Genomic DNA, 226,615 nt, shown 5'->3' with positions numbered 1-226,615 from the left:
GATGGCGCGGCTCGCCGCGACCGTCCAGGCCGACAAGGTCGCGACGAGCACGCTCGGCACGATCACGGTCACCTACGACGTCGAGCTGCCCGAAGGGGACGGCGAGGCCGAGGACGTCCTGAAGGCCGTGGCCGCGCGCGTCCACGAGAAGTACTGCACCGTCGGCACCGCGCTGCGGGAGCCGATGAAGGTCGATCAGGTGGTGTAGCGGGTCCGCCCTTCAGTAGCGCAGGCCGTGCCCGTAGGGGTACAGGCCCTTGATCGTGACCGGCAGGCGCCCGCCCGGCTGCGCGCCGAAGACGACGCGGGCGGCGGCCCTGTGCATCGTCAGGTCGACGCGCCGGGTCCGCGCGGTCGTCCCGTAGGTCGCCAGGTAGGCGCGGACGGACGGGTACGAGGCGATGTCGTACGGCAGGCCGGTCGCCACGGCCGCGACGGGCCGGCCCGTGGCCCGCAGCGCCCGGACGAGCCGCGCCTGCCCTTCCGGCAGCGTCCCCGAGGAGTAGGTGGCGACGAGGATCCGGTCGGCGGCGCGGGCCCGGCGGACCGCCTCGGCGATCTCGGCGTCGGTGGGGTCGGTGGTCGCGGCCTGCCAGCTCGTCACGGGGCCGCGGGCGACCGCGGCCACCTCGTTCGCGAACTCCCCGGTCTGCACCACGCCCGCGACCAGTGTCCGCGCGTTCGAGGCGGGATCGAACGGGAGCACTCCGTCCTCGTTGCGCACCAGCGTCGTGGCGGCGACGCCCATCGCCAGGGCCCGCCGCAGGAAGGCGGGGTTGCCGGAGATCCGCTCGGCGGCCGCGGGGTCGGCGTAGCGGTGGTCGAACACGCGGTACCGGCACTTCAGTCCGAGGACGCGGCGGACGGACGCGTCGACCCGCGCCCGGCTCAGCGTCCCGTCGCGCAGGGCGTCGCGCAGGGCGTCCACGGCCTGCGCGTGGGCCGCGTAGTCGCCGGTCGACATGACGACGTCGGCGCCCGCCCGGACCGCCATCACGGTGGCCTCGCGGGTGCCCCAGTTCCTGTCGATCGCGTCCATGTCCATGGCGTCGGTGACGATGACGCCGCCGAACCCCATGTCCCGCCGCAGCAGGCCGGTCAGCACCTTCTCCGACAGCGTCGCGGGCAGGTCGGGGTCGACGGCCTTCACCACCACGTGCGCCGTCATGATCGCGTCGGCGCCGGCCGCGACGGCGCGGCGGAACGGGGGCAGGTGGACGCGGTCGAGCGTCGCGCGGTCGTAGGTCACCGACGGCAGGCCGAGGTGGCTGTCGGTCTCGGTGTCCCCGTGGCCCGGGAAGTGCTTCGGCGTCGCGATCATCCCGGCCCGCCGGTAGGCGCGGACCTGCGTCTCGACGAGCCCGCCGACCAGGTCGGCGCGCTCCCCGAAGGACCGGACGCCGATGATCGGGTTGGCGGGGTTGGTGTTGACGTCGGCGACGGGCGCGTAGTTCCAGTGGAAGCCCATCGCGCGGGCCTCGGCGGCCGTGACGGCCGCCGCGTCGCGGGCCTGCGCCGGGTCGCGGGCGGCGCCGAGCCCCATGGCGTTCGGCAGCGGGGTGGTGCCCTCGCGGACGTTGTGGGTCGTCCCGAACTCGAAGTCGCCGGAGACGAGCAGCGGCAGGCGGGACGGGGTGTCCCGCGCCCAGCGCTGGAGCCGGTCGGCGTAGCGGGCGGCGATGCCCGGCGTGCGCGGCTCGGAGGTGATGACCGAGCCGATCTTCAGGTCCTGGACGGCGCGGCGGGTCCGCTCGGACGGCATGCCGTCCGGGCCGTCCTCGGTGACCGCCATGACCAGCTGGCCGATCTTCTCGGCGTCGGTCATCCGGGCGAGGATCGCGCCGGGGTCGCAGCCGCGCCCCGGCGGCGCCTGCGCGCGGGCCCGGGCGGGCGGGGCGAGCGCGAGCCCGAGCGCCGCGATCGTGATGACGGACGTGATGGTCCGGCCGCCGTTCATCCGGCCTCCCTCGATAGGCGTCGCGGTCTAGACCAGTCCGAACCGGCGACCGGTTCAAGGGGCAGATGTTGACGAGATCGGCGCGGGTGGGCGGGCCCGCCTTCCGCTAACCGCAGGTGGCGCCCGCGGCGGGGACCGCGCCGTCCAGGAGGTAGGCGTGCACGGCCTCGCGGACGCAGGGGTCGCCGGTGTCGTAGGAGCCGTGCCCCTCTCCCCTGAGCGTGAGGAGGGTGGCCCGGCCGCCGAGCGCCTCCGTCAGCGCGGACGCCCACGCGTACGGGGTGGCGGGGTCTCCGGTGTTGCCGACGACGAGGATCGGCTCGGCGGACGGGGCGGACACCTCGCGGGCGGCGGGGTCGCCCTGCACCGGCCAGCCCGTGCACTGCAGCAGGCCCCACGCCAGCGACGCCCCGAAGATCGGCGAGGCCTCGCGGAACCGCGGCAGCAGCCGCCGCACGTCGCTAGCGGTGGGCCGGTCGGCGCCGTCGGCGCAGGTGATGGCGGTGTTGGCGGCGGAGAGGTTGCTGTAGGTGCCGTCCCCCCGCCGCCCGTTCTGGGCGTCGGCGAGCATCAGCAGCAGCGACCCGTCGCGGCGCTTCACCGCGTCGACCAGGCCCTGCGCCAGGTACGGCCAGGCGTCCCGGGAGTAGAGCGCGGCGGCGACGCCGGTCGTGCCGAGGCTCTGGGTGAGCCCGCGCCCGGACTGCGTGCGGAGCGGGCGCCGGTCGAGCCCCGCCAGGAACCGGCCGACGGACGCCACGACGGACGGGCCGTCGGTCCCAAGGGGGCATGCCTTCTTTCCGAGCCGCGCACAGGCGGCGCCGAAGCCGCCGAGGGCGCGCTGGAACGCGGCCGCCTGCTGGAGGGCCAGGTCCGCGCTGCCGAGCCTGGTGTCGACGGCCCCGTCGAGGACGGCCCGCCCCACCCTGGCGGGGAACTGGTGCGCGTAGTTGCCGCCGAGCCAGGTGCCGTAGGAGATGCCGAAGTAGTGCAGCCGCTCGTCGCCGACGGCGGCGCGGACCAGGTCGAGGTCGCGGGCGGCGTCGGCGGTGCCGACGTGCGGCAGCAGCCGCCCCGACCGCGCCTCGCACCGGCGCACGTAGTCGGCGCGGCCGGCCGCGTACGCCCGCTCCTCGGCGGCGGTGTCGGGGCTGTCGTCCAGGGCGGCGAGAGCGTCCATGCGGCGGTCGTCCACGCAGGTCACCGGGCTGCTGCGGCCGACGCCGCGCGGGTCGAGGCCGATCAGGTCGTAGCGGGCGCGCAGGTCGGCGTACTGGTCCGCGGCCTGCGCGAGCGTCTCGACGCCCTCCCCGCCGGGGCCGCCGAAGTTGAACACCAGCGAGCCGATGCGCCGGCGCGGGTCGGTCGCCGGCACCTTGATCAGCGCGAGTTCGATCTTCTCGCCGGACGGCCGGGCATGGTCGAGCGGCACCGGGAGCGCCGCGCACCGGAGCCCGCGGGGCGGCTTGCTCTTGGGCGGCGGGGACGGCAGCCCGGTGCAGCGTCCCCACGACAGCCGGGGGACGGCTCCCGCCGGGGCGGGGGTCGCCGCGCCCGGGGCGTCGCCCGCCGCGGGCGCGGTGGCGGTGGCGGACGCCGCACGGGCTCCACCGGGTGACGAGCGCGCGACGCCCGTCCCTCCCGAGAGGGAGAGGAGCGTTAAGGCGGCCAGAGTCGCGGCGCCCGCCGGCACCACGCCAGTGATCCCCCGGTACCTGGCCATTCGTCCCTCCGATCGCATCGCCTGAAGCGATCGGGACCTACCCATGGCCCTCTATGCTGACTCCTGATCAACCCATCGGGCTCCGCCAGGGGGGCCGGCGGCGCGGGGATACCCCCGCTGTCCCCGAGGCCCTCCCCCGAAAGTCCGGATACCGCATCAGGGTCGTACTACTCAGGTCTGAGATGAAGACCATTCGTCGCGGTGATCTCATTCAGGAACCCGACGGCAAAGATAGGTAGCATGGCTCAATCCGCCCCCCCAGCGGCCCGCAGAAGCGAGGCCGGCGCCACCGGAATCCGGCGCCGGGTCACCGCGCCCCCCGTATGGCGCGAACTGCTGCTGGTCGTCCTGTTCTACACCGGCTATACGCTGACGCGGATCGTCCTGGTTCAGGACGGCACCGGGCCGGCGTTCGCGCACGCCGACGAGATCCTGCGCGCCGAACGCTTCTTGGGGCTGGACGTCGAGCTGCACCTCAACCAGACGCTGCTGACCGTGCCGTGGCTGGCGCGGACCGCGAACGTCTTCTACGCCACGATGCACTTCATCGTGACGCTCGCCATCGTCGTGTGGCTGTACCGCTACCGGCCGCAGCACTACCGGTGGCTCCGCACGTCCATCATGGTCGCCACGGGTGTGGCGCTGATCGGCTTCTGGCTGTACCCGCTGGCGCCGCCGAGGTTCCTGCACAGCGAGGGCTTCGTCGACCCGGTGACCGCGCTGCACTCGCTCGGCCTGTACGCCAGCGACGCGTCCGGAAGCCTGACCAACCAGTACGCGGCCATGCCGTCCATGCACGCCGGATGGTCGCTGTGGTGCGGGCTGGTGCTGGTCAGGCTGGCGTCGCAGAACTGGGCCAAGCTGCTCGGCGTGCTCTACCCCGCGACCACCGTGATCGTGATCCTGTCCACCGCCAACCACTACGTGCTGGACGCGGTGGCGGGCATGGCGCTCATCGGCGGCGCGCTGTGGGTCTCGTGGATCCTCTACACGCGCTGCCCCGCGCCCCTCCTCCTCGCCCGGGCCCGCGTGATGCACCGGTTCCACCAGCGGTCCGGCCGGCGGACGGAAGGCTCCGGGGTTCACTCGGCTCCGTAGAACACCCGGTCCACGACGGTGCGGGCGCGGCGGGCGTGCCTGCGGTAGTCCTCCAGGAGGTCGCCCGTCCCGGGGTAGCCGAGGACGCGGGCGACGGAGCTGCGCTCGCGGTGGTGCTCGGTCGGCAGCAGGTCGGACGCGCGGCCCCGCACCAGCATGAGCGCCCCCCGGACCCGGGTGGCCATGCACCACGCCTCGGCCAGGATCTCGGCGTCCTCGGCGTCCAGGAGACGGGCCTTGACCGCGGCGTCCAGCGCGTCCAGCGTCCGGGTGGTGCGCAGCGCCGGGACCTCGTGGGCGTACCGGAGCTGGAGCAGCTGCGCGACCCACTCCACGTCCGCCAGCCCGCCCGGCCCGAGCTTGGTGTGCAGGCGCCGCTCGACGCCGCGCGGGAGCCGTTCGGACTCCATCCGCGCCTTCAGCCGCCGGATCTGCCGGACGGCGTCCTCGCCGATGCCGTCCTCCGGCCAGCGGACGGGATCGATCAGCGCGCGGAACCGCTCGCACAGCCCCGGATCGCCGATCATCGGGTCGGCGCGCAGCAGCGCCTGCGCCTCCCAGGGCTCCGACCAGCGCGCGTAGTAGGCGGCGTAGGACGCGAGCGTGCGCACGAGCGGCCCCTGCCGCCCCTCGGGGCGCAGGTTCGGGTCGATCACCAGCGGCGGGTCGGGGGCGGGCAGGGCGAGGAGGCGGCGCAGCTCCTCGGCGACGGCGTGCGCGGCCCGCCCGGCGGCGCGCTCGTCCGCGCCGGGCAGCGGGTCGTGGACGAACATCACGTCGGCGTCGCTGCCGTAGCCGAGCTCGTGCCCGCCGAACCGGCCCATCGCGACGACCGCCATCCGGGTCGGCAGCGGCCCGCGCGACTCCATCTCGATCTTGTTGACGGCGACCTGGAGCGCGGCCTCGACGGTGACGGCGGAGATGCCGGTGAGGGTCTCCCCCACCTCCCGGACGTCCACGAGGCCGAGCAGGTCGGCGACGGCCACGCGGAACAGCTCGCGGCGCCGCAGCGCCCGCACCACGCCGGCCGCCTCCTCGGCGGGGCGGTCGCCGCCCCCCTCCCTGTGGCGGCGGACGGCGGCGAGCGCCTCCGTGCGCAGCGCCTCCTGCGGGCGCGGGGCCAGGCCCGTGTCGCTGCCCAGCAGGGCCACCGCCTCGGGGGCGCGCAGCAGCAGGTCGGTGGCGTAGCGGCTGGAGCCGAGCACCCACGCCATCCGCTCGGCGACGGTCACCTCGTCGCGCAGCAGCCGCAGGTACCAGGGCGTGGTCCCGAGGGCGTCGCTGACCTGCCGGAACCCGAGCAGGCCCGCGTCGGGGTCGGGCGCGTCGGCGAACCAGCCGAGCATGACCGGCAGCAGCGTCCGCTGGATCGCGGCCCGCCGCGACACGCCCGCCGTCAGCGCCTCGATGTGCCGCAGCGCGCCCGCCGGGTCGGCGTACCCGAGCGCCTCCAGCCGGACCCGGGCCGCCTCCGGGGTGAGCCGGGCCTCCTCCCCGGGCAGCCGCGCGACGGCCCGCAGCAGCGGCCGGTAGAACAGCTTCTCGTGGATGCGGCGGACCTCCCGGGCGTGTCGCCGCCACAGCGCGGTGAACTCCCCCACCGGGTCGGTGCGCAGGCCGAGGGCGCGGCCGAGGCGGCGCAGGCCGGCCTCGTCGTCCGGGACGAGGTGGGTGCGGCGCAGCCGGTGCAGCTGGACGAGGTGCTCCACGCGCCGCAGGAACCGGTACGCCGACGCCAGCGCCGCCGCGTCGTCGCGCGCGACGTAGCCGCCCCGGGACAGGTCGGCCAGGGCGTCCAGCGTCGTCGGGCTGCGGAGCGTCTCGTCGGCGCGGCCGTGGACGAGCTGGAGCAGCTGGACCGCGAACTCGACGTCGCGCAGCCCGCCCGGCCCGAGCTTGAGCTGCCGCTCGGAGTCGGCGGTGCGCTGGTTCAGGTCGGCCTCGACGCGGCGCCGCATGTCCTGGACGTCCTCGACGAAGCCCTCGCCCTCGCCCGCCTTCCACACGATCGGGGTGATCGTGTCGAGGTAGCGGGCGCCGAGGTCGGCGTCGCCCGCGACGGGACGGGCCTTCAGCAGCGCCTGGAACTCCCACGTCTTGGCCCACCGCTCGTAGTAGGCGCGGTGGCTGGCGAGCGTCCGCACCAGCGGCCCGGACCGGCCCTCGGGGCGCAGCGCCGCGTCCACCTCCCACAGCGCGCCCTCCTCGGTCGTGGCCGAGCAGGCCCGCATCATCGCCGACGCCAGCCGGGTGGCGGTGCGCAGCGCGGCGTCCTCGTCCTGCCCGTCCCGCGCTTCCGCCACGAAGACCACGTCGACGTCGCTGACGTAGTTGAGCTCGCGGCCCCCGCACTTGCCCATGCCGATCACGGCGAGCCGGCACGCCTCGTGCCCGGGGACCTCGGCGCGGGCGACGGCGAGGCCGGCCTCCAGCGCGGCGGCGGCGAGGTCGGCCAGTTCGGCGGCGACCTCCGCGACGTCCGCCGCGCCGATCAGGTCGCGTCCCGCCAGCGCCAGGAGGCGGCGACGGTAGGCGACGCGGAGCGCGACGAGCGCGTCCTCGCCGAGGGCCACCGGCTCCGGCGCCGCCGGATCGGCGCCCACGGCGGCCAGCAGGTCGGCGCGGGGGCTTCCGAGCGGGCCCGCGACGCCGTCGCGCAGCACGCGCCAGTGGTCAGGGTGCCGCGCCAGGTGGTCGCCGAGCGCCGCGCTCACCCCGAGCACCGCGGTCAGCCGCTCCCGCGTCCCCGGCTCGGCGGCCAGCACCGCGCGCAGCTCGCCGTCGGCGGCGGGCAGCAGGCGCAGCAGACCGTCCAGGGCGAGGTCGGGGTCGGCGGTGCCGCCGAGGGCGTCGAGCAGGGCGTCGCCGGGCCCCGCGCCGTCCCGCTCGGCCTCCGCGAGCAGCCGCTCCGCCCGCACCGCGTGGGTGAACCCGAGCCGCGCCAGGCGTCCGGCGAGCGAGGGACGGCGGTCGGAAGTCCAGGACTCGGTCACAGGACCAACCGTAATCCGGAGCGGGCCTCAGAGGACGGCCAGGAGCCGCTTCCGCTCGAATTCGGTCACCTGGCGGCGGTAGTCCTCCCACTCCTGGCGCTTGTTGCGCAGGAAGAAGTCGAAGACGTGCTCGCCGAGGACGTCGGCCATCAGCTCGCTGCGCTCCATCGCGCGGATGGCCTCGTCCAGGTTCTGCGGCAGCGGCTCGATGCCGAGGGCGCGCCGCTCGGCCACGGTGAGGGCCCAGACGTCGTCCTCGGCGCCCGGCGGCAGCTCGTAGCCCTCCTCGATCCCCTTGAGCCCGGCGCCGAGGATCGCCGCGAACGCCAGGTAGGGGTTGGCGGCGGTGTCCAGCGACCGGAACTCGATGCGGGTCGAGTGGCCCTTGTGCGGCTTGTACATGGGGACGCGGACCAGCGCGGACCGGTTGTTGTGCCCCCAGCAGATGTAGGACGGGGCCTCTCCGCCCAGGCCCGCCGCGGAGCCGACGTTGCCCCACAGCCGCTTGTAGGAGTTGACCCACTGGTTGCACACCGCGGTGATCTCCGCGGAGTGCCGCAGCAGCCCGGCGATGAACGCCCGCCCCGCCTTGGACAGCTTGTACTCCGCGCCCGGCTCGTAGAAGGCGTTGCGGTCGCCCTCGAACAGCGACATGTGGGTGTGCATGCCCGAGCCGGGGTGCTCGGTGAACGGCTTCGGCATGAAGGAGGCGTGCACGCCCTGCTCCAGCGCGACCTCCTTCATGACCAGCCGGAACGTCATGATGTTGTCGGCGGTGGTGAGCGCGTCGGCGTACCGGAGGTCGATCTCCTGCTGGCCGGGGGCGCCCTCGTGGTGGCTGTACTCCACCGAGATCCCCATCGCCTCCAGCATGGTGATGGCGTTGCGCCGGAAGTCGTGCGCGGCGCTGTGCGGGGTGTGGTCGAAGTAGCCGCCCGCGTCGGCCGGCTCGGGCTCGCGGCCGTCCTCCGGCTTGTCGTTGAAGAGGAAGAACTCGATCTCGGGGTGGGTGTAGAAGGTGAACCCGAGGTCGGCGGCCCGCGCCAGGGAGCGCTTGAGGACGTAGCGGGGGTCGGCGAAGCTCGGCGCCCCGTCCGGCATGAGGATGTCGCAGAACATGCGGCCGACGCCCGGGGACTCCGACCGCCAGGGCAGCACCTGGAAGGTGGACGGGTCCGGTTTGGCGATCATGTCGGCCTCGTACACCCGGGCGAAGCCCTCGATCGCCGAGCCGTCGAAGCCGATGCCCTCGCCGAAGGCGCCCTCCAGTTCGGCGGGGGCGACGGCCACCGACTTCAGGAACCCGAGCACGTCGGTGAACCACAGCCGGATGAAGCGGATGTCGCGCTCCTCAAGCGTGCGGAGCACGAACTCCTGCTGACGGTCCAATGCCCTCTCCCTCGGTACTGCCCTGTCGGCGAGACTGCGTTCGTCGGCGACGCGGGCCCGGCATGCCGGCCGCGCTGAGCCGGTCCGGCTGTATCTGCAGTATGCCCGGACGCTGTTACCGCGACGTTACGCGTCCGGGGCCGGTGATCGGAACATATCCGACGGCGGACCGTCCTCGATCCGCGCGGCGGCCGGGTCGAGGACGCGCGAAAGGAAGGTCCGGGTCCGCTCGTGCGCGGGCGCCCCGATCACCTGGTCGGGCGGGCCCTCCTCCACGACCACGCCGCCGTCCATGAACACCACCCGGTCGGCCGCCTCCCGGGCGAAGCTCATCTCGTGGGTGACGACGAGCATCGTCATCCCCGCCTCCGCGAGGCCGCGCATGACGCCGAGGACGTCCCCGACCAGCTCGGGGTCCAGCGCGGACGTCGGCTCGTCGAACAGCATCACCTCCGGGCCCATCGCGAGCGCGCGGGCGATGGCCACGCGCTGCTGCTGTCCGCCCGACAGCTGCGCCGGGTAGGCGTCGACCTTGTCGGCCAGCCCGACCCGCTCCAGGTTCTCCCGGGCGATCCGCTCGGCCTCCGCCCTGCCCCGCCGCAGCACCTTCCGCTGGGCGATCATGACGTTGCCGAGCGCGGTCAGGTGCGGGAAGAGGTTGAACGCCTGGAAGACCATGCCGATCCGGCGGCGGACGGCGTCGATGTCGACCTCGGGGTCGGTGACGTCGGCGCCCGCGACCCGGACCGTCCCGGAGGAGGGCTCCTCCAGCAGGTTGACGCAGCGCAGCAGCGTCGACTTGCCGGACCCGGACGGGCCGATCACGCAGACGACCTCGCCGGCCCCGACGTGGAAGTCGATGCCGCGCAGCACCTCGTTCGCCCCGAACGACTTGTGGAGGCCGCTGATCTCGATGGCCGCCGGGGCCCCGGTGTCCTTGGCAAGGCTCGTCATCGCCGCCCCCTGCGCTGCCGCGCCTCCAGCCGCCGGGCCAGCAGGCTCAGCGGGATCGTGATGAGCAGATAGCAGATCCCCGCCACGATGATCGGGGTGGTGTTGCCCTGCTCGCCCGCGAGGTCGCGGCCGAACTTCGTGAGCTCCCGCTGTTCGAGCGTGATGCCGAGGAACAGCACCAGCGAGGAGTCCTTGCAGAGCAGCACCAGCTCGTTGGTGAGCGGCGGGATGATGATCCGGAACGCCTGCGGGATGACGATCGAGCGCATCGCGCGGGTGTGCGACATGCCGAGCGACCGCGCCGCCTCCAGCTGCCCCTTCGGGACGGCCTCGATCCCGGCCCGGATCGTCTCGGCCATGTAGGCGGTCGCGGCGAGGCCGAGGGCCAGTCCCGCCTGCCCGGCGGCGCCGCCGGGGATGTTGGTGCCCGGGAAGGCCAGCGGCACGCCGACGCCCACGAAGATGAAGATCAGCAGGAGCGGCAGGCCGCGGAAGATTTCGATGTAGGCGGTGGCGAACCACCGGTACGGGGGCACCGACGACAGCCGCATCAGTGCGACGACCAGCCCGCCGCCGAGGCCGATCCCGAACCCGACCGCGGTGTAGAGGGCGGTGTTGCGCAGCCCGACCGTGATGATGTCGGGGAACAGGCTCTTGGCGACCTCCCAGTTGGCGAAGTTGAGCCGCAGGGTCCCCCAGTCGGCGAGCGCCAGCAGCAGCACCACGACGACCACGAAGATCCCGTACTGGCCGCCGAGGGAGAGCTGCCGGCGGCGCCGGCGGGTCAGCCCGCCCGGCGCCGCCGCACCCGCCGGTTCGGCGGTCACGAGCCGCCGCCGGCGCTCGGCGGCATCGGACCGATCCACTTCTCGTAGATCCGCTTGTAGGAGCCGTCCGCCCGCGCCTTCGCGATCACGTCGTTGGTGATCTTCACCAGCTCGGGGTTGTGGCCCTTGCGCATCCAGAACCCGTATTGCTCGCCGGTGTTCAGGTTGGCGGCGATCTCGAAGCCGGCGTTCGCCGGGTCCTTCAGCCAGCCCTTGACGACCGGGTCGTCCTGCACGATCACGTCGACCTGGCCGGTGCGCAGGCCGTTCAGCTCGGCGTTGGAGTTGTCGAACGAGCGCGGGTCGAAGCCCTTGCCCTTGACGAAGTCCTCACCGGTCGTGCTCGCCTGCGAGCCGAGCTTGAGCTTCCTGGCCTTGACGTCGTCGAGCGCGGTGATCCCGCTGCCCTTCTTCGCCATCAGCGACTGCGTGGCGTCGAAGTAGGGGCTGGAGACGTCCATGAACTTCACCCGGTCGGGCTTGATCGTCATGCCGCCCATCTGGATGTCGCACTTGCCGGCGTTCAGCGCCGAACCCGTCTTCATCGTCTCGAACGGGGTGTCGACGATCTTCTGGGTGACGCCGAGCCGCTTGGCGACGAGGTCGATGAGCTCGACGTCGAAGCCCACGACCTTGCCCGACTTCTTGTCCTCCGACTGGAAGGGCGGGTAGGGCAGGTGCGTGCACGAGGTGAGCGCGCCCTTCTCGATGAGCTTCACGCCCTGCACCGTCGCGCCCTTGTCGCCGCCGCACGCCGACGCCGTCAGCGCCAGGGCCGCGAGCCCCGCGCCGAAGGCCCGGAGCGTCGTCCGTCTCGACACGTTTCCTCCTGATCGTGCTCGCTTCCGATCACCGCACTATCGCACGTCCCCCCGGCCGGGGGCAGGGGGCGGGCGGCTGACTCGCCCATGACCGTCCCCGGATATCCGTTTCCCGGAAATTGACGTGGCGATCATGGTCGTCCGGCAAGGTGATCGTTAGCGTGGATCGCGTCGTGGACATCTCACTTCTTCTCTCGATGACCGACCGGGTGACCGCGCTGGCCACCCCGTCGGCCATGCACCCGGAGTCGTGGCAGCTGTGCGCGCAGGTGGAGGCCTGGGCACGCGGCCGCGGGCTGGTGCTCGGAGATCCGGACACCTCCCCGCTCGGCCGGGCGCGCTGCGAGCGGCTCGCCGCCCGCGTCCTGCCGTCCGCCGACCTGGCCGCCGTGGACCTGTTCGCCCGCTGGCTGACCTGGACCCTCGCGCTGGACGACACGCTCGACCACCCGCCGCTCGCCGACAGCGGCAGCGCCGTGCACGGGCTGTACGACGACCTGCTGCGCGCGATGCGGCGCGGCCACGCCCGGCCCGGCGCCCGGCCGCTGGAGGCGGCGCTGGTGGAGCTGTGGCACGCCACGTCCAAGGACATGAGCCGCGACTGGCGCCGGCGGTTCATGCTGCACCTGGAGGCGCACCGCGACGGCTGCGCCGAGGAGGCCGTCAACCGGCGGATCAGCCACGTCCCGACCGAGCAGGAGTACCCGGCGCTGCGCCGGCGGGCCTGCGGCCCGTTCCTGTTCGACCTGGTGGAGGCCGTCCTCGGCGTCGAGCTGCCGGCGCGGCTGCTGCGCACGCCCCGCTGGAAGACCCTCGCCGACGGCGTCGCCGACGCGGTCGCGTGGGCCAACGACCTGGCCTCGCACGACCTGGAGGCCGCGCGCGGCGACGTGCACGACCTGCCCGCCGTCCTCGCCAGGGCGCACGGGATGGACGAGGCGCGGGCGGCCCACCTGGTCGCCGAGCGGATCGCCGACCGGCTGGAGGAGGCGTGGACGGCGGCGCGCAGGCTGCCGGAGATGCTCGACCGGCTGGACCTGACGGTCGCGCAGCGCGCCGCCGCCGCGCAGGTCGTCAAGGTCCTGCTGGACACGCCGCGCGCGCACATGGACTGGCTCGCCGAGTCCGGCCGCTACGGACCGGAGGCCTCCCCCGCCCCGCCGCGCCTGGACGCGCTCGCGTCGCTGCGCTGAGCCCCGGCGAGGGCGTCCCCGGCCGGGGTGCGGACGTACAGGACGCGGCGGCCCATGCGGTGCCCGGTGACGAGGCCGCAGGCGCGCAGGACGCCCAGGTGCTGGCTGACGGCCCCAGCGGTCACGCCCGTCCGCCTGGCGAGGTCGGTGGTGGACGCGGGCGTGGCGAGGGCCGTGAGCAGCTCGGCGCGGCGGCGTCCGATCAGCGCGGCCAGGGCGCCGGCGCGCGGCTCGTCCGGCGGCCCGGTCTCCCACAGCGTCGCCGCGCCGCGCGGCGGGTAGCTGACCATCGGCTGGTAGGGCGGCACCATCACCGACACGTTCGGCCACACGTACGCGCTCGGGACGAGCAGGATGCCGCGCCCGGCGAGCTCGCCGCGGAAGTGCCAGTGGCGGTCGACGGAGAGCGTCCCGGCACGCCAGGAGACCGCCTCGTGCAGGTCGCCGAACACGCCCTCGGCGCCCTCGGCGGCGAGCGCGCCGCTGCGGCGCAGGACCTCCCCCTCCAGCAGGTCGCGGATGCGCGGCCAGAACGGCTCCACGGCCACCTCCCAGTACCGTTCGAGCAGGTCGGCGAGGTCGTCCCGGGTGCGTTCGGGGTCGGCGGCCATGGCGCGGCGGGTGGGCCGGGGCGGGGCGCCGGGCGCGGCCCAGCTGAGCTCGGCGGCGACGACCTCGGGCGGCGTGGCGCGGACGGTCGCGATCTCCGCGCCGAGGTCGGGCAGCGGCGTGCGCGGCGGCGGGGTGAGGAAGTCCGGGATGTATCCGGCGGGCAGGACGACGTCCAGCAGCGGCTCGAAGCCGAGACCGCGCAGGCGGGGCCGGACGGTGCGCACCCACGGCAGATGGAGCGCGTGGCCGGACGGGTCGGCGAGCACCCGCAGGCTGCGCACCATCTCCCACAGCGGCGAGAACGCGAACCGGACCCGCGCCACGTCGTCCGGCGCGAGCACGAACTCGATCATTTAGCCCAGGCTAAATGATTATCTCGGAGCGCGGGCCGCCTCCACCATCGTCACGTGACCCTTCTGGAAGAACCTCCCATCGGTCCCGCTCCCGGCAGGTTCGCGGCTTTCCTCCGCCCCCGGGTGGGCGGCTTCCCCCGGCCCTTCTGGGTGCTGTGGGCGGGCACCCTGCTCAACCGCCTCGGGACCATGGTCGAGCCGTTCCTCGGCCTCTACCTGACGACCATGCGCGGCCTGTCGCTGGCCCAGGCCGGCGTGACGATGGCCGTGCTCGGCGCGGGCTCGCTCGCCGGGCAGCTCGCGGGCGGCATGCTCGCCGACCGCATCGGCCGCCGCGCGACGCTGACGCTCGCGACCGTCGGCACCGGCGCGGCCATGCTCGCGCTCGGCTACGCCCAGGGCCTCGCCGCGATCCTCGCCGCCGCGCTGGTGCTCGGCCTGCTCCTGGACATGTACCGGCCCGCCGCCCAGGCGATGGTGGCCGACATCATCTCCCCGGCCGAGCGCCCGCGCGCGTTCGGGCTGCTGTTCTGGGCGATCAACCTCGGCTGGGCCTTCGCCATGGTGCTCGGCGGGACGCTCGCGCAGCAGGGCTTCCTGTGGCTGTTCTGGATCGACGCCCTCACCTGCGCGGCGTTCGGCCTGCTCGTGTGGCGGGCGATCCCGGAGACGCGGACCCGCGAGGCCCGCGCCGAGCGGGCGGGCGGGTTCGGCCGCGTGCTGCGCGACCGGGTCATGGTCGGCTACGTGCTGGTCACCCTCTTCTACACGTTCGTCCTCATGCAGGGCATGACGACGATGCCGCTCGCCATGAAGGAGGACGGGCTCGGCCCGCAGTCCTACGGCCTGGCGATCGCGGCGAACGGCACGCTGATCATCATCGTCCAGCCGCTGGTGAACGCGTGGCTGGCGCGGCGCGACCACAGCCTGGTGCTGGCGGCGGGCTTCGCGCTGGTCGGGGCCGGCTACGGGCTCACCTCGCTCGCCTCGTCCGTGGCCGCCTACACCGCGACGATCCTGGTGTGGACGCTCGGGGAGATCATCGCCGCGTCCGTCCTGCAGGCCGTGGTCGCCGACCTCGCCCCCGCCGACCTGCGCGGCCGGTACGGCGGCCTGTACGGGATGGCGTGGTCGGGCGGCTTCCTGTTGGCGCCCCTAGGCGGCACCCAGCTGCTCGGCGCCGGAGGGGCGCCCGCGCTGTGGCTGACCTGCGCGGGTCTCGCCCTGGGCGCCGCCGCGGCGCAGCTCGCGCTGGCCCCCGCGATCCGGCGGCGGCGCGCCGCCGCGCTCGCCGCCGACTTCTCGTCAGAGTGACGAAACTGGGCGGGACGCTCTACCCTTGGACCGTGGCACAACTCAGGCTCGCGCTCGCACAGGTGAACTCGACCGTCGGCGACCTCGACGGCAACGCCGACCAGATCGTGACGTGGACGCGCCGCGCCGCCGAGGCGGGCGCGCACCTCGTCGCATTCCCGGAGATGATGCTGACCGGCTACCCCGTGGAGGACCTCGCGCTGCGCGCGTCCTTCGTGGCGGCGTCCCGCGACGCCCTCCTGCGCCTCGCCCGCCGGCTCGCCGACGAGGGCCTCGGCGACCTCCCCGTCGTCACCGGCTACCTCGACTGCCCGCCGGCCGGCGCGGCCCGCTCCGGCCGGGCCGGCGGCCTGCCGCTGAACGCGGCCGCGTGGCTGCACGGCGGCGAGGTGCTCGTCCGCTCCGCCAAGCACCACCTGCCCAACTACGGCGTGTTCGACGAGTACCGGATCTTCGCGCGCGGCGACCGGCTGCCGGTCGTCCGGCTGCACGGCGTGGACATCGCCACCGCCATCTGCGAGGACCTCTGGCAGGACGGCGGCCCGGTCAGCGCCACCGGCGCCTCGGGCGCCGGGCTGCTGCTGGTGATCAACGCCTCCCCCTACGAGCGCGACAAGGACGACGTCCGCCTCGACCTGTGCGCCGGCCGCGCCCGCGAGGCCGGCTGCGCGCTCGCCTACGTCAACCTGGTCGGCGGCCAGGACGAGCTCGTCTTCGACGGCGACTCGCTCATCGTCGGCCCGGACGGCTCGCCGCTGTCGCGCGCCCCCCAGTTCGTCGAGCACCTCCTCGTCACCGACCTCGACCTCCCGGCCGCCGGCCCCGCCGCCGAGGAGGGCCCCGTCCGCGTCGACGCCCAGGACGGCACCACGATCGCCATCGACCGGCACGTCCTGTCCGCCGACCCGCTGCCCGCCTACCCCGCCGAGCCGGGCACGGTCGCGCCGCCCCTGGAGGACCTCGCCGAGGTGTACGCGGCGCTCGTCCTCGGCACCCGCGACTACGTCCGCAAGAACGGCTTCCGCTCCGTCGTGCTCGGCCTGTCCGGCGGCATCGACTCGGCGCTCGTCGCCACCATCGCCTCCGACGCCATCGGCCCGGAGAACGTGCACGCCGTCCTGCTGCCGAGCCGCTACTCCTCGGAGGGCTCCGTCGTGGACGCCGAGGAGCTCGTCAAGCGGCAGGGGATCAACTCGCGCATCGTCCCCATCGCCGGCATGGTCGAGGCGTTCGAGGAGCAGCTCGACCTGCACGGCCTCGCCGCCGAGAACCTCCAGGCCCGCATCCGCGCCAACGTGTGGATGGCCCTGTCCAACGAGGACGGCCACCTCGTCCTCACCGGCGGCAACAAGAGCGAGCTGGCGACCGGGTACTCCACCCTCTACGGCGACTCCGCGGGAGGCTTCGGCCCCATCAAGGACGTCTTCAAGCTCACCGTCTGGGACCTCGCCCGCTGGCGCAACGCCCAGGCGGGCAAGGACTCGCCGCTCCTGCACCCCTTCACGCAGGAGCCCATCCCCGAGGCCATCATCGTCAAGGAGCCGTCCGCCGAGCTGCGCCCCGACCAGCGCGACCGCGACAGCCTCCCCGAGTACGCCCTCCTGGACCCCATCCTGACCGACTACGTCGAGCGCGACATGGGACGCGACGCCCTCGTCGACGCCGGCCACGACCCGGCCCTGGTCGAGCGCGCCATCCGCCTCGTCGACATCGCCGAGTACAAGCGCCGCCAGTACCCGCCCGGCCCCAAGATCACGCCCAAGAACTTCGGGCGCGACCGCCGCCTCCCCATCACCAACCGCTGGCGCGAGAAGCTGAGCTAGCTGTGTCTTTCCAGGGGGGCGACCCCCTGGAACCCCCGTCACGAGCCGGACGATCCTCACGCCACAGTGCGGGCGTGCTGTGTCCGTGCGGGTTTGCCGGTGGCGCTGCGGTCGCCCGGCTCGCGCCCTCGCTCAGGTCACCCCGTCGCCCCCTGGGAAGGGGTCGCTCCCCCTGGGCTATTCGCGGTGGTGGAGTTCGCCGGGCCAGGCCTCTTCGGGCCAGGCGGGGACCTGCTCCGAGGCGTCGGGGTCGACGCCGGGGACGATCTGCTCGCACCAGACGACCTTGCCCGCGGCGGTGCGGCGGCTGCCCCAGCGGTGGGCGAGCTGGCTGACGACCAGGAGGCCGCGGCCGTTCTCGTCGTCGTCCTCGGCGCGGCGCAGGCGCGGAAGGGCGGCGGAGCGGTCCAGGACCTCCAGGACGAGGGTGCGCTCCAGCAGGAGGCGCAGCTCGATCGGGCCGTGGGCGTAGCGGAGCGCGTTGGTGATGAGCTCGGAGGCCAGCAGCTCGGTGGTGTAGTCGAGGTCCTCCAGGTCCCATTCCGCCAGGCGGGTGCTGACGAGGCCGCGGGCGCGGCGGACCGCGGCCGGGTCGGCGGGCAGCGTCCAGGAGGAGTAGCGGTCCTGGGGAAGGCGGCGCAGCCGGGCGATCAGGACGGCGATGTCGTCGCGGTGCTGGTCGGCGTAGACGCCCGCGAGGGTGGTCTTGGCGAGGTCCTCCATGGAGCGGTCGACCGAGTCGCGGCCGAAGATCTTCTGGAGGCGGGCGAGGCCGTCGTCGATGTCGCGGCCCCGGTTCTCGACCAGGCCGTCGGTGTAGATCACGAAGAGGCTGCCGTCCTCGACGGGGAACTCGCGGCTCTCGATGGCCGAGCCGCCCGAGACGCCGAGCGGCGGCGCGGGCGGGACCTCCAGGTACTCGTTGTCGCCGGTCGGGCTCGCCAGCAGCGGCGGCAGGTGCCCGGCGGAGGCGATCTCGATGGTGCCGCTGGTCGCGTCGTACACCGCGTAGACGCAGGTGGCGAAGTGCGGCTCCTGCTCGCCCAGCTCGATCATCAGCTCGTGCATGACGTGCAGGGCGTCGGCGGGCGGCAGCTCCAGGTTCGCGAGCGTGTGCAGGGCGGTGCGCAGCCGCCCCATGGTGACGGCCGCGCGGACGCCGTGCCCGGCGACGTCCCCGACGATCAGGGCGACGCGGGCGCCGGGCAGCGCGATCGACTCGTACCAGTCGCCGCCGACCTCGACCAGCTTGCTGCCCGGCAGGTAGCGGTGCCGGACCTCGACCGAGGACGGCGCGGACAGCCGCATCGGCAGCAGGCTGCGCTGGAGCGCGAGCGCGGTCGCCCGCTCGCGGCTGTAGCGCCGGGCGTTGTCGATGACGATGGCGGCGCGGGCGGCGAACTCCATGCCGATCTCGACGTCGTAGGCGTCGAACTTGCGGAAGCCGGGGACGCGGGTGCAGGCGATGAAGCCGAGCAGCGTGTCACGGGCGATCATCGGCAGCAGCACCATCGACACGTTCGACAGCAGCTCGCCCGCCGGGCCGCGCCGCCAGAGCCGGCCGATCTCGCTCGCGCGGTCCACCTCGATGTGCGGCAGGTGGACGGGCCGGGCGGTCTCCATGACCTGCCGGTAGGGCGTGCCCTCCGGGAAGACGAGCACCTCGCCGACGGGGAACGTGGACGTCCAGGCGGGGTTGCCGTCGTCGGAGGTGACCGCGATGCGGCGCAGCACCGCCGAGCCGGACTCGGCGTGCACCTCGTCGGCGGCGACCAGGCTCTCCAGCACCAGCACCGACGCGACGTTGCAGAAGTGCGGGACGACGACGTCGACGAGACCGCGGGCGGACTGGTCGAGGTCGAGCGTGGCGCCGAACCGGGTGAGCGGGTCGTCCATCAGGGCGCGCCGCATGAGGGCCGGGTCCTGGTAGCGCTCGCTCGGCGGCAGCTCGACGCGGATGAACAGCAGCGCGGCGGGCGCCGCGCCCGGGCCGCCGCCGAGCATCGGCTGCACGGTGAGGAGGGCGTCGGCGGGCGCGCCGCCGTCGCCGCGCAGCACGCCCATCACGCCGTTGCGCTCCTGCCCGGCGCCGTTGGCCTCCAGGAGGGTCTCCAGCTCGGCCTTCGCCTCGTCGCCGACCAGGTCGGTCGCGGGCCGGCCGATCAGCTCCTCGGGGGCACGGCCGAGGACGGCCTTGGCGTTCGGGCCGCACTGCACGATGTGCCGAGCACCGTCGATGCCCAGGACCAGGGTCCGGGACGCCGAATCGGTGGCTGGCGCATCGCCTCGCGGCGCCATGACGGATCTCACCTGACGCGCTCCAGACAGCCGGTCGTCTCAGCACTACCCAGCGACAGTATGGGGCATGAGCCAGCGGTAAGGGGAGAAGATCGCGCTTACCGCGCCTAAAACCGCCCGTCGTCCGCTTCCGGACGGCTTTACCGCGCGCTCTCGATGCCCCGCAGGAGAGTGTCGACGACCGCGTCGGCGTACCCCTCGGGGAACGTCTCCTGCGGCCGCTTGGCGGTCAGGGAGCCGAGCAGCAGCGACATCGCGACCTCCACGTCGAGGTCGGGGCGCAGCTCCCCGGAGTCGACCCCGCGCTGGATCACCCTGCGGATGACGTCCCGCCGCGGCTCGATGACCTCCTGCCGGTAGCGGGCGTACAGCTCGGGGTGCTTCTCCGCGCCGCCGACGACGTTCCAGAAGCACCGCGAGTACCGTCGGTGCCGGTCGCCCGCGAACCGCCGCGCGATCGCGGTGAGGTCCTCGCGGGCGGACGCGCCGGACGGCTCGGGCAGCGGCTCCTTCACCGCGCCGAGCGCGTGCACGATCAGCGCCTCCTTGCTGGGCCAGCGCCGGTAGATCGTCGTCTTGCCGACGCCGGCGCGGGCGGCGACCGCCTCGATGGAGACGCCCGCCACCCCCGACTCCTCGGCCAGCAGGTCCAGGGTGGCCTCGACGATGGCCTTCTCGGCGCGCTCGCTGCGCGGCCGCCCCGCCTGCCGCCGCTCGGTCCCGGTCATGATTCCCTCACCCTGCCACACCGGCCGTCACACGGCGGCCTTCTCCGGCCGCCGCTCGGCCGGAGCCTGCTCGGACGGCGCCGCGGCGCGTCCCGGCATCCACTTCAGGACGACCAGGGCGCCGATGAGGGAGACCACGGCGGCGGCGACGGACGCGGCGTGCATGGCGTGCACGAAGGCGGCGTCGGCGGGGCCGACGAGGCCCTGCCCGGCGGGGCCCATCCGGGCGGCGACGGCGTGCGCGCCCTCGATCGACTCGGCGGCGGCCTGCCGCGCGCCGGCGGGCAGCGCGGCGAGCTCGGCGCGCAGGTCGCCGCGGTAGACGGAGGCGACGACCGAGCCGAGCACGGCCACGCCCATCGCGACCGCGACCTGGCGGGCGGTGTTGTTGATGGCCGATCCGGCGCCGGCCTTCTCGCGGGGCAGGGCGGACATGACCGACTCGGTGGCGGGCGGCATCACGTTGGCCATCCCGACGCCCTGCACGAAGAAGATCGCGCCGAGGATCCACAGGGAGGTGTGGACGCCGACGAACTGGTAGCTCGCCAGCGCGACGGTGACCAGCAGCAGCCCGACGGTGCAGACCGCCTTGGCGCCGAACCGGCGCACCATCGCGGCGCTGCGCGGGGCGAAGGCGAGCTGCGCGACGGCGAACGGCAGCACCATGGCCCCGGACTGGAGCGGCGTCAGGCCCCGCACCGACTGCATGTAGAAGTTGGCGAAGAAGAACACGCCGGTGGCGGCGAAGAAGCACAGCGCGATGGAGGCGACGGCGGCCGACATGCGCGCGTCCTTGAACAGCCGGACGTCGAAGGCCGGGGACGCGGTGCGGGCCTCGTGCCACACGAACAGGGCGAGGACGGCGGCGCCGGCGAGGATCGGGCCGAGCACGGGCGCCTGCAGCCAGTCGCCCTTCTCACCGCCCTGGATGATCCCGTACGACAGGACGACCAGGCCGATGACCGACAGCACCACGCCGACCGGGTCGAGCCGGCCGGGGGCGGGGTTGCGCGACTCGGGGACCAGGAACGCCATCAGCGTGACGCCGACCGCGATGACCGGCACGTTGATGAGGAAGACCGAGCCCCACCAGAAGTGGGCGAGCAGCAGGCCGCCGGTGAGCGGGCCGATGGCGACGCCGAGGCCGACCGCGCCGGCCCAGATGCCGATGGCGCGGGCGCGCTCGTGCGGCTCGAAGACGTTCGTGATGATCGACAGCGTCTGCGGCATGACCGCGGCGCCGCCGAGGCCCATCAGGGCGCGGGCGTAGATGAGCTGCTCGGGCGACTGCGCGTACGCCGACACCAGCGAGGCGAGGGCGAACACCGCCATGCCGCCGACGAGCACGCGCTTGCGGCCGATCCGGTCGCCGATCACGCCGAAGGTGAACAGCAGGCCGGCGAAGACCAGCGTGTAGGAGTTGATCGCCCATTCGAGCTGGCTCTGCGTGGCGCCGAGGCCCTTGTCGGGGTCGGCGATGGTCTTGAGCGCGACGTTGAGGATGGTGTTGTCCAGCACCACCACCAGCAGGCTCATGGTCAGGACGCCGAGGATGTACCACCGGCGCCGCTGGATCGTCTGGGGGTCCATGTCGATACGCAACGGTATCGTTTCGGAATCTGTTCCCGGCCCGGCGGAGAAAATTCTGGAATGGGGAGGGGTACCCGAATCGTTGGCCAGGTGGCACCATCGGTTTCGTCTGGGTACGCCGCAGTGGCGCCTCAAGACCAGCGGAGGTTCTGCATGTCTTCATCCGTCGCACCCCCGGCACAGCCGACCGCACTCTACGGCGGTACGAGCGGGCGCAGGGTGACCGTACGCGACATCGCGGCGGCGAAGCAGCGGCACGAGAAGTGGCCGATGCTCACCGCCTACGACGCCCTCACCGCACGGATCTTCGACGAGGCCGGCATCCCCGTGCTGCTCGTCGGCGACTCCGCCGCGATGGTGGTCTACGGCTACGACTCGACCATCCCCGTCACCGTGGACGACCTGATCCCGCTCACCGCGGCCGTCGTCCGCGGCTCCAAGCGCGCCATGGTGGTCGCCGACCTGCCGTTCGGCTCCTACCAGACGGGCGTCACCGAGGCGCTGACGGCCGCCACCCGGTTCCTCAAGGAGACCGGCGCCCACGCGATCAAGCTGGAGGGCGGGCGCCGCGTCATCCCGCAGGCCGAGGCGATGGTCGCGGCCGGCATCCCGGTGATGGGCCACCTCGGCCTCACCCCGCAGTCGGTGAACGCGTTCGGCGGCTACCGGGTGCAGGGCCGGGGCCAGGACGGCGACGAGCTGATGGCCGACGCCAAGGCGCTGGAGGCGGCGGGCGCGTTCTCCGTCGTCCTCGAATGCGTGCCCGAGGAACTCGCCGCCCGCGTCACCGCGTCCCTGTCCATCCCGACGATCGGCATCGGCGGCGGCAACCAGACCGACGCGCAGGTCCTCGTCTGGCAGGACATGGCCGGCCTCACCCCGCACACCGCGAAGTTCGTCAAGAAGTTCGCCGACATGAACACCCTGCTCGGCGAGGCGGCCCGCGCCTACGCCGACGAGGTCGTCAGCGGCGCCTACCCGGCGCCGGAGCACACCTACCACTAGCGGGCACGGGCCCCAGCGCCGAACCAGGCCCACCCCCGCACGGCCGCGCCGCCCCCGGCGCGGCCGTGTGTGGTTTCCGCCTACTGGTCGGGGTCGGAGCGGACGGGCGAGGGCCGTGCTCCGGCGCCGGACCGGCCGCCCTCGTGGCCCTGGCCGTCGCGCGGCGGCGGGACGCGGCGCGGGGCCGCGCCGTCCGCCGTGATCTCGTCGCGGAGCGTCTCCACGGCGGAGCGCAGCACGTCGGGACCGGCGACGTTCATCAGCAGCAGCCCGAGGTTGAGGGCCATCTGGCCGTCGGTCATCTCGCTGCCGGCGAGCGCGTCCACGGCCGTGCGCAGGTCGGCCTGGTCCTCGGCGGAGACGTTCTGCAGCAGGCCGAGGCAGTACGTCGGCAGCGCGAGCCGCGACCGGGCGAACGAGACGCCCCGCATGATCTCGCCCGCCTCGTGCGCGCGGGTCTTGGCCTGCATCCGGTCGACGCCCCGGTCGGCGGCGGCCAGCAGCGAGGTCAGCAGCGTGCTCGGCCCGACGGCGACGTCCTCGTCGCCGACCCGGACGGTGAACACCGCGCTGCGGAACACCATCATCGAGCCGAGGCTCGCCACGAGCACCTGCGTCGCCTCGGCGACGTGCGGCGACTGGACGCCGAACCGCCAGCCGAAGGTGTGCAGGAGCAGCAGCGAGCCCGCGCCCGCTCCCCCGTTGATCAGCACGTACGCCCAGGTGCTCGGCACCCGGACCAGCGTGGTGGGCCGGTCCCGGTACCGGCTGACCAGCTCGGCGATGCCGACCAGGCAGCTCAGCGAGACCGCGACGACGTATCCGATCATCGGGACGCGGTCACTCCCCGGTCAGCCGGACGACCTCGTCGATCTCCCGTTCCACCGCGACGAGGCCGCGCTCGCGCAGCACGTCCACGGCGTCGGCGACCTCCAGCAGCCCGAGCCGGGTGGCGTGGTGGATCTGCTCCAGCGACAGCGGGCCGTTGGCCGCCCGCAACTGCGCCAGCACGCGGCGGCACGCGTCCTCCGCGCCCGCCTCGGCGTACCCGGCGGCGCGGCCGGGCTCACCGGCGGGCGCCGCGCCCGGCGGCCGGGCGCCGCCGCTCCGCCCGGAAGGGGCCAGGAACGCGCTCCACGGATCTGCCGACCGGTTCTCTCTCATCTCCACCCCGCCTGTCGCCACTGCGATGGTAATCCAGGACTAGGACGCGGCGCAGGCCCGAACCGCTCCCCGCACGGTCAGTGGTCTCGGTCTCGGGGGCCGTCCGGCGGCCCGGCCCCGTCCCGGCCGTCCTCCTCCTCCGCACCGGACGGGCCGCGGCGCCGGGAGGAGGACCGCGCCACGATCAGGCGGTCGCCCGGTTCGAGGGCCGCGCAGCCGGCGTCGTCGAACGGCAGCAGCCGCCCGTCCCGCACCACCGCCAGCGCGGGGACGCGGACCGCGCCGAGCGGGCCGCCGACCTCGTCCGGGTGGACCTCGCGCTCCACCAGGTCGAGGCCGCTCCCCTGCTCCAGCAGGTCCTCGATGACCTCGCCGACGCTCGGCTGCGTGGTGGAGACCCCGAGCAGCCGCCCCGCCGCCTCCGACGAGGTCACCACGTGGTCGGCGCCGGACTGGCGCAGCAGCGGGACGTTCTCCGACTCGCGCACCGCCGCCTGGATGCCGGCGTGCGGGTTGAGCTGCCGGGCGGTCAGCGTGATCAGCACCGCGGTGTCGTCGCGGGCGCTCGCCACCACGATCTCGCGGGCCCGCTGGACCGAGGCCTGCCTGAGCACCGAGCTGCGGGTCGCGTCCCCGACGACGCCCGCGAACCCGGCCTCGGCGGCCTCGGCCACGACCCGCGGGTCCGGGTCGACGACGACGATCGACTCGGGCGGCACCCCGGTGCTCAGCAGGGTCCGGATGGCGCTGCGGCCCTTCGTGCCGTAGCCGGCCACCACGATGTGGTCGCGCACGCGTGCCCTCCAGCGGGACCTTCGCCAGTCGTCGCGGGTGCGTTCCGCCAGCACCTCCAGGGTCGTGCCCACGAGGACGATGAGGAACAGCACCCGGACGGGCGTGATGAAGACGATGTTGACGAGCCTCGCGCCGTCCCCGACCGGGGTGATGTCGCCGTACCCGGTCGTGGACATGGTCACGGAGGCGTAGTAGAAGGCGTCCAGAAGCGACAGCCGCCCGTCGCCGGTGTCGCGGTACCCGTCGCGGTCGAGGTAGACCACGGCCACCACCATGAGCAGCAGGACGAGCGCCAGCCCGACCCGCTTCGCCACCGCGCGCAGCGGCCCCGTCCGGGCCGACGGCAGCAGGACGAGCGGCCGCCGCGCGGCGTCCTGACCGTTCATGCCGGCCGACCGTTCATGCTGGCACCGTACCGGGGACGGCCCGCCCGATGCGCGGTCAGACGTCCGTGATGCGCAGTCCGGCGTGGGCCTTGTAGCGGCGGTTCATGGAGATGAGGTTGGCGGTGAACGCCTCGATCTGGTGGGCGTTGTGCAGCCGCCCGCCGTAGACGCCGCGCATGCCGGGGATCCGCCCGGCGAGGGCCTGGACGAGGTCGGTGGCCTCCCGGTCGTTGCCGAGCACCAGCACGTCCAGCTCCATCTGGTCCACTTCGGGGTCGAGCAGCAGCCTGGCCGACACGTGGTGGAAGGCGGCCACGACCCGGCTGTCGGGCAGGACGGCCGCGGCCTGCTCGGCGGCGCTGCCCTCCTCGACCGGCAGCGCGAACGCGCCCTTGCCCTTCTCGAAGCCGAGCGGGTTCACGCAGTCCACGACGATCTTGCCGGCCAGCTCGGCGCGCAGCGACTCCAGCGTGGCCCTGTGCCCGTCCCACGGCACCGCCACGATCACCACGTCGGAGTCCCCGGCCGCGACCGGGTTCTCCGCGCCGGAGACGGGCAGGTCCGCGCCGAGCTCGTCCGCGGCGGCCTGGGCGCGCTCGGCCTTGCGCGACCCGATCGTCACGCGGTGCCCGGCCAGCGCGAAACGGCGCGCGAGGCCCTTGCCCTGGTCTCCCGTCCCGCCGAGGATGCCGATGGTCAGGCCGCTCGCGTCGGGAAGGTCGTAGGGCGTCTTCTGCTGCTGCTCAGTCATGCGGCCGAGTCTGCCAGGCCGCTCACCGGCGGCCCGGCGCCGGGCTCCCGCATCGCCGAAAGGGCCTGCCGGGGGCGCGGGGTGGGGCACCATGGTGCCCGTGGACGCCGAGCAGATATCGATGTTGCGCGAGGTCCTGTCGGCGACGGGCTGGCTGGAGCGGACCGAGGAGTTCGGCCGGGCACTGCGCGTCACGTCCCGCACCCCGGGCGGGCTCCTGCTGGTCGGCACGCCGGCGGGCGACCCGTGGCATCTGGCGGCGCACCTCGACGACGAGAGCCGGCTCGGCGGCGCCCCCGGCCTCGCGCCCACGCTGGTGCGCTGGGAGCCGCCGGCCGACGCGCCCGCGCACCTGCGGGTCGGGCTGGATCGGCTGGAGGAGGCCCGGCGCGGCGAGACGCTGTTCGTCGTCGCCGAGGAGGGGGCGCCCGTCCCGCTGCTGGAGCGGGTGGACGACGCGCGCCGCACCGGGGCGACCGTCCTCGCGCTGGAGGGCGGCGACCGCGAGCTGCGCGGCCTCGCCCACGAGGCGCTGACCGTCCCGCCGGGCGAGGCCCTCATGTCGTTCGACGGGGCGCAGCACCTCGTCAGCGCGGCCGCGGGCCGGGAGCCGGAGCGGAGCCCGCGCGGGCTCAGGCGCCGCCTCGCCCGGCTCCTCGACGCCGTCTCCGGCCCGGTCCCGGACTAGTCCTCGTCCTGCCTGCGCCACGCCTCGTTGCGCTCGCGGGCGATGGCCATGGCGTCCGCGGCCTCGCCCTCGGTCCTGTAGGGGCCCATGCGGTCCTTGCCGGGGCAGCCGGCCCCGTGCTCGGGCTTCATGTGCTTCAGGCAGAACCACCAGTCACCGTCGTCACCGGCCATCGGCGCTCCTTTCGATCATGCGCTGGCACGAGAGTGTGCCCGGATCGCGCTGACTACACTCCATCACTATGACGACCCAGTTGCTCCGACCCGGACGCGTCTCCCCCATGCGCAAGGTTCCCTCGAACATTCCGCGCCCTGAGTACGTGGGGAAGAAGCGGCCGCGGACGGGCGAGCCGGACGTCAAGTCGCCCGAGACCATCGAGCGGATGCGGGTCGCCGGGAGGATCGCCGCGCAGGCGCTGGAGGAGGTCGGCAGGCACGTCCGGCCCGGGATCACCACCGACGAGCTGGACGCCGTCGGGCACGAGTTCCTGCTCGACCACGGCGCCTACCCCTCCACGCTCGGCTACCGCGGGTTCCCCAAGTCGCTGTGCACCTCGATCAACGAGGTGATCTGCCACGGCATCCCCGACGACACGGTCCTGCGCGACGGCGACATCATCAACGTCGACATCACCGCCTTCGTCGGCGGCGTGCACGGCGACACCGACGCGACGTTCCTGTGCGGCGACGTGGACGAGGAGTCGCGCCTGCTGGTGGAGCGCACCCGCGAGGCGGCGATGCGCGGCATCCGCGCGGTCAAGCCCGGCCGGGCGCTGAACGTGATCGGGCGGGTCATCGAGTCCTACGCCAAGCGGTTCGGGTACGGGGTCGTGCGCGACTTCACCGGGCACGGGATCGGCACGACGTTCCACTCCGGCCTCGTCGTCCCGCACTACGACGACCCGGCCGCCACGACGATCATCGAGCCGGGCATGACGTTCACCGTCGAGCCGATGCTGACCCTCGGCACGCACGAGTACGACATGTGGGACGACGGCTGGACGGTCGTCACCAAGGACCGCAGGCGCACCGCGCAGTTCGAGCACACGCTGCTGGTCACCGAGGACGGCCACGAAATCCTCACCCTGCCGTGACCCTTCCCTCGATCTAGAGTCCGATTCGCCCGCATCCGGCCCGGGAGACCCTCGAGAGATGAACGCCCCAGCGCCGTACGAGCCGAGGGTTCCCTCCGACAGCATGCCGCCGGGGCAGGCCGCGCTGAGCGTGACGTGGGCGGCGCTGCCGTTCCTGACCCTCGGCTTCGCGACGCCGTTCACGTTCGCCGCCGCGCTGCTGTGGCGGCGGAGCGTGCACCTGCTGGTGTCGACGGTCGTGTACGCCGGGGTGTTCGCGTTGATGCTGTCCCTGCTGTCCGGCACCGGCGAGGACGAGGGCACCGTGCGGGCGGCCGGCATGCTGATGTCCGTCCTGGCGGTGGTGGGCTGCGGGCACGCCTTCCTGATCCGGCGGAAGGTGTTCGACCCGCACGGGCTCTCGGGCGTCGACAACGAGGCCGTGGTGGAGCGGGTCAAGCGGCAGCGGCTGCTGCGGCAGAAGGCGCGGGAGCTGGCCGCGTCCGACCCGGGGCTCGCCAAGGAGCTGCGCATCGGGCGGCCCGACCTGCCGCACCAGTACAACGACGGCGGGCTCGTCGACGTCAACCACGCGCCCGCGCAGACGCTGACGCTGCTGCCCGGCGTCACTCCGGAGCTGGCGGCGACGATCGAGCGGGTCCGGGCCGAGACGGGCGGGTTCGTGTCGGCCGAGGAGCTGTCCGCGGTGGCGGGGCTCCCGCCCTCCCTCACCGGCGATCTGGCCGAGTACGCCGTCTTCATCCGCTGAGCGCGGGTATGCAGCGGGCGTGACGCCGAAGAAGCCCGAGAAGGACGCCGCTCCCCCCGCCCGTGAGGGCGACCGGCTCGCCGAGTACCGGGGCAGGCGCGATGCCGGACGGACGCCGGAGCCCGTGCCCGGCGACGAGGCGCTCCCGCGCGGGAACGACGACACGTTCGTCGTCCAGGAGCACCACGCGACCAGCCTGCACTGGGACCTGCGGCTCGAACGCGACGGCGTGCTCGTGTCATGGGCGGTGCCCAAGGGCCTGCCGTGGAGCCCGGAGACCAACCACCTGGCGGTCCACACCGAGGACCATCCGCTGGAGTACGCCGCCTTCGAGGGGGAGATCCCGCCCGGCGAGTACGGCGCGGGGAAGATGACGATCTGGGACCGCGGGACCTACGAGACGGAGAAGTGGTCCGAGCGCGAGGTGAAGGTCGTCATCCACGGCTCGCGCGTGTCCGGCCGCTACGTGCTGTTCAGGACGCGCGGCAGGAACTGGATGATCCACCGGATGGACCCGCCCGCGGACCCGGACGCCGAGCCCCTGCCGGAGTCGCTGCGCCCGATGCGGCCGCAGGAGCGGGCCCGCCTGCCCCGCGACGCGGACGCCTGGGGGTTCGAGTTCGCGTGGGGCGGCGAGCGGCTGGCCGCCTACGTCGAGGGCGGCCGGACCCGGTTCACCGACGGGCGCGGCCGCCCCGTGGACGGCCCCGGCGGGCTCGGCTCCCGGCTCGGGGCGCAGCTCGGCGTCCGGCCCGCCCTCCTGGACGGGGAACTGGCCGTCCTCGACGGCCGCGAGACCTACATGATCTACGACGTCCCGCATCTGGACGGGCACCCGCTGCTGGACGTCCCCTACCGGGAGCGGCGGGAGCGGCTCGACGACCTCGGCCTGGCGGGCCCCCGGTGGCAGACGGCCCCCTGGTTCCCCGGCGACGGCGGCGCCGTCCTGCAGGCGGCGCGCGACCAGGGGCTGCCCGGCGTCGTCGCCAAGCGCCTGGACTCCCCCTACGAGCCGGGCGAGGAGTCCGGCGCGTGGCGTCTCGTCCCGTCCCGTCCGAGGAAGCGGCGCTGACCCGCCCGCGGGCTCGCTGATCCGCTTCGGGAAGCGCGGAGAGAGCCCGCGCCCCGGGCGGAACCGGCGGGCGCCTCCGGGCATCAAAAGGACGTGACGCCCCGTTCGGCGCGTCTTCGCTGAAAACGATCAGGAGCGGTTTAGAGTCCCGCCCTGAGACGGGCGGCGATACGCGCTGGAAGGCGGGGGAACGGCACATGATGGGCAAGACGCATGCCCTGAGCGGCGCGCTGGCTTGGCTGGGCGCCGTCCCGATCCTCGGGCAGGAGCGGCTGCTCGGCGAGCACGCGGTGACGCTGTCGCCGGAGCAGATCATGGCGGGCGCCGTGGTGTGCGCCGGCGCCGCGATCCTGCCCGACATCGACCACCACAACGGCCGGATCGCCAACACCTTCGGGCCGATCACGAACCACATGTGCAAGTGGATCGGGAAGCTGTCGGGCGGGCACCGGCAGGCGACCCACTCGATCCTGTTCGCGGTCGGCATCGGCTGGGCGATGGACACCCTCGCCACCCACTTCATCTGGGCCTGGTGGGCCTGCCTGTTCATGATCGTGGGGCTCGGGCTGCGCGGCGTCGGCCTGGACTTCGAGGGCGCCGAGCCGCAGTCGGCGCTGGCGGACTGCGCGCTGGCCCTGATCGCGGTCTGGCTCATGCACAACATCGACATGAGCTTCGTCGGGTTCGCGGTGACGCTCGGCTGCCTGGCCCACGTCGCCGGTGACTGCCTGACACCGCGGGGCTGCCCGGTGTTCTGGCCGCTGCCGTGGCGTATCGACGTCCCCGTCATCCCCCGGACGGACGGCAAGGTGGAGCGGTGGGTGGTGATGCCGGTCCTGATCCTCGGGATCGCCATCCTGACCGTCCGGTCCGTGCTCGGCGACATCACCGCCCAGTGGCTGACGCGCGGCTGATCATTCGATCATGTCGGCGAACTGGTCGCAGGTCAGGACCTCCCATCGGTTCTTGGTCAGGTTCAGCGTGCTCCACAGGCTGACGCGCCGGATGCCCTGGACGGCCTGCGCGGTGCACGCGATCTGGGCCTTGGCCGTCCGCGACCATGTCTTCGCCGCGACCGCCTGGCGGACCGGCCGCACGACCAGCTGGGTGGGACGGCTCACCGGCTTGGAGACGTCCTCGACCGAGTACGCCTCGAGTTCCTCGCGGACGTCGGTGCGCAGCCCCATGGCCCGCTCGTTCCCGGTCGGCGGCACGCTCAGCTGCTTGATGCCCAGGTGCGGCTCGCCGGGCAGGCCGGGCCTCGTCACCTGCACCAGCCTGCCGTCCCGCACGAGGTAGAGGGTGATCGTGGCGGCGTACGCCTGAGCGAGCGGCTGGTCCCCCGCGCTGATGATCCCGGTCGGCTGGATCCCGCAGCCGGTCAGGGCGGCGCAGGCCGCCGCCGCCAGGAGCGCACGCGTCCGGTCCGCCCGCCTCATGGGCGCTCGTCCCCTTCCGCGTCGGGCAGCCACAGGGTGAACACCGCGCCGCCCTCCGGCCCGTTGGCGGCCTCCAGCGTGCCGCCGTGGAGCAGGGCGTTCTCCCTGGCGATCGACAGGCCGAGGCCGCTGCCCTCGCTGCGCGAGCGGGCCGCCTCCGCCTTGACGAACCGGTCGAAGACCACCGCGGCCACGTCGGGCGGAAGGCCGGGTCCGCGGTCGGCGACCACGACCCGCACTCCGCCCGCGTCCTCCCGCTCCGGACGGCCGAAGCGCAGCGAGACGGGCGGGCGCCCGTGCTTGAGGGCGTTCCCGGCGAGGTTGGCGACGATGACGTCGAACCGGCGCGGGTCCAGCCGGACGAACAGGTCGGCGGGGCCCTCCACGGCCACCTCCTCCTGCCAGCCGCGCGCCTTCAGGGTCGCGCCGACCGCGTCGGCCACGTTCACGTCGTCCAGGACGAGGGCGGCGGCGCCCGCGTCGAACCGGCTGATCTCGATCAGGTGCTCCACGAGCGCGCCGAGCCGCCGGGTCTCGTCCGCGACGAGCCGGGTGGCCGCGTCGCCCCCGCCGCCCTCGGCGGCCTCCTCGGCCAGCACGTCCGTCATGGCGATCATCGAGGTGAGCGGGGTGCGCAGCTCGTGGGAGACGTCGGCGACGAACCGGCGGGACGCGGCCTCCATCGCGCGCAGCTCCGTCACCGTCCGCTCCAGCGCCTCCGCGGTGCGGTTGAAGGTGGAGGCGAGGTCGGCCAGCTCGTCGCGGCCCTGCACCCGGACGCGGGTGTCCAGCCTTCCCTCGCCGAGCGCGCGGGCGGCGGCGCCGAGGCGGCGCACGGGACGCAGCACGCCCCCGGTGGCCAGCAGCGCGAGGACGAGCGCGGCCGCCAGGGCCGCGGCGTCCGCGATCAGCAGGGTGCGGGTGAACAGCCACAGGTCGGCGGCCTCCCGGCGCAGGCTCGCGGAGACGAACACCATCGGCGGCGTCGTGCGCCACGGCTCCTCCGGCGACGTCCGGACTCCGGCGACGCGGGCGCCCACGAGCAGGTAGGGCGTGCCGTGCCACTCGACGCGCTGGAAGACGACGCCCCGCGCCGCGCGCCGGGCGAACTCGGCGGTCACCGGGACGTCCAGGGCGTCCGGCGCCGGGAGCCCGGCCCTGTCGGGGCGCACCGGCACCGCGACCGCCCGGCGCCCCCGCGCCGAGCCCAGCGCGTCCACCAACGCCGCGGACACCAGCGGTTCGGTGTCGGGCGGCAGGTCGGGCGGGACGTGCTGGGCGAGGGTGGTGCGGACGTCGTTGATCACCGCGTCCTGGGCGCGCTGCAGCATCACCCGCCGCAGCAGCACGTAGGAGATGCCGGAGGCGAGCACGGACGCCAGCAGCGCGACCGCGGTGAACGCGGCCGCGAGCCGCACCCGCAGCCCGGTGAACCGCAGGCGCCGCATCCCGGGCGCGACGAACCGGAGGAGGCTCCTCACGGCGCGGTGAACCGGTAGCCGAAGCCCCGGACCGTCTCGATCAGCCGCGGCTCGGCCGGCTCGTCCTCGATCTTGGCGCGGACCCGCTGGACGCAGGCGTCCACGAGCCGCGAGTCGCCGGGGTAGGTGTGCTCCCACACCTCGGCCAGCAGGTGCTGGCGGGTGAGGGCCTGACCCGGGCGGCGCGTCAGCTCCAGCAGGAGCCTCAGCTCGGTCGGGGTGAGGCGCAGGTCGGCGCCGCCCTTGGTGACCTTCAGGGAGGACCGGTCGACGACGAGGTCGCCGTAGACGGACCGGTCCAGGCGAGTCTGGTCGGCGCGGCGCAGGACCGCGCGGATCCGGGCGTCCAGGACCCGCGGCTCGACGGGTTTCACCACGTAGTCGTCGGCGCCCGCCTCCAGTCCGAGGACGACGTCGAGGTCGTCGCCCCGCGCGGTCAGCAGGATCACCGGCAGCGGGTCGTCCCGGCGGATCCGGCGGCACACCTCGATGCCGTCGATGCCGGGCAGCATCACGTCCAGGATCGCGATCTCGGGACGGCGCGCCCGCAGCGCCTCCAGGCCGTCCTCGCCGGTGGCCCGGGACGTCACCCCGTGCCCCTGGCGGGTCAGCGCCAGCTCCAGCGCCGTCCGGGCGGACGGATCATCCTCGATGAACAGAATGCTCGCCACCCGGTCATTATCGGCCGTGCGCGATCAGCGAACGGGATGTGTCACAAGATCCGGACATCTTCGGCACGAGACCATGACGGTCCGGCGGAACCGTGGAGCGCATGTCGCTCGTGCTGCTCCCGCCCCGCCGTCAAGCGCCGCCCGCCCCGCCGGGCCCCCGCCGGCCGCGCGCCCTGCCCTGGCTGCTCGCGGCGGGCGTGCTCGCGCAGGCGGCGGTCCGGCTGTGGTTCGCCTGGTCGCGGACGGGCCCGGCCGCGAACCCGGACGAGACCGGCTACCTGCTCGCCGCCCGCCTGCTGGCCGGCGGGCCGGGCGGGGACCTGTCCGGGAACACCTTCTACCAGGGCGGATACCCGCTCCTGCTCACCCCGGCCTTCTGGTTCTCCCACTCCCCCGCCACGGTCTACACGACCGTGATCGCGATCAACGCGGTGCTGGGAGCGGCCCTGTTCCCCCTCGGGTACGCGGCGGCCCGCCGCCTCGGGCTGGCCCGCCGGTCCGCCCTGCCGCTGGCGTTCGCGGCGGCGCTGCTGCCCGCGACGACCTTCTTCGGCGCCTTCGCTCTCGCGGACGCCGTCCTGCCGGCGCTCGTCCTGGCCTGGCTGCTGGCGCTGGACCGGTTCGTCCGGAACGGCCGGGCCGGGGACGCCGTCCTCGCGAGCCTGGTCGCGTCCTTCACGGCGGCCGTGCACACCCGGGGAACGATCCTGCTCGCCGTCCACGCCGCCGCCCTGGTGGTCATGGCTCTGCCCGGGCGCCGGAAGGCCCGCGCCGCGCTGGCCGGGGGCGCGGCCGCGCTCGCCGGCTACGCGGCGGGCGCGGCGCTGAACGCGCACGTCCGCGCCGAGCTGTATCCGCGCGGCACGCGGGACCTCGCCGGGATCCTGACGTCCCGGCTGACCACGGTCCCGGGGCAGGAGTGGGCGCTGTCGGGCGCGGCGGGGCAGCTCTGGTACCTGATCGTCTCCACCTGGGGCCTGGCGGGGGCCGGGCTGGTGGCCGTCGCCGCGGTCCTCGCGCGGCGGCGGACTCCAGCCGCGGACAGGATCATGGCGGGCGTGCTGCTCGCCGCCACCTGCGGCATCGCCTGCGCGTCCTCGGCCGCGCTGCCGGACGAGCACCGCGTGGGCAACTTCGCCTACGGCCGCTACCTGGCGTGCGTGGCGCTGGTCTACGCCCTCGCCGGGGCCGCGGCGCTCGGGCGCCTCAGCGCGGGCCCGGCGATCCGGGTGGCGGCGGCGAGCGCCCTCCTGCTGGAGGGAGCCGCGCTGTGGGTCACCGCCTACGCGGGCGAGCGGCTCCGCACCCACGTCTTCATCGGCTTCGACTTCCCCGAGGTCACGTTCCTGACCGCCGACCGTGGCGCGCTGCACCTGCACGAGGCGACCTTCGCCGCCCTCGCCCTGCTCGGCGGCCTGCTCGTGCTGACCAGGCCGAGGACGGCGGCCGTGGCGGCCGTCGCGATCGCCGGGGTGAACCTCGCGGCGCTGACGTTCGCGATGGGGCCGCACACCCGGCGCGTCCCCGCCGAGTCCCCGCTCCCCGGCCCGGCCTCAGGCGGGGTCGTCACGGACGCGTCGCTCCACTGGGCGGTCAGGACCGCGCTGATGTACCCCGTGTGGTGGACGCGCATCGGCACGTTCGACACCCGCGCCGGACGGCCGCCCGCGCCGGGCGTGTGCACGGTCGTGGTGCCCCTCCCGGACGGGACGCCGCCCGAGGCGTCCTGGCCCGCCCATCCGGCGGGCTGGCGGCCGCACGCGGGACGGTTCTGGTCGGTGTCGTGGGCGGCCTGGCACGACCCGTCCTGCGCGGGCCCGGGTCAGTAACGCGTCACCAGCGCGATCCGGTCGTGGTCGATGAGGAAGCCGTCCGAGACGAAGGTGACCTCGCCGCCGTACTCCAGCACCGTCTCGATGACGTGGTCGACGACGTCGTCGACCACGTCCGCGCCCTTGAGCACACCGGGCATGCCCTCCACCGGGATCAGCTCGCCCTTGGTCCGCACCGCGGGCGCGTAGTAGCCGCGCTCGACGACCAGGTGCTCGCCGCGGCCCTCCTCCACCAGCTCCGTCACCTCGCACAGCCCGCCCGCGTACCGCTGGATGCTGCGCGCCGCCTCCAGCTCCGACAGCACGCCGACCTCGCGGAGGTCCTCGTAGGCGGCGAGCGCGGGCCGGGCGGCCTCGGCGAGCGCGCTCGGCGAGGCGCCCTCGAAGCTGCCGTCGACGCGTCCCGCCACGGTGACGTGCGGCCCCGCCACCTCGTCGAAGACCGCCTGGTGCCGGGTGACGCCGGCGACGATCAGCGGACGCCGGTCCCGCGCGAGGACGCGTTCGAGGTCGGCCGCCACGTCCCGCATGGTCTGGCGGCGGCGCTCGCCCTCGCCGCCCTGCGCGGCCCGCCGCGCCTGCCGTCCGGCGCTCGCCTCGTCGATCGGCTCGGGCTCCACGGGGAAGCCGCCGCGGGCGTACTCGGTCAGCTCCGCGCCGAGTCCGCTCCACAGCCGCGTCCGATGGTCCGACAGCGACAGCAGCCAGTAGCGCGGCGTGCGGGTGAAGTCGGCCACGAGGTCGCGGGTGGCGAAGCCGGTGTCGACGACCACCCGCTCGTCCACGGGCTGGCCGATGGCGAACGCGTGGTGCTCGCCGTGCGGGGCGGCGAACAGGACCAGCGCGTCGGAGCCGTGCCGCGGGTCGACCTCGCCCGCAGCGCGCTCCAGGCCCCGGACGACGTCGTCGGCGGCGTCGGACTCCACCCTGGGGTCGTCGTGGAGGCGGCGGCGCACCTCGCCCAGCAGGTTCCGCAGCCGGATGCGGTCCTGCCGGCCGTCCCGGGCGGAGCGGTGCGTCGGCATCAGCACCGACACCGCGGGATACGGCCTCGGCTTGCGCAGCCCGGACAGGGTGACGGCGTCCATGATCCCCCGATCGTCGCTCTTCATCCTTTCTGTCTCTTTTGTAGCGACCTGTCGGTAAATGAGGTGTAAGGCCTGTCCGATTTGCGGGCCGGGACGTCAGCCCGGCGTGATGAAGGCCGTCTCGTAGGCGAAGATCACTGCCTGGGTCCGGTCGCGGGCCTGCATCTTGGCGAGGATGTTCCCGACGTGCGTCTTCACCGTCTGCGGGCTCACGAAGAGCTCACCGGCGATCTCCGCGTTCGAGTGGCCCTTGGCCATCAGCCGCAGCACGTCCCCCTCCCGCTCGGTCAGCCGGCCGTGCCAGGCCGCGCCCCCGCCGCCGGACGGCCCGTGCCGCCCGGCCAGCTCCCGGATCGCCGCCGGGAACAGCAGGCTCTCGCCGTGCGCGACCATCCGGATCGCCTGCAGGATCTCCTCCGGCCGCGTTCGCTTGAGCAGGAAGCCGTTGGCGCCCGCCTTCAGCGCGTCGTAGACGTACTCGTCGTTCTCGAACGTGGTGACGACGATGATCCGCGGCGGCTCCGGCACGGTGGCGAGGATGTGGCGGGTCGCCTGGATGCCGTCGAGCCGCGGCATCCGCACGTCCATCAGCACGACGTCGGGGCGCAGCCGCCGCACCTCGCCCGGCACCTCGGTCCCGTCGGACGCCTCGCCGACGACGGCCAGATCGTCCTCCGCGTCGATGATGGCGGCGAGCCCGGCCCGGATCAGCCGCTCGTCGTCGACCAGCAGCACCTTGATCGTCATGATCCGGACCTTAGCGGCAGCGAGACGCGGAACCGCCACCGATCGCCGTCGGCCCCGGCGCTCATGTCGCCGCGCAGCACGGTGACGCGCTCGCGGACCCCGCCGAGGCCGCGGCCGCCGCCGTGCCCCGCGCCCTCGCCGCGGGTCGCGCCGAGCGGATTGGTCATCTCGACCTCCAGCCGTTCCCCGTCGGTGCCGAGCCGCAGCCGCACGGGCACCTTCCCCGCGTGCCGCAGGGCGTTCGTCAGGCCCTCCTGGACGATCCGGTACGCCTCCCGCGACACCGCCGCCGGGACGTGCTCCACCTCCGGGTCCACCTCGGCGTCCAGCGCCACCCCGGCGATCCGCGTCTGCTCCAGCAGCCGTCCGAGGTCCTTCAGCGTGGCCTGCGGGGCGGGACGGGACCGGTCGTCGCGCAGCAGCCCGAGCACGTGGTCGAGGTCCTCCAGCGCGGCGCGGGCCGAGTCCTCGATCGCGGCGAGCGCCTCGCGGGCGAACTCCGGGTCGCTGTCCAGCACCCGCCCGGCCGCCCCCGCCTGCAGGGTCACCACGCTGAGCGCGTGCCCCACCGAGTCGTGCAGCTCCCTCGCCAGCCGGTTGCGCTCGGCGAGCCTGACGGCCTCGGCCCGCATCCCCTCCAACCGCTCGGCGGCGGACGGCCCGAGGAACACCGGCGCCAGCCGGGCCAGCAGCGCGCCCGCCCCCACGATCAGTGCGAGCAGCAGGACCAGCGACCCCAGCCCGATCAGCGGCGCGGGCCACTGGTGCCAGGCGTCCTGCCAGCCCCAGGACTGCAGGAACCGGGTGTCCCAGCTCACCGCCGGCGCGATGAGCATCACGACGGCGGCCGGGGGGAGGACCAGGCTCAGCCCGCTGACCACGACGCCCGTGCCGAGGTGCAGCGTGAACCACGCGGCGGTGCGGCCGCGGCTCTCCCAGGAGCCCGCGGAACCGGGCACGAGCCCGGTGGCGGGCCCACCGAGCAGCTCCTTGGCCAGGGAGCTCTCCAGCAGCCGCACCGTCGGCACGAGCCCGGTGACGAACGTCGCGGCCGCCGGCATGACGACCAGCATCAGCACGCCCTTGACCAGGCTGTTGCCCATCGGCACCAGCGGGGTCATGCTGATCGCCAGGAACCAGTACGGCATCAGCAGCGCGCCGCCCACGACGAGGTGGGACCAGCGCCGCCAGGTCGTCCGCTCGATCAGCGGGCGGAGCACACGGAGCACGCCCTGATCCTGACAGAACCGGCGGCCCGGCCACTCCCCCGCGCGGGGGAGGCCGCGCTCACGCGTTGTCCTTCTCTCCGGCGGCCTCTCCGGCGGCGCCCTCCCCGGCGGTCCCGCCGGAGGCGCGGTCGCGCTCGGCGAGCTTGGCTAGGCGCGCGTTGTAGGCGGCGAGCTCGTCGTCCTCGGGACGCCCCCCGGCCTTCGCGGCCCGGTCGGCCTTGCGGTCCATGCGCCGCGCCTGCCGCTGGTCGTGGACGTACCACTGGAAGGCCAGCACGATCAGGACGATGAACGTCGGCACCTCGCCGAAGCCCCACGCGATGGCGCCGCCGGTGTGCTGGTCGTGCAGGATCGTGGTGCCCCACGGCGGGTCGACGGAGGTGTACCAGCCGCGGGCGAGCGCCTGGCTCATGTTCATCAGGGCGATGCCGAAGAACGCGTGGAACGGCATCGTGACGAACAGCAGCAGCAGGCGGGCCGGATACGGCAGCTTCCGCGGCGCCGGGTCGACGCCGAGCAGCACCCAGAAGAACAGGGAGCCGCTGGCCAGGAAGTGGACCGTCATCGCGACGTGGCCGAGATGGTTGCGCATCGCGGCCTCGAACAGCGGCGTGAAGTACAGGACGAACGTGCTCACCACGAAGACGAGCGTCGCGACCGCGGGATGGGCGATCACCGCGAGGTACCGGCTGTGCAGCACGGCGGTGAGCCACTCGCGCGGGCCGCGGTCGCCGCGCACGCGGGCGGGCCTGAGCGCCCGCAGCGCCAGCGTCACCGGCGCGCCGACGACCAGGAAGATCGGCGTCAGCATGTTCAGCACCATGTGCTGCGCCATGTGGACGCTGAACAGGATCGGCGCGTACCTGGCGACGCCGGTCTGGGTGACGGCCGCGATCGTCAGGAGCCCGATCAGCCAGGACGCGGTGCGCCCCCAGGGCCAGGAGTCGCCGCGCCGCCGCAGCCGGACGACCGCGGCGAGGTAGAGGCCCCCGAGGACGACGATGAGGGCGGCGAAGAACAGGTCGAACTGCCCCAGCGTCAGCAGCCGGACGGGGGTCACGTGCGGGGGCATGTCGTAGCCGAGCAGCGACTTGACCGCGGACTCCGACTCGGCCGGGGCGGGCGGCGCGGTCCGGGCCAGCGCGACGGCCAGCCCCATGGTGGCGCCCATCACCGCGGCCTCGACGGACGCGAACCGGGCGAACGCCCCCGGCCTGCCGTCCGCCACCGCGGGCAGCGTCCGCGTCCGGTGCCACCAGCCGAACCAGCCGAGCACGCAGAACGCGATGATCTTGCCGAGCGCGAGCCGTCCGTAGTCGGTCCCGACCATCTCCCGCGGATCCGGCAGCCGGGCGATCACGTTCACCAGGCCGCTGGCTCCGACGACGACGTAGCACCACAGGGCCATGCGGCTGAACCGCTCCGCGACGAGCGGGAGCCGGTCGCGGCGCAGCAGCGCGTGGGCGGCGACGACGGCGAGCCCGCCGACCCACGGGGCGACGGCGGCGACGTGCAGGGCGACGCCGGTCGTCGCGGTGGAGTGGTTGGCGGCCGAGGCCGAGTGCCCGGTGAGCGGCGCGGGCAGCAGGGCGATCCCGGCCAGGGCGAGCAGCCCGAACGCGGCGGCGGGCGTGGTGGTGGTGCGGGCCAGAAGCGCCACCACGACGGCCAGCAGCACCACGACCATGAGGGCGGTGCCCTGCGGCAGCGAGCCGACGTAACTGCTCAGCTCGCTGCCGGTGAGGACGTCGCCGACCGGCTGGCCGAGCACGTCCGCGACGGTGAACACCAGCGTGGCCGCGGCGGCGGCGGCCCAGGCGGCGGCGATCCAGGAGGCGGCGTTCAGGTAGCCGAGGGCGTCCCCCGACAGCCGGGGCGCGGCCCGCCCGCCCTCGACGGGCAGGAACGCGGCCGCGGCCAGCAGCGCGCCGACGGTCAGCGCGGACAGCAGGTCCATCGCCGCCCGGGAGACCGGAAGCCCCCACCGGGTGAGGGCGCCCGCGTCGCCGAGGCCGGGAATGACCTTCTCGGTGACCGAGCCGCCGAGGACGAGCCCGGCCACCAGCAGGACGGCGCACGCGGCCAGGGCGGCCGCCCCCGCCCGCCAGACGGCCAGGCTCGCCTTATTCACCGCCGGTGGCCGCCTGGTGCTTGCGCTTGGCGCGGAACACGATGCCCACGCCGATGCCGACGCCGACGAGCAGGCCTCCGATGATCAGCACCCACAGGAGCATCCCCGAGCCGGAGTCCTCCTCGGCCGCGTCGTTCTCCTGGTCGGCCTTGAGCGGCCGCTCGTCGGAGTTGGCGGCCGGGCCCGTCTGCTCCTCGGCGCCGACCCCGCCCGCGGTGGGCGCGGACGAGGCGGCCGGCGGGGCGCCCGCGGCGCCGTCCCCGGTCACGCTGAACGTCAGGTCGTTGCCCTCGATCGGGTGCCCGTCCTCGCCGACGACCCGGTAGGCGACCGTGTAGGAGCCGGCGGGCAGCGGACCGGACAGCTTCTGCGTGACCTTGGTCCCGGCGCGCTCGGCGGCACCCGCCTGGAACTCCTTCTTGTTCCCGTCGCTGACGACGACCTTCGCCAGGCTGATCTCGTCACTGAAGACCAGCGTCACCTCGGTGACCGCGTCCGCGGACCTGCCCTTCTCGGGCGTGCTGCCGACCAGCTTCGTGTGCGCCATCGCGGGGGGCGCGGTGAAGGCGCCGAAGGCGAGCGCGGCGGCGGCGATCAGGCCGAGGCGGCGCAGGGGCCGGCGGGACTTGAGCATGTTCATGGAGGGCCGGGTTCTCTAGTGAGTCGAAGGGCTCCGTCTACCCTACTGAGCCCTCCGCCATGGCACGTCCCGGGTCGCGCGACGGCGCGGCCCGGGAGGAACGGCGCCGGTCAGTTGCACCCGCAGTCGCAGTCGCAGCAGTCGCACGAGTCGCAGCAGTCACAGCAGTTGCAGCAGTCGCAGCAGCTCCCGTCGCAGCCGCCGCCGTCGCAGCCGTCGAGGTGCCGGGTGCACCAGCAGCGGTCGTCGCACGAGTCGCCGTGGTGGTCGCTCCACTCGGGCTGGAAGATCCCGCAGGTGGCGCAGACCAGCGTTCCGGTGAAGCACGGGACCGGCCAGCCGGGGCGCGGCGGCCGCGGCCCCCGCCTGGACAGCTCCGCCGGAGCGGCGAAGGCGCGCTCGACCGAGCGGCCCGCCTCGCGGTCCAGCAGGGCCCGGACGAGGCGCGGCCTCTCCAGCTCCAGCTCGGCGAGCGCGAGCCGCAGCCCGTGCAGCGCGCCGTCGGCGTGCCGGCGGGCCTCGTCGAGGGTGGTGCCGGTCGCCAGGAGCGGGTTGTACGCGCCGGCCTCCTCGTCCTCGGCGAGGTCCTCGACGGCGTCGATGAGGTGGGCGAGGCGCCCGAAGAAGCGGCCCGCCTCGGCGAGCGTCTCGGCGTTGCCCTCCCGGCCCGCGAGGACGGCCGTGTGCGCGAACACCGCGGCGACGGCCGTCTCGGTCGGCTCGGTCAGGTCCAGCAGCCCGAGGCCGGGGGCCGCCTCCAGGAGCGGCTGCCGGGCGACGGCGTCGCGCAGCACCGCGGGGTCGAACCCGACGGCGGCGCCCGTGCGGCCGCCCGCGGCGTCCCACAGGTCGGCGATCCGCCCGGCCGCGGCCAGGTCGAGCCGGCGCGCGTAGGGCCCGTCGCCGTCGGCCACGTGGTCGCGCGTCTTGCCGGCGGCGAGCAGCAGGGACGCGGCCGCGGCGAGCTGCGCGCCCTGCGCCCGCGCCGTGACGACCTCGGCCGTCTTCATCCCGCGCAGGGCGCACGGTCCGGCCTTACGGCGCGGCGACAGCTCCGGAGCCTGCGCCTCCACCAGCACCGACACGAGCAGCCCGTCGTAGTTGGTGACGAGCCGGGAGGCCTGGCCGTGCTCGGCCCGCAGCGTCAGGCACAGCCCGCACAGGTGGGCCATCCAGTCCTTGAACAGCGACCCGCACAGAACATGACGGCAAGGTCTGACAACACCGAACACGACTAACTCCCCCATCTCACGCCGACCGCAGCATTATTCATGGACGCGGCGGCACGCGAAACGGTTCGGCCGGAACGGTCCGATCAGACCCCCACGCAGGTCAGGGCGCGGCGGTAGGCGGCCATCCGGGGCCCGTCGCAGGTCCCCGTCCCGGCCAGCACCTCGGCGAGGTCGAACCACGCCTGCGCGGCCTCCCGGGAGGACTCCATCTCCTCCAGGCAGGTCGCGGCCCGGGTCAGCACCTCGACCGCGCGGTCGTGCCGGCCGAGCCGCACCGAGGCCTCGCCGAGCACGGTCAGCGCCCCGGCGGTGGCGCGGCGCGGGGCGTCCCCGAGCAGGTCCAGGGCCTCCTCGGCGAGCGCCACCGCCTCGGCGGGACGGCCGAGCGCGGTCTCCGCGCGGGCAAGCTCGGTCAGGCACCAGGCCACGTCGATCTCGCCGGAGGAGCTGGCGCTGATCTCGCCGCGCACCCGGGCGAGCAGCTCGCGCGCGCGGTCGGCCTGGTCGGGCTTGGCCCGCAGCAGCAGCCCCGCGTAGATGACGCGGAGCCGGTTGAGGTTGCGGGGGTCCTCGCCGTCGCCGGCCAGCATCAGGGCCCGCTCGGCGAGCGCGACGCCCTCGTCGTACTCGCCGCGGATCTCCGCGACGTAGGCGGCCTCCCAGTAGGCGACCATGCGGGCGCGGGGGCTGCCGATCCGCTCGGCGCGCTCGACGAGCTGGGCGGCGAGCTGGCGGGCCCGGACGAGGTCGCCGCGCTCGATGAACGCCGACAGCAGCGCCGCGCCGAGGTCCACGGCGGCGTCGGTGGAGTCGGCGCCGGTGGCGACGAGGTGCCGCAGCGCGGTCTCGGCGGCCTCCACGCCCGCGCTGATGTCGCCGCGCTCGCGCAGGCAGCGGCTCAGCGCGACGTGCACCTTGGCCCAGTGGTCGAGGTCGGCCTCGGCGGACGCCTGCCCGGTCAGCGCCGTCAGCTCGGCGATCGCCTCCTCCAGCTCGCCCGCGGCCTCCAGCGCGAGCGCGTGGCCCCAGCGGGCCTGGTGCAGCATCTCGGGGAGGGCGACCGCGTCGGCGCTCGCGAGCACCTCGGCGAACCGGGTCCGCGCCTCGGCCGCCGCGCCGTTGCTGAGCGCGATCTCGGCGTAGTCGAGGGTGACGCGCAGCTCGTCCACGACGTCTTCGCTGACGCCGCTGACGAGATAGGTCGCCGAGCAGTTCAGCTTCGCCGCCAGCAGGTCGACGACGCTCGGCGCCGGAACCCGCTTGTCGCTCTCGATCAGCGAGATGTAACTGTCGGACAGCTCGGGGAAGGCGAGCTGCGCCTGGCTCACGCCCTGCCGGATCCGCAGGGCGCGAATGCGCTGCCCCAGTGTCTCCCGATCCATCGTTTGACCACCGCCTACAAGGTGCTCGCCGCGCGCAGGGCGAGGAAGAAGTCGACTCGGTCTTCAAGTCTGCCGAGGTCCCGGCCGGTGAGGTCCTCGATTCGCCGGATTCGGTACCGAAGCGTGTTCACATGGACGTGCAGCCGCGTCGCGGTGCGGCTCCAGGAGCCCGAGCAGGACAGGAAGACCTCCAGCGTGTGCACGAGATCGGCCTGCCTGGTGCTGTCGTACTCCTCCAGGGGGCCGAGCATCCGCGCGCGGAAGGACGAGCGCGTCCGCTCCGGGACGGACGCCAGCAGCCACGCGTAGGAGTCCAGGGCGGTCGCCCCGGCGGAGTCTCGCATTCGCACCAGGGCAGGCTATAGGCGGCACATCACCCTCGTCACGCTGCGAAGGCCGCGAATCACGTCCCGCCGCCCTCTCTTCACGCGGCCCCCTGGCCTCACCCGGGCCTCGGACGGCTACCCTGTGCACGCCGTTTCCGAACACCATGCTGCTGAAAGCGGAGCGCCCGTCATGTCCAAGACCCAGGCCGAAGCGGCCGACGATTCACCACCGGCGAGCGGGCGCGGGCCGCTGGAGCGGCTGTTCGAACTCACCGCGCGCGGCACCACCGTCCCGCGCGAGCTGCGCGGCGGCGTGACCACGTTCTTCGCGATGGCCTACATCATCCTGCTGAACCCGCTCATCCTCGGCGGGGCGAAGGACGTCAACGACGCGACCCTGTCGATCCCGCAGCTGACCACGATGACGGCGCTGTCCGCCGCCGTCACCACCGTGATCATGGGCCTGGTCGGGAACGCGCCGCTGGCGCTCGCCGCGGGCCTCGGCATCAACGCGGTCGTGGCCTTCCAGGCGGCGCCGGTGATGACCTGGCCGCAGGCGATGGGCCTCGTGGTGATCGAGGGCGTGGTCATCGTGCTGCTGGCGCTCACCGGGGTGCGCGAGCGGATCATGAACTCGATCCCGCTGGCGCTCAAGCACGCGATCGCGGTCGGGATCGGCGCGTTCATCGCGCTGGTCGGCCTCTACGACGCCGGGTTCGTCACCTCCAGCGCCACGAGCCCGCCGCTGTCCCTCGGCACCGGCGGCCGGCTGGAGACGTGGCCGGCGCTGGTCTTCGCGGGGACCCTGGTGCTGATGATCATCCTGTACGTGCGGCGGGTGCCGGGCGCGATCCTGATCAGCATCGTCGCCGGGACGGTCGGGGCCGTGGTCATCCAGGAGAACGCCTCCGTCAGGAAGGGCGGCTGGGGCGTGGTCACCCCGAACATGCCCGAGAAGCTGTTCGCCGCCCCCGACTTCGGGCTGTTCGGGCAGATCTCCCTGTTCGGCGGGTTCGCCCGGGCGGGAGTGATCACCGCGCTGGTCGTGCTGTTCACGCTGGTGCTGTCGGGGTTCTTCGACGCGATGGGGACGATCCTCGGCATCAGCGACGAGGCGGGCCTGGTGAGCGAGAAGGGCGAGGTGCCGCGGCTCGGCCGGATCCTGTCGGTGGACGGGCTGTCCGCCGCGTTCGGCGGGCTCACCAGCTCGTCGGCGAACACGGTGTTCGTCGAGTCGGCGGCGGGCGTCGGCGAAGGCGCCCGGACCGGCCTGGCCAACATCGCCACGGGCGCGCTGTTCGCGGTGACGCTGTTCCTCACCCCGCTGGCGGCGACCGTCCCCGCGCAGGCCGCGGCGCCCGCCCTGGTCGTGGTCGGCGCGCTGATGATGACGCAGGTCGCCAAGGTCGACTGGAACGACCTGGAGATCACGATCCCGGCGTTCCTCACCATCGTGCTGATGCCCTTCACCTTCTCGATCACCACCGGCCTCGGGATGGGCATCGTCGCCTACGTGGTCATCAAGGCCACGCGCGGGAAGCTGCGCGAGATCTCCCCCGCCCTCTGGATCGTCGCCGCCCTGTTCGTGGTCTTCTTCGCCATCCACCCCATCGAGGAGTGGCTCGGCGTCGGCTGATCCCGCTGATCCCGCGCGACCGCCCGCGCGCCGGAGACTCCGGGGAAACACGGACGCAGGGTGACCACTCCGCGACGGAACTCGCCCGTTTGCAGGTCTCGGAGGCGGTTGCAGGTGTCAAATAGTGCCGGCATGGCGTAAGCAGAAGGTAGGGCCTTACCCCCCGGCGTGAAAGGCGTGGCTGTGGTGTCCGCGGACTCTCCCTCCCACCCGTCCCCGCCAGGTCACGTCCTGCTGGCGCCTGACAGGTTCCCGGGAGCGCTGACCGCGGCGCGGGCGGCGCGGCATCTCGCCGCCGGGCTCCGCCGCGCGCGTCCCGGCGTCGCGCTGGTGGAGCTGCCCGTGGCCGACGGCGGCGACGGCACCGTCGAGGCCGCGGTGGCGGCCGGATGGCGGCGCGTCGAGGTCGAGGTGTGCGGGCCGACCGGCCGGCCGGTGACGGCGCCGCTGGCGCTGAACGGCGCCAGCGCGGTGGTCGGGCTGGCGGAGCCGTCCGGGCTGCGGCGGCTGGCCGGCGCCCGCCCGCGCCCGCTCACCGCCTCCAGCCTCGGCACGGGGCAGCTGCTCGCGCTCGCCGACCGGCTCGGCGCGCGGCGGATCGTCCTCGGCCTCGGCGGCGCCGCGTGCACCGACGGCGGCGCGGGCCTCGTCCAGGGGCTCGGGGGGCGGCTGCTGGACGCGCTCGGCAAGGATCTGCCGCCCGGCGGAGCGGCGCTGCGCTCGCTGCACGCCCTCGACCTGCGCGGCCTACCCGACATGTCGGGCATCGAGGTGGTGGTGGCGGGCGACTCCGCCGGGCCGCTGCTCGGCCGCACCGGCGCCGCCGCGGTGGACGGGCCGCGCCGCGGCGCGAACCGCGACGAGGAGCGGCTGCTGGACGCGGGCCTGCGCCGGTGGGCCGACCTGGCCGAGGCGGCGGCCCGCAAGGCCGCCCGCGACCTGCCCGGCGCCGGGACGGCGGGCGGCGTCGGGTTCGCCGCGCTCACCTTCCTCGGCGCGACGATCGAGCCCGGCCCGGCCCTGATGCTCGACCTGCTGGGCTTCGCGGAGAAGGCGCGCGGCGCGCGCCTGGTCGTCACCGGGGAGGGCGTCCTGGACACCCGGTCGCTGCGCGGCAGCGCACCCGTCCACGTCGCCCGCGCCGCCGCCCGCGCGGGCGCGCCCGTCGTCGCGGTGGCGGGCCGCCGGGGCCTCACCGGCGAGCAGCTGCGCAAGGCGCGGATCCAGGCGGCCTACGCGCTGGCCGACATCGAGCCGGACGACGAGCGCCGCGTCCGCCGCGCGGGCCCGCTCCTGGAGCAGCTGACGGTCGCGATCGCCGACGAGTGGCTCCCACGGGGCTCCCCGTAGCCCGGACCGATCCAACGGCCGCGCTCCCCGATCTTCCTTTACACAGTGTCACCGAAAGGCCCGATGCCTTGACATGGTGCACATAGCCGGGCATCGCCGCCGCCCCGCACGCTGGAGGCGTACATCCTGGTCAGCGTTGACGGAGGAGCTCCCGGTGAAGATCGGTGTACCGCGAGAGGTCAAGAACCACGAGTACCGGGTGGCGATCACCCCGGCGGGGGCGCACGAGCTCACCCGGCACGGCCACGAGGTGTTCGTGGAGCGGGGCGCCGGGACCGGCTCGGCGATCCCCGACGACGACTTCGCCGCCGCGGGCGCCAAGATCCTCGACGGCCCGGACGAGGTCTGGGCCGAGGGCGAGCTGATCCTCAAGGTGAAGGAGCCGATCGCGCCCGAGTACCACCGGATGCGCGAGGGCCAGATCCTGTTCACCTACCTGCACCTGGCCGCGTCCCGCGAGTGCACCGACGCGCTCCTGGCGGCCGGCGTCACCGCGATCGCCTACGAGACGGTCCAGCTCCCGGACCGCTCCCTGCCGCTGCTCGCCCCCATGTCCGAGGTCGCCGGACGCCTCGCCCCGCAGGTCGGCGCCTACAACCTGATGTCGTTCAACGGGGGGCGCGGCGTCCTGCCCGGCGGCGTGCCCGGCGTGGCGCCCGCCAAGGTCGTCGTGATCGGCGGCGGCGTGTCCGGCCTCAACGCCGCGCAGATCGCCGTCGGCATGGGCGCGGACGTCACCGTCCTGGACGTCGACGTGGACCGGCTGCGCGAGATCGACGCCGTCTACCAGGGCCGCCTGCGGACGCTGGTGTCCAGCGCGTACACGGTCGAGCAGCAGGCCCTCGCCGCCGACCTCGTCATCGGCGCCGTGCTCATCCCGGGCGCGCGGGCGCCCAAGCTGATCTCCAACGAGCTCGTGGCCCGGATGAAGAGCGGCTCGGTGCTGGTGGACATCGCCATCGACCAGGGCGGCTGCTTCGAGGACTCCCGTCCCACCACGCACGCCGACCCCACCTACCGGGTGCACGGCTCGACGTTCTACTGCGTCGCCAACATGCCCGGTTCCGTCCCCAACACCTCCACCTACGCCCTGACCGGCGTGACGCTCCCCTACGCCGTCCAGATCGCCGACCTGGGCTGGCGGCAGGCCCTGCGCGCCGACGCCGCCCTCGCCCGCGGCCTCAACGTCCACGCCGGCACGCTGGTCTACGACCACGTCGCCGAGGCCCACGGCCTGCCCTGCACCCCTCTCACCTCGATCCTCGACTGACGCCCTCCCCCGTCCTCTCACCGTTCCGGGGGGTTCTTCGAAGGCGGCCCGCCGGGTAGACAGGCGGGCATGGGTGAACTGATCTTGGTGCGGCACGGCGAGACCGAGTGGAGCCGGGCGCGGCGGCACACGGGGCGGACGGACCTGCCGCTGACCCCCCGGGGCGAGGAGCAGGCCCGCGCGCTGCGCGGCGCGCTGGCGGGGCGGACCTTCGCGCGGACGCTGGTCAGCCCGGCGGAGCGGGCGCGGCGGACCGCCGAGCTCGCCGGGATGCGGACGGACGAGATCGACCCCGACCTGTGGGAGTGGGACTACGGCGGCTACGAGGGCGTCAGCACCCGGGCGATCCGCGAGGAGCGGCCGGGCTGGTTCCTGTGGGACGACGGCGTGGTCCCGGGCGACGCCGATCACCCGGGTGAGACCGTCGAGCAGGTCGGCGCGCGGGCGGACGCGGTCCTCGCGCGGGCGCGGCCGCTGCTGGCCGGGGGCGACGTCGCGCTGGTCGCGCACGGCCACGTCCTGCGGGTGCTGACGGCACGGTGGCTGGGCCTGGAGCCCGCGCGCGGGCGGCTGTTCGCGCTCGACACCGGGACCGTGTCGGCCCTCGGCTCCGAGCACGACCGGCCGGTCGTCAGCGCGTGGAACGTGCCCGCACCCTGAGGCCTCCCACCGCATAAGGTACCTGTTGGGGGATGTCCCCCAGGGGTACCCAGGGCGAGCGCCCCCGACGGATTGCGAGGACGGAGATGGCGACCAGCGAGACCCCCACCCGCGGGTACACCGCCACGAAGGACCAGCTGCAGACGCGGCTCGCCCGCATCGAGGGCCAGGTGCGCGGCATCGACCGGATGGTCGAGGAGGACCGCTACTGCATCGACATCCTCACCCAGATCAGCGCCGTCCAGGCGGCGCTGGACAAGGTGGCGCTCGGCCTGCTGGACGGGCACGTCCGGCACTGCGTGGCCGAGGGCGCCGAGGAGGGCAAGGGCGAGGCGATGTCGACCGAGCTGATGGCGGCCGTCGGGCGGCTCATGCGCCGCGGCTGAGGCGCCCGCCCGGGCGGCCGCCCTCGGGGTCCCGCTCCCGCGGGTCCTCCGGCTCCGCGCGCTCCATGGTCTCGACGAGCACGCGCCAGCCGTGCAGGAACGGCGCCCGCTCCTCGGGTGCGAGCGTCTCCAGCGCGACCCGCAGCGGCCGCAGCCGCCGCCAGGCGAACCGCTCGGTCGCCTCGCGGTGCCGCTCGCTCAGGCTGATGATCATCCGCCGGCGGTCCCGCTCGTCCGGGCGCCGCTCGACGAAGCCGCCCCGCTCCAGTTCCCCGACCAGCTGGCTGACCGTGGCCGGGCTCAGCGCCATGTGCCCGGCGAGCACGCCGACGGGGACCGGGCCGTGCAGCACCAGCTGCATCAGCGCCGGGACGTGCCGGGGGCCGAGCCCCGCCGCCCGCACCTCGCCGATGAGCTCCTCGGCGTCCTCGCGGCCGCCCTTCAGACCGCGGACGAGCCGGCCCAGGAGCTGGATCATCGTCTCCAGGTCGGCGTCGACCGACGCGTCGGCACCGAACCCTTCCTCGGACATACCTTGAAGTTCAACACATTTCGTGATGCACTGCAAAATATTGAACTTCAAGGCGTTTCGCGCCTTGACCGGCGGGGGCACGGGGCAACTGTCGGAGCCGCGGTGGGACTCGACGCGAGGGGGCCGCTCCATGGCCGAAAGCCCGGCCGCGAAGGTGGCGCCCCCCGGCGGCGCCGGCGGCGGCGAACGGCTCGACCGTCAGACGATCGTCCTCGGCCTGGTCATCGTGTCGGGCACCCTCATGGCGATCCTCGACACCACGATCGTCAACGTCGCGCTGGAGACGCTCGGCCGCGACTTCGACACCGGCCTGTCGACGATCCAGTGGGTCATCACCGGCTACATGCTGGCGATGGGCACCGTCATCCCGCTCACCGGCTGGGCCGTCGACCGGTTCGGCGGGCGCCGCGTGTGGATGACCTCCATCGTGCTCTTCGTCCTCGGGTCGGCCCTGTCGGGCGCGGCCTGGAACATCGAGTCGCTGATCGTCTTCCGGGTCGTGCAGGGGCTCGGCGGCGGCATGCTCATGCCGACCGGCATGGCCATCCTGACGATGGCGGCCGGGCCGCGCCGGATGGGCCGCATCATGAGCATCGTCGGCGTCCCGATGCTGCTCGGGCCCGTGCTCGGCCCCGTCATCGGCGGGTGGCTGGTCCAGGACGTCGACTGGCGCTGGATCTTCTTCGTGAACCTGCCCGTCGGCGCGCTCGCCTTCGCGCTCGCGTGGTGGAAGGTGCCGCACGGCCGGGGGGAGCACGCGGCGCCCGGGATCGACCTGCGCGGGCTGCTCCTGCTGCCGCCCGGGTTCGTCCTGCTCATCTACGGCCTGTCCACCGCGAGCAGCGGCGGCGGCTTCGGCCGCCCGGCCACGATCGCCTGGCTGGCCGGCGGCGTGGCCCTGGTCGCCCTGTTCGCGCTGCACAGCCTCCAGCGCCGCGAGCGCGCGCTGATCGACGTGCGGCTGTTCGCCGACCGGACGTTCGCGACCGCGGCCGCCGCGGTGTTCTTCGTCGGCATCGCGCTGATGGGATCGATGCTGCTGATCCCGCTGTACTACCAGATCGCCCGCGGCGAGGGGGCGCTCGCGGCGGGCCTGCTGCTCGCCCCCCAGGGCCTCGGCGCCGCGACCACGATGCCGCTCGCCGGGGTGGTCACCGACAAGCTCGGCGCCGGGCGGATCGTCCCGGTCGGCATCGTCGTCCTGGTGCTCGGCACCATCCCGTTCGCGACGGTCGGCGCGGACACCCCCTACTGGCTGCTCGGCGGCGCCCTCTACGTGCGGGGCCTCGGGCTCGGCTGCACGATGATGCCCACGATGTCGGCGGCGCTGACGACGCTGGGCCGGGCGGTCGTCCCGCGCGCCAGCAGCACGCTGAACATCATCGTCCAGCTCGGCGGGTCGGTCGGCACGGCGCTGCTCGCCGTCGTCCTGTCCCGGCAGATCAGCGACCGCATCCCGCAGGCGGCCGGCGGCGGGGGCGGCGCCACCAGCGGCATGGGGCAGATCCCCGAGCGGGTCCGCGAGCAGTTCGCGCCCAAGCTGGCCGACGCGTTCGCGCACACGTTCTGGGTCGCGCTCGTCCTCACCGCCGTGCTGATCGTGCCCGCGCTGCTCCTCCCCCGGCACGGCGCCCGCGACCACGACTCCGTCCCGGACGCTCCCCCGATGGGGTGATTCAGGAGGCGATCGACCAGGTGGCCAGGCCCGTCTCGCGCTCGCGCGTGAGGCGCCGGGCCCGCCGCGCGTCCGGCGAGTACCGGAACCGCTCCGGGACGACCTGCGTGGTCCGGTAGAGGCCCTTCAGCGTCACGGTCGCGGCCAGGTCGGAGGTCGGCAGCCCGGGCAGCCCGTACATGCGGCGGGCCCAGCGCGGCAGCGTCGACACGACCAGCACGCCGAGGCCGGGCGCGGCGAGCTTGAGCGGCAGCAGCGGCCGCGGCACGGCGGGGCTGAACATGCGGCGCAGCCCCTCGCGCGCCTCCCGGCACGCGAAGATCTGCCGCCGCATGCCCTCGTAGTAGTCGCGCATGTCCGCGACGGTGGCCGGCACGTCCGCCGGGTCGAGGCCGACGACCGCGGCCGCGCGGCGCTGCTCGTCCACGAACGCGTCGGCGTCGCGGGCGGTCAGCGGCACCCCGGCGCGGCGGGCCACGTCCAGGTAGGAGTCGACCTCGCCCATGTGGACCCACAGCAGGTTCTCGGGGTCGTCGACCGGGAACGTCTCGCCGGTGCGCATGTCGAGGCCGGTCAGCTTGGAGTGCAGCAGGCGGACGCGGCGGCCCACCCGCTCGACCTCCTCGTGCGTGCCGTAGGTGCGGACGCGGACGAACTCGACCGTCCGGACGAGCCGCGCCCACGCCGCGGCGGGGTCCATGAGCTCGGAGTTCTGCGCGGTGCCCCACATCGTGCGCGGATGCAGGGCCTGGAGCAGCAGCGCCCGGATCCCGCCGACGATCAGCACGGGCTCGCCCATGACATGCCAGGTCACCGACCCCGGCCCGAACAGGCCGTGGTCCGGCCTCTCCTCGCTGGCCTCGCGCATCCCGACCGCCTTCCGCCGCCGCGGCCGGGCGCGCCGCCGGGCCGCGTAATCGAAGGCTTACCCTGCCATGACGGCCGTCACACGATCAATCCCGGTCGTCCTCCGCGATCGCCTCGTCCTGCTCCCCGGGCTCGGTCTGCTCGGTGATCCAGGCGAGGTAGTCCATGCTGCCCGCCACCACCGGCGTCGCGATGATCTCCGGGGTGTCGTAGGAGTGCCCTTCGGTGATCAGGGAGGCCAGCTCGTCGAACCGGTCGGCGGAGGTCTTGAACAGCACCATCCACTCCTCGGCCGACTCGATCTCCCCCTCCCACCAGTAGGTGCTGGCGATCGGCCCCACCAGCTGCGCGCAGGCCGCGAGCCGCTCGGCGACCGCCGAGCGGGCCAGCTCGGCCGCCTCCGCGCGGGAGTCGGTCGTGGTCGTCACCTGCACGTATGAGTCCGCCATGGCACGACTCCTTCCCGCTCGCCGGGTGGGCACGCCCCCGGGTAGGCAAGTGTCAACGGGCCGGACGGACGACGAGCGCGCTGCCGCCGCCCCGCCGTGTCGGCTCGGCGACCGCCTGGACGAGCCCGGGCCGCAGGAACTCCAGCCCGGTCGCGGCGCCGATCACACCCCGCGGCGGACCGGGGAACAGCTCCAGCCGGTGCCCGCGGGCGGCGAGGTCGCGGCCGTACCGGTCGATGAACGCCTGCTCGGCGAAGACCTGCGGGGTGTTGCGCTGCGTGGCGCGCGGCGCTGCGAGCGCGGCGGGCAGGTCCATGCCGAGGTCGATGCGGTTGACCAGGATCTGCAGCACGGTGGTGATGATCGTCGAGCCGCCGGGCGTGCCGACGGCGAGCCGCGGGCGCCCGTCCACGAGCACCAGGGTCGGCGCCATGCTGCTGCGCGGCCGCTTGTGCGGGCCGGGCAGGTTCGGGTCGGGAGCCTGGCCGGGCGCCGGCGGCTGGAAGGAGAAGTCGGTCAGCTCGTTGTTCAGCAGGAACCCGCGCCCCGGCACGGTGATGCCGCTGCCCCCGAACTGCTCGATCGACAGCGTGTAGGACACGACGTTCCCCCACTTGTCGGCGACGACGAGGTGGGTGGTCTGCGGGCCCTCGAACGCCAGCGCCCTGGTCTGGGTGCCCGGCGGGACGCACGGCTCGTAGCGGCCGTCGGGCGAGCCGGGGGCGACCGGCGCGGCCGCCGCCTGGTCCGGCCTGATCTGGCAGGCGCGCTCGCGGGCGAACCCTGAGGACAGCAGCTCCGCCAGCGGCACGTCCACCTTGTCGGCGTCGCCGACGTAGCGGCCGCGGTCGGCGTAGGCGAGCTTGGACGCCTCCAGGTAGTAGTGCAGGGCTGTGACGGGGTCGCGCGGGTCGAGCCGGAAGTTGCCGAGGATGTTGAGCGCCTCGCCGACCGTGGAGCCCCCGGACGACGACGGCGGCATGCCGTACACGTCCGTCCCCCGGTAGGGGACGTGGGTGGGCTTGCGCGGCACCGCCCGGTAGGCGTCGAGGTCGCCGCGCTCCATCAGGCCGGGGCGGACCTCGCGGGTCGCCTTCGGGTCCACCGGCGGCCGGGCGACCGTCCTGACGATCTCCTTGCCGAGCCCGCCCTCGTAGAACCAGCCGGTGCCGCGCCTCGCCAGCTCCCGGTAGGTGCCGGCGAGGTCGGGGTTGCGGAACACCGAGCCGACCTCGGGCACCTTCCCGCCGGGCAGGAACAGCTCGCGGGTCGGGACGATGTCGCGGAAGCGCGCCTCGTTCACCGCGGTCTGGTCGTGGAACTCCTGGTCGACGACGAAGCCGCGGTCCGCGACCCTGATCGCCGGGCGCAGCAGGGCGCCGAGGTCGCGGCTGCCGAACCGGCGCAGGGCGAGGTCCCACTGGGCGAGCGTGCCGGGCACGCCGACGCTCAGGCCGCTGGTGACGGCCTGGTCGAACGGCAGCGGCTTGCCCGTCGCGGGGTCGAGGAAGGAGTCCTGGCGCATCCGCCGCGGCGCGAACTCGCGGCCGTCGAGCGCGTACACGCGGCGCGTCCTGGCGTCGTAGTACGTGATGAAGCCGCCGCCGCCGATGGCCGACACGTACGGCTCGGTGACCCCGAGCGTCGCGGCGGACGCGACCGCCGCGTCCATCGCGTTGCCGCCTCGCTTGAGGACCTCCAGCGCCGTCCGGCTGGCCTCCGGGTCGACGGTGGAGACCGCGCCGCCGAATCCGGTCGCGACCGCCTGCTTGGCCGGCGGTGCCGGCGCGGGCCTCGGGACGGGCGCGGCGCCCGCCGCGACGGGGACGGTGAGAGACGCGGCGGTCGCCAGGGCGGCCACGGCGGCCGTGCGGCGGCGGATCCGCGATCGTCCCGGCGGCGCCGGCGGGCGGGGCGGGGACGTGTGCGAGGGCGACGGGGAGCGCAACACCGGACCTCCAGACGAACGCGGCGCCCCTACGGTGCCATCGATCTTCGGCCCGCGCCAGCGTCCGCACCGGCCGACCCCGGTCGCGCCCGGTCCCGGAGGGCCGCGCGCAACAAAGATCATTAAGCGCTTTCTCCATTGGAAATGAGGCGTATTCGCTCGGAACGCTCCACCAGAAAGGGATTCGGTCTCCCTGTGCCGAGCGTGAGTGATCCGCTGCGACACGTCGCCGACCTGCGGGGGTTGGCAGGATCCGACAACCGCCTGACCACACTAATCACCCACAAAACGTTGCTATTTTGCCCATACTTGGTGAATTCTTAGGGACTTCAGCAAGCCGTCACCTCGCGAACAGCGGCGCGGGTTCAGGCCTGGGGGATCACCTATGACCTTGGACATGCGCATGCGCAACAACATGTTCCGCCGGCTGCCGGTCGAGCAGGCGACCGGCCGGCTCTACGGCGGCCGGCACCGGCTCCGCGTGGTGTACCGGACCCGCGACCTCGTCGTGCTCGGCCTCGGCGTTATGATCGGATCCGGCATCTTCAAGATCGCCGGCGAGCAGGCGTCCTCCACGGCGGGGCCCGGCGTGCTCGTGTCGTTCCTCATCGCGGGCGGGGTGTGCGTGCTGGCGGCGCTCGCCTTCGCCGAGCTCTCCTCGATCATCCCGGTCGCGGGCAGCGCGTACTCCTTCGCCTACGTCGCGTTCGGCGAGATCTGGGCGTGGGTCGTCGGCTGGGCCCTGATCATGGAGCTGCTGCTGGCCGCGTCGGTGCTCGCCCGGGTGTGGTCCCTCTACGCGACGCAGGCGCTGCACGACTTCGGGGTGCCGATCCCGAGCGGGCTCGGCGACCTGATCGGCCAGCAGAAGGGGCCGGACGTGTTCGCGCTCGGCATCCTGCTGCTGGTCGTCCTGATGCTCGCCGGCGGCAGCCGGATGAGCCTGAAGACGCTGTGGTTCATGGTGCTGGCCAAGGTCATCGTGATCGGGCTCGTCATCGCGACCGCGCTGAAGTTCTTCCACCCCGGCAACCTCACCCCCTTCCTGCCGCCCTCGCAGCCCGCGCCCGCGGGCGACAAGACGGTGCTGGACGCCGTGCTCGGCGCCGTCGGCGGCGGCACCCCGCACGTGTTCGGGACCTGGGGCATGCTCGCGGCGGCGCCCGCGATCGCCTTCGCCTACATCGGGTTCGACCTGATCGCGACGGCCTCGGAGGAGACCGACGACGCGCCCCGCAAGGTCCCGCGCGGGATCATCACCGCCCTGGTCACCGCGATCGTGCTGTACGTGGCCGTGGCGTTCGCGCTGGTCGGCATGATGGGGATGGACGGCATCGCCAAGCTCAACCCCGACAAGCTGCTGCTCGCCGCGGCCTTCGACTCGGTCGGCGCGGGCGCGATGGGCAAGATCGTCGACGTGGGTGCGATGCTCGCGCTGACCACCGTGATCCTGGTGCTGATGATCAGCCTGACCCGGGTGGTGTTCTCCATCTCGCGCGACGGCCTGCTGCCGCGCCCCCTGGCCGCGATGAGCCGCTACAAGGTGCCGTCCCGCGCCACGCTCGTCGCCGGCGGCGCGGCGATCGTCATGTCGCAGACGGTCGACGTGCTCACGCTGGAGCAGCTCGTCGTGATCGGCACCCTGTTCGCGTTCCTGTTCGTCGCGGCGGCGGTGCTGGCGCTGCGCCGCTCCCGGCCCGACCTGCACCGCCCCTTCCGGATGCCGGCGGCGCCGCTGGTCGTCCTCGTGGCGATCGTCGCGGTGGGCTGGCTGATGCTGAACCTGAACGTCCAGACCTGGGGGTACTTCGCCGTCTGGATGGGCGTCGGGCTCGTCCTCTACCTGGTCTACGGGCGCCGCAAGAGCCAGATGAAGCTCCTCCTGGACGCGCCGCCCGAGCGCCCGGCCACCGCGCGGCTGGCCCCGGCCCCGCCGCCCGGCATGGCGCCCCCGCCCGGCATGGCACCTCAGCCCGGCATCGCACCTCAGCCCGGCATCGCACCTCAGCCCGGCATGGCACCGTCTCCGCACATGGCGCCTCCGCCCGGCCCGCGGGACGTCCACTCCTCCCCCGGGCCCTACGGGACGGGGACCCGGCCCGCCGAACGGCGCCCCGGCGCGCCCGAGAGCCCCTACCCGACCGGCCGGTACTCGACGGGACGGCAGCCGGGCGGCCAGTTCGCCCGCGACCCCCGCCATCCCGGCGAGCGCGCCCCGGAGCGGTACCCCTCCGCCCGCTCCGACGATCCGTACACGCTCGATCCGTACACCCTCGATCCGTACACCCTCGATCCGGGCACCTCGGACCCGTACGGGCCGCGGGGCGAAAGCGGTCAGAGCGGGGAGCACCAGGAGCCGCCGCACGGCGGCCGGCACCGCCGCTGAGGCCGCACCGCAGAACTTCTGTTTTGTGAAGTTCCGCCCAAACCCGGCCCGCTGAACGACGGGCCCGCCGAACGACTCAGGGCGCCGCCCCCTCCCCGGGGCGGCGCCCTCGTCTCGTCTCCGGAGGAAGGGACTGGACAGCGGGCCCGGTCCGGGTTATGTTCTTCTCATATCGAGATGAACTCATCCTGAGACTTACTCAGTCCGAGATCGACGGGAGGCGGGCGGATGGGCCCGGAGCCGAGGCGCGACGAGAGCGACTTCCTCGCGAACTACGACCCGCGCGACTACGACCCGGTCGCCGTGACGGTGGACGTGGTCGCCCTCACCATCCGCGACGGCGCCCTCCACGTCCTGCTCGTGCGGCGGGGGAACGCCCCCTACGAGGGGATGTGGGCGCTGCCCGGCGGCTTCGTCCAGGCAGGCGGCCCGCTCCAGGGAACCGACGCCGAGGACCTGCCCGACGCGGCCGTCCGGGAGCTGGCCGAGGAGACAGGGCTCAGCGCCAAGGGCGGCGCACTCGGCCGGGTCCATCTGGAGCAGCTCGGGACCTACGGCTCCCCCGGCCGCGACCCGCGGATGCGCGTCATCTCCGTCGCCTACCTGGCGTTCGCGCCCGAACTGCCGGACCCCGAGGCGGGCGGCGACGCGGCCGACGCCGCGTGGTCGCCGGTGGACGCGCTGGGCCTGGCCGACTCGGGGCGCCAGCGCCCCGGCACCACCCGCCGGCTGGCGTTCGACCACGCGCGGATCCTGTCGGACGGGCTGGAGCGGGCCCGCGGGAAGCTGGAGTACACCCCGCTCGCCACGGCGTTCTGCGACGGCGAGTTCACCATCCCCGAGCTGCGCTCGGTGTACGAGGCGGTGTGGGGCGAGGAGCTGCACGCCGGCAACTTCCACCGCAAGGTCCTGTCCGTCCCGGGGTTCGTGGAGAGCACCGGCGCCACGTCCGACCGCGGCGGCCGCCGGGGCGGCCCGCGGCCCCGCCTCTACCGCGCGGGCGACGCCCGGCTCCTGCACCCGGCCCTGCTGCGGCCCAGCAGGGAGGAGGAGATCAGATGAGCGAAGCGAACCGGGGGGTGTGGGGGGTCGCCCCCCCACAGAGAGCACAGATGCGCGAAGCGAACCGGGGGGCGTGGGGGGTCGCCCCCCCACAAGGAGCACAGATGAGCGAGACGGAACTGGAGGACGCGCTGGCGCGGCTCGGCCGGGCCCGCGTTCCCGCCGACCTGTTCGGCGACGACCAGGCGGAGGCGGTGCGGCGGTACCGGCGGCTGGCCCGGCTCGTCCACCCGGACGCGGGCGGCGGCCGGACCGAGGAGGCGTTCGTCAGGCTGACCTCGCTCTGGCGCGCCTACAACCGCGGCGACGAGACGCTGATCACCACGCGCCGCCACGCGTACCGGCTGGAGGGCGACCCCATCGGCGGCGATCTCGCGGTGCTGTACGCGGCGCGCCCGGAGCCGGGCGGCCGGGTGCTGCTGAAGATGCCGCGCGACCCCGCCGACGGCGATCTGCTCGAACGCGAGGCCGTGGCGCTCCGGCAGCTTCCGAAGGACGGCGACGCCCGGTTCCTGCCCTACGTGCCGCGGCTCGTCGAGTCGTTCCAGCACCGGGACGCCGCCACCGGGACGCAGCGGCAGGTCAACGTGATCGCCGCGCTGGACGGCTTCCACAGCCTCGCCGAGGTCGGGCGCGCCTTCCCGGACGGCGTCGACCCGCGCGACGCCGCCTGGATGTGGCGGCGGCTGCTCGCGGGCCTCGGCTTCGCGCACCGCGCGGGCGTCCTGCACGGCGCGGTGCTCCCCGACCACGTGATGATCCACCCGGAGGAGCACGGCCTGGTCCTGGTCGACTGGTGCTACTCCGTCCCCGGCTGCCACGCGCACGCCGACCCCTCGGGCCGGGTGCCGGCGATGGTCGACCGGTACGCCGGCTGGTACCCGCCCGAGGTGCCCGGACGGCGGGCGGCGAGCCCGGCGACCGACATCTTCATGGCCGCCCGGTGCATGACCGGCCTGATGGGCGACAAGGCCCCGAAGGCGATGCGCTCGTTCGCGCGCGGCTGCACGCTGCCGGCGCAGAACCGGCGCCCCGCCGACGCCTGGCGGCTGCTGGCCGAGTTCGACGAGCTGCTGGAGCGGCTCTACGGCCCGCGCCGCTTCCGCCCCTTCCACATGCCCGCCCCCCACTGAAGGAGAGAGAGATCATGGGAAGCGGAAACTGGTCCACCGACGTCTACGCCGCGCGCGCGAGCTACCGCGCGTCCACCGGCGCCAGCGCGTTCGCCTACTCCGACGGCGGCGCGACCGCCGTCCACCCCGACCTGGACCCGCGCGGCGTGACCTTCCGCGAGAGCCGGGACTCCGCCGACCACCCCGAGTCGCTCGCGATCGGCGTGCTGTTCGACGTGACCGGCTCGATGGGGACCGTCCCGCGGACGCTGCAGGCCAAGCTCCCCGACCTGCTCGGGTTGCTGCTGCGCAAGGGGTACGTCGAGCACCCGCACATCCTGTTCGGCGCGGTCGGCGACGCGACCTGCGACCGGGCCCCGCTGCAGGTCGGGCAGTTCGAGGCCGACAACCGGATGGACGACGACCTCGGCAGGATCCTGCTCGAGGGCGGGGGCGGCGGCCAGATGCGCGAGTCCTACGAGCTGGCCATGTACTTCATGGCGCGGCACACCGCGATCGACTGCTTCGACAAGCGCGGCAAGCGCGGCTACCTGTTCATGATCGGTGACGAGCTGGCCTACCCGAAGGCGAAGCGGCGCGAGATCGCCGCGCTGATCGGCGGCGAGCCGGACGAGGACGTCCCGATCGCGAAGCTCGTCCGTGAGCTGCAGACGAAGTACGACGTGTACTTCATCATCCCGGAGGGCGCCTACCACGCCGGCAACCAGGACCTGAAGGACTTCTGGCAGGGGCTGCTCGGCCAGAACGTGCTCTACCTGGACGACCTGGACGCCGTCTGCGAGACGATCGCGCTGACGATCGGCCTCGCCGAGGACGCCATCGACCTGGGCGAGGGGCTGGAGCACCTCGCGGAGGCGGGCTCGGGCGCCGGCGCCTCGGTGTCGCGCGCGCTCGCCCGGCTGGACGCGGCCCGCGCGCCGGTCGCCGTCTCCTCCACGCCGCCCGGCCTGGACGCCTCCGGCCCGTCCGCGACGACCCGGCTCTGATCCATGGACCACGTGATCGTCGTCGACCTCGGCTTCGGGGACGCCGGCAAGGGCACGGTCGTCGACCACCTCTGCCGCACCGGTGCGCCCTCGGTGGTCGTGCGGTTCAACGGCGGCGCGCAGGCCGCGCACAACGTCGTCGCGCCGGACGGGCGGCACCACACGTTCGCCCAGTTCGGCTCGGGCACGTTCACGCCGGGAGTGCTGACGCACCTGTCGCGGTTCATGCTCGTCGACCCGCTGGCGCTCGCGGCCGAGGCCGACCACCTGCGCGCGCTGGGCGTCCCCGACGCGCTAGACCGGCTCACCGTCGACGGGGACGCGCTGCTCACGACGCCCTACCACCGGGCCGCCAACCGCGCGCGGGAGTCGGCGCGCGGCGCGGCCCGGCACGGGTCGTGCGGGATGGGCGTCGGCGAGACCGCGTCCTACGCCCTGGCGCACGACGACGCGCCGCGGGCGGCCGACTGCCTGTCGCCCGCCCGGCTGCGGCGCCGGCTCGCCGCCGTCCGCGACTGGTACCGGGCCGCGTTCCCCGACGGCGAGGACGTCCCCGGCGCCGACGCGTGCGCCGAGGCGTTCACCGCGTTCGCCGAGCGGGTGCGGATCGTCGGCCCCGGGCACCTGCCCGCGCTGCTCCGCGCGGGGAGCGCGGTGTTCGAAGGCGCCCAGGGCGTCCTGCTGGACGAGTGGCACGGCTTCCACCCGTACACGACGTGGTCGACGACGACGTTCGCCAACGCCGAGACCCTGCTGGCCGAGGCGGGCGCGTCCGCGGCGCGGCTGGGGGTGCTGCGCGCGTACGCGACCCGCCACGGCCCCGGACCGTTCGTCACCGAGGACCCGGCGCTGACCGCGGACCTCCCCGACCCGCACAACGGCACGGGACGCTGGCAGGGCGCGTTCCGGGTCGGCCACCTCGACGCCGTGGCGCTCCGGTACGCGCTGGAGGTGGCGGGCGGCGTTGACGGCCTGGCGGTCACGCACCTGGACGTCGCGGGGGCGCGTCCAGACCTGCGTGTCTGCCACTCCTACGAGATGGACGGCGGCCGGGTCGGGCGCCTGGAAACGGGACCGCCCGACCTGGAGCGCCAGGCCGCCCTCACCCGCCGCCTCCTGGCGGCGCGCCCGGTGTACGCCCCGCTCGGCGACCCGGTGGAGACGATCGAGGACGCGCTCGGCGCGCCCGTCGTCCTGCGCTCCCACGGCCCCACCTCGACCGACAAGCGCGCTGACCACTTCCGGACACCCATTGACCTGAGCGTGCGCTGAGACCAAGATCCCGCTAACGCCGCGGCTCTTCCGGAGGTGGACGTTGCGTCTCCCCCTGCGCACCCTGTCGGCATTCGCGGCGCTCGCCGCGTCCCTCGCGCCGCTGACCGGACCGGCCGCCGCACCGCCCGCCGCGGCGCAGGCCGCCGACGGCTGCGACCCGATCGACCCGGCCGCGTGCCTGCTCCCGTTCCCGAACGACTACTACACGGTCGCCGACGGCGGCACGCCCACCGGCCGCCGCGTCCACCTGCGCACGACGCTGAAGAACGCGCTCGGCGTGCCCGTGTCGCCGGACGACTGGAACCGCGCCGACGGCTTCTCCCCCGGCTCGATGCTGCTCAGCCGCGTCCCCGGCCTCGACCTGGCCCGCACCGGCGCCGCGCCCGTCACCGACATCGGCGCCTCGCTGCGCGACGACGCCCCGATCGTCATCGTCGACACCGCGACCGGCGAGCGCTGGCCGTACTGGGCCGAACTCGACGCGAACGCGCCCGCCGACCGCCGGGCGCTGATCGTCCGCCCGGCCCGCAACTTCCGCGAGGGCCACCGCTACGCCGTCGCGCTTCGCGACCTGCGCGACGCGTCAGGAGACCTGATCCGGCCGAACGCCGCGTTCGCCAAAATCCTCGGGCCCGACCTGCCGGCGACCGACCCGCTCGCGGCGCGGCAGCGGGAGGGCAGGCGGGTGCTCGCCGCGCTCCGGGCCCGCGGAGTGGGCCACGACGGCCTGTACCTCGCCTGGGACTTCACCGTCGCGAGCCGGCAGAGCCTCACCGGGCCCGTGCTCCGCATGCGCGACGACACGCTGCGCGGTCTCGGCGACCGCTCCCCCTCGTTCCTCGTCACGCAGGTGACCGACGACGTGGACGACAAGATCGCCCGGGAGGTGAAGGGGGTCGTCTGGGCGCCGAGCTACCTCGACCAGTACGGCGGGCCGCCCGGATCGGCCCTGCACCGCGGCGCGGACGGCATGCCCTCGCGGCTGCCGGGCAACTCCCAGGCCGTCCCGTTCCAGTGCGAGATCCCGCGCTCGGCGCTCGCCCGCCCCGCGCGCCCCGCCCTCTACGGGCACGGCCTGCTCGGCAGCGAGGGCGAGGTCGACGCGGGCAACGTCAAGGCGATGGCCGCCGAGCACGGCTTTATGTTCTGCGCGACCAAGTGGATCGGCATGGCGGACGAGGACGTCCCGAACGTCGTGACCGCGCTCGCCGACCTCTCCCGCTTCCGGACGGTCGCCGACCGCCTCCAGCAGAGCCTCGTGAACTTCACCTTCCTCGGACGCGCGATGACCCGCGGGTTCGCGGGGAACAAGGCGTTCCGCGACGACGCGGGCGCGCCCCTGATCGACACCGGCGCCGAGCTGACCTACGACGGCAACAGCCAGGGCGGCATCATGGGCGGCGCGCTCACCGCGATCTCCCCCGACGTCCGCCGCGCCGTCCTCGGCGTCCCGGCGATGAACTACAGCACACTGCTCAACCGCAGCGCCGACTTCCCGCAGTACGCCAAGATCCTCGACCTGTTCTACCCGGACAAGCTCGACCAGCAGATCGGCCTCGCGCTCATCCAGATGCTGTGGGACCGGGGCGAGGCCAACGGCTACGCCTGGCACATGACCGACGACCCGCTGCCGAACACGCCGAAGCACCGCGTGCTGATGCACGTGGCGTTCGGCGACCACCAGGTCGCCCCGGTCGCCGCCGAGGTCGAGGCGCGCACGATCGGCGCCCGCGTCCACGCGCCGACCGTCGTCCCCGGCCGCAGCCCGGACAAGGCGCCTTACTGGGGCATCCCGACGTTCGGGACGTCCTACGACGGCTCCGCCATGGTCGTGTGGGACAGCGGCTCCCCCGTCCCGCCGCTCACCAACACGCCCCCCACCGAGGGACGCGACCCGCACTCCGACCCCCGCGGCAACGCGGACGCGCGCCGGCAGAAGGCGGCCTTCCTCACCACGGGCGCCGTCGTGGACGTGTGCGGCGGGGGACCCTGCGTGATCACGCCCTGATCCGGACCTGAGATGATCGGGTCCATGCTGCAGGTCTGCCCCAACGGAAGCCGGACCGAGGGCGTGCCGACGTCCCCGGAGGAGATCGCCGCGGCGGTCCGCGCCGCGGCCGACGTGGGCGCCCAGGACGCCCACCTGCATCCCAAGGACGACGCGGGGGCCGACACCCTCGCCGCGCCCCGCGTCGCCGAGACCATCGCCGCCGTCCGCGCCGCGACCCCGTCGATCCCCGTCGGGGTGACCACCGGCGCCTGGGCCGCGCCCGACCCGGTCGAGCGCGCCGCGCTGGTGCGCTCCTGGACCGTCCTGCCCGACCACGCCTCGGTGAACTTCCACGAGGAGGGCGCCGAGCTCGTCGCCGAGGCGCTGTTCGAACGCGGCGTCGCGATCGAGGCGGGGATCTTCTCCGGCACCGACGCGGCGGCGCGGTTCCTCGGCTGGCCGCACGCCCACCACGTGCTGCGGATCCTCGCGGAGATCACCGACACCGACCCGGAGACCGCGACCGACACCGCCAAGGCGCTGCTGCACGACCTCGGCACGCGCCTGTCGCGCCCGATCCTGCTGCACGGCGAGGACGGCGGCGCGTGGCCGGTGCTGCGGCTCGCCGTCAGGCTGAACCTCGACGTCCGCATCGGCCTGGAGGACACCCTCGAACTCCCCGACGGCTCTCCGGCCGCCGACAACGCGGTCCTCGTCCAGACGGCCCGCGCCCTCCTCGCGCCTTAGGCGCCCGCGGACCCGGGCGTCAGGAGCGCGGGTTGTGGCCCGCGGCGTCCAGGCGCGCCCAGCCGGCCTCCCACAGCTCGTCGCGGTGCCGGTCGCAGCGGCGCCGGACGAGGGCGTAGGCGATCAGGACGGGCAGCGCGCAGCCGAGCACGGTGGCGCCGGCCGCGTACACCGCGTCGGTGACGGTGCGGCTGTGCGGGCGGGGCCGGACGGTCGGTTCGCTGTGCCGGTCCACCCAGATCGTCCGGTGCGCGCCGACCCTGGCGTCCTTCCAGGCGGGCAGGGACCCGGCGTGGGGTCTGCCGTCCGCGCCCGGCCAGCTGGCCTGGACCGTCTCGTGGATGTAGCGGTCGCCGGAGGATCCGAGGCCGCCGGTCGAGGTGACCGTGGCGACGACCTGGCGGCGGTCGGCCCGCTCCGCGTTCTCCGCGCGCGTCCCCGCGGAGTAGGACAGGGACGCGGTCCAGGCGGCGAGCGGCGGGGCGACGCCGAGCAGCAGCAGGAGGAGGCCGAGAGCGACCATCCGCTGGACGCGGTCCACCGGACGGCGCAGTTCACTGCGCTCCAAGCCGAGGCGCCGGCGCAGCCGCGTGAGCGGCGGGCCTCCTCGGCCGATGCCGGACCTGCGCATCCGCGTTCACCTCCCCGGGGCATGCCCTCCCGGCAAGAGGCCTTTAGCCATCTTTTCCCAGGATATTCCCGCGCTCGTTGATCGGCACGTCACCGGTGGCCGAATCATCTCCCGTTTCCGGGCCGTTATGCGGGGCCGAGGACCGAATCCGGGCGGCGGCCGGGGCCTCGGAGCGCGCGTCCCGGCCCGTCCCGGCGGCCAGGGCGAGCAGCGCGCCGAGCAGGCACATCCCGGCGGTGATCCAGAAGATCTCCCGGTATTCGGTCCGCAGCGCGTCCTGGAGGGCCGCCTCGTAGACCTTCATCTGCTTCGCGAACTCGCCCTTGGACATCAGGAACGGCAGCGGCGGCTTCAGGTCGGCCGTGAGGGCGTGGAACCGGTGGAAGCCCCACGCGGTCAGCGCGGAGATCCCGAGCAGCATCCCCATCATCCGCGCGACGACCACGGCCGCGGACGCGACGCCGTGCCGCGCGGCCGGGACGAACGCCAGCACCGCCGACGACACCGGCGCGATCACCAGGCCGAGGCCGAGCCCCGTCACGACGAGGTCGACGTCCATCCTCGGCAGCGGGCCGTAGGACGCCCCCGCCAGATCGGCCGGCCAGCCGGCGATCAGCAGGTAGCCGCCGGCGGAGACCGCCATCCCCACGACCATCGGCCACCGCTCCCCCACCCGCCGGGCGACCAGACCCCCGGCCACCGCCGCGACGGGCAGCGCCACGAGGAACCGCGTGAGCAGCAGCGCGCCGTCCGTCGCGTCCTTGTGCAGGACGGTCTGCGCGACCAGCACGACGTCCACGAGCGTCACCATCAGCGCCGCGCCCGACAGCAGGCTCACGCCGAGGGTCGCCAGCAGCGGCCCCCGCCGCACGCCCGACAGGTCGAGCAGCCGCGTCCGGGACCTGATCTCCCACAGCACGAACACCGCCAGCACGGCGGCTCCCGCGCCCAGCGCCGGCAGGCCCCACGGAGGCAGGGCCGCCTCCTGCGGTTCGGGGTTGTAGACGGCGGCGACCAGCAGCCCGAGCCCGAGGGCCAGCAGCAGGCCCCCCACGACGTCCACGCCCGGCCGCGCTTCCCGTGGGGGGACGACCCCCCGCACCCCCCGGTTCGCTTCGCTCATCCGAGCACTCTGTGGGGGGTCGACCCCCCACACCCCCCGGTTCGCTTCGCTCATCTCTGCTCCCTGTGGGGGGCCGACCCCCCACACCCCCCGGTTCGCTTCGCTCATCTCTGGGCCGGACCCGCGCCCGCCCGGCACCGCGACCTGCACGGCCGCCATGGCGACCGCGACCAGCGGCAGGTTGATCCAGAAGATCGCCCGCCAGTCGAGCGCCGCCGCGATCCCCGCCCCGTACAGGGGGCCCAGCACGCTTCCCAGCTCCTGCGCCGCCCCCACCGCGCCGAGCACGACCGGCCGCTGCCGCTCCTCCCAGAGGTCGCCGGCCAGCGCCATCGTCACCGGCAGCAGCGCGCCGCCCGCGACGCCCTGCACGACCCGTCCCGCCGTCAGCACCGGGACGCCGTGCGCCAGCGCCGTCACCACGGACCCGGCCGCGAAGAACACCAGGCACGCCTGCAGCACCGGCCGCCGCCCGAACCGGTCCGACAACTGCCCGAGCAGCGGCATCGCCGCCACGTACCCCAGCAGGAACCCGGTCAGGACCGGCGTCACCCGCTCCAGCCGGTTCACGGGGATCCCGAGGTCCTTGACCACCGGCACCAGGATCGTCGTGACGACGTAGGCGTCCAGCGCGGCGAGCAGCACCACCGCGCCGCCGGCGCCGATCGCGACCCGGCGACGCCCGCTCACCGCGGCGCGCTGATCTTGTACGGGGCGTCGAACTCGGTGAACCTGATCGTCACCGACCCCTTGTCCTTCGGGAACGTCCCCCGCACCTTCAGCAGCCGGTGGTCGGCCTTGCTCACCCACACCTGGCCGTCCATGTCCTCCCCGATGCCGGGGATCAGGCCGGCGACCTGGTCCTTGGGCAGCTTCGCGGCCACCCGGTAGGCGTCCTTGCCGTCCACCTTCTCCACCGCCTCGGGCGACGGCCCCTGCGCCGACGTCAGCAGCTTCGCGATCCCCCGCTGCGGGTCGAGCACCGCCGACGGGTCGTACACGCTCGCCGCGAGGCCCTTGGGCAGCTTGCGCCAGCCGCCGGTCCCGGCGTCGAGGTAGATGCTGTCGCCCACCGCGACGACCTTCATCTCGACCTTCTGCCCCTGCTGCTCCACCGCCAGCGTTCCCTCGGCGTCGCCGCTGCGGAGCAGCTTCATGTCGCCGCCCTTCACCATGACCGGCGTCGTGCCCTCCGACTCCAGGGTGAACGCGACGCTCTTGAGGCCCCCCATGGCCTGCGCGGCCTGCCGGAGCGTCTGCGCGGCGTCGAAGTCGGCCTTCTTCGCGGGCCCGCCGGACCCGCCGTCGCAGGCGCCGGTGAACACCAGCGCGAGCAGGACGGGCACGAGAGCGAGGATGCGTCTGGACATACGCGGGACCCTACCGACGGGTACCACCACCCGTCACTCGGTACCAGGTATGACATCCCACCCCCTCAGGTAGGACGTCGTGGGCGGTGCGGGTGTGGGACATCGGGGTTCGCGGTGGCCCCGGTGAAACGGCCGCCGCTAGGATTGCACCCGGCGACGCCCCGGCCGGTCCGGGGATGCGCCTGGGGCGGTAGCTCAGCTGGTCAGAGCAGGAGACTCATAATCTCCCGGTCGCGGGTTCGAGTCCCGCCCGCCCTACCCATGGCGGCACACCGTTCCCGGAGCGGAGCGCGCCCTCTTCCGGGGCCCTACGCGGGCCACTCCGGGCGGCGCTTCTCCAGGAACGCCGCCATCCCCTCCTGCGCCTCCGGAGTCTGGCTGGACGCGGCCATCACCTCGATCGCGTAGGCGTAGGCGTCCTGTTCGGGGCGGTCGAACTGGGCGTACATCGCCTGCTTGCCGAGGGCCTTGCTGCGCGGGCTGCCCTGGGTGGCGCGCCGCAGGAGGTCGTCGACGGCCTTGTCTAGCTCGTCGTCGGGGACCGCGTAGTTGATCAGCCCCCACTCGGCGGCCGTGGCCGCGTCGACGACCTCGCCGGTGAGGGCCATCTCGGCGGCGCGCTTGCGGCCGACGTTGCGGGAGATCGCCACCAGGGGCGTGTGGCAGAACCAGCCGCCCTTGCCGCCGGGCGCGGCGAAGCCCGCGCTCTCCGCGGCGACGGCGAGGTCGCAGCTCGCCACGAGCTGGCAGCCGGCGGCGGTCGCGAGGCCGTGCACGCGGGCCACCACCACCTGCGGGACGGACTGGATCGTCCGCATCAGGTCCGTGCAGACCCGCAGCAGGTCGCGGGCGTCGGCGTGGGACGCGCCGGCCATGTCGGCGAAGTCGTGCCCGGCGGAGAAGACCGGACCGTTGGCGGCGAGGACCACGCCGAGGGCGTCGGTGTCCCCCACCTCCCGGAACGCCTCGGTGAGGCGGAGGAGGAAGGCGCGGGAGAGCGCGTTGCGGCGGCGGGGCCGGTTCATCGTGATCGTGGTGAAGGGACCGTCGCGGTGCAGCAGGACGTCGTCGTCTTCGCTCATGTTCCCGACGTTACGTCAGACCCTCGTCGTACGGTGGTCCGGCGTCCACGAGCCGAGGGGGGCATGGCCTTGAAACTTCTCACCGCCACCAACTCCAGCCAGGGATTCCGCGGCAACGACTTCGACTGGTGCGTCGAAGGCGAGCTGGTCCACATCGGGACGGTGTGCGCCCGCGACCGCGACGACCCCGACGGCGGCTGCGGATGCGGCCGCTCCTTCGCCGGGCTCAACTCCCATCGCGCCACCACGACCGCGATGGTCCGCGAGATCCCGGGCTTCACCGACGCCGACTACGTCCTGGCCATCCGCTCCAGCCTCGAACAGCAGGGCTGCGACCCCTCCTTCGCCGAGCACGAGGCGGCCCTGCTGCGCTGCCTCGTGCGCGACTGGCCGGTGGGGGTGGTCGTCGAGCGCCGGCTGGATGAGATCGTGGTACGGCAGGTCGTCCAACCCTAGTCATGGAGGTGCGCGATGCTCGTCGCGTTCTCGGTCACCCCGCTCGGCGCGGGCGAGGAGGTCGGCGAGCTCGTCGCCGAGGCGGTCCGGGTGGTGCGGGCGAGCGGCCTGCCCAACCGGACCGACGCCATGTTCACCACGATCGAGGGCGAGTGGGACGAGGTGATGGCCGTGGTGAAGGCCGCCACCGACGCGGTCGCGGCGCGGGCGCCGCGGGTGAGCCTGGTCGTCAAGGCCGACATCCGCCCCGGCGTGACCGGCGCCCTCGACGCCAAGGTCGAGTCGGTGGAGCGCCGCCTCAGGTGAAGCAGGCCCGCACGCCGTTCTCGCCGCCGCGCGAGAAGGCGCGCAGCCGCTGGACGGCCGAGCCGTGGTCGCCGGGTCTGGTCCAGGGCGTCCGGTCGCCGATGACCGCGAAGGCGTCCACCAGCTCCTGCTCGTCGCCGTCCTCCAACCGCAGCGTGCCGTCGTCGGACGAGCCGTAGAGGGCGGCGCCCGCGAGGCAGTCGGCCTGCAGCTCCGCGGCGGGCGACACCAGGCCTCGCCGGAGCCGGTTCTGGACGGCGTGGCCCCACTCGTGCGAGATCACGAGGTAGACCCACGCGTCGCCGCGCGCGTACCCCGACCGCATCAGGTGGGCGTCCCAGGCGACGAAGTCCCCGGAGGGGCAGTAGGCCGCGTTGTCGGGTTCGAAGCGCTCGCGGCCGCAGACCGGCGCTGAGGCCGGATCGCGTCCGTCGTAGAGGCCGACGACGCGCGGTGAGCTGTACTCCCCCGTGAACAGGCGGTTCCAGTGCCGCCGCCAGAAGTCGTCGGTGAGCGTTTCGGCGGTGCGGACGTCCTCCCGGAACCCGCGCTCGTCGAACATGGCCGGGGCGGGCGCGCGGGACGCGACCCGGGTGCTCTGCGCCGCGGGGCGGGCGCCGGGTCCCGCGGCCGCCGGTTGGAACTCGCAGGCGCCCGTCAGCGCGGCCAGCGCGAGCGCTCCGGCGAGGGCGGCGCGCCGCCGCGAACGGTTCCCTGCCGTCTGCCTCATGACGGGTCATACGCGCGCGGCCCCCCAGAAGGTCGAACACTCACCCGAATCGGCCCGCACTGTGCTCCCCGCACAACCCGAACGACGTTCGATTGGACCCTCGCCCCGTCTTGCCCGCGGCCCGTGGACGCAGGTCGGGGCCCCGTGCTGGGGTGCCGGTCACACGAACTTCTGGAGGGGCGCATGGCGAACGGGACCCTCGCGGTCCGCGGGCTGTCGGTGACCTACGGGCGGGCGGTGCGGGCCCTGCGCGAGGTCTCGCTGGACGTCCCGGCGGGATCGGTCACGGCCGTCCTCGGCGCGAACGGGGCCGGCAAGACGACCCTGCTCCGCGCGATCTCGGGCACGCTGCCGTTCCACCGCGGCGCGGTGGACGCGGGCACGGTCCGGCTCGGCGAGCGGTCCCTGGTCGGCCTGCACCCCGCCACCGTCGTGGCGGCCGGGGTCGTGCAGGTCCCGGAGGGCCGCCGGGTGTTCGGCCGGCTCAGCGTCGAGGAGAACCTGCGGGCGGGCGCGCTCGGCGCGCCGAGCAGGTCCGACGCCGCGAAGGCCCGCGCGCGGGTGCTCGCGCTGTTCCCGCTGCTGGCGGAGCGGGCGCGCCAGCGGGCGGGGCTCCTGTCGGGCGGTGAGCAGCAGATGCTCGCGATCGGGCGGGCGCTGATGGCGTGCCCGGCCGTGCTGCTGCTGGACGAGCCGACGCTCGGGCTCGCCCCGATGATGGCCGAGCGCATCGCCGAGACCGTCCGGGAGATCAACCTGCAGGGCACGGCGATCCTGCTGATCGAGCAGAACGCGGCGCTGGCGCTGGAGCTGTCGTCGTCCGCGCACGTGCTGGAGGTCGGCGCGGTGACGCTGCGCGGGCCGTCGGCGGAGCTGGCGGCGAGCGACGAGGTCAGGCGCCGCTACCTCGGCGTCGGCGGCGCGGACGCCGCGGCCCCCGAGGCCGGGGACGGGCCCTCGCTGGAGCGGTGGTCCGCCAGATGAGCGGCGCGGAGGCGGGCGAGCTGCGCGTCAGCGGGCTCACGGTGCGGTTCGCGGGGCTGACCGCGCTGGACGGCGTGGGCTTCTCCGTCGAGCCCGGCAGCGTCCACGCGCTCATCGGCCCGAACGGCGCGGGCAAGTCGACGTGCTTCAACGTCCTGTCCGGCGTCTACCGGGCGAGCGAGGGCAGCGTGCGGTTCGGCGGGGCGGAGCTGACCGCGCTGCCGCCGCACCGGATCGCGGGCCTCGGCGTCGCCCGGACGTTCCAGAACATCGCGCTGTCGCGGCACCTGTCCGTCGAGGACAACCTCATGCTCGGGCGGCACCGCCTCACCCGGGCCGGGTTCGTGTCGGCGGGCCTGCGGCTGCCGCGGGCGCGCCGCGAGGACGCGCGGCACCGGGACCGGGTCCGCGACATCGCCGCGTTCGTCGGCGTCGCCGAGCACCTCGACGCGCCCGTCGGGCTGCTGTCCTACGGCGTGCGCAAGCGGGTCGAGCTGGCCCGCGCGCTCGCGATGGAGCCCCGGCTGCTGCTCCTGGACGAGCCGGTGGCCGGGATGAACGGCGCGGAGCGGCGGCGGATGGCCGAGGTCATCTTCCGCGCCCGCGCCGACCTCGGCCTCTCGGTCCTGCTGGTCGAGCACGACATGGGGATGGTCATGCGGCTGGCCGACGAGGTCACCGTCCTGGACTTCGGCAGGCGCATCGCGGGCGGCGCGCCCGCGGCGGTGCAGCGCGACCCGGCCGTGATCCGCGCCTACCTCGGCGCCGCGCACGCGCCCGCGGGCGCCCCCGAATCGGAGGGAAATCCTTGAGCACGTTCATCGAGCTGGTGGTCAACGGGGTCTCGGCGGGGTCGGTGTACGCGCTGATCGCCCTCGGCTTCGTGATCATCTTCAGGGCCACCGAGGTGGTCAACTTCGCGCACGCCTCGCTGCTGCTGGCGGGCGGCTACGTGACCGCGGTGCTGCACGACGACATCGGGTTCCTGCCGGCGCTCGGCGCGGGCGTCGCGGCGGCGGCCGCCGCGGGCGCCCTGGTGGAGCTGCTGGTGCTCCGGCGCGCCCGGGTGGAGGACCGGTCCGTGCTGGCGATCGTCACGATCGGCGTCGACATCGTGCTGACCACCGCGCTGACGCGGGAGATCGGCACCCGGGTCCTGTCGCTCGGTGACCCGTGGGGCGACAGGATCGTCGAGGTCGCGGGCGTCGGCATCGCGCAGACGCGGATCGCCGCGTTCGCGACCGCGGCCGTCCTGATCGCCGCGTTCCTGCTGGCGTTCCGCCTCACGCCCTGGGGGGTGGCGATGCGGGCGGCGGCCGAGGACGGCGAGACGGCCGCGCTCATGGGCGTCCGGCTGGGCCGCGTGTCGTTCGCCGCGTGGGCGATCGCGGGGGCGCTCGCGGCGGTGGCGGCGCTGTTCCTGACCGTGTTCCCCACCCCCGGCCTCGACCGCGCCACCTCGTTCGCCGCGATGAAGGCCTTCCCGGCCGCGATCCTCGGCGGCCTCGACTCCACGACGGGCGCGCTCGTCGGCGGCCTCGCCGTCGGGCTCACCGAGTCGCTCGTGACGGGCTACCAGGGCGAGCTGGCGTTCCTCGGGCGCGGCATCGGCGACGTGGCGCCGTTCCTGGTGATGCTCGCGGTGCTGCTCGTGCGTCCCGCCGGGCTGTTCGGGACGAGGGAGCTGTCGCGTGTCTGACGCCCGGATCCGGTACGCGGCCGCCGCCGCGTCCACCCTCGTCCTGCTGGCCCTGCCGTTCTACCTCGACGCGTTCTGGCTCCAGACGGGCCTGTTCGCGATGTCGGCGGCGGTCGGCGCGATCGGCCTGAACCTGCTGACCGGCGCCACCGGGCAGCTGTCGATGGGGCACGCCTTCTTCCTCGCGGTCGGCGCGTACGGGTACGTCTACCTGGCGTCCGGCTCGGGGCCGAAGCTCGCGGGCCTCGGGCTGCCGACCCCGCTGGCGTTCCTCGGCGCGATCCTGCTCGCGGGCGTCGCGGGCGGGCTGTTCAGCCCCATCGCCGGACGGCTGCGCGGCACCTACCTCGGCATCGCCTCCCTCGCGCTGATCTTCATCGGGCAGCACCTGCTGTTCAACGCCGAGAGCGTCACCGGCGGGTTCAACGGCCGGGACGTCCCGCCGCTGGAGATCGCCGGGTTCCGCTTCGACGACGCCCCGGAGCTGGTGGTGTTCGCCGTCCCGCTCGGCGCGCTGGAGCGGCTGTGGTTCCTCGCCGTCGCGCTGCTGGTCCCGGCCGTGTGGATCGCGCGCGGCATCCTGCGCGGACGGCCGGGGCGGGCCCTCAACACCGTCCGCGACCACGAGGTCGCGGCGGCGGTCATGGGCGTCCCGGTGGCCCGCTACCGGGCCGGCGTGTTCGTGCTGTCGTCGATGTACGCGGGCGCGGCCGGGGCGCTGCTCGCGCTGGCGTTCCGGCGGACCGTCCCCGACTACTTCGGCATGTTCCTGTCCCTGGACTACCTCGCCATGATCGTCATCGGCGGGCTCGGCACCGCGGCCGGGGCCGTCGCGGGCGCGGTGTTCGTCTCCGTCCTGCCCCAGCTCCTCACCCGTTTCGGCGACGACCTGCCCCTCGTCGCCGCCCCGGGCTCGGGCGGCGTCTCCCCCGCCGAGGCCGCCCGGATCCTGTACGGCGCCGCCGTCGTCGCCGTCGTGCTCTTCCTCCCCGGCGGCCTGACCGGGGCGTGGACGCGGCTGCGCACCGCCGCGTCCCGGCGCCGGGCCTCCCGTCCCCTCACCCGATTCGAGCAAGAGGAGCAAGCGATATGAAGCGCATCCCCAGGTTCGGCCCGGCGCGTCTTGCCGTGGTCGCGCTTGCCGTGGCGCTGCCGCTGGGCATGGCGTCGGGCTGCAGCGGCAAGGCGTCCGGCGGGTCCGGCGGCACCGGTTCGGACGGTGTGAAGACCGGGCCCGGCGTCACCGACGGCACGATCCGCGTCGGCGTCGAGACCGACCTGACCGGCGTGTACGCGCCGCTCGGCAAGAGCCTCACCCAGGCGCAGCGGATGTACTTCGAGCAGCTGAACGCCCAGGGCGGCGTCTGCGGGCGCAAGGTCGAGCTGGTCGTCCGCGACCACGGCTACGACGTGCAGAAGGCCGTCGCCGGGTACAGCGAGATGCAGTCGAGCGTCATCGGCATCGCCCAGTTCGTCGGCTCGCCGATGGTGACGGCGCTCAAGGGCCGCATCGAGGCCGACAAGATGTTCGTCATCCCGAACGCCTGGTCGACGACGCTGCTCGGCAGCAGGTACATCCAGGTCACCGGCACCACCTACGACGTCGACATGATCAACGCCCTGGACTTCCTCACCCGGGAGAAGGGCATCGCCAAGGGCGACAAGGTCGGGCACGTGTACTTCGAGGGCGACTACGGCGAGAGCGCGCTCGCCGGGGCGAAGTACGCGGCGGGCGAGCTCGGCCTGACGCTCGTCGAACAGAAGATCAAGGCGACCGACAACGACATGTCCGCCCAGGTCGCGGCGCTGAAGAGCGCGGGCGTCAAGGCGATCCTGATGAGCGCCGGGCCCCGGCAGTCGGCGTCGCTTGCGGGCCTCGCCCGGGCCAAGGGCATGGCGGCGCCGATCGTGGCGAGCAACTCCGGGTTCTCCCCGCAGCTCCTGCAGACCGCGGCCGCGCCCGCGCTGCTGAAGGACTTCTACCTCGCCAGCGCGGGCGCGCCCATCTCGTCCGGCCTGGCGCCGATCAAGAAGCTGGCGGACGACTACGGGAAGAAGTACCCGGGGCAGCCGCGCGACAGCGCCGTCGTCAACGGGTACACGGGCGCGGTCATCTTCGCGGACGCGCTGAAGAAGGCGTGCGCGGCCAAGGACCTCACCCGCGAGGGACTGATCACCGCGCACCGGTCCACCACCGCCCACGACGGCGGCTACGGCACGCCGATGGACTTCTCCAAGGTGGACGAGCCCGGGACCCGCAAGACCTACATCCTGCGGACGGACGCCAAGGCGCTCGGCGGGCTGGTCGTCGAGCGGCAGCCCACGGAGTCGGAGGCGGCCGGGAAGTACAAGGTCCCGGCGGGGGCCTGAGGATCGCCGGGACGCGGGGCCCGGCCCGCGGTCAGCCTTCGGAGACCAGGCGCGCCGCGACCCGGTCGAGGACCGCGAGGTCCTCGGCCGGGAGGTCGTAGAGCGACGGCGGCGGGGTGTCCAGGATCCGCTCGGCCTCGGCCGCCGCGGCCCGCCCCGCCGCCGTCGCGGTCACGATCTTGGATCGGCGGTCGGCGGGGTTCTCGGTCCGCTCGACCAGGCCCCGCCCGACCAGGTCGTCCACCACGAGGGTGACGTAGGGGCGGTCGGTGAGGAGCCTCTCGGCGAGGTCGCGCAGCGTCAGCGGCGCACTCGCCGCGGCGACGTACCGCAGCGCCTTGACCCGGAAGAAGCTCATGCCGAGCGCGTCGGTGACCTCCCGCCGCCGGTCGCCGCGCTCGTGCAGCAGGACCCGCAGGTTGTGCCACGCCCGCGCGGCGGCGTCGGCGTGCTGGACTGCGGGCTCGGTCATCGCGCACTCGCTCCCGTCACATCGCGTGCGTCCGGCGCCGTCTCGTCGCCGCCGAACAGGCCGGCCGTGCGCGCCGCGCTGCGGGCGGCCCGCCGGCCCGTGGTGGCCGTGCCGAGCACCAGGACGGCGCCGGCGCATCCGGCGAGGATCCAGTATGCCGGTCGGGCGGCCGACACGAAGGCGTCCGCGGCGGGGTGCGCCGCGGACGTCCCGGCGGCGAGCACGGCTCCGATCACCGCGACGCCGAGCGCCTGCCCGATCTGCCGGCTGGTGGAGGCGACCGCCGCGGCGACGCCCGCCTGGGCGCGCGGCATGCCCGACACGGCGGTGTTCGTGATGGGCGAGTTCAGCATGCCGAACCCGAGACCGAACAGCACGTACGCGGCGAAGAGCGTGACGTCGCTGGTCTCGGCGTCGAACGCGGCGAACAGCAGGCCGCTGGCGAGCATCGCCGCCCCCGCGATCTGGAGCGGGAGCCGCGGGCCGCGGCCGCCGACGAGCCGTCCCGACAGCGGGGCGGACGCGGCGGTCATCGCCGCCATGGGCAGCAGGAACAGCCCCGCGTGCAGCGCCGACAGCCCGCGCACGTTCTGCAGGTAGAGGGTGTTGAGGAAGAGGAATCCGCCGAGCGCGGCGAACCCGCTGACCGCGATGACCGTCGCGCCCGAGAACGGGACGCTGCGGAAGAACCGCAGGTCGATCAGCGGCTCGGGGGTGCGCAGCGCGTGGACGACGAACCCGGCGAGGGACGCCGCGGCGACGATCGCGGCGCCGGAGACGGCGGGGTCGGCCAGGCCGCGGCCGGGCGCCTCGATGATCGCGTAGGTCAGCGTCCCGAGCAGCAGGATCATGAACGCCTGGCCGAGCGGATCGGGACGGCGGGGGCGCGGGGCGCGCGACTCGGGGACGAACAGCGCGGTCAGCACCAGCGCGGCGAGCCCGATCGGCACGTTCAACCAGAAGATCGACCGCCAGCCGACCGAGTCGACCAGCACTCCCCCGACCAGCGGTCCCATCGCCATGCTGAGCCCGACGACGGCGCCCCAGACGCCGATGGCGCGGGCCCGCTCGCGCGGCCCGGTGAACACGTTCGTGATGATCGACATCGCGACGGGGTTGAGCATCGACCCGCCGACCGCCTGCACCACCCGGGCGGCGACGAGCCAGCCGAGCGACGGCGCGAGGCTGCACAGCACCGACCCGACGGAGAAGAGCGCGAGCCCCGTCTGGAACACGCGGCGCCGCCCGATCCTGTCGGCGGTCGAGCCGGAGAGCAGCAGCAGGGACGCCAGGACGATCAGGTACGCGTCGATCGTCCACTGGAGGCCCGACAGCGAGCTGTGGAAGTCGCGCTGCAGCGACGGGAGCGCGACGTTCAGGATCGTGTTGTCCAGGCTGACGATGAGCAGGCTCAGGCAGCAGATGGCCAGTACCGCCAGCCGGCGCCGGGGACTGAGTTCGGGCACGCCGCCTCCGATCGTTATAGCCCTACAACCATTAGAAGGCTACAACGATTCCGGGCGTGCCCCCGCCGGGCGGCGGGCGCTAGCGCGGGGCGGCGATGCGGGCGCGGGCCGCCGGGACGACCAGCGGGGTCCCGGTCTCCGGGCAGTCGATCACCCGGCACGGCAGCCGGAAGACCTGCTCCACCAGGTCGGCGGTGACGACGGCGGACGGGTCGCCCTCCGCCGCGATCCGGCCGTCCCGCATCGCGATCATGTGCGTGGCGTAGCGGGCGGCGTGATTGAGATCATGCAGGACGGCGACGACCGTCCGGCCCTCCTCGTGCAGCCGCGCGCACAGGTCGAGCACCTCGATCTGGTGCGCGATGTCCAGGTAGGTCGTCGGCTCGTCCAGCAGCAGCAGCGGCGTCTGCTGGGCGAGCACCATGGCGATCCAGACCCGCTGCCGCTGTCCGCCCGACAGCTCGTCCACATGCCGGTCGGCGAGGTCCCCGACGCCGGTCGCGGCCATCGACTCGGCGACGACCCGCTCGTCCTCCCTGGACCACTGCCGCAGCAGGCTCTGGTGCGGGTACCGGCCGCGCGAGACCAGGTCGGCGACCGTGATCCCCTCCGGCGCGATGGACGACTGCGGCAGCAGCCCGAGCGTGCGCGCGAGCTTCTTGGCGGGCCAGTCGGCGATGGGGCGGCCGTCCAGCACGACCGTCCCGGCGGAGGGCCTGAGGATCCGCGCCAGCGCGCGCAGCAGCGTCGACTTGCCGCACGCGTTCGGTCCCACGATCACCGTGAACGAGCCCTCGGGGACCGCCACGTCGAGGTCCTCGGCGATGGTGCGCTTGTCGTAGGCCAGGGTGAGCCCGGCGCCGGCGAGCCGCGCGGTCGCGTCCTTCATCACATCCGTCCCGTCTTGCGTTCGGTCACGAGGAGCCAGACCAGGTACCCGCCGCCGAGCAGCCCGGTCACCACGCCGACCGGGAGCTGGTGGCCGGGGAAGCCGCGCTGCGCCGCCCAGTCGGCGGCCGCCATCAGCGCCGCGCCCATGCACGCCGCCGGCAGCAGGTTGGGGCCCGCCGTCCGGGTGAGGCGGCGGGCGAGCTGCGGTGCGGTCAGCGCGACGAACGACACCGGCCCGGCCGCCGCCGCGGCGAGCGCCGTCAGCAGCACGGCCGCGGCCAGCAGCAGCACCCGGACCCGCTCGATGGGCACGCCGAGCCCGTGCGCCGCGTCGTCGCCCATCTCCAGCATCCGCAGCGCCCGCCCGCAGCCGGCGAGGACGAGCGGGCCGAGCACGGCGAGCGCCGCGATGACCGGCGCGGCGTCCGCCCAGTCGCGGCCGTCCAGGCTGCCGGTCAGCCACAGCACGGCGCGGGCCGCGTCGGTGATCTTCGCCTGGGTGATCAGGTAGCCGTTGACGCCGGTGAGGATCGCGGCGACGCCGATGCCGACGAGGATGAGCCGCTGCCCGTGCGCGCCGTGCCGTCCGGCCACCAGGTACACGACCAGGCCGGTGAGCAGGCCCCCGCCGGCCGCGCCGGCCGCGACCGCGACGCTGCCGGCGCCGGTCAGCACGATCACGGCGAGCACGCCGGTCGCGGCGCCCTGGCTGAAGCCGAGGATGTCGGGGCTGCCGAGGGGGTTACGGACCAGCGACTGGAAGATCGCGCCCGCCAGCCCGAGCGCGGCGCCGACCGCGAGCCCGGCCGCCACGCGCGGCAGCCGGATCTCGTTCACGATGACCGAGTCGGCGGGCGATCCCCGGCCCGCCAGGGTCCGCACGACGTCGGCGGGGCTGATCGGGAAGTCGCCGCTGCCGATGAGGAGCACGCCCGTCCCGAGCGCGACGGCGAGGCAGAGCGCCGCGACGGCGAGAGCGCGCGGCCGGAACCGGAACGACACCGCGGGCGTCCGGACGACGGCGAAACGCGGCCCCCTGCTCATGAGCGCGACCTCCCGGCCCGGCGGACGAAGTACAGGAAGACCGGCCCGCCGGCCACGACCATCACCACGCCGACCTGGAGTTCGGACGGGCGCACCACGACGCGCCCGAAGACGTCCGCCGCGAGCATCAGGGCGGGCGACAGGACCGCGCAGAACGGGATCAGCCGGCGCAGGTCGGGCCCGGTCAGGGCGCTGACGAGGTGCGGCACCATCAGCCCCACGAAGATGATCGGCCCGCACGCCGCCGTCGCCGCGCCGCACAGCAGGGTGACGGTGACGATCGCGGTGATCCGGACGCGTCCCGGGTCGGCGCCGAGCGCGCGGGCGGCGTCCTCGCCCATCGCCATCGCGTTCAGCGGGCGCGCCAGCAGCAGCGCGGCGACCAGCCCGACCAGGACGAACGGCGCGACGCGGACGACGGTGTAGCCCTGCGCGGAGGCGAGCGACCCGACCGTCCAGAAGCGCATCCGGTCGAGGGACGCGGTGTCGAGCAGCTGCACCGCGCTCACGTACGAGAAGAGGGCGGCGTTCAGCGCGGAGCCCGCGAGGGCGAGCCGGGCCGGGGTGGCGGCGCGCCCGCCCCCGACCGCGTAGAGCAGCACCGCGACGGCGCCCGCTCCGGCGAACGCGAACCACACGAACCCGGTGAACGAGGTGACGCCGAGGAAGGAGATGGCCGACACGACCGCGGCGGCGGCGCCCGCGTTGATGCCGAGAAGGCCGGGGTCGGCGAGCGGGTTGCGGGTGAGCGACTGCATCACCGCGCCGGCGAGACCGAGCGCCGTCCCCGCGAGGAGCCCGAGCAGGGTGCGCGGCAGGCGCATCTCGTGGACGAGCGTGTACGCCGCCGAATCAGCGTGGAACAGCCCGTCCCACACCTGTCCGGGCGGCAGCGGCTTCGCTCCGACGCCGAGGCTCAGCACGACGGCGGCGAGGAGGAGCAGCGCGCCGACGAGTCCGGCGGCCCATCGCGCGCCCTGCGGTCGCCGGGCTGCCGCCGGCTCCGCGGGCGGTGTGACCGGCGGCGACTTCGTCGTCAACACGTGGGGGGCTCCGGGGGACGGCCGGGGACCACGTGACGGTCCCCACTCTGGACAAGATCTTAGGTTAGGTTAACCTAAGCTCCCATCGGCCGACCATCCGGCCATGCAACTTGATTTGGGAGAACGTCGGAGATGTCGAACATCGGGGCACAGCACCTCACCCGCCGCGGCCTGCTCGGCGCGGGCGGCGCCCTCGCCCTCGGGGCGCTCGTCAGCGCGTGCGGAGGCGGTGACGACGCGAGCGGCACGGCCTCGCCGGGCGGCGGCGCCTGGACGTTCACCGACGACCGCGGCACCCGCGTGCGGCTCAAGGCGCGCCCGCAGCGCGTCGTCGGCTACGTCGGCACCGCCGCCGCCCTCTACGACTTCGGCGTGGACCGCCAGATCGTCGGCGTGTTCGGCCCGACGAAGCTCAAGGACGGCAGGCCCGACCCCCAGGCCGGGAACCTGCCCGTCGACCGCCTGGAGATCATCGGCAACGCCTACGGCGAGTTCAACATCGAGAAGTACGCGGCGCTGCGCCCCGAGCTCCTCGTCGACAACATGTTCGTGCCGGGCGACCTGTTCTACGTCCCGGCCGAGAGCAAGGACAAGATCTTCGCGCTGGCGGACTCGGTCGCCATCTCCACCGGCGCCGTCGCGCTGCCGAAGCCGATCGAGCGCACCGCCGCCCTCGCCGCCGCGCTCGGCGCCGACCCGAAGTCGGCGAAGGTGACCGCCGCCAAGGCCAGGTTCGACAAGGCCGCCGAGGCGTTGCGCGCGGCGGCCAAGGCGAAGCCGGGGCTGAAGGTGCTGGCGGCGTCCGCGAGCCCCGACCTCTTCTACGCCTCCAGCCCGGGGAAGAACACCGACCTCATCTACTTCAAGGAGCTCGGCGTCGACCTGATCGTCCCGGAGAAGCCGGGCAAGGACGGCTACTTCGAGGAGCTGAGCTGGGAGAACGCCGACAAGTACACGGCGGACGTCATCATGCTCGACTCCCGCACGCAGGCGCTCCAGCCCAAGGACCTCGGGTCGAAGCCGTCGTGGAAGGACCTGCCCGCCGTGAAGGCGAACCAGGTCATCGCGTGGCAGCCCGAGCCCCGCTTCTCCTACGAGGGCTGCGCGCCGATCCTCGAAGCGCTCGCCGCGTCCCTCCGGTCGGCGAAGAAGACGGGCTGAGGCCGCGATGCCGAAGACCCCGGCGCACCCGTACGCCTTCTTCGACCTGCACGTGCTGCGGTCCGAGCGGCTCGGCCCGTCCATGGCCCGCATCACCTTCGGCGGCGCGTCCGTGGACGGCTTCGTCACCGGCGGGCGCGACCAGCGGTTCAAGATCTTCCTTCCGCACCCCCACCAGGACGCCCCCGTGATGCCGCGCGACAGCGGCGGCGACACGTGGTTCGCCGACTGGCGGGCGCTCGACCCGGCCGTGCGCGGCATCATGCGGTCCTACACCGTCCGCGACAAGCGCCCCGGCGAGCTGGACGTCGACTTCGCGCTGCACATGGACGGCGCGTCCGGCCCGGCCGCCCGCTGGGCCGCGGCGGCGGGCCCCGGCGACCGCGTCACCGTCCTCGGCCCGACCGGCCCCGACAACGGCGGCTACGACTTCCGGCCGCCGCCCGGCGCCCCCGTCGTCATGGCGGGCGACCTGACCGCGCTGCCCGCCATCGCCGGCAACCTCGCCTGGCTGCCCGCCGGGACGCCCGCGCAGGTCTGGATCGACGTCCCGGATCCCGGCGACCGGCAGGACCTGCCGACCGCCTCCGAGGCGCGGATCTCCTGGGTCTCCCCCGGCGGCCTGCTCGACGCCGTGCGCGCGGCGGCGGTCCCGGACGGCGCCTACGCGTGGATCGCGGGCGAGTCCGCCGTGGTCAAGGCGCTGCGGCGGCACCTGGTGAACGAGCGCGGCCTGGATCGCCGCGCCGTCACCTTCACCGGCTACTGGCGGCGCGGCGCCACCGAGGAGGACCTGCTCGCCGAGGTCGTCGCCGGCGGCAGCCCCGCCACCGAGGAGTGAGCGCGGTCAGGGCTCGCGGCCGGTCTCGTCGATGGTGAGGACGGACCGGTCGAGGACGCCGGCGCGGTAGGCGGCGGCGCCGATCGTCTGGGCCGCGACGGGCGCGGTGATCAGCTGGAAGACCGCGACCAGCAGCAGCGGGGCGGCGGCCGCGACGGAGCCCGCCTGGGGCGCGGCGCCCGCGAGGACGAGCACGAGCCCGATCGTCTGCGGCTTGGTCGCGGCGTGCAGCCGGGTGAGCAGGTCGGGGAACCGCAGCACGCCGAGCGCGCCCACCGCGCAGAACGCGGCGCCCGCGGGAAGCAGGACGGCGGTGACGACGTCGCCGGCGGTCACCGGCCCTCCTCCCGCCGCGCCGCGAGGCGGGCGGCGGTGACCGACCCGACGAACCCGAGCAGCACGACGGCCACCAGGATCGTCGACAGCGCGGGCTCGCCCCGGACGGCCGAGTGCACCGCGATGCCGCTGACCAGCAGGACCGCCAGGACGTCCACGGCCATGATCCGGTCGAAGGAGGTCGGGCCGCGGACGAGCCGCGCGGCGGTCATCAGGATCGCCGCGCCCAGCAGGGTCATGGTGACGGTGTAGACGACGGTCATCCCTGTTCCTCTCTCTTCGCTGTGTCCTCGGGGGTCACGAGGGCCCGCATCAGCCTGCGCTCCGTGCGCAGCACGTCCTCGCGCGCGGCGTCGGCCTCCCGGCGGTCCCGGACCGGCATGCCGTGGATGCGCAGGATCGACCGGTCCCAGTCGAGGTCGACGAGCAGGGTGCCGGGACGCAGCGAGATGCTCGTCGTGACCACGAGCAGGACGAGCTCCGAACGCGTCCGGGCGCTCACCTCGATGACGGCGCCCCTGACCCGGCGCGGTGCGCGCAGCGCGTGCCAGCCGATGACCACGCTCGACGCGAACAGGTCCCACGCGAGTTCCGCGGCGGCCTCGGCGAGGCGCAGCGGCCGGATCCTGTTGACGAGCGGGACGGCGGGCAGCCGGCTCACCGCGTAGGCGATGACCACGGCGACGACGCCGCCCGCGACGACGAGGGCGTCGACCCGCCCCCACAGCAGCACCCAGACCGCGAGCAGCCACGCCGCCATGCCCAGTCGGGCCCCGATCCTGCGGAGCGTGCTCCTCACGGCGTCCTCCCGTCCAGCACGGCCCGCCGGTAGGCCGACGGATCCACCAGGTCGGCCGCGGCCCGCGCGCTCCACGCCGACAGCGGCCCGGCGAACAGGGCGATGAGCAGGCCCCCGGCGACCATCACGGCGGTCACGGCCTGCATGACCCGCACCCCGCCCCGCGTGTAGGGCTCGGCGGCCGGCGGCTCGCCCGCCTCCTCCGGGCGGGGGCGCCAGAACCCGAGCACCCAGATCCGCGCCATCGCCATGAGCGTGAGCAGGCTCGCGAGCACCGCGACGCCCGTGACGGCGTACGCCAGCGGACGCCCCGACCCGAGCCCCGCCTGGAACAGCGCGAGCTTCGCGACGAAACCGGACGTCGGCGGCACCCCGCTCACGCTCATCGCGGGGATGAAGAACAGCACCGCGATGAGCGCCGACAGCCGGGCGAGGCCGCCGAGCCGGTGCAGCGACGTCTCCCCCGTGCGGGCCTGGATGAGGTCGCTGACGAGGAACAGCGTCGCCTGCACGACGATGTGGTGGACGAGGTAGAGGATCGCCCCGGTGAGCCCGGCGACGCTGAACAGCGCCAGGCCGAAGAGCATGTAGCCGATGTGGCCGACGAGGGTGAACGAGAACACCCGGTGGATGTCCTCGTTCGCCAGCGCGCCGAGGGTGCCCACGACCATCGTCCCGGCGGCGAGGACGAGCATCACCCACGACCCGTGCTCGCGGGGGAACACCAGCGTCTCGACGCGGATGAGCGCGTACACCGCGGCCTTGGTCAGCAGCGCGGCGAACACGGCGGTGACCTTGGTGAGGGCGGCCGGGTAGGCGTCGGGCAGCCACAGGTGCATCGGCACGATCGCGCCCTTGATGCCGAACACCACGAGGAACAGCAGCCCGAGCGCCGTGCGGGTGCCCGCCGGGAGCGCCGGGACGCGCTCGGACAGGTCGGCGAGGTTCACCGTCCCGGCCGCCGCGTAGGTCAGGCCGAGCGCGGTGAGGAACATGATCGAGGACGTGAGGCTGACGACCGTGTAGGTCATGCCCGCCCGGAGGCGCTCGGCCGTCGGCTGGAGGGTCATCAGCACGTAGCTCGACGCGAGCATCACCTCGAACGCGACGAACAGGTTGAACAGGTCACCGGCGAGGAACACCAGGCCGACGCCGCCGGTCAGCGCCAGGTACGCGGGATGGAACACCCCCGGCTCGCTCCGGCGCTCCAGCGCGCCCGCGCCCTCCGCCACCGCGTGCAGCATGATGGCCAGCAGCACGGTGCCGGCCACCACGAGCAGCAGCGCCGACAGCCGGTCGGCGACGAGCGTGATCCCGAGCGGGGCGGCCCATCCCCCGACCTGGACGGCGACGACGCCGTCCCGGGCCACGGCGACCAGCACCGCCACGGAGGCCGCCACGGCCCCCGCCCCGACGAGCGGCGCGAGGACCCGCAGCCAGGACCGGCGGCGACGGCTGATCATCGCGAGCGCCGCGCCCAGCAGCGGCAGCGCGAACGGCAGGGGGAGCAGGACGTTCACTCGTCCTCCTCCAGCGGGTCGTGCCGCTCCGGCGGGGCGTCCCACGACGCGCGGCGGCGCTCGGCGCAGATCCGGCGGTCCTCGACGTCGTCCTGCACCTCGTCCTCGCCGAGCAGCCGCCGGCTCCGGTAGGCCAGCGCCAGCAGGAACGCCGTGACGCCGAACGTGATCACGATGGCGGTGAGCGCCATGGCCTGCGGCAGCGGGTCGGCCATCGCCCCCTCCCGCTTCCCGCCGAGCAGCGGCGGCGCGCCCGCGGCCCCGCCCGCCAGCAGCAGGACGAGGTTGGCCCCGTGCCCGAGCAGCATGAACCCGACCACGACGCGGATCAGGGACCGCTGCATCAGCAGGTCGAACCCGGCCGCGAACAGCACGGCGACGGTCAGCACGAGGACGAGCGCGGGCCCGGTCACGCCTCCTCCCCGTCCGGCTCGTCCTCCAGGCTCGCCCCGAGCGTGGTGAGGATCGTCAGCACCAGCCCGAGGACCACCAGGTACACGCCGATGTCGAAGAACAGGCTGGTCGGCACCTCGACCTCGCCGAGGACGGGCGGTGACGCGTGCCAGACCTCGCCCTGGAGGAACTCGCCGTGCGGGAAACCGCCCGCCGTCCAGCCGGCCGCGCCCGTGGCGACCGCGAGCCCGAGGCCGCCGCCGATCAGGACGCTCGGCCGCACCGGCAGCGCGGTCGCCAGCTCCCGCCGGCCGCCCGGAAGGTAGCGCAGCACGAACGCCATGCCCGCCACGAGCCCGCCCACGAACCCGCCTCCCGGGGAGCCGTGCCCCGCGACGAGGAGGTAGAGGGAGAACACCAGGATCGTCGGGCCGAGGAGCCGCGCCGCCGCCTCCAGCACCACCGAGGATCCGCCCAGCGGCGGCCGCCCCGGCGTCGCCAGCCAGCGGCTCCCCGCCTCCCCCGGGCCGCGCTCGCCGCCGGACGGGCTCGGCAGCCGCCGCCCGCTGGTCACCAGCCCGACGACGCCCATCGCCGCGACGCCCAGCACCGCGATCTCGCCGAGCGTGTCGAGCGCCCGCATCTCGACGAGGATCGCGTTCACGATGTTCTTGGCCCCCGTCTCGCTCGCGAGCCGGGCGTATCCGGGCCCGACCGGGTGGGTGTCCCGGCTCAGCGCCGCTACCACCAGGAAAAGCGCGACGAATCCGCCCAGGCCCACGCTGACCGCCCCGGCGACCGCCCTGGCCGACCCCGTGCGGCGCCTCGGCGGGTACCGGACGGGCAGCCGCCGCAGCACCAGCACCAGCATGATCAGCGAGAGGGTCTCCACGACGAAGAGCGTCAGCGCGAGATCGGGACCGCCCTGCACCACGAACAGCCCGCCGACCCCGTAGCCCGTCCCGGCGAGCAGCAGCGCGGCCGTCAGCCTCCGGCGGGCCCGCAGCGCCGCGAGCGCGCAGCCGATCACGACCACGGCGAGGACGACCTGCGCCGGGTCGTCCCACGCCCGCAGCCGGTCCCACGGAACGTCCGGCCCCGTCCCCCGGACCAGAGCCGCCATCAGCGCCGAGCCGGGCACCACCAGCGCCATCGCCCCGATCACCCCGAGGTAGAAGGGCAGCGAACCGATCTGCACGCGCGCGGTGACCCCGTGCGCCCCGGCGAGGATCCCCTCCACCGTCCCGTCGTAGCCGCGCTGCGCGTCCAGGAACCGCCACCGCGGCCGCCTGACGGGGAACGTCCGTCCGAAGAAGACGAACACCGCGGTACCCGCCACGAGCGCGGCCACGGAAAGCCACAGCGCCGATCCGAGCCCGTGCCACAGGGCGAGCTCGTACTCGCCGTCCCCGGGCAGCGTGTCCGCGTAGGGTCCGGCGAGCTTCTGCATCGCGCCAGGAGCAACGCCCAGGGCGAACCCGGCCACAGCGAGGACCACGACGGGCCCGACCAGACCCCAGTGCCCTCCAGGCGTGACCTCGGCCCGCCCGCCGAACGCACCGAACAGGAACCGCAAGCCGTAGGCCACGGTCAGCGCAGATCCCGCCACGACCCCGATGAGGACGGCGATGTCCACGCCGCCATGAGCGAAGGCCTCCAGAGCGGCCTCTTTGGCCACGAAGCCGAGGAAGGGCGGCAGCCCGATCATCGACGCCGTGGCCGCCGTGGCCGCGACCGCCAGCACCGGCAGCCGCCGCCAGGCCCCCGAGAGCCGATCGGCGCGCCGCGTCCCCGTCTCGTGCTCGACCGTCCCGACCGTGAGGAACAGCGGCGCCTTGAACAGGCCGTGGGCCAGCAGCAGTGCCGTACCCGCCAGCGCGGCCGTCCGCGTCCCGTCCCCCAGCAGGACCATCAGCAGACCGAGCTGGCTCACCGTCCCGTAGGCGAGCAGCCGCTTCAGATCATGCTGCCGCAGCGCGAGGACCCCGCCCGTCAGCAGGCTCAGCAGCCCGACCCCGACCACCAGCGGACGCCACACCCCGGCGCCGGCGAACGCGGGCGTCAGCCGCGCCACCAGGTAGACGCCGGCCTTCACCATGGCCGCGGCGTGCAGGTAGGCGCTGACCGGAGTGGGCGCCACCATCGCGGCGGGCAGCCACGCGTGCAACGGCACCTGCGCCGACTTGGCGAACGCCCCGAGCAGCACCAGCACCAGCCCGGCCGTCGCCAGGGAACCGCTCGGCGGATCGGCGGCCATCGCCGAGATCCGGTACGTCCCGGCGGTCTGTCCGAGCAGCACGAACCCGGCGAGCATGACCAGCCCGAACGCGGTGGTCGTCAGCAGCGCCTGCGCGGCCGCCCGCCGGTCCTCCGCCCGCTCCGGCCGGGTCGCGCCGATGAGCACGAACGAACTGACCGTGGTCAGCTCCCAGAACACGTACAGGACGAGCAGGTTGTCGGCCAGCACCAGGCCCGTCATCGCCCCGGCGAACGCGACCAGCGTCCCGATCATCAGCCTCTCGGGACGGTCGAAGTACCAGCCCGCGTAGCACAGGACGACGGCCCCCACCCCGCCGATCAGCAGCAGCATCACGATGGACAGCGCGTCCAGCCGGAAGTCGAACACCAGCCCGAGCTCCGGCGCCCAGTCCAGCCTCGCCGTGAGCGCGCCCCTCCCGACCCGCGCCGCGGCCCACCCGGCCGTCACCGCCGGCAGCACCGCCGCGGCGCACGCCATCACACGCCGGCGACGCCCGAGCGCCCAGGGCACGGCGACCGCGACGACGGCATAAGCGAGAACCAGCGCGAGCATGCCGCCGCAGCCCCCCTCCGCATGGCACGTCGCCTCCCACTTACCCGATCATCACCCCCGAAACGACCATCCCGCCGTATGAGAGGACCGCGACGGCACGGACTAGGGAACGCCCGAACCCCCGACGGTCTGCCGAGGGATCCGATTCGTGGGGATAATGCATGGGGCCTCACACGCTGCGGCCCCCAGGAAGATCGGCTGGCGACATGACCGACTTCGTGTTCTACCGCCTTCTCGATATCGATCCGCCTCTGCGCAAGCAGTGGCTGCTGGACAACCAGCCATCGAACATCAGCCCGTTCCACTGGTGGCTGAGCCTGGTCGAGGCAGGGGTGCGGGACGTCCGCTGGCAGCGCGCGGGATGGCCGCTCCAGAGACCGGCCGCCGATATGGAACTCGCCGCCTCGCTCATCGAGTGGGCACTGGAACAGGGGTTCCCGCTGGCGCACGCCGTCGAGGACCTCGTCTGGCTGTCGCTGGCGGCCCTGGAGGCCGGCGACGAGATCGCGGATCTGCCGGAGGTCCTCCGGCCGGACGGCATCGCCCGGCGGGTCCTCGGCGGTTTCACGATGAGCCGCCAGGAGGCGGTCGACCGCGCCGCGCATCTCCGCTCGATCCCGCTGACCGAGGACGACTTCGCCCGCCCCGGCGAGGACATCGGCGCCATGTTGCGGGCCCTGGCCCAAACCGACGAGTACCGCGACACGCATCGGCTCATCGACATGCAGCGAGCACTGACCGGCCTCGCACCCATCGTCGGCCTCATCGCGGACACCGGACTGGCGGCGGAGGTACGCGCCTGGCTCGGTGTCGTGCCCGACCTGGACTCCTACGGACCCGACCTGGCCGGCCCGCCGTGACACGTCCGGTTCGCCGTCGTCGCCTGGAGAACCGCCATGCCAGGCTGCGAGATCACAGCCTGGCATGAGCGCCGCAACCGGGACGTCCGCCGGGGGCGTCAGGAGACGGTGGTGGAGTACCCCGTCACCTCCGGTTGTTCCACCAGTCCAGCAGCTCTTTGGCCACCTTCACGATGTCCGCGACCGACATCGCGATGTCCTTGAGCATCTTGATCCTCCTGGCCCATTCCTCGAGCGAGGACCGCGTGCGCGCGATCTCCAGCTGCTCGCTCGCGCTGTAGCGATCCAGCTCATTGCGGATCATGTTCTCTTCGGAGCCCGCCATTGTTCACCCCTTGCAACTCCGTCAGCGACGGATCTCCATCGGAGAGCCTCCGCCACCACCGCACCAGAGAAAAACTGCCGAAGTCTCGCCCCGTCACTCACCGCGGAGGAACTTCAGCAGCCCCGCCCCCTTCCTGGAAGTTCCGACCCCGTCCGCACCCCTCATGACCTTTCCCCGGTACTTCTCCGGAACCCAGTCCCCCGCGGTGAACGCCTTGACGCCCGAGAATATCCAGGCGCGCTCGTCGGGAACCTTTTCCAGAAGAGCCGAGAAGAGCGGCTGGAGGTTGTACCGCCTGCCGGCGGAGACGGGCACGAACTCGACGGGCGCCCCGATCGTCCGCGAGAAACGGTCCGCCCTGTCGCGACAGATCTCCCGCATGTTCTTCAGCTGCTCGCCGGAAGGGAGGTTCACCTCGGTGTTCCAGTCGAGGGGGTCGATCAGGTCGACCTGGCTGAGACCGAAGACGATGCGGTCGTTCACTCCGAGGAGTTCCGCGATGTACTGCTGCTCCAGGGCGATCGCCCGGTTCCGGGCGGCGCTGAGCCAGAGCACGACGTCGCACTTCGGAAGCTCGCTCCGGTACATCTCCAGGTAGCCGGGGTCCTGCTCCACGCTCTCCCCGAGCCCCGGCGCGTCAACGACCCTCAGTTTCGTCCGGTGGCCGTCGACGATCCCGCCCCGCACGGTGATGCTGACGTCCTGGCTCTCGAATTCCCTCGTACAGGCCACGGTGGGGCTCGTCGGCAGCTCGGTGTTGCACAGGGTGTTCACCAGAGTGGATTTCCCGACCCCGGAAACACCGACCACGCCGATTGTCAGCGGCTTCTGCCGGAGCTCCTCCTGGAGTTCCGCGAGAACCTTCCGCCGCACTTCTTGATCTTCTTTACTCCCCATAGCCACCCGCACCCCGCAAGCCACTTGACCGAGGGACTCATAGAAGCCTGCGAAACACGCTACTCGCGCGAAGCCCGCGCGCACCGGGCGGACGACGTCCGCCTCCGGCCATAAGATCCACCGGCCCGAGCGCGCGATACGGGGAAAACACCGCCAGAGTTTTCACGGGGAAATGAGATCGAATTGGTGCCCAACTGCCGACCGGCCGCGCCCCGCCTGACATATCAGATCATTCGGAGCACCGTGCAAACCCGGTCCGTCATCGGCCCGGCGCCTTCGCCCGGAGCCCGTCCAGCATCACGCGGGTGACGGCGTCGTCCTCCCGGGCTCCAGGACGGCAGACGGCGGTGCTGAGGATCTCGACGGCCTCCACCGGGCTGATGTCATCGCGCATCGCGCCTTCCTCCTGCACCTCTCGCATGAGGTCCCGGAGGAGGCCGTCGACCTCGTCCTGCAGGGCAAGCCGCTCCTCCGGCGGCGAATCACCGTCCGCGACGGCCTTCACGAGTGCGAACGGCTGACCGGCGCAGAAGGCGACGACCCGGGTCAGCGCCTCCCAGCGCGGAAGCTCCTGACCGCGAAGCCGCCGGATCTCCGCCCCCAGGCACCGGAGCGAACTGGTCGCGATCTCCTCGACCAGTGCTCGCCGGTCGGGGAAATGCCGGTAGAGGGTCCCCACGCCGAGGCCCGCCGCCCGCGCGATCTCCTCCATGCTGACGCCGGGCCCCCGCTCGGCGAACAGGTCGAGGGCACAGGAGACGATCCGCTCGCGGTTGCGCTTGGCGTCGGCCCGCATCGTCCTCCTCCCGAGGTAACCGGAACAGAAGATTCAGGTTATCCTGCACAACCAGAACCGGAAGATCCGATTCACCTTGGAGCGGCTCATGCGCATCGGACTGTTCACCATCGCCGGACTGGCCCCCTTGGACGACCTGGTGACGCAGGCCCGCCTGGCCCGGGACACCGGGCTCGACAGCGTCTTCTTCGGGCACGCGGGCTCCTGGGACGCGCTCATGACCGCCGCGCTCGCCGGCCGCGAGGTCCCCGGCATCGAGGTGGGCACGGCGATCGTCCCGACCTACCCGCGCCACCCCCTCGCGCTGGCCAGCCAGGCGCTCACCGCACAGGCCATGACGGGCGGTCGCTTCACTCTCGGCATCGGCCCGAGCCACCCGCAGGTCATCGAAGGATCGCACGGCATCGCCTACGAACGCCCGGCGCGACACGTCCGCGAGTACCTGTCGGCCCTGCGCCCTCTGCTGCGCGGCGAGGAAGTCGACTACCGCGGCGAGACGCTGACCGCGGTAGGCACACTGGACGCACCCGGCGTGACCCCGCCGCCCGTGCTGGTGTCAGCCCTTGGTCCGGCCATGCTGCGCATCGCGGGCGAACTGGCCGACGGCACCGTGACGACCTGGGTGGGCGCCGACGCGATCGCCGACCACATCGTCCCGTCCATCACCAAGGCCGCCGAGGCCGCAGGACGCCCCGCGCCACGCGTACTGGCGGGCACCATAGTGGCCCTCACCGATGACCCGGACGCCGTCCGCCGCGACCTGGCCGACCAGCTGGGCGCCGTGTCGGACTTCCCCGCCTACCGCGCGGTCCTCGACCGTCAGGGCCTGTCCGGCGTCCACGAGACGGTCATCGCCGGAGACGAGAGAACGATCACCCGCGAACTGCGCCGCTTCGCCGAAGCAGGCGTCACCGACCTCCTCATCAGCCCCCGCGGCGAACAAGCGGACCTCCTGGCCCTGGCCGCCTCCCTACGCTGACCAAACCTCACCAATGACAAGGTGGAATGGCGTCCGACCTGGGTATCTCCGAGAGGGAAGGAAAATCTAACGGCGCATCCGAAGAGCTTCAAAGGCGGCAACCGGCAGTACACCTGAACAGAATCAGAGACCGCAACCGGGAGCCGGGGAGCGAAGCTCCCCACCGGGGGGTTCCGGGGGGTCGCCCCCCGGACTGGCACAGCGGGCCCCGGCGAAGCCGACCAAAGGTCGGCGAGCAGGCGAAGCCGCCTCGGCTCCCGCGATTGGACTCGAACCAATAACCTGCCGGTTAACAGCCGGCTGCTCTGCCGATTGAGCTACGCGGGATCGTGCGTCCGCCGGTGCCTGGCGGCCCCTGGCGGCGGGTCTAGGTTAGCGCATGTCCGGGGCTGTTCGCGCACGCGCGGGGATTGAGGCGGCGAGGGCGGGTATAGGGGGTGTCACGATTCCGCCGTCAGTAGGAGTTGGACATGAAGGCTCGCACGATGTTCATGGCAGGCGCCGCGGTCGGCTACGTCTTCGGGACGAAGGCCGGGCGCGAGCGGTACGAGCAGATCAAGCAGCTCTCCAAGCAGGTGTCGGAGAACCCGAACGTGCAGGAGGCGGCCGGGAAGATCCGGTCGAAGGGTGAGACGTTCGCCGGGGCCGCGCGGGACAAGGCGGGGCACCTGAAGGACCGGGTGCCCGAGCAGGTCACGGGCGGCCGCAAGGAGGAGCAGCCGTACCCCGGCTAGAGGCCGGTCTGACGGCGCAGGTCTTCGAGGACCTGTTCGGCCTGGGCCCGCAGGCCCGGGTCGGACGGGTCCAGCCCGGCGTCGAAGACGAACGTCCAGCGCACATCGCCGCCGGCTGCGGGGCGCCGGCCGGCGATGCGCACCTTCCCGCCTCCGGGGAGGGTCGCGTGGTGGGTGACGGCGATGGTGGCGGTGACGCGCTCCCGGACGGTCTCGGGCACCGAGCCGGGGTCGGTGAGGCGGACGTGGTGCTCGGCGCCGCCGGAGGTCTCCTTGACGTGCAGCCAGCCGTCCTTCCAGGTGGCGTGGTCGACACGCTCCCAGGGGATGCGGGTGAAGCCACCCGAGGGGGTCGGCACGTGCAGGGCGAGGAGGGTGGCGGTGACGTACGAGCCGCCGCGGGTGGGGGCCGCCGCGAGGACGCGTTCGCCGCGTTCCAGCGCGAGTTCGTCGCGGACCGCGGCGGGCAGGGGACCCCGGTTCAGGCGCATGCCCCCACGGTAGGCGATCAGGCCGCCTGGGGGGCGCGGCGGGCCCCGAGGAGGTCCAGGACGAGGGCCGCGGACCAGGCGAAGTCGTGGCTGCCGCGGCCGGTGCCGTCGAACGGGTCGAAGAACTCGCGGAAGCCGGACTGGCGGACGAGCCGCATGGTGGAGCCGTAGAGCAGGTCGGCGACGACGGGCAGGTCGTGGCCGAGGGCGCCGTACCAGACGAGCCAGTTGGTGCTGATCCAGGTGGGGCCGCGCCAGTAGCCGGCGCGGTCGAAGGCGGGCGCCTGGATGTCGCAGGTGGGGATGGGGTAGCCGGCGGCGCCGGCGAAGCGGGCCGACAGCAGCAGGTCGACGAGGTTGCGGACGATCGGGGCCGGGAGTTCGGGGTCCAGGAGGGGGCCGAAGGAGCCGGCGGTGATGACGGGGAGCAGGCGGTCGTCGCGCAGGTCGCGGGCGCGGAAGCAGCCGGTGTCGGCGTCCCAGAGGCGGTGCAGGACGGCCTCGTGGACGCGCTCGGCGCGTTCGCGGTGCGGGACGGGGTCGGCGCCGATGATCTCGGCGATGGCGGCGAGGGCGTGTGTGGAGGCCAGGTAGACGGCGTTGACGAGGGGGTCCTCGACCGCGAACGGGTGGGCGTCGCGGAGGTAGCCGGGCTGGTAGGCGGCCTCCCGCATGAGCGCGACGAGCCGCACGTAGCGGTCGTAGTCCTCGCCGGTCGGCAGGCCGTGGGAGCGCAGGCCGGGGGCGTAGGAGGACGGGGGCAGCGGGAGCGCGCCGAGGGGGCGGTCCCAGGCGGGGCTGTTGTCGAGGCCCGACTCCCAGGGGTGGCAGATGGCGATGAGGCCGCTGGAGTCCAGGTCGCGGCAGCGGGCCAGGTAGCGGTGCTGGGCGGTCAGCATCGGGTACAGGCGGGCCAGGAACGCCCGGCTGCTCTCCCCGTCGACGGCGCACTCGTGCAGGCGCAGGGCGCTGAGGGCGTGCAGCGGCGGCTGGGTGAGGGCGGAGGTGTGCACGCCCCGCGGGGCGTCGGGCTGCCGGTCGCTGCGCCACAGTTCGGGGCCGGGGAAGAAGGCGCGCCGGTCGAGCCGCGTGTTGAACACGATGTGGGGCAGCATCCCGTCCGCCCACTGGCCCCGGAACAGGGAGATCAGCTCGGCTTCGGCGCGGTCGCGGCGGTGGCGGGCCAGGCCCATGCTGATGAAGGCCGAGTCCCAGCTCCACTGGTGCGGGTAGAGGCCGGGCGAGGCGGCGGTGGCGTTGCCCGTCCAGTTCGCGTCGAGGACCCGGGCCGCGGCCTTCCACAGCGCGGTCTCGTCGCCGGTGAGACGGGAGCTCATGTGGTCCAGGTGACCTCCTCCTGGGCGAGAGAAGGGTGCACCCTTGATTGTGGCCCTAGATCGCCGTCACGGCGACCCCTGGGCGGCGACGGTTGTCTACCGGCCGGGAGGTCGGTCTGTGAACATCTGCGGCGCCGCGGCCCGGGCCAGGAGCCAGTGCGCGATCTCCTCGCCGGCGGCGACGCCCCGCGCTGCGGTGACGGCGGTGGCGGGAGCCGTCCAGCCGGTTTCGTGCAGTTCCCCATGGGCGGGGCGGATCGACAGGTCGGCGGCCTCCAGCAGCTCGGCGTCCAGGAGCGCGTCGCCGGCGGCGAGCATGGTGGAGGCGCCGGCGCGGCGGGCGACCTCCTCGGCGGCGGCGGCCTTGGTCAGGCCCGCGGGCAGGCAGTAGACCTTGCGGCCCTGGAGGGACGTCCGCCAGCCGCGTTCGGCGCACCATCCGGCGAGGTCCTCGACCCAGCCGGACGGCAGCGCGGCCTTGTCCACGACCGTGTAGGCGAAGAGGTCGGACGCGGTGCGCCGCTTGAGGACGAAGTCGCCGCCGTTGGTCGCGAGGCGCCGCTGGACGTCCGCGAGCGGGGCGCATCCGTCGGCGATCCGGGTCCGGACGGAGGCCGCCCAATCCGGGTCGTCCTCGCCGTCCACCAGGATGTGGCCGCCGTTCGCGCAGATGGCGTACGGGGGCGGCTTCTCCAGGAGGTGGACGCGCCGGTACTGCTCGGGGGTGCGCGTCGTCGTCGGGACGAACGTGGAGGCCGTCGCGAGTGCCTCCAGGGTGCGCGCGGTCGTCTCGGTCATGTAGGAGAGCGGCGCGCCCTGGTAGAACTCCACGCACAGTAGGCGCGGCATGGTCTCGTCTGGGCCCTCCAAGGCGAAGGCCGCAGTCGAGTAGATGAGCGTGCGGTCCAGGTCGGAGCACACCAGGACGGTCACTGCACGGCCCCCTTGCCGAACCGAGGATGGATGAAACCCATGCACGCGTAGGGGAACCGTCCGGGCTCGACCTCATGGACGGGCACGCCGCGTTCGCGGGCGAGCAGCCTGATGTGGGTCACTTCCAGCCCGGCGTCGGCCCGCACGAGCACCTTCCATGGGACGCGGCGCAGCAGCACTCGCGTGGTCTCGCCGATCCCCGGTTTGACGAGGTTCAGGTCGTCGATGCCCTCCGCCTCGGCGCTGCGCCGGACGGCCTCCCATCCCGACCAGTCGGGCGCGCGGTCGGCGGCGCGGAGCTCCGGCAGGTCCTTCGCGACGCGCTCGGCCACGTGCCCGAAGCGCGCGCAGACCGCGTCGAGGAAGACGCGCGACACGTCGTCGCCGGCCAGTTCGGCGTAGAACTTCGCGCCGTGGAAGTCGCCGGGCCCGATGAGGGAGTCGTTCAGGACCGTCCGGCTCACCAGGCCCGACACGGTCGAGTTGAGGCAGGCGGACGGGATCAGGAAGTCGTCCCGCGTGCCGTACAGGGACGTGCACCGGCCCGGGTCCGCCAGGACGGCGAGATCGGAGGGGAACGGGTGCTCCGCCAGGGCGGCGGTCAGTTCCTTGGTGATGGCGCCCTTGCCCGTCCAGCCGTCCACGAACATCACGGACGCCGGGTCGTGGTGCTCGGCGAGATACCGCAGCGCGACCGTGTCGATGCCCCGGCCGCGGACGATGCTGACCGCGTAGTGCGGGACGTCCAGGCCGTGCGCGTACCGGGCCCAGCGGCGCATCAGGATGCCGACGGGCGTCCCGGCCCGCGCCAGCGACACCAGGACGGCGTCCGGGCCGCGCTCGGCGAGGATCATCTCGGTGACCAGCCCGGTGGCGTAGGCGAGCCGCTCGGCGGACGCCTCCAGCGCGTCGTGGAACAGGCGCCGGTACTCAGGGCCCGGCTGGTACTCGACCGGAAGCGACTCGGCGTAGTGCGCCCGTCCCGACTGGATCGCCGCCTCACGTTCCTCGGTGGGCGCTTCGAGCCGTGCGCCGGACAGGTCTTTGAGCAGCCAGGCGACGTCTTCCCTGGGGTAGCTGCCGAACTCGGGCCCGTAAAGCGGCTTCACGACGCTCTCCTGTAGGACGGGACGGTGGCGACCGTCACGGGGGCTAGCGCGCGAAGCCGTTCCAGCAGGCCGCTGGCGAGCGCCGGGGTGTCGCCGACGTCGTCCACCACGAACACGATCCTGTCGAAGCGGCGTTGACCGGCCCCAGGGGCGACGTTGTAGGCGTACCGCTCCCCCGGCCCGTCGGCGGGGTCGTCATGGGAGGGGAACACCAGGCGGGTCCTGATGGCGTAACCGGGGTCATCGACGGCCAGGACAGGGGAACGCGTCGTCGTGGAGTAGCGGACGTCCACGTCCGGCCGGGCATCGGCGAGCGCCTCCGCGAGGCGCAGCGGCGCGTACATCAGCTCCTCGAATCCAAGGACGAGGACACGGGAGGCTTCTTCGCCGAGGTTGCCCCAGAGGACGTCGCCCATCCGGGCCAGTTCCTTCTCCAGCCGCGTCCGGTGCTCGGGCAGGAAACCGTGGCGTCCGCCGTCCGGCAGTGCGGCAGGCCATTCCAGCTCGACTCGGGAGACTCCGAACGCCGATCCTCCCTCGGGGATGAAGGGCGGTGACGGTATCCCGGCGACGAGTGCCTTGCCCGCCTCAAGGACGCCCTCCGGAAGCCCGACCCGTCCCTCGGCCAGAGCCACCGCGTCTATGCGGGCACCCAGCCGGACGGCGAGATCGTCCATCCGGGCCCGGTCGTCGGGGTCTCGCAAGTCGACCAGGGCCGCCAGTACGTAGTGGCTCCTGGGACGGACGGCATGCAGGGCCTCGATGGTGTTCAGCACCGTCCGGCCCGTCGAGAGCTCGTCGTCCACCAGAACCATCGGTACGTCGCGATCGAGCGGGGCGGTGTCGGCGGGGAGCAGCAGATGGCTCGTGGCGTGGCTGTGCTCTTCTTCGAATCCGCCGTAGGTGGCGAACCCCTCGACGGGACGCCGTGTGGAGTGCAGGTAGTACGCGCCGCCCAGAGCGTCCGCCACCGAATGCCCCAGGGCCGTGGCGGTCTCGGCGTAACCCAGCACGATCGCGTCCACAGGGTTCTGGGGAGTGCGCACGAGGTCACGTAGCCCGGCGGCGGCGTTCGGCTCGCCCCGCAGCCCGTCCAGGAGGAGCGAACCAGGGCGGGACGGCTCGCCGCCCCGCAGGCGCGCGCGCACAAGCTCGCCCAGCAGCAGCCCCGACCCGTACACCAGGCGCGGATCGGTCGGCACGTGCTTGCCCAGCACTGCGGACACCAGCAGATGCGCGCGCTTCGGATTGCGGCGCACGGCGAGCCCCACGAGCGACGAGAGCCCGGCACCCGCCGGCCGCGCGCCGTCCACGAGGCGGACGCCCAGACGCGAACCCACCCAGGAACCCGTCACCGGCTGTCCGCCGCTTCGAGAAGCTCGACGAACGTGACGCCTTCCGCGGCCACCCCGAACACCTGGGCGCGCAGCATCAGCCGCTGTGCCCACGCGCGGTGCGGCTTGGCCTCGTTCATCTTGTTCGCGTACGAGCTGGCCATCGCGCCGCCCCCGGTGACGCCCAGGATGTCGGCCGCGTCGCTGTACTCCTCGTGCGTCACCACCGACAGGGCGTGGACGGCGGCCACATGGCTCGGATGGATGACGGTCTTGCCGGTGAGCCCGTTGGCCTTGTCCAGGTGCACCTCACGGATCAGCCCGTCCAGATCGGAGGTGATGAGCCGCTGCCGCAGCGGGGCGGCGCTCTGCCGTTCGAACGGCGACTGCCGCAGCTGCGGCTTGAACATCCGCTCCCCCTGCGAGAAGTACTCCCACACGGGGCCGGTCACCACGTGGCCGGTGCCGTCGGCGCGGCCGAGGATGTTGACCACGTCGCAGATCACGCCCGCGACGGGCCGGATGTCGTAGATCGTCAGGTCGGGCGGGCGCCGCAGCCCGTACGCGGCGGACATGTCGGTCGCCCCCAGCCGGACGGCGAGGACCCGGGACCGGTGCTTGGCGAGGAGCCGCGCCACGTCGTGCAGCATCTCCGCGCGCGTCTCGGCGTAGACGGCCTCCGGGCTCTCGATCACCGGCATGGCGAGCAGCCGGCGCCCGGAGCGGTCGGCCGCGTCCTCCAGCGCGTCCAGGAACGCTCCACCGCCGGACGCGGTGAACTTCGGCAGGACGAATCCGGTGACGAGCTCCGCCGCGTCGCCGAGCCGGCCGACCAGGTCGCCGATCTGCCGGGGGTCGCGGACGCGGACGAACAGCAGGGGGACCTCCGCGCCGTCCGGTGCGGAGCGGGCGTGCAGAGCCCGCAGGTGCGCCACGAGGTTGGCCTCCCCGGCCTCGACCTCGTCGTCGGCGATCGCGTCCTCCAGGCACACCACCATGCTCATCACGCCGCGCCCCGCCGCGCGCTCGACGTCGGCGGCGAGGGCCGGGCGGGTGGCCGGGCAGTACAGGGTCGCGCCGAGCGCGACCGCCAGCACGTCCGGATCGTCGTGCCGGCCGAACGGGCGCGGGTGCCGGTAGAACAGGTGCTTGCGACGCGCGGCGTCAATATGGTCGAAATGCCGCATTTACCCCTCGTCAGACGGTGCTCTCGACAGGGGGCGAGGGGGGCCGCCCCCGGGCGGACTGGCCGCGCCGGATCACTGGTGTCCGGAGCACAGGTGTCCGGGTCACAGGTGGGTCGCCACGGCCGGGAGCAGCTGCTGGAACGTGCGGCCGGTGGCGGTCGCCCCGATCGCCGTCATCGACCAGCCCTGCCCGTCCCGCGACACCTTGGCCATGATCTGCGCGTTGTGCTGCCCGGCGCCGCTCAGCTCGTAGCGCGCGATCTCCTCGCCGGTGCTCTCGTCCACCAGCCGGCAGAACGCGCCCGCGATCTGGGAGAAGTCCTGGCCGGTGAACGAGTTCACCGTGAACACCAGCTGGGCGACGCCCGCCGGAACGCTCTGCAGGTCGACGTTGATGACCTCGTCGTCTCCCTCGCCCTCGCCGGTGAGGTTGTCGCCGGTGTGCTGGACGGAGCCGTCCTTGCTGCGCAGCTGCCGGAACCACACCTGGTCGGCGAGGTCGCCGGACGCGTCGAACAGCAGGCACGAGGCGTCCAGGTCGATGGACTGCGCCTTGCCCTTGCCGAACAGCCCCTTCTTGACCACGGCGTCCCAGCCGAGGCCCATCCTGACCCTCGTCAGGGTGCCGCCGCCCGGCTTGGCCAGCGAGACCTTCTGCCCCTTCTGCAGCGATATGGACATCGTTCGGCTCCTCCAGTGATCGATGTGTGTCGCGGGGTTCCGGGTACGCGTGGCGCGGGTCAGACCTGGCTGGAGTGCAGCGGCCGCCCGCCGCCCGCCGCCGAGTCAGGAGAGTCCCCGCCCTGGTTGCGGTTGCGGACGACGGAGCTGGCGAACGCGGCGATGATCAGCCCGGCGCCGAGCCCGCCGGTGATCCACTCGGGGACGTGGTGGCCGATGCTCACCAGCATGCAGACCGCGAGGGCGCCGATCGCCCAGTGCGCGCCGTGCTCCAGGTAGACGTACTCGTGCAGCGTGCCCTTGCGGACCAGGAACACCGTCAGCGACCGGATGTACATGGCGCCGATGCCGAGGCCCAGCGCGATGACGATCGGGTCGGTGCTGATCGCGAAGGCGCCGATGACGCCGTCGAAGCTGAACGAGGCGTCCAGCACCTCCAGGTACAGGAAGAGGAAGAAGCCCGCCTTGCCGGTGGCGAGGGCCAGGGAGCTCGGCCCGCTCCGCCCGCCGCTCTTCCCGGCTTCCGCGCCGTCCTCCTCGTCCTCGTCGTCGTCCTCGCTCGCCTCGGAGAACAGCTCCCCGAGCCCGTTGACCAGGATGTAGGTCACCATCCCGAGCACGCCGGCGATCATGACGCTGCCCGGGTCGGAGGCCGACAGCCACGCCACGAGCGCCAGCGAGCCGCCCGCCACGACGACCGACAGCTGGTCCAGCTTGCCGATGCGGGCGAGCGGCCGCTCCAGCCACGGCAGCCACTTGTCGGCGCGCTCCTCGAACACGAAGTCCAGGAACAGCATCATCAGGAACATGCCGCCGAACGCCGCGATCATCGGGTAGGCGTCGTTCATCAGCTGGTGGTAGCGGTGCGAGTCGTTGAGGGCGAGGTCGAACGCCTCGACCGGGCTCAGCTTGGCCGTGATCCCCACGATCAGCAGGGGGAAGACCAGCCGCATGCCGAACACCGCGATCGCGATGCCGACGGTGAGGAAGATCTTCTGCCAGAAGGCGCTCATGCGGTCGAGCACCTTGGCGTTCACGACGGCGTTGTCGAACGACAGCGAGACCTCGAGGACGGCCAGTACGGCGACCAGGGCGAGCCCGGTCGGCCCGTCGTAGAGCAGGGCGAGGAGCAGGCCGACGACCGTGACGCCGAAGGACCACCCGAAGGTGCGAAGAATCATGCGCGTATTTCTGCTAGGAAGGGCGGCCGGGCGGAGCGGCCGGGGTGCGGGGGCGCCGGCGGTCAGCCGACGTTGACGCCGAAGTCCATCGCGATGCCCGCCAGACCGGAGGCGTACCCCTGGCCGACGGCCCTGAACTTCCATTCGCCGTTGTGGCGGTAAAGCTCACCGAAGACCATGGCCGTCTCGGTGGAGGCGTCCTCGGTGAGGTCGAAGCGCGCGAGCTCGTTGCCGTCGTTCCGGTTGACGATCCGGATGAAGGCGTTGCGGACCTGCCCGAAGCTCTGCTGCCGGTTGTCGGCGTCGTAGATCGAGACCGGGAACACGATGCGCTCGCACTCGGCCGGCACCGCGGTGAGGTCGACGTTGATCGACTCGTCGTCGCCCTCGCCCTCGCCGGTCAGGTTGTCGCCGGTGTGCTCCACCGAGCCGTCCGGGCTGCGCAGGTTGTTGAAGAAGACGAAGTGCTGGTCCGACATGACCTTGCCGGTGCTCGCCAGCATCAGCGCGGAGGCGTCCAGGTCGAAGTCGGCGCCGGTGGTGGCGCGCACGTCCCAGCCGAGGCCGACGGTGACCGCGGTGAGGTTCGGCGCGGCCTTCGTCAGCGAGACGTTGCCGCCCTTGGCGAGTGAGACCCCCATGTGCGGGCTGCTCCCTTCCTGTCCAGACTGCTCGGACTGTTCAGATGTTGACGCCGAAGTCGGCCGCGATGCCGGCCAGTCCCGACGCGTACCCCTGGCCCACCGCCCTGAACTTCCATTCCGTCCCGTTGCGGTACAGCTCACCGAAGACCATGGCGGTCTCCATGGACGCGTCCTCGGTCAGGTCGTAGCGCGCCATCTCCGCACCGTCGGCCTGGTTCAGCACCCGGATGAAGGCGTTGCGGACCTGCCCGAAGTTCTGCCCGCGGCTGTCGGCGTCGTAGATCGACACGGCGAACGCGACCCGTTCGGCCGTGGCGGGCATCGCGCCGAAGTTGACCTTGAGCTGCTCGTCGTCGCCCTCGCCCGCGCCGGTGGTGTTGTCGCCGGTGTGCTCGACCGCGCCGTCCGGCGTGCGCAGATTGTTGAAGAAGACGAAGTGCTGGTCCGTAATGATCTTTCCGGAGGCGTCCAGGACCATGGCGGAGGCGTCGAGGTCGAAATCGGTCCCGGTCGTCGTGCGCAGGTCCCAGCCGAGACCGACGGTCACCGCGGACAGGCCGGGGGCCTGCTTGGTGAGCGAGACGTTGCCGCCTTTGCTCAGGCTGACGGGCACGATGAGCCTCCAAGATCGCATGCCGGATCGGACGCCGAACGGGCGCCCAGCCTTATCGACGTTGCAGCGATGCTATCCGTTCCATCCTTTATGAAGGGATGGCGACAATCTTTGTGATTCGGTCGCCACCCCGCCGTCGCCGCGCACCCGCCCGCCTTCCCGCGTGGACGAAACCCGGGCCGGTTGCGCCAGACTGGGGGGCGGACGAAGGGAGGCTGCGTTGCGGGGACCGGGCGACCAGCGCCGCCGGGGCGGCCGCGGGGCACAGGCGGCGGCCGGGGCCGTCGAGGCGCGGGAGGCGGCCGCGGCCGCCTTCTACGACATGGACCAGGCGCAGAAGTACATCGACGGCCGCGTCACCGTGTTCGAGGACCTGGACGCCAAGGCGGCCGAGCCCGCCCGCCGGGAGTTCACCCGGCTCGCCGAGGCCGCCGACGCCGCCTCGGTGGCCTACATCTCCGTCCTGGACGCCCACGACCTCGATGACCGGGACCGGTCACCGGCCGAGTACGACGCCGCGCGGCGCGCGTTCGTCGCCTCCACCGAGCGGCTCCAGAAGATCACCGGGGACCTCAACGGCTTCGCCGAGCGCCTCGCCCCGCGGATGGCCCGGCTGGAGTCCGCGCTCGACCAGCTCCCGCCCCGCCTCACCGCCGCCCGCGACGCCGTGGCCGCCGCCGACGCCGCCGTGTCCGCGGCCAGGGCCGCCGGGATGGACGCCGCCGACCCGGAGCAGGAGCTGGACCGCGCCAAGCAGGTCCTGGCGCAGCTCGGTTCCCAGGGGCTCGGCGGGTTCGGCCTCGACGGCGCCATCCGCGCGGCCGACGAGGTCCGCGAGATCGCCGAGCGGGCGCGGGAGGCGGCCGCGGAGCTGCCCCGGCAGGCGCAGAAGGTCCGCGACTCGCTCTCCTCCGTCCGGACGCGCGCCGACGCCGTCGCGAACCGCGCGGCGGGCGTCCGGGAGGCGATGCGCGTCCTCGTGCGCGGCTACTCGCAGGCGTGCTGGCAGGACCTCAAGGGCGCCCCCGAGTCGATCGAGGCGGCCGTCACCCGGGCCCGCGAGCGGCTGAACGAGGCGTCCGCGCACGCGGGCCGCTCCGAATGGAAGCGGGCGCAGCAGGCGCTCACCGCCGCGCGCACCGAGCTGAACGCGGCCGACCGCCGCGCCGGGCAGGTCACCGGGCGGGTGGAGGAGCTGAGAGCGGTCGCCGAGGACCCGGCCGGGCCCGTCGAGGGCGTCCGGTTCGCGGTGCGCGACGCCCAGCGGCTCGCCATGGCGCAGCCGGGCGGCGCCCCGCCCCAGCACGCCCGCGTGCTCGACTCCCTCGTCGAGCGGCTGGAGAGGGCGCCGCAGCGGCTCACGGGCGCCCACCCCGACTACTGGGCCTACCTGCAGGAGCTGGAGTCCATCAGGACGGCCGCCGGCGACGTGGTGGCGCGGATCCGCTCGGAGCGGGCCGGGCAGGGCTAGCCCGCGGCCCGTCAGGCGAAGAGGGTGTCGCCCCAGTAGCCGCCCTTGCGGACGCCGGGCGGGCACGCGTAGACGCCCGACCCGACGTGCTGGATGTACTCGTTCAGAGCGTCGGTGGCCAGCGAGTTCTGCACGCGGATGAACCCCGTCCGCGGGTCGCGCTGGAACGCGATGAAGAACAGGCCCGCGTCCAGCCGTCCGAGGCCGTCCGACCCGTCGGTGAACGAGTAGCCCCGCCGCAGGATGCGCGTCCCCTGGTTGGAGTCGGGGTGGGCGAGCCGCACGTGCGCGTCCGGCTTCATCTGGGACAGGACGGGCTTGTCGCGCTCCTTCCGCAGCCCGGCCGGCGCGCCCTCGCCCTTGTTCCGCCCGAAGACGTCCTCCTGCTCGCGCAGTGACGTGCGGTCCCAGGTCTCGATGTGCATCCGGATGCGGCGGGCGACGAGGTAGGAGCCGCCCGCCATCCAGTCGGCCCCGTCGCCCCCGGCCGCCCACACGTGGCGGTCGAGCAGGTCCGCCTCGGTTCCGGCGATGTTCTCGGTGCCGTCCTTGAACCCGAACAGGTTGCGCGGGGTCTGCGCGTCCGGCGTCGTCGAGGACGTCTTGCCGAAGCCGAGCTGGGACCACCGGACCGCGACCACGCCGAACCCGATGCGCGCCAGGTTCCGGACGGCGTGCACCGCGACCTGCGGGTCGTCCGCGCAGGCCTGGACGGCGATGTCGCCGCCGCTGCGGGCCGGGTCGAGGTTGTCGCCGGGGAAGTGCGGCAGGTCGACCAGCGCGGCGGGACGGCGCGCCCTGAGGCCGAACCGGTCCTTGCCGTCCTTCTCGAACAGCGACGGGCCGAAGCCGATCGTCAGCGTGAGCCGGGACGGCGGCAGCCCGAGAGCCTCGCCGGTGTCGTCGGGCGGCGCGACCGAGGGGCCGCCGACCGCGCCGTCGCCGACCGGCCGGCCGGCGGTCATGGCGGCGGCCGCGGCCGTCCACTCCTTCAGCATCCGCACGAGCCGGTCGCGGTCGCCCGTCGTCACGTCGAAGGCCGCGAAGTGCAGCCGGTCCTGCACGGGGGTGGCGATGCCCGCCTGGTGCGCGCCGTGGAAGGCGATCGCGTCGCCCGCGTCGTCGTCCTCCTCCGCGGAGGCGACCCGGTCGAGACCGGCCCCGGCGGCGGCCCCGACGAGCAGGCTCGCGCCGGAGAACCCCAGCATCCGCCGCCGGGACATGCCCGGCCGCTCCTGCGTCCCTTCGCCCGTCATGCCGCTGCCGTTCCTCTCGTCCGGATCACTTGGCGACGGCGGCGGCGAGCTTGGACAGGGGCTCGCCCAGCGCGTTCACCGCGTCGGCCAGCTCCTTGCGCTCGTCCTCGCCGACCTTGTCGTAGGACACGTAGCCGTCGCCCTTCTCGTGCTTCTTCAGCAGCGCCTCGACGCCCGCGAAGTTGTCGTCGAGGTCCTTGGCGAGCTGCGCGTCGTGCTCCTGGACGACCGGCTTGAGCAGCTCGTAGATCTTCCTGGCGCCGTCCACGTTGGCCTTGAAGTCGACGAGGTCGGTGTGGCTGAACGCCTCCTCCTCGCCGGTGACCTTGCCGGTGGCGACCTCGTCCAGCAGCTCCTTCGCGCCGCCCGCCATGTCGTTGACGGGGTCCAGCGTGAGGCCGGGCAGCCGCGACTTCAGCGTGCCGAGGTCGGCCAGCAGCTGGTCGCCGTACTTCTCCTTGCCCTTGACCGAGCCGTCCTTCCAGAGGGCCTTCTCCAGCAGGTGCCAGCCGGACCAGTCCTTCTTCTCCTCCGGCTTGAGGTCGGCCTCGCGCGCGTCGACCTTGGGGTCGAGGTCGCCGAACTTCTCGGCGACGGGCTCGATCGTCTCCCAGCCGACCCGGGACGGCGCGTACAGCTCCTTGGCCTTCTCGACGTCGCCGGCCTTCACCGCGTCCACGAACTTCCGCGTCTTGGCGATCGTGTCGTCGGTCTGGACGATGACGAAGGCCTTGTAGTCGGCCGCGGCCTTGCTCAGGCGCGGGTCCGCGCCGCCGGCGGCGCCGCCGGTGACCGTGACGTCCTGGGACGGCCCCTTGCCGGTCTGCCCGGCGCTGCACAGCAGCTTGTACGTGCCCGCGGGCAGGTTCACGACGAAGTCGACGCTGGTGCCGGGGCCGATGTTCTCCCGCTCCGCGAGGATCTTGCCGTCCGGCTTGAGCACCTCGAACTCGTTGACCTTGGAGCCCTTGTTGGCGACCTTGAAGGTGGTCTTGCCCGCGGGGAGGTCGGTCTTGGCGACCTCGCAGGCGTCGTCGGTGGCCGTCACGGCCACGGCGCCCGCCGCGCCCGCCTCGTCCCCGTCACCGCCGCACGCCGTCAGAAGGGACATCGACACCGCGGCGGCGCCGGCGAGCGCGAGGACGGACACAGGACGCATCAGGGTCTCCAGGAGCGTGCAAATGGTTAGGCTTACCTAAATTAGCGAAAGCTAACCTCAGCACGTCAAGTGGGGTCGGAGACAGTGAGTCATCCCACGCCGCGCCGCCTCGTTCCGGGCGGGCCGGCGGAGCCGCTCAGCGCGGCCGGTCGTGCAGCCCCATCGTGAGGTTGCGGGCGGCCATCGGCGGGCCGCCGGCCTGCGGGTCGCCGTACGGGGGCAGGTGCCCCGGGTGCTGCGGGCGCTGCTGGTGCTGGGGCGCCTGCTCGCGCTGCTGCGCCGCCGGCTCCGCCCAGACGGCCGTCCCGTACGCGCACACCTCGACGCCGCCGCCGATCAGGGCGGTGTCGAACCGCATGCCCACCACCGTGTTCGCGCCCTTGCGGCGGGCCTCCTCGCCGAGCCGGTCCACCGCCTCGCGGCGCGCCGCGGCCAGGCCCGCGCCCGGCTGCTCCCCCGTCACCCGGAACGTCGCGCTGCTCCCGCCCTGCCCGGGCGCGTGGACCGCGCCCTGATCGGCCCGGACGGCCAGCCCGAGGACCTCTCCGAGCACGCTCCTGATCTCGTACCCCGCCACGCCATCAGTCGTCACGATCAGCATGGTCACCACGGTAGGACACCATCCGGACGAAATGCGACGTAACGGCGGTAACGCGCATCTCTTCGCACCGCCGGACGCCGCGCCGGCCGCAGCCCGCCGGCCCGGCGGCGGCCGTCCTCCCGGCGGACGGCCGGGAGGACGGCCCGCCGTCCGGGCCGCGCCTCAGTCCAGGTACTCGCGGAGCATCTGGGCCCGGGACGGGTGGCGCAGCTTCGCCAGCGTCTTGGACTCGATCTGGCGGATCCGCTCCCTCGTCACGCCGAACTCGCGCCCCACCTCCTCCAGGGTGCGCGGGTGGCCGTCGACCAGGCCGAAGCGCAGCTGGATGATGCGCTGCTCCCGTTCCGACAGCGTGGCGAGGATGTCCTCCAGCTGGTCCTGCAGCAGGAGGAAGGCCGCCGCCTCCATCGGCACGACCGCGTCGGCGTCCTCGATGAAGTCGCCGAGGTCGGAGTCCTCCTCGCCGATCGGCGACTGCAGCGAGACCGGTTCCTGCGCGATGCGCTGGATCTCCACGACCCGGACGGGCGACAGGCCCATCTCCAGGCCGATCTCCTCGGGGCTCGGCTCCCGGCCGAGGTCCTGGTGCATCTGGCGCTGCACGCGGACCAGCTTGTTGATCGTCTCGACCATGTGCACCGGGATGCGGATCGTCCGGGCCTGGTCGGCGATCGCCCGGGTGATCGCCTGCCGGATCCACCAGGTGGCGTAGGTCGAGAACTTGAACCCCTTGGTGTAGTCGAATTTCTCGACCGCGCGGATCAGTCCGAGATTTCCCTCCTGGATCAGGTCGAGGAACAGCATTCCCCTGCCGACGTAGCGTTTGGCGATCGAGACGACGAGCCGGAGATTGGCCTCGATCAGCCGTTGCTTCGCCCGCGCCCCTTCGCGGGAGAGCAGTTCGAGGTCGAGCAGCTCACCGCGGGCGAGGACGGCGGTGCGCGCCATCTTCTCCTCGGCGAACAGTCCCGCCTCGATCGATTTCGCGAGTTCTACCTCATCTTCTGCCGTGAGCAGCGGTACGCGACCGATCTCTCTCAGGTAGATCCGAACCAGGTCGCTCGTCGGCGCCCGCTTGCCGAGGTCTCCCTCATCCGCTCGCGTGACGTCCTCGGTCTCCTGCTGAGAGTCGAGGACGTCCACCCCCTGCTCTGCGAGCATCCGGACGACCCGCTCCAGCGAGTCGTCCGGCAAGTCCGAGCGATCGAGCGCGGCAGCGACGTCCTCGACGGTCACACCGCCGCGCTCTCTGCCGCGTGCGACGAGGTCCGCCACCTGATCAACCGATGGCGCCTCGCTTGGCAGCACCGAAGGGCCCACGCAGACAGTCTGCGTCAAATGGGGCCTAGATCACAGGACCCATTTTCGCGGGACGGACGCCTATTGCGACCCAAGCCCCCGATCCCGCAACACCCGTCTCTGCTGCTCAAGCGCGACAAGATCACCGAAGAGCCGGTTGTACTCCTCGGCCGCCTCGACCGGATTCAGCCGCCCGAGTTTAGATTTCACGCTCGCGATCATGCGGGTGAGCTGGCGCTCCTGAATTCGGGCGAGCAATTCCGCGGCATAGCGGTCGTCCGATTCCTGGGCGGACCGGACCGGCTCCACCCCGAGCTTGGTGAGCAGATCCCTGACCTGGTCGTTCGGCGCCCGCTCCAGGAGGCGGGCGACCCACTCCGGCACGCTCCCCGCCGCCGTGACGCCGCCCGCATCCGCGATCACCGCGCGCACCGCCGTGTGCGGGGGCGCGAGGAACGCCTCGACCGGGAGCTCGTCGAACGCCGGGCCGAGCAGCGCCGGGCGCTGGACCGCCAGTTTCAGCAGCTCGCGCTCGCGCTGGACCTCGGGGTCGGCGGGGTCGAAGGCGGGCCGCCGCGGCGCCTGCGGCTCCGCGTCGCCGCGGCGCCCGTTCTCCGCGGCGGGGCCGTTCGCCCGGCCGTCGCCGTTCTGGGGGCGCCCGTGCCCGTTCTGGCCGCGCCCGTTCCCTGCCCGCGCGCGGCCGTGCTGCCGGTTGGCCAGCTCGCGGACGCGGCGCAGCACGAACTGCTCGTCCATGATGCCGAGCCAGCGGTCCAGGTTGACCGCGTACATGTGGCGGCGGGAGCGGTCCTTGATGGCGGCGACGACGGGGGCGGCCGCGTCCAGGGCGCCGAGCCGCCCCTCGACCGTGTCGAGGTCGTGCTGCTCGATCGCGCTGCGCACGGCGAACTCGAACAGGGGCAGCCGGGACGCCACGAGGTCGCGCACCGCCGCGTCGCCGTGCCGGATGCGCAGGTCGCACGGGTCGAGGCCGTCGGGCTGGACGGCCACGAACGTCTGGGACACGAACTTCTGCTCGTCGTCGAAGGCGCGCAGCGCCGCCTTGCGCCCGGCCGCGTCGCCGTCGAAGGTGAAGATCACCTCGCCGCGGAACTCGTCCTGGTCCATCAGCAGGCGGCGCAGGACCTTGATGTGCTCGTCGCCGAACGCCGTGCCGCAGGTGGCGATGGCCGTCGGGACGCCCGCCAGGTGGCAGGCCATCACGTCGGTGTAGCCCTCGACCACCACGGCCTGCCGCCGCCGGGCGATCTCCTTCTTGGCGAGGTCGGCCCCGTACAGCACCGAGCTCTTGTGGAACAGCGGCGACTCGGGGGTGTTCAGGTACTTGGGGCCGTCGTCGTCCTCGAAGAGCCGCCGCGCGCCGAACCCGATGACGTCGCCGGACAGGTCGCGGATCGGCCACATCAGCCGGCCGCGGAACCGGTCCATCGGGCCGCGCCGCCCCTCCTTGGCCAGGCCGCCGGCGACGATGTCGCGGTCGGCGAAGCCGCGCCCGCGCAGGTGCCTGACGAGGCCCTCCCACTCGCGGGGCGCGAAGCCGACCCCGAAGCGCTCGGCGTCGGCGGCCTCGAAGCCGCGCTCGGACAGGAACGTGCGGCCGGGCGCGCCGGCGGCGGAGTTCAGCTGCTCGGCGTAGTACTCGGCGGCCGCCCGGTGCGCCTCGACCAGCCGGGCGCGCTGCCCGCCGTCCTGGCGGGGGCCGCGCCCGCCGCCCTCCTCGTAGCGCAGCTGGATCCCGGCCTGGGCGGCGAGCCGCTCCACCGACTCGGTGAAGGTCAGGTGCTCGATCTCCTGGACGAACTTGATGACGTCGCCGCCCGCCTCGCAGCCGAAGCAGAAGTACAGCCCGCGCGAGGGCGTCACGTTGAACGACGGGGACTTCTCGTCGTGGAAGGGGCACAGGCCCTTGAGATTGCCGCCGCCCGCGCTGCGCAGCTGCAGGTACTCGCCGATCACGTCGGCGATGGACGAGCGCTCCCGTACGAGTGCGATGTCCTCATTGCGAATCCGGCCTGCCACGACCAAGGAGTCTACGGCGGGCTTGCGACATCGAGGGCATCGCGCCGCGACGGGCATGGGTGCGCCCCCGGCGCCGCGCGGGCCGCGGGGCCGGGGGCGCCTGTAGATCAGCCCATCCGGAAGCGGCCGAAGAGCCGGTACATGAACTCCGTGCCCTGCTTGAGGGCCTCGACGGCGATGCGCTCGTCGTTGCCGTGCATCGCGATCAATTGGTCGTTGTCGACGACGTAGGGGTAGACGCCGTAACCGGGGACGCCCTTGGAGGTCCACGGCGCCAGGCTCGTCCCGGCCTCGAAGAGGGCGGGCGCGAAGACCGCGTCCGGATAGGTCGCGGCGGCCGCGGCGCCGATGGCCTCGTACAGCGGCGAGTCCAGCCTGGACGGCGGCTTGGCCCAGGTCTCGTCCAGCCTCCTGAGGGCGTCCTCCTCCGACTCCCCCGGGTTGCCCGCGAGCGTGACGGTCACCTCGCGGCCGGCGAGGCGCCGCCGGATCGCGGCCAGGAAGTCGCGCGGCCGCTGGCCGCCGGGGACGCCCCGGCAGTTGACGCGCAGCGTGGCCTTGGAGGGGATGACGTTCTCCTTGTAGCCCGCGTCCTCGATCACGAAGGCGTGCGTCGTGCGGAGGAGGGCCTGGTGCAGCCACGGGTAGGAGCTGCGCTTGACGACGAGCGCGGCCGCCCGCTCACGGGCCTGCTGGGACCGCGCGGACAGCAGCAGCCGCAGCGCCCGTTCGAACGGGCGGTCGTCGGTGGCCTTGGCGAGCGCGCCGAAGTACTCCCGCGTCACGGGGGTGAGCGCGACCGGCGCGAGCCAGGCGTCGAGGTCGGCGACGGCGCGGGAGAGCCGGGCGATGGCCGAGTCGGGATTGGGCTTGGAGGAGTGGGTGGCGGTGCCGCCGGCGGCGAGGTCGAGGTTGAAGTAGACCTTGTCCTGGCGCGTCACCGTGATGAGCATCGGCGTCCGCCGGTCCTTCTGGGCGAGGAACCAGCCGCCCTCGGTGAGCACCATGCCGGCGTTGACCTTGTCCCAGTGGTGCTCGGCGAGCCAGTGGGAGCCGTACTGCCCGGCCTCCTCGTCGCAGTCGGTGAGGACGATGATGTCGCGGTCGAACCTCGCGCCCTCCTTGACGTGCCGCAGCAGGGCGCTGATGTTGGCGGAGTTGGCGCCCTTCATGTCCAGGGCGCCGCGGCCGTAGACCTCGCCGTCGCGGACGGTCCCGGCGAACGGGTCGACCGACCATTTGTCACGTTCCACCGGGACTACGTCGGAATGTCCGAGCAGGAGCAGCGGCGGCGCCGAGGTGCCGCCCTCGATCCGGGCGACGAGGTGGACGTTGTCCTTCTTCGGCGTGGGGATGATCTCCGCGGGGACCCCCGCGGAGTCCCAGACGGCCTTGAGCATCTCGGCGTGGGGCCGGGTGACGCCGCCCTCCCCGAAGTTCTGGGTGTCGAACGACAGCATCTTCTTCAGCAGGGCCAGCGGATCGAGGTCGGCGGGCGCGGGCCCGCGGGCGGGGCCGGCGAGGGCGGACCTGCCGGCCGGCGCCGCGGCGGCGGTGCCGCCGGCGAGCAGGGCGCCCGCGAGCAGGACCGCGCCCGCGCCGGTGCGGTGCAGGAAGTCACGGCGGCTGACGGCGGGTGGGGAGTCGGGCATGGGAGCTCCTCCTTCGAACCCCGGACGGGCTTCGTGATCAAAGGTGACACGGCGGGCCGCCGATCTCCAGGGCGGCGGCCCGCCGGACCCCCCGGCACGGCGCCGAACAGCTAGAAGTCAGGAACATCCAGCAATGCCGGGAATATACGATCCGGTGGCCGGACTCGGCCGGATTAACGGCGGGTAACCCTGGTTTCACTCTGGACAACGTGGGCCGCGCCGCGATGAGATGGCCCACCGTAGATTTGCCCACCCCCAGGCGGACTCGATGACGGATGTTGTGCTGGACGGCGTCGACAAGGTGTATCCCGGCGGGCAGGTGGCGGTCCGCGACGTCCGCCTGCGCATCAGCGACGGGGAGCTCTTCGTCCTGCTCGGACCGTCCGGCTGCGGCAAGTCGACCATCCTGCGCATGATCGCCGGGCTGGAGGAGATCACCGGCGGGGACCTGTGGCTGAACGGCACCGTCGCCAACGACCTGCCGCCGCGCGAACGGAACGTGGCGATGGTCTTCCAGGAGGGCGCGCTCTACCCGCACCGCACGGTCAAGGGCAACATGATGTTCCCGCTGGAGGTGTCCGGGGACGACCGCGCCGAGGCGTCCGCGAAGGTCGTGGAGCTGGCGCGCGCGCTCGGCATCAACACGATGATCGACCGGCTGCCGCGCACGCTGTCGGGGGGCCAGCGGCAGCGGGCCGCGATCGGCCGGGCGCTGATCCGCGAGCCGTCGCTGTTCCTGATGGACGAGCCGCTGTCGAGCCTGGACGCGGGCCTGCGCGCGGAGCTGCGCGTGGAGATCGCCGCGCTGGTGCGCTCCAGCCGCACCACCACCGTCTACGTCACGCACGACCAGGTCGAGGCCATGACGATGGCCGACCGGATGGCCGTGCTGCGCGACGGCGTCCTGGAGGACGTCGGCACCCCCGAGCAGATCTACGAGGACCCGGCGACCGTGTTCGTGGCCGCGTTCCTCAGCTCCCCTCCGATCAACCTGCTGCAGGCCACCCTGTGGGCGGTCGAGGGCCAGGGGCTGATGCTCGACCTCGGACCGCAGCGGCTCACGCTGCCCTGGAACGACCCGCGGGCGTCCGCGCTGATCAGCCACCAGGGCCGGCCCGTGATCGTCGGGATCCGCCCCGACACGATGATGCCGATCGCCCCGGGCTCGCCCGCCCCGGCCGGGACCGTCCTGTCCGGGCAGGTCCGCGCGCTGGAGTTCCACGGCCACGAGTGGCTCGCCTACGCCGAGGCCGGCATCCCCACGGTGGACGCGAACGAGGTCGGCCGGCCCGAGCGGCCGCAGGCCCCCGCGGCGGAGCGGCCCGGGCTGCGCGATCGTGTCCGGGCGCTGTTCGGCAGGCCGGCCGAGGCGCAGGAGCCGGTCGAGGAGCACGCGGGCCACCACCGGCGGTCCGACCTCGTCTTCCGCATCGCGCCCGGCGGGCGGCCCGACCGGGGCGACCGCGTCGCGCTGGCGGTCGACCTGGACCGGATCCTGTTCTTCGGCGCGGACGGCCGGCGCATCACGCCCGTCCACCGCTAGTCACGAGCGGCCGCGCAGGACGCCGGCGAGCCGGCGCATCCCCTCGTCGATCTCGGGCGGCGTCACGGCCCCGTACCCGAAGACCAGGCCCGCGCCGGGCGGCCCGGTCACGGCGAACTCCGACAGCGCGAACAGCCCGACGCCCGCGGTGAGCGCCCTCGCGGCGACGGCGGCGTCGTCCGCGCCGTCCCGGAACACCGCGCTCAGATGCAGCCCCGCCTCGGACGGGACGAGGTCGAGCCGGTTCCCCGGCAGCCCGGCCACCCGCTCGGCGACGCGCTCGTGCCGCGCCCGGTACTCGCGGCGGGACCTGCGGATGTGGCGGGCGAGCAGGCCCTCGTCGATGAACCGGGCGAGGGCCGCCTGCGCGGGCAGTTCGGCATGCCAGGACGAGACGTAGCGCGCCATGCGGAACGCGTGGTGCAGCGACGGCGGCGCCACCAGGAACCCCAGGCGCAGCACCGGCCGCATGATCTTGGAGAAGGTGCCGGCGTACAGGACGCGGCCGTCCTCGTCGAGGCTCTGCAGCGGCTCGACGGGCCGCCCGCCGTACCGGTACTCGGTGTCGTAGTCGTCCTCGACGATCACCACGTCCCGCCGCCGCGCCCAGTCGAGCAGCGCCCTGCGGCGCCGCAGCGACATCGGCATGCCGAGCGGGAACTGGTGCGAGGGCGTGACGTAGACGGCCCGCGCGTCGCCGGGCAGCGCGTCCACCCGGAGCCCCTCGGCGTCGACCGGCACGCCGCGCACCCGCATCCCGGCCGCGGCGAGGAGCATCCGCACGGGCGGGTACCCGGGGTCCTCCACGGCGACCACGTCGCCCGGTTCCAGAAGGACCCGGACGATGAGGTCGAGGGCCTGCTGGACGCCGGACGTGACGACGACGTCGGCCCCGCTCGCCCGCACCGACCGCGAGACGCCCACGTGGCGGGCGACGGCCTCGCGCAGGGCGGGCAGCCCCGCCGGGTCGGCCGCCGAGGCGGGATCGGCCAGCGCCGACGGCCGCAGCAGCCCCGACATGATCCGCCGCCATGCCTCGTACGGGAACAGCCGCACGTCGGGCAGCCCGGCGCGGAAGTCCCACCGGATCCCGGGCATCGGCGCCGGCCAGGCGGACACCCCGGCCCACACGCCGCGCGGGCGCAGCGGCGAGGCGGCGGGCGCGCCCCGCGCGGCGGACCCGGTCTCCCGGACGAACGTCCCCGCGCCGACCCGGCTCGTCAGGAACCCCTCGGCCGCGAGCCGGTCGTAGGCGACGCCGACCGTGTTGCGGGAGATCGCCAGGCGCCGGGCCAGCTCGCGCGTCGGCGGCAGCGCCTCCCCCGCGCGCAGCCGGCCGTCCAGGATCGCGGCGCGCAGCTGGCCGTAGATCTGCCCGGCGAGGTCGCGGCGCCCCACCAGGCTCACGTGGAGGTCCACGGCGCCGAGCCTAAATCGGCTCAGTCATTATGCGCAATTTTGGACCTGTACCTGGGCCTCTGCGCGTCCCTAGCGTGGCGGTATGGACCTGCTCAACGAACTCCTCACCACCGATTTCCGGCCGCTCGACCGGAAGGCGGCCGATCTCTACCTGTCCCTCGTCGCGCAGGTGAAGCCGGACGCGCTGCGGCTGCCGACGCCGTGCCCCGACTGGACGCTGCACGGCCTGCTGCGCCACCAGGTGAGCCAGGACGAGGGCTTCGCGGCCGCCGCCCGGGGCGAGGGCGCGCGGCTGTCCGCGTGGCGCGGCGGCGACCTCGGCGACGACCCCCTCGCCGCGGCGCGGGCCTCCGCCGACCTCGTGACGAGGGCCTTCGCGGACACGTCCCCGGACGCCGAACTCGTCCTCCCCGAGATCCGCGACGGCGGCGCCTTCCCCGCGGCGCTGGCGATCAGCTTCCACTTCGTCGACCTCGTCGTGCACGCCTGGGACGTCGCCGCCTCGATCGGCGCGGCCTGGGAGCCTTCCGGCGACCTCGTGGAGGCGTCCCTCAAGGTGGCCGCCATCGTCCCCGAGGACGGCCGGGGGCCCGGCGACTCGTTCGCCCCGGCCGTCCCCTCCCCGGCCGGCGCGGAGTCGCGGGACCGCCTGCTCACCCTCCTCGGCCGGGACCCCTCATGGCGCTCCTGAGGACCGCGTGGCGCGGCGGGCCGGTCCGGGCGACGGGCCCGGTCCTCGTCAGCGTCACCGATTTCACCTGCGCGCGTCCGCTCGACCTGCCGAGGGCCTTCCACGCGGGCATGGCGCTGCGCCGGTCGTGGCCCGACCTGGAGGGGGCCGTCGGCCTGTGGCTGTGGACCGACCTCCGCCGGCGCAGGTGCGGCTCCGTCTCGGTCTGGACCGGCGACGCCGCGCTGCGCGGCTTCGTCGCCTGGCCGCCGCACGTCGCCGTCATGCGCAGGTTCCGGCGGCGCGGGACGATCCGCGCCGACACCTGGTGGGCGGACGCCTTCGAGCCGGCCGAGACGTGGGCGCGCGCGGAGCGCGTCCTCGCTCAGGCCGGGGCGGGAGCGGCCTCGCAGGTCAGCGACGCCTCCCGGTAGAAGCCGATCTTCACCTTGATCTGCCGCTGCTGCGCGCGCAGGATGGCGATCTGCTCCTCGACCCGGCGGTCGTGCTCCTGCAGCAGGTCGAGCCGCTCCTGGACGGTCTCGCCGCCGCCGCGGGCCAGCTCGGAGTAGCGCAGCATCTCGGCGATCGGCATGCCGGTGCCGCGCAGGCAGCGCAGCATCCCGAGCCACTGCAGGTCGTCGTCGGAGAACACGCGCCGTCCCGACGCGTTCCGCGCGATCCCGGACAGCAGCCCGATCTTCTCGTAGTAACGCAGCGTGTCGATGCTGAAACCGCTCTTCTCGGCGGTCTCGGCGGGAGAGTAGGAGCTCACGCACTCCAGGATCGCACCTGGAGCGCACTCCAGGTCAACGTCCGGCCGGTCCGCGCGCTTGACCTGGAGTGCGCTCCAGGTCGCAGAGTGGGAAGGAGAGGCTTACACCACGAGGCACGCGAAGGACTCGCCATGCGCATTGGACTCCAGGTTCCGAGCTTCACCTTTCCCGGAGGGCCGGAGCAGATCGGCCCCACGTTCGGCCGGTTCGCCCGCGAGGCGGACCAGGGCGGGCTGCACTCGCTGTGGGTGATGGACCACTTCTTCCAGATCGGCGCCGTGGGACGGCCGGAGGAGCCCATGCTGGAGGGCTACTCCGCGCTCGCGTACGCGGCGGCGCTGACGGAGCGGATCACGCTCGGGACGATGGTCACCGGCGTCACCTACCGGCACCCCGGCGTGCTGGTCAAGACCGTGACCACGCTGGACGTCCTGTCGGGCGGGCGCGCGTGGCTCGGCGTCGGCGCGGCCTGGAACGACGAGGAGTCGCGCGGCCTCGGCATCCCGTTCCCGCCGACCGCGGAGCGGTTCGAGCGGCTGGAGGAGACGCTGCGGATCGCCCACCGGATGTGGGACGGCGACGAGTCGCCGTTCGAGGGCGAGCACTACAGGCTGGAGCACCCGCTCAACTCGCCGCCCGCGCTGCGGCGCCCCCACCCGCCGATCCTCGTCGGCGGGGGCGGGGAGAAGAAGACGCTGCGGTTCGTGGCGAAGTACGCCGACGCCTGCAACCTCTTCGACGGCGACGAGCTGCCCCGCAAGCTGGAGGTCCTGAAGGAGCACTGCGAGCGCGAGGGCCGCGACTACGCCGAGATCGAGAAGACCTCGCTGACCTTCTTCACCGGGACGCCCTCGGTCGGCGCCGCCGTCGACACCGTCGGGCGGCTCGCCGAGCGGGGCGTCGACCAGGTGATCTTCTCGCAGGGCACCGGCCAGGACCTGGCGGGCATCCTCGCCGAGGCCCTGACCCAGACCGAGAAGATCGTCCCAGCGGGGCGGTGAGGCCCGGTTCAGATCCCGCGCAGGGACGTGAGCTTCGCGGGGTTGAGGACACGGCGGACGGCGGTGACGCGGCCGCCCTCGACCTCCACGGTGTCGACCCCGGCCGCCCGGCCGTCCCGCCGCACCAGCAGCTCGCGGCGCCCGTTGACCTCCGCGAACTCCAGCCGCAGCAGGTTGCGGGCGCCGACGCGCAGCAGCACGGTCGCCACCCGCTCCGCCCCGGCGATGACCTTGCGGGCGGCGAAGACCTGCCCGCCGCCGTCGGTGGTGTAGACGGCGTCCGGGTCCAGCAGCGCGAGCAGCGCGGCCTCGTCGCCGCGCTCGTAGGCGGACCGGAAGGCCGCGAGCACCCGGTCGCGCTCGGCCGCCGGGGCCGGGCGGGACGGGAGCGCAGCGGCGATCTTGCGGCGGGCGCGGGACGCGAGCTGCCGGCACGCGGCGGCCGACCTGCCGAGCACGCCGGCGATCTGCTCGTAGGGCACCTCGAACGCCTGGTGCAGGACGAACGCCACGCGCTCCGGCGGCGACAGCTCCTCCATGACCACCAGCATCGCGGTCCCGGCCGTCTCGTCCATCAGCACCGGCTCGGCGGCGTCCGGCCCGGTCAGCAGCGGCTCGGGCAGCCACGGCCCCACGTACTCCACGCGCCGCGCGCGGGCCGAGCCCAGCACGTCGTACGCGCGGCGCGCGGCCACCGTGAGGAGCCAGGCGCGCAGGTCGCGGACGTCGTCCAGCGGTTCCCGGGCGGAGGCGCGCAGCCACACGTCCTGGGTGATGTCCTCGGCGTCGGCGACGCTCCCGGTGATCCGGTACGCGGCGCCGAACACCGCCGGCCGGTGCTCGGCCCATTCATCGTCGAGTCGGCTCACGCCCGCTCCGTGCCTCGGCTGTGCCTGCGTGAGGAGACAACCCCCGCGCCCCCCGTTTCATGCCGCGGCGGGGGTGAACACCCACTTCTTGTACGACCAGTAGCGGAACGCCGACCCGAGGCCGACGCCCGCGAGGAGCCCCAGGTTGTAGGCGACCCCGCCGTGCAGGCCGAGGGTGTAGTAGGTGAAGCCGGTGCACAGCACCTGGATCAGCAGCCCGACGCCGTTCAGCGCGAAGAAGATCGCGACCTCCCGGCCGGAGCCGTCGCTGTCGCGGTGCCGGAACGTCCAGAACCGGTTGAGCAGGTAGGAGGACAGCGTGGACACCACGGTCGGCACGACGACGCTCGTGACCGGGCTGCCGCCGAGCCACGCGCGCATCAGGTTGGCGCCGAAGATCATGATCAGCGTGCCGAGGCACCCCACGAAACCGAAACTGAGCAGTTCGCCGAGGAATGTCCGCAGCGCCGGGGCGGACGCGACCGTTTCGGCCGGTCCCGACCGCTGGATGGTGCTCACTCGCCCAGACCTTACCTGAGTAGGACATATACGAAGGTCGCAACCCCCGCAAAAGATCAACAGGCGCCGCCTCACCGCTCGGCCGTCACCGCCGCCGGGGCCAGCAGGACGATCAGCCCGACCAGCGCGACCGGGACGGCCAGCGCCCACGTCAGCCCCACGCCCTGCGCGATGAACCCGATGACGGGCGGGCCTCCGAGCAGGCCGAGGTAGCCGACGCCGGTCACCCGGGAGATCCCGGCCGCGGCCGGCACGCCGGGCACGTTGCCCGCCGCGCTGAAGGTGACGGGCGCCACGACCGCCACGCCGAGGCCGAACAGCGTGAATCCGGCCACCGCCGCCGTGGGGTCGCCCGCCGCGAGCCCGAGGCCGAGTCCGAGGGCGGCGGCCAGCGAGCCGCCCCGCAGCACCGGGACGGGCCCGAAGCGCGCGACGACCTGGTCGCCGGTGAGCCGGCCCACGGTCATCGCCACCGCGCACCCGGCATAGCCGAGCCCGGCCACGCCGGGGCCCGTGCCGAGGTTCTCCCTCAGGTAGATCGCGCTCCAGTCGGCCATGGCGCCCTCCCCGACGAACGAGCACAGCCCGATGACACCGAGCATGATCAGCGGCCGGCGCGGGGAGCGGGCGGGGGCCGGGGCGTCCCCGTCCGGTTCGGGGAGCTCGTCGGCGGAGCGGTCCAGCAGGCCGCGGCAGCCGAGGGCCAGCAAGGCGATCAGCGCCGCCGCCGCGACCGCCAGATGCAGCGGGACGGGGACGCCCGCGTGCGCGGCCGCCGACCCGGCCAGCGCCGCCAGCAGCGTCCCGATGCTGTAGGAGCCGTGCAGCCCGGACATCAGGGGACGGCCGTAGCCGCGCTCCACGGCGACGCCCTGCGCGTTCATCGCCACGTCCATGAGGCCGAGCGAGGCGCCCATCAGCAGCAGCGAGAGGATCAGCGCGCCGAGGTTCCAGGCCAGGCCGAGCGGGACCAGCGCCAGCGCGCCCGCGGCCCCCGCCGCGATCGTCGTCGCGCGGCTGCCCCACCGGCCGACGATCCGCCCCGCGAACCGGACCGCCGCGACGACGCCCACGGGCGCGCCGAGCAGCGCCACGCCCATCGCGCCCTCGCCCAGCCCGAGATGCTCCTTGATCTGGGGGATGCGGGCGACCCAGGCGGCGCCGAGCAGGCCGTGCGCGGCGAACGCCAGCGTCACCGCGGCGCGCGCACGGGACAGCGTCGTGATCTTCTCGGTAACCACCCGGCAGACTGTACGTCGCCGGCGCGGCCGGGCCGGCCCGGCCGCCTCACGCCAGGTCCGCGAGCGGCACCCCCGGGTCGGCGAGGCGGGCGGCGTCCACGGGGCGCCCGGAGCGGATCAGTGCCTGGACGTCCCCGGTGACGTCCCACACGTTGACGTTCATGCCGGCGACGACCCGCCCGCCCGACAGCCAGAACGCGATGAACTCCCGTCCCGGGACGTCCCCGCGGTACACGACCTCGTCGTACTCCCCCGGCGCCGCGACGCCCGACATCTCCATGCCGAGGTCGTACTGGTCGCTGAAGAAGTAGGGGAGCTGGTCGTGGACGACGTCCCGGCCGAGCATCGCGCGGGCCGCGGCGGGACCTCCGTTCAGCGCGTTCGCCCAGTGCTCCACGCGGATCCGGCGGCCGAGCAGCGGGTGGTAGGCGTTGGCGACGTCCCCGGCCGCGTAGATGTCGGGATCGGACGTGCGCAGCGACTGGTCGACGAGGATCCCGTCGGACACCTCCAGCCCGGCCGCCTCGGCGAGCCCGCTGTTGGGCCGCACCCCGATGCCGACGATCACGACGTCCGCGGGCACCTCCGCGCCGCCGGAGGTCACCACCGCCGAGACCTGCCCGGCGCCCCAGAAACCGGCCACGCCCTCGTCCATCCGCAGGACCACGCCGTGCTCGCGGTGCAGGTCGGCGAACATGCCGCCGAGCTCGGGCCCCATCGCGGCGTGCAGCGGCACCGGCTCCGGCTCGATCACCGTCACCTCGTTGCCGTGCGCGCGGGCGGCGGCCGCCGTCTCCAGCCCGATCCAGCCCGCCCCGGCCACCACGACCCGGCGGCCGCCGGGCGCCAGCGCCTGCTTCAGCGCGGCCGAGTCGGCCATCGTCCGCAGGTAGTGGATGCCCTGGAGCTTGGAGCCCGGCACGTCCAGCCGGCGTGGGGACGCGCCCGTCGCCAGCAGCAGCTTGTCGTAGGCGACCGGCTCGTCGGTGGACAGCCGGACCTGGTGCGCCCCCCGGTCGACGGTCGCGACGGACGTGCCGGCCCGCAGTTCCACATCGTGCTTGTCGTACCAGTCCGCCTCGTGGACGTGGGCCTTGTCCCGGGGCTCCTTGTCCAGCAGGAACCCCTTGGACAGCGGAGGCCGCTCGTACGGCCGCTCGATCTCCTCCCCGACCAGCAGCACCCTTCCCGCGAAGCCCTCCTCACGGAGCGTCTCGGCCGCCTTGGCCCCGGCCAGGCCGGCGCCGGCGATGACGAACGTCTCCTCGGGCATGGTGACCTCCTGTAGTGGACCTGTAGCTATCCCTACAGCGGCGCCTGCCACGAGACAAGGGTCCGTCGGCTGGCGCGTCGAGGCGTGTCCCCCGCCCGCGCCGGGCCGTCCCCTGGGTCAGTACCCGCGTCCGCCCAGCATGCGGTGGCGGGCCATCGCCGACAGGTCCGTCAGGGAGGCGATCTGGTCGATCACGGCGCGCAGCCGGGCGGCGTCGTCGGAGGCGTCCGTGAACGCGTCGCGGAAGCCCGGGTCGAGGGTCTCCGGCGCGCCCGCGAGCATCATCTCCGCGAGTTCGGTGATCAGCGTCCGCTGGCGGGCCCTGACCTCCTCGTGGCTGATCCACACGTAGTGCGCCGTGATGCCCTTGAGCAGGGCGTTCTCCAGCCGCTGCCGCCGCGGCACGATCAGTTCCGCCGCGTAGCGGGTGAGCGGGCGGTCGCCGTAGGCCTCCCGCGTGGCGGTCTCGGCGGCCAGGCAGAACCGCCCGATCAGGGTGCTGGTCAGGTTCTTGAGGGCGGCGTGGCTGCGCGGGGTGCCGTCGTAGCGGTCGGGCCAGCAGGGCTCGGCGAGCAGCGCGGCGAAGCGCTCCTCCAGCTCGGCCTGGCCGGCGTCGGGGCAGTACAGCTTCGCCGCCGTGGCGGCGACGAGGCGGCGCTCGGCGGGGTCGGCGAGGCGGTTGAAGTCGACGTGCCCGGCGACCAGCGCGTCCTCCAGGTCGTGGACGGAGTAGGCGACGTCGTCGCTCCAGTCCATGACCTGGGCCTCGAAGCAGGCGCGGCCCGCCTCGGCGCCGTCGCGCACCCAGCGCGCCACGTCCGCGTCGTCGTCGTAGACGCCGAACTTGCCGTTCACGGCCTCGGCCTGCGACCACGGGTACTTCATCGCGGCGTCCAGCGCGGCGCGGGTCAGGTTGAGGCCGACGCTGCGTCCGTGCAGGGGCGGGCCGTCGGCGGCGAAGGACTTCGGCTCCAGCCTGGTCAGGACGCGCAGGCTCTGCGCGTTGCCCTCGAACCCGCCGCAGTCGCGGGCGACGATGTCGAGCGCGTACTCGCCGTTGTGCCCGAACGGCGGATGCCCGATGTCGTGCGACAGGCAGGCCGTCTCCACCAGGTCGGGGTCGCAGCCGAGCGACTTGCCCAGTTCGCGGCCGACCTGCGCGCACTCCAGCGAGTGGGTGAGGCGGGTGCGCAGGCTCTGCACGGTGTCGGCCACGGCGTCGGCGCCGGGCGAGGCGACCTGCGTCTTGGCGGCCAGCCGGCGGAGGGCGGCGCTGTGCAGCACCCGGGCCCGGTCGCGTTCGAACGCCGTGCGGTCGCGCCGCTTGGGGGGCTCGGGCGCCCAGCGTTCCTTGTCACGGCCGTGGTAGCCCGTGGTCACGTTGATCGTCATGTCCCTATCCAGGGTAGAGGGCCGCGAGGGTCCTCAGCGGCCCGGCGATGGCGAGGACGGGGGCGGGGACGCCGAGGGCGTCGCGGACGGGTCGATGTGGATCCGCTTGATGGTCTCGTCCGGCACCTGGACGCTCTTGCCCAGCAGCACGTACGACAGGTACCCGCCGGTCTCGCGGACGATGTAGTGGAACTGGGTGTCGCGGGTCTGCACGCTGGGGCCGCTGCGGGTCGGCGACGCGGCGGCCTTGATGCCGCTGTCCTCGGCCATCTTCTTGGACCGCAGCCCGTGCCACGGGTCGGTGACGATCACGCCCGAGGACCAGTGGTGCCGGTCGAACTCCTTGCCGACGGCCTTCATGCTCTCCAGCGTGTCGCGCCCGACGGGCACCTCGAAGACCCGGGAGGCGGGCACGCCGCCCTTGGTGATCAGCCAGTTCCGGCCGGCCCCCGCCTCGGTGTAGTTGTCGCCGGGGGCCTTGCCCCCCACCGTCACGATGGCCGGCGCGACCCCGTGGCGGTACAGGTCCAGGGCGTGCTGGAGCCGCCATTTCAGCGTCGGGGACGGCACCCCGTTGTACTGCGCGGCGCCCAGCACGATGATCGCGTCCGAGCGGGGCCGCTCGTCCTGGCGGGCCTGGTGCCAGATCCGCGCGCCGACGGCGAGCGGCGTCAGCACCGCGATCGCCAGCAGCCCGGTAAGGATCCCGGCCGGGATCGCGAACCAGGGCGACCGGCGCCACCGGCCGCGCCCACGGCGCCGCCGCGGCCCGTCCGCCCGCTCGTCGGGACCGTCCGTCTCATCGTCTTCCGGCGTGAACTCCGGCAACTCCGCTTCCAACGTCATCGCATCGGACACGTTAGTGAGATGTTCCGGCATGCGCGCCAGGTTCGCCAGGACGGCGTGTCATCCGTCCCACATCGGTCCCGGCGGCCGGGCGCGGTGGCCCCGGCCGCCGGGCGGGACGTCAGCGGCTGTCGCTGCCCCCGGAGGCGTCGGCGGCCTCGATGGCCGCGCGGCCCGCCTCCAGCCGCGCCACGGGGATGCGGAACGGCGAGCAGGACACGTAGTCGAGGCCCACCTCGTGGCAGAAGTGCACCGAGTCGGGGTCGCCGCCGTGCTCGCCGCAGATGCCGAGCTTGAGGCCGGGCCGCGCCCGGCGGCCCTCCTCCGCGGCGATGCGCACGAGCCTGCCGACCCCCTCGCGGTCGAGGGTCTCGAACGGCGACACCCCGAAGATCCCGAGCTCCAGGTAGCGCGAGAAGAACGCCGCCTCCACGTCGTCGCGGGAGAAGCCCCAGGTCGTCTGGGTGAGGTCGTTGGTGCCGAAGGAGAAGAACTCGGCGGCCTCGGCGATCTGCCCGGCGGTCAGCGCCGCCCGGGGCAGCTCGATCATCGTGCCGATCAGCGCCGGGACGTCGACCCCGCTCGACTCCCTGACTGCGGCGAGGATGTCGCGCGCCTCGTCGCGCACGGCCTCCAGCTCCTGGACCGCCCCGACCAGCGGGATCATGATCTCCGGGCGCGGGTCGCCGCCCGCCCGCCTGCGCGCCGCCGCGGCCTCGGCGATCGCGCGCACCTGCATCGCGAACAGACCGGGAATCACCAAACCCAGCCGCACGCCGCGCAGGCCCAGCATAGGGTTCTGCTCGTGCAGTCGGTTGACTGCTTCGAGCAGTCTCCGGTCCTTGGCGTCCGCTTCGTCGCCCGCGAGCGCGACCCTGACCGACAGCTCGGTGATGTCGGGGAGGAACTCGTGCAGCGGCGGGTCGATGAGCCGGATGGTGACGGGCAGTCCGTCCATCGCCTCGAAGATGCCCTCGAAGTCGCTCTTCTGGAGCGGCTCCAGGGCGTCCAGCGCGGCCTGCCGCTCGTCGTCGTCCTCGGCGAGGATGAGCTGCTCGACGAGCTGCCGCCGGTCGCCGAGGAACATGTGCTCGGTGCGGCACAGCCCGATGCCGGCGGCGCCGAACCGGCGGGCCCGGGCGGAGTCCTCCGGGTTGTCGGAGTTCGCGCGGACCTTCAGCGCGGCCCGCGCGTCGGCGTGCCGCATGACCCGGTCCACGGCCTTGACGAGGTCGTCGCCGTCCTCGACCGCCAGCTGCCCCTCGAAGTAGCGGACGACGGGCGAGTCCTCGACCGCCACCTCCCCGAGGTAGACCTCGCCGGACGACCCGTCGATCGAGATGACGTCGCCCTCCCGGACCGTGACGCCGCCGGGCGCGGTGAACTGGCCGCCCTTGACGTCGACGTCGAGCTCCTCGGCGCCGCAGACGCACGTCTTGCCCATGCCGCGCGCGACGACCGCGGCGTGCGAGGTCTTGCCGCCGCGGGAGGTCAGGACGCCCTTGGCGGCGACCATGCCGGCGAGGTCGTCGGGGTTGGTCTCGCGGCGGACGAGGATCACGTCCTCGCCCCGCTCGGCCAGCTCCACGGCGCGCTCGGAGGTGAACACGGCCTTGCCGACGGCCGCGCCGGGCGAGGCGTTCATGCCCTTGGTGATCTTCTTGACCCCGTCCACCCGGTCGGTGAAGCGGGGGAACATCAGCTGGGCGAGCTGGTCGCCGGTGACGCGGCGGGCGGCCTCGTCCAGGTCGATGAGGCCCTGGTCGAGCAGCTGGCAGGCGATCCGGAACGCCGCGCCGGCGGTCCGCTTGCCGACCCGGGTCTGCAGCATCCACAGCTTCCCGCGCTCGATCGTGAACTCGATGTCGCACATGTCGCGGTAGTGGTTCTCCAGCGTCTCCATGATCTCGAGCAGCCGGTCGTAGGACGCCTTGTCGATGCGCTCCAGTTCCTTCAGCGGGACGGTGTTGCGGATGCCCGCGACGACGTCCTCGCCCTGGGCGTTCTGGAGGTAGTCGCCGTAGATGCCCTGCTGCCCGGACGCGGGGTCCCGGGTGAAGGCGACACCCGTCCCCGAGTCCAGGCCCATGTTGCCGAAGACCATCGAGCAGATGTTGACGGCCGTGCCGAGGTCGACGGGAATGCGCTCCTGCCGCCGGTAGAGGATGGCGCGGGGCGCGTTCCAGGAGTTGAACACCGCCTCGATGGCCAGGTCCATCTGCTCGCGCGGATCGGTCGGGAACTCGCGGCCCGTCTTCTCCCGTACGATGACCTTGAACCGGTCGACGAGCTCCCTGAGGTCCCCGGCGGTCAGGTCGCCGTCGTCGTCGCTGCCCCTGGCCCGCTTGACGTCCTCGACGGCGTCCTCGAACAGGTCGCCGTCGATGTCCATGACGGTCTTGCCGAACATCTGGATCAGCCGGCGGTAGGAGTCCCACGCGAACCGCTCGTCGCCCGCCTGCGAGGCGAGGCCGTGGACGGACTCGTCGTTCAACCCGACGTTGAGGACGGTCTCCATCATGCCCGGCATGCTGAACTTGGCGCCGGACCGCACGCTGACCAGGAGAGGGTCGTCGCTCTGGCCGAGCTTCTTGCCCATCGCGGACTCCAGGTCGGCCAGGTGCCGGTTCACCTCGTCCGCCAGGCCGTCGGGCAGGCTCCCGTGCTCGAGGTAGTGCCGGCAGGCCTCCGCGGTGATCGTGAACCCCGGCGGCACGGGCAGGCCGAGATTGGTCATCTCGGCCAGGTTGGCGCCCTTGCCCCCCAGGAGGTCCTTGAGGTCCTTGTTTCCCTCAGTGAAGTCGTACACGAACTTCCGCACGGGGAGCTCCTTCTCGCTCCGGTTCCACCCAGTGGCAGTTCCGGGCCCGCCTCCGCGGGGCGCGCGGCGTCGCGTCACCCCAGGCGGCGGCGGGTCCGCTGCCCTGTTTGCCGGGACTGTACCCGCGAACCCGAGACTTGCTCGGCGCCCGGTGCGCCGAGGGGAGTTATCCCAGCTCAGACCGCGGATAATGGTCTATTCCAATAGGGAGACCAGGGACACACCGCTCCAACCGCACCGCCCGGGCGCCCCGTCCCGGGGGGCGGCCCGTACCCAAGACACGCCCATCGCGTGGGAGAGGGAATGATGAATCAAGGAGGTGACGTTGTGAGGCCGAAGGTCGCCGGCGGCCGGGCGGGAGATCCGTTCGCCCCCATCGCCGATTTCGGGTTCCTGTCCGACTGCGAGACGACCGCCCTGGTCGCGCCCAGCGGCAACATCGAGTGGATGTGCCTGCCCAGGATGGACTCGCCCAGCGTGTTCGGCTCCATCCTGGACCGGGACGCCGGATACTTCCGGGTCGGCCCCGCGGGCGTGGAGGTGCCCGCCGCGCAGCGCTACATCCCGGGGACCATGGTGATGGAGACCACCTGGTGGGTGCACGGCGGCTGGCTGGTCGTGACGGACGCGCTGCTCATGGGCCCGTGGCACCACGAGACGGAACGGTCCCACACGCACCGCAGGGCGCCGACCGACTACGACGCCGACCACGTCCTGCTGCGGATGGTGCGTTGCGTGAACGGGCAGGTGCAGGTCCGCCTCGACTGCATGCCGGTGTTCGACTACGGGCAGACGCCGGCGCGCTGGGAGCACACCGGCTCCGGCTACCACGAGGCCGCCGCGCGCGGCAACGGCGTCGGCCTGCGGCTCACCACCGACATGAACGTCGGGTTCGAGGGGTCGCTCGCCACGTCCCGGACGCTGCTGAAGCAGGGCGAGTCCCGTTTCGTGGCGCTGTCCTGGAGCGAGCACGCGGCGCCCTCCTCGTGGGAGGAGGCGCAGGAGCGGCTCGTCTGGACCGTCCACCACTGGCAGCACTGGCTTGACCGGGGCCGGTTCCCCGACCACCCGTGGCGCAGCCACCTGCAGCGCAGCGCGCTGACGCTGAAGGGGCTGACGTTCGCCCCGTCCGGCGCGGTCGCGGCCGCGGCGACGACGTCGCTGCCGGAGACGCCGGGCGGCGACCGGAACTGGGACTACCGCTACACCTGGATCCGCGACTCCACGATGGCCCTCTGGGCGTTCTACACGCTCGGCTACGACTGGGAGGCTAACGACTTCTTCTACTTCATCACCGACGTCGCCGAGGCCGCCGAGGGCAAGCTGCAGATCATGTACGGGCTGGACGGGCGCGAGGAGCTGCCCGAGTCCACGCTCGACCACCTCACCGGCTACGACAACGCCCGCCCGGTGCGCATCGGCAACGAGGCGTACATGCAGGCGCAGCACGACGTGTGGGGCGCGATCATCGGCTCCATCTACCTGTTCGTGCGCAAGCGGGACCGGCTCGACGACCGGCTGTGGAAGATCGTCGTCAAGCAGGTCGAGGACGCCCTCGCCAACTGGCGGACGCCCGACTGCGGCATGTGGGAGGTGCGCGGCGAACCGCAGCACTTCACCTCCTCCAAGGTGTTCTGCTGGGTCGCGGCCGACCGCGGGGCGCGGCTCGCCCGCATCCGCGGCGACCAGGAGCGGGCGCTGCGCTGGCAGGCCGCGGCCGACGAGATCCACGCCGACGTGCTCGCCAACGCGCTGGACGAGCGCGGCGTCTTCACCGCCCACTACGGCGCGACGGCCCTGGACGCCTCGGCGCTGCTGATCCCGCTGCTCGGCTTCCTGCCCGCCGACGACAAGCGCGTCCGGGAGACCGTCCTCGCCATCGCCGACGAGCTGTCGGAGGACGACCTCGTCCTGCGCTACCGCGCGTCGGAGACCGACGACGGGTTCGAATCGGACGAGGGCACCTTCACGATCTGCTCCTTCTGGCTGGTCAGCACCCTGGTGATGGTCGGCGAGCTGGAGCGGGCCCGCGCCCTGTGCGAGAAGCTGCTGTCCTACGCGAGCCCCCTGCAGCTGTACGCCGAGGAGATCGACCCGCACACCGGCCGCCACCTCGGCAACTTCCCGCAGGCCTTCACCCACCTGGCGCTGATCAACGCCGTCATGCAGGTGATCAGGGCGGAGAATCCCTCGGACCAGCCGCCCCTCGCCTGACCCCCCGGACCCGTGGCCGGGCCGGTCCCCGGCCACGGGATTCCTTCATCACGACTCGGCGACGACCACCCAGAACACCGGTTTTTACCGAATTGTCCGGCCTACCGTTTCGCCGTGACCACGCCACCATCTCCTGACGACGACCCGGCCGCCCCCGAACCGCCTCCCGCCTGGGCGCTCCCCGACACGCGCGCACCCGCCGCCGAAGCCCCGGCCGCCCCACCGGACGAGACCTCGCCCGCGGACGATCCGGAGCCCTCGCCCACCGCAGGCGAGCGGCCCGGCCGGGCGCGGACGAACGGCTTAGCCATCGCCGCCCTGGTCACCGGTGCCGTGGGCCTGGTCCTGTTCGCGATCGCCTTCGCCGTCGCCGCCCTGGTGCAGATCCGCCGCCGGGGAGGCGGCGGCAGGGGCCTCGCGCTCGGCGGGCTCGGCGCCTCGGCAGCCTGGCTCGCGGCGGCGGCGATCATCGCGACGCTGTTCGGCGACTCGCTGTTCTCGGCCGGAGAAGCAGAGGCCGATCCGCGTCAGCGGGACGGCTACGTGCTGTCGTCGACCCTGAAGGTGGGTGACTGCTTCACGGCGCAGACCCATGACCCGGCCGATCCGAACGTGTATCCCAGCCCCTGCGCCAGCCCCCATAACGGTGAGGTGGTCGCCAAGGCGACGCTCCCCGCCGGCCCCTTCCCCGGAGTCCAACGGCTCACCGCCCAGGCGGCGGCGCTGTGCGAGGAACGCACCCCGGACAACGTCAAGAAGATCGTGGACGACGATTTCGACGCGCGGACCGAGCTCCCCAAGCGCAAGGACTGGGAGAGCGGGAAGCGGACTGTGACGTGCACGCTCGTCTACGTCGGCGAGGACAAGTCGCTCACCGCACCGCTCAGCCGCGCCGTGATCACTCCCCGGCACGAGGCGATGTTCGAGCAGGGCGAATGCCTGGAGAAGTGGGACGAGAGCATGACCCCTCCGGTCGTGGACTGCGATCTGCCGCATCAGTTCCAGGTGCTGGCGACGTACAAGCTCCAGGGCAAGGAGTACCCGGGCATAAAGAAACTCGAAAAGATGGCCTCGGAGGGCTGCGCGAGGCGGGCGGCGGACATCTGGAAGGGCGATCCGCCGCCCGACCGCGTCTCCGCCACGTTCGCCACGCCGACCAAGCAGCAGTGGAGACTCGGCTATCGGGACGTGTACTGCCTGATCACGGGCGGCAATAACGGGCCGCTCAAGCGGTCGTTCGTGCCGAAGAAGTGACGTCCCCCTCCGGGCCGCCGCCGGGGAGGGCGGCGGCCCGGAGGGCGTCAGACGACCGCGCCCGAGCTGCCCGGGGTCCGGCGGACCGGCCTGGACTTCTGCTTGCTCTGGGGCGGCGGGGTCTTGGCGTGGCGCTCCAGGACGACGGCCAGCGGCGTCGCCGTGAAGACGCTGGAGTACGTGCCGACGACGATGCCGATCAGGAGCGCGACGGCGAAGTCGGTCAGGGAGTCGCCGCCGAGGACGGCCAGCGCCGCCAGGATGAACAGGGCGCCCACGCCGGTGTTGATCGTCCGCGGGACCGTCTGCAGCGTGCCGCGGTTGGCGATGTCGGCGAACCTCCCCCTGGGGTTCGCCGCCCACATCTCCCGGACCCGGTCGAACACGACGACCGAGTCGTTCACCGAGTAGCCGATGATCGTGAGCAGTGCGGCGAGGAAGACGCCGTCGATCGGCTTGCCCAGCCAGGCGAAGATCCCGGTGACGATCGCGATGTCGTGGAACATGGCGAGCACCGAGCCCGCCGCGAACGTCCAGCGGAACCGGATCGTCAGGTAGGCGAGCTGGGCCAGCAGGGCCACGCCGAGGGCGATGAGGGCCTTGGTCCGCAGCTCCTCCCCCAGGCTGGGGCCGATCAGCTCGTCGCGCTGCTTGGCGGCGCCGCCGCCCTCCTTCGCGAGGGCGTCCCGGATGCGCTTCTCCTCCGCGTTGCCGAGGTCGGCCGTCCGGACCGAGATGTCGTCCTTCCCCGAGGTCTGGACGACGGCGCGCGGGAATCCGGCCTCGGCGACGGCGGCGCGGGCGGCGTCGATGTCGACGTGCCGGGAGGTGGAGTACTCGACCAGGCGGCCGCCGGTGAACTCCACGCCGTAGTTCAGGCCGCGGGCGAAGATCCCCGTGACGGCGAGGACGACGGCGAGCGCGGAGACGCCGAGCCATAGGCGGCTGCGCTTCATCAGGTCGGGGCCGCTGTCCTCCAGCCACCGCCGGATGCGGCCGGCGCCGCCGATGCCGCCCGCCCTGCCCTTGCTGAGCCGGGGCATGCGCGCGGCGGCGGCGTCGGTGAGGACCCGGCTCAGCAGCATCGCCGAGACGAGGGAGCCCAGCACGCCGATGGTCAGCGTGACGCCGAAGCCCCTGACCGGCCCGGAGGCCAGGAAGAACAGCAGGCCCGCGGCCAGCACGGTGGTGGCGGCGGAGTCGGCTATCGCCGACCACGCCTTGGTGAACCCGACGGCCAGCGCCGTCCGCGCGCTGCGCCCCGGCGCGGCGGCGCGCTCCTCTCTCGCGCGCTCGAAGGCCAGCACGTTGGCGTCGATCGCCATGCCGATGGCCAGGACGAACCCGGCGAGCCCCGGCAGCGTCAGGGTGGCGCCGACCGCGACGAGAGCCCCGTAGGAGATGAGCGCGTACCCGGCGAGCGCGACCGTGGCGAGCAGGCCCGCCAGCCGGTAGACGGCCACGATGAACAGGCCGGTGAGGACGATGCCGATGACGGCGGCGCGGGCGCTGGCGTCGATCGCCTCGTCGCCGAGCGTCGGGCCGACCACCCGCTGCTCGATGATCTTCACGGGGACGGGCAGCGAGCCGCCCTGGATGAGGGCCGCGAGGTCCTTGGCCTCGGAAGGGCTGAAGTCCCCGGTGATCTGGGTGGAGCCGCCGGTGATGCCGACGCCGCAGGCGACGCTCTCGGTGACCTGCGGAGAGGAGATCACCTTGCCGTCCAGCACGATGGCGACGCGGCGCTCGTCCCCCGCCGCGCAGGCGGCCTTGGCGGTCAGCCGCTCCCAGGTGGCGCCCCCGCCGCCCTTGAACCGGACGTCGACGGCCCAGCCGCCGAGGTTCTGCGGGTCGTAGGAGGCGCTCGCCGACCCGATCCCGGCACCGGTGAGCGCCGCAGGGCCGATCAGGATCTGCTGACCGCTCTCATCGGGGATCAGCTGCTGCCCCGCCGCGGGCGTGCCGGTGGCGGGCAGCACCGGGTGCGCCGTGAGCTGCGCGGTCTTGCCGATGGCGGCGGCGGCGCGGGTCGGGTCCTGGACGTCCGGCAGTTCGACGATCAGGCGCCGGTCGCCGGAGCGGGTGATGGACGACTCGGCGACCCCGAGCGCGTCGACGCGCCGTTGCAGCACCTCGCGGGCGCGGTCGGTGGACTCCCGGTCGGCCTTCACGGCCGGGGAGTCCTGCGTCTCCAGGACGATCTGGGTGCCGCCGCGGAGGTCGAGGCCGAGGCGGGCGGGTTTGGACCAGGCGAAGTAGAACGATGTGGCGAGCACGGCGAACGCCAGTACCGCCCGCACCACGTTGGCGCGAGTCAAGGGGAACCTCCACGCAGGGGTTTCGGTGCCGCACGTCGACGTGCGGCACCGGGGACAGAGAGCTCAGATCCCTGTGGAGGCGGGCGGAGCGCGCCCGCGCGGGGCGCCCCGCGGCGCGACGTCGGGCGTGACGTGCGCGGAGCCGGCCCGGACGAGGCGCCCGGACGGCGGCCGGGTCTCGTCGCCGGAGGCGGGGGGCGTCGCGTGCTCGGGCTGGACGTACGGCGCTGCCGCCGCCGCGCGGAGAGCGGTGGCGGCGATGGCGGTCTGCGCGCGCCCGGCCGTGCGCGACTTGGGGGTGACGCGGGTGCGGGCGGGCCCCTGGAGGGCGGCCCCGATCCGGACTCCGGACACCGTGCCGGTGGCGGGCGCCCTGCCCTGCATGCCGCCGGCCGGCAGGCCCGCGCCGACCGGTCCGGCGACGAAGCCGAGGAGGCCGAGCACGACGACGAGCAGCCGCGCGACGGGCCGCCGGAAGGCGGGACGGTGCGCTTCGCCCACTCCACCCTCCTCGCCCGGACCGCCGGCGGGGTGCTCGCCCCGCCGTTCACGCCAACCTAGCCCACTTTCCTTCCGGCGGCGCTCGCCCTGACTCCAGGGCGAGAACCGTGAAAGCGGGTCCGTCAAGGACGGGTTGCGTGACAAAGACGTTGCCCGTGCTCGGCCACACGGCCTTACCAGCAGACACTGGCTGGTGTCCCGATCCGGCCAGCCCGCAGTCCGCCGCCCGCCATTGCCCGCGCGATTTATGCGAATTACTTTCGCGTATGCCCACCCCGAACCGGACAGAGGAGTCTCCGGTGGCACGAATCAGACAGACCGCGATCGTCGGGACCGCCGCCCTGGCCGTCCTCGCCGCGGGGGTCGCCCCCGCGTACGCAGCGGGCACGACCATCCGCAAGGGCTCGGCCACGGCCGCCGCCTACTCCGGCAGAGTGCAGGCCTCGCTGCTCGGCACCGCGACGGTCAGCAGCTCGATCGGCAGCGGCTCCTGCAGCCAGTCGACGATGAACGGCTCCATCAACTCCGACGGCAGCGCGCTGAACGTCGCCTCCGCCACCTTCACCGGCACCGGCGGCGGTCCCTGCAGCGGCAGCACCAGCTCGACGATCACCGCGCAGAACCTGCCCTGGACGGGCGGCAACGTCACCTTCGACGCCGGGCACAGCGGCGGCCGGGACGCCACCGTCACGATCGCGAACTTCAAGGTGAAGGCCGTGGTCGACATCTTCGGCGGCATCACCTGCGTGTACGGCGGCAACCTCACCGCCAACGGCTACAACGGCGACAACGGCTCGCGGCCGGTCACCACCAGCAGCGACGCGCAGGTCGGTGTGAAGAACGCCACGGTCAACAAGCAGTCGGGCAGCAACTTCCTCTGCCCGTCCACGGCCACCGTGACCGCCACGTACGCGCTGCGCGGCGAGTCGGTCGCCGGATCCGGCACCTACAACCAGGCCCTCTACGTCACCAGCTGACCGGAGGCCGGAACGGAGCTCCCGAGGAGAGCCAGTCCCCCGCCGCGCTCCCAGGGAAAGGACGGGCCGCCCCCATGCCGGGGGCGGCCCGTCTCGTCGTCACCGGGGCGTCGCCCGGAGCCGGGTCAGCAGCCGACGAGCTGCGCGGCGAGGAACGACTCGACCTGGCTGAGCGCGATGCGCTCCTGGCTCATCGAGTCGCGCTCCCGGACGGTCACCGCGTCGTCCTCCAGGGTGTCGAAGTCGACGGTGACGCAGAACGGGGTGCCGATCTCGTCCTGGCGCCGGTAGCGGCGGCCGATGGCACCCGCGTCGTCGAAGTCGACGTTCCAGTTGCGGCGCAGCTGCGCGGCGAGGTCGCGGGCCTTCGGGGACAGGTCGGCGTTGCGCGACAGCGGCAGCACCGCGACCTTCACCGGGGCGAGCCGCCGGTCGAGCCGCATGACGGCGCGCTTCTCCATCTTGCCCTTGGCGTTGGGCGCCTCGTCCTCGGCGTAGGCGTCCATCATGAAGGTGAGCGTGCAGCGGTCGACGCCCGCCGCGGGCTCGATCACGAACGGGGTGAACCGGTCGCCGGACTCCTGGTCGAAGAACGACAGGTCGGCGCCGGACGCCTTGGAGTGCGTGGTCAGGTCGTAGTCGGTGCGGTTGGCGATGCCCTCCAGCTCGCCCCACTCGCTGCCGACGAAGTCGAACCGGTACTCCACGTCAACGGTGCGCTTGGAGTAGTGGGACAGCTTCTCCTGCGGGTGCTCGAACAGCCGCAGGTTCTCCTTGCGGATGCCGAGGTCGACGTACCACTGCATGCGCTCGTCGATCCAGTACTGGTGCCATTCCTCGTCACTGCCGGGCTTGACGAAGAACTCCATCTCCATCTGCTCGAACTCGCGGGTCCGGAAGATGAAGTTGCCGGGCGTGATCTCGTTGCGGAACGACTTGCCGATCTGGCCGATGCCGAACGGCACCTTGCGGCGCGCGGACTGCTGGACGTTCAGGTAGTTGATGAAGATGCCCTGCGCGGTCTCGGGACGCAGGTAGGCCAGGCCCGACTCGTCCTCGACGGGGCCGAGGTAGGTCTTGAGCAGCCCGTTGAACATCTTCGGCTCGGTGAACGAGCCCTTCACGCCGCAGTTGGGGCAGGAGATGTCGGCGAGGCCGTTCGCGGGCGGCCGGCCGTGCTTCTCCTCGTAGGCCTCCTCCAGGTGGTCGGCCCGGAAGCGCTTGTGGCAGGACTGGCACTCGGTGAGCGGGTCGACGAACGCCTGGACGTGGCCGCTGGCCTCCCAGACCTCGCGCGCCAGGATGACGCACGAGTCGAGGCCCACGACGTCGTCGCGGCCCTGCACCATCGACTTCCACCACTGGCGCTTGACGTTGTTCTTCAGCTCGACGCCGAGGGGGCCGTAGTCCCAGGAGGCGCGGAGCCCGCCGTAGATCTCGCTCGACGGGTAGACCAGGCCCCGCCGCTTGGCGAGGTTGACGATCGTGTCCAGCACATCGGAACGGCGTGCCATGAAAGATTCTCCATCCGGCTGGCGGTCGGCGGGAACAGTGAGTGCGCCCCGGTCCCGCGGCGACGGCGGGCGGCGGCGAGTGTGATCCCCGGTGATGTGCTCCGGCGCGGGCGCCGCCGCCGCCGGAGAGTGCCCCCAGCTTAGGGCACGGGGGCCCCTGAGCAGGAACTAGTAAACGCGCCCGTCGGCGACGTCGCTGTCGATGTTCAGGGTGACCCCGCCGTGCGTCTCCCGGTGGCCGCCGCGGTACTGCTTGACGCGGCGGTGCGGCGCCCACCAGGCGTCCGGCAGGAACGGGTCTCCGTACACGTCCGCCCGGCGGTCCCAGTTGGCGAACCAGACGCAGGACGGCTTGCTGATCGAGGACCGGCCCACGTCGCGGATGCCGGACTTGGAGCTGCTGTAGAGGCACGGCTGGTAGCCCTCGGTCTTCAGCCGGTCGACCCAGTTGTCGACGAAGCGGAGGACGGCGGCCCGGCAGGCGCTCTTCTTGTGGTCGTAGGCCTCCATGTCGTAGTAGAGCGGCTTGCCGGCCGGAATGCCGAGCGCCCGGGCCCTGCGGGCGGCGTCCGCGGCCGCCTGGGCGCCCTGCCAGGAGGCGCTCCTGGCGGTGAAGCGCTGCGGGCGGCTGCCGCACGGGGCCTGGAGGCCCACGTAGGTGGCGGTGAGGCGGTAGCCCATGGCGCGCACCTGCCGCACCCACGAGGCGGTGAGGTTCGGCTGGGCGCATCCGCGCGCCGCTCCGCCGATGTAGATGTTGGTGACCTTGAACGAGGGCCGCCAGGCCCTCATGGTCGCCAGGGACGGGGCGGTGCAGGTGTCGAACCCCTTGCCGCGCACCCACGAGCGCTCCAGTGCGGTCCCCTGGCCGGAGGCCGGGCTCTCGGCGGGCACCGGACCTCCGGTCGGCACCGGGCTTCCGGTCGGCACCGGGCCTCCGCTGGGCACGGGGCCTCCGCTGGGCGCCGTCCCCTCGGCCGGCGCCGTGGGCACGGCGGTCGCCGTCCGGCGGACGTCCGGCTTGGACGGCGCGGCGGTCCACCGGCCCGACAGCCGGGTGCCCCGCAGGATCCGCTGGAGCGCCTCCGGGCTCCCGCCGTACACGCCGGTGATCGTGACGCCGGCCTCGGGCAGGGTGAGCCGCGTCTCGTGGTCGGCGGTCCGCCGCACGGTCAGCGAGGCGAGCTTGTCGGCGTGCACGACGGTCCGCGCGGTCCGCCCGTCCCCCGCGGGCTGGAGGTGGACGGCCTCGGTGCGGCCGACGGCGCGCGCCGGGCAGTCGGGCTGCGGGCCGGGGCGGCCCAGGTAGACCGCGTGCCGGTCGTAGCGGACGCACCGGGACGGATCCCGGTCGAGCCGGTGCACCTCCCAGCCGGCCGGGACGGGGACGCGCAGCCCCCGGTACTCGACCACGCGGCCGTGCGGGCTCTCCCCGCTCCCGGCCGCCCCCCTCAGGGCGAGCGAGGCCGCCCGAGGGGGCGCGGGCCGCGCGGGGGCCGTCCCGGTGACGGTGAGGACGACGGCGACGGCCGCCGCCGCCCCGGACGGCACACTGAACAGGACGGCATGGCGCATCACATTCTCCCCCCGCGGGCCCGGCATGATCATGTGCGGGATGACCTCGGCGGAGGCGGCGAAACCGGGAGGGGTCGCTTCTTGACCGCCGATTGCCCGCATTCTGACCAGGCCCGCGCGGGACGGACCGGGCGGCCGCTCAGGCGGAGGAGACCACCTCGTAGGCGCCCGGTTCGTCCACGGCGAGGGCGGCGAGCGGCATGAACCGGAGCCGCACCTCGTAGGCGCCGAGCGCGCGGCGGTAGTGTCCGGCGCCCTCCCACTCGGTGACGAGGGCCCACAGCCCGGGGTCGTCGACGGTCCGGGCGAGGCGGCCGGAAAGGAAACCGGTGCTCGCGGCCAGGGCCTCCAGCACCGCGGTCATGCTCTCGGCGAAGCCGCCGGACTCCTCGTCCGGCACCCGGTACCGGGTTATCGCGATCATCCGTCCATCCTGGCAGTACGTTGGGCCTGTGGAGACGAGAGGTGAGCGGCCGACCGGGCTGCGGGCGGCCGTCGAGCGGCGCAGCGCGGCGCCGGTGGTGTTCCTGCACCGGCTGCCGCGGTGGGTCCTGCTCGCCGCCGTGTTCGTGCTGCTGGTGATCGGCATGGCCGGAACCGGCTGGGTGGCCGCGGCCGGGCTGCTGGTGCTCGCCGCCGCGCTCGGCTGGTTCGCCTACCTGAACTGGCCCGCGCTGGACGGCTCGGGAAGGATCCTGCGCCTCGCCGCGCTGGCCGTCCTGGTGGGGTTCGCCCTGGGACGCGGCATCGGTCGGTTTTGACAACCGTTTTCATCTTCGTCCATAATCGCACCGTGCCCCCTCTCCGCGCAGCCCTGCGAACCGCGCCGGCCGCGGCGCTCGCCCTGGCCGGGTTCGCGGCGGGCCTGACGGCCTGCGCCGACGCCGGCGCCGACGTCCCGCCCGGCAGGACCGCGGTGGTCGCGTCCTTCTACCCGATGGCCTGGCTCGCCGGGAAGGTCGGCGGCGGCGACGTGTCCGTCCGGACGCTCACCAGGCCCGGGACCGAGCCGCACGACCTGGAGCTGACGGCGCGGCAGGTCGCGAACGTCCAGGACGCCGACTACGCCGTCTACGTCAAGGGCGTCCAGCCCGCCGTCGACGACGCGGTCCGCAAGCACGCGAAGGGCAGGTCGCTCGACGCCGCGAGCCTCGTGCCGAGGCTCTCCCCGCCCGGCGAGACCGACGACGAGGAGGCCCACGACGGCGTACGGCACCGCGAGGCGTCCTACGACCCGCACATCTGGCTCGACCCGAGCCGGATGGCGACCGTGGCCACCGCGCTGGGCGAGCGGCTGGCCGCCGCCGACCCCGCGCACGCGACCGGCTACCGGGAGCGCGCCCGGGCCACCGCGCAGGCGCTGACCGGCCTGGACCGGGAGTTCCAGGACGGTCTGCGGTCCTGCGCGCGCCGGGAGATCGTCACCGCGCACGCGGCGTTCGGCTACCTCGCGGACCGCTACCGGCTCCGGCAGATCCCGGTCGCGGGCGTGGACGCGTCCGGCGAGCCGTCTCCGAAGCGGCTGGCGGGGCTGGCGCGGCTCGTGTCCTCCACCGGCGCGACGACGGTCTTCACCGAGACCCTGGCCAGTCCGCGGGTGGCCGCGAGCCTGGCGCGGGAGGCGGGCGTGCGGACGGCCGTCCTCGACCCGGCCGAGGGCGCGCCGGAGGGGGCGTCCGGCGACTATATGACGATCATGCGAGAGAACCTGCGGACCCTGCGGCCCGCGCTGGAGTGCACATGAACGAGACCACCGCCGCGCCGTTCGCGATGACCGGCGGCCTCGTCCGGCGGGACGGCCGCGCGGTGCTCGCCGACGTCGACCTGCGGGTGGAGGCCGGCGACGTGCTCGCCGTCCTCGGTCCGAACGGGGCGGGCAAGTCCACGCTCGTCAAGGCGCTGCTCGGGCTCGTCCCGCTGGCCGCCGGCCGGACGGAGATCTTCGGCGAGCCGCCCGCGCGGTTCCGCGACTGGAGGCGCGTCGGGTACGTGCCGCAGCGGCTGCCGATGGGCGGCGGCGTGCCGGCGACGGTCCGCGAGATCGTGGCGTCCGGCCGGGTGGCCCGGCGGTCGCGCTGGCGGCCCGCGCCGCTCGCCGACCGGGCGGCCGACCGGGCCGCCGTCGACCGCGCCCTGGAGACGGTCGGGCTCGCCGGGCGGGCCCGCGACTCGGCGCACCTGCTGTCGGGCGGCCAGCAGCAGCGGGTGCTGATCGCCCGCGCCCTCGCCGGCGAACCCGACGCCTTCGTGATGGACGAGCCGACCGCCGGCGTGGACGCGGGCAGCCAGGCGGCGCTCGCGTCGGCGCTGGACGAACTGGCACGCGCCGGGCGAACGGTCGTCCTCGTCGCGCACGAACTCGGGCCGATGGAGCCGCTCGTCACCCGCACGGTCGAGCTCGGGCACGGCCGCGTCGTCCGCGAGACCGCCCGGCAGACCCTCGAAAGGCCCGCGTGAGCGAGATGCTGCAGTACGACTTCATGCGCGTCGCCCTGGCCATGGCGGTGCTCATCGGGCTGACCGCCCCCGCCGTGGGGACGTTCGTGGTCCAGCGCCGGCTGTCCCTGCTCGGCGACGGCATCGGCCACATCGCGCTCACCGGCATCGGGCTGGGACTGCTCACCAGCACCTCCCCCGTCCTCGGGGCGCTGGTGGTGTCGGTGCTCGGCGCCGTCGCGATCGAGGTCCTGCGGGCGCGCAGCCGCAGCGGCGCGGACGCCGTGCTCGCCCTGCTGTTCTACGGCGGGCTGGCGGGCGGCGTCATCCTGACGAGCGTCGACGGCGGCGGCTCGGCGGGCCTGCAGTCGTACCTGTTCGGCTCGATCAGCAGCGTGACGGTGACCGACCTCTACGTCGTCGCGGGGCTCGCCGCGGTCGTGCTGGCGATCGTCGCGGTGTTCGGGCGCGAGCTGTTCCTGCTCTGCCAGGACGAGGAGGTCGCGCGGGCGGCCGGGCTGCCCGTCCGGTTCCTCAGCGTGCTCATCGCCGCGACCGCCGCGGTCACGGTGGTGATCTCGATGCGCGCGATCGGGCTGCTGCTCGTCAGCGCGCTGATGGTCGTCCCGGTGGCGGCGGCGCAGCAGCTCACGCGGGGATTCTGGAGCACCATGCTGTCGGCGATGGGGATCGGTGTACTGTCGGCCGTGGCGGGGCTGGCGGGTTCCTTCCAGTACGATCTTCCCCCGGGCCCCTCGATCGTGTTGCTGGCGCTCGCGGTGTTCGTGGCCGCGGTCGCCGGGGGCTCGGTGGTGCGCCGCAGGCGCTCTCGTGCCGCGGCCGACGCCGTCACCGCGGGGGGCGCCGGGCCCGGCGCCCCGCCACGCGTGGATGCCGAGGCGGAGGTGTTGAGGGGATGACGACGGCCCGCCGGGACGCGGTACGGCAGGTGCTGGCCGGCTGCGAGGGTTTCCGCAGCGCCCAGGACATCTACGCCGATCTGCGCGCCGACGGTTCCAAGATCGGCCTCACCACCGTCTACCGGGCGCTGCAGGCGCTCAGCGACGCGGGCGAGGTCGACGTGCTGCGCACCGACGAGGGCGAGGCCGTCTACCGCGCCTGCCGCACCGAGCAGCACCACCACCACCTGGTCTGCCGCGACTGCGGCCGGACGGTCGAGGTCGAGGGCCCGGCCGTGGAGCGCTGGGCCGACACGATCGCCGCCGAGCACGGCTTCGTCGACATCACCCACACCGTCGAGGTCTTCGGGACGTGCGCGAACTGCGCCGCGAAGCCGTCCTGAAGTCCCCGCAACCCCCGGGCCCGCAGGTCCGCCGCTGCTTGAAATCGGACAAGGCCGGTAATTCACACGCTCTGTAGGCGTTTCTTGGCAAATTGTTATATCTACTTCCCAGTAGCCCTATGTCATAAATGTCCCGTCGCCACGGCGGGCCCGACGGAGGGTCCTCGGGGGAGCGTGGCGCCCGCACGAGAGGGCGTTCATGACAAGACGGGCGTTCACCAGCCGAAGGATCTCGCTCCTGGCCTCGGCGACGTTGCTCGCGTCGGCCGCCACCGCGCTCCCCGCCTCCGCGCGGCAGCCGGCGTCACCACCGAGTCCGCGCGCCGCCGCCGAGCACGCGCTCCGGGCGCTCACCGGCCGCGCCGCCGAGGTGCGCGGCGGCGACGGGCAGGCGTTCCAGGTGGTCGGGGTCGGCATCGACCGCGACGGCACCTCGCACACCCGCATGACCCGCACCTACGACGGCCTGCCCGTCCTGGGCGGCGACATCATCGTCCACGAGACGGCGGCCGGGACGTGGCGCGGCACCAGCCTCACCCTCACCAAGGCGCCGTCGGACTCCAGCCCGGAGGTCTCCGCCAAGACCGCCCAGAAGCGCGCCGTCACCAAGAACCGCAAGGCCGACGGCTCCCCCGCGCTCGTCGTGGAGTCCCGCACCGCCGACCACGCGCCGCGCCTCGCCTGGCGCGTCCAGACGGTCGGGAAGAAGGCCGACGGGACGCCCAGCCGCGTGCTCACCTCCGTCGACGCCGCCACCGGCAAGGTGCTGCTGAACGAAGAGACGATCAAGACCGAGGCGGGCGACGGCAAGTCCCTCTACACCGGGACCGTCCCGCTCCAGACGACGCCGTCCGGCGGCGTCTACCAGCTGAAGGACCCGACGCGCGGCAACACCTACACCGGTGACGCCCAGAACGACACCGACCTCTGCTTCCTCAGCTGGTGCTTCCACCGCGCCCCCGCCACCCTGTTCACCGACGCCGACAACCACTGGGGCAGCGGCACGACGTCCGACCGCGCCACCGTCGCCGTCGACGCCCAGTTCGGCACCAACGAGACCTGGGACTTCTACAAGAACGTCTTCGGCCGCACCGGCATCGCGGGCGACGGCAAGGGGTCCTACAACCGGGTCCACTACGGCAGCGGCTACGCCAACGCCTTCTGGGACGACTCGTGCTTCTGCATGACCTACGGCGACGGCGACGGCAGCCAGCTCGGCCCGCTCACGTCCCTGGACGTGGCCGCGCACGAGATGAGCCACGGCGTCACCAGCTCCACCGCGAACCTCACCTACAGCGGGGAGTCCGGCGGGCTGAACGAGGCGACGTCCGACATCATGGCCGCCGCCGTGGAGTTCTACGCGAACAACTCCAACGACCTCGGCGACTACCTCGTGGGCGAGGAGGTCGTCCTGCCCGGCTTCGGCAAGCCCGCGCTGCGCTTCATGGACAAGCCCAGCAAGGACGGCAGCTCCGCCGACTCCTGGTCGACCAGCACCAAGAACCTCGACGTGCACTACTCCTCGGGTGTCGCCAACCACTTCTACTACCTGCTGTCCGAGGGCAGCGGCGCGAAGACGATCAACGGCGTCTCCTACAACAGCCCCACGTCCAACGGCTCCACGATCACCGGCATCGGCCGGGACGCCGCCACGAAGATCTGGTACCGGGCGCTCACCACGTACATGACGTCCTCGACCAACTACGCGGGAGCGCGCACCGCGACCCTGAACGCGGCCAGGGACCTCTACGGCGCGGGCAGCACCCAGTACAACACCGTCGCGGCGGCCTGGTCCGCGGTGAACGTCAACTAGTCCCGATCCCGGCGGAACGCCCCGCACCGGTCCTCCGGCGCGGGGCGTTCCCGCGGTTCGGGTGATCCACCCGCCGCGCCATGGTGAAGAATCGGGGGCATGGCTACGACACGCACCGCGAACGCGCATTGGGAAGGCTCTCTCCTGGACGGCCAGGGGACCGTCTCGCTGGACTCCTCCAAGCTCGGCACCTACGACGTGACCTGGGCGTCGCGGTCGGAGGAGCCCGGCGGCCGGACGAGCCCCGAGGAGCTCATCGCCGCCGCGCACTCCACCTGCTACTCGATGGCGCTCTCGCACGGCCTCGCCGGCGCCGGCACCCCGCCGGAGAAGGTCGACACCAAGGCCGAGGTCACCTTCCAGCCGGGCGAGGGCATCACCGGCATCCACCTGACCGTCCGGGCCAGCGTCCCCGGCCTGTCCGCGTCCGACTTCGAGAAGGCCGCCCAGACCGCCAAGGAAGGCTGCCCCGTCAGCAAGGCTCTGGCAGGAACCAAGATCACCCTGGACGCCGCCCTGGTCTGACCCCCGGGCCCGGAAGTCCGCCAGACCGCAGGAGCGACCCAGCGGACGCACCAAGCCCAGCGGGGAAGGAACGGGCCCACCAAGCCCAGCCGCTTCCCCAGCCACGCGACAACCTGAACAGTCGCGATCGCGTCCGAAGGCAGATTCGAGCGGAGCGAGAATCTGATCGCGCAGCGAGCCGCAAGGCGAGCCGGAGCGATGCAGCGATCGCACGCAGTGGGTGCGGTTCAGAGGCCCCCGGGCCTCTGAACCGCACCTACTGCATTAGGCACAGCTCCGCCGTAGCGGCGGTCTCGGGAGGCGTAGAGCTCGCAGGCGTGCCAGAGGTGGCGGCGGTCGAAGTCCGGCCAGAGGGTGTCGAGGAACACCATCTCGGCGTAGGCGGACTGCCAGAGCAGGAAGTTGGACGTGCGCTGCTCCCCGGAGGAGCGCAGGAACAGGTCGACATCGGGGATGCCGGGTTCGTCCAGGTAGCGGGCGAAGACCTTCTCGTTGATCTTGCCGGGGTCGAGGCGCCCGTCGCGGACGTCCCGGGCGATCGCCGCGGCCGCGTCGGCGATCTCGGCGCGGCCCCCGTAGTTCACGCAGAACTGCAGGGTGAGGACGTCGTTGTCGCGCGTCATCTCCTCGGCCGTCTCCAGCTCCTTGATGACGCTGCGCCACAGCCGGGGCCGGCGGCCCGCCCAGCGCACCCGCACGCCCATCGAGTGGAGCTGGTCGCGGCGGCGGCGGATCACGTCCCGGTTGAAGCCCATGAGGAAGCGCACCTCGTCGGGCGAGCGCTTCCAGTTCTCGGTGGAGAACGCGTACGCCGACAGGTAGGGGACGCCGAGCTCGATCGCGCCCATGATCACGTCGAAGAGCGAGTCCTCGCCGCGCTTGTGCCCCTCGGTGCGCGGCAGGCCGCGCTCCTTGGCCCAGCGGCCGTTGCCGTCCATGACGATGGCGATGTGCCGCGGCACCAGGTCGGCGGGGATCGGGGGCGGGGTGGCGCCGTCCCGGTGCGGTTCCGGCGGCGATACGGCCCTGCTCAAACTCTCTCCCTATCGGTGTCGTCGTCGCGCGTCTCGCGCTCCACATGGCGCAGGGAACGGATCCCGTGCTCCAGATGCCACTGCAGGTAGGCGGCGACCAGGCCGCTGGTCTCCATCCGGTGGCGCTGCTCGCTGCCGTCGGCGTACTCCCAGTCGCCGCGCAGCAGCGCCAGCATCAGCGCGAACGTCGGCGGCGCCGGGGTCGCGGCGCCCGGCTGGCGGCAGCCGGCGCACACCGCGCCGCCCGCCGCGATGGCGAACCCGCGCAGCCCGCCGCGGTTGCCGCACCGGCAGCACTCGTCGAGCGCGGGCGCCCAGCCCGCGACCGACAGGGAGCGCAGCAGGTAGGCGTCCAGGACGAGCCGGGGGTCGTGGGCGCGCTCGGCGAGCGTGCGCAGCCCGCCGACCAGCAGCAGGAACTGCCGCAGCGCGGGCTCGCCCTCCTCGCTGGTGAGCTTCTCCGCGGTCTCCAGCATCGCCGTCCCCGCCGTGTAGCGGGGGTAGTCGGTGACCAGCGCCTCCCCGTACGGGCGCAGGGTCTCGGCCTGCGTGATCAGGTCGAGGGAGCGCCGCTCGTACAGCTGCAGGTCCACGTGCGTGAACGGCTCCAGCCGCGCGCCGAACCGGGATCTGGTCTTGCGGACCCCCTTCGCCGCGGCGCGGATCCGGCCGGTCCGCCGGGTCAGCACCGTGACGATGCGATCGGCCTCGCCCAGCTTCTGGGTGCGCAGGACGATGCCTTCGTCGCGGTACAGGGTCACCCGTTCATTCTGACGCACGCCGCCCGATGCCTCGGTGCGCCGGGGGCATCTCCCCAGGATCTTCACAAGTCGCACAGCGACGCCGCTGCGCGGCAAGCCGAACACGCAACGTGACCGGATTCGGCCGTAGCGGTCCCCCGAAAGTCATGGCCGGAAGCACGGGCACCTGGCAGCGTTGTGGCATGAGATGCCACATCGTGCCACCGCACATGCTGGAACGGATCGCCCGCGATGCCGATGACCCGGCCATACGCGGCCGGGCCCGCCGTACGCTGGCGCTCACCTCCGCCCAGTTCACCGAGCGGCGGACGGCCGCGGCCGGGGCCCCCTCCCCGTCCGAGGACTTCGTCCCCGACCGGACGATCAACGACGCCGAGCACCGCGAGGACCTGCCCGGCCGCAAGGTGCGGGCCGAGGGAGCCCCGGCCACCGGCGACCCGACCGCCGACCGGGCCTACGACTGGCTGGGAGCGACCTTCGACTTCTTCGAGGCCGTGTACCGGCGCGACTCGATCGACGGCGCGGGCCTTCCGATGGTCTCGACCGTCCACTACGGCGACGGGTACGACAACGCCTTCTGGAACGGCGAGCAGATGGTGTACGGCGACGGCGACGGCGTCCTGTTCACCGACTTCACCGCGCCCCTCGACGTCACCGGGCACGAGCTCGTCCACGGCGTCACCCAGTACACGGCGAACCTGGAGTACTACGGCCAGTCCGGCGCGCTCAACGAGTCGGTGTCCGACGTGTTCGGCTCGCTCGTCAAGCAGTGGCATCTCGGCCACAGCGCCGACCGGGCCGACTGGCTCATCGGGCAGGGGCTGCTCGCGCCGGGCGTCAGCGGCGTCGCGCTCCGCTCCATGAAGGCGCCCGGCACCGCCTATGACGACCCGCAGCTCGGCAAGGACCCGCAGCCCGGCCACATGGACCACTACGTCGAGACCTACCGCGACAACGGCGGCGTCCACATCAACTCGGGGATCCCCAACCACGCCTTCTACCTGGCCGCCACCGCCATCGGCGGCAACGCCTGGGAGAAGGCCGGACGCATCTGGTACGACACGCTCACGGGCGGCTCCCTCGCCGCCGACGTCGACTTCGCCGGCTTCGCCGCCGCGACGGTCCGGGCCGCCACCGCGCTGTACGGGGCCGGGACCGCCGAGACCGAGGCAGTGAATCGGGCCTGGACGGGGGTAGGCGTCTCCTTGGAGGCGAACGAGACGCAGTGAGAGTGACAGTCGTCCGCAGCGGCGGGTTTGCGGGGATCGAGCGGCGCGCCGAGTCCGACAGCGCCAGCGATCCCATGCTGTCCAGGCTCGTCGGCCGCGTCGATCTGAAGAGCGTGCCGCCACCGGGCCGAATTCCTGACCAGTTCCTGTACGAAATCGACATCGACGGCGACCGGACCACCGTGGGTGAGGCCCAGCTCCACGGGCCCCTTCGCGAACTGGTCCACCACGTCCTCGGTCGCATCTGACCGTTTCGTCTCGGGTTCAGGAGGCCGGAAGCACCTGAACCCGAGACAGCCGGCCGCTCAGCTCCCCTGCGCCCGCGCCACCCGGTTGACGGCCGACAGCATCGCCTTGAGGGACGCGGTGACGATGTTGCCGTCGATGCCGACGCCCCACACCGTCGTGCCCTCGCCGTCGCCGAACCGCACGTCGCACTCGACGTAGGCGGCGGCGCGCGCGTCGCCGCCCGCGCTCATCGCGTGCTCGGCGTAGTCCAGCACCCGGACGTTGATCCCGACCGCGGTGAGCGCGTCCTCGAACGCCGAGACGGGGCCGTTGCCGACGCCCTCGATCTCGCGGATCTCGCCGTCCACGCGGACGTCGCAGCTGAGCGCGTCCTTCTCGTCCACCCGGGACGTCGTGCGGTGCGCCAGCAGCCCGGCGCGCGGGCCGTTGGCGAGGAACTCCGCCTCGAAGATCTCCCACATGCGCTCGGCCGTGACCTCGCCGCCCTCGCTGTCGGTGTGCTCCTGCACGACCCGGGAGAACTCGATCTGGAGCCGGCGCGGCAGCTCCAGCGCGTGCTCGGTCTTCATGATGTAGGCGACGCCGCCCTTGCCGGACTGGCTGTTCACCCGGATCACGGCCTCGTACGTCCGGCCGACGTCGTGCGGGTCGATCGGCAGGTACGGGACCTCCCACCCGTACTGCTCCACCGGCACGCCCGCGGCCTCGGCGTCGCGGCGCAGGTGGTCGAAGCCCTTGTTGATGGCGTCCTGGTGGGAGCCGGAGAACGCGGTGTAGACCAGGTCGCCGCCGTAGGGGTGCCGCTCGTGCACGGGCAGCTGGTTGCAGTACTCGACCGTGCGGCGGATCTCGTCGATGCCGGAGAAGTCGATCTGCGGGTCGACGCCCTGGGTGAACAGGTTCAGGCCGAGGGTGACCAGGCACACGTTGCCGGTGCGCTCGCCGTTGCCGAACAGGCAGCCCTCGATGCGGTCGGCGCCCGCCATGTAGCCGAGCTCGGCGGCGGCGACGGCCGTCCCGCGGTCGTTGTGGGGGTGCAGCGACAGGATGACGGAGTCGCGGTAGGCCAGGTTCCGGCTCATCCACTCGATCTGGTCGGCGTAGACGTTCGGGGTGGCCATCTCCACCGTCGCCGGCAGGTTCACGATGACCTTCCGGTCAGGCGTCGGCCGCCACACGTCGTTGACGGCGTTGCAGACCTCCACGGCGTACTCCAGCTCCGTGCCGGTGAACGACTCGGGCGAGTACTGGAAGTAGATCTCGGTGTCGCCCATGTCCTCGGCGAGCTTGGCGCACAGCTTCGCGCCCTCCACCGCGATCGCGGTGATGCCGTCCCTGTCCTGCCCGAACACCACGCGACGCTGGAGCGTGCTGGTCGAGTTGTAGAGGTGGACGATGGCCCGCCTGGCGCCGCGTACCGCCTCGAAGGTCCGCTCGATCAGTTCGGGGCGGGCCTGCGTCAGCACCTGGACGACGACGTCATCGGGGATCCGGTCCTCCTCGATGATCTGCCGGACGAAGTCGAAGTCGGTCTGGCTGGCCGCCGGGAACCCGACCTCGATCTCCTTGTAGCCCATCCGCACCAGCAGCTCGAACATCTTGAGCTTGCGGTGGGAGTCCATCGGGTCGATCAGCGCCTGGTTGCCGTCGCGCAGGTCGACCGCGCACCACCGGGGAGCCTCGGTGATCACCTGGTCCGGCCAGGTCCGGTCGGGCAGCCTGACGGGCGCGAACGGCTTGTAGCGCTGGAAGGGCATGCCGGAAGTCTGCTGTTGCGGATACATCCGTTGAGTTCTCTCTGCTCGAACCTCACGGCCGACGTCCACGGCGAAGCCCCGCAGCGAGGGAGCCGGCCTGGTTACGGGGCCCCGCTGCGGCCGCTAAGGAGGAGCAGCTCACGCAACACGTCCGCCAAGTTAACAGATGCCATCCGCGTTACGGAAACCGATGTCCGGATGCTGAGACGTCCTGCCCGGCCCGCGGTCCCGCCACGGTCCGGGGACGAGCACGGAGAGGCAGGTCACGCAGCCGTCGAGCGCCTCGAACTCGCTGATGTCGACGCTCGTGACGCGCAGCCCGTCGGCCGCCAGCCGGGCGGCCGTGCGCGGGGCGGACGCCGCCATGAGGACGTGGTCGGGCCCGAGCACCACCACGTGGGCGCCCTCCGGCTCAGGCGCGACCCGCAGGCACGGCAGCACCGCGGTGTCCACCATCTCCGGAACGCCGATGAGGCCGCCGTCCGGCAGCGCGGTCATCGCCGACTTCAGGTGCAGGCAGCCGCGGACGTCCACCGGGACGACCCTCCGGCCGCCCAGCAGGCGCGCCAGCTGGCAGATGCCCTCTTCGTTCGTCCGGTCGCCGCGTCCCACGTAGACGGTGCCGCCGACGGCCAGGACGTCCCCGCCGTCCAGCGTCCCCGGCTCCTCGATCCGCGCGACGCGCAGGCCGAGCTCGCGCGCGGCCCGTTCCGCGCCGGCGGCCTCGCCGCGGCGGCTCGGCGCCCCGGACCGGCAGACGACGGCCACGTCGCCGCACACGACCAGGGCGTCCTCGACGAACACGGCGTCGGGCAGGTCGTCGGCGGGTGCGACGGCGCGGACGCTCCATCCCGCCGCGCGCAGCGCCGCGACGTACGCCGCGTGCTGGCGCTCGGCGAGCTCCACGTCCACCGGGCGGCGGGCGGCATGGGTGACGAGGCCCTCGACGAGACGCGGGCCCGGCGGCCGGACCAGCGCCCTGCCCGCGGATGCGGTACCGGCGGCGGCGTCCATGTCAGCGCGCCGCCCCCTCCGTCGTCACGATGACGCCGAGCGCGTAGGCGCGGGACATGCCGAGCAGGTCGGCGATGCCGTGCAGGGCGAGCCGCTCCCCCTCGCCGAGCGGCCCGTCCGCCAGCCCGATCCGGACGGCCTGCGCGAGGAACCACTCCTTGGCCTCGACGGCGAGGTGCGCCCCGGCCCGGACGACCTCCTGCTCGAGGAACGTGCGGCGCAGTGCCAGATCGGTGTCCACGGCGTCCGCGTCGTAGTCGGGCTCGCCGTACCCGGTGACCGTCGCGACCGCGCGGGCGCGGGCCGCGGCGTCGGCCGGGTCGCCCGAGCGCAGCACCAGGGCCGCGGCGGCCCGCATCCCGGCGGCCAGGGCCTCGGCCATCTGCTGCGCGGTCGGCGCCCGCAGGGCCGACACGGGGAGGCGGGCGCGGCAGGTGCGGCACTCCACGGCCTGCCCGAGGCGCCACAGCGGCACCATCGGGACGAAGAAGACCGAGAACCAGCGGCGTCCGGCGCGCCTGCGGTAGGCGCGGTCGCCGCCGCACCGCGGGCAGTGGAACGTCCCCTCGCTGACCGTACGGAACACCGCCGTCAGGCCAAAAACGAGCAACACCGGCGCTCTCCTCCCATAACGGACTTCGCCCCAACCTACCGACCCGCGGGCGCCCCGGGTGGACCTCCCGGACAATGCCCGCCGTGCGTTTACGCTGGGTTCATGACCGGTGACCTGGGATCCGACGCGGGACGCGCGCGGTCGCGCCCGTCCTTCCTGCCGCCCGTCGACGGCTACCCGCCGCAGCACGACGGCCAGGCCGAGACCGTCCCCTCCCCGCCCGCCGCGTCCTCCCGGACCGGCGGCGCCGCCTGGGTCCTCGCCCTGATCGCCGCCGCGTCGCTCCTGCTGGTGTCGGCGTTCCTTCCGTGGGCGCGCGCCGAGGTCGTCGTCGACCTGTTCGGCCGCTCGCTGAGCCGCGACCTCGGCAGCGTCGCGGGCATCGACGCCGACGACATCGTCCTCGCCGTCCCGGTCCTCGCCGTGATCGCCATCGCGCTGGCCGCCTGGGACCTGATCGGGCGCGACGCCCGGATCGGCGCGCTCGCCGCGGTCCCCGGCATGCTCGCCCTGCTGGTGTGCGGGATCTTCGTGCTGCGGCTCGGCCACGTCCGCGACGACCTGCCCCGGACCGGCCTGGACCTCGGCTACCAGATCACCGTCCGGTTCGGCTGGTACCTCGCGGTCGTCGCGGCCCTGCTCGTGGTCGGCTTCAGCCTCGCCCGCCCGGTCAGCGACAAGGTCGCCAAGTCGCAGCGGCGCCCGGACGGGGACTACCCGCGGCACCCCTACACGGACCCGCAGTACACCGACCCGCAGTACACCGGCCAGCAGTACCCGGAGCAGGCCCCGACCGGCGAGTACGCCGCCTGGCCGTCGGAGGACCAGGCGTGGGGCCGCCAGGACCCCCCGCACGAGGACGCCCCGCCCCCGGAGGACGCCCCGAAGAAGGAGCCCGGTGGAAAGCCCCGGACCTCCGAGCAGGACCCGGAGGACGCCGGTCAGTCGTAGAAGCCGAGCCTGCGGAGCTGCTTGGGGTCGCGCTGCCAGTCCTTGAGGACGCTGACGCGCAGGTCGAGGAACACCTTCGTGCCGAGCAGCGCCTCGATCTGCCGGCGCGCCGCCGCGCCGACCTCCCGCAGCCGCGAGCCCTTGTGCCCGATGATGATCCCCTTCTGGCTGGACCGCTCGACGAACAGGTGCGCGTAGACGTCGACGAGGTCCTCGCGTCCCTCGCGGGGCGCCATCTCGTCCACGACGACGGCGATCGAGTGGGGCAGCTCGTCCCGGACGCCCTCCAGCGCCGCCTCGCGGATCAGCTCGCCGACGAGGACCTGCTCGGGCTCGTCGGTGAGATCGCCCTCGGGGTAGAGCGGCATCCCCTCCGGCAGATGGGAGATCAGCAGGTCGCCGACGAGGTCGACCTGGAAGCCGCTCTCGGCGGAGCACGGCACGATGTCGGCGAACTCCCCGAGCCGCCCGACCGCGAGGAGCTGCTCGGCCACCTGCTCGGGCGCGGCGAGGTCGGTCTTGGTGACGATCGCGACCACGGGCGTCTTCTTCACCCCCGCCAGCTCCCTGGCGATGTACTTGTCGCCGGGCCCGACCGGCTGGTCGGCGGGCACGCAGAACCCGATCACGTCCACCTCGGTCAGCGTGGACCGCACGAGGCTGTCGAGCCGCTCCCCGAGAAGCGTCCGGGGCTTGTGCAGACCGGGGGTGTCGACCACCACGAGCTGCGCGTCGGGACGGTGCACGATCCCCCGGATGGCCCGCCGCGTCGTCTGCGGACGGCTGCTGGTGATCGCCACCTTCGTCCCCACCAGCGCGTTCATCAACGTCGACTTGCCCACATTGGGCCGCCCGATGAAGCAAGCGAAACCGCTGTTCATGGCCTTTCTCTCCTCCTTCGGGCCTTGCGGCCCTCCATCGTCGAGAAAAGCGAGCGATCGCCGGCATCGCTCCGTCTCGCTGTGCTCATTGCAGCGCCCTCCTCCTTCGGGCCTTGCGGCCCTCCATCGTCGAGCACCGCTGGCGATCGCTGGCATCGCTCCGACTCGCCTTGGCGGCTCGCTGCGCGATCAGATTCTCGCACCGCTCGAACCTGCCTTCGGACGCGATCGCAGCCATAAAGGTCGTTGGGGGTGGCGACAGTGGCCGGGGTCGGTGCATCCATCAGAACGGGTGCGCTTATGGCCTTTTCTCCTTGTTCGGGCCTTGCGACCCTCCATCGCCGGCATCGGCGACCTTGCCTTCCGCGGCCGTAGATGCGCCCGCCAGTTTAGTCGGGTTGGAGGGGGCGCGGTCATGCCGCGGTGCCCAGGGCGGTGAGGGAGGCGGTGGCCTTCTCTGCCCAGAAGGGGGCTTCGAGGCGGTTCGCGACCTCGACCGCCGTGCGGTAGTGGGCGGCGGCGGTCTCGGCGGGGCGGTCCAGGAAACGGGCGAGGTCGCCGAGGACCTGCGCGACCGGGCCGACCGTCGCGACGGCGGTGGCGCCGCCGGAGAAGTGGCCCTCGTAGGGCAGCAGCGCCGTGTAGGCCTCCTCGGCCAGGGGCCGGTCGTCCAGGGCGACGGCGCGCAGGCCGCGGACCGCCATGGTCAGGTCGAAGAAGTAGTCGAGCCGCACGGGCCCGGCGCCCGCCACCACCCGGCGGGCCTCGGCGGTGCGGCCCGCGGAGGCCAGGGTGAGCGCGTAGATGTCGGCGGTCGCGGCGACGTGCCTCCACTGCTCGTGCAGCCAGGCGGCCTCCTCCATCGCCTCCTCGGCCCGCCCCTGGACGAGCCGCAGGCAGAAGGGGCCGAGGAGCGCCATGCCGCGCTCGCTGAACCAGATCCGGGTCCGGCCGATGGAGCCGCCGACCTCGGCGAACGCGCGTTCCGCCTCGTCCGGGCGGGCGGCGAAGGCGCGCACCAGGGCCGTGTACCAGTCCGCGATGCGGGCCAGCAGCGGCAGCCCGTACTGCTCGGCGAGCCGGCGCCCCTCCGCGCGGTGCCGGTGCGCGGCGGGCAGGTCGAGCGCGGCGACGCTCGTCTGCTGGAGTTGCAGGTGCGCGAGGACGCGGTAGGTCCCGAGGTCGTGCTCGACGGCGAGGTCGAGCAGCTCGGACGCGAACCGGCGCCGCTCGGTGAGCCCCTCCGCGCTCCGGTAGGCGTTGATGTAGGCGCCGTTGAGGGCGAGGGCGATCAGCTCGGGCGAGCCCAGCGCGCGGGCCAGGCGCAGCGCCGCGGCGGCGGCCACGGCGCCCCGGTCGTGCTGCTCGCCCTCCGACTCGATCGCCAGCGTGGTCAGCAGCCTGACCCGCGACTCCGGCTCGGTCTCGGGGAGGCTCGCCAGCGCCTCGTCGGTGGCCTCCACGACGGTGAGGTCGAGGGTCCCGTACTCGCGGCTCGTCCACAGCGTGGGGACGTCGAAGGCGACGATGATCCGGGCGAGCAGGCGGACGTCGCCGAACGCGCGGGCGTCGGCGATGGCGGCGATGCGCCGGGCCCGGGCGTCGACGATCTGCCCGGCGAGGGCGCTCGCCCGGATCGCGGCGGCCTCCGCCTCCAGCCGGTCGCGGGTCGCCTCGGGGCCCTGCGCGCGGAGCGTCGCGACGGCGCGCCCCCACAGGTCGGCCGCGGCGCCGTGCGCGAACCGCGCCTCGGCGGCCGCGGCGGCGCGCCGCGCGTACCGGACGGCCTTGTCCGGGTCGGCGCCGGATTCGAGGTAGTGGTGCGCGAGCGCGGCGGCCTCCCCCGGGAGGTGGCGCTCCAGCGCGGCGGCGACGCGGCCGTGCACGCGGGTGAGGCGGGCCCTGGACACGCCCGCGTAGAGGGTGTCGCGGACGAGGGCGTGCGCGAACCGGATCCGGCCGGGCGCGGGCTCGGTGACCAGGCCCGCGGCCAGCCCGGCCTCCACGGCCTCGATCACCGTCTCCTCGTCCCCCGCCAGGTCGGTCAGGACGCGCAGGTCGGCGTCCCGGCCGATGACGGCGGCGTCGCGCAGCACGGTCTGGACCGGTCCCGGCAGCCGCGCGACACGGCGGCGCAGCACGTCGCCGACGCCGGCGGGGACCCGGCGGGTGGCGGCGGGCAGCCCCTCCGCGTCCAGGAGGCGGGCCGTCTCCCGGGTGAAGAACGGGTTGCCGCCCGTGCGCTCGGCGATCGCGGACAGCTCCGCGTCGTCCAGGCCGGTGGCGCAGGTGTCGCGGACGAGGGCCGCGACCTCCGCCGGCGACAGCCCGGCCAGCTCGATCCGCGCGGGCTCGTGCCGGGCGAGCGCGGCCAGCGCGGCGGCGAGGCCGTCCGGCACCTCGGTCTGGCGGAACGTGGCCAGCAGCAGGACGCGGCGGTCCCGCAGCCCCCCGGCGAGCCGGATCAGCAGGGCGAGGGTCTCCTCGTCGGCCCAGTGCAGATCGTCCAGGACGAGCAGGAGCGGCGCCGTGTCCGCGAGCTCGGCGAGGTAGTCGCCGACGGCCAGGTGGAGCCGGAACCGCCCCGTGACGACGTCGGCGTCGCCGCGCCCGATGACGGAGTCGTCCAGGAGGGCCCCGAGCCGTCCGGCGAGGCCCCCGGCGGGCGGGGCGGCGGACGCCAGGTCGCGCAGCAGTTCGGCCCAGGGCCAGGCGGCGGGCGCACCGGCGGTCTCCGGCGCCGTCCCCCACGCGCACGTCCAGCCCCGGCCGGCCAGGTCGCGCGCGAGCCTCTCGGCGAGCGCGGTCTTGCCCATCCCGGCGTCGCCGCAGACGATGACGACGCCGCCGCGGCCCGCGGCGGCGTTCCCGGCGGCCTCCTCCAGCCGCGCCAGTTCCTGGACGCGGCCGACGAAGGCCGGGCCCTCGCCGGGACGGGGCGCGGGCGCGAGCCGCAGGGCGGGACGCGCCGGCGCCGGCCGCTCCGGCTCGCCCAGCGCGGGCTCCTGCGCCAGGATGTCGCTCTCCAGGCGGCGCAGCGCCGGGCCGGGATCGACGCCGAGCTGCTCGGTGAGGGCCGCGCGGGCGCGGCGCAGCGCGGCGAGGGCGTCGCCCTGGCGCCCGGCGCGGTAGAGGGCGAGGGACAGCAGCCGCCACGCCTCCTCGCGCAGCGGGTTGGCGGCGGCGTGGGTCTCCAGGTCGGGGACGGCCTCGGCGGCCGATCCGAGCCTCAGCATGGCCGCGGCGCGGTGCTCGACCGCCAGCCGGCGCCGCTCGTCCAGGCGGGCGGTCTCGGCCGCGGCCCACGGAAGGCCGCCGAACTCGGCGTAGGCGGGCCCGCGCCACTCGGCGAGCGCCGCCTCCGCGCGGCGGCGCGCCTCCCGCGGGTCGGCCGCCGCCAGCTCGGCGGCCTCGTCGATCAGCGCGTCGAACCGCCACGCGTCGACGGCGCCGTCCGGCAGCCGGAGCGCGTACCCCGGCGGCTCGGTGACCAGGATCCGCGCGGGCGTGCGGGGCGGGCGGTCCGGTTCGAGCGCGCGGCGCAGGTGGGACACGAAGGACTGGAGGCCGGCGGCGGCGCGCGGCGGGGGCGTGCCCGCCCACAGCTCGTCGACGAGCCGGTCGGCGGGCACCATGCGGCCCCGCGCGGCGACGAGGCGGGCGAGCACGGAGCGCTGCCGGTGACCGCCGAGGTCGGCGGCGGTTCCGGCCACCTCGGCCCCGAAGGCCCCGAGAACGCGTACGACTGGCGACATGTCCCGATCAGCCTAACCGGGACATGCCGCCCTCCTGTGGTGACTCCCCCGGCTACGCGCGGCTGGGCTCGGGGCGCCGCTCGGCGGGCCGCGCGGGCGCCGCGCCGCCGTGCAGGTCGATCGCCGGCAGCACCCGGGCGAGCGGCTTCGGCAGCCACCAGTTCGCCCGTCCGAGCAGCGACATCGTGGCCGGCACCAGCACGAGGCGCACGACCGTCGCGTCCAGCGCCACCGCGACCGCGAGCCCGACCCCCATCTGCTTGATCACCAGGCCGGGGTCGGCGGCGAAGCCGAGGAACACCGCCACCATGATCAGTGCCGCGCTGCTGATCACCCGGCCGGTCGCGGCGAGCCCGGTGGACACCGAGCCGCGCGCGTCGCCGTGCAGCAGCCATTCCTCCCGGACCCGCGAGAGCAGGAAGACCTCGTAGTCCATGGAGACGCCGAACAGGACGGCGAACATCAGCAGCAGGATGAACGACGACACCGGGACGCTGTGCGGCAGGCCGAGCAGCTCCGCGCCCCACCCCCACTGGAACACGGCCGTGAGCACCCCGTACGCGGCGCCGATCGACAGCAGGTTCATCGCCGCGGCCTTCAGCGGCGCCAGCAGCGACCGGAACACGATCATCAGCATCACGAACGACGTCGCGACCACCACGCCGATCACCGGCCACAGCCGGTCCGACAGCACCCGGGACAGGTCCACGTAGATGGCGGTCAGCCCGGTGACCTCGGTGTCGGGCGGCAGCACGTCGGCCCGGATCCGGTCGACGAGGCCGGTCACCCGCGCGTCCTGCGGCCCGTAGTCCGGCGTCACCATGATCACCGCGGCGTCGCCGCGCGGGGAGGCCTGCGGCGGCGCCACGGACGCGACGCCCTCGGTGGCCTCCAGCCGGTCCCGCAGCCCCGGCAGGGACGCCTCGTCGGTCCGGGTGAGGTCGACGGCGACGACGAGCGGCCCGTTGGCGCCCGCGCCGAAGCCCTCGGCGACCAGGTCGTAGGCCTGGCGGACGGTGTTGGACGTGGGCTCGCTGCTGGCGTCGCTCGGCCACGTCCGCATGCCGAGCGCCGGGGCGGCGAGCGTGAGCATCAGCACCCCGGCGGCGAGCAGCCACGGCCAGGGGTGCCGGCCGACGTGCACGGCCCACCGCCGCACCCGCGGCGACTCCACGGCGATCGCCGCGCCGGCGGCGCGGTCGCGGCGGCGCAGCACCCGGCGGCCGGCGAGGCCCAGTACGGCCGGCAGCAGCGTGACCGCGCTCAGCACGGTCGCCGCGACGACGATCCCGGTGGTGAACCCCATCGTCATGAACACCGGGATCCGCGACAGCACCAGCCCGCACAGCGCCAGGAGCACCGTGAACCCCGCGAAGATCACCGACAGGCCCGCGGTCGCGATGGCGCGTCCCACCGCCTCCGGGACGTCGAGGCCCTCCGCGAGCCCCTCCCGGTGGCGGGTCAGGACGAACAGCGCGTAGTCGATGCCGACCCCGAGACCGACCATGGTGGCGAGCGTCGGCGCGGTGGTCGCGACGTCGGTGAACGCGGCGACCAGCGTGATTCCGGACACGCCGACGCCGAGACCGGCCAGCGCGACGGCGAGCGGCAGCCCGGCCGCCACCACGGACCCGAACGCCAGCAGCAGGATGACCAGGGCCGCCACGATCCCGATCGCCTCGGCGACGCCGCCGGGCGCGGTCACGTTCTCGGGGACCTGGCCGCCGAACTCCACCTGGTAGCCGGCGGCGTCCAGGCTCCGCGTCGCCGACCGCAGCAGGTCGAGGGTCTCCTTGGGCCCGAGGTCGGTGACCGGCACCGAGTACCGGACCGTCATCAGCGCGGTCGCGCCGCCCTTGCCGATCTGCGCCGGGTCGACGCCGCTGACGTGCGGCAGCCCGCGCAGCTCCGTCGCCGCCGCCGCCAGCTTCGCCTGGTCGACCCGGCCCGTCTCCGCGTGCACCACGACCCGCGCGTCGGCCCCCGCCAGCGCGGGGAACCGCTCCTTCAGCAGGTCGGTGGCCTGCTGCGAGCCCGTCCCGGCCAGCGTGTAGTTGTCGTGCAGGGCGCCCCCGGCGACACCGGACAGTCCGGCCATCGCGGCGACGAGCACCAGCCAGACGACGATGAACCGCCAGGGCCGCAGAGCGGCGGCCCTTCCCAGGCGGTAGAGCAGACGGGACATCACTTCTCCCCCAGAACGGCGTTGTTCGACGCTCCCCAGGCTCGCGTGCGCCCCTTGCCGTCCACTTGGCGCCGACTTGCGGTCCGCCGATCCGGCCGGGCGGACCGCCGAGCCGCCCGTCCCGCCCGCCCGCGTTGCCCGTACGCTGGGGGGCGTGAGCGAGCTGAACGCCGAGGACGCGAAGATCATCACCCTGGCCCGGTCGGCGCGGGCCCGCACGGGCGCCGCCGAGGGCGCCGCCGTGCGCGACGAGACGGGCCGCACCTACTCCGCCACGAGCGTGGACCTGCCGTCCCTGAAGCTCTCGGCGCTCAAGGTCGCCGTCGCGATGGCCGTCTCCAGCGGCGCCGAGGACCTGGAGGCCGCCGCCGTCGTCACCGCCGCCGAGGCCGCCGACCCCGCCGACGTCGCCGCCGTCAGGGACCTCGGCCCCAAGGCCCCGGTCCTGCTCGCCGCCCCCGACGGCAGCGTCCGCGACATCGTCCGCGGCTGAACCGGCCCGCGGCCGGGACCGTCAGCGGGAGTGGTCCGAGGCCTCCCGGCTCCTGGCGTCCGCCGGCGGGGCGCCGAGCCGCCGCACCAGGACGGTCCCGACCCGGTTGCGGCGCCCGGCGATCGTCTCGGCCTTGAGGGACAGCACGGGGCCGGGCTCGCCGGTGGAGGCCTCGTTCGTGGCGACCTCGGCGGTGGACCCCTCGATCGGGACGCGGCCGAGCGCGTGCGCGAGCAGGCCGCCGACCGTCTCGACGTCCTCGGCGTCGATCTCCACGTCGAACAGCTCGGCGAGGTCCTCCACGGGCAGGCGGGCGGTGACGCGGGCCGCGTCGTCGGAGAGCCAGGTCACCGGCGGGGTCTCCACGTCGTACTCGTCGGTGATCTCACCGACGATCTCCTCCAGGATGTCCTCGATGGTGACCAGGCCCGCGGTGCCGCCGTACTCGTCGATGACGATCGCCACGTGGATCTGCCGGGCCTGCATCTCGCGCAGCAGCTCGTCGATCGGCTTGCTGTCGGGGACGTAGGTGGCGGGCCGCATGACCGAGTCGACCGTCTCGACCGACTCGCCCTCCCGGTGCTCCTGGCTGCGCCGGACAATGTCCTTGAGGTAGGCGATGCCGACGACGTCGTCCTCGTTCTCGCCGACGACGGGGATGCGGGAGAAGCCGCTGCGCAGCGCCAGCGACATCGCCTGCCGCAGGGTCTTCGTGCGCTCGACGAACACGATGTCGGTGCGCGGCACCATCACCTCGCGGACGAGGGTGTCGCCCAGCTCGAACACCGAGTGGATCATCTCCCGCTCGACCGGCTCGATCAGGCTGCGCTGCTCGGCGAGGTCGACCAGGTCGCGCAGCTCCGCCTCGGAGGCGAACGGGCCTTCCCGGAACCCCTTGCCGGGCGTGAGGGCGTTGCCGAGCAGGATCAGCAGCCGGGGCAGCGGCCCGAACACCCGGGTCACCGGGTGGATCACGGCGGCGCCCGCCAGCGCGATCCGGTCGGCGTGCTGGATGCCGAGGGTGCGCGGCCCCACCCCGATCACCACGTAGCTGACGACGATCATCACGGCGGCGGCCGTGACGTAGGCGCGCCACGTCTCGTCCAGCCAGGAGATGCACAGATTCGCGACGATCACGGTGGCGACCAGCTCGCAGCCGATCCGCAGCAGCAGGACCATGTTGACGTAGCGGGCCGGGTCGGCGACGACCTCCGCCAGCCGCCTGGCGCCGCGCCGCCCCTCCCGGAGCGCCTCCTCGACCGTGACGCGCGAGACCCGGGCGAGCGCCGTCTCGGTGCCGGCCAGCAGGCCCGCCAAGAACACCAGGCCCACCGCCAGGGCGGACAGCCACGCCTGCGCGGTGCTCATCAACCGCCGCGTTTCTCCCGCCAGGAGGTGAGGAGCTCGGCCTGAAGGCCGAACATCTCCCGGTGCTCCTCCGGCTCGGCGTGGTCGTAGCCCAGAAGGTGCAGGATGCCGTGCGTGCACAGCAGCTCCAGCTCCTCCGCGGTGCTGTGCCCGGCCTCCCTCGCCTGCTTCTCGGCGACGGCGGGGCACAGCACGACGTCGCCGAGCAGCCCCGGGTCGGCCTCGCCGTCCTCGTCGGCGCCGCCGGACATGTGCCCGGGTCGCAGCTCGTCCATGGGGAACGACAGGACGTCGGTCGGGCCCGGCTCGTCCATCCACTTCACGTGCAGCTCGGTCATCGCGTCCTCGTCGACCAGCAGCACCGACAGCTCGGCCAGCGGGTGGACGCGCATCCCGTCCAGGACGTGCCGGCACAGGTCGGCGATGGCCTTCTCGTCGACCTCGGCGTCCGACTCGTTCAGCACCTCGATGCTCACTGCCGCCCCCGCTTGCGGGGGCCGCCGCGCGCCGCGCCCTGCTTGATCTGCGGGACCTGCTTCTCGTCGAACCGGTTGTAGGCGTCGACGATCTCGGTGACGAGCTTGTGGCGCACGACGTCGCGGCTGTCCAGCCGGGAGAAGTGGATGTCCTGGACGCCGTCCAGGATCTCCTGGACGACGCGCAGCCCGCTCAGCTGCCCGTTCGGCAGGTCGACCTGGGTGACGTCGCCGGTCACCACGACCTTCGACCCGAACCCGAGCCGGGTGAGGAACATCTTCATCTGCTCGGGCGAGGTGTTCTGCGCCTCGTCCAGGATGATGAACGAGTCGTTGAGGGTGCGGCCGCGCATGTACGCCAGGGGGGCGACCTCGATGGTGCCCGCGGCCATCAGGCGCGGGATCGAGTCGGGGTCGACCATGTCGTGGAGCGCGTCGTACAGGGGGCGCAGGTACGGGTCGATCTTCTCGTAGAGCGTTCCCGGCAGGAAGCCGAGCCGCTCGCCCGCCTCGACGGCGGGCCGCGTCAGGATGATCCGGTTGACCTGCTTGTCCTGCAGGGCGCGGACGGCCTTGGCCATGGCGAGGTACGTCTTGCCGGTGCCGGCCGGGCCGATGCCGAAGACGATCGTGTGCTTGTCGATCGCGTCGACGTACCGCCGCTGGTTCAGCGTCTTCGGGCGGATGGTCCGGCCCCGGCTGGACAGCACGTCCAGGGTGAGGACCTCCGCGGGACGCGCGCCGCTCTCGCCGCGCAGCATCGCCAGGCTGCGCTCGACGGCGTCCGGGGTGAGCTGGGTGCCGCCCTTCAGCAGTTCGAGCATCTCGGTGAACAGCCGCGAGACGAGGTCGGTCTCGTCCTCCGGGCCGGTCACGGTGATCTCGTTGCCGCGGACGTGGATGTCGATGCCGGCGCCGAACGCGTGCTCGATCGCGTGGAGCAACTCATCCCGGGAGCCCAGCAGGCTCACCATCGAGTGGTCGTCCGGCACCACGATCTTGATCTGCGAGCGCGAGCCAGTCCGGTCGTCGCGCCCCGTGCGGGTTGCCCTCGCGTGAGTTGATTCGACCATCAGCCGGGCCTTGCGGCCTATCGGACCTGCCTTCTGTCTGCTCCGGGTGTCCTGGTGTACCGGTTCCATCGTACTGGCGACCCCCGACACACCGCCGCAGCATTTTTCCGCGCGCGGCGGGCGGCTCAGCCGGGCGGCCAGTTCAGGCCACGTCCGCCCAGCACGTGGGCGTGCACGTGGAACACCGTCTGGCCCGCCTGGGAGCCGGTGTTGAACACGATCCGGTAGCCGGTCTCGGCGACGCCCTCGTCGGCGGCGACCTCGTGGGCCTCGCGGACCATCTCGGCGAGCAGCTCGGCGTCCGAGGCGGCCAGCTCACCGACCGTCGGGTGGTGGTCACGCGGGATGACCAGCACGTGCGTCGGCGCCTGGGGGTTGATGTCGCGGAACGCCACCGTCCCCGCCGACTCGCGGACGATCGTGGCGGGCACGTCCCCAGAAACGATCTTGCAGAACAGGCAGTCGGTCATCTGTCTCCCCTCGCGGCGGTCCGCGACCGCGCGGAAATCCTATCGGGACCGGCGCGGGCACGGATCGCGGCCGTCCCGGCCGGACAGGATTCCCGTCGATCGAATCGCCGTAGCGGTCGGCATTTCGACCGGCCACTGGCTAAGGTTGTCAGCTCAGGCGTAACCCCCCGGTTCGCAAGGCGTTGCGGCACATCTCGCCCCCGGCGGGAACGCCCGGATCACGTCGGTTCGGACGCGCCCGTCCGAATGGACGGCGGGGGGCCGGCAAAGGCGGCGGATAGGTGACCGAGGCAAACCAGGACATGCCCTTTCGTAAACCGAGCGACGAGGGTGCGCGTCCCACTGACGTGACCGAGACCCTCGTGGCCAGGGGCACGGCGGGCGCGGTGGCCGTCGCCTGGGACGCCGATCAGGCGGTGACCGCCCTCTACAGCGCCAACTACCGTTCGCTGGTGCGCCTGGCGGCCATGCTCGTCCGGGACGCGGGGACGGCCGAGGAGGTCGTGCAGGACGCGTTCGTCGCGATGCACGGCGGCTGGCGCCGGCTGCGCGACCCGGACAAGGCCCTGTCGTACCTGCGCCAGTCGGTGGTCAACCGGTCGCGATCGGTGCTCCGGCACCGCGCCGTCGTCGAGAAGTACGCCCCCAAGGGCCTGCCCGACGCGCCGAGCGCGGAAGCCGGCGCCATCGGAGAGCTGGAGCGCTCGGCGGTGATCGACGCGCTCTCCCGGCTCCCCGCCCGCCAGCGGGAGGCGCTCGTCCTTCGCTACTACGCCGATCTGTCCGAAGCGGAGATCGCCAACGCGATGGGCATCTCCCGCGGCGCCGTGAAGAGTCATACGGCGCGCGGCATGACCGCGCTACGCAACGTCCTGGAGCAGTTCTCATGACCACCGACCCCCACGACGAGCACGGCGAGATCCTCCGCCGCGCCCTGCACGCGGAGGCGGACTCGGTCAACCCCGCGGGCGACGGCCTGGAGCGCATCCAGGCCCGTATCGCCGACGGCCGGCGCCGCCGGACCGGCCTCGGACGGTTCGGCCCGGCGCGTTTCGGGTTCGACCGGTTCACCGTGAACTGGGCGCGCCCCCTCCTCGCCGTGGCGGCGGCAGTGCTGATCGCCGGGCTGGGCGTGACGGCGCCGCAGACGATCGACATGATCCAGCAGTCGGTCGGCAGCAACAGCCCGTCCGGCGACAGGGGCGACGACACCGCCGGGGACCGCACCGGCCCGGGGATCGACCCCGAGTTCCCCGTCCCGTCCTCGCCGGGCGCCAGCACGTCGGGAGAGCCGAGCACCCCGCAGACGCCGAGCACCAGCTCCTCGCCGGGGCTGTCGTCGTGCCGCATCCCCTCGCCGGGCGCCTCGGCCGGCTCGACCGCCACGCCGACGCAGGCGACCACGCCGTGCCCGAGCGAGACCCCGACGCAGGCGCCCCCCACGACGCCGGCCCCGCCCACGTCCACGACGCCCCCGCCGCCGAGCAAGCCCACCGAGCAGCCGACGCCGTCCGAGACGAGCGAGCCCGCGGTGACGACCGAGCAGAACCCCGCCACCACCCCGTGACGGCGCCCGCCGGCGCTACCAGCGGCCGGTGGCGGCCAGCAGCACGCTGGCCGCCGCGACTCCCGCGGTCGAGGTGCGCAGGACGGTCGGGCCGAGCCGAGCCGGACGCCCGCCCGCCGCGGCGAAGCGCTCCAGCTCGTCCTCGCTGATCCCGCCCTCGGGGCCGACCACGAGGACGATGTCGCCCCGCTCGGGCGGCTCCACGGCGCTCAGCGGCGCCTCGGCCTCCTCGTGCAGGACCAGGGCGAGGGACGCGCCGGCGATCCGCTCGGCGACGTCCTCGGTGGACTCCAGCTCCGCCACCTCGGGCAGGCGGCCGCGCCGCGCCTGCTTGCCGGCCTCGCGGGCGGTCGCGCGCCAGCGTCCGAGGGCCTTGTCGCGCCGCTCCGGGCGCCAGCGGGTGACGCACCGGGACGCCGACCACGGGACGATCTCGTCGACGCCGACCTCGGTCATGGTCTCGACCGCGAGCTCGCCCCGGTCGCCCTTCGGGAGGGCCTGGACGACCACGAGGCGGGGCGCGGGCACGGGCTCCCGGTGCCGGGCCAGCACGTCCAGCGTGAGGGACGCCCGGTCGGCCGCGGTGACGACGCATTCGGCCAGCAGGCCCTCGCCGTCGGTCAGGTCGACCCGCTCCCCCGGCCGCAGCCGCCGCACGGCCGCCGCGTGCCGGCCCTCGGGCCCGTCGAGCAGGACGCGGTCGCGTTCCAGCTCGGCGGTTCCGGCGAGAAAGACCGGCGGGCTCATCCGGGCCGTCCGGGGGAACCGGGGCTCCGGCGGGCGTCGCTCATCGCTGCCACCCTGCTCCTCAATCGCCGCGGCGGCCTTCCTCGTAGGCCGCCGCCACCGCGCTTCAGTGCTGGTTGAAGACGTCCTTGAGACGGGAGAACACGCCGCGCTGCCCGGGGGCGAACCTGCCGGGCGGGCGCTCCTCGCCGCGCAGCACCGCGAGCCGCCGCAGCAGCTCCTCCTGCTCCTCGTCGAGCCTGTTCGGCGTCTCCACGTTGACGTGGATCATCAGATCGCCGCGGCCGCTCTCGTTGAGGTGCCGGACGCCCCGGTTGTAGAGCGTGATGACCTGCCCCGACTGCGTTCCGGGCTTGATGTCGACGCTCTCGGCGGCGTCCAGCGTCTCGATCGTGACGCTGGTCCCGAGCGCCGCCGCCGTCATCGGGATCTCGACCGTGCAGTGCAGGTCGTCGCCCTCCCGCTCGAAGATCGGGTGCGGCTTCTCCACGATCTCCAGGAACAGGTCGCCGGGCGGGCCGCCGCCCGGGCCGATCTCGCCCTCGCCGGCGAGCTGGATGTGGATGCCGTTCTCCACGCCGGCCGGGATCTTGACCTTGACGGTGCGCCGGGTGCGGACCCGGCCGTCGCCGGAGCACTCGGTGCACGGGTTGCGGATCACCGAGCCGAAGCCGCCGCACGCCGGGCACGGCCGGGCCGTCATGACCTGGCCGAGGAACGAGCGCTGGACCTGCTGCACCTCGCCGCGGCCGTGGCACGTCTCGCACGTCTCCGGGTGGGTGCCGGGCGCGCAGCCCGACCCCTCGCAGGTCGTGCAGGCGACCGCCGTGTCGATGGACAGCTCGCGGGTGGTGCCGAACGCGGTCTCGGCGAGGTCGAGCTCGACCCGCAGCGTCGCGTTGCGGCCGCGCCGCGCGCGCGACCGCGGGCCCCGCGAGGTCGCGGTGCCGAAGAAGGCGTCCATGATGTCGCTGAACGGGAACCCGGCGCCGCCGAACCCGCCGGCCCCGGCCCCGCCCGCGGACGCGAACGGGTCCGCGCCGAGGTCGTACATCTCGCGCTTCTTGGGGTCGGAGAGCACCTCGTAGGCCTGGGTGATCTCCTTGAACCGCTCCTGGGTCTCCGGATCCGGGTTGACGTCCGGGTGGAGTTCCCGCGCGAGCCGGCGGTAGGCCTTCTTGACCTCGTCGGCGCTGGCGTCCCGCCGGACGCCCAGGGTCGCGTAGTAGTCGTTCGCCACTTACGACCCCGCCAGGATCTGTCCCACGTAGCGTGCCACTGCCCGTACCGCTCCCATCGTGCTGGGGTAATCCATGCGTGTCGGCCCGAGCACTCCCAGCCGGGCCAGAGTGAGGTCGCCCACCCCGTAGTCGGCGGCGACGACCGAGGTCGACTTGAGCCCCAGGTCGGGGTTCTCGGTGCCGATCCGCACCGTAACTGTAGAGGAGTCGCCGGTCTCGCCGAGCAGCCGCATGAGGACCACCTGCTCCTCCAGCGCCACCAGCACCTCCCGCAGGCTCTGCGAGAAGTCCACGGCGGCGAGGTTGGCCGCCCCGGCGAAAACGATCTTCTCCTCGTGCTTCTCGACGAGCGTCTCCAGCAGGACCGACAGGACCGCCGCCGCCACCGGCCGCTCGTCCGGGCCCACCTTGTCGGGCAGGTCCGCCACGGCCGCCGGGACCTCGCCGAAGCCGAGCCCGTCCAGGCACGTGTTGAGCAACGCCCGCAGGTGGCCGATCGATTCCTCGGAGATCTGCCCGGTCTCGATGACCCGCTGCTCGACCCGGCCGGTGTTGGTGATCAGGACGAGCAGCAGCCGCCCCTCCGCCACCGGGACCAGCTCCACGTGCCGGACCGCCGAGCGGGTCAGCGACGGGTACTGCACCACCGCGACCTGCCGGGTCAGCTGCGCGAGCAGCCGCACCGTCCGGCCGACGACGTCGTCGAGGTCGTAGGCCCCCGACAGGAACGTCTCGATCGCGCGGCGCTCGGCGACCGACAGCGGCTTGATCGTGGACAGCCGGTCGACGAACAGCCGGTAGCCCTTGTCGGTGGGAACGCGCCCGGCGCTGGTGTGGGGCTGGGCGATGTAGCCCTGCTCCTCCAGCACCGCCATGTCGTTGCGGATGGTCGCGGGCGACACCCCGAGGTTGTGCCGGTCGGCCAGCGCCTTGGATCCCACCGGCTCGTTGGTGGAGACGTAGTCCTCGACGATGGCGCGCAGGACCGCTAGTTTCCGGTCGTCCAGCACGATGTCACCTCCTTCGTCCGGCCGGTCCGTGCCACTGGCACTCCTTGCTTTCGAGTGCCAAGTCTACGGCCCGGACGGCTCGACTGGAGCGCCCCCGCACTCTCCGCATGGCTGCGTGATCCTATCCGGCCGGGAAACCGCCGCCACGCCGAAGAACGCGGGGCGGCGCCGCACGGGCGTCCCGCCCGGTTAATGTGCGGATCTGTGCGGAGTAAGAACTACGGAAACGACGTGCTGGGCGGCGACTGGCGGCTGCCCCGCAAAGGCCAGATCCCGGAGGTTCCCGCCGAGCCCGGCCTGGTCGCCGAGGATCCCGACAGCGGATTCTGCGGCGCCGTGGTCGGCTGCGACAAGTTCGGCGTCACCCTGGAGGACCGGTTCGGCAAGCGCCGGGTCTTCCCGCTGACCAGGTCCGGGTTCCTCATCGATGGGAAACCGGTCACCCTCGTCCGGCCCTCCGCCGCGCCCGCGGGCCCGGCGCGGTCGGCCTCCGGGTCGATCGCCGTCCGGGGCCTGCGGGCGCAGGTCGCCAAGGAGAGCCGCATCTACGTGGAGGGCCTCCACGACGCCGAGCTGGTCGAGAAGATCTGGGGCCACGACCTGCGCGTCGAGGGCGTCGTCGTCGAGTACCTCGAAGGCGTGGACGACCTGCCCGCCATCGTCGAGGAGTTCGCCCCCGAGGAGGGACGGCGCCTCGGCGTCCTGGTCGACCACCTCGTGGACGGGTCCAAGGAGTCGCGGATCGCCGCCCGGGTCACCTCGCCGCACGTCCTCGTGACCGGCCACCCCTTCATCGACATCTGGGAGGCCGTCAAGCCCGCGGCCGTCGGCATCCGCGCCTGGCCCCGCATCCCCCGCGGCGTCCCCTGGAAGGAGGGCGTGATCGCCGAACTCGGCTGGGGCGACGACACGGGCGCCGCCTGGAAACGCATCCTCGGCTCCGTGAACGCCTACACCGACCTGGAGCCCGCCCTCCTCGGCCGCGTGGAGGAACTCATCGACTTCGTGACCGCCTAGCCCAGGGCCCCTGGGGGAGGTCAGGTGAGGGCTCGGACCACGGCGTCGGCCAGAAGGCGGCCCTTAAGGGTGAGGACGGCTCGGCCCTGCTCGTAGGGGGCGGGCTCGACCAGGCCGTCGGCTATCGCTCTGCGGGCGGCGCCGTCGTCCAGGAGGTGGGCGGGGCAGCCCTGGGCGAGGCGCAGTTCGAGCATGACGCGTTCGATGTGCCGGTCCTCGTCGGTGAGGATCTCCCTGGCGTGGGCGGGCGTGGTGCCCTCGGCGAGGCGGGCGGCGTAGGCGGCGGGGTGCTTGACGTTCCACCAGCGGGTGCCGCCGACGTGGCTGTGGGCGCCCGGGCCGACGCCCCACCAGTCGGCGCCCGTCCAGTAGAGCATGTTGTGCCGGCATGCGGCACGCGGGTCGGCGGCCCAGTTGGAGATCTCGTACCAGTGCAGGCCGTTGCCGCTGAGCAGCTCGTCGGCGATCAGGTAGCGGTCGGCCATGGCGTCGTCGTCGGGGGCGGTCAGTTCGCCACGCCGCACCTGCGCCGCCAGGCGGGTGCCCTCCTCGACGATGAGCGCGTAGGCGGACACGTGGTCGGGCTCCGCCGCCAGGGCCGCCTCCAGGGAGCCCCTCCAGTCGTCGTCGGTCTCCCCTGGCGTCCCGTAGATGAGGTCGAGGTTGATGTGCTCGAAACCCGCCTTGCGGGTCCACTCGACGACCTGCGGGACGCGTCCGGGCGTGTGCGCGCGTTCCAGGACGGCCAGGACGTGCTCGCGCGCGCTCTGCATGCCATAGGAGACGCGCGTGAAGCCGGCTTCGCGGAGTCCGGCGACGTACGCCTCGTCCACCGACTCCGGATTGGCCTCGGTGGTGACCTCCGCGCCCGGGGCGAGCCCGAACTCGGCGTCGATGACGGAAAGGACGCGGCCCAGGTCGTCCGGCGGGAGAAGGGTCGGCGTGCCGCCGCCCACGAAGACGGTCTCCACGGGAAGGTCCACGTCGCCGAGCACTCGCCGGGCCATGCGGACCTCGCGGATCGCGGTCTCGGCGTAGGAGTCGCGGCTCGCCCCTGGGCCGAGCTCCGTCGCCGTGTAGGTGTTGAAGTCGCAGTACCCGCACCGGGTCACGCAGAAGGGCACGTGCACGTAGAAGGCGAACGGGCGCTTTCCGAGGCCGTCCAGGGCAGCGCCGGGCAGCGCACCGTCGGCCGGCACAGGATCTCCGTCAGGGAGCGTCGAGGGCACCTGTCCAGTCTGCCCCGCTCCGCCGCCTGCTTCGACCGGGCGGTCAGGCGTCCCCGAGCTTGTCGCGGAGCCAGTCGGGGATGTGCTCGGCCGCGCGGGGGAAGCGGTCGAGGTCCTGGACGTACGCGGACGGGGCCAGCGGCGGGGTGAAGTCGGGCTCGCCGTCGTAGTCGAACTCGGCGCTGAAGTGGCCGGAGCGCTCGACCTGGAGGCGCGCGGTGAACCAGGCGCCCTTGTCGGCCCGGTACATGACGCGGCGCAGCTCGTCCATCTTCCCGACGGCCTGGCCCGGGGGCAGGGCCGTGCGGCGGCCGCCGCCCGGGCCCTCGACCTCGAAGGAGGCGCTGTCGATGCCGACCGTCGCGCGGAACTCGAAGTCGAGCCGCTGCCAGTCCGCGGGGGCGGCCGAACGCAGCGCGCGCACGGCGCCGTTCACCGTCTCCCGCTCCTTCTCGGAACGCAGAACCTGGTCGGGGTGGGTCACGCTGCCTCCGCGAGGTCGGCCGGGTTCGGTTGATCAAGGCGCCGTACCCGTCCGACCGTACCGCCATCGGCGCCCATGCCAAGCAGCCGCCGCCGTGTCGCGGCCGACCGGCGCGACTTGCGTCGCCGACCGCCTGAGGAGCCGCAACGAATACGGATAAGGTCGTCGGGATGCGAAATGAGGGTGCGACCGGCCGGGGACGCGTTCCCGCCCGGGTGCTGCTGCGCGGCGAGCCGGACGGCTGGCACTGGGTGCTGGTGGACGACGCGGGCGCCGAGCGGCGCTCGGACTTCGCCGGCGCGGGGACGCGCTGGTCCCCGCGCGGCCGCTCCGACCCGGAACCGGCGTGGTGGCGCCGCCGGCTCGCCGAGACGGCCGACGGCCTGCGGGAGGCGGTCGCCGAGCGGCTGACCGACGCGACGTTCCGCGAGTTCGGCGCCGAGGCCGCGGTGACCTGGTTCGCGGTGGCCGAGCCCGTCGAGTGGGAGGGCATCGTCACCCTCCGGGAGGCCGATCCGGCGCGGTTCCCCGGCCGCGTGCCGCCGTTCGTGGTCACGCTGGAGCCGGGGCGCGGGGCGCTGCTGCCGGACGCGAGCCTGCTGTTCTCCACCCGCGCCGCGGACGCCTGGACGACCCTCGCCGCGATCGCCGAGCGGTGCGGCACCCTCCCGCCGAAGTCGTCGTTCCTGTGCGGGTGGGCCGGGCACCGCAGCGTCCGGGTGGGGCGCGGGACGCTGGCGCTGTCCACCGGGCGGGGCGACGACGGCGTCGAGCGGCTCGCGCAGATCTGCGGGACGCGGACGTCCGGCTGGAGCGGCAACCCCGAGATGCGGTTCCGGCTCGACGGCGTCGACCTGCTCGACGAGCCCGCCGGCGACGTCGTCGCGCTGCTGCGGGAGCTCGGCCACGAGATCGCCCGGCGCGGCCGCTCGGTCCACCTGGCGGCCTGCGGGCTCACCCTCCACGCGCCCGACGGGGCGGACGAGGCGGAGCGGTTCACCGGCGTGTCCCTGGGGGTGCCCGCGGGGCTGTCGCCGCTGTGGGCCGGTTCCTGACCCGCGCGACTCCCCGGCGCACACGGAGCCGTCACCCACGGGGGACCTCGCCGTCACCCGAACGCAACCGCGGCCGCCTAGGTTCCCCGATCATGAGAAGCCGCGCGCGCCATGCAGTGCTCGCCGTGACCGGCGCAGCCCTCGCCGGCGCTCCCCTCGCCCTCACCGCCCCCGCCCACGCCGCCGGACCGCCCGGCACGATCAACGTCCACCGCGGCGACCCCGCCCGGTCGCTGCCGTTCACCGCCCGCCGGGACGGGGAGGCGGTGATCTCCTTCACCGCGTCCGCCCCGGGCGTCTCCTGGGCTCGCCGGGGCGCCGAGTCGGCCGTCGTGTCGATCGCCGTCGACGGGCGCCATGTGACCGACCTCGTCGTCCCCTCGTCCGACCCGGTTCCCCGCAGCCTCGGCCTCGGGCACGTCGGGAAGGGGCGCCACAAGGTGACACTGCGGTTCGCCAAGGGCAGCGCGCCCGCCGCACGGCGCGTCACCCTCCGGCGGCCCGCGGTCGGCATGCCGGAGGCGGAGGCGCTCGCCCTGCGCCACGCGCCCGTCGTCGTCGGGCGGACCGGCTGGCCGTTCGGCGACCCCTACCAGAACGCGACCACCGACACCCCCCTTCTCGCGTGGCACGAGACCCGTCCCGCCGCCGTCCCCGGCCACAAGATCATCGAGTACTCGGTGGTGTGGAGCAACGAGGACGGCGGCACCGACACGCCCGCGCTGATGGCCCGCTGGGGCCGGACGACCGACATCGAGTGGATCTACCGGGTCGAGGTCGACGCGTCCGGCCGGCGCGTGGACGGCACCGCCGTCTACCAGGCGCCGATGCACCTGACCCTGAAGTTCACGGGCCGCTACGAAGGCGACCATCCCGTCCTGCAGACCTGCACCCAGAACAACAACATGTGCGACGTGATCTCGCCGGCCCCGCCGCTGCGCTTCCTGCTCGACGCCGGCGGCACGCGCCCGGACGGCCGGGCCCGCGAGGCCGTCATGGACCGCGAGCCGTGGACCTACCGGATCGCCGCGCAGGAGATGGTCCGCGAGAAGAAGATCGAGAACCCGTCCGATCCGGCGACGCGCGAGGTCGGCGACCAGCGGACGTACCTGTTCGCGGAGTTCGCCAAGACGACGGGCGCCGCGACCGGGCCGGGGTCGGTCCCGGGCGTCGCGCTCGGGGTGCGCCTGAAGGCCGACCCGTCCCGGCTCTACCGCTCCGACCACGACGAGCCGACCTGGTCGATCGACCGTGACGGCGCCGTCGCCACCACCGTCGAGCTGCCGGAGGGGACCGCGGTCTCCGGCATCGCGAGCATCGAGGCCCTCCGCCGTCCCACCGGAACCGGGGACAACGGCGCGCCGGCCACCGTGACGTCCATCAACCGCGGGTTCTTCCTGGACGGCTCGTTCCTGCCACAGCCCTCGTCGGTCGCGTGGAAGGGCTCGGTCACGCTCACGCAGGCGGCCCCGTCCGCCGTCCTCTGGCGTCCCTGACACCGCACCGGGCGTCCCCGGACGTCCCCCGGGCGGGCCCGTGGCACGAATCGGCCACGGCCCGCCCGTTCGCGGGAACCCGGGCGAACTTCACGCACGTCCAAGGAGTCATACACTTCGCCAATAGCTCTCATAGCGAACCGGAGAGGACGTCCGCCATGGCCTACGGGCACCCCCCGTCGCCCGGCCAGGGACAGCAGCCCCAGTGGCAGCAGCAGCAGGCCCCCTGGCAGCAGCCCGGAAACGCCTGGCAGCAGCCGCAGCAACCCCAGGGCGGCATGGGCTGGCAGCAGCAGCCGCCTCAGGGCGGGAACGATTTCCAGGGCGGGAGCAACACCGCCCAGATGCCCGGCAACTTCGGGCCCGTCACCGACGACGAGAGGACGTGGTCGCTGATGGCGTACGTGGGCCAGTTCCTCGTCGGCGTAATCGCCCCGGCCGTCGTCTACCTCGGCAAGGCCCGCTCGCCGTTCGTGCGCAGGCACGCCGCGCAGGGCCTCAACATGGGCATCGCGGCCATCGCCGTGTGGTTCGTCTTCGGCCTGCTGTCGCTGGTCGCCGACTTCCTCATCTGGGTGCCGCTGCTCTTCACGGCCGTGGAGATGGTCTTCCTGGTGTACGCGGGCAGGGCCGCCAACCGCGGCGAGTTCCGGCGCGTCCCGGCCCCGGTGGCCTGGCCCCTGCTGAAGTAGCGGCTACTTCTTGCCCTTGTCGGCGTCGCCGCCCCCGGTCGAGAGGGCGGCGACGAAGGCCTCCTGCGGGACGTCCACCCGCCCGATGGTCTTCATCCGCTTCTTGCCCTCCTTCTGCTTCTCCAGCAGCTTGCGCTTGCGGGAGATGTCGCCGCCGTAGCACTTGGCGAGGACGTCCTTGCGGATGGCGCGGATGTTCTCGCGGGCGATGATGCGCGCCCCGACCGCGGCCTGGATCGGCACCTCGTACTGCTGCCGCGGGATCAGCTCCTTGAGCTTGGCCGTCATCATCAGGCCGTACTCGCGGGACTTGTCCTTGTGCACGATCTGGCTGAAGGCGTCCACCGACTCGCCCTGCAGCAGGATGTCGACCTTCACCAGGTCGGACTCCTGCTCGCCGCTGGGCTCGTAGTCGAGCGAGGCGTACCCGCGCGTCTTCGACTTCAACTGGTCGAAGAAGTCGAAGATGATCTCGGCGAGCGGGAGCGTGTAGCGGATCTCGACGCGGTCCTCCGACAGGTAGTCCATGCCGAGCAGCACGCCGCGGCGGCCCTGGCACAGCTCCATGATCGCGCCAATGTGGTCGGACGGGGACAGCACCGTCGCCTTCACCACCGGCTCGTACACCGTGCCGATCTTGCCCTCGGGGAACTCGCTGGGGTTGGTGACGACGTGCTCCGTCCCGTCCTCCATCACGACCCGGTACACCACGTTCGGCGCGGTCGAGATCAGCGACAGGTCGAACTCGCGCTCCAGCCGCTCCCGGACGATCTCCATGTGCAGCAGCCCGAGGAAACCGCAGCGGAACCCGAACCCGAGCGCCGCGGACGTCTCGGGCTCGTAGACCAGCGCGGCGTCGTTCAGCCGCAGCTTGTCGAGCGCGTCGCGCAGCTCGGGGTACTGGTCGCCGTCCACCGGGTACAGGCCGGAGAACACCATCGGCTTCGGGTCGCGGTAGCCGCCGAGCGCCTGGGCGGCCTGCCGGGACGCGCCGGTCACGGTGTCGCCGACGCGCGCCTGCCGGACGTCCTTCACCCCGGTGATCAGGTAGCCGACCTCGCCGACGCCGAGGCCCTGCACGGGCTTGGGCTCCGGGGAGATCACGCCGACCTCCAGGGTCTCGTGCGCGGCCCCGGTCGACATCATCAGGCTCTTCTCGCGCCGCGACAGGTGCCCGTCCATGATCCGGACATAGGTGACGACGCCCCGGTAGGTGTCGTAGACCGAGTCGAAGATCAGCGCCCGGGCGGGGCCGTCGGAGTCCCCGACGGGCGCCGGCACCTCCTCGACGATCTTGTCGAGCAGCTCGCGGACGCCCTCGCCCGTCTTGCCGGACACGCGCAGCACGTCCGCGGGGTCGCAGCCGATGATCCCGGCCAGCTCCTCGGCGTACTTCTCCGGCTGCGCCGCCGGGAGGTCGATCTTGTTGAGGACGGGGATCAGGTGCAGGTCGGCCTCGAGCGCCAGGTACAGGTTGGCGAGCGTCTGCGCCTCGATGCCCTGCGCCGCGTCCACCAGCAGGACCGCGCCCTCGCACGCCGCGAGCGACCGCGACACCTCGTAGGAGAAGTCGACGTGGCCCGGGGTGTCGATCAGGTTGAGGACGTGGTCGACGCCGCCGGCCGTCCAGGGCAGCCGGACCGCCTGGCTCTTGATCGTGATGCCGCGCTCGCGCTCGATGTCCATGCGGTCGAGGTACTGGGCGCGCATCTGGCGCTCCTCGACCACTCCGGTCAGCTGCAGCATCCGGTCCGCGAGGGTCGACTTGCCATGGTCGATGTGCGCGATGATGCAGAAGTTGCGGATGATCGCGGGATCGGTCTTGTCAGGCTGGGGCGCTGGCACCGGGGTCCGTTCGCAATGCTCACAGGTGGACAGGGATCTGTGCCTCCCATAGTCCCATGTCCCGCCCGATGCTCCGTGCACGGTCCGGTTTGGGACCGGCCCCGGTGATTGGTAAGCTGTGCGACTGCGTGTGGCGTAGCGTCGTGCCCCGGGGGCACCGTCCCGCCCCCGTTCAGACATTTTCGTCAGCGCCTGCCGATACGCGCAGGCCCAGGATCGCGACCAAGCTGAGGCTCTACGACGTGGCTAACATCAAGTCCCAGATCAAGCGCAACAAGCAGAACGAGAAGGCCCGCCTGCGCAACAAGGCCGTCAAGTCCGAGCTGAAGACGGCGATCCGCAAGTTCCGCGAGGCCGCCGAGGCCGGCAACGTGGACGACGCCGTCGCCGCGCAGCGGTTCGCCGCGCGCAAGCTGGACAAGGCCGTCAGCAAGGGCGTCATCCACAAGAACCAGGCTGCCAACCGCAAGTCGGCGATCGCCCGGCAGGCCGCCGCCCTGCAGGCCAAGTAAGAGCCGCACGCCCGGGGCCGGCCGCGCGCCGGCCCCGACGCATGTCCATGGACGAGCGCCGCGCGGTCAAGATCTCCAAGTATCTCGCCAAGCACCTGCGGCACCGCCCCGAGCGGATCGGCCTCACGCTCGATCCCGAGGGATGGGCGGACGTCGCCGACCTGCTCTCGGCCGCCGCCGCCCACGGGTTCGCGCTCACCCGCGCGGAACTCGACCACGTGGTGGCGGTCAACGACAAGCAGCGCTACGAGCTCGCCGGCGACCGGATCCGGGCCGTCCAGGGCCACTCGGTCCCCGTCTCGCTGAACCTGCCGGTGACGCCCCCGCCGGAACTGCTGTACCACGGCACCGTGCGTCGTTCCGTCGACCCCATCCTGCGGGAGGGCCTGCTGCCCATGGGGCGGCACGCCGTCCACCTGTCGCCCGACCTCGAAACGGCCCGGCGCGTCGGCGCCCGGCGCGGCGCCCCCGTCGTGCTGACCGTCCAGGCCGGCCGCATGGCGGCCGACGGTCACGAGTTCCGCGTCAGCGCGAACGGGGTGTGGCTGGTCGACGCGGTCCCGCCGGAATATCTGAGCGAATGACCTCGGCGGCGGCCCAGTCGGGGACGTGCCGCACCCAGTCGGGCCCTTCCTTCGGCCCGAACAGGTACCGGTACGGGACGATCTCGCGGATGGCGCGGTGCACGTCCAGCCGGTCGTCGATCATGTGGGTGATCCCGAGTTCCGCGCAGTGCCGCGCCTTGTCCTGCCGCTTCCGGCAGAACCGCACGTTGCTCCGCGGCAGGCCCGTCCGCCCGTAGAAGTCGTGGTGGTCGAGCCAGGCCAGCGTCCTCTCCCGGATCCGGTCGCCGCACTTGGAGATGATCCACGCCCGTCCCCCGAACGCCTCGACCAGGCCGGGCAGCACCTCGTAGACGCCGTCGGTGGCAGGGGACGCGAGGGCCTCCTCGAAACTCCCGTCGAGAAAGACGGTGTCGTCCTCACCGGGGGCCCGAAGGCCGCCATGGATGACCCGGCCGAAATCGACGCCGAGCCGCGGTTCGCTGTTCATGCCCCAACCTTCGGCCCGCGCACCCTAGAACAGAACTATCGATCATCTCCGCAGCTATAGTCCCTGCCTATGGACTTGAGCCGCCTCTCCACGGACGCGCTCGCCTCGTTCGCGGTCTTCGCCGACCACCTCAACTTCACCCGCGCCGCCGAAGAGCTCCACATCTCCCAGCCCGCCCTGCACGTCAAGGTGCGAAGGCTCGGCGACACGCTGGGCCGTCCCCTCTACACCCGGCACGGGCGCCGCCTGGCCCTCACCCCCACCGGGGAGCAGGTCGCCCGCTTCGCCCGCGACCTCGACGCCCGCATGACGGCGTTCCTCGCGGACGTCCACGGCACGTCCCCCACCCGTGTCCCGGCGCTGGCCGCCGGGGAGGGCGCCTACCTCTACCTCCTCGGCGGCGCCGTCCGCCCCGGCATCCGTCTGATCAACGGCGACCGCGCCCGCACCCTCGCCGCCGTCCGCACCGGCCGCGCCGACCTCGGCGTCGCCGTGCTCGACGTGCTGCCCGCCGACGTCGCCTCCGTCCCGCTGGCGTCCTACCCCCAGACCCTCGTCATGCCGGACGGCCACCCCCTCGCCGCGAGGCCGCACCTCACCCTCGCCGACCTCGCCGGCGCGTCCCTCGTCGTCCCGCCTCCCGAGGGCCCGCACCGCATCACCCTCGAACGCGCCCTGCGCGCCGCCGAGGTGCCCTGGTCCCTGGCCGTCGAGGCCGCGGGCTGGCCCCTGATGCTGCACTTCGCGTCCCTCGGCGTCGGCCTCGCCGTCGTCAACGGCTGCGTCCCCCCTCCCCCGGGCCTGACGGCGCGCGAGATCATCGACCTGCCCGCCGTCCCCTACTACGCTCTCCACCTGCCGGACAGGGCCGACGACCCCCTCGTCACCGGACTCCTGGCCGCCGTCCGCACATCGCTGAGGAGCGCTCCGTGCACTTCGAGACCTCCGTCGACATCGACGCCCCGCCCGAGACCGTCTGGAACCTCCTGAAGGACGTCGAACGCTGGCCCGGCATGACCGCCTCGATGGACCGCGTGGAACTCCTCGACGAACCCTTCACCCTCGGCAGCCGCGCCCGCGTCCACCAGCCGAGACTCCCCGCGACCGTCTGGACCGTCACCGCCTTCGACGAGAACAGGACCTTCACCTGGGAGTCCCGCTCCGCGGGCATCACCACGACCGGCGGCCACGAGGTCGCCCCCGCCCCCGGCGGCAGGTCGACCGTCCGCCTCACCCTCGACCAGAAGGGCCCGCTGGCCCCCCTCTTCGCCCTCCTGGCCGGCCGCCTCTTCCGCCGCTACGTGGCGATGGAGGCCGAGGGCCTGAAGACCAAGGCCGAACAAGGCCCCACCCCCTAGAAGGACGGCCCTGTCGCCGTCAGGCGGACGGGCGGAGGCCGGTGAACATGATGCTCAGCGTCCGCCGGCGCAGGTCGGCGTCCCAGCCTCCGTGCAGTGCGCCCTGACAGGCGCTGACCAGCAACGCCATCACCTCGTCGAGCCGGATCTCCGCAGCGATCGCGCCCGACTCCTGCCCGCGCGCCAGCAGCTCTCCCACCGCGTCACTCAGCGATCCAAGCGGCCCGGTGATCGGCACTTCCGTCCCCTCGGCCGCCAGCAGGCTGACGACGGCCCGGTTCGCGGCGGTCCGCTCCACGAGCCGCGCGAAGAACTCGAACAGCGCGCCTTCGGGGTCCCCGTCGGCGACGAGTTCCGCCGCGTCGTCCGTGACCTGCTGCAACAGCCGTTTCATCAGGGCCCGCAGCAGGTCGCCCTTCGTCGGGAAGTGCCGGAAGACGGTACCGATCGCCACGCCCGCCCGCCGCGCCACCTCCTCCGTCGACGCGTCCGGGCCGGCGGCGGCGAAGACCTCCTCCGCCGCCTCCAGGATCCGCTCCCGGTTGCGCCGCGCGTCCGCGCGCATCAGCCGCCCCTCCCTGGACAACATGAGTCCCGACTCATTATCCTCATTTCATGAGTCACCACTCATCTTAGGAGGGCTCCATGCCGACCGCACCACGCGAACTCTTCGGCCAGATGCAGCAGCGTTGGCTCGACCACCCGGCCTCCCACATCGGCGACCTCCTCACCGACGACGCCGTCATCGAGACCCCCTTCGCTCCGCCCGGCCACCCGACCAGATTCGAGGGCAGGCAGCGGTTCCTGGACTTCGCCGAGCCGCAGCAGGCCGCGTTCCCCGTCCGGTTCGACGCCTGCCGCACCCTCGCCGTCCACGACACCCACGACCCGAACACGATCGTGGTGGAGTACGAGCTGACCGGCACGAACACCCAGACGGCCAAGCAGTCCACGGCCGCCTTCATCGCCGTCCTCACAGCACGCGACGGCAAAGTGGCCCGCTGGCGCGAGTACCAGAACACCCTCGCCATCATCCAGGCCCTCACCTAACCCCCCCACAACACAAACCCGCCCCCACACCCCACATGAACGCCCGACCACAACCGCTGTCCTACGAGTCGCCGGTCCGTGTTTCGGTCGACTACCTCGGATGTCGCGCGCCTCGCGCTGGAGCTCTCGTTCGAGCTGGTGGGGGTCCGGTTCGCGCTGCCGGCGTGGTCGGCTTTCCGTCGGCGGGTCAGCCGCGGGCGGCTACTATTCGGGCGACGGTCTTCTCCAGGGCGTAGGCGGGGTCGGCGGCGCCGCCCTTGACCTCCGCGTCGGCCTCGGCGACGGCGGTCAGCGCCCGTGCCACCCCGTCTCCCGACCAGCCGCGCAGCTGCTTCTGCACCCGATCGATCTTCCACGGCGGCATGCCCAGGTCCTTGGCCAGGGCCGCTCCCCGCGCGCCGCGCGGAGCGCCGCCGACCTTCGCCAGTCCGCGCACGCCCTGGGCGAGCGCGCTGACGATCAGGACGGGCGCCACACCGGTCGCCAGCGCCCAGCGGAGCTGCTCGAGGGCCTCGGCGAGCTGTCCCTCGATCGCCTTGTCCGCCACGGTGAAGCCGCTGACCTCGGCGCGCCCGCGGTAGTAGCGGGCGATGGCCGCATCGTCGATCTTTCCGCCGGTGTCGGCGACGAGCTGGCTGCAGGCCGCGGCCAGCTCGCGCAGGTCGTTGCCGACGGCCTCGATCAGCCCCCGCGCGCCGTCCGCCGAGATCTTCCCGCCCGCCTTGCGGATCTCGCCCCGGACGAAGTCGACCCGCTCCCCGGCCTTGGTGACCTTCGGGCACGAGATCTTGCGCGCCTTGAGCTTGGTCAGCCCGTCCACCAGGGCCTTGCCCTTGGCGCCGCCGGGGTGGACGGCGACGAGCACGACGTCCTCCGCCGGTGTCTTGGCGTATTTCAGCACCTCGGCCGTCAGGTCCTTGCCCAGATCCTGCGCCGAACGCAGCACGAGGACCTTCCCGCTGCCGAACAGCGACGGCGACGTCAGCTCGGCGATGCGTCCGGGCTCCAGCCCTCCCGGAGCCAGGTCGATGACCTCGGTCTCCGGATCCCCCGCCCGCACCGACGCGACGACGTCTCCGACCGCCCGATCCACGAGCAGCTCTTCATCACCGACGACCAGAATGATGGACTCAACCGACACCCTTGCAGCATGCCACGCCCCACCCACCCCCGCGGCCGACCACGAGGATCCCTCCCCCAACGCCTGGGTCAGTGGCGGGGGACGGTGACGAGACCGGACCGGGTGCGGGCTATGGCTATGTCTCCTTCCCTGTCGGTGCGGTGGATCTGGGTGTGGAGGCGGCCCAGGAGGGCGAGGGTGGCGCCGGACGGGTGGCCGTAGTCGTTGCGGGCTCCGACCGAGATCAAGGCGATGGAGGCTTGGGCGGCGGCCAGGAAGGCCGGGTCCTGGCTGCGCGAGCCGTGGTGCGGGACCTTCAGCACCTGGACGCGGGGGACACTCGCTTCCAGGGCGCGCTGGGCTTCCAGTTCCACATCGCCGGCCAGGAGAGCGCTGAAGCCCGGTTTGCGGGCGACGAGGACCACGCTCGCGTTGTTGATCGTGGTGCCGTCGTCCCCGGGTGACAGGGCGGGGCCGGTGGTCAGCGGGGCCAGGACGGAGAGGGTGAGGTCTCCGACGCGCCACTGCCGGCCGGTCTCGGCGGGGTCGACGCGGAGGCCGGACGTGCGGCGCGCCTCGCGGCCCGAGGTGCGGGGCGTGATCAGCACCTCGCGGACGGCGCGGCCGTGGCGGACGCCGGAGACGCCGTTGATGTGGTCGGCGTGCGGGTGGGTCAGGACCATGAGCGGGACGTCGGTCACGCCGAGGCGGCGAAGGCATCGGTCCACCGGGGCGGGGTCGGGGCCCGCGTCCACGACGACGGCCTGCCCCGGCCCGGCCGACAGCGCCAGGGCATCGCCCTGGCCGACGTCGCAGGCGACCATCTGCCAGCCGGGCGGCGGCCATGACGGGGCGATGACGCGCAGGGCGACGACTCCGATGAGGACCCCGGTCATGGCCGCGGCCGTGAGGAGGCGGAGACGGCGGCTGCGCAGGGCCAGGGCCGCCGCCCCCGCGCCCAGGAGGAGGGTGGTGGCGCCCAGAGCGCCGCTCGTCCACGGAATGGTCGCGTAGGGCAGCGACGCGGCGGTTCGCGCGACCCAGATGATCCAGCCCACGGCCAGGCCGGCGGGCCACACGATCACGCGGGCGAGCGGCGGGGAGAAGGGGGCGGTGACCGCGGCGAGGGCGCCCAGGAGGGTGGCGGGGGCGACGGCCGGGGCCGCGAGCAGGTTGGCGAACACGGAGACGGCGCCGATCTCCCCGGACAGCATCACCAGGACGGGTGCGACGGCCGCCTGGGCGGCGGCCGCGACGGCGAGGGCGGCCGCGAGCGGGCCCGGCATCCGGCGGGCGAGCCGCTCGTGCCAGGGCGGGGCCAGGACGAGCAGGCCGGCCGTCGCGAGGGCCGACAGCGCGAACCCGTAGGAACGCGCCAGTTCCGGGTCGACGAGGACGAGGAGCAGCACCGCCGCCGCCAGGGCGGGCAGGCCCTGGCGCTGCCGTCCGGTGAGCAGCGCCAGAAGGCTGATCAGCCCCATGACGGTCGCCCGGAGGACGCTCGGCTCCGGACGGGCGACGACCACGAACGCGCACACGGCGAGGACGGCGACGGGTGGGGCCCGGCGCCGGCCGAGCCCGGCGAGGCGGCACAGCCCGAGGACCGCCCCGATGACGATCGCCAGGTTCGCGCCGGAGACCACGAGGAGGTGGGTGAGCCCGGCGATGCGGAACTCCTCCGCGAGTTCCGGGTCGAGGCGCGAGGTGTCGCCGACGACCATCGCCGGAAGGACCGCGCGCCTGTCGGGCGGGAGCCGGGCCACGGCCGCTCGCAGCCGCGCCCGCACGTGCTCGGCGGCGCGCTGGATCGCCGACGGCGGCCCGAGGACGGCCGGCGGCCCGCGCACGATCACGACCGCGGCGAGCAGGCCGGGGCCCCTCGGCGGCACGAAGCGGCCGCGGAGCCGGACGCGCTGGCTGGGGATCAGGCGGAGCCAGCGCGGATCCGAGGCGATCAGCAGCACCGGGACGCGGACCCCGGTTCGCTCCACGGCCTCCGCCCGCGCGCGGATGATGATCACTGGTCGCCCGTTCCCGGGCCTGGCCCGCGGGTCCCCGGTCACCACGGCCTCGGCCGTCGCGAACCGTCCCGCACGGGCCAGCTCTCGCGCGGGCCCCGTCCCGACGGCCGTCGTCCGCAGCGCCACCCCGCAGGCCGACGCCGCGGCGCAGGCCAGGGCCGCCCCGGCGAGCAGCCGCCACCCGTTCCCCGACCCCGCACCGCCGCCTTCCGCCCGCCGCGCCATCGGAACGAGTCGTCTGAGGGAGCGCTCGAACCGGCCGCCGCCCACGCCCCGCGCGACATCGCCAAGGCGGGACGCAGCGAAGTGGCGGTCGCGCTGGTTGCCGTTCTTGGGTCGGGCGGGGCTCTGCTGCGGGTGGCGGGAGTTGGCGGCACTCGTCTGCCATGTGGGGTCGCCGTTCGGGGGATGCGTGGGGGTGAGTTCGTGAGAGTCACCTGGGTGTTCCGGGGTGTCTGCGTTTCGGTGAAGAGGTGCTTGCCCCTCGGACGGTGAGGTGCTTACGAGTGGGCGGTGGGTGGTCAGGAGGTAGAGGGACGCCGCGGCGGCGGTCGCCGCCAGGCCGTAGATGAGGGGCCCGGGCAGCCCTATGGTCGCGGCGGCGGCGAGCCAGGTGGCGAGCGCCGGGGCCAGGAGGCGGAGGTCGTGGGTCAAACCCGGACCATCGCCTTCAGGTCGGCGAACCGGTGGGCGCCGATGCCGCTGACGTCCTGGAGTTGCTCGACGGAGCGGAAGCCGCCGTGCTGGGTGCGGTAGGCGACGATGCGCTGGGCGAGGACGGGCCCGACGCCGGGAAGGTCGTCCAGTTGGTCGGGGGTGGCCGCGTTGAGGTCGAGAGGGGCGCCGGGCGCGCCCGGAGCGGGCGGGGCCGCGCCGCCGGGCGGCGGTGGGGGCGGTGACGGCGCGCGGACGCCGACGGGGATCTGCTCGCCGTCCACCAGGGGGCGGGCCAGGTTGAGGGCGCCCGTCTTCGCGCCCGGACGGACCCCGCCCGCGGCCTTGATGGCTTCGGCGACCCGGGAACCGGACGGCAGGGTGATCACGCCCGGGTGCTCGACCTTGCCGAGGACGTGGACGACCACCGGGGAGGACGCCGAGGATGCCGGGGCGGCCGACAGGGTGGGACGCGGTTCGACGAGGGAGGCGGTCGCCGCGGGGGCCGCCGGCTGGGGGCGCGGCCGGGCGAGCCAGAGATATCCGACGGCCACCAGGGCGGCGAGCACGCCGACGAGGACGAGCGTGCGGACGTGGGAGCGGTCGGGCGTCGCGCGTAACCGGGCGGCCGGCGGCGCGTCGGCCGGGGCGGCGGGCGGCTTCCAACGGCCCGTGAGTGCGTGCAGGCGGTCTTCGATGTCAGGGCTCATGGAGCCTGACGTTAAGGAGGCCGGCCGGGCGGGTGCGCGGGGTTCGGAAAGTGTGGATAACCCTGGGTCAGCGGCGCCGGGACGCCGCGGCCGCGAGGACGAGCAGCGCCGCCAGGAGGGCCGCGACGCGGGTCAGCGTGCCGGGCGTCGCGAGGTAGACGCCACCGAAGACGGCGATCGCGAGGACGTTCGACAGCAGCGCGCCCGTGTTCGTCAGGGCGGAGACGGACGAGGCCTGCGCCGGTCCCGCGGCCCCGGTGATCCGGTCGACCAGAGGGCTGAAGGCGGCGGCGTGACCGGCCCCGGCGGCGTACAGGAGGGGCACCGCCAGGAGCACCGGCCAGCCGTCCCGGGTCAGGAGGGCCAATGCCGAAGCGGCTGCGGCGAACGTGAGCAGGCCCCATGTCGGCAGGTCCCCTCGCAGAGAGAGGGGCAGGCGCGTCCACCCCAGGCCCGCCGTCGCGAAGCCCGCCGTGTACGGGAGGAACGTGAGCCCGGCGTGGAGCGGCGAGAAGCCGAGCACGTTCTGCAGGTAGAGCGCGAGCGTGAAGAGGAAGCCGGTGTAGGCGCCCATCACCGCGCAGGAGGCGAACAGGCCGGGTTTGATGAACGGTCTGCGCAGCACCGAGAGGTCCAGAAGCGGCGACGCCGTTCTCAGCTCATGGACGCAGAAGATGGCGAGCACAACGCATCCCGTCGCTATGGACGGCCACGTCCACAGCGGCCAGTGCTGTTCCCTGCCGAGAACCAGGGGCACGACGAGCGCGGCCATGCCGCAGGAGAGGAGAACCACGCCGGGCAGGTCCAGGCGGACGGGCTTCCTGTGTTCCGGCGGCATCAGACGTGGTCCGATGGCGAGGAGCGCGGCCCCCACAGGGACATTGACCAGGAAGATGGGCCGCCAACTGCCGCCGAGGGTCACGATGACGCCTCCCGCCACCTGGCCCAAGGCGACCCCCAACGCCAGGACCATCGAGTACAGGCCGAGTGCACGTGCCCTGGCCGCCCCCTTGAAGGACAGCTGAATCAAAGAGAGAACCTGCGGAAGCAGGAGTGCGGCCGCTGCACCCTGGCAGATCCTCGCGGCGACAAGGACGGCACCGGTCGGCGCCAGCCCGCACGCCAACGATGCGACCGTGAAGCCGAACAGCCCGAGGAAGAACATCGAGCGGTGGCCGTGGCTGTCGCCCAGCCGCGCGCCCGTGACCACGAGGACGGCCAAGGCGAAGATGTAGCCGCCCGTGACGAGTTGCAGCAGAGAGCCGGACGCGTGCAGACCTTCCGCGATGTCCGGCATCGCCACCGCCACGATGGAGCCGTCCATCGACACCATCGCCTGCCCCGTGAGCAGCACCGCTAGAAGCCATCGTCCGACCATTCCGCGAGTGTGCTGGGCGGCCGTCCGGCGGCGCTTGAAGATGTTTGCCCCTGCGTACGATGACGGGCATGCGCGAATCGACCACCGTGGCGGAGACGGAAGACTTCTCTGTCCACGCGGTGCGCTGCACGGGGCACCAGCCCGGATGGTCGGAGCCCGAGCCGTTCACCGGGGATCAGATCGTCCTGGTGCGGTCGGGGCGGTTCCGCATGCGGTCGCGCCACGGACGCGCCGTCGTCGACCGCACCATGGGCTATGCCCAGACCGTCGGTGAGGAGGGCCAGTTCGCGCATCCCGCGGGCGGCGACGTGTGCACGTCGATCATGCTCTCCCCCGCCCTGTGGCGGCGCCCGTCCGGGACGGTCAGGGTCAGCGCGCGGGCGGACGTCGCCCATCGCCTCCTCCTGCGCTCCGGCCCCGACGTGGCCTTCGAGACGGCCGAGCGGCTGATGGGCCTGCTCGCCCACCTCGCCGTGGACGAGCAGGGCGGGAAGCGCCGCGCCCTGGTCGACGAGGCACGCGAGGCCATGGCGAGCGGCCATCAGGAGGCGGCCGGGCTCGTCTCCCTGGCACGGCTCCTGGAGGTCTCCCCCTCCCACCTGAGCCGGACGTTCCGCCGCGAGACCGGCATGTCCGTCACTCGTTACCGGAACAGGATCCGGGTGGGGCTCGCCCTGGACCGCCTGGAGCAGGGCGAACGGGACCTGTCCGGCCTCGCCGCCGATCTCGGCTTCGCCGACCACGCGCATCTCACCCGGACGGTCAGGGCGGAGACCGGTCACCCGCCGACCGTCCTGCGCCGCCTCCTGCGCCCCTGAGGCCCTCCTCCCGGCGCCCGCGGGTCAGAGCTGGGGGGCGATGACGACACCCAGCATGCCGGGGCCGACGTGGGCGCCGATGACGGGGCCGACCTCGCCGACGTAGACGTCCTGGACGTGCGGGACGCGTGCGCGCAGCCGGGCGGCGAGGGTCTCGGCGCGGGCGGCGGCGGCGAGGTGCTGGACGCCGAGGTCGACGCGCCGGGCTCCGGCCTCGGCCACGGCCAGCTCCTCCAGCCGGGCCAGCGCCCGCGAGGACGTGCGGACCTTCTCCAGCGGCGCGATGCGCCCGCCGGTGATCTCCAGGAGCGGCTTCACCATCAGCGCGGAGCCCCACAGGGAGGCGGCGGCGCCGATCCGGCCGCCCCGCCGCAGGTGCTCCAGGGTGTCGACGTAGATGAGGGAGCGGGTGAGCCCGGCCCGCCGGACGGCGGCGGACACGGCGTCGTCGGCGGACCCGCCCGCCATCGCGGCGGCCGCCGCGGAGAGCGCGGCGAATCCGAGGCCCATGCCGATGGTCCCGCTGTCGACGACCCGCACGGGCACGGGGGCGTCCTCGGCGGCGAGCCGCGCCGCCTCGACCGTCCCCGACATGGCGGAGGCCAGGTGCACGGAGACCACCTCGTGCGCGCCCGAGGCGGCGGCCGCCTCGTAGGCGTCGGCGAACCGCCGGGGCGCGGGACGGGACGTGGTGACGGGGTGCCATTCCTTCAGCGCCAGGGCGGCCTCGGCGGCGCTGATGTCGCCTTCGTCCCGGGTGGCGCCGCCGACGGCGATCTGCAGGGGGACGACGGTCAGCCCGTGCCGTTCGGCGAGCCCGGGGGGAAGGTAGGCGGTGGAATCGGTGACGACCGCGACCGCGCTGCCCATGCCGGCGACACTACCCGCCGCCCGCGCCTCCTCCGTCAGGGCTGGACGGGGACGCCGCCGCGCCAGATGCGCAGGGCGCGGAGCCCGAACGCCCAGGCGAAGGCGCCCTCGTGGTCGGCGTCCCACAGGACGATGTCGGCGAGCATGCCCGGGGCGAGGGAGCCGCGGTCGCCGACGCGCAGCGCGGCGGCGCCGCCGAGGGTGGCGGCGCGCAGCGCCTCGGTCACGCTGAGCCCGAACATCGCGACCGACAGCCCGATGACGAGGGGCATGGAGGTGATGCCGCACTGGCCGGGGTTGTGGTCGGTGCCGAGGGCGACGGTGACGCCGCGGTCGAGCATCTGCCGGACGGGCGCGGGGGCGCGGCTGCTGTTGAGGGAGCTGCCGGGGCAGACGGTGGCGGTGACGCCGGCGTGGGCGAGGGCCTTGATGTCGTCGTCGTTGGCCTGGGTGAGCAGGTCGGCGGAGGCGCAGCCGACCTCGGCGGCGACCTGGGCGGCGCCGATGCGCTCGTTGGCGCAGGCGTGCATGCGGGCCTTGAGGCCGGCGCGCTTGCCGGTGAGCAGGAGGGCGCGGGCCTCCTCGGCGGTGAAGTGGCCCTCGTCGCAATAGACGTCGATCGAGTCGGCGCCGGCGACGGCGGCGTCGCCGGCCCAGAGGCGGACGGCCTCGATGTAGTCGCGGCGGCGTCCGAAGAACTCGGGCGGCAGGATGTGCGCGGCGAGGAACGTGGCGTGGATGCGGGGCATGGAGGGCTCGCCCTCCAGCGACCGCAGCATCCGGATGTCGGCGAGCTCGCCGTCGCGGGTGAGGTGGTAGCCGGTCTTGGCCTCGACGGTGGTGGTGCCGGCGAGGATCCACTGGCGGAGCCGTTCGCGGACGCCGTTGCAGAGCGTCCAGGGGTCGGTTCCCCGGGTGACGGTCACGGTGGAGTTGACGCCGCCGCCCGCCGCGGTGATGGCCGAGTGGGACGAGCCGCTGGTGCGCATGGCGAGCTCGGCCCACCGGTTGCCCGCGTAGACGGGGTGGGAGTGGGCGTCGATGAGGCCGGGCGTGACGAGGCCGCCGCCGAGGTTCTCGACGTGGTCGACGTCGACGATGTCGTCGATGATGCCGGGGACGCTCTGCGGGAGGTCGGAGGCGGGCCCGGCCCAGACGATGCGGTCGTCGTGGATGAGCACCGCGGCGTTGCTGCAGACGTCGGTGCCCGTCCAGAGCCTGCCGATGTTCGTCAACAGCCGTACCGTCATAGGGTCACCGACCTGGATGGGGCCATGCGCACGTGAGCGCGGTGCAGGATGCCGTGGGGCGACGGTGCGGGCCGCGGTCCCTCGTTCGAGCGTTCGGACCTGCCATGGTTGGGCCACCTGCTCTCGATCCGAAACGCCGACTGGGTGCCGGCGGCTCCACCTGTGGAGGGTCGGGTGGCCGGGGGGCCACCGCTGGCAACGAGACCGGAGGTATCGGTTTCGTCACGGTAGTGCACGGAACGTCCGTCCGACAACCTCTGATCGCAGCACATCGACACCCATCACCCCGCCCCTTAGCTCTACGACGGTACGGATTTCAACCGCACCGTCAAGCGGATTGGACAAGCTGTCATCGTTCGGCGACCAAGGGGCGTCTTCGGACGTTCTCGAATCGGTCACTGGGCCCATCCCAAACCCACCGGGGCTCCTGCGGAGGCACCCGGTGGGTGAGGATGATCAGGCCGTCGGGGAGACGGTCTCGTACTGGGCCAGTTCGCCCGCGAGGTCGACCGGAAGGCGGGCGTGCAGAACGGTGCCCTCGGCGACGTGCTCCTGCTTGAGGACCTCGCCGCGCTCGTGCACGCGCGCGACGAGGTCGCCGCGCTCGTACGGCACCAGGACGTGCAGTTCGCTCTCCAGACCCGGCAGGTCGGCCTCGATCGCGGCACGCAGCTCCTCGATGCCGAACCCGGTGCGGGCGGACACGACGACGCTGTGCGGCTCACGGCGCTGCAGGCGCGCGATCGCGAGCTCGTCGGCGGCGTCCGCCTTGTTGATCACGATGATCTCCGGGATGCGGTCCGCGCCGATCTCGCGCAGCACCTCGCGGACGGCGTCGATCTGCGCCTCGGGGTCGGCGTCGGAGCCGTCGACGACGTGCAGGACCAGCCCGGCGTCGGTGACCTCCTCCAGCGTCGAGCGGAACGCCTCGACGAGCTGGTGCGGCAGGTGCCGGACGAACCCGACGGTGTCGGCCAGGGTGTAGGCGCGGCCGCCCGGCGTCTCGGCGCGCCGGACGGTGGGGTCGAGGGTGGCGAACAGCGCGTCCTCCACCAGGACCCCGGCGCCCGTGAGCCGGTTGAGCAGGGACGACTTGCCCGCGTTGGTGTAGCCGGCGATGGCCACGGCGGGCACCTGGTGGCGGCGCCGCTCGCCGCGCTTGGTGTCGCGCGACTTGGACATCTCGGCGATCTGGCGGCGCAGCTTGGCCATCCGGGTGCGGATCCGCCGCCGGTCCAGCTCGATCTTGGTCTCGCCGGGGCCGCGGCCGCCGATGCCGACGCCGCCCGCGGCGCGCCCGCCGACCTGCCGGGACAGGTTGCCGCCCCAGCCGCGCAGCCGCGGCATCAGGTAGTCGAGCTGCGCGAGCTCCACCTGCGCCTTGCCCTCGCGGCTCTTGGCGTGCTGGGCGAAGATGTCCAGGATCAGCGCCGTCCGGTCGATCACCTTGACCTGGACGGTCTCCTCCAGGTGGCGCAGCTGGCTCGGCGCCAGCTCGCCGTCGCAGATGACGGTGTCCGCGCCGGTGGAGATCACGATGTCGCGCAGCTCCGCCGCCTTGCCGGAGCCGATGTAGGTCGCCGAGTCGGGGCGGGTCCGGCGCTGGACGAGGCCCTCGAGCACCTGCGAGCCCGCGGTCTCGGCGAGCAGCGCCAGCTCGCGCAGGGAGTTCTCGGCCTCCGCGGCCGTCCCCTCCGTCCACACGCCGACGAGCACGACCCGCTCAAGCCGGAGGGCGCGGTACTCGACCTCGGTGACGTCGGTCAGTTCGGTGGAGAGGCCCGCGACGCGGCGCAGTGCCCGTCGCTCTTCCAGGTCGAGCTCGCCCGTCAGGGGCTCGTACTCGAACTCGTCAGGGGCCTGGGTCTCGTCTGCAGAGAAAGGTTCAGTCATATGTCCTCGTAGAACGCCGCTTCGCGGCCGTATCTTCCCCGCGATGGTCTCACGCACCATCCCCACCGGTCACCTGGTTATCACCCGGTTTCCCCCTGGGTTGACGCAAGCGCGCGCGGGGAGGTCTGCAGGGGACCCCGCTTTGACCGGCCTCCGTACCGGCGAGTACCGTTCTCCACATAACAGAAGTCGAATTTCGCTATACGAAAGGGCAGGCAGATGGCTGGACTGGAAGGCATCGAGGTCACCGGACCCCTCGGCGAGCGGTACGAGGAGATCCTGACCCCCGAGGCGCTCGGCCTGCTCGCCGCCCTGCAGCGCGAGCTGGGCGCCCGCCGCAAGGAGCTGCTGGAGGCGCGCGCGGAGCGCCAGCGCAAGCTGTCCGCGGGCGGGACCCTCGACTTCCTGCCCGAGACCGCCGGCATCCGCGGCGACGACTCCTGGCGCGTCGCCGCGCCCGCGCCCGGCCTGGAGGACCGCCGCGTCGAGATCACCGGCCCGACCGACCGGAAGATGACGATCAACGCGCTGAACTCGGGCGCCAAGGTGTGGCTGGCCGACTTCGAGGACGCCAACACCCCGCTGTGGAACAACATGGTCGAAGGGCAGCTCAACCTGCGGGACGCCCTCGACCGCACCATCGACTTCACCGACGCCAGGAGCGGCAAGTCCTACGCGCTGAAGGACGACGGGGAGCTCGCGACGATCGTCGTCCGGCCGCGCGGCTGGCACATGGAGGAGAAGCACCTGCTCGTCGACGGCGAGCCCATGTCCGGGTCGCTGTTCGACTTCGGCCTCTACTTCTTCCACAGCGCCCGCAGGCAGCTCGACAAGGGCAAGGGCCCCTACTTCTACCTGCCGAAGATGGAGAGCCACCTCGAGGCGCGGCTCTGGAACGACGCGTTCAACCTCGCCCAGGACGCCCTGGAGATCCCGCGCGGCACCATCCGCGCGACCGTGCTGATCGAGACGATCCCGGCCGCGTTCGAGATGGAGGAGATCCTCTACGAGCTGCGCGACCACTCGGCCGGCCTGAACGCGGGCCGCTGGGACTACCTCTTCTCGGTGATCAAGAAGTTCCGGGACCGGGGAACCGACTACGTGCTGCCCGAGCGCAACGCGATCACGATGACCGCGCCGTTCATGCGGGCCTACACCGAACTGCTCGTGCGGACGTGCCACAAGCGGGGCGCGCACGCGATCGGCGGCATGGCGGCGTTCATCCCGTCCCGCCGCGACGAGGAGGTCAACCGGGTCGCGCTGGAGAAGGTCCGCGCCGACAAGACCCGCGAGTCCGGCGACGGCTTCGACGGCTCCTGGGTCGCCCACCCCGACCTCGTCCCGGTCTGCCGCGAGGTGTTCGACGGCGTCCTCGGGGACAGGCCGAACCAGCGCGACCGGCTCCGCGAGGACGTGCACGTCTCCGCCGCCGACCTGCTCAACGTCAAGGCCACCCCCGGCGAGATCACCGAGGCGGGCCTGCGCAACAACATCGACGTGGCGCTGCGCTACCTGGCCACCTGGCTGGACGGAGCGGGCGCGGTCGCGATCCACAACCTGATGGAGGACGCGGCCACCGCGGAGATCTCCCGCTCCCAGGTGTGGCAGTGGATCTACAACGGCGTCTCCACCGCGGAGGGCCAGAAGATCACCAAGGAGTGGGTGGAGCAGCTCCTGGACGAGGAGCTGGGCAAGATCCGCGAGGAGCTGGGGCAGGCGTACAACGAGCCCCGCTACAACCAGGCCGTGGAGCTCTTCAAGGAGGTCACGCTGGCCGACGAGTACTCCGAGTTCCTCACCACGCCGGCCTACCAGCAGTTCCCGTAGGGGGCCGGCTCCGGCGGCGTTCGCGGGCCGTCCGGGAGAGGCGTTCCGGACGGCCCGCAGGGCCTTGCGACCGCTCGGCGGGCGAGGGATCGTGGAGAGAGTGGAGACCATGCTCACGGCGCTCGGACTCAGGCTGGAGGCGCTGCTCGGGCCCGGCCGGGTGATCAGCGATCCGGTGCGGCTGCGCACCTACGAGTGCGACGGCCTCACCAACCACCGGTGCACGCCCGGCGTCGTCGTGCTGCCCGACACCGCCGAGCAGATCGCCGCGATCGTGCGGGAGTGCGCGGCGGCCGGGGTCCCCTACGTCGCGCGCGGGTCGGGCACGGGCCTGTCGGGCGGGGCGCTCCCCCGCGCCGACGGCGTGCTGATCGTCACGTCCCGGATGAACCGGATCCTGGAGATCGACATCCCCGGGCAGCGGGCCGTGGTGGAGCCGGGCGTGATCAACCTGGACGTGACGCGGGCCGTCCGCCCGCACGGGTACTACTTCGCGCCCGACCCGTCCAGCCAGCAGATCTGCTCGGTGGGCGGCAACGTCGCCGAGAACTCCGGCGGCGCGCACTGCCTGAAGTACGGGTTCACCGCCCACCACGTGCTGGCCTGCGAGGTCGTCACGCCCGACGGCGAGCTCGTCGAGCTCGCGGCGGACGGGCCCGGCTACGACCTGCTCGGCGTGTTCGTCGGGGCGGAGGGCACGCTCGGCATCGCCACCAAGATCACGGTGCGGCTGACGCGGGTCCCCGAGACCGTGCAGACGCTGCTGGCCGCGTTCGGCTCGATCGAGGCGGGCGGCGCCGCGGTGTCGGCGATCATCGGCGCGGGCGTCGTCCCGGCGGCGATCGAGATGATGGACGCGCTGGCGATCGAGGCGGCCGAGGCGGCGGTCCGCTGCGAGTACCCGCCGGGCGCCGGCGCGGTGCTGATCGTGGAGCTGGACGGCCCGGAGGCCGAGGTCGCCGCCCAGTTCACCGAGGTGGAGCGGATGTGCCGGGACGCGGGCGCCTTCGAGATCCGCATCGCCGCCGACGACGCGCAGCGGGCGCTGATCTGGAAGGGGCGCAAGTCGGCGTTCGCGGCCGTGGGCCGGATCAGCCCCGCCTACCTCGTCCAGGACGGCGTCATCCCCCGGACCGTGCTCCCGGACGTCCTGGCCAGGATCGACGCTCTGTCCGCCAAGTCGGGCGTGCGGGTCGCGAACGTGTTCCACGCGGGGGACGGCAACCTGCATCCGCTGGTGCTGTTCGACGACGCCGAGCCGGGCGCGGAGGAGCGCGCCGAGGAGGTCTCGGGCGCGATCCTCGACCTGTGCATCGAGCACGGCGGCTCCATCACCGGCGAGCACGGGGTCGGCGTGGACAAGGCCCGCTACATGCCGCGCATGTTCACCGACGCCGACCTGGACACGATGCAGATGGTCCGCTGCGGCTTCGATCCGGCGGGGCTGTGCAATCCGGGCAAGGTCTTCCCCACGCCGCGGCTGTGCGGGGAGGTGCCCGGCAAGCGCAAGGGCCCGCACCCGTTCGAGGGAAAGGCGGACATCTTCTGATGCGGCCCCTGGACGCCCTGGCGAAGGTCTGCGGCGACGTACGGCCCGGTGAGGCCGCCGAAGGCGTGCTCGGCGTGGAGCCCGCGCTCGTCGCGGCGCCGAAGAACCTGACTGAGGCCGCCGACGTCATGCGCGTGGCCGCCGAGAAGGGCCTGGCCGTCGTCCCGCGTGGGGCCGAGACCCGGTTGGACTGGGGCGAGCCACCGGAACGCTGCGATCTGCTCATCGACACCCATCGGCTCAACAGGCTCGTCGAGCACACGGCAGGCGACCTCGTCGCCAAAGCGGAGGCCGGGCTCGCGATGGAGGACTTCGCCGAGAAACTGGCCGAACGGGGGCAGAGGCTCGCGCTCGACGTCCCGCTACCGGGTTCGACGGTCGGCGGGACGATCGCCACGAGCGCCGCCGGTCCCCTGCGCACGCTCTACGGGACGCCCAGGAACCTGGTCATCGGGCTCACGGTCGTCCGGGCGGACGGCCAGGTCGCGCGCTCCGGAGGCAAGGTCGTCAAGAACGTCGCCGGGTACGACCTGGGGCGGCTCTTCGCCGGTTCCTACGGAACGCTCGGCCTGATCGTGGACGCCACGTTCCGCCTGCATCCGATCCCCGAGGCGACCGCGTACGTGACGTGCGCCGTCGACGGGCCGGAGGACGCGCACGACGCGGTCCAGACCGTCCTGCACTCCCCCGTCGCCCCGAGCTCGGTCGAATACATCAGCCCGGGAACGGTCGCGGTCTTCCTGGAGGGCGTTCCCGACGGCGTCGCCGCGCGCTCTCGGCAGACCGCGGAGCTCCTCGGTGAGAAAGCCGAGATCTCCGGCACCGCACCGGACGGCTGGGGCCTCTACCCGGAGGGCACCACCCTCATCGACATCGGCGCCCCACCGCCCTCGCTCCGCGACGTCATCCGCACGCTCGGCCCGGACGCCGCCGCCACCTGGAGCGCCGGCGGGCACGGTCACGTCGGGCTTCCCGCCGGCCTCGGCCCGAACGAGGTGGCCGATGTCCTCGGCCGTCTGAGGGACGTGCTGAAGACGCATCGCGGTCACGCCGTCGTCCGCTACGCGCCGCAGGAGGTGCGCGGCGAGATCGACCTGTGGGGGCCGGTTCCGGCGCTGACGCTGATGCGGCGGGTGAAGGACCAGTTCGACCCGGATCACCGTCTGTCCCCGGGCCGTTTCGTAGGAGGGATGTGATGAGCGCCCAAGACGACCTCCCGGACCTGCTCAACGACTGCGTGCACTGCGGTTTCTGCCTTCCGACATGCCCCACCTATGTGCTGTGGGGCGAGGAGATGGACTCTCCCCGGGGCCGCATCCATCTGATGCAGCAGCACGCGGACGGCGAACCGCTCAGCGGGCCGATGGTCGAGCACTTCGACCGCTGCCTCGGATGCATGGCGTGCGTGACGTCCTGCCCGTCCGGCGTGCAGTACGACAGGCTCATCGAGATGACCCGCGCCGACGTCGAACGCGAACACCCCCGTTCGCTGAAGGAACGCGCCCTACGGGAGATGGTCTTCCAGCTGTTCCCGTACAGGCGGAGGCTCCGAGCCCTGCGCGGGCCCCTGCGCGCCTACCAGAAATCGGGGCTGGAACGACTCGTGCGGCGCAGCGGCCTCCTGGAACGCTTTTCACCGTCCCTGGCGGCGATGGAACGGCTCGCGCCGCCTCTCGGCAAGGCGCCGAGGCTCCCCGAGCGGGTCGCCGCGCGCGGGGAGCGCCGCGCCACGGTCGGGATGCTGACCGGGTGCGTCCAGGGCGAGTTCTTCCCGGGCGTCAACGCCGCCACGGCCCGCGTGCTGGCGATGGAGGGCTGCGACGTCGTCATCCCCAGGAACCAGGGGTGCTGCGGCGCGCTGTCCCTGCACTCGGGACGGGAGGACGAGGCCCGCGCCTTCGCCCGCCGGACGGTCGAGACCTTCGAGGCCGTCGACGTGATCGTGGTGAACTCCGCGGGCTGCGGGTCCGCGATGAAGGAGTACCGGGCGCTGCTGGCCGACGATCCGGAATGGTCCGGGCGGGCTGAGGCGCTCTCGGCCAGGACGCGGGACCTGGCCGAGTACCTGGTGGAGCTCGGGCCGCGGGCCGAGCGGCGGCCGCTTCCGGTCACGGTCGCCTACCACGACGCCTGCCACCTCGCCCACGCGCAGGGCGTCCGGAGCCAGCCCCGCGAGCTGCTCTCCGCCATCCCCCGGCTGACCGTCCGCGAGATCGCCGAACCGGACGTCTGCTGCGGATCGGCCGGGACCTATAACCTGTTCCAGCCGGAGGCCGCCGGAGAGCTCGGCGACCGCAAGGCGGTGAACGTGGACGCCACCGGAGCCGAACTACTGGTCGCCGCCAACCCCGGCTGCTCGATGCAGATCGCCACGGCGCTGCGCCGGCGCGGGGCCGCCATCGCGGTCGCGCACACCGCGCAGGTGCTGGACGCCTCCCTGCGAGGACTCGGCCGCGACGCCCTCATCGCGCGCGGTTCGTAGCCCGCAGACCGCGACCGCCGCCGATCCGGCCGTCAGGTATGGTGGCCTGCCCGCCGTGGGCAGGACACGCCGACCGAGCCGGAGAGGGCCGAGGGAGCAGCGACGACCATGTCCGACAGCCGCCAGCCGTACCGCTCGCACCGCCGCAGGAAGAAGAGCCACGCGGGAAGGCTCGGACTCGCCGGCGCACTGACCGGCGCCGTCGGGATCGCCGCGGTGGCCGGAGCGATCGTGCTCCTGCGGCCCGGCACGGGCGACGGCACGGCGTCCCCGCCGCCGAGCCTCGCCGGCCAGGGCGACGACGCGGCGGTCACGTCCGTGCCCGCCCCGAAGGCCGGCCCGCCGGTCGGTTTCACGACCCCGGAGGGCTACGGCTACAGCCTCGCCGCCGTCATGGCGGGGACGTCCCGGCAGCCGATCGGCGCCACGCAGGCCCCGCCGTCCGGCACGACCTACGCCTACGCCGACTACGTCCTCACCAACAGCGGGCGGCGCCCCGTCCTGCTGGACTTCCCCGCCGACCTGTTCATGCCGAAGTCGCAGGTCCCGTCGTCGGCGCAGGAGCGGTGCATGCCGCAGGCGGGCATCCCGGACGACATGTGCACCCTCCCCAACCACAGCACGGTCACCGCGCGGATCGGCGGATCGAAGGCGCCCGTCGAGGACGGCGGCGACACGATGATCCCGGCGGGCGCCTCCTACGTGGTCCGCGTCGCGTCCGACCTCCCGGTCAAGGAGGACCTCTCCGCCGACGACCTGCGCCTGTACGTGTGGAACGCCCGCTTCACCAGCGACCGCAAGGGCGTCCGGCTCGCCTTCCCGTGAGCTTCACCGGCCGGTGAAGCCGATGTCCTGATAGACGGGCCTCCGGAAACCGCCGGCCCCCACGTTGGCGAGGTCCGCGCGCACCGCGACGAGCTGGGGGCGCTGGTACAGCGGCAACACCGACGCCTGGCGCCATATGAGCCGGTCGGTCCTGTTCACCAGAGCGCGGGCCCTCTCGGGGGCGATCTCCGCGACGGCCTGGTCCATCGCCGCGTCGATGGCGGCGCTGCCGATCCGCGAGTAGTTCTGCTGGACGTTACGTCCGCGCGGTCGTGCGAACACGGCTTTCATCTGCGAGACGGGGAACGGGGTGCCGAGCCACGAGAACGGGACGATGTCCATGTTCCCGGGCGTGACGTAGCGCTCGAAGACGTCGTCTGCGGGGACGACCTGGATGTCCACTCGGACGCCTATGCGTTCGAGCAGCGCACGCGTCAGTTCTCCTTCCCGCCTGCTGATGGGGACCCCGGACGGAACCACGAACCGCAGCGCGAGCCTGCGTCCCGCCTTGGCGCGGTACTTGCCCCGGGGTCTCCAGCCTGCCTCGTCTAGGAGGCGTCTGGCCCGAGCGGGATCGTAGGCCCCCAGCCCGCTGGAGTTGTCCAGGTAGCCGGTTTGAGTGTTGACGTAGAAGTGGTTCCCGAGCGTCTGGACCGGTACGCCGAGGCCTGACAGGTCGGATCGTGCGATGACCTGCCGGTCGATGCCGAGCATGACCGCCCGGCGCACCCGGGCGTCGGACAGGATGGGGCCGGCCGCGTTGAAGGTGAAGTTCCGCCAGTCCGGCCCGCCCGCCCTGCGGACGGCGGCGCCAGGGACGCCCTGGACACGCTGCAACGCGTCCGCGTCGAGACCGATGTCCATCAGGTCGATCTCACCGTTGGCGAACGCGCCGGGCATCGCGCTGGTGTCCATGGCGCGAAAGACGATCCGGTCGAGCTTTGCCGGCGCACCCCACCATGCCGGGTTCCGCACCAGGGTCAGCGTCTTGGCAGTCCGGTCGATCTGCTGGAGTCTGAACGGTCCGGCCGTGACAGGTACGCGGCCCATCCACCCTGTGTTGAACGCGCTTGGGCTGGCGTAGGCGGTGGCCGGGTACAGGGGGCTGAACAGGCTGCGCCAGTCCGCGTAGGTGTGGGCGAACATCACCTTGACCACGTGCTCGTCGGCACCGCGTTCGACTCGCTCGATCTGCCGGTACCCGGTGACGGTCGAGACCTCGTAGCGCGGGTCACGACCAGACAGCGCATGGGTCTGCGCCAGGAAATCGGCGAAACCGATGGGCCGTCCGTCCGACCATCTGGCACGCGGGTTGAGCCGGTAGGTCACGGTCTGGCCGTGCCGGGTCCGCTTCAACGTGGCCGACTCCAGGTACTCCGGAACGGGGTGCGGGACGGCCTTCTCGTCTGCACGCATCAGATACGGCAGAACGCCCTGAATGACGTGCTCCACCGCGCCCTTGGCACCGTTGATGTGGTTGGTGTTCCACTGGGACGGAAACTCGGGGAGCGGCCAGCGAAGCGCTCCGCCCTTGGCGACGCGGTCGCGCGGAGTCGGGTTCACATCCGCCGCCGGGAGCGCCCCGGACGCGTTGGACGTCGCTGTCTCCGGGGCACGGCACCCGGCGCCGGTGATGAGCGCTATCCCAAGAAGGACGGCGGCGACGACCTGTCTCATCGTTCGGACTCCGCCGAGACGAGCGGATGGTGGCAGGCGACGGAGCGGTCCGCCGCCGTGGCGAGCGGCATCGGATCGTGGTGTTCGCATAGGCGTCTGTCGTCGTGGGTGAGCGTGGCGTAGTGCGGGCAGCGAGCACGGAACCGGCACCCTGCGGGCCCGGCCGCAGGGTCGGACGGGTCACCGTCAAGAAGGAAGCGGCGAGCTCGATCTGGGCGGGAAGAAGGGACCGCGTCCAGCAGCGCCCGTGTATAGGGATGAGCGGGAGCCCCGTACATGTCGGCGACCGGCCCGATCTCAACGACGCGGCCCCTGTGCATCACGGCGACCCGGTCGGCGAAGCCCCGCACCAGGGGGAGGTCGTGGGTGACGAACAGGCACGCCATGCCGAGCCGCGCCCGAAGCCCTGCCAGCACGTTCATGACGCTCGCCTGCACGGCGGTGTCCAGTGCGGACACGGGCTCGTCCAAGAGCAGAAGACGGGGTTCCAAGGCGAGGGCTCTGGCCAGGGCTACACGCTGCCTTTGCCCACCCGAGAGCGCATGCGGGAAACGCCGCGCATAGCCGGGTTCCAAGCCCACCGTCGCGAGAAGCTCCTCGACGCGACCACCGATCCGCGTGCGATGCGCGAGGAGCGGTTCGGCGATGATGTCGGCGACCCGCATACGCGGGTTCAGCGAGGCGTACGGGTCCTGGAACACGACCTGGACGTCCCTACGCAAGGCCTTGCGGTGGACGGCGCGCAAGGCGGCCGTGTCTTGGCCCAAGACCCTGACGCGCCCGTCCTGAGGACGGGACAACCGCAGAATCTCCATCAGCGTCGTGGTCTTACCGGACCCCGACTCCCCCACCAGCGCAAGCGTCTCCCCCTCACGGACGTCGAAGCTCGCGCCGTCCACGGCCCGCACCTCTCCGGCCTGCCGCCGCAGCAGCGCCCCTCTAGATAAGGGATACCGGCGGACCAGGCCGTCCACCTGAAGAACCACCGGACGCTCAGGCCGAGCACGCGGAACTGGCGCATCTCCCGCTCGCGTCCATGGGCGCACCAGGCGGCTCGCGAAGGGCGTCTGGGGCCTACAGAGAACCTGCTCGGCCGTACCCGTCTCCACCACCCGGCCCTCGTGCAGCACCATCACGCGGTCCGCGAATCCGACGACGGCGCCCAGATCGTGGCTGATCAGCACGACCGCGGCCCCGCTCGCCTCCCGGGCGACCCGCAGGACGTCCAGCACCCGCGCCTGGACCGTCATGTCGAGGGCCGAGGCGGGCTCGTCGGCCAGGATCGCGACCGGGTCGTTGGCGACGGCCATGGCGATCATCACCCGCTGCCGCATCCCGCCGGACAGCTCATGCGGGTAGCAGCGGGCCCGCCGCGCCGCATCCGGCATGCCGACCAGTTCGAGCAGGTCCAGAGCGCGGGCGCGGGCCGCCGAGCGGCTCACCGGCGAGTGGATCCGAACGGCCTCGACGATCTGGTCTCCCACCCTGTGGACGGGCGAGAGCGCCGACGACGGATCCTGGAAGACCATCGCCAGGTCCTTGCCGCGCACCCGCGAGAGTTCCGCGTCGGTCCGTCCCAGCAGTTCCTGGCCGCGCAGACGCACAGAGCCCGTCACGCGCGCTCCCTCCGGGAGCAGCCCCATGAGAGCGAGCGCGAGCGAGGTCTTGCCGGCTCCCGATTCACCGACGAGCCCGAGCGCCTCCCCGGCCTCGACCGAGAAGCTCACACCGCGCAGGACGTGCGCACCCGTCGCGTGACCGACCGCCAGGTCGGCGACCCGCAGGACCGTCAACGCCCGGCCTCCGGGTCGAGAGCGTCCCGCAGCCCGTCGCCGATCAGGTTCACCGCGACGACGATCGAGACGAGCAGCCCGGCGGCGAACCCGAACGCCCATGGATGCGCGGTCGCCCCGCCCCGGCCGTCGGCGATGACCGTGCCGAGCGAGACGTCCGGCGGGCGCGTCCCGAACCCGAGGTAGGACAGCCCGCTCTCGGCGACGACCGCGACGCTCACGTTCAGGCTCGCGTCCACGGCCAGCAGTGACGCCAGCCCGGGCGCCACATGCCGCGCGACCAGCCGCGGCGTGCCGACGCCGAGGAACCGCGCGGCCAGCACGTGGTCGCGGTTCCGCAGGGAGAGCGTCGCGGCCCGGACCGCGCGGGCGGTGACCATCCACATGAACGCGGCCAGCAGCGCCGCGAGCACCGGCCACCCTCCGGCGATCCGGGACGCCAGGACGGTCACGACCAGGAAGGACGGGAGCACCAGCAGCAGATCGACGCCCCACATCAGCACCCGGTCGGCCCCGCCGCCGAGGAAACCGGCCGCGGTCCCGACGACGGCGGCGAGCCCCGTCGACAGCAGGGCGGCGCTCAGGCCGACCAGCAGCGAGTTCTGCGCGCCGCGCAGGGTGAAGGCGAAGACGTCGCGTCCGCTCTGGGTCGTGCCGAGCCAGTGGCCGCCGGACGGCCCCTGCCGGAAGGCGGTGAAGTCCGTCTCGTCCCATCCCCACGGCGAGACGAGCGGCCCGGCGAAGGCCAGGAGGAACAACAGCACGAGCAGGACCGCTCCGGCCACCGTGCGACGACCGGCGGTCATGGCGCGGCTCCCGCGCGGACGCGGGGGTCCAGCGCCGCGGCCAGGACGTCGGACGTGAGAGCGGCCAGGAGGACGGCGCAGGCGGCGAGGCACTCGATGGCGGCGACGGCGTTGACGTCGCCCCGGGAGATGGAGTCGACGAGCCACTCCCCCAGCCCGTGCCGCCCGAAGGCCGTCTCGGTGAACACCCCGCCGAGGAGAACCAGTCCGGACGTGTAGGCGAAGTAGGCGGTCATCGGGACGATCGCGGTCCGGAGCCCGTGCCGCAGCAGCGCGCCGCGCCGCCGGAGACCCCTGGCCCTCGCGGCGCGCACGTGGTCGGCGTGCAGCACGTCCAGCATCAGGCCGCGCTGGTAGCAGGCGTAGAGAGCGATCTGGCAGAGCGCGATCGTGGCCGTGGGCAGCAGCAGCCGGCGCGCCCGATCGGCGAGATCCCAGAGCCGACCCCCGGACGGCCCCGGCGCGGACTCCCCCAGCCAGACGAACACCCGCATCCCCAGGGCGTCGTTGGCCTCACCGGCCATGATCTGTAAGAGCGGCGCGAGGACGAACACGGGGACGGCCAGCAGCAGATAAGAGCCGCCGGAGACCAGCCTGTCGGCCGCCCGGCCGTGCCGGGCGGCGGCGTAGGCGCCAAGGGCGACGCCCAAGGCGCCTCCCAGGACGGCCCCCGGAGCGACCAGGCGAAAGCTCACTCCGAGCCTGCGCCACAACTCGCCTTCGACCGGCTCACCGTCCCACGTCCGGCCGAAATCGCCCTGCGCCACGCCCCTGGCCCAGGTGAGGTACCGCTCCGCCAAAGGCTTCCGGTCATCGAGGTTCAGCGCACCGAGCCGCGCGTCGATGACGGCCTGCGGCGGACGGGGCTCGCGGTCTTCGAGCCCGGCCCGCGGATCGAGCGCCGCGGCGGCGAGCAGGTAGCCGAGGCTGGCGGCGAGCACGGCCAGCGCCGCGTGGTTCGCCACCCGCCGCACCACGAACGTCGCCACCATCCGCTCCTCCGCACACCACCCAGAAGTCACCGAATGCTATTGATTGACCACGGAACGCGTACAGGATTCGCCAAAGTCACGGCCTTGAGGGTCACGCGAGCGCCGGTTCGCGGCCGCGCTCGGCCTCGCCGGCCGAACGCCTCCGCAGACCACCGAAGACCACGAGCCCGAGACCGGCAACGGCCCAGGCCGCCAGGACGGTGAGCGGGCGGGCGCTTCCGGCGCCGTCGAAGAACGCCGCCGACCGAAGGAGGGTGGCCGACGCACCCGGCGGCAGGTACTGGCCGATCGCGCCCCACGGCTGCGGCAGCAGCTCGGGCGCCGAGGTGGCCGCCGACAGAGGATTGCCGAGCAGCAGCAGCGTCAGCGCGCCGAGTCCGAAGCCGGCGCGGCCGATGGCGGCGGCCAAGCCGACCACGGTTCCGGTCACGGCGAGGACGGTCAGCGCCATGACTCCGGCGAGCGTGACGTAGGAGCCGGGAAGCAGCGACAGCCAGCCTTGCGCGATCCACGCGACGTCCAGCCCGCCCAGCGCGGCGAAGATCGCCGTGCCGGCGGTGCGCCAGGCGAGGGACGGGATGGCGAACGTCATCAGCACCGCGGCCGCGAGCCCGGACATGACCAGCGGTAGCGCGAGAGCGCCGAAACCCGCCCCGCGGGGGTCGTCGGAGTCCGCGGCGACCACGTCCTGGACGGGCGGGGACACCGGGGCGCCCCCGGGACTGAGCCGCGTCGCCATCGCGCCGAGCTGCTGGGCGACCAGCGGCGAGGCGGCGGAGGCGGTGAGCACCTTCGGGCCGGACGGCGCCGTGACGACCGCGCCGTAGGCCTCGCGATCCGCGATCGCCGCACGGGCGGCGGCCTCGTCCGGAGCGGTCCGGACGTCGAAGGCGCCCGGCCGCGCGCGGTCGAGCAGGTCGGCGGCCTCGGCGGCCCGCGGACCGGTCACGACGACCGGGACGTCACGCGGCGCCGTCCGCGCGGCGGGCCACGAGAAGGCCACGACCATGACGAGCTGCAGCAGCGCCGCGCCGGCGGCCACGCCGACGGCGCGCGCGGCGGGGGAAGTCCGCACGATCTCCTCCAAAAAACGAATGTCCGTTCTCTTTGGCGCGGAGCCTGGCACCCCCTCCGGAACTTGTCAAGAACGAACGTTCGTTTTAGATTGGTGCCATGCCGAGAGTCAGCGAGGAGCACCTGGAGCGCCGCCGCCTCCAGATCCTGGAAGCGGCGCGGACCTGCTTCATCCGCAAGGGCATCCACGCGACGTCCATGCAGGACGTCTTCGCCGAGGCCGGGCTCTCCGCCGGCGCCGTCTACCGGTACTTCAAGAGCAAGAACGAGATCATCGAGGCGAACATCGCCACCGTGATCGGCGACCTGCGCACGTTCTTCACCGTGCTCGCCGACAGCGACCCGCTGCTCCCCATCGACGAGATGGCCGAGCGGTTCGCCTCCCGGGTCGTCGCCCTGTCCGGCGAGGACGGCCCGCTCCGGCTCGCGCCCCAGGCCTGGGCGCTCGCCACGCACGATCCGGAGATCGCCGCGTACGTCGCCGACAACGTGGCCGGGCTGCGCGACACCTGGACCCGCTACATCCGCCGGCTGGTCGGCGCCGGCCTGCTCCCCGCCGACACCGACGCCGTGGCCGCCGGCAAGACGCTGTTCGCGCTCTTCCCCGGCTTCCTGATCCAGCGCCTGCTCCTCGACGACTTCACCGCCGAGGACATGAGGCGTGGCGTGAGGGCCCTGACGCGCGAGAGCATGCTGACTCCGGCGTCCTGACCCGTCCCTCCCCGCACGCGCGCTCGCCCCCTCCCCGCACGCCGACACGCCCGGAAGCCCGGTACGCGGCCACGACTGGCCGCTGACCTGCACCTTCCGTTCATATCGGGCGTTTCCCCAGCTACCATCACGGCACGCCCGCATGCATCGCGACCGGAACGCTCTCCGCCCGACCGGTCCGGCGGTGTCCTGAGGCGGACGCGCTCAAGCCTGCGGGACAGGGAGCTGCGCGTTTTAACATTCCATTACTTTCGGGCGGGGAGTGTGCATGGAGACGGAAGAGCACGACCGCGCGGCGGGGCGCGTGGGCGCCCTCCTCGCGCTGACCGCGGTCGCGTCCGTCGCCGCGTCATTGATCATCGGCGCCCGCGTGCCGTCCGAACTGCGAATGGTGTGGTGGCATCCCGAGATCCTGGTCGCCCTGGCCTGGACGCCCGTGGGCGCCGTCCTGCTGCGGCACAGGCCCGGCCTGACGGTCGCCTGGCTCATGGTCGGCGCGGGTTTCAGCGCCTCGCTGTACGTGCTCTCCCTCAACCTCGGCCCCTGGCTCGAACTCCACCGCGCGCCCGGGGCCGGGTTCGTCCAGTGGCTCGCCGTCTGGCTGTGGGCCGTTGACACCTACGCCCTGACCCTCGTGCTGCCGCTGATCTTCCCGGACGGGCGGCTGGTGTCGCGGTGGTTCCGGCCCGCCCTCGCCCTCGCCTGCCTCGTCCCGGTCGTCGTCTGCGCGCACCTGACGGTCGACCCGGGCGTGCGCCGCTGGCACAACGGCGTCTCGGTGTACCCGTTCGAGGAGATCCCGCTCCCGATCAGCGCGGTCATCGTCACCGCCCTGGCGGCGGGCCTGTTCTCGGTGGCCGTGCGGTTCGTGCAGGCGCCGCCGGACGTGCGGCGGCAGATCGCCTGGGTGGTCTACCCGGGCATCCTCGCCGAGGCGATCATCTTCGTCGGCGAGAACGGCCCGATCGGCGACCCGCTGCGCGACCTCACCATCGTCGCCGTCCCCATCTGCATCGCGATCGCGATCACCCGCTACCGCCTGTACGACATCGACCTCGTGGTCAGCCGGACGCTGGTGTACGCGGGCCTCGTCGTCGTCATCACCGGCGTGTACTTCGCGCTCGTCGGCACCGCGAGCCTGCTGGCCCACGGCCGCGGCACCCTCGCCGGGCTCGCCGGGGCGATCGTCGCCGGCGCGGTCTTCGAACCCGTCCGGCGGCGCCTGCAGCGCATGGTGGACGCGTTCATCCACGGCGAGCGCGACCCGTACCGGATCGCCGACCGGCTGAACCGGCGGCTGCAGACCGCCGCGAACCCGGGCGCCGCGCTGGCCGTCGCCGCCGAGGTGGCGCGTTCGGCCCTGCACGCGACCGGCGTCACGATCGAGGTGCTGGACCGCGACGGCCGGACGGTCTCGGCGGAGGACGGCGTGCTCGGCGACCGCCCGCAGCTCATCCCGCTGGTGTGGCACGGCGAGCCGGTGGGGCGCCTGCTGTTCGGCGTCACCCGCACCCCGGACGCGCGCCTGTCGAACGTCCTCGCCCGCAACCTCGCCGAGCTGGCGAACGCGGCGCGGCTCTCCGCGGACGTCCAGCGGTCCCGGGAGCACATCCTGCGCACGCGGGAGGAGGAGCGGCGGCGGCTGCGCCGCGACCTGCACGACGGGCTCGGGCCGACGCTGGCCAGCCTCGCCATGACGGTGGACGCCGCGCGCATCACGCTCAGGACCGACCCTGAGGCGGTCGACGGCCTGCTGGAGGAGCTGCGCGCCACCATGGGGCGCACGATCGGCGACATCAGGGAGCTCGTGTACGGCCTGCGGCCGCCCGCCCTGGACGATCTCGGGCTGGAGGGCGCGATCCAGGCGCTCGGCGGGGTCGTCGCCGCCGGAGACGGCCCGCGGGTGGACGTGCGCGTCGAGGGCGACCTGAAGGGCCTGCCGGCCGCCGCCGAGGTCGCCGCGTACCGGATCGTCCAGGAGGCGCTGACGAACGTCCATCGCCACGCCGGAGCGGGCTGCGCCGAGGTGCGGCTGCATCTGAACGGCGATCTGCACGTCACCGTCGACGACGACGGTGTGGGACTGCCCGACCAGGTGCGTTCCGGCATCGGCATGTCCTCCATGCGCGAGCGCGCGGCCGAGCTGGGCGGATCCTGCACGGTGGGGCCCGGCCCCAAGGGCGGAACCCTGGTCCGCGCCAGACTGCCGGTCAACGGCGTCTCCCCCTGAGGCGCCCCCTCCGGGTGGGAGGGCCGGTGACCGCCCCCCGCCAAGAAGGTCGCCACCGGCCCTCAGGCTCCGTACGGGCCCGGGGCTCCCATCCCGGTCCATACGGGCCATTCACCAGAGGGTGTGCAAGAGAGAAGTTATGCGGCGGAAGGTCCCGCCGGAGAGGGACAGTTGTCCCGTCTGTGCCGGGACCGCTCCGGGACCGGCGCACGCCCAGGTGAGACGGTCGCCCGCTAGATCCAGCCGGGCCGCGTCTCGCCCTCGGCGACCAGGACGGCCGGGCCGCTCAGGTAGCTGGTCTCGCCGTCCAGGACGACGGTCACCCGCCCGCCGGGGACGTCCACGGTCCATTCGGCGCCGTCGGCGACGCCGCCGGCCGCCGCCGCGGCCACCGCGACGGTCCCGGTGCCGCACGAGCGGGTCTCGCCCGAGCCGCGCTCGTACACCCGCATCTCGACGTGCCGCTCCCCCACGCCGCGGAAGAACTCGACGTTCACCCCCGCGGGGAAGACCGCCGGGTCGAAGTCGGGGGCGCGCGACAGGTCGAGTGCGGCGACGGGCCCGGTGACGCGGCACGCCAGATGCGGGTTGCCGACGCTGACCCGCTCGCCCGCGAAGCTCGCGCCCGCCAGGCTCGCCTCGCCCGGGCCGAGGAGCTCCGGCCGGCCCATCTCCACGGTGACGTCCCCGGACGGGCCGAGCGTCACGCGGCGCAGGCCCGCGCGGGTGGCCAGGTCCCACTCCCCGGGCGGGGCCAGGCCCGCGTCGACCAGGTAGCGGGCGAAGACGCGCACCCCGTTGCCGCACATCTCGGCGATGCTGCCGTCGGCGTTGCGGTAGTCCATGAACCACTCGGCGTCGGCGTCGACGTCGGCGGCCTTCGTCCGGACCGCGCGCAGGACGCCGTCCGCGCCGATCCCCGCCCGCCGGTCGCACAGCCGCGCGACGGCCTCCGGGGTGAGGTCCAGGACGCCGTCCGGATCGGGGAGGATCACGAAGTCGTTCTCGGTGCCATGCCCCTTGACGAACCGCATGCCCCCGATCATATGGGCTCCGGCCGCCCCTGCCTCACCAGGGCCTCGGCACGATCGGCCAGGTCGGGGGCGTCGTAGGGCAGCCACAGCACGCGCGGGTCGCGGCGGAACCACGACTCCTGGCGGCGGGCGAAACGCCGCGTCGTCCGGACGGTGTCCTCCCTGGCCTGCTCCTCCGTCCACTCCCCCGCCAGGAACCGCAGCACCTGGGCGTAGCCGAGGGCGCGCCCGGCGGTCAGACCGTCCCGCAGCCCCCGCTTCTCCAGCTCCCGGACCTCGTCGACCAGGCCCGCCTCCCACATCCGCTCCACCCGCAGGGCGATGCGCTCGTCCAGCTCGTCACGGGGCACGCTCAGCCCGATCTGCACGACATCGTCGTAGCGGTACCGGTGCTCGGGCAGGGTCGCGGTGAACGGGCGGCCGGAGATCTCGACGACCTCCAGCGCCCGCACGATCCGGCGGCCGTTGCTCGGCAGGATCGCCTCCGCGGCCGCGGGGTCCAGGCCGCGCAGCCGCTCGTGCAGCGGACCGGGCCCGACCCGCGCCAGCTCCTCCTCCAGGCGGCCCCGCACGGCCGGGTCCGTCCCCGGGAACTCCATCCGGTCGAGGGCGGCGCGCACGTACAGCCCGGACCCGCCGACCAGCACGGGCAGCCGCCCCCGGCCCCGGATCCGCGCGATGGCGTCGGCGCTGAGCCGCTGGTACTCGGCGACGCTCGCGGTGGCCGTGACGTCCCAGACGTCCAGCAGGTGGTGCGGGACCCCGCGCATCTCGGCCGCGGACAGCTTCGCGGTGCCGATGTCCATGCCGCGGTACAGCTGCATCGAGTCGGCGTTGACCGCCTCCCCGTCCAGCCGGAGGGCCAGCTCGACGGCCAGGTCGGACTTGCCGGCCGCCGTGGCGCCGACGACCGCGATCACATGCGGGGCATTGGGTGAGGTCACGGGATTGATTGTGGCAACAGAACGGGTATGGCCGGAATGAACGGGTGCCGCGCCGCGCCCGCGGCGCCGAACGAGCCGAGGGATCCGGGGGGATTCGATGTCGATCGTCGACAAGGTCAAGCAGATGCTCGGGCAGCACGCCGACAAGGCCAAGCAGGGCGTCGAGAAGGCAGGGGACGCGTTCGACCAGCGGACGGGCGGCAAGCACGCCGACAAGGTCGACCGGGTCCAGGACCAGGCCGGCCGGTACATCGACCGCGAGGGCGGCCAGGCCGGCGGCACGGGCGGGCAGCCCGGCGAGACCGGCGGCCACCCCGGCGCCGCGGGCGAGCACCCCGGCGGGACGGGCGGGCAGCCCGGCGGCGCGGGCGACCAGCCCGGCGGCACGGGCGGGCCGCCGTCCTAGACCGGCCCGATCACACCGCGGTTCAGGGGCGGGTCGAGCAGCCCGGCGCGGACGCGGCGGGCTGGGCCGGGCGCCCGATCGACGGCATGCCCAGCGACACGCCGCCGGCCCCGCCGCCTCCGCCCTGCCGCGCCTCCCACGCGTCGCCCGCGCGCGTCCGGCGGACGCCCAGCGCGGGCCTGTCGGCGACCAGGTGGTGCGGCGCGGCGTAGGTGATCTCGACGGTGACCATGTCGCCGGGGCGGACCGGCTCCTCCGGCACGCCGAAGTGGACGAGCCGGTTGTCGGGCGCCCGCCCGGAGAGCCGGCGCGTCGCCTCGTCCTTGCGGCCCTCGCCCTCGGCGACGAGGACCTCCAGGGTCCGGCCGAGCTGCTTGCGGTTCTCCGCCCAGGAGATCTCCTCCTGCAGGGCGACGAGCCGCTCGTAGCGCTCCTGGACGACCTGCTTCGGCAGCTGGCCGTCCATGGTCGCCGCCGGGGTGCCGGGGCGCTTGGAGTACTGGAACGTGAACGCCGACGAGAACCGGGCCTCCCGCACCACGTGCAGGGTCTCCTCGAAGTCGGCCTCGGTCTCGCCGGGGAAGCCGACGATGATGTCGGTGGTGATCGCCGCGTCCGGGATCGCGGCCCGGACCTTCTCGATGATGCCGAGGTAGCGCGCCTGCCGGTACGACCGGCGCATCGCGCGCAGCACCGCGTCCGAACCGGACTGCAGCGGCATGTGCAGGGACGGCATCACGTTCGGCGTCTCCGCCATCGCGGCGATCACGTCGTCGGTGAAGTCCTTCGGGTGCGGGGAGGTGAACCGGACCCGCTCCAGGCCCTCGACGCCGCCGCAGGCCCGCAGCAGCCCCGCGAACGCCGACTGCCCGCCCCCGGTCATCGCGCGGACCTCGTCGGGCGCGCCGGCCAGGGCGCCGAAGCCCGAACCGTAGGCGTTGACGTTCTGGCCCAGCAGCGTGATCTCCAGGGCGCCCTCGGCGACCAGCGCCTCGACCTCGGCGAGGATCTCCCCCGGCCGGCGGTCGCGCTCCTTGCCGCGCAGGGACGGGACGATGCAGAACGTGCAGGTGTTGTTGCACCCCACGGAGATCGACACCCAGGCGGCGTAGGGGGACTCGCGGCGCGTCGGCAGCGTCGAGGGGAAGGTCACCAGCGACTCTTCGATCTCGACCTGCGCCTCGTCCCGCACCCGCGCGCGTTCGAGCAGCGCGGGCAGCGACCCGATGTTGTGCGTGCCGAACACCACGTCCACCCAGGGGGCGCGCTTGACGATGGTGTCGCGGTCCTTCTGGGCCAGGCAGCCGCCGACGGCGATCTGCATGCCGGGATGGCCGTCCTTCACGGGGCGAAGGTGGCCGAGGTTGCCGTAAAGGCGGTTGTCGGCGTTCTCCCGCACCGCGCATGTGTTGAAGACCACGACGTCGGGCTCGGCCTCCCCCGCGCGGACGTACCCGGCCGACTCCAGCAGCCCCGACAGCCGCTCGGAGTCGTGGACGTTCATCTGGCACCCGTAGGTACGGATCTCGTACGTACGGGGAGCCGTCTCCATTGGCGCACTCATGACAGTCATCCAGGTTACGGGCCCGGCGCGACATGGCGGAACGGGCGGCGCACCCCGCCGCCGCCTTTTATGATCACTCTCCGCCACGACCGAACCCCGTCCGACGTGGGTATTCGTGATCGTATCGGTACCGCGCGGCAACTCGGGCACTACCGGCGATGACATAAAGTCCGTGCCCATGACGGACAGCGAAAGCGGGCCCGAGCTCACCAAGACCGGGCCGGAGGACTCCACCCCGGAGCCTGCCGCCGCAGGTGGCCGGCCGCTCGTCGTAGTCGAGCACGTCAACAAGCACTTCGGCGAGCTGCACGTCCTCAAGGACATCAACCTCACCGTGAACTCCGGTGAGGTCGTCGTCGTCATCGGCCCCTCCGGCGGCGGTAAGTCGACCCTGTGCCGGTCGATCAACCGGCTGGAGCCGATCGACGAGGGCACGATCCTCGTGGACGGCAAGGAGCTGCCCAAGGAGGGCAAGGACCTCGCGAGGCTCCGCGCCGACGTGGGCATGGTGTTCCAGTCGTTCAACCTGTTCGCCCACAAGACGATCCTCGAGAACGTCACGCTCGGGCCGGTGAAGGTCCGCGGGCAGGGCAAGCAGGAGTCGCAGAAGCACGCGATGGAACTGCTCGACCGGGTCGGCATCGCCAACCAGGCGCACAAGTACCCCGCGCAGCTGTCCGGCGGGCAGCAGCAGCGCGCCGCGATCGCGCGCTCCCTCGCGATGAAGCCGAAGGTGATGCTCTTCGACGAGCCCACCTCGGCGCTGGACCCGGAGATGGTCAACGAGGTCCTGGACGTCATGACGGGACTGGCCCGCGAGGGCATGACGATGATCGTCGTCACGCACGAGATGGGCTTCGCCCGCCGGGCCGCGCAGAAGGTCGTGTTCATGGCGGACGGCCAGATCGTCGAGGAGAACACCCCCGACGAGTTCTTCACCAACGCGCGGACCGAGCGCGCGAAGGACTTCCTTTCAAAGATCCTCACGCACTGAGCCGCGGGGCTCCGGCAGAGAGCAGAGGTAGGACGAGTATGCGAGTACGTCGTTTCGGCGCCCTCATCGGGGCGGGGATGGCGCTGTCGCTGGCGCTCAGCGCGTGCGGCAGCGACACCGAGAAGACCGAGGCCAAGACGGTCGTCCAGAAGGCCAAGGACGACAAGAAGCTGACCATCGGCATCAAGTTCGACCAGCCGGCGCTCGGTCTGAAGAAGCCCGACGGCAGCTTCGACGGCTTCGACGTCGACGTCGCCAAGTACATCGCGAAGTCGCTCGGCGTCCCCGAGAACGGCATCACGTTCAAGGAGACGACCTCCGCCAACCGCGAGTCGTTCCTCGGCGGCGGGCAGGTCGACCTCGTGGTCGCCACCTACTCCATCACCGACGCGCGCAAGTCGCAGGTGACCTTCGGCGGGCCATACTACGTCGCCCACCAGGACACGATGGTCAAGGCCGACAACAGCAGCATCAAGAAGGCCACCGACCTCAAGGGCAAGAAGCTCTGCAAGGCGGCCGGCTCCAACTCCTTCCGCCGCATCACCGAGGGCCCGCCGGACGGCAAGCTCAACATCAAGGGCGTCACGCTGGTCGACGCCTCCAGCTACTCCGAGTGCGTGAGCAAGCTGAAGTCCGGCGCCCTGGACGCGGTCAGCACCGACGACCTGATCCTGGCCGGCTTCGCCAACCAGCAGAAGGGCTCCTTCAAGGTCATCAACGACCCCTTCACCGACGAGAAGTACGGCGTCGGCCTGAAGAAGGGCGACACCGAGACCTGCGAGGCCGTCAACAAGGCCATCTCCCAGATGTACTCCGACGGCACGGCCAAGACCCTGCTGGAGAAGCACTTCGCGGGCACCGGGCTCAAGCTCGTCACGACCGCCCCGCAGATGGAAGGCTGCGCCTGATCCAGGGCCGCGACTGACGCCCGTCACGCCGGCGCGTCCCCGACCAGCATCGCCCGGGGACGCGTCGGCCTGGCCTGACTCCCGCTGGAACGTGATGAAACAGCTGAGCAATGTTTGACTTCAGCCCGTTCTTCGACAACTTCGACGAGATCCTCCAAGGGTTCTGGGCGACCCTGCGCCTCGCGGCCGCCGCGGCGGTGCTGTCCCTGATCATCGGGACCCTCCTGGCGAGCTTCCGGGTCTCGCCGGTTCCGGTGCTCCGCGCGTTCGGCACGGGCTACGTCAACATCGTGCGCAACACGCCGCTCACCCTGGTGCTGCTGATGTGCAGCCTGGGCCTGAACGACATCCTCGCGCTGAAGTTCTCCGAGAACTCCTCGACGACCTACTACTGGTGGGCGGTCCTCGGCCTGTCGGCCTACACCGGCGCCTTCGTGTGCGAGACCCTGCGCTCGGGCATCAACACCGTCCCGCTGGGGCAGGCTGAGGCGGCCCGTTCGATCGGGCTGACCTTCACCCAGTCCCTCCGGATGATCATCCTGCCGCAGGCGTTCCGGGCGATCATCGCCCCGCTGGGCAGCGTGCTGATCGCGATGATCAAGAACACGACGGTGGCCGCGGCCGCGAGCTACGCCGAGGTCGCGCTGGTCACCAAGACGATCATCGACAAGCCCACGTTCGCCAACGGGGTCATCCCCCTCTTCCTCGGCGTGTCGATCGGCTTCCTGATCCTCACCCTGCCGACCGGATACTTCTTCGGCTGGCTCGCCAAGCGGATGGCGGTGGCGCGATGAGCAAGGAAGCGACAGTTCTCTTCGACATCCCCGGCCCCCGGGCCCGGGTGCGCAACGCGGTCCTGACCGCCGTCGTGTCGGTCGTGTTCGCGGCCGTCATGGCCGCGCTGATCTGGCGCCTCAGCGACAAGGGGCAGTTCGAGGAGAAGCTCTGGACGCCGTTCCTGAAGTGGACGGTGTGGAGGCACCTGCTCCTGCCCGGCCTGATGAACACGCTGAAGGCCGCCGTCGTCGCCACGGTCCTGGCCCTGCTGTTCGGCGTCGTGTTCGGGCTGGCCCGGCTGTCGGACCACTGGTGGGTCCGCGTTCCGGCCGGCGCCGTGGTGGAGTTCTTCCGCGGCATCCCGCTGCTGATCCTGATCTTCCTGGCGTTCTTCGTCCCGAACAAGATCAGCCCCGCGATCGCCGAGTCCCAGTTCGGCACCCTGCAGCGCTTCTCGGTGGACTACTTCTTCTCGATCTTCGGGGTGGAGATCAACGCCGGGACGGTCACCGTGCCCGCGTTCGCCGCGGTCGTGTTCGGCCTGACGATGTACAACGGCTCCGTGCTCGCCGAGGTGGTGCGCGCGGGCGTCCTGTCGATCCCGAAGGGGCAGTCGGAGGCCGCCTACTCCATCGGGCTCCGCAAGAACGGCGTCATGCGGCTGGTGCTGCTGCCGCAGGCGATCACGGTGATGATGCCGGCGATCGTGAGCCAGATCGTCGTCCTGCTCAAGGACACCGCGCTCGGGTTCATCATCGCCTACGGCGAGTTCCTGCAGGCCGGCTTCAAGCAGGTGCCGGCGAACTACAGCAACAACGTGCTCCAGGCCGGCATCGTCGTCGCGGTCATCTACATCGCGATCAACATGTCGCTGAGCCGCGTGGCCACGTGGCTGGAGGGGCGCAGCCGCCGCAGCCGCAAGACCGAGGCCAAGACGATGGGCTCGGGCGGCCCCGCTCCCGTCGCCGGGGTCGGGGTGACCCAGCAGACCGTCTGAGGGATCCGCTCGTCCGCGAGGGGCGCCGCCGTTCTCCGGCGGCGCCCTCCGCTGTCTCCGGGGCGGGCGAACCCTGATGTTACCGGCGGGTTTGCCGGGGACGAGCTTGTATCTTTCCGAGCTCAAACGGCCCGTCATGGCCCCAACCGATCCCCGTATGCGGGACGATTCCTGTTATGACCGCTCGTGCGACCCTTCCCTACGGCTCATGGCCTTCACCCATCTCTGCGGCCGATGTCGCCCGCGCCCGGCTGCGCCTCAGCTTCCCCACCGTCGCGGGCGACGACGTGTGGTGGCAGGAGACGCGGCCTGAGGAGGGCGGACGGGCCACGGTCGTCCATCTGAAGGACGGTCATCGCACCGAGCTGCTGCAGGCCCCGTGGGACGCGCGCACCCGCGTCCACGAGTACGGCGGCCGGTCCTACCTGCCGGTCCGCACCGGCGCGGGGTGGTCCGTCGTGTTCTCCAACTACGAGGACCAGCGGCTGCACCGGCTCGACGAGGGCGACCCGAAGCCGTACCCGCTGACACCCGAGCCCGCCGTCCCGGCGGGCCTGCGGTACGCCGACTACGTCCTGTCCCCGGACGGGACGGAGGTCTGGTGCGTCTGCGAGGGCCACATCGCCGAGCCCGCGGCCCCCGAGGCCGAGCAGGGCGCCGAAGAGCAGCCCGCCACGGGCATCCGGCGCGCCATCGTCGCCGTCCCGCTGGACGGCAGCGCCGCCGGCGACGCCGGCGCGATCCGCGAGCTGGTCTCGGGCGCGCAGTTCTACGCGGGCCCCGTGCCGTCCCCCGGCGGAGGGCATCTGGCGTGGGTGCAGTGGAACCACCCCCGCATGCCGTGGGACGGCACCGAGGTGCGCGTCGCGGCGATCGAGGACGGCGCGGTGGTCTCGCCCCGCACCGTCAAGGGCGGCCTCACCGAGTCGGCCCTGGCGCCGCTGTGGCGCGACGACGAGTCCCTGTACGTGATCTCCGACTGGCCCGGCTGGTGGAACATCTACCAGGTCGGCCTGCACGGGGAGTCCGCGCAGGCGCTCTACCCGGCCGAGGAGGAGTTCGCCGCGCCGCTGTGGCAGCTCGGCGGCATGCCGTACGCGCTGCTCGGCGACGGGCGCCTCGCCGTCCTGCACGGCGAGGGCGACATGCGGCTCGGCGTGTACGACACCGACACCCTCGACCTCGTCGACCTGGAGGTCCCCTACGAGCACTGGGCGCCGCAGCTGTCCACGGACGGCTCGACGATCGTGGGGATCGCCGGCGGCCCGGACCTGCCGGCCTCGGTGGTGCGGGTCGACACCACCACCGGGCGCGTGGAGGGGCTGCGCCGGGAGCGGGCCGAGGTGCCCGACGTCGCGTACCTGTCCCGGCCGCGCGCCGAGCGCCTGGAGGGGCCGTTCGGCCGCCCCGTCCACGCCTACGTGTTCCCGCCGACCAACCCGGAGGCGGCCGGGCCGGACGACGAGCTGCCGCCCTACGTGGTGTTCGTGCACGGCGGTCCCACCGGGCGCGTGTCGACGGTGCTCGACATGGAGCGCGCGTACTTCACCAGCCGCGGCATCGGCGTGATCGACGTCAACTACGGCGGGTCGGCCGGCTACGGCCGCGCCTACCGGGAGCGGCTGCGCCGCCAGTGGGGCGTGGTCGACGTCGAGGACGCCGTCGCCGCCGCCCGCGCCCTCGTCGACGGCGGCATCGCCGACCCGGAGCGCCTGGCGATCCGCGGCGGCTCGGCCGGGGGCTGGACGACGCTCGCGGCGATCACGCAGACCGACGTGTTCAAGGCCGCCACGTCCTACTTCGGGATCAGCGACCTGCAGCGCTTCGCCGAGAGCACCCACGACTTCGAGTCCCACTACCTGTTCGGCCTCATCGGCCCCCTCCCCGGATTCGAGCGCGCCTACGAGGAGCGCTCGCCGATCAACCGCGCCGACCGCACGGCCTGCCCCGTCCTGCTCCTGCAAGGGCTGAGCGACCCGATCGTGCCGCCGGACCAGTCCGAACGGTTCGCGCAGGCGCTGGCCGAGAAGAAGATGCCGTACGCCTACCTCACCTTCGAGGGCGAGTCGCACGGCTTCCGCAAGGCCGACACGGTGATCCGCTGCCTGGAGGCGGAGCTGGCGTTCTACGGCCAGACCCTCGGGTTCGAGCCTCGCGGCGTCGAACCCGTCGACCTCACGATCGGCTGATCAGGGAACGATGTAGGAGGAGATGTCGAGCAGCGTGTGGTCGGCCCGGAAGAACGACACCGTGTCCCCTGAGGTGTTGTTCAGGAAGCCGACTGTCAGGCCGTTGTAGTAGGCGTCGGGGCGGTTCGTGCCGGGGCCGACGTAGACGCGCAGCAGGCTGCCCGGCGGGATCACGTATCCGGGGCCGATCCGCATCAGGTTGCTCGCCTGGTCGCGCAGGTAGCCGCCGCTCACGTCGACCGGCCTGGACGTCGTGTTGCGCAGCACCACGTGCTCGCTCTTCTCCGGCTGGGCGTCGTCGCCGCTCGGGTCGGGGAAGACACTGTCGATCACGACGCCGTTCGCGCCGGGGAAGGGCCTGCGGCCGTCGAGGATCCGCCGGGTGGTGGCGGGGAAGTTCGTCGCGAGCCAGTCATAGCCCTGGTTCGCCCCCATGGAGACCTCGGCCGGGCTGTCCACCGGGTCGCTGAACACCTTCAGGCCCTTGGCGTGCGCACGCCTGACGTCGTCGGCGCTGGTCGCCCTGGGGTGGGCGTACACGCTGACCGTCCAGCCCGCCAGAGCGGACAGCTCGTCGTCGGAGAGCATCTTCCCGCCGGTCAGGTAGGACAGCTGGACCTTGGGCGCGGACGCGTGGAACTCCTTGAGCGCCTCCTGGTCGCGGGAGTGGACCTGCACCCGGTAGGCCCCCGACCTGAGCGTGCCGCCGTCGGTGAGGCCCGCCGCGTTCAGCTCCCCGGCGAGCAGCGTGGCGATCCCCGGGCTGTTGGCGGGCGCCTTCAGCTCCAGGCTGAGCCCGGTGTCCCTGTCCCTGACGGCGAGCAGCTCCTTCAGGGTGGGCACCCGCTGGCCCGCGTACCGGGCGTCGAACCAGGACCCGGCGTCCAGCTTCTTGATCTCGGCCAGCGTGAACTGGCCCACCCTCCACGGCGCCCGGTCGGGGAAGACCTGCTCGACGTCGGTGGTCCGGGCGAGGGTGTCGTCGTGCACGAGCACGATCTGCTCGTCGGCCGTGAGCTGCACGTCGCCCTCCAGCACGTCGGCCCGGTCGCGGACCCCGTCGCGGTAGGACGCGAGCGTCTCCTCGGGGGCCTGCCCCGGCGACCCGCGATGCCCGACGATCACCGCGTGCGCCCGCTTCCCCGCGGCCTGCGGCGCGGCCTGGGCACTGCCCGCGAAGGCGAGGGCGGCGGCCAGCACGGCCCCGCCCCCGATCATGGCGATCCTGTTCACGCAATCCTCCCGCCTGGAAATGACTTGATCATCACCGCGGGAGCTTGCGAACACCAGACCGGCCGCTTAATTTCCCCCAAACCCCAACGAACCGCCCGGTCGCCGGATCGCCGCCGGTCAGCGGGCGAACTCGATCGCCCGGGACTCCCGGACGACCGTGACCCGGATCTGGCCGGGATAGGTCAGCTCGTCCTCGACCTGCTTGGCGATGTCGCGGGCGATCACCTGCGCCTGGATGTCGTCGACCGCGTCGGGCTTCACCATCACCCGGATCTCGCGGCCCGCCTGCATCGCGAAGACCTTCTCCACGCCCTCGTGCCGGTCGCGGGCGATCTCCTCCAGCCGCTCCAGCCGCTTGACGTAGGCCTCCAGCGACTCGCGGCGCGCCCCCGGCCGGCTGCCGCTCACCGCGTCGGCGGCCTGGGTGAGCACGGCCTCCACGGTCCGGACCTCGACCTCGTTGTGGTGCGCCTCGATCGCGTGGACGACGTCCTCGTGCTCGCCGTAGCGGCGGGCGATCTCGGCGCCGATCAGCGCGTGGCTGCCCTCCACCTCGTGCGTGAGCGCCTTGCCGATGTCGTGCAGCAGCGTGCACCGCTTGGCGACCTCCACCGGAAGCCGCAGCTCGCCCGCCATGATCCCCGCGATGTGCGCGGACTCGATCAGGTGCTTGAGCACGTTCTGCCCGTAGGACGTCCGGTACCGCAGCTGGCCGAGCAGCGCGATCAGCTCCGGGTGCATGTCGGCGATGCCGACCTCGACCAGGGCGTCCTCGCCGGCGCGGACGCACAGCTGCTCGACGTCGCTGCGGCTGCGCTCGTAGATCTCCTCGATCCGCTGCGGGTGGATCCGGCCGTCCAGGACGAGCTTCTCCAGCGTCAGGCGCCCGACCTCACGCCGCACGGGGTCGAAGCAGCTCAGCAGAACCGCCTCCGGCGTGTCGTCGATGATGAGGTTCACGCCCGTGGTGGTCTCGAAGGCGCGGATGTTGCGCCCCTCGCGGCCGATGATGCGGCCCTTCATCTCGTCGCTCGGCAGGTGCAGGACCGACACCACCGACTCGGCCGTCTGCTCGCTGGCGACCCGCTGGATCGCCAGCGTCACGATCTTGCGGGCGCGCTTGTCGCCCTCCGCCCTGGCCGCGTTCTCGATCTCCCGGACGATCGGGATCGACTCCCGCTTCGCCTGGTTCTCGATCGCCGCGACGAGCTCGCCCTTGGCCTGCTCGGCGGTCAGCCCGGCCGCCTGCTCCAGGACCTTGCGGCGCTCCTCGGCGATGCCGTCGAGCTCCTGCCCGCGGGCCTCCAGCGCCTTCTTGGTCTCGGCGAGCCGCCCCTGCCACTCCTCCAGGCGGCGCACCTCGGTGTCGAGCCGCTGCTCCCGCTCGGCGAGCCGCGCCTCCCGGCGCTCCAGGTCCTCCCGGACGGTGCGGAGGTCGTCCCGGAGGGTCCTGCCCTCCTCGTCGAGCTCGGCGCGCCCGGCGGCGGCTGCCTGCTGCGCCTCACGCTCGGCCTTCTCCAGGACGGCCCGCGCGTCCTTCGCGGCCCTCTCCCTGATCTCGTCCGCCTCGCCCTGCGCCCGGGCCATCTCGGCCGCGGCCCTCCCGGGCGTGCCGGGGCGCCGCACCAGAACGATCACGAGAGCGACCAGGGTCACCAGCAGCGCTGCACCCAGCAGGACGCTCTCCATGAGGCAGATCCTTCCTCGCCGCGGGCCCGTCCGGAGTACAGGCCCTGCCTAGCGAGGACTTACTCGCGCGCGCGGATGCACGACATCGCGGGACGGCGCGGCGGCGCGCCCCGGCGATCCGGCCGAATCCGGTCGACGAAGCTGTCCTTTATGCCTCTCAGCTGCTGGAACGTGCTCGGTCGTATGGCAATCCGCGAGACGCGGAGTAACTCCTCACTGCCGTAACGGTAAGCGGCACAGAGGTAATGAGCAAGCAAACGACGGGCATTCCGGACTAACCGAACGTCGGCGTGACTCCTTCCTTACCGCCTCCCCTGACCCCCGTCCCCCGCTCCGACCTGCACCATCACACCGTCACCCGCCCCCGCCTCCGGCCCCCTTCCGGACACCGCCCCACCACCCCCGGCGTGTCGCTCCCACCCGCAAGACCCACCCGGCCGGTCAGTCACCACCGGCAGCAGATCCTTCGGGTCGGTGCCACCGCTGACCGAGGCCCTCCCTGTGGCCCTGCGAGACGCAACGAGCCGGTCAGCCGCCCAGGAGTGGGGAGCCCCTCGGGGGGGGCGGCTCTTTGGAGGCGCTTCGGTGCCTTGTGCGGTGTGGCGGGTTGGTCAGTCGGGAGGGGCTGGGAGGGCTTCGGGGTCGGTGCCCTCTTCTGCCAGGGCTTCCTTGACCACTCGGTAGGCCAGGGCGGGTGAGTAGCCCCTGCGGGCGAGCATGCCTACCAGGCGACGCATGCGTTTGGCCGGGTCGGCGCCTCGGGTGGACGGGAGCTTGCGGGCGACCAGGGCGCGGGCCGTCTGCTCCTCCTGGTCGGGGTCCAGGGTCTCCACGGCGTCGTTGACGGTCTCGTTGGCAACGCCCCGGCGGCGGAGCTCGGCGGCGAGGGCCCGCTTGCCCAGGCCTCGGCCGGCGTGCCTGGACTGGACCCATGCCTGGGCGAAGGCCTCGTCGTCGATGAGGCCGACGTCGGTGAAGCGGCCCAGGACGCGTTCGGCGACGTCGTCGGGGATGTGCTTGCGCTGGAGGGCCTCCGCCAGCTGGGCCCGGGTGCGGGGGGAGGCGGACAGGAGGCGCAGGCAGATCTCGCGCGCCTTCGCCTCTGGGCCGTTCTCGCCCGCGGCCGTCACGGGGAGCCGGCGGGGGCCATGGGAGCGGCGGCGCCATCGGGGAAGTTCCGGGCACCGGTCGTGCGGTGCCGGGTAAGGCGCCGCCGCCCTGCATACGAGATCATCGCTTACTCTTCGTCAAGAGTCACCCGTCTCGGCGGATTCCTTGTCAGGAATCACCCGTTTTGGCGGCCTTGGCGCCCCTTTTCGCGGCGGGGGCCTTGACCGGGGCGGGAGCGGGAGGCTCGGGCGCGGCGCCGGCGGCGCCCGCGGCGGCGGGCTCGGCCTCCTTGTCGACCTTCGGGCCGATGCCGAGCTTCTCCTTGATCTTCTTCTCGATGCCGTCGGCCAGGTCGGGGTTGGCCTTGAGGAAGTTGCGGGCGTTCTCCTTGCCCTGGCCGAGCTGGTCGCCGTCGTAGGTGTACCAGGCGCCGGACTTGCGGACGAAGCCGTGCTCCACGCCGAGGTCGATCAGGCCGCCCTCGCGGCTGATGCCCAGGCCGTAGAGGAGGTCGAAGTCGGCGACGCGGAAGGGCGGGGCCATCTTGTTCTTGACGACCTTGACGCGGACGCGGTTGCCGACGGCCTCGGTGCCGTCCTTGAGCGTCTCGATGCGGCGGACGTCGAGGCGGACGGAGGCGTAGAACTTCAGCGCGCGGCCGCCGGTGGTGGTCTCCGGGGAGCCGAACATGACGCCGACCTTCTCGCGGAGCTGGTTGATGAAGATGGCGGTGGTCTTGGTCTGGTTGATGGCGCCGGTGAGCTTGCGCAGGGCCTGCGACATGAGGCGGGCCTGGAGGCCGACGTGGCTGTCGCCCATCTCGCCCTCGATCTCGGCGCGGGGCACCAGCGCGGCGACGGAGTCGATGACGACGATGTCGATCGCGCCGGAGCGGATCAGCATGTCGGTGATCTCCAGGGCCTGCTCGCCGGTGTCGGGCTGGGAGACCAGCAGGGCGTCGATGTCGACGCCGAGCTTGGAGGCGTACTCGGGGTCGAGCGCGTGCTCCGCGTCGACGAAGGCGGCGATGCCGCCCATCCTCTGGATGCTCGCGACGGCGTGGAGCGCGATGGAGGTCTTGCCGGAGCCCTCGGGGCCGTACACCTCGACGACGCGGCCGCGCGGCAGGCCGCCGATGCCGAGGGCGATGTCGAGCGAGATCGCGCCGGTGGGGATCACCTCGACGGGCGCCCGCGCCTCCTCGCCCATCCGCATGACCGACCCCTTGCCGAACTGCCGCTCGATCTGGGCGAGTGCGGTCTCGAGAGCCTTCTCCCGGTCGTTCGCTGCCATGAGATGTCCTTCTCGTTGAGATGTGTCGGCTCTCGGCCGCTGCTTGCGATGTCGAGGGCGACGTTACGGCGGGCCACCGACACTTTCGACCGCGGCGCGGTCCGATGACGCCGCCGCGGGACCCGCCCAGCTTACCGAACATCCGTTCGATCATCGTCCCGCATGCCGATTTGCGGCGGAATCTCCGTGCGATCGATGGTCCCGACCCCGTAACCTGGCGGGGTTGACGGAGGGTTCCAATCATGACGCTGACCGTCCTCTTCTGCGTCGATCCGCTCCATCCCCGGCGCGTTGACCCCCACTTCGCCCGTGAGGCCGCCGCCGTGCGGGACCACTACGGCGAGATCGCACTCATCGACCACGACGCGCTGCGGCGCGGGGACGTCGAGGACGCGGTCGACGCGGCGCCCTCCGACCTGGGCCCGGTCTGGTACCGCGGGTGGATGCTCTCGGCGGAGGAGTACGGCGCGATGGCCGCCGCCCTGAAGCGCCGCGGAACGGTGCTCCTGACGCATCCGGACGACTACCGCCGCGCGCACGAGCTGCCGGGATGGCACGACACGTTCGCGGGGCTGACCCCGCACAGCGTCTGGCGCCCTCTCGGCACCGGCCAGGACCCCGGTCCCCTCGCCGAGCTGGGTGAGCTCGTCAGGCCGCTGCGCGGCGGGCCCGGTGTGGTCAAGGACTACGTGAAGTCGTGCAAGCACGAGTGGGAAGAGGCGTGCTTCGTCCCCGACGTGAAGAACCTCGCGCAACTGCACGACATCGCGGCGAAGATGGTCGCGCTGCGCGACGACCATCTGGCCGGCGGCCTCGTCGTGCGGGAGTTCGAGCAGTACGAGGAAGGCGAGGCGCGCGTGTGGTGGGTGGACGGCGAACCCGCTCTGGTGGGCCCGCATCCCGACAGCCCCGGCGTGGAGCTCGATCCGGACCTGGGCGCGGTGGCCCCCGCCGTCCGCGCCCTGGGGTGCCGGTTCATCACCACCGACCTGGCCCGCCGCGCGGACGGCGCCTGGCGCGTGGTGGAGGTCGGCGACGGCCAGGTCAGCGACCTGCCCTCGTCGGTGGACGCGATGGACCTCTACGCCCATCTCCCCGTGCCCGAATAGCAGTCGCACAGGTGATGTGGCCGTGATCGAACCGGATTAGGGTTTTCGCCGTCTCATCACCTGTGGCCCTCGGCCGCCGATCGATCCCTCCGCGAGAAGGACGTGTTCCCTTGCCCCCTCAGGAGCCCACTCGCCGGCTCAGCTCCCGCGCCGTGAAGGTGGGGATGGTGAGCGCCCTGTCGTTGACCCTCGTCGCCTGCGGTTCCGGTTCGACGACGGCGAGATGCGTGGACCGCAACGCGCCGGCCAAGGGCAAGGGCGGCTACAAGGTCGTCCCGGACGACAACTGCAACGCCGGCGACATCGACGACGGGGCCAACAACGCCTACAACCGCTACTTCTGGTACTACGGCGGGAAGAGCCGGTCCGGCTTCGTGTCCGGCGGCAGCCAGTACCGTCCCGAGGGGAAGATCAAGTCGAGTGGCGGGCGGACGCTGAGCCGGGGCGGGTTCGGCGGCGGCGGCCGGGGCGGGAGCTGACCCGTGCGCCGAGTCCGTTCCGCGCCGCGCGAGGGCTGGGCGGAGAAGGTCGAGGCGCACGGCCTGGCCTTCCACCGCACCGCGCACCCCGAGCATCTGACCCGGCCCTACTGGGACGAGTCCGTGCACTACGTCTTCGACATGGACGAGGTCCTGGCCCTCGAAGGCGTCGTCGAGGAACTGCACCGGATGTGCCTGGACGTGGTGGAGCACGTCGTGTCCACCGGTCGTTACCACGTCCTCGGCATCCCCGACTGGGTGGCGCCCCTGATCGAGGAGTCGTGGCGGCGCGGCGACCCGCACCTGTACGGGCGGTTCGATCTGCGCTACGACGGCAAGGGGCCCGCCAAGCTCCTGGAGTACAACGCCGATACGCCGACCGCGCTTGTGGAGAGCTCCGTCGTCCAGTGGTACTGGCTGCAGGACACCCACCCCGAGGACGACCAGTGGAACTCCATCCACGAGCGGTTCGTGGCGCGCTGGAAGGAGTTGGCGCCCACCGTGGGCGGCGGGCCCGTCCACTTCGCCTGGACCACCGGTGACGAGACCGGCGAGGAGGTCATGACGATCGCCTACATGCAGGAGACCGCCGAGGAGGCGGGCCTGCCCGGCGTGGCGATCGCCATGGAGGACATCGGCTGGGACCCCGCGCGCGGACGCTTCGTCGACCTCGACGAGCAAGCGATCGGGACGCTCTGCAAGCTCTACCCCTGGGAGTGGATCGTCGCCGAGCCGTTCGGGAGCAACATCCCGGGGACGCCGACGTCGTGGATAGAGCCGATCTGGAAGATGGTGCTCTCCAACAAGGCGCTGCTCGTTCTGCTGTGGGAGCTGTTCCCCGGCCACCCCAACCTGCTGCCCACCTACCTCAACACTCCGTCGAACCTGACGTCCTATGTGCAGAAGCCGCTGCTCGGGCGGGAGGGCGCGAGCATGCGCATCGTCACGCCGGACGGTTCCGAGCAGCGGACCCAGGGCGACTACGGCGCGGAGGGGTACGTCTTCCAGGAGTTCTGCGCGCTGCCGGAGTTCGACGGCGAACACCCCGTGCTCGGCGCGTGGGTGGTCCACGACGGGGCCGCGGGCATCGGTATCAGGGAGACGTCCGGGCTCATCACCGACGACACGTCGTCCTTCGTCCCGCACCGCATCGCGCTGTAGACGGCCCTAGCGCAGGGTCGCGGGGACGTCGAAGGTGGCCACGACCGCCTGCCAGACCTTCTTGGCGGATTCGCCCTCAGCGAGGGCCTGTTCGATGGTGCGGCCGCCCAGCTCGGCCATGACGTAGTCCTTGGCCACGCTCTCGGCGTAGTGCTCGCCGAACTGCTGGTTCATCCGATCCCAGAAGAGTGTTAGCCGCACGTGTCCCACGCTATCCGACGGATGGTTCTCCCAGGGACCGCGTCACCTCGCCGGGCACCTCGGGGGCGCGGCCCTGGCGGTACTGGCGGTGCAGGCCCGTCAGGTACCGTTCGACGCCTTCGATGACCCGGGCCGTCCGGTAGGAGGGGAAGACGTCGAAGCCGTGCTGGGCGCCCTGCATCTCGGCGTAGAGGACGGGCGAGTCGGAGACCTCCCGCAGCCGTTCGACGAATCGGCGGGCCTCGACCACGGGGATGAGCGAGTCGCGGCTCCCGTGGATGACGAAGAAGGGCGGCGCGTCTTCGCGGACGTAGGTGACCGGGGACGCCTTGGCGTACGCCTCCTGGTTCTCCGCGAAGGGCTGCTTGACGACCATCCGTTCCATGAGGCGGGTGGTGCCGAAGGGTCGGGGAAACGTTCCCGGCTCGAAGAAGTTGTAGAAGCCGTAGAAGGGGACCGCGCCCTGCACCGTGGTGTCCGCGTCCTCGAAGCCCGGCTGGAATTCGGGGACGTTCGCGGTCAGGGCCACCATCGCGGTGAGGTGCCCTCCGGCCGACCCCCCGGTCACGCACAGGAAGTCGGGGTCTGCCCCGTACTCCTCGGCGTGCTCCTTGTACCAGGCGACGAAGTGCTTCAGGTCGATCAGGTGCTCCGGCCAGGTGGCGCGCGGGCTGAGCCGGTAGTTGACGTTGAAGCCGACCCATCCCTGGACGGCCATGTGGTTGAGCAGCGGCAGCCCTTGCTCGCGCTTGTCGCCGATCACCCAGGCTCCGCCATGGATCTGCATGAGCCCCGGGCGCAGCTCGCCGTCGGCGCGTTCGGCCGCGGGACGGAAGACGTCCAGTTTCAGGCGCAGGCGGCCTTCCTGCCGGTACACGACGTTGCGTTCGACGCGGACGCCCTTGCGCGGGACCAGGCACAGCGGAGGGACGATCAGGTGTCCGAGCGGGTAGCGCGGCGCGCCCTCCGGGTCCAGTTCGAGGGGAGCGCCGCTGTCCCGGAGGGTGACGACCGTCCGGCGGGAAGCCGCGAGGGTGGCCGCGACGCCCGCCATGCCGAGGACCGCCAGGGCGAGCCCGGTCCAGCCCGCCCAGCCTTCCAGTCCCCCGAAGGCCGCGGCCAGGGCCGCGGCGGTGGCCCAGGTGACCAGGACGTGCGGTGCCAGCTCGATCGTGAGCCAGCCCGCGAAGAAGCTCGCGGTGAGGAGGCCGGGGCTGCGCCGCGGGGCGTACGCGTTGGCCGCCGTCAGGGCGAACAGGACGCCCAGGGCGAGGAGGACGTAAGGCATCGCTACTCCCTTGCGGAACGTGGGCCTGCCCGCTCCACCATGACCATACAAGCGCTTGCTTACAATAGTTCCCGCGGGGAGGAGCGCCCCCCGCACCCCCCGGTTCGCTTCGCTCCTCCGTGTGAGCCGCGCCACGCCCGCGCATTCTGTCCGACCCGCAAGGCAGTATGGCGACATGGGCGGTGACGTGCTCGAACGTTTCTCCCCGGCGACCCGCGCCTGGTTCACCGGGGCCTTCGCCGCACCCACACCCGCGCAGGCCGGGGCGTGGGAGTCCATCGCCGGCGGCGACAACACGCTGGTCGTGGCCCCCACCGGGTCCGGCAAGACCCTGGCGGCCTTCCTGTGGTCCCTCGACCGGCTCGGCACCGAAGCCCTTCCGGAAGACCCCCTGCACCGCTGCCGCGTCCTGTACGTGTCGCCGCTGAAGGCCCTCGCCGTCGACGTCGAGCGCAACCTGCGCGCCCCGCTGACCGGCATCCGCCACGCGGCGCGGCGCCTCGGCCTGCCCGAGCCGGACGTCCGCGTGGGCATGCGGTCGGGCGACACCCCGGCCGACGAGCGCCGCCGCCTGGCCGTCAGGCCGCCCGACATCCTGATCACGACGCCCGAGTCGCTGTTCCTGATCCTCACCTCGCGGGCGCGCGAGTCGCTGCGCGGGGTGGAGACCGTCATCGTCGACGAGGTGCACGCCGTGGCGGGCACCAAGCGCGGCGCGCATCTCGCGCTGTCCCTCGAACGGCTGGACGCGCTCCTCGAACGCCCCGCCCAGCGCGTCGGCCTGTCGGCGACGGTCCGCCCCGCGGACGAGGTGGCGGCGTTCCTGGGCGGGCCGAGGCCCGCCGCCGTCGTCCAGCCGCCTTCGGAGAAGGTGTTCGAGCTCGACATCGTCGTCCCGGTGGAGGACATGGGCGAGGTCGGCCGGTTCGTCGACGACTCGGGGACGCCCGACCCCCGCCAGCGCAGCATCTGGCCCCACGTGGAAGACCGCCTGCTCGACCTGATCCAGGCGCATCGCTCGACGCTCGTGTTCGCCAACTCCCGGCGCCTGGCCGAGAGGCTGTGCGGACGGCTGAACGAACTCGCCTACGAGCGCGCCGCAGGCGAGCCCCTGCCGGAGGACCACTCCCCCGCGGCGACGATGGCCCAGGCGGGCGCCGCCAAGGGGGCGCCCACGGAGATCGCCAGGGCGCACCACGGCTCCGTCTCCAAGGAGGAGCGGGCCGGTATCGAGAACGCCCTGAAGGAGGGCCGGCTGCCCGCGGTCGTGGCGACGTCCAGCCTGGAGCTGGGCATCGACATGGGCGCGGTGGACCTGGTCGTCCAGGTGGAGTCGCCGCCGTCGGTCGCCAACGGGCTCCAGCGGGTCGGGCGCGCCGGCCACCAGGTCGGCGCCGTGTCCAAGGGCGTCATCTTCCCCAAGTACCGGGGCGACCTCGTGCAGACGGCCGTGGTGGCCGAACGCATGCGCGGCGGCGAGATCGAGGAGCTCCGGTACCCGCGCAACCCCCTCGACGTCCTGGCCCAGCAGATCGTCGCGATGGTCTCCATGGACGAGTGGACGGTCGACGACCTCGAATCCCTCGTCAAGCGCGCCGCCCCCTACGCCACGCTTCCCCGGTCGGCGCTGGAGGCGTCCCTGGACATGCTCGCCGGGCGCTATCCCAGCGACGAGTTCGGCGAACTCCGTCCCCGTCTTGTCTGGGACCGCGTGACCGGCGTGCTGCGCGACCGTCCGGGCGCCCAGCGGCTCGCCGTGACCAGTGGCGGGACGATTCCGGACCGCGGCCTGTTCGGGGTGTTCCTCGTCGGCGAGAAGGCGTCGCGCGTAGGCGAACTCGACGAGGAGATGGTGTACGAGTCGCGCGTGGGCGACGTGTTCGTCCTCGGTGCGAGCTCATGGCGGATCGAGGACATCACCCCCGACCGCGTGCTCGTCTCCCCCGCCCCGGGCCAGCCCGGCAAGCTGCCGTTCTGGCATGGCGACACGCTGGGGCGTCCGGCCGAACTGGGCCGCGCGCTCGGTTCGTTCACCCGCGAGCTGGCCCGGCTGCCCCAGGAGGAGGCGCAGGAGCGCGTCACCTCGGCCGGCCTGGACGACTGGGCTTCCGCCAACCTCGTCTCCTACCTGACCGAGCAGCGTGAGGCCACCGGTCACGTACCCGACGACCGCACTATGGTCGTCGAACGGTTCCGCGACGAGCTCGGCGACTGGCGCATGGTCGTCCACTCGCCGCTGGGCGCTCGTGTGCACGCTCCCTGGGCGCTCGCCATAGCCGGCCGCCTGCGCGAGCGGTACGGCGTCGACGCTCAGGCCATGCACGCCGACGACGGCATCGTCATCCGCATCCCGGACATGGACGAGCCCCCCGGCCTCGACCTCGCCGTCTTCGACGCCGACGACATCGAGCGCATCGTCGTCGACGAGCTGGGCGGGTCGGCGCTGTTCGCCGCCCGGTTCCGCGAGTGCGCGGCGCGCTCGCTGCTGCTCCCCCGCCGCCGTCCCGACAAGCGCATGCCCCTGTGGCAGCAGCGCCAGCGCGCCGCGCAGCTCCTGGCCGTGGCGAGCAAGTACCCGTCGTTCCCGATCGTGCTGGAGACCATGCGCGAGTGCCTGCAGGACGTGTTCGACGTCCCGGGCCTGGTGCAGCTCATGCGCGACCTGTCCGGACGCAAGGTCCGCATGGTGGAGGTGGAGACCTCCGAGCCGTCCCCCTACGCGCGTTCCCTGCTGTTCCACTACGTCGGCGCGTTCATGTACGAGGGCGACTCGCCCCTCGCGGAGCGCCGCGCGCAGGCTCTCGCGCTCGACTCGGCGCTCCTCGCCGAACTGCTCGGCCAGGCCGATCTGCGCGAGCTGCTCGATCCCGACGCCGTCGCCGAGACCGAACGCGAACTCCAGCGCCTCGCCTCCGACCGCCGGGCCCGTGACATGGAGGGCGTCGCCGACCTCCTCCGCACGCTCGGCCCCCTCAGCACGGCCGAAGCGGCCGAGCGCACACTGCCCGCGAGCCTCGGCGCCCCGCCGGACGAGACCGCGGCCACGGCGGGTGACGAAGAGACCGCCGCGGTCAGCGAGCCCGTCCCGGACGGGGTGCTGGTCCAGGTGTCGCGGTGGCTGGCGGAGCTCGAGGCGACACGGCGGGCGATCCGCGTGCGGATCGCCGGGGAGGAGCGCTGGGCCGCCATCGAGGACGCCGCCCGGCTCCGGGACGCGCTCGGCGCGCCGCTGCCGGTGGGGGTCCCGGAGGCGTTCCTCGAACCGGTCGACGACCCGCTCGGCGACCTGGTCTCCCGGTACGCGCGCACGCACGGGCCGTTCCGGGCGGCCGAGGCCGCCGCGCGCTTCGGGCTGGGCGTCGCCGTGGTCGTCGAGACGCTGCGGCGGCTGTCGGGCGCGGGCCGGGTCGTCGAGGGGGAGTTCCTCCCGGTCGGTTCCGTGACGGGCCCGCTGACGACCGAGTGGTGCGACAGCGGCGTGCTGCGGATGCTCCGGCGGCGTTCCCTGGCGCGCCTGCGCGCCGAGGTCGAGCCGTCCCCGCCGGAGGCGCTCGGCCGGTTCCTGCCGGTCTGGCACGGCATCTCGGGCGGGTCGCGGCTGCGGGGCATCGACGCGCTCGTCCAGGCGATCGAGCAGCTGCAGGGCGCGGCGGTCCCCGCCTCCGCGCTGGAGTCGCTGGTCCTGCCGTCGCGGGTGCCCGGCTACACCCCGGCCATGCTCGACGAGCTGACCTCGGCCGGCGAGGTCGTGTGGGCGGGCCAGGGAGGGCTGCCGGGCGGCGACGGCTGGGTGGCGCTGTACCTGGCCGACACCGCCCCGCTGCTCATGCCGGCCCCGGCCGAGATCACGCTCACGCCGGTGCACCAGGCCGTCCTCGACGCCCTCGGCGACGGCGGCGCGCTGTTCTTCCGGACGCTGTCCGACCGCGTGAACAAGCAGGCCACCGCCAACGACGCCGACCTCGTCACCGCCGTGTGGGACCTCGTCTGGGCGGGCCACCTCACCAACGACACGCTGGCCCCGCTGCGGTCCGCGCTCGGGTCGGGCCGTCCGACGCACC

At 73.2% G+C, this 226,615-nt stretch carries 205 protein-coding genes, 2 tRNA genes and 1 pseudogene (2 of these 208 cut by a window edge); 86 read left to right on the top strand and 122 right to left on the bottom strand.

The genetic code is table 11. The annotated features are described in order from the left end of the window. On the top strand, nt 1–208 hold the 3' portion of the coding sequence (locus ABD944_RS10130; protein WP_345174698.1) for an OsmC family protein. Its footprint begins 185 nt before the window's first position; 208 of the gene's 393 nt are visible here — the last part of the coding sequence; its start codon lies off the left edge, out of view; it ends in the stop codon at nt 206–208. A 12-nt stretch (nt 209–220) separates the two neighbouring features. Here the strand turns inward: ABD944_RS10130 and ABD944_RS10125 are convergent, their stop codons facing one another. Further along, nucleotides 221–1,957 (bottom strand): glycoside hydrolase family 3 protein, encoded by a 1,737-nt coding sequence (locus tag ABD944_RS10125; RefSeq protein WP_345174697.1) that lies wholly within the window; start codon nt 1,955–1,957, stop codon nt 221–223. A gap of 106 nt (nt 1,958–2,063) precedes the next feature. Next, nucleotides 2,064–3,680 carry an alpha/beta hydrolase gene (locus ABD944_RS10120; RefSeq protein WP_345174695.1) on the bottom strand — a complete coding sequence of 539 codons (1,617 nt, stop codon included), beginning with the start codon at nt 3,678–3,680 and terminating at the stop codon, nt 2,064–2,066. Between the two features lie 240 nt (nt 3,681–3,920). Here ABD944_RS10120 and ABD944_RS10115 point away from each other — a divergent pair, with 240 nt between their 5' ends. Then, nucleotides 3,921–4,778 carry a phosphatase PAP2 family protein gene (locus tag ABD944_RS10115; protein ID WP_345174693.1) on the top strand — a complete coding sequence of 286 codons (858 nt, stop codon included), beginning with the start codon at nt 3,921–3,923 and terminating at the stop codon, nt 4,776–4,778. Here ABD944_RS10115 and ABD944_RS10110 read toward each other — a convergent pair. The 5 genes from ABD944_RS10110 to ABD944_RS10090 form a co-directional block, all read right to left on the bottom strand. Beyond that, entirely contained in the window at nt 4,763–7,771 is a 3,009-nt protein-coding gene (locus tag ABD944_RS10110) for a bifunctional [glutamine synthetase] adenylyltransferase/[glutamine synthetase]-adenylyl-L-tyrosine phosphorylase (RefSeq protein ID WP_345174691.1), read from the bottom strand. The genes ABD944_RS10115 and ABD944_RS10110 overlap by 16 nt on opposite strands. A gap of 27 nt (nt 7,772–7,798) precedes the next feature. Beyond that, nucleotides 7,799–9,160: a type I glutamate--ammonia ligase gene (glnA, locus tag ABD944_RS10105; RefSeq protein ID WP_345174689.1), complete on the bottom strand. Its 1,362-nt coding sequence runs from the start codon at nt 9,158–9,160 to the stop codon at nt 7,799–7,801. 126 nt (nt 9,161–9,286) lie between these two features. Further along, entirely contained in the window at nt 9,287–10,114 is an 828-nt protein-coding gene (locus ABD944_RS10100; RefSeq protein ID WP_345174687.1) for an amino acid ABC transporter ATP-binding protein, read from the bottom strand. Then, entirely contained in the window at nt 10,111–10,980 is an 870-nt protein-coding gene (locus tag ABD944_RS10095) for an amino acid ABC transporter permease (RefSeq protein ID WP_345174685.1), read from the bottom strand. Before ABD944_RS10095 ends, ABD944_RS10100 begins: the two co-directional genes overlap by 4 nt. Then, the gene (locus ABD944_RS10090; protein ID WP_345174683.1) at nt 10,938–11,762 is read right to left on the bottom strand and encodes a substrate-binding periplasmic protein; all 825 of its coding nucleotides are present in this window, start codon (nt 11,760–11,762) and stop codon (nt 10,938–10,940) included. Before ABD944_RS10090 ends, ABD944_RS10095 begins: the two co-directional genes overlap by 43 nt. Nucleotides 11,763–11,923: 161 nt before the next feature. Here ABD944_RS10090 and ABD944_RS10085 point away from each other — a divergent pair, with 161 nt between their 5' ends. Continuing rightward, the gene (locus ABD944_RS10085) at nt 11,924–12,955 is read left to right on the top strand and encodes a terpene synthase family protein (protein ID WP_345174680.1); all 1,032 of its coding nucleotides are present in this window, start codon (nt 11,924–11,926) and stop codon (nt 12,953–12,955) included. On the opposite strand, the gene ABD944_RS10080 is transcribed toward ABD944_RS10085, so the two are convergent. Continuing rightward, nucleotides 12,895–13,920, bottom strand: a complete 1,026-nt coding sequence (locus ABD944_RS10080) for an ArsR/SmtB family transcription factor (protein WP_345174678.1) — start codon at nt 13,918–13,920, stop codon at nt 12,895–12,897. The two genes, ABD944_RS10085 and ABD944_RS10080, sit on opposite strands and share 61 nt — an antisense overlap. 54 nt (nt 13,921–13,974) lie before the next feature. On the opposite strand from ABD944_RS10080, the gene ABD944_RS10075 reads away from it, so the two are divergent. Continuing rightward, nucleotides 13,975–15,234: an MDR family MFS transporter gene (locus ABD944_RS10075; protein ID WP_345174677.1), complete on the top strand. Its 1,260-nt coding sequence runs from the start codon at nt 13,975–13,977 to the stop codon at nt 15,232–15,234. A gap of 32 nt (nt 15,235–15,266) precedes the next feature. Then, a complete protein-coding gene (locus ABD944_RS10070) occupies nt 15,267–17,057 on the top strand; it encodes an NAD+ synthase (protein WP_345174675.1) in 1,791 nt (596 codons plus the stop codon). Nucleotides 17,058–17,234: 177 nt separating this feature from the next. On the opposite strand, the gene ABD944_RS10065 is transcribed toward ABD944_RS10070, so the two are convergent. The 3 genes from ABD944_RS10065 to ABD944_RS10055 all read right to left on the bottom strand — a co-directional run bounded on the left by ABD944_RS10065 (nt 17,235) and on the right by ABD944_RS10055 (nt 21,673). Continuing rightward, on the bottom strand, nt 17,235–19,355 hold the full coding sequence (locus ABD944_RS10065; RefSeq protein WP_345174673.1) for a SpoIIE family protein phosphatase: 2,121 nt from the start codon (nt 19,353–19,355) through the stop codon (nt 17,235–17,237). A 140-nt stretch (nt 19,356–19,495) separates the two neighbouring features. Then, nucleotides 19,496–20,083, bottom strand: a complete 588-nt coding sequence (locus tag ABD944_RS10060) for a TetR/AcrR family transcriptional regulator (RefSeq protein WP_345174672.1) — start codon at nt 20,081–20,083, stop codon at nt 19,496–19,498. Nucleotides 20,084–20,110: 27 nt separating this feature from the next. Further along, nucleotides 20,111–21,673, bottom strand: coding sequence for an MFS transporter (locus ABD944_RS10055; RefSeq protein ID WP_345174669.1), 1,563 nt, complete (start codon nt 21,671–21,673; stop codon nt 20,111–20,113). A 153-nt stretch (nt 21,674–21,826) separates the two neighbouring features. Between ABD944_RS10055 and panB the strand changes: the two genes are divergently transcribed. Beyond that, the gene (panB, locus tag ABD944_RS10050) at nt 21,827–22,678 is read left to right on the top strand and encodes a 3-methyl-2-oxobutanoate hydroxymethyltransferase (RefSeq protein ID WP_345174668.1); all 852 of its coding nucleotides are present in this window, start codon (nt 21,827–21,829) and stop codon (nt 22,676–22,678) included. Between the two features lie 80 nt (nt 22,679–22,758). Here the strand turns inward: panB and ABD944_RS10045 are convergent, their stop codons facing one another. From ABD944_RS10045 to npdG, 4 genes are all read right to left on the bottom strand, one after another. Beyond that, complete coding sequence (locus ABD944_RS10045; RefSeq protein WP_345174666.1) at nt 22,759–23,508, bottom strand: hypothetical protein; 750 nt, start codon at nt 23,506–23,508, stop codon at nt 22,759–22,761. 10 nt (nt 23,509–23,518) lie between these two features. Further along, the gene (locus ABD944_RS10040; RefSeq protein WP_345174662.1) at nt 23,519–23,842 is read right to left on the bottom strand and encodes a hypothetical protein; all 324 of its coding nucleotides are present in this window, start codon (nt 23,840–23,842) and stop codon (nt 23,519–23,521) included. 77 nt (nt 23,843–23,919) lie between these two features. Beyond that, the gene (locus tag ABD944_RS10035; protein WP_345174661.1) at nt 23,920–25,023 is read right to left on the bottom strand and encodes a potassium channel family protein; all 1,104 of its coding nucleotides are present in this window, start codon (nt 25,021–25,023) and stop codon (nt 23,920–23,922) included. A 55-nt stretch (nt 25,024–25,078) separates the two neighbouring features. After that, nucleotides 25,079–25,774 (bottom strand): NADPH-dependent F420 reductase, encoded by a 696-nt coding sequence (gene npdG, locus ABD944_RS10030; RefSeq protein WP_345174659.1) that lies wholly within the window; start codon nt 25,772–25,774, stop codon nt 25,079–25,081. Nucleotides 25,775–25,865: 91 nt separating this feature from the next. On the opposite strand from npdG, the gene ABD944_RS10025 reads away from it, so the two are divergent. Continuing rightward, the gene (locus ABD944_RS10025) at nt 25,866–26,462 is read left to right on the top strand and encodes a hypothetical protein (RefSeq protein WP_345174657.1); all 597 of its coding nucleotides are present in this window, start codon (nt 25,866–25,868) and stop codon (nt 26,460–26,462) included. Here ABD944_RS10025 and ABD944_RS10020 read toward each other — a convergent pair. After that, nucleotides 26,459–26,635, bottom strand: a complete 177-nt coding sequence (locus ABD944_RS10020) for a hypothetical protein (RefSeq protein ID WP_345174656.1) — start codon at nt 26,633–26,635, stop codon at nt 26,459–26,461. The genes ABD944_RS10025 and ABD944_RS10020 overlap by 4 nt on opposite strands. Before the next feature lie 68 nt (nt 26,636–26,703). On the opposite strand from ABD944_RS10020, the gene map reads away from it, so the two are divergent. The 4 genes from map (at nt 26,704) to ABD944_RS10000 (ending at nt 30,289) form a co-directional block, all read left to right on the top strand. Then, a complete protein-coding gene (map, locus tag ABD944_RS10015) occupies nt 26,704–27,555 on the top strand; it encodes a type I methionyl aminopeptidase (protein ID WP_345174654.1) in 852 nt (283 codons plus the stop codon). A gap of 58 nt (nt 27,556–27,613) precedes the next feature. After that, a complete protein-coding gene (locus ABD944_RS10010; RefSeq protein WP_345174651.1) occupies nt 27,614–28,303 on the top strand; it encodes a ComEA family DNA-binding protein in 690 nt (229 codons plus the stop codon). Nucleotides 28,304–28,322: 19 nt separating this feature from the next. Then, nucleotides 28,323–29,375: a DNA polymerase ligase N-terminal domain-containing protein gene (locus ABD944_RS10005; RefSeq protein ID WP_345174648.1), complete on the top strand. Its 1,053-nt coding sequence runs from the start codon at nt 28,323–28,325 to the stop codon at nt 29,373–29,375. Between the two features lie 197 nt (nt 29,376–29,572). After that, on the top strand, nt 29,573–30,289 hold the full coding sequence (locus ABD944_RS10000) for a metal-dependent hydrolase (protein WP_345174646.1): 717 nt from the start codon (nt 29,573–29,575) through the stop codon (nt 30,287–30,289). On the opposite strand, the gene ABD944_RS09995 is transcribed toward ABD944_RS10000, so the two are convergent. From ABD944_RS09995 to ABD944_RS09985, 3 genes are read right to left on the bottom strand one after another with little or no spacing between them, the layout of a single operon-like run. Next, nucleotides 30,290–30,814, bottom strand: a complete 525-nt coding sequence (locus tag ABD944_RS09995; RefSeq protein WP_345174645.1) for a hypothetical protein — start codon at nt 30,812–30,814, stop codon at nt 30,290–30,292. Next, the gene (locus tag ABD944_RS09990) at nt 30,811–32,295 is read right to left on the bottom strand and encodes an ATP-binding protein (RefSeq protein ID WP_345174643.1); all 1,485 of its coding nucleotides are present in this window, start codon (nt 32,293–32,295) and stop codon (nt 30,811–30,813) included. Before ABD944_RS09990 ends, ABD944_RS09995 begins: the two co-directional genes overlap by 4 nt. After that, nucleotides 32,292–32,966 carry a response regulator gene (locus ABD944_RS09985; RefSeq protein WP_345174640.1) on the bottom strand — a complete coding sequence of 225 codons (675 nt, stop codon included), beginning with the start codon at nt 32,964–32,966 and terminating at the stop codon, nt 32,292–32,294. The genes ABD944_RS09990 and ABD944_RS09985 overlap by 4 nt, the downstream gene beginning before the upstream one ends. Before the next feature lie 101 nt (nt 32,967–33,067). Between ABD944_RS09985 and ABD944_RS09980 the strand changes: the two genes are divergently transcribed. Next, complete coding sequence (locus tag ABD944_RS09980) at nt 33,068–34,795, top strand: hypothetical protein (protein ID WP_345174638.1); 1,728 nt, start codon at nt 33,068–33,070, stop codon at nt 34,793–34,795. On the opposite strand, the gene ABD944_RS09975 is transcribed toward ABD944_RS09980, so the two are convergent. The 8 genes and pseudogenes from ABD944_RS09975 to ABD944_RS09940 all read right to left on the bottom strand — a co-directional run. Then, the gene (locus tag ABD944_RS09975) at nt 34,789–35,910 is read right to left on the bottom strand and encodes a baeRF3 domain-containing protein (RefSeq protein ID WP_345174635.1); all 1,122 of its coding nucleotides are present in this window, start codon (nt 35,908–35,910) and stop codon (nt 34,789–34,791) included. The genes ABD944_RS09980 and ABD944_RS09975 overlap by 7 nt on opposite strands. 72 nt (nt 35,911–35,982) lie before the next feature. After that, nucleotides 35,983–36,633 (bottom strand): response regulator, encoded by a 651-nt coding sequence (locus ABD944_RS09970; protein ID WP_345174633.1) that lies wholly within the window; start codon nt 36,631–36,633, stop codon nt 35,983–35,985. Next, a complete protein-coding gene (locus ABD944_RS09965; protein WP_345174629.1) occupies nt 36,630–37,862 on the bottom strand; it encodes a sensor histidine kinase in 1,233 nt (410 codons plus the stop codon). The genes ABD944_RS09970 and ABD944_RS09965 overlap by 4 nt, the downstream gene beginning before the upstream one ends. Nucleotides 37,863–37,920: 58 nt before the next feature. Further along, a complete protein-coding gene (locus ABD944_RS09960; protein WP_345174626.1) occupies nt 37,921–39,993 on the bottom strand; it encodes a bifunctional copper resistance protein CopD/cytochrome c oxidase assembly protein in 2,073 nt (690 codons plus the stop codon). Continuing rightward, nucleotides 39,986–40,633 (bottom strand): copper resistance CopC family protein, encoded by a 648-nt coding sequence (locus ABD944_RS09955; RefSeq protein ID WP_345174624.1) that lies wholly within the window; start codon nt 40,631–40,633, stop codon nt 39,986–39,988. The genes ABD944_RS09960 and ABD944_RS09955 overlap by 8 nt, the downstream gene beginning before the upstream one ends. Nucleotides 40,634–40,743: 110 nt before the next feature. Further along, a complete protein-coding gene (locus ABD944_RS09950; RefSeq protein WP_345174622.1) occupies nt 40,744–41,880 on the bottom strand; it encodes a DUF5685 family protein in 1,137 nt (378 codons plus the stop codon). Nucleotides 41,881–41,948: 68 nt separating this feature from the next. Further along, complete coding sequence (locus ABD944_RS09945) at nt 41,949–43,247, bottom strand: helix-turn-helix domain-containing protein (protein ID WP_345174620.1); 1,299 nt, start codon at nt 43,245–43,247, stop codon at nt 41,949–41,951. A 14-nt stretch (nt 43,248–43,261) separates the two neighbouring features. Beyond that, nucleotides 43,262–43,594, bottom strand: a pseudogene (locus tag ABD944_RS09940) (PucR family transcriptional regulator); the annotation flags it as partial. 169 nt (nt 43,595–43,763) lie between these two features. On the opposite strand from ABD944_RS09940, the gene ABD944_RS09935 reads away from it, so the two are divergent. The 5 genes from ABD944_RS09935 (at nt 43,764) to ABD944_RS09915 (ending at nt 48,875) form a co-directional block, all read left to right on the top strand. Then, nucleotides 43,764–45,209 (top strand): NCS2 family permease, encoded by a 1,446-nt coding sequence (locus ABD944_RS09935; protein WP_345174617.1) that lies wholly within the window; start codon nt 43,764–43,766, stop codon nt 45,207–45,209. Nucleotides 45,210–45,395: 186 nt separating this feature from the next. Then, complete coding sequence (locus ABD944_RS09930) at nt 45,396–46,559, top strand: glycerate kinase (protein ID WP_345174615.1); 1,164 nt, start codon at nt 45,396–45,398, stop codon at nt 46,557–46,559. Nucleotides 46,560–46,713: 154 nt separating this feature from the next. After that, a complete protein-coding gene (gene ald / locus ABD944_RS09925; RefSeq protein ID WP_345174612.1) occupies nt 46,714–47,829 on the top strand; it encodes an alanine dehydrogenase in 1,116 nt (371 codons plus the stop codon). 69 nt (nt 47,830–47,898) lie between these two features. Further along, nucleotides 47,899–48,489, top strand: coding sequence for a histidine phosphatase family protein (locus ABD944_RS09920; protein WP_345174610.1), 591 nt, complete (start codon nt 47,899–47,901; stop codon nt 48,487–48,489). 86 nt (nt 48,490–48,575) lie between these two features. Continuing rightward, nucleotides 48,576–48,875: a metal-sensitive transcriptional regulator gene (locus ABD944_RS09915; protein WP_089312530.1), complete on the top strand. Its 300-nt coding sequence runs from the start codon at nt 48,576–48,578 to the stop codon at nt 48,873–48,875. On the opposite strand, the gene ABD944_RS09910 is transcribed toward ABD944_RS09915, so the two are convergent. Then, nucleotides 48,859–49,407 carry a MarR family winged helix-turn-helix transcriptional regulator gene (locus ABD944_RS09910; protein ID WP_345174607.1) on the bottom strand — a complete coding sequence of 183 codons (549 nt, stop codon included), beginning with the start codon at nt 49,405–49,407 and terminating at the stop codon, nt 48,859–48,861. The two genes, ABD944_RS09915 and ABD944_RS09910, sit on opposite strands and share 17 nt — an antisense overlap. 130 nt (nt 49,408–49,537) lie before the next feature. Between ABD944_RS09910 and ABD944_RS09905 the strand changes: the two genes are divergently transcribed. Continuing rightward, nucleotides 49,538–51,082 carry an MDR family MFS transporter gene (locus ABD944_RS09905; protein ID WP_345174604.1) on the top strand — a complete coding sequence of 515 codons (1,545 nt, stop codon included), beginning with the start codon at nt 49,538–49,540 and terminating at the stop codon, nt 51,080–51,082. Nucleotide 51,083: 1 nt separating this feature from the next. Here ABD944_RS09905 and ABD944_RS09900 read toward each other — a convergent pair whose 3' ends face one another. The 3 genes from ABD944_RS09900 to ggt all read right to left on the bottom strand — a co-directional run bounded on the left by ABD944_RS09900 (nt 51,084) and on the right by ggt (nt 54,349). Further along, nucleotides 51,084–51,950: an oxygenase MpaB family protein gene (locus ABD944_RS09900; protein WP_345174602.1), complete on the bottom strand. Its 867-nt coding sequence runs from the start codon at nt 51,948–51,950 to the stop codon at nt 51,084–51,086. Nucleotides 51,951–52,035: 85 nt separating this feature from the next. Then, nucleotides 52,036–52,398 carry a divalent-cation tolerance protein CutA gene (gene cutA / locus ABD944_RS09895; RefSeq protein WP_345174600.1) on the bottom strand — a complete coding sequence of 121 codons (363 nt, stop codon included), beginning with the start codon at nt 52,396–52,398 and terminating at the stop codon, nt 52,036–52,038. 52 nt (nt 52,399–52,450) lie between these two features. Further along, the gene (ggt, locus tag ABD944_RS09890) at nt 52,451–54,349 is read right to left on the bottom strand and encodes a gamma-glutamyltransferase (protein WP_345174599.1); all 1,899 of its coding nucleotides are present in this window, start codon (nt 54,347–54,349) and stop codon (nt 52,451–52,453) included. Between the two features lie 382 nt (nt 54,350–54,731). On the opposite strand from ggt, the gene ABD944_RS09885 reads away from it, so the two are divergent. The 7 genes from ABD944_RS09885 (at nt 54,732) to ABD944_RS09855 (ending at nt 63,925) form a co-directional block, all read left to right on the top strand. After that, nucleotides 54,732–56,732 (top strand): amino acid permease, encoded by a 2,001-nt coding sequence (locus ABD944_RS09885; RefSeq protein WP_345174596.1) that lies wholly within the window; start codon nt 54,732–54,734, stop codon nt 56,730–56,732. A gap of 228 nt (nt 56,733–56,960) precedes the next feature. Further along, nucleotides 56,961–57,794 carry an NUDIX hydrolase gene (locus ABD944_RS09880; RefSeq protein ID WP_345174594.1) on the top strand — a complete coding sequence of 278 codons (834 nt, stop codon included), beginning with the start codon at nt 56,961–56,963 and terminating at the stop codon, nt 57,792–57,794. Between the two features lie 104 nt (nt 57,795–57,898). Continuing rightward, a complete protein-coding gene (locus ABD944_RS09875) occupies nt 57,899–58,927 on the top strand; it encodes a molecular chaperone DnaJ (RefSeq protein WP_345174592.1) in 1,029 nt (342 codons plus the stop codon). A gap of 14 nt (nt 58,928–58,941) precedes the next feature. Continuing rightward, the gene (locus tag ABD944_RS09870; RefSeq protein WP_345174590.1) at nt 58,942–59,913 is read left to right on the top strand and encodes a hypothetical protein; all 972 of its coding nucleotides are present in this window, start codon (nt 58,942–58,944) and stop codon (nt 59,911–59,913) included. 3 nt (nt 59,914–59,916) lie between these two features. Further along, nucleotides 59,917–61,185 carry an adenylosuccinate synthetase gene (locus ABD944_RS09865; protein ID WP_345174587.1) on the top strand — a complete coding sequence of 423 codons (1,269 nt, stop codon included), beginning with the start codon at nt 59,917–59,919 and terminating at the stop codon, nt 61,183–61,185. Between the two features lie 43 nt (nt 61,186–61,228). Beyond that, on the top strand, nt 61,229–63,196 hold the full coding sequence (locus ABD944_RS09860) for a hypothetical protein (RefSeq protein WP_345174585.1): 1,968 nt from the start codon (nt 61,229–61,231) through the stop codon (nt 63,194–63,196). Between the two features lie 24 nt (nt 63,197–63,220). Then, nucleotides 63,221–63,925 (top strand): 3-keto-5-aminohexanoate cleavage protein, encoded by a 705-nt coding sequence (locus ABD944_RS09855; RefSeq protein WP_345174583.1) that lies wholly within the window; start codon nt 63,221–63,223, stop codon nt 63,923–63,925. A 19-nt stretch (nt 63,926–63,944) separates the two neighbouring features. Here the strand turns inward: ABD944_RS09855 and ABD944_RS09850 are convergent, their stop codons facing one another. The 3 genes from ABD944_RS09850 to ABD944_RS09840 are packed head-to-tail and all read right to left on the bottom strand — an operon-like array spanning nt 63,945 to nt 67,049. Next, on the bottom strand, nt 63,945–64,556 hold the full coding sequence (locus ABD944_RS09850; RefSeq protein ID WP_345174582.1) for an Rv1733c family protein: 612 nt from the start codon (nt 64,554–64,556) through the stop codon (nt 63,945–63,947). A gap of 43 nt (nt 64,557–64,599) precedes the next feature. Continuing rightward, nucleotides 64,600–66,369, bottom strand: coding sequence for an MFS transporter (locus ABD944_RS09845; protein WP_345174581.1), 1,770 nt, complete (start codon nt 66,367–66,369; stop codon nt 64,600–64,602). Further along, nucleotides 66,366–67,049, bottom strand: coding sequence for an LppX_LprAFG lipoprotein (locus tag ABD944_RS09840; RefSeq protein ID WP_345174579.1), 684 nt, complete (start codon nt 67,047–67,049; stop codon nt 66,366–66,368). Before ABD944_RS09840 ends, ABD944_RS09845 begins: the two co-directional genes overlap by 4 nt. 184 nt (nt 67,050–67,233) lie before the next feature. Between ABD944_RS09840 and ABD944_RS09835 the strand changes: the two genes are divergently transcribed. Next, nucleotides 67,234–67,307, top strand: a tRNA-Ile gene (locus ABD944_RS09835). A gap of 50 nt (nt 67,308–67,357) precedes the next feature. Here the strand turns inward: ABD944_RS09835 and ABD944_RS09830 are convergent. Continuing rightward, nucleotides 67,358–68,131: an enoyl-CoA hydratase-related protein gene (locus ABD944_RS09830; RefSeq protein WP_345174577.1), complete on the bottom strand. Its 774-nt coding sequence runs from the start codon at nt 68,129–68,131 to the stop codon at nt 67,358–67,360. A 63-nt stretch (nt 68,132–68,194) separates the two neighbouring features. Here ABD944_RS09830 and ABD944_RS09825 point away from each other — a divergent pair, with 63 nt between their 5' ends. After that, entirely contained in the window at nt 68,195–68,587 is a 393-nt protein-coding gene (locus ABD944_RS09825; RefSeq protein WP_185023356.1) for a DUF7715 family protein, read from the top strand. A 15-nt stretch (nt 68,588–68,602) separates the two neighbouring features. After that, nucleotides 68,603–68,893, top strand: a complete 291-nt coding sequence (locus ABD944_RS09820; protein WP_141577257.1) for an MTH1187 family thiamine-binding protein — start codon at nt 68,603–68,605, stop codon at nt 68,891–68,893. On the opposite strand, the gene ABD944_RS09815 is transcribed toward ABD944_RS09820, so the two are convergent. Then, entirely contained in the window at nt 68,886–69,623 is a 738-nt protein-coding gene (locus ABD944_RS09815; RefSeq protein ID WP_345174571.1) for a neutral zinc metallopeptidase, read from the bottom strand. The genes ABD944_RS09820 and ABD944_RS09815 overlap by 8 nt on opposite strands. Before the next feature lie 183 nt (nt 69,624–69,806). On the opposite strand from ABD944_RS09815, the gene ABD944_RS09810 reads away from it, so the two are divergent. Genes ABD944_RS09810 through ABD944_RS09790 form a run of 5 tightly spaced genes read left to right on the top strand, consistent with a single transcriptional unit; the run spans nt 69,807 to nt 74,676 of the window. Beyond that, nucleotides 69,807–70,607 carry an ABC transporter ATP-binding protein gene (locus ABD944_RS09810; RefSeq protein WP_345174569.1) on the top strand — a complete coding sequence of 267 codons (801 nt, stop codon included), beginning with the start codon at nt 69,807–69,809 and terminating at the stop codon, nt 70,605–70,607. Next, nucleotides 70,604–71,419, top strand: coding sequence for an ABC transporter ATP-binding protein (locus tag ABD944_RS09805; protein WP_345174567.1), 816 nt, complete (start codon nt 70,604–70,606; stop codon nt 71,417–71,419). Before ABD944_RS09810 ends, ABD944_RS09805 begins: the two co-directional genes overlap by 4 nt. After that, on the top strand, nt 71,416–72,306 hold the full coding sequence (locus ABD944_RS09800; RefSeq protein WP_345174564.1) for a branched-chain amino acid ABC transporter permease: 891 nt from the start codon (nt 71,416–71,418) through the stop codon (nt 72,304–72,306). Before ABD944_RS09805 ends, ABD944_RS09800 begins: the two co-directional genes overlap by 4 nt. After that, the gene (locus ABD944_RS09795) at nt 72,299–73,399 is read left to right on the top strand and encodes a branched-chain amino acid ABC transporter permease (RefSeq protein ID WP_345174562.1); all 1,101 of its coding nucleotides are present in this window, start codon (nt 72,299–72,301) and stop codon (nt 73,397–73,399) included. Before ABD944_RS09800 ends, ABD944_RS09795 begins: the two co-directional genes overlap by 8 nt. Then, nucleotides 73,396–74,676 (top strand): ABC transporter substrate-binding protein, encoded by a 1,281-nt coding sequence (locus tag ABD944_RS09790; protein WP_345174560.1) that lies wholly within the window; start codon nt 73,396–73,398, stop codon nt 74,674–74,676. The genes ABD944_RS09795 and ABD944_RS09790 overlap by 4 nt, the downstream gene beginning before the upstream one ends. Nucleotides 74,677–74,707: 31 nt before the next feature. On the opposite strand, the gene ABD944_RS09785 is transcribed toward ABD944_RS09790, so the two are convergent. The 5 genes from ABD944_RS09785 to ABD944_RS09765 form a co-directional block, all read right to left on the bottom strand. Further along, nucleotides 74,708–75,148, bottom strand: coding sequence for a MarR family winged helix-turn-helix transcriptional regulator (locus ABD944_RS09785; RefSeq protein WP_345174558.1), 441 nt, complete (start codon nt 75,146–75,148; stop codon nt 74,708–74,710). Then, nucleotides 75,145–76,614: an MFS transporter gene (locus ABD944_RS09780; RefSeq protein WP_345174556.1), complete on the bottom strand. Its 1,470-nt coding sequence runs from the start codon at nt 76,612–76,614 to the stop codon at nt 75,145–75,147. The genes ABD944_RS09785 and ABD944_RS09780 overlap by 4 nt, the downstream gene beginning before the upstream one ends. A 79-nt stretch (nt 76,615–76,693) precedes the next feature. Further along, the gene (locus ABD944_RS09775) at nt 76,694–77,503 is read right to left on the bottom strand and encodes an ABC transporter ATP-binding protein (protein ID WP_345174554.1); all 810 of its coding nucleotides are present in this window, start codon (nt 77,501–77,503) and stop codon (nt 76,694–76,696) included. After that, the gene (locus ABD944_RS09770) at nt 77,503–78,549 is read right to left on the bottom strand and encodes a FecCD family ABC transporter permease (protein ID WP_345174552.1); all 1,047 of its coding nucleotides are present in this window, start codon (nt 78,547–78,549) and stop codon (nt 77,503–77,505) included. Before ABD944_RS09770 ends, ABD944_RS09775 begins: the two co-directional genes overlap by 1 nt. Beyond that, a complete protein-coding gene (locus ABD944_RS09765) occupies nt 78,546–79,592 on the bottom strand; it encodes a FecCD family ABC transporter permease (RefSeq protein WP_345174550.1) in 1,047 nt (348 codons plus the stop codon). Before ABD944_RS09765 ends, ABD944_RS09770 begins: the two co-directional genes overlap by 4 nt. A gap of 132 nt (nt 79,593–79,724) precedes the next feature. On the opposite strand from ABD944_RS09765, the gene ABD944_RS09760 reads away from it, so the two are divergent. Then, nucleotides 79,725–80,753, top strand: coding sequence for an ABC transporter substrate-binding protein (locus tag ABD944_RS09760; protein ID WP_345174548.1), 1,029 nt, complete (start codon nt 79,725–79,727; stop codon nt 80,751–80,753). A 7-nt stretch (nt 80,754–80,760) separates the two neighbouring features. Further along, on the top strand, nt 80,761–81,594 hold the full coding sequence (locus ABD944_RS09755; protein ID WP_345174546.1) for a siderophore-interacting protein: 834 nt from the start codon (nt 80,761–80,763) through the stop codon (nt 81,592–81,594). Between the two features lie 6 nt (nt 81,595–81,600). Here the strand turns inward: ABD944_RS09755 and mnhG are convergent, their stop codons facing one another. The 6 genes from mnhG to mbhE are packed head-to-tail and all read right to left on the bottom strand — an operon-like array spanning nt 81,601 to nt 87,454. Then, a complete protein-coding gene (mnhG, locus tag ABD944_RS09750) occupies nt 81,601–81,930 on the bottom strand; it encodes a monovalent cation/H(+) antiporter subunit G (RefSeq protein WP_345174544.1) in 330 nt (109 codons plus the stop codon). Continuing rightward, nucleotides 81,927–82,193 (bottom strand): MrpF/PhaF family protein, encoded by a 267-nt coding sequence (locus tag ABD944_RS09745; protein WP_345174543.1) that lies wholly within the window; start codon nt 82,191–82,193, stop codon nt 81,927–81,929. The genes mnhG and ABD944_RS09745 overlap by 4 nt, the downstream gene beginning before the upstream one ends. Continuing rightward, nucleotides 82,190–82,729, bottom strand: coding sequence for a Na+/H+ antiporter subunit E (locus ABD944_RS09740; RefSeq protein WP_345174542.1), 540 nt, complete (start codon nt 82,727–82,729; stop codon nt 82,190–82,192). The genes ABD944_RS09745 and ABD944_RS09740 overlap by 4 nt, the downstream gene beginning before the upstream one ends. Next, nucleotides 82,726–84,249, bottom strand: a complete 1,524-nt coding sequence (locus ABD944_RS09735; protein WP_345174540.1) for a Na+/H+ antiporter subunit D — start codon at nt 84,247–84,249, stop codon at nt 82,726–82,728. Before ABD944_RS09735 ends, ABD944_RS09740 begins: the two co-directional genes overlap by 4 nt. After that, nucleotides 84,246–84,662, bottom strand: a complete 417-nt coding sequence (locus tag ABD944_RS09730) for a Na(+)/H(+) antiporter subunit C (RefSeq protein ID WP_345174538.1) — start codon at nt 84,660–84,662, stop codon at nt 84,246–84,248. The genes ABD944_RS09735 and ABD944_RS09730 overlap by 4 nt, the downstream gene beginning before the upstream one ends. Continuing rightward, nucleotides 84,659–87,454: a hydrogen gas-evolving membrane-bound hydrogenase subunit E gene (mbhE, locus tag ABD944_RS09725; RefSeq protein WP_345174535.1), complete on the bottom strand. Its 2,796-nt coding sequence runs from the start codon at nt 87,452–87,454 to the stop codon at nt 84,659–84,661. The genes ABD944_RS09730 and mbhE overlap by 4 nt, the downstream gene beginning before the upstream one ends. 206 nt (nt 87,455–87,660) lie before the next feature. Here mbhE and ABD944_RS09720 point away from each other — a divergent pair, with 206 nt between their 5' ends. Continuing rightward, nucleotides 87,661–88,314: a hypothetical protein gene (locus ABD944_RS09720; protein WP_345174534.1), complete on the top strand. Its 654-nt coding sequence runs from the start codon at nt 87,661–87,663 to the stop codon at nt 88,312–88,314. 124 nt (nt 88,315–88,438) lie between these two features. On the opposite strand, the gene ABD944_RS09715 is transcribed toward ABD944_RS09720, so the two are convergent. The 3 genes from ABD944_RS09715 to ABD944_RS09705 form a co-directional block, all read right to left on the bottom strand. Next, complete coding sequence (locus tag ABD944_RS09715) at nt 88,439–88,639, bottom strand: hypothetical protein (protein ID WP_345174533.1); 201 nt, start codon at nt 88,637–88,639, stop codon at nt 88,439–88,441. Between the two features lie 93 nt (nt 88,640–88,732). Next, nucleotides 88,733–89,512, bottom strand: a complete 780-nt coding sequence (locus ABD944_RS09710) for a GTPase family protein (RefSeq protein WP_345174532.1) — start codon at nt 89,510–89,512, stop codon at nt 88,733–88,735. 283 nt (nt 89,513–89,795) lie between these two features. Next, nucleotides 89,796–90,332: a TetR/AcrR family transcriptional regulator gene (locus ABD944_RS09705; RefSeq protein ID WP_345174530.1), complete on the bottom strand. Its 537-nt coding sequence runs from the start codon at nt 90,330–90,332 to the stop codon at nt 89,796–89,798. An 88-nt stretch (nt 90,333–90,420) separates the two neighbouring features. Between ABD944_RS09705 and ABD944_RS09700 the strand changes: the two genes are divergently transcribed. Beyond that, complete coding sequence (locus tag ABD944_RS09700; protein ID WP_345174528.1) at nt 90,421–91,311, top strand: LLM class F420-dependent oxidoreductase; 891 nt, start codon at nt 90,421–90,423, stop codon at nt 91,309–91,311. A gap of 254 nt (nt 91,312–91,565) precedes the next feature. On the opposite strand, the gene ABD944_RS09695 is transcribed toward ABD944_RS09700, so the two are convergent. Next, nucleotides 91,566–91,638, bottom strand: a tRNA-Asn gene (locus tag ABD944_RS09695). 143 nt (nt 91,639–91,781) lie between these two features. Between ABD944_RS09695 and ABD944_RS09690 the strand changes: the two genes are divergently transcribed. Continuing rightward, nucleotides 91,782–92,045 carry a YtxH domain-containing protein gene (locus ABD944_RS09690; RefSeq protein WP_179843081.1) on the top strand — a complete coding sequence of 88 codons (264 nt, stop codon included), beginning with the start codon at nt 91,782–91,784 and terminating at the stop codon, nt 92,043–92,045. Here the strand turns inward: ABD944_RS09690 and ABD944_RS09685 are convergent. The 10 genes from ABD944_RS09685 to ABD944_RS09640 all read right to left on the bottom strand — a co-directional run bounded on the left by ABD944_RS09685 (nt 92,042) and on the right by ABD944_RS09640 (nt 101,555). Continuing rightward, complete coding sequence (locus ABD944_RS09685) at nt 92,042–92,536, bottom strand: hypothetical protein (RefSeq protein WP_345174526.1); 495 nt, start codon at nt 92,534–92,536, stop codon at nt 92,042–92,044. The two genes, ABD944_RS09690 and ABD944_RS09685, sit on opposite strands and share 4 nt — an antisense overlap. A 17-nt stretch (nt 92,537–92,553) precedes the next feature. Next, on the bottom strand, nt 92,554–93,873 hold the full coding sequence (locus ABD944_RS09680) for an MGH1-like glycoside hydrolase domain-containing protein (RefSeq protein WP_345174524.1): 1,320 nt from the start codon (nt 93,871–93,873) through the stop codon (nt 92,554–92,556). A gap of 96 nt (nt 93,874–93,969) precedes the next feature. Then, a complete protein-coding gene (locus ABD944_RS09675; protein ID WP_345174522.1) occupies nt 93,970–94,806 on the bottom strand; it encodes an HAD family hydrolase in 837 nt (278 codons plus the stop codon). Next, nucleotides 94,803–95,915, bottom strand: coding sequence for a cysteine protease StiP family protein (locus ABD944_RS09670; RefSeq protein WP_345174520.1), 1,113 nt, complete (start codon nt 95,913–95,915; stop codon nt 94,803–94,805). Before ABD944_RS09670 ends, ABD944_RS09675 begins: the two co-directional genes overlap by 4 nt. Further along, nucleotides 95,912–97,255, bottom strand: coding sequence for a phosphoribosyltransferase family protein (locus tag ABD944_RS09665; RefSeq protein ID WP_345174518.1), 1,344 nt, complete (start codon nt 97,253–97,255; stop codon nt 95,912–95,914). Before ABD944_RS09665 ends, ABD944_RS09670 begins: the two co-directional genes overlap by 4 nt. A gap of 11 nt (nt 97,256–97,266) precedes the next feature. Continuing rightward, complete coding sequence (locus ABD944_RS09660; RefSeq protein WP_345174516.1) at nt 97,267–98,436, bottom strand: HpcH/HpaI aldolase/citrate lyase family protein; 1,170 nt, start codon at nt 98,434–98,436, stop codon at nt 97,267–97,269. 102 nt (nt 98,437–98,538) lie between these two features. After that, nucleotides 98,539–99,117, bottom strand: a complete 579-nt coding sequence (locus ABD944_RS09655; RefSeq protein WP_345174513.1) for a TerD family protein — start codon at nt 99,115–99,117, stop codon at nt 98,539–98,541. Nucleotides 99,118–99,176: 59 nt separating this feature from the next. Then, nucleotides 99,177–100,298 carry a DUF475 domain-containing protein gene (locus ABD944_RS09650; protein WP_345174512.1) on the bottom strand — a complete coding sequence of 374 codons (1,122 nt, stop codon included), beginning with the start codon at nt 100,296–100,298 and terminating at the stop codon, nt 99,177–99,179. A gap of 62 nt (nt 100,299–100,360) precedes the next feature. Beyond that, a complete protein-coding gene (locus tag ABD944_RS09645; RefSeq protein WP_345174511.1) occupies nt 100,361–100,939 on the bottom strand; it encodes a TerD family protein in 579 nt (192 codons plus the stop codon). Nucleotides 100,940–100,979: 40 nt separating this feature from the next. Continuing rightward, nucleotides 100,980–101,555, bottom strand: a complete 576-nt coding sequence (locus tag ABD944_RS09640) for a TerD family protein (protein ID WP_149257552.1) — start codon at nt 101,553–101,555, stop codon at nt 100,980–100,982. A 220-nt stretch (nt 101,556–101,775) separates the two neighbouring features. Here ABD944_RS09640 and ABD944_RS09635 point away from each other — a divergent pair, with 220 nt between their 5' ends. Then, the gene (locus ABD944_RS09635) at nt 101,776–103,026 is read left to right on the top strand and encodes a molecular chaperone DnaJ (protein ID WP_345174509.1); all 1,251 of its coding nucleotides are present in this window, start codon (nt 101,776–101,778) and stop codon (nt 103,024–103,026) included. Between the two features lie 11 nt (nt 103,027–103,037). Here ABD944_RS09635 and efeB read toward each other — a convergent pair whose 3' ends face one another. From efeB to ABD944_RS09605, 6 genes are all read right to left on the bottom strand, one after another. Next, nucleotides 103,038–104,282, bottom strand: coding sequence for an iron uptake transporter deferrochelatase/peroxidase subunit (gene efeB, locus ABD944_RS09630; protein ID WP_345174507.1), 1,245 nt, complete (start codon nt 104,280–104,282; stop codon nt 103,038–103,040). A 25-nt stretch (nt 104,283–104,307) separates the two neighbouring features. Beyond that, complete coding sequence (gene efeO / locus ABD944_RS09625) at nt 104,308–105,441, bottom strand: iron uptake system protein EfeO (protein ID WP_345174505.1); 1,134 nt, start codon at nt 105,439–105,441, stop codon at nt 104,308–104,310. A 136-nt stretch (nt 105,442–105,577) separates the two neighbouring features. Continuing rightward, nucleotides 105,578–106,042 carry a YbjQ family protein gene (locus tag ABD944_RS09620; protein WP_345174503.1) on the bottom strand — a complete coding sequence of 155 codons (465 nt, stop codon included), beginning with the start codon at nt 106,040–106,042 and terminating at the stop codon, nt 105,578–105,580. Nucleotides 106,043–106,204: 162 nt separating this feature from the next. Continuing rightward, complete coding sequence (rpoD, locus tag ABD944_RS09615; RefSeq protein WP_360579442.1) at nt 106,205–107,350, bottom strand: RNA polymerase sigma factor RpoD; 1,146 nt, start codon at nt 107,348–107,350, stop codon at nt 106,205–106,207. A gap of 72 nt (nt 107,351–107,422) precedes the next feature. Continuing rightward, nucleotides 107,423–109,381, bottom strand: coding sequence for a DNA primase (gene dnaG, locus ABD944_RS09610; protein WP_345174498.1), 1,959 nt, complete (start codon nt 109,379–109,381; stop codon nt 107,423–107,425). Nucleotides 109,382–109,488: 107 nt separating this feature from the next. Further along, nucleotides 109,489–111,033: a M20/M25/M40 family metallo-hydrolase gene (locus tag ABD944_RS09605; RefSeq protein ID WP_345174497.1), complete on the bottom strand. Its 1,545-nt coding sequence runs from the start codon at nt 111,031–111,033 to the stop codon at nt 109,489–109,491. Between the two features lie 268 nt (nt 111,034–111,301). Between ABD944_RS09605 and ABD944_RS09600 the strand changes: the two genes are divergently transcribed. Continuing rightward, nucleotides 111,302–112,576, top strand: coding sequence for an ABC transporter ATP-binding protein (locus tag ABD944_RS09600; RefSeq protein WP_345174494.1), 1,275 nt, complete (start codon nt 111,302–111,304; stop codon nt 112,574–112,576). Here the strand turns inward: ABD944_RS09600 and pdxR are convergent, their stop codons facing one another. Then, a complete protein-coding gene (pdxR, locus tag ABD944_RS09595; RefSeq protein ID WP_345174493.1) occupies nt 112,577–113,995 on the bottom strand; it encodes a MocR-like pyridoxine biosynthesis transcription factor PdxR in 1,419 nt (472 codons plus the stop codon). A gap of 82 nt (nt 113,996–114,077) precedes the next feature. On the opposite strand from pdxR, the gene ABD944_RS09590 reads away from it, so the two are divergent. Continuing rightward, entirely contained in the window at nt 114,078–114,686 is a 609-nt protein-coding gene (locus tag ABD944_RS09590) for a TIGR03086 family metal-binding protein (RefSeq protein ID WP_345174492.1), read from the top strand. Further along, on the top strand, nt 114,674–115,099 hold the full coding sequence (locus ABD944_RS09585) for a hypothetical protein (RefSeq protein WP_345174491.1): 426 nt from the start codon (nt 114,674–114,676) through the stop codon (nt 115,097–115,099). Before ABD944_RS09590 ends, ABD944_RS09585 begins: the two co-directional genes overlap by 13 nt. Here ABD944_RS09585 and ABD944_RS09580 read toward each other — a convergent pair. Then, nucleotides 115,051–115,440: a MerR family transcriptional regulator gene (locus ABD944_RS09580; RefSeq protein ID WP_345174488.1), complete on the bottom strand. Its 390-nt coding sequence runs from the start codon at nt 115,438–115,440 to the stop codon at nt 115,051–115,053. The two genes, ABD944_RS09585 and ABD944_RS09580, sit on opposite strands and share 49 nt — an antisense overlap. Before the next feature lie 132 nt (nt 115,441–115,572). Between ABD944_RS09580 and ABD944_RS09575 the strand changes: the two genes are divergently transcribed. Next, nucleotides 115,573–116,442, top strand: a complete 870-nt coding sequence (locus ABD944_RS09575; protein WP_345174486.1) for an LLM class F420-dependent oxidoreductase — start codon at nt 115,573–115,575, stop codon at nt 116,440–116,442. A gap of 8 nt (nt 116,443–116,450) precedes the next feature. Here the strand turns inward: ABD944_RS09575 and sigJ are convergent, their stop codons facing one another. The 7 genes from sigJ to ppdK form a co-directional block, all read right to left on the bottom strand. Then, on the bottom strand, nt 116,451–117,311 hold the full coding sequence (gene sigJ, locus ABD944_RS09570) for an RNA polymerase sigma factor SigJ (protein ID WP_345174485.1): 861 nt from the start codon (nt 117,309–117,311) through the stop codon (nt 116,451–116,453). A gap of 57 nt (nt 117,312–117,368) precedes the next feature. After that, entirely contained in the window at nt 117,369–117,830 is a 462-nt protein-coding gene (locus ABD944_RS09565; RefSeq protein ID WP_345174484.1) for a GtrA family protein, read from the bottom strand. Between the two features lie 71 nt (nt 117,831–117,901). Further along, on the bottom strand, nt 117,902–119,071 hold the full coding sequence (locus ABD944_RS09560; RefSeq protein ID WP_345174482.1) for an MFS transporter: 1,170 nt from the start codon (nt 119,069–119,071) through the stop codon (nt 117,902–117,904). 46 nt (nt 119,072–119,117) lie between these two features. Next, a complete protein-coding gene (locus ABD944_RS09555) occupies nt 119,118–120,344 on the bottom strand; it encodes an NAD(P)/FAD-dependent oxidoreductase (RefSeq protein WP_345174480.1) in 1,227 nt (408 codons plus the stop codon). 117 nt (nt 120,345–120,461) lie between these two features. Then, nucleotides 120,462–121,736: a deoxyguanosinetriphosphate triphosphohydrolase gene (locus tag ABD944_RS09550; protein ID WP_345174475.1), complete on the bottom strand. Its 1,275-nt coding sequence runs from the start codon at nt 121,734–121,736 to the stop codon at nt 120,462–120,464. Nucleotides 121,737–121,769: 33 nt separating this feature from the next. Beyond that, nucleotides 121,770–122,582: a YdcF family protein gene (locus ABD944_RS09545; protein ID WP_345174472.1), complete on the bottom strand. Its 813-nt coding sequence runs from the start codon at nt 122,580–122,582 to the stop codon at nt 121,770–121,772. Between the two features lie 121 nt (nt 122,583–122,703). Then, nucleotides 122,704–125,403 carry a pyruvate, phosphate dikinase gene (ppdK, locus tag ABD944_RS09540; protein WP_345174470.1) on the bottom strand — a complete coding sequence of 900 codons (2,700 nt, stop codon included), beginning with the start codon at nt 125,401–125,403 and terminating at the stop codon, nt 122,704–122,706. 327 nt (nt 125,404–125,730) lie between these two features. Between ppdK and ABD944_RS09535 the strand changes: the two genes are divergently transcribed. Both ABD944_RS09535 and ABD944_RS09530 read left to right on the top strand, forming a co-directional pair. Then, nucleotides 125,731–127,617 (top strand): glycoside hydrolase family 15 protein, encoded by a 1,887-nt coding sequence (locus tag ABD944_RS09535; protein ID WP_345174468.1) that lies wholly within the window; start codon nt 125,731–125,733, stop codon nt 127,615–127,617. 114 nt (nt 127,618–127,731) lie between these two features. After that, complete coding sequence (locus ABD944_RS09530) at nt 127,732–128,871, top strand: septum formation family protein (protein WP_345174466.1); 1,140 nt, start codon at nt 127,732–127,734, stop codon at nt 128,869–128,871. 47 nt (nt 128,872–128,918) lie between these two features. Here the strand turns inward: ABD944_RS09530 and secD are convergent, their stop codons facing one another. Together secD and ABD944_RS09520 are read right to left on the bottom strand one after the other, a co-directional pair. Further along, nucleotides 128,919–131,189 (bottom strand): protein translocase subunit SecD, encoded by a 2,271-nt coding sequence (secD, locus tag ABD944_RS09525; protein WP_345174464.1) that lies wholly within the window; start codon nt 131,187–131,189, stop codon nt 128,919–128,921. A gap of 63 nt (nt 131,190–131,252) precedes the next feature. Beyond that, a complete protein-coding gene (locus tag ABD944_RS09520) occupies nt 131,253–131,690 on the bottom strand; it encodes a hypothetical protein (RefSeq protein WP_345174462.1) in 438 nt (145 codons plus the stop codon). A gap of 299 nt (nt 131,691–131,989) precedes the next feature. Here ABD944_RS09520 and ABD944_RS09515 point away from each other — a divergent pair, with 299 nt between their 5' ends. Continuing rightward, entirely contained in the window at nt 131,990–132,667 is a 678-nt protein-coding gene (locus ABD944_RS09515; RefSeq protein ID WP_345174460.1) for a hypothetical protein, read from the top strand. A gap of 125 nt (nt 132,668–132,792) precedes the next feature. On the opposite strand, the gene ABD944_RS09510 is transcribed toward ABD944_RS09515, so the two are convergent. The 3 genes from ABD944_RS09510 to ABD944_RS09500 all read right to left on the bottom strand — a co-directional run bounded on the left by ABD944_RS09510 (nt 132,793) and on the right by ABD944_RS09500 (nt 136,180). Beyond that, entirely contained in the window at nt 132,793–134,181 is a 1,389-nt protein-coding gene (locus ABD944_RS09510; RefSeq protein ID WP_345174458.1) for a glycine--tRNA ligase, read from the bottom strand. A 168-nt stretch (nt 134,182–134,349) separates the two neighbouring features. Next, the gene (locus tag ABD944_RS09505) at nt 134,350–135,756 is read right to left on the bottom strand and encodes a DUF1906 domain-containing protein (RefSeq protein ID WP_345174456.1); all 1,407 of its coding nucleotides are present in this window, start codon (nt 135,754–135,756) and stop codon (nt 134,350–134,352) included. Nucleotides 135,757–135,895: 139 nt separating this feature from the next. Beyond that, nucleotides 135,896–136,180: an antibiotic biosynthesis monooxygenase family protein gene (locus tag ABD944_RS09500; protein ID WP_345174454.1), complete on the bottom strand. Its 285-nt coding sequence runs from the start codon at nt 136,178–136,180 to the stop codon at nt 135,896–135,898. 28 nt (nt 136,181–136,208) lie between these two features. On the opposite strand from ABD944_RS09500, the gene ABD944_RS09495 reads away from it, so the two are divergent. The 7 genes from ABD944_RS09495 to ABD944_RS09465 all read left to right on the top strand — a co-directional run bounded on the left by ABD944_RS09495 (nt 136,209) and on the right by ABD944_RS09465 (nt 141,833). Continuing rightward, nucleotides 136,209–136,517, top strand: a complete 309-nt coding sequence (locus ABD944_RS09495; protein WP_345174452.1) for a DUF6703 family protein — start codon at nt 136,209–136,211, stop codon at nt 136,515–136,517. A 32-nt stretch (nt 136,518–136,549) separates the two neighbouring features. Then, a complete protein-coding gene (locus ABD944_RS09490) occupies nt 136,550–137,500 on the top strand; it encodes a metal ABC transporter substrate-binding protein (RefSeq protein ID WP_345174450.1) in 951 nt (316 codons plus the stop codon). Beyond that, on the top strand, nt 137,497–138,213 hold the full coding sequence (locus tag ABD944_RS09485; RefSeq protein WP_378189238.1) for a metal ABC transporter ATP-binding protein: 717 nt from the start codon (nt 137,497–137,499) through the stop codon (nt 138,211–138,213). The genes ABD944_RS09490 and ABD944_RS09485 overlap by 4 nt, the downstream gene beginning before the upstream one ends. After that, a complete protein-coding gene (locus tag ABD944_RS09480; RefSeq protein WP_345174448.1) occupies nt 138,210–139,112 on the top strand; it encodes a metal ABC transporter permease in 903 nt (300 codons plus the stop codon). Before ABD944_RS09485 ends, ABD944_RS09480 begins: the two co-directional genes overlap by 4 nt. Continuing rightward, a complete protein-coding gene (locus tag ABD944_RS09475; RefSeq protein ID WP_089312674.1) occupies nt 139,109–139,495 on the top strand; it encodes a Fur family transcriptional regulator in 387 nt (128 codons plus the stop codon). The genes ABD944_RS09480 and ABD944_RS09475 overlap by 4 nt, the downstream gene beginning before the upstream one ends. A gap of 199 nt (nt 139,496–139,694) precedes the next feature. Further along, nucleotides 139,695–141,308 carry a M4 family metallopeptidase gene (locus ABD944_RS09470; protein WP_345174447.1) on the top strand — a complete coding sequence of 538 codons (1,614 nt, stop codon included), beginning with the start codon at nt 139,695–139,697 and terminating at the stop codon, nt 141,306–141,308. A gap of 99 nt (nt 141,309–141,407) precedes the next feature. After that, nucleotides 141,408–141,833 (top strand): OsmC family protein, encoded by a 426-nt coding sequence (locus ABD944_RS09465; RefSeq protein ID WP_345174445.1) that lies wholly within the window; start codon nt 141,408–141,410, stop codon nt 141,831–141,833. Nucleotides 141,834–142,060: 227 nt separating this feature from the next. Here the strand turns inward: ABD944_RS09465 and ABD944_RS09460 are convergent, their stop codons facing one another. Further along, nucleotides 142,061–142,867 (bottom strand): isoprenyl transferase, encoded by an 807-nt coding sequence (locus ABD944_RS09460; protein WP_345174444.1) that lies wholly within the window; start codon nt 142,865–142,867, stop codon nt 142,061–142,063. Next, a complete protein-coding gene (gene recO / locus ABD944_RS09455; protein ID WP_345174442.1) occupies nt 142,864–143,628 on the bottom strand; it encodes a DNA repair protein RecO in 765 nt (254 codons plus the stop codon). The genes ABD944_RS09460 and recO overlap by 4 nt, the downstream gene beginning before the upstream one ends. Nucleotides 143,629–143,837: 209 nt before the next feature. Between recO and ABD944_RS09450 the strand changes: the two genes are divergently transcribed. Both ABD944_RS09450 and ABD944_RS09445 read left to right on the top strand, forming a co-directional pair. After that, nucleotides 143,838–144,857 (top strand): M4 family metallopeptidase, encoded by a 1,020-nt coding sequence (locus ABD944_RS09450; protein ID WP_345174440.1) that lies wholly within the window; start codon nt 143,838–143,840, stop codon nt 144,855–144,857. A gap of 2 nt (nt 144,858–144,859) precedes the next feature. Then, on the top strand, nt 144,860–145,105 hold the full coding sequence (locus ABD944_RS09445) for a protealysin inhibitor emfourin (RefSeq protein ID WP_179833582.1): 246 nt from the start codon (nt 144,860–144,862) through the stop codon (nt 145,103–145,105). Nucleotides 145,106–145,162: 57 nt separating this feature from the next. Here ABD944_RS09445 and leuA read toward each other — a convergent pair whose 3' ends face one another. The 3 genes from leuA to ABD944_RS09430 form a co-directional block, all read right to left on the bottom strand. Next, nucleotides 145,163–146,890: a 2-isopropylmalate synthase gene (gene leuA, locus ABD944_RS09440; protein ID WP_345174437.1), complete on the bottom strand. Its 1,728-nt coding sequence runs from the start codon at nt 146,888–146,890 to the stop codon at nt 145,163–145,165. Between the two features lie 132 nt (nt 146,891–147,022). Further along, nucleotides 147,023–147,877: a dimethylargininase gene (gene ddaH / locus ABD944_RS09435; protein WP_345174434.1), complete on the bottom strand. Its 855-nt coding sequence runs from the start codon at nt 147,875–147,877 to the stop codon at nt 147,023–147,025. Nucleotide 147,878: 1 nt separating this feature from the next. Further along, the gene (locus ABD944_RS09430) at nt 147,879–148,490 is read right to left on the bottom strand and encodes a zinc ribbon domain-containing protein (RefSeq protein WP_345174432.1); all 612 of its coding nucleotides are present in this window, start codon (nt 148,488–148,490) and stop codon (nt 147,879–147,881) included. A 102-nt stretch (nt 148,491–148,592) separates the two neighbouring features. On the opposite strand from ABD944_RS09430, the gene ABD944_RS09425 reads away from it, so the two are divergent. Beyond that, nucleotides 148,593–149,441: a hypothetical protein gene (locus ABD944_RS09425; RefSeq protein WP_345174430.1), complete on the top strand. Its 849-nt coding sequence runs from the start codon at nt 148,593–148,595 to the stop codon at nt 149,439–149,441. On the opposite strand, the gene era is transcribed toward ABD944_RS09425, so the two are convergent. The 3 genes from era to ABD944_RS09410 form a co-directional block, all read right to left on the bottom strand. After that, nucleotides 149,432–150,322: a GTPase Era gene (gene era, locus ABD944_RS09420; RefSeq protein ID WP_345174428.1), complete on the bottom strand. Its 891-nt coding sequence runs from the start codon at nt 150,320–150,322 to the stop codon at nt 149,432–149,434. The two genes, ABD944_RS09425 and era, sit on opposite strands and share 10 nt — an antisense overlap. A 413-nt stretch (nt 150,323–150,735) precedes the next feature. Continuing rightward, a complete protein-coding gene (locus tag ABD944_RS09415; protein WP_345174425.1) occupies nt 150,736–154,077 on the bottom strand; it encodes an ATP-binding protein in 3,342 nt (1,113 codons plus the stop codon). Between the two features lie 52 nt (nt 154,078–154,129). Then, nucleotides 154,130–156,262 (bottom strand): MMPL family transporter, encoded by a 2,133-nt coding sequence (locus ABD944_RS09410; RefSeq protein WP_345174423.1) that lies wholly within the window; start codon nt 156,260–156,262, stop codon nt 154,130–154,132. A 154-nt stretch (nt 156,263–156,416) separates the two neighbouring features. On the opposite strand from ABD944_RS09410, the gene ABD944_RS09405 reads away from it, so the two are divergent. Continuing rightward, the gene (locus ABD944_RS09405) at nt 156,417–156,755 is read left to right on the top strand and encodes a cytidine deaminase (RefSeq protein WP_345174421.1); all 339 of its coding nucleotides are present in this window, start codon (nt 156,417–156,419) and stop codon (nt 156,753–156,755) included. Nucleotides 156,756–156,776: 21 nt separating this feature from the next. On the opposite strand, the gene ABD944_RS09400 is transcribed toward ABD944_RS09405, so the two are convergent. From ABD944_RS09400 to ABD944_RS09385, 4 genes are all read right to left on the bottom strand, one after another. Beyond that, the gene (locus ABD944_RS09400) at nt 156,777–158,123 is read right to left on the bottom strand and encodes a hemolysin family protein (protein ID WP_345174420.1); all 1,347 of its coding nucleotides are present in this window, start codon (nt 158,121–158,123) and stop codon (nt 156,777–156,779) included. Beyond that, a complete protein-coding gene (gene ybeY, locus ABD944_RS09395) occupies nt 158,123–158,599 on the bottom strand; it encodes an rRNA maturation RNase YbeY (protein ID WP_345174417.1) in 477 nt (158 codons plus the stop codon). The genes ABD944_RS09400 and ybeY overlap by 1 nt, the downstream gene beginning before the upstream one ends. Further along, nucleotides 158,596–159,672 carry a PhoH family protein gene (locus ABD944_RS09390; RefSeq protein ID WP_345174415.1) on the bottom strand — a complete coding sequence of 359 codons (1,077 nt, stop codon included), beginning with the start codon at nt 159,670–159,672 and terminating at the stop codon, nt 158,596–158,598. Before ABD944_RS09390 ends, ybeY begins: the two co-directional genes overlap by 4 nt. A 125-nt stretch (nt 159,673–159,797) precedes the next feature. Continuing rightward, entirely contained in the window at nt 159,798–160,142 is a 345-nt protein-coding gene (locus ABD944_RS09385) for a histidine triad nucleotide-binding protein (RefSeq protein ID WP_345174413.1), read from the bottom strand. Between the two features lie 302 nt (nt 160,143–160,444). On the opposite strand from ABD944_RS09385, the gene ABD944_RS09380 reads away from it, so the two are divergent. Both ABD944_RS09380 and ABD944_RS09375 read left to right on the top strand, forming a co-directional pair. Next, nucleotides 160,445–161,032 (top strand): SigE family RNA polymerase sigma factor, encoded by a 588-nt coding sequence (locus tag ABD944_RS09380; RefSeq protein WP_052357332.1) that lies wholly within the window; start codon nt 160,445–160,447, stop codon nt 161,030–161,032. Then, nucleotides 161,029–161,709, top strand: coding sequence for a hypothetical protein (locus ABD944_RS09375; protein WP_345174408.1), 681 nt, complete (start codon nt 161,029–161,031; stop codon nt 161,707–161,709). The genes ABD944_RS09380 and ABD944_RS09375 overlap by 4 nt, the downstream gene beginning before the upstream one ends. 15 nt (nt 161,710–161,724) lie before the next feature. Here the strand turns inward: ABD944_RS09375 and ABD944_RS09370 are convergent, their stop codons facing one another. From ABD944_RS09370 to hrcA, 3 genes are all read right to left on the bottom strand, one after another. Then, nucleotides 161,725–162,456, bottom strand: coding sequence for a 16S rRNA (uracil(1498)-N(3))-methyltransferase (locus tag ABD944_RS09370; RefSeq protein ID WP_345174406.1), 732 nt, complete (start codon nt 162,454–162,456; stop codon nt 161,725–161,727). A gap of 106 nt (nt 162,457–162,562) precedes the next feature. Then, a complete protein-coding gene (dnaJ, locus tag ABD944_RS09365) occupies nt 162,563–163,696 on the bottom strand; it encodes a molecular chaperone DnaJ (protein WP_345174404.1) in 1,134 nt (377 codons plus the stop codon). Beyond that, on the bottom strand, nt 163,697–164,707 hold the full coding sequence (hrcA, locus tag ABD944_RS09360; protein WP_345174401.1) for a heat-inducible transcriptional repressor HrcA: 1,011 nt from the start codon (nt 164,705–164,707) through the stop codon (nt 163,697–163,699). It lies immediately after the preceding gene. A 204-nt stretch (nt 164,708–164,911) separates the two neighbouring features. On the opposite strand from hrcA, the gene ABD944_RS09355 reads away from it, so the two are divergent. Beyond that, nucleotides 164,912–165,724: a DUF3097 domain-containing protein gene (locus tag ABD944_RS09355; protein WP_345174399.1), complete on the top strand. Its 813-nt coding sequence runs from the start codon at nt 164,912–164,914 to the stop codon at nt 165,722–165,724. A gap of 20 nt (nt 165,725–165,744) precedes the next feature. Here ABD944_RS09355 and hemW read toward each other — a convergent pair whose 3' ends face one another. Then, a complete protein-coding gene (gene hemW / locus ABD944_RS09350) occupies nt 165,745–166,953 on the bottom strand; it encodes a radical SAM family heme chaperone HemW (protein ID WP_345174397.1) in 1,209 nt (402 codons plus the stop codon). Between the two features lie 43 nt (nt 166,954–166,996). Next, on the bottom strand, nt 166,997–167,437 hold the full coding sequence (locus ABD944_RS09345; protein ID WP_345174394.1) for an antitoxin YezG family protein: 441 nt from the start codon (nt 167,435–167,437) through the stop codon (nt 166,997–166,999). A gap of 170 nt (nt 167,438–167,607) precedes the next feature. Between ABD944_RS09345 and ABD944_RS09340 the strand changes: the two genes are divergently transcribed. The 3 genes from ABD944_RS09340 (at nt 167,608) to ABD944_RS09330 (ending at nt 170,680) form a co-directional block, all read left to right on the top strand. Beyond that, a complete protein-coding gene (locus ABD944_RS09340; protein ID WP_345174392.1) occupies nt 167,608–168,492 on the top strand; it encodes a hypothetical protein in 885 nt (294 codons plus the stop codon). Between the two features lie 92 nt (nt 168,493–168,584). After that, the gene (locus tag ABD944_RS09335; RefSeq protein WP_345174390.1) at nt 168,585–169,988 is read left to right on the top strand and encodes a hypothetical protein; all 1,404 of its coding nucleotides are present in this window, start codon (nt 168,585–168,587) and stop codon (nt 169,986–169,988) included. Between the two features lie 158 nt (nt 169,989–170,146). Beyond that, nucleotides 170,147–170,680, top strand: a complete 534-nt coding sequence (locus ABD944_RS09330; RefSeq protein WP_345174388.1) for a DUF4870 domain-containing protein — start codon at nt 170,147–170,149, stop codon at nt 170,678–170,680. A 3-nt stretch (nt 170,681–170,683) separates the two neighbouring features. Here the strand turns inward: ABD944_RS09330 and lepA are convergent, their stop codons facing one another. Continuing rightward, a complete protein-coding gene (gene lepA / locus ABD944_RS09325) occupies nt 170,684–172,525 on the bottom strand; it encodes a translation elongation factor 4 (RefSeq protein WP_345174386.1) in 1,842 nt (613 codons plus the stop codon). 242 nt (nt 172,526–172,767) lie between these two features. Between lepA and rpsT the strand changes: the two genes are divergently transcribed. After that, nucleotides 172,768–173,037 (top strand): 30S ribosomal protein S20, encoded by a 270-nt coding sequence (gene rpsT, locus ABD944_RS09320; protein WP_141577350.1) that lies wholly within the window; start codon nt 172,768–172,770, stop codon nt 173,035–173,037. Nucleotides 173,038–173,084: 47 nt separating this feature from the next. Continuing rightward, nucleotides 173,085–173,621 (top strand): RNA 2'-phosphotransferase, encoded by a 537-nt coding sequence (locus ABD944_RS09315; RefSeq protein ID WP_345174383.1) that lies wholly within the window; start codon nt 173,085–173,087, stop codon nt 173,619–173,621. On the opposite strand, the gene ABD944_RS09310 is transcribed toward ABD944_RS09315, so the two are convergent. Further along, nucleotides 173,563–174,090, bottom strand: a complete 528-nt coding sequence (locus ABD944_RS09310) for a hypothetical protein (protein ID WP_345174381.1) — start codon at nt 174,088–174,090, stop codon at nt 173,563–173,565. The genes ABD944_RS09315 and ABD944_RS09310 overlap by 59 nt on opposite strands. A 69-nt stretch (nt 174,091–174,159) precedes the next feature. On the opposite strand from ABD944_RS09310, the gene ABD944_RS09305 reads away from it, so the two are divergent. Beyond that, entirely contained in the window at nt 174,160–175,080 is a 921-nt protein-coding gene (locus ABD944_RS09305; protein WP_345174379.1) for a LysR family transcriptional regulator, read from the top strand. Next, the gene (locus ABD944_RS09300; RefSeq protein ID WP_345174377.1) at nt 175,020–175,448 is read left to right on the top strand and encodes an SRPBCC family protein; all 429 of its coding nucleotides are present in this window, start codon (nt 175,020–175,022) and stop codon (nt 175,446–175,448) included. The genes ABD944_RS09305 and ABD944_RS09300 overlap by 61 nt, the downstream gene beginning before the upstream one ends. A gap of 19 nt (nt 175,449–175,467) precedes the next feature. Here ABD944_RS09300 and ABD944_RS09295 read toward each other — a convergent pair whose 3' ends face one another. Further along, nucleotides 175,468–176,037 (bottom strand): TetR/AcrR family transcriptional regulator, encoded by a 570-nt coding sequence (locus tag ABD944_RS09295; protein WP_345174376.1) that lies wholly within the window; start codon nt 176,035–176,037, stop codon nt 175,468–175,470. A 56-nt stretch (nt 176,038–176,093) separates the two neighbouring features. Here ABD944_RS09295 and ABD944_RS09290 point away from each other — a divergent pair, with 56 nt between their 5' ends. Next, nucleotides 176,094–176,498: a nuclear transport factor 2 family protein gene (locus ABD944_RS09290; protein WP_345174374.1), complete on the top strand. Its 405-nt coding sequence runs from the start codon at nt 176,094–176,096 to the stop codon at nt 176,496–176,498. A gap of 187 nt (nt 176,499–176,685) precedes the next feature. Here the strand turns inward: ABD944_RS09290 and holA are convergent, their stop codons facing one another. The 4 genes from holA to ABD944_RS09270 form a co-directional block, all read right to left on the bottom strand. Further along, on the bottom strand, nt 176,686–177,639 hold the full coding sequence (gene holA, locus ABD944_RS09285; protein WP_345174372.1) for a DNA polymerase III subunit delta: 954 nt from the start codon (nt 177,637–177,639) through the stop codon (nt 176,686–176,688). Nucleotides 177,640–177,707: 68 nt separating this feature from the next. Further along, nucleotides 177,708–180,293, bottom strand: coding sequence for a ComEC/Rec2 family competence protein (locus ABD944_RS09280; protein ID WP_345174370.1), 2,586 nt, complete (start codon nt 180,291–180,293; stop codon nt 177,708–177,710). Beyond that, nucleotides 180,290–181,003, bottom strand: a complete 714-nt coding sequence (locus ABD944_RS09275) for a ComEA family DNA-binding protein (RefSeq protein ID WP_345174368.1) — start codon at nt 181,001–181,003, stop codon at nt 180,290–180,292. Before ABD944_RS09275 ends, ABD944_RS09280 begins: the two co-directional genes overlap by 4 nt. 67 nt (nt 181,004–181,070) lie before the next feature. Next, nucleotides 181,071–182,381, bottom strand: coding sequence for an MFS transporter (locus ABD944_RS09270; RefSeq protein ID WP_345174367.1), 1,311 nt, complete (start codon nt 182,379–182,381; stop codon nt 181,071–181,073). Nucleotides 182,382–182,449: 68 nt separating this feature from the next. Here ABD944_RS09270 and ABD944_RS09265 point away from each other — a divergent pair, with 68 nt between their 5' ends. Then, on the top strand, nt 182,450–183,199 hold the full coding sequence (locus ABD944_RS09265) for a helix-turn-helix domain-containing protein (RefSeq protein ID WP_345174366.1): 750 nt from the start codon (nt 182,450–182,452) through the stop codon (nt 183,197–183,199). Nucleotides 183,200–183,223: 24 nt separating this feature from the next. Here ABD944_RS09265 and ABD944_RS09260 read toward each other — a convergent pair whose 3' ends face one another. From ABD944_RS09260 to hflX, 3 genes are all read right to left on the bottom strand, one after another. Next, the gene (locus ABD944_RS09260) at nt 183,224–184,069 is read right to left on the bottom strand and encodes a DegV family protein (RefSeq protein WP_345174363.1); all 846 of its coding nucleotides are present in this window, start codon (nt 184,067–184,069) and stop codon (nt 183,224–183,226) included. A 35-nt stretch (nt 184,070–184,104) separates the two neighbouring features. Next, on the bottom strand, nt 184,105–185,319 hold the full coding sequence (gene hutI, locus ABD944_RS09255) for an imidazolonepropionase (protein WP_067631854.1): 1,215 nt from the start codon (nt 185,317–185,319) through the stop codon (nt 184,105–184,107). 456 nt (nt 185,320–185,775) lie between these two features. Next, nucleotides 185,776–187,212, bottom strand: a complete 1,437-nt coding sequence (hflX, locus tag ABD944_RS09250) for a GTPase HflX (protein WP_345174362.1) — start codon at nt 187,210–187,212, stop codon at nt 185,776–185,778. Nucleotides 187,213–187,431: 219 nt separating this feature from the next. On the opposite strand from hflX, the gene aceB reads away from it, so the two are divergent. The 5 genes from aceB to ABD944_RS09225 all read left to right on the top strand — a co-directional run bounded on the left by aceB (nt 187,432) and on the right by ABD944_RS09225 (nt 193,895). Beyond that, the gene (gene aceB, locus ABD944_RS09245) at nt 187,432–189,039 is read left to right on the top strand and encodes a malate synthase A (RefSeq protein ID WP_345174360.1); all 1,608 of its coding nucleotides are present in this window, start codon (nt 187,432–187,434) and stop codon (nt 189,037–189,039) included. A gap of 109 nt (nt 189,040–189,148) precedes the next feature. Then, nucleotides 189,149–190,588: an FAD-linked oxidase C-terminal domain-containing protein gene (locus ABD944_RS09240; protein WP_345174748.1), complete on the top strand. Its 1,440-nt coding sequence runs from the start codon at nt 189,149–189,151 to the stop codon at nt 190,586–190,588. Then, nucleotides 190,588–191,784 carry an FAD-binding oxidoreductase gene (locus ABD944_RS09235; protein ID WP_345174357.1) on the top strand — a complete coding sequence of 399 codons (1,197 nt, stop codon included), beginning with the start codon at nt 190,588–190,590 and terminating at the stop codon, nt 191,782–191,784. The genes ABD944_RS09240 and ABD944_RS09235 overlap by 1 nt, the downstream gene beginning before the upstream one ends. Next, entirely contained in the window at nt 191,784–193,070 is a 1,287-nt protein-coding gene (locus ABD944_RS09230; protein ID WP_345174355.1) for a (Fe-S)-binding protein, read from the top strand. The genes ABD944_RS09235 and ABD944_RS09230 overlap by 1 nt, the downstream gene beginning before the upstream one ends. Before the next feature lie 108 nt (nt 193,071–193,178). After that, nucleotides 193,179–193,895: a hypothetical protein gene (locus ABD944_RS09225; protein ID WP_345174353.1), complete on the top strand. Its 717-nt coding sequence runs from the start codon at nt 193,179–193,181 to the stop codon at nt 193,893–193,895. Nucleotides 193,896–193,898: 3 nt separating this feature from the next. Here ABD944_RS09225 and ABD944_RS09220 read toward each other — a convergent pair whose 3' ends face one another. From ABD944_RS09220 to ABD944_RS09200, 5 genes are all read right to left on the bottom strand, one after another. Further along, entirely contained in the window at nt 193,899–195,572 is a 1,674-nt protein-coding gene (locus tag ABD944_RS09220; protein WP_345174351.1) for an ABC transporter family substrate-binding protein, read from the bottom strand. Then, nucleotides 195,569–197,365, bottom strand: coding sequence for an ABC transporter ATP-binding protein (locus ABD944_RS09215; protein ID WP_345174348.1), 1,797 nt, complete (start codon nt 197,363–197,365; stop codon nt 195,569–195,571). The genes ABD944_RS09220 and ABD944_RS09215 overlap by 4 nt, the downstream gene beginning before the upstream one ends. Then, nucleotides 197,362–198,171: an ABC transporter permease gene (locus tag ABD944_RS09210; RefSeq protein WP_345174346.1), complete on the bottom strand. Its 810-nt coding sequence runs from the start codon at nt 198,169–198,171 to the stop codon at nt 197,362–197,364. The genes ABD944_RS09215 and ABD944_RS09210 overlap by 4 nt, the downstream gene beginning before the upstream one ends. Beyond that, nucleotides 198,168–199,163 carry an ABC transporter permease gene (locus ABD944_RS09205; RefSeq protein WP_345174344.1) on the bottom strand — a complete coding sequence of 332 codons (996 nt, stop codon included), beginning with the start codon at nt 199,161–199,163 and terminating at the stop codon, nt 198,168–198,170. Before ABD944_RS09205 ends, ABD944_RS09210 begins: the two co-directional genes overlap by 4 nt. A gap of 91 nt (nt 199,164–199,254) precedes the next feature. After that, nucleotides 199,255–200,238: a hypothetical protein gene (locus ABD944_RS09200; RefSeq protein ID WP_345174342.1), complete on the bottom strand. Its 984-nt coding sequence runs from the start codon at nt 200,236–200,238 to the stop codon at nt 199,255–199,257. Nucleotides 200,239–200,336: 98 nt separating this feature from the next. Between ABD944_RS09200 and ABD944_RS09195 the strand changes: the two genes are divergently transcribed. Then, a complete protein-coding gene (locus ABD944_RS09195) occupies nt 200,337–200,948 on the top strand; it encodes a TetR/AcrR family transcriptional regulator (protein WP_345174340.1) in 612 nt (203 codons plus the stop codon). 268 nt (nt 200,949–201,216) lie between these two features. Beyond that, nucleotides 201,217–203,178, top strand: a complete 1,962-nt coding sequence (locus tag ABD944_RS09190; RefSeq protein WP_345174337.1) for a sensor histidine kinase — start codon at nt 201,217–201,219, stop codon at nt 203,176–203,178. A 233-nt stretch (nt 203,179–203,411) separates the two neighbouring features. Here ABD944_RS09190 and dapF read toward each other — a convergent pair whose 3' ends face one another. Next, nucleotides 203,412–204,212: a diaminopimelate epimerase gene (dapF, locus tag ABD944_RS09185; RefSeq protein ID WP_345174335.1), complete on the bottom strand. Its 801-nt coding sequence runs from the start codon at nt 204,210–204,212 to the stop codon at nt 203,412–203,414. 8 nt (nt 204,213–204,220) lie between these two features. Next, nucleotides 204,221–205,132 carry a tRNA (adenosine(37)-N6)-dimethylallyltransferase MiaA gene (gene miaA / locus ABD944_RS09180; RefSeq protein ID WP_345174746.1) on the bottom strand — a complete coding sequence of 304 codons (912 nt, stop codon included), beginning with the start codon at nt 205,130–205,132 and terminating at the stop codon, nt 204,221–204,223. Between the two features lie 121 nt (nt 205,133–205,253). Here miaA and ABD944_RS09175 point away from each other — a divergent pair, with 121 nt between their 5' ends. After that, nucleotides 205,254–205,562, top strand: a complete 309-nt coding sequence (locus tag ABD944_RS09175) for an antitoxin (RefSeq protein WP_345174333.1) — start codon at nt 205,254–205,256, stop codon at nt 205,560–205,562. A 22-nt stretch (nt 205,563–205,584) separates the two neighbouring features. Here ABD944_RS09175 and miaB read toward each other — a convergent pair whose 3' ends face one another. Then, nucleotides 205,585–207,114, bottom strand: coding sequence for a tRNA (N6-isopentenyl adenosine(37)-C2)-methylthiotransferase MiaB (miaB, locus tag ABD944_RS09170; protein ID WP_345174331.1), 1,530 nt, complete (start codon nt 207,112–207,114; stop codon nt 205,585–205,587). Nucleotides 207,115–207,304: 190 nt separating this feature from the next. Between miaB and ABD944_RS09165 the strand changes: the two genes are divergently transcribed. The 5 genes from ABD944_RS09165 (at nt 207,305) to ABD944_RS09145 (ending at nt 212,991) form a co-directional block, all read left to right on the top strand. Next, the gene (locus ABD944_RS09165) at nt 207,305–208,120 is read left to right on the top strand and encodes an amino acid ABC transporter ATP-binding protein (protein WP_345174329.1); all 816 of its coding nucleotides are present in this window, start codon (nt 207,305–207,307) and stop codon (nt 208,118–208,120) included. 38 nt (nt 208,121–208,158) lie between these two features. Continuing rightward, nucleotides 208,159–209,028 (top strand): glutamate ABC transporter substrate-binding protein, encoded by an 870-nt coding sequence (locus tag ABD944_RS09160; protein WP_345174328.1) that lies wholly within the window; start codon nt 208,159–208,161, stop codon nt 209,026–209,028. A gap of 110 nt (nt 209,029–209,138) precedes the next feature. After that, complete coding sequence (locus ABD944_RS09155; RefSeq protein WP_345174326.1) at nt 209,139–209,822, top strand: amino acid ABC transporter permease; 684 nt, start codon at nt 209,139–209,141, stop codon at nt 209,820–209,822. After that, complete coding sequence (locus ABD944_RS09150; protein ID WP_345174324.1) at nt 209,819–210,802, top strand: amino acid ABC transporter permease; 984 nt, start codon at nt 209,819–209,821, stop codon at nt 210,800–210,802. Before ABD944_RS09155 ends, ABD944_RS09150 begins: the two co-directional genes overlap by 4 nt. 176 nt (nt 210,803–210,978) lie before the next feature. After that, nucleotides 210,979–212,991 carry a S9 family peptidase gene (locus tag ABD944_RS09145; RefSeq protein ID WP_345174322.1) on the top strand — a complete coding sequence of 671 codons (2,013 nt, stop codon included), beginning with the start codon at nt 210,979–210,981 and terminating at the stop codon, nt 212,989–212,991. Here ABD944_RS09145 and ABD944_RS09140 read toward each other — a convergent pair whose 3' ends face one another. The 4 genes from ABD944_RS09140 to recA all read right to left on the bottom strand — a co-directional run bounded on the left by ABD944_RS09140 (nt 212,992) and on the right by recA (nt 218,316). Continuing rightward, complete coding sequence (locus ABD944_RS09140; RefSeq protein WP_345174320.1) at nt 212,992–214,224, bottom strand: glycerophosphodiester phosphodiesterase family protein; 1,233 nt, start codon at nt 214,222–214,224, stop codon at nt 212,992–212,994. A 117-nt stretch (nt 214,225–214,341) separates the two neighbouring features. After that, on the bottom strand, nt 214,342–215,913 hold the full coding sequence (gene rny / locus ABD944_RS09135; RefSeq protein WP_345174318.1) for a ribonuclease Y: 1,572 nt from the start codon (nt 215,911–215,913) through the stop codon (nt 214,342–214,344). Between the two features lie 611 nt (nt 215,914–216,524). Further along, nucleotides 216,525–217,043: a regulatory protein RecX gene (locus ABD944_RS09130; protein WP_345174315.1), complete on the bottom strand. Its 519-nt coding sequence runs from the start codon at nt 217,041–217,043 to the stop codon at nt 216,525–216,527. Nucleotides 217,044–217,191: 148 nt separating this feature from the next. After that, the gene (gene recA, locus ABD944_RS09125; RefSeq protein ID WP_345174312.1) at nt 217,192–218,316 is read right to left on the bottom strand and encodes a recombinase RecA; all 1,125 of its coding nucleotides are present in this window, start codon (nt 218,314–218,316) and stop codon (nt 217,192–217,194) included. 242 nt (nt 218,317–218,558) lie between these two features. On the opposite strand from recA, the gene ABD944_RS09120 reads away from it, so the two are divergent. From ABD944_RS09120 to ABD944_RS09110, 3 genes are all read left to right on the top strand, one after another. Next, nucleotides 218,559–219,425, top strand: coding sequence for an ATP-grasp domain-containing protein (locus ABD944_RS09120; protein ID WP_345174310.1), 867 nt, complete (start codon nt 218,559–218,561; stop codon nt 219,423–219,425). A gap of 110 nt (nt 219,426–219,535) precedes the next feature. Continuing rightward, complete coding sequence (locus tag ABD944_RS09115; RefSeq protein ID WP_345174308.1) at nt 219,536–219,904, top strand: hypothetical protein; 369 nt, start codon at nt 219,536–219,538, stop codon at nt 219,902–219,904. 3 nt (nt 219,905–219,907) lie between these two features. Further along, nucleotides 219,908–221,065 carry a glutathionylspermidine synthase family protein gene (locus tag ABD944_RS09110; protein ID WP_345174305.1) on the top strand — a complete coding sequence of 386 codons (1,158 nt, stop codon included), beginning with the start codon at nt 219,908–219,910 and terminating at the stop codon, nt 221,063–221,065. Nucleotides 221,066–221,071: 6 nt separating this feature from the next. On the opposite strand, the gene ABD944_RS09105 is transcribed toward ABD944_RS09110, so the two are convergent. Further along, complete coding sequence (locus ABD944_RS09105; protein ID WP_345174304.1) at nt 221,072–221,266, bottom strand: DUF3046 domain-containing protein; 195 nt, start codon at nt 221,264–221,266, stop codon at nt 221,072–221,074. Nucleotides 221,267–221,276: 10 nt separating this feature from the next. After that, complete coding sequence (locus ABD944_RS09100) at nt 221,277–222,554, bottom strand: alpha/beta hydrolase fold domain-containing protein (RefSeq protein ID WP_345174301.1); 1,278 nt, start codon at nt 222,552–222,554, stop codon at nt 221,277–221,279. 175 nt (nt 222,555–222,729) lie between these two features. On the opposite strand from ABD944_RS09100, the gene ABD944_RS09095 reads away from it, so the two are divergent. Continuing rightward, nucleotides 222,730–226,615: the 5' portion of an Lhr family helicase gene (locus ABD944_RS09095; RefSeq protein ID WP_345174299.1), read on the top strand. It continues 767 nt past the right edge of the window; only the first 3,886 of its 4,653 coding nucleotides appear in the window; the start codon lies at nt 222,730–222,732; its stop codon lies beyond the right edge, outside the window.

Origin of the sequence: Actinomadura verrucosospora (genome assembly GCF_039540335.1) — a bacterium.
GTDB classification, from domain to species: domain Bacteria; phylum Actinomycetota; class Actinomycetes; order Streptosporangiales; family Streptosporangiaceae; genus Spirillospora; species Spirillospora verrucosospora.
This window is presented reverse-complemented; position numbering and strand designations above follow the sequence as displayed.

What these genes read in the sequence shown, in the direction of transcription:
- ABD944_RS10125 (WP_345174697.1), bottom strand. Translation starts at nt 1,957, where the DNA reads ATGAACGGCGGCCGGACCATCACGTCCGTCATCACGATCGCGGCGCTC.
- ABD944_RS10120 (WP_345174695.1), bottom strand. Translation starts at nt 3,680, where the DNA reads ATGGCCAGGTACCGGGGGATCACTGGCGTGGTGCCGGCGGGCGCCGCG.
- ABD944_RS10115 (WP_345174693.1), top strand. Translation starts at nt 3,921, where the DNA reads ATGGCTCAATCCGCCCCCCCAGCGGCCCGCAGAAGCGAGGCCGGCGCC.
- ABD944_RS10100 (WP_345174687.1), bottom strand. Translation starts at nt 10,114, where the DNA reads ATGACGAGCCTTGCCAAGGACACCGGGGCCCCGGCGGCCATCGAGATC.
- ABD944_RS10080 (WP_345174678.1), bottom strand. Translation starts at nt 13,920, where the DNA reads ATGATCGAGTTCGTGCTCGCGCCGGACGACGTGGCGCGGGTCCGGTTC.
- ABD944_RS10065 (WP_345174673.1), bottom strand. Translation starts at nt 19,355, where the DNA reads ATGGCGCCGCGAGGCGATGCGCCAGCCACCGATTCGGCGTCCCGGACC.
- ABD944_RS10060 (WP_345174672.1), bottom strand. Translation starts at nt 20,083, where the DNA reads ATGACCGGGACCGAGCGGCGGCAGGCGGGGCGGCCGCGCAGCGAGCGC.
- ABD944_RS10055 (WP_345174669.1), bottom strand. Translation starts at nt 21,673, where the DNA reads ATGGACCCCCAGACGATCCAGCGGCGCCGGTGGTACATCCTCGGCGTC.
- panB (WP_345174668.1), top strand. Translation starts at nt 21,827, where the DNA reads ATGTCTTCATCCGTCGCACCCCCGGCACAGCCGACCGCACTCTACGGC.
- ABD944_RS10045 (WP_345174666.1), bottom strand. Translation starts at nt 23,508, where the DNA reads ATGATCGGATACGTCGTCGCGGTCTCGCTGAGCTGCCTGGTCGGCATC.
- ABD944_RS10040 (WP_345174662.1), bottom strand. Translation starts at nt 23,842, where the DNA reads ATGAGAGAGAACCGGTCGGCAGATCCGTGGAGCGCGTTCCTGGCCCCT.
- ABD944_RS10035 (WP_345174661.1), bottom strand. Translation starts at nt 25,023, where the DNA reads ATGAACGGTCAGGACGCCGCGCGGCGGCCGCTCGTCCTGCTGCCGTCG.
- npdG (WP_345174659.1), bottom strand. Translation starts at nt 25,774, where the DNA reads ATGACTGAGCAGCAGCAGAAGACGCCCTACGACCTTCCCGACGCGAGC.
- ABD944_RS10025 (WP_345174657.1), top strand. Translation starts at nt 25,866, where the DNA reads ATGGTGCCCGTGGACGCCGAGCAGATATCGATGTTGCGCGAGGTCCTG.
- ABD944_RS10020 (WP_345174656.1), bottom strand. Translation starts at nt 26,635, where the DNA reads ATGGCCGGTGACGACGGTGACTGGTGGTTCTGCCTGAAGCACATGAAG.
- map (WP_345174654.1), top strand. Translation starts at nt 26,704, where the DNA reads ATGACGACCCAGTTGCTCCGACCCGGACGCGTCTCCCCCATGCGCAAG.
- ABD944_RS10010 (WP_345174651.1), top strand. Translation starts at nt 27,614, where the DNA reads ATGAACGCCCCAGCGCCGTACGAGCCGAGGGTTCCCTCCGACAGCATG.
- ABD944_RS10000 (WP_345174646.1), top strand. Translation starts at nt 29,573, where the DNA reads ATGATGGGCAAGACGCATGCCCTGAGCGGCGCGCTGGCTTGGCTGGGC.
- ABD944_RS09995 (WP_345174645.1), bottom strand. Translation starts at nt 30,814, where the DNA reads ATGAGGCGGGCGGACCGGACGCGTGCGCTCCTGGCGGCGGCGGCCTGC.
- ABD944_RS09980 (WP_345174638.1), top strand. Translation starts at nt 33,068, where the DNA reads ATGTCGCTCGTGCTGCTCCCGCCCCGCCGTCAAGCGCCGCCCGCCCCG.
- ABD944_RS09975 (WP_345174635.1), bottom strand. Translation starts at nt 35,910, where the DNA reads ATGAAGAGCGACGATCGGGGGATCATGGACGCCGTCACCCTGTCCGGG.
- ABD944_RS09970 (WP_345174633.1), bottom strand. Translation starts at nt 36,633, where the DNA reads ATGACGATCAAGGTGCTGCTGGTCGACGACGAGCGGCTGATCCGGGCC.
- ABD944_RS09955 (WP_345174624.1), bottom strand. Translation starts at nt 40,633, where the DNA reads ATGAACATGCTCAAGTCCCGCCGGCCCCTGCGCCGCCTCGGCCTGATC.
- ABD944_RS09950 (WP_345174622.1), bottom strand. Translation starts at nt 41,880, where the DNA reads ATGGGGGAGTTAGTCGTGTTCGGTGTTGTCAGACCTTGCCGTCATGTT.
- ABD944_RS09945 (WP_345174620.1), bottom strand. Translation starts at nt 43,247, where the DNA reads ATGGATCGGGAGACACTGGGGCAGCGCATTCGCGCCCTGCGGATCCGG.
- ABD944_RS09935 (WP_345174617.1), top strand. Translation starts at nt 43,764, where the DNA reads ATGTCCAAGACCCAGGCCGAAGCGGCCGACGATTCACCACCGGCGAGC.
- ABD944_RS09920 (WP_345174610.1), top strand. Translation starts at nt 47,899, where the DNA reads ATGGGTGAACTGATCTTGGTGCGGCACGGCGAGACCGAGTGGAGCCGG.
- ABD944_RS09915 (WP_089312530.1), top strand. Translation starts at nt 48,576, where the DNA reads ATGGCGACCAGCGAGACCCCCACCCGCGGGTACACCGCCACGAAGGAC.
- ABD944_RS09910 (WP_345174607.1), bottom strand. Translation starts at nt 49,407, where the DNA reads ATGTCCGAGGAAGGGTTCGGTGCCGACGCGTCGGTCGACGCCGACCTG.
- ABD944_RS09905 (WP_345174604.1), top strand. Translation starts at nt 49,538, where the DNA reads ATGGCCGAAAGCCCGGCCGCGAAGGTGGCGCCCCCCGGCGGCGCCGGC.
- ABD944_RS09900 (WP_345174602.1), bottom strand. Translation starts at nt 51,950, where the DNA reads ATGCGCGAGGCCAGCGAGGAGAGGCCGGACCACGGCCTGTTCGGGCCG.
- cutA (WP_345174600.1), bottom strand. Translation starts at nt 52,398, where the DNA reads ATGGCGGACTCATACGTGCAGGTGACGACCACGACCGACTCCCGCGCG.
- ABD944_RS09885 (WP_345174596.1), top strand. Translation starts at nt 54,732, where the DNA reads ATGACCTTGGACATGCGCATGCGCAACAACATGTTCCGCCGGCTGCCG.
- ABD944_RS09880 (WP_345174594.1), top strand. Translation starts at nt 56,961, where the DNA reads ATGGGCCCGGAGCCGAGGCGCGACGAGAGCGACTTCCTCGCGAACTAC.
- ABD944_RS09875 (WP_345174592.1), top strand. Translation starts at nt 57,899, where the DNA reads ATGAGCGAGACGGAACTGGAGGACGCGCTGGCGCGGCTCGGCCGGGCC.
- ABD944_RS09870 (WP_345174590.1), top strand. Translation starts at nt 58,942, where the DNA reads ATGGGAAGCGGAAACTGGTCCACCGACGTCTACGCCGCGCGCGCGAGC.
- ABD944_RS09865 (WP_345174587.1), top strand. Translation starts at nt 59,917, where the DNA reads ATGGACCACGTGATCGTCGTCGACCTCGGCTTCGGGGACGCCGGCAAG.
- ABD944_RS09855 (WP_345174583.1), top strand. Translation starts at nt 63,221, where the DNA reads ATGCTGCAGGTCTGCCCCAACGGAAGCCGGACCGAGGGCGTGCCGACG.
- ABD944_RS09850 (WP_345174582.1), bottom strand. Translation starts at nt 64,556, where the DNA reads ATGCGCAGGTCCGGCATCGGCCGAGGAGGCCCGCCGCTCACGCGGCTG.
- ABD944_RS09840 (WP_345174579.1), bottom strand. Translation starts at nt 67,049, where the DNA reads ATGTCCAGACGCATCCTCGCTCTCGTGCCCGTCCTGCTCGCGCTGGTG.
- ABD944_RS09830 (WP_345174577.1), bottom strand. Translation starts at nt 68,131, where the DNA reads ATGAGCGAAGACGACGACGTCCTGCTGCACCGCGACGGTCCCTTCACC.
- ABD944_RS09825 (WP_185023356.1), top strand. Translation starts at nt 68,195, where the DNA reads ATGGCCTTGAAACTTCTCACCGCCACCAACTCCAGCCAGGGATTCCGC.
- ABD944_RS09820 (WP_141577257.1), top strand. Translation starts at nt 68,603, where the DNA reads ATGCTCGTCGCGTTCTCGGTCACCCCGCTCGGCGCGGGCGAGGAGGTC.
- ABD944_RS09815 (WP_345174571.1), bottom strand. Translation starts at nt 69,623, where the DNA reads ATGAGGCAGACGGCAGGGAACCGTTCGCGGCGGCGCGCCGCCCTCGCC.
- ABD944_RS09810 (WP_345174569.1), top strand. Translation starts at nt 69,807, where the DNA reads ATGGCGAACGGGACCCTCGCGGTCCGCGGGCTGTCGGTGACCTACGGG.
- ABD944_RS09805 (WP_345174567.1), top strand. Translation starts at nt 70,604, where the DNA reads ATGAGCGGCGCGGAGGCGGGCGAGCTGCGCGTCAGCGGGCTCACGGTG.
- ABD944_RS09790 (WP_345174560.1), top strand. Translation starts at nt 73,396, where the DNA reads ATGAAGCGCATCCCCAGGTTCGGCCCGGCGCGTCTTGCCGTGGTCGCG.
- ABD944_RS09785 (WP_345174558.1), bottom strand. Translation starts at nt 75,148, where the DNA reads ATGACCGAGCCCGCAGTCCAGCACGCCGACGCCGCCGCGCGGGCGTGG.
- ABD944_RS09775 (WP_345174554.1), bottom strand. Translation starts at nt 77,503, where the DNA reads ATGAAGGACGCGACCGCGCGGCTCGCCGGCGCCGGGCTCACCCTGGCC.
- ABD944_RS09770 (WP_345174552.1), bottom strand. Translation starts at nt 78,549, where the DNA reads ATGAGCAGGGGGCCGCGTTTCGCCGTCGTCCGGACGCCCGCGGTGTCG.
- ABD944_RS09760 (WP_345174548.1), top strand. Translation starts at nt 79,725, where the DNA reads ATGTCGAACATCGGGGCACAGCACCTCACCCGCCGCGGCCTGCTCGGC.
- ABD944_RS09755 (WP_345174546.1), top strand. Translation starts at nt 80,761, where the DNA reads ATGCCGAAGACCCCGGCGCACCCGTACGCCTTCTTCGACCTGCACGTG.
- ABD944_RS09745 (WP_345174543.1), bottom strand. Translation starts at nt 82,193, where the DNA reads ATGACCGTCGTCTACACCGTCACCATGACCCTGCTGGGCGCGGCGATC.
- mbhE (WP_345174535.1), bottom strand. Translation starts at nt 87,454, where the DNA reads ATGCTCGCGCTGGTTCTCGCTTATGCCGTCGTCGCGGTCGCCGTGCCC.
- ABD944_RS09720 (WP_345174534.1), top strand. Translation starts at nt 87,661, where the DNA reads ATGACCGACTTCGTGTTCTACCGCCTTCTCGATATCGATCCGCCTCTG.
- ABD944_RS09715 (WP_345174533.1), bottom strand. Translation starts at nt 88,639, where the DNA reads ATGGCGGGCTCCGAAGAGAACATGATCCGCAATGAGCTGGATCGCTAC.
- ABD944_RS09705 (WP_345174530.1), bottom strand. Translation starts at nt 90,332, where the DNA reads ATGCGGGCCGACGCCAAGCGCAACCGCGAGCGGATCGTCTCCTGTGCC.
- ABD944_RS09700 (WP_345174528.1), top strand. Translation starts at nt 90,421, where the DNA reads ATGCGCATCGGACTGTTCACCATCGCCGGACTGGCCCCCTTGGACGAC.
- ABD944_RS09690 (WP_179843081.1), top strand. Translation starts at nt 91,782, where the DNA reads ATGAAGGCTCGCACGATGTTCATGGCAGGCGCCGCGGTCGGCTACGTC.
- ABD944_RS09685 (WP_345174526.1), bottom strand. Translation starts at nt 92,536, where the DNA reads ATGCGCCTGAACCGGGGTCCCCTGCCCGCCGCGGTCCGCGACGAACTC.
- ABD944_RS09680 (WP_345174524.1), bottom strand. Translation starts at nt 93,873, where the DNA reads ATGAGCTCCCGTCTCACCGGCGACGAGACCGCGCTGTGGAAGGCCGCG.
- ABD944_RS09660 (WP_345174516.1), bottom strand. Translation starts at nt 98,436, where the DNA reads ATGCGGCATTTCGACCATATTGACGCCGCGCGTCGCAAGCACCTGTTC.
- ABD944_RS09655 (WP_345174513.1), bottom strand. Translation starts at nt 99,117, where the DNA reads ATGTCCATATCGCTGCAGAAGGGGCAGAAGGTCTCGCTGGCCAAGCCG.
- ABD944_RS09650 (WP_345174512.1), bottom strand. Translation starts at nt 100,298, where the DNA reads ATGATTCTTCGCACCTTCGGGTGGTCCTTCGGCGTCACGGTCGTCGGC.
- ABD944_RS09645 (WP_345174511.1), bottom strand. Translation starts at nt 100,939, where the DNA reads ATGGGGGTCTCACTCGCCAAGGGCGGCAACGTCTCGCTGACGAAGGCC.
- efeB (WP_345174507.1), bottom strand. Translation starts at nt 104,282, where the DNA reads ATGACGGGCGAAGGGACGCAGGAGCGGCCGGGCATGTCCCGGCGGCGG.
- efeO (WP_345174505.1), bottom strand. Translation starts at nt 105,441, where the DNA reads ATGCGTCCTGTGTCCGTCCTCGCGCTCGCCGGCGCCGCCGCGGTGTCG.
- ABD944_RS09620 (WP_345174503.1), bottom strand. Translation starts at nt 106,042, where the DNA reads ATGCTGATCGTGACGACTGATGGCGTGGCGGGGTACGAGATCAGGAGC.
- ABD944_RS09605 (WP_345174497.1), bottom strand. Translation starts at nt 111,033, where the DNA reads ATGCCCGACTCCCCACCCGCCGTCAGCCGCCGTGACTTCCTGCACCGC.
- ABD944_RS09600 (WP_345174494.1), top strand. Translation starts at nt 111,302, where the DNA reads ATGACGGATGTTGTGCTGGACGGCGTCGACAAGGTGTATCCCGGCGGG.
- ABD944_RS09590 (WP_345174492.1), top strand. Translation starts at nt 114,078, where the DNA reads ATGGACCTGCTCAACGAACTCCTCACCACCGATTTCCGGCCGCTCGAC.
- ABD944_RS09585 (WP_345174491.1), top strand. Translation starts at nt 114,674, where the DNA reads ATGGCGCTCCTGAGGACCGCGTGGCGCGGCGGGCCGGTCCGGGCGACG.
- ABD944_RS09575 (WP_345174486.1), top strand. Translation starts at nt 115,573, where the DNA reads ATGCGCATTGGACTCCAGGTTCCGAGCTTCACCTTTCCCGGAGGGCCG.
- ABD944_RS09555 (WP_345174480.1), bottom strand. Translation starts at nt 120,344, where the DNA reads ATGCCCGAGGAGACGTTCGTCATCGCCGGCGCCGGCCTGGCCGGGGCC.
- ABD944_RS09550 (WP_345174475.1), bottom strand. Translation starts at nt 121,736, where the DNA reads ATGACGATCAACGTGACCACGGGCTACCACGGCCGTGACAAGGAACGC.
- ABD944_RS09545 (WP_345174472.1), bottom strand. Translation starts at nt 122,582, where the DNA reads ATGACGTTGGAAGCGGAGTTGCCGGAGTTCACGCCGGAAGACGATGAG.
- ABD944_RS09510 (WP_345174458.1), bottom strand. Translation starts at nt 134,181, where the DNA reads ATGGCACGCCGTTCCGATGTGCTGGACACGATCGTCAACCTCGCCAAG.
- ABD944_RS09505 (WP_345174456.1), bottom strand. Translation starts at nt 135,756, where the DNA reads ATGCGCCATGCCGTCCTGTTCAGTGTGCCGTCCGGGGCGGCGGCGGCC.
- ABD944_RS09500 (WP_345174454.1), bottom strand. Translation starts at nt 136,180, where the DNA reads ATGATCGCGATAACCCGGTACCGGGTGCCGGACGAGGAGTCCGGCGGC.
- ABD944_RS09485 (WP_378189238.1), top strand. Translation starts at nt 137,497, where the DNA reads ATGAACGAGACCACCGCCGCGCCGTTCGCGATGACCGGCGGCCTCGTC.
- ABD944_RS09475 (WP_089312674.1), top strand. Translation starts at nt 139,109, where the DNA reads ATGACGACGGCCCGCCGGGACGCGGTACGGCAGGTGCTGGCCGGCTGC.
- ABD944_RS09470 (WP_345174447.1), top strand. Translation starts at nt 139,695, where the DNA reads ATGACAAGACGGGCGTTCACCAGCCGAAGGATCTCGCTCCTGGCCTCG.
- ABD944_RS09465 (WP_345174445.1), top strand. Translation starts at nt 141,408, where the DNA reads ATGGCTACGACACGCACCGCGAACGCGCATTGGGAAGGCTCTCTCCTG.
- ABD944_RS09450 (WP_345174440.1), top strand. Translation starts at nt 143,838, where the DNA reads ATGCTGGAACGGATCGCCCGCGATGCCGATGACCCGGCCATACGCGGC.
- leuA (WP_345174437.1), bottom strand. Translation starts at nt 146,890, where the DNA reads ATGTATCCGCAACAGCAGACTTCCGGCATGCCCTTCCAGCGCTACAAG.
- ddaH (WP_345174434.1), bottom strand. Translation starts at nt 147,877, where the DNA reads ATGGACGCCGCCGCCGGTACCGCATCCGCGGGCAGGGCGCTGGTCCGG.
- ABD944_RS09425 (WP_345174430.1), top strand. Translation starts at nt 148,593, where the DNA reads ATGACCGGTGACCTGGGATCCGACGCGGGACGCGCGCGGTCGCGCCCG.
- era (WP_345174428.1), bottom strand. Translation starts at nt 150,322, where the DNA reads ATGAACAGCGGTTTCGCTTGCTTCATCGGGCGGCCCAATGTGGGCAAG.
- ABD944_RS09415 (WP_345174425.1), bottom strand. Translation starts at nt 154,077, where the DNA reads ATGTCGCCAGTCGTACGCGTTCTCGGGGCCTTCGGGGCCGAGGTGGCC.
- ABD944_RS09410 (WP_345174423.1), bottom strand. Translation starts at nt 156,262, where the DNA reads ATGTCCCGTCTGCTCTACCGCCTGGGAAGGGCCGCCGCTCTGCGGCCC.
- ABD944_RS09400 (WP_345174420.1), bottom strand. Translation starts at nt 158,123, where the DNA reads ATGAGCACCGCGCAGGCGTGGCTGTCCGCCCTGGCGGTGGGCCTGGTG.
- ABD944_RS09390 (WP_345174415.1), bottom strand. Translation starts at nt 159,672, where the DNA reads ATGGTCGAATCAACTCACGCGAGGGCAACCCGCACGGGGCGCGACGAC.
- ABD944_RS09385 (WP_345174413.1), bottom strand. Translation starts at nt 160,142, where the DNA reads ATGACCGACTGCCTGTTCTGCAAGATCGTTTCTGGGGACGTGCCCGCC.
- ABD944_RS09380 (WP_052357332.1), top strand. Translation starts at nt 160,445, where the DNA reads ATGCCCTTTCGTAAACCGAGCGACGAGGGTGCGCGTCCCACTGACGTG.
- ABD944_RS09375 (WP_345174408.1), top strand. Translation starts at nt 161,029, where the DNA reads ATGACCACCGACCCCCACGACGAGCACGGCGAGATCCTCCGCCGCGCC.
- ABD944_RS09370 (WP_345174406.1), bottom strand. Translation starts at nt 162,456, where the DNA reads ATGAGCCCGCCGGTCTTTCTCGCCGGAACCGCCGAGCTGGAACGCGAC.
- ABD944_RS09340 (WP_345174392.1), top strand. Translation starts at nt 167,608, where the DNA reads ATGCGAAATGAGGGTGCGACCGGCCGGGGACGCGTTCCCGCCCGGGTG.
- ABD944_RS09335 (WP_345174390.1), top strand. Translation starts at nt 168,585, where the DNA reads ATGAGAAGCCGCGCGCGCCATGCAGTGCTCGCCGTGACCGGCGCAGCC.
- ABD944_RS09330 (WP_345174388.1), top strand. Translation starts at nt 170,147, where the DNA reads ATGGCCTACGGGCACCCCCCGTCGCCCGGCCAGGGACAGCAGCCCCAG.
- ABD944_RS09315 (WP_345174383.1), top strand. Translation starts at nt 173,085, where the DNA reads ATGGACGAGCGCCGCGCGGTCAAGATCTCCAAGTATCTCGCCAAGCAC.
- ABD944_RS09310 (WP_345174381.1), bottom strand. Translation starts at nt 174,090, where the DNA reads ATGAACAGCGAACCGCGGCTCGGCGTCGATTTCGGCCGGGTCATCCAT.
- ABD944_RS09305 (WP_345174379.1), top strand. Translation starts at nt 174,160, where the DNA reads ATGGACTTGAGCCGCCTCTCCACGGACGCGCTCGCCTCGTTCGCGGTC.
- ABD944_RS09295 (WP_345174376.1), bottom strand. Translation starts at nt 176,037, where the DNA reads ATGTTGTCCAGGGAGGGGCGGCTGATGCGCGCGGACGCGCGGCGCAAC.
- ABD944_RS09290 (WP_345174374.1), top strand. Translation starts at nt 176,094, where the DNA reads ATGCCGACCGCACCACGCGAACTCTTCGGCCAGATGCAGCAGCGTTGG.
- ABD944_RS09275 (WP_345174368.1), bottom strand. Translation starts at nt 181,003, where the DNA reads ATGAGCCCTGACATCGAAGACCGCCTGCACGCACTCACGGGCCGTTGG.
- ABD944_RS09270 (WP_345174367.1), bottom strand. Translation starts at nt 182,381, where the DNA reads ATGGTCGGACGATGGCTTCTAGCGGTGCTGCTCACGGGGCAGGCGATG.
- ABD944_RS09265 (WP_345174366.1), top strand. Translation starts at nt 182,450, where the DNA reads ATGCGCGAATCGACCACCGTGGCGGAGACGGAAGACTTCTCTGTCCAC.
- ABD944_RS09260 (WP_345174363.1), bottom strand. Translation starts at nt 184,069, where the DNA reads ATGGGCAGCGCGGTCGCGGTCGTCACCGATTCCACCGCCTACCTTCCC.
- hutI (WP_067631854.1), bottom strand. Translation starts at nt 185,319, where the DNA reads ATGACGGTACGGCTGTTGACGAACATCGGCAGGCTCTGGACGGGCACC.
- hflX (WP_345174362.1), bottom strand. Translation starts at nt 187,212, where the DNA reads ATGACTGAACCTTTCTCTGCAGACGAGACCCAGGCCCCTGACGAGTTC.
- aceB (WP_345174360.1), top strand. Translation starts at nt 187,432, where the DNA reads ATGGCTGGACTGGAAGGCATCGAGGTCACCGGACCCCTCGGCGAGCGG.
- ABD944_RS09240 (WP_345174748.1), top strand. Translation starts at nt 189,149, where the DNA reads ATGCTCACGGCGCTCGGACTCAGGCTGGAGGCGCTGCTCGGGCCCGGC.
- ABD944_RS09235 (WP_345174357.1), top strand. Translation starts at nt 190,588, where the DNA reads ATGCGGCCCCTGGACGCCCTGGCGAAGGTCTGCGGCGACGTACGGCCC.
- ABD944_RS09230 (WP_345174355.1), top strand. Translation starts at nt 191,784, where the DNA reads ATGAGCGCCCAAGACGACCTCCCGGACCTGCTCAACGACTGCGTGCAC.
- ABD944_RS09225 (WP_345174353.1), top strand. Translation starts at nt 193,179, where the DNA reads ATGTCCGACAGCCGCCAGCCGTACCGCTCGCACCGCCGCAGGAAGAAG.
- ABD944_RS09220 (WP_345174351.1), bottom strand. Translation starts at nt 195,572, where the DNA reads ATGAGACAGGTCGTCGCCGCCGTCCTTCTTGGGATAGCGCTCATCACC.
- ABD944_RS09210 (WP_345174346.1), bottom strand. Translation starts at nt 198,171, where the DNA reads ATGACCGCCGGTCGTCGCACGGTGGCCGGAGCGGTCCTGCTCGTGCTG.
- ABD944_RS09205 (WP_345174344.1), bottom strand. Translation starts at nt 199,163, where the DNA reads ATGGTGGCGACGTTCGTGGTGCGGCGGGTGGCGAACCACGCGGCGCTG.
- ABD944_RS09195 (WP_345174340.1), top strand. Translation starts at nt 200,337, where the DNA reads ATGCCGAGAGTCAGCGAGGAGCACCTGGAGCGCCGCCGCCTCCAGATC.
- ABD944_RS09190 (WP_345174337.1), top strand. Translation starts at nt 201,217, where the DNA reads ATGGAGACGGAAGAGCACGACCGCGCGGCGGGGCGCGTGGGCGCCCTC.
- dapF (WP_345174335.1), bottom strand. Translation starts at nt 204,212, where the DNA reads ATGCGGTTCGTCAAGGGGCATGGCACCGAGAACGACTTCGTGATCCTC.
- ABD944_RS09175 (WP_345174333.1), top strand. Translation starts at nt 205,254, where the DNA reads ATGTCGATCGTCGACAAGGTCAAGCAGATGCTCGGGCAGCACGCCGAC.
- miaB (WP_345174331.1), bottom strand. Translation starts at nt 207,114, where the DNA reads ATGGAGACGGCTCCCCGTACGTACGAGATCCGTACCTACGGGTGCCAG.
- ABD944_RS09165 (WP_345174329.1), top strand. Translation starts at nt 207,305, where the DNA reads ATGACGGACAGCGAAAGCGGGCCCGAGCTCACCAAGACCGGGCCGGAG.
- ABD944_RS09160 (WP_345174328.1), top strand. Translation starts at nt 208,159, where the DNA reads ATGCGAGTACGTCGTTTCGGCGCCCTCATCGGGGCGGGGATGGCGCTG.
- ABD944_RS09155 (WP_345174326.1), top strand. Translation starts at nt 209,139, where the DNA reads ATGTTTGACTTCAGCCCGTTCTTCGACAACTTCGACGAGATCCTCCAA.
- ABD944_RS09150 (WP_345174324.1), top strand. Translation starts at nt 209,819, where the DNA reads ATGAGCAAGGAAGCGACAGTTCTCTTCGACATCCCCGGCCCCCGGGCC.
- ABD944_RS09145 (WP_345174322.1), top strand. Translation starts at nt 210,979, where the DNA reads ATGACCGCTCGTGCGACCCTTCCCTACGGCTCATGGCCTTCACCCATC.
- rny (WP_345174318.1), bottom strand. Translation starts at nt 215,913, where the DNA reads ATGGAGAGCGTCCTGCTGGGTGCAGCGCTGCTGGTGACCCTGGTCGCT.
- recA (WP_345174312.1), bottom strand. Translation starts at nt 218,316, where the DNA reads ATGGCAGCGAACGACCGGGAGAAGGCTCTCGAGACCGCACTCGCCCAG.
- ABD944_RS09120 (WP_345174310.1), top strand. Translation starts at nt 218,559, where the DNA reads ATGACGCTGACCGTCCTCTTCTGCGTCGATCCGCTCCATCCCCGGCGC.
- ABD944_RS09100 (WP_345174301.1), bottom strand. Translation starts at nt 222,554, where the DNA reads ATGCCTTACGTCCTCCTCGCCCTGGGCGTCCTGTTCGCCCTGACGGCG.